199 protein-coding genes and 11 pseudogenes (2 of these 210 only partly in view) are annotated in these 230,686 nt (G+C 63.9%); 128 read left to right on the top strand and 82 right to left on the bottom strand.

Features of this window, described 5'->3' with window-relative positions:
• From NLY44_RS32305 to NLY44_RS32295, 3 genes are all read right to left on the bottom strand, one after another.
• Positions 1-548, bottom strand: partial view of a DUF6101 family protein gene (locus tag NLY44_RS32305; protein ID WP_023668457.1) — the 5' portion only. The gene continues 19 nt to the left of window position 1, outside the view; only the first 548 of its 567 coding nucleotides appear in the window; its start codon is at positions 546-548; its stop codon lies beyond the left edge, outside the window.
• A gap of 184 nt (positions 549-732) precedes the next feature.
• Positions 733-2,163 carry an FAD-binding oxidoreductase gene (locus tag NLY44_RS32300; protein WP_023806749.1) on the bottom strand — a complete coding sequence of 477 codons (1,431 nt, stop codon included), beginning with the start codon at positions 2,161-2,163 and terminating at the stop codon, positions 733-735.
• Positions 2,164-2,181: 18 nt separating this feature from the next.
• Positions 2,182-3,147: an L-threonylcarbamoyladenylate synthase gene (locus tag NLY44_RS32295; protein ID WP_023727502.1), complete on the bottom strand. Its 966-nt coding sequence runs from the start codon at positions 3,145-3,147 to the stop codon at positions 2,182-2,184.
• A gap of 371 nt (positions 3,148-3,518) precedes the next feature.
• On the opposite strand from NLY44_RS32295, the gene NLY44_RS32290 reads away from it, so the two are divergent.
• Positions 3,519-3,971 (top strand): hypothetical protein, encoded by a 453-nt coding sequence (locus NLY44_RS32290; protein ID WP_023684360.1) that lies wholly within the window; start codon positions 3,519-3,521, stop codon positions 3,969-3,971.
• A gap of 165 nt (positions 3,972-4,136) precedes the next feature.
• Positions 4,137-4,520, top strand: coding sequence for a hypothetical protein (locus NLY44_RS32285; protein ID WP_081731237.1), 384 nt, complete (start codon positions 4,137-4,139; stop codon positions 4,518-4,520).
• Between the two features lie 80 nt (positions 4,521-4,600).
• Here the strand turns inward: NLY44_RS32285 and glyS are convergent.
• Together glyS and NLY44_RS32270 are read right to left on the bottom strand one after the other, a co-directional pair.
• A pseudogene (glyS, locus tag NLY44_RS32275) lies at positions 4,601-7,067 on the bottom strand (glycine--tRNA ligase subunit beta).
• A 306-nt stretch (positions 7,068-7,373) separates the two neighbouring features.
• Positions 7,374-7,775 (bottom strand): endonuclease domain-containing protein, encoded by a 402-nt coding sequence (locus tag NLY44_RS32270; protein ID WP_023668463.1) that lies wholly within the window; start codon positions 7,773-7,775, stop codon positions 7,374-7,376.
• Between the two features lie 223 nt (positions 7,776-7,998).
• On the opposite strand from NLY44_RS32270, the gene NLY44_RS32265 reads away from it, so the two are divergent.
• Positions 7,999-8,169, top strand: coding sequence for a hypothetical protein (locus tag NLY44_RS32265; RefSeq protein WP_023806754.1), 171 nt, complete (start codon positions 7,999-8,001; stop codon positions 8,167-8,169).
• A 3-nt stretch (positions 8,170-8,172) separates the two neighbouring features.
• Here the strand turns inward: NLY44_RS32265 and NLY44_RS32260 are convergent, their stop codons facing one another.
• Positions 8,173-9,117: a glycine--tRNA ligase subunit alpha gene (locus tag NLY44_RS32260; protein ID WP_050588949.1), complete on the bottom strand. Its 945-nt coding sequence runs from the start codon at positions 9,115-9,117 to the stop codon at positions 8,173-8,175.
• Positions 9,118-9,293: 176 nt separating this feature from the next.
• Between NLY44_RS32260 and NLY44_RS32255 the strand changes: the two genes are divergently transcribed.
• The gene (locus NLY44_RS32255; protein ID WP_031356245.1) at positions 9,294-9,755 is read left to right on the top strand and encodes a GNAT family N-acetyltransferase; all 462 of its coding nucleotides are present in this window, start codon (positions 9,294-9,296) and stop codon (positions 9,753-9,755) included.
• 478 nt (positions 9,756-10,233) lie between these two features.
• Here NLY44_RS32255 and NLY44_RS32250 read toward each other — a convergent pair whose 3' ends face one another.
• The 5 genes from NLY44_RS32250 to NLY44_RS32230 all read right to left on the bottom strand — a co-directional run bounded on the left by NLY44_RS32250 (position 10,234) and on the right by NLY44_RS32230 (position 15,447).
• The gene (locus NLY44_RS32250) at positions 10,234-12,009 is read right to left on the bottom strand and encodes a tetratricopeptide repeat protein (protein ID WP_023828033.1); all 1,776 of its coding nucleotides are present in this window, start codon (positions 12,007-12,009) and stop codon (positions 10,234-10,236) included.
• Between the two features lie 191 nt (positions 12,010-12,200).
• On the bottom strand, positions 12,201-12,617 hold the full coding sequence (locus NLY44_RS32245; protein WP_023684368.1) for a DUF1284 domain-containing protein: 417 nt from the start codon (positions 12,615-12,617) through the stop codon (positions 12,201-12,203).
• Positions 12,618-12,727: 110 nt separating this feature from the next.
• A complete protein-coding gene (locus tag NLY44_RS32240) occupies positions 12,728-13,321 on the bottom strand; it encodes a biotin transporter BioY (protein WP_023684369.1) in 594 nt (197 codons plus the stop codon).
• 353 nt (positions 13,322-13,674) lie between these two features.
• Complete coding sequence (locus tag NLY44_RS32235; protein ID WP_023687112.1) at positions 13,675-14,343, bottom strand: GntR family transcriptional regulator; 669 nt, start codon at positions 14,341-14,343, stop codon at positions 13,675-13,677.
• Positions 14,344-14,430: 87 nt separating this feature from the next.
• The gene (locus NLY44_RS32230; protein ID WP_023806759.1) at positions 14,431-15,447 is read right to left on the bottom strand and encodes a polyprenyl synthetase family protein; all 1,017 of its coding nucleotides are present in this window, start codon (positions 15,445-15,447) and stop codon (positions 14,431-14,433) included.
• Positions 15,448-15,668: 221 nt separating this feature from the next.
• Here NLY44_RS32230 and NLY44_RS32225 point away from each other — a divergent pair, with 221 nt between their 5' ends.
• From NLY44_RS32225 to NLY44_RS32195, 7 genes are all read left to right on the top strand, one after another.
• Positions 15,669-15,893, top strand: coding sequence for a putative signal transducing protein (locus NLY44_RS32225; RefSeq protein ID WP_023692106.1), 225 nt, complete (start codon positions 15,669-15,671; stop codon positions 15,891-15,893).
• Positions 15,893-16,687: a tRNA1(Val) (adenine(37)-N6)-methyltransferase gene (locus NLY44_RS32220; RefSeq protein ID WP_023806760.1), complete on the top strand. Its 795-nt coding sequence runs from the start codon at positions 15,893-15,895 to the stop codon at positions 16,685-16,687. The genes NLY44_RS32225 and NLY44_RS32220 overlap by 1 nt, the downstream gene beginning before the upstream one ends.
• A 120-nt stretch (positions 16,688-16,807) precedes the next feature.
• On the top strand, positions 16,808-17,665 hold the full coding sequence (locus tag NLY44_RS32215) for a S49 family peptidase (protein ID WP_023668474.1): 858 nt from the start codon (positions 16,808-16,810) through the stop codon (positions 17,663-17,665).
• Positions 17,666-17,737: 72 nt separating this feature from the next.
• Complete coding sequence (locus tag NLY44_RS32210) at positions 17,738-17,923, top strand: membrane protein (RefSeq protein ID WP_023668475.1); 186 nt, start codon at positions 17,738-17,740, stop codon at positions 17,921-17,923.
• A 26-nt stretch (positions 17,924-17,949) separates the two neighbouring features.
• A complete protein-coding gene (locus tag NLY44_RS32205; RefSeq protein ID WP_023806761.1) occupies positions 17,950-18,843 on the top strand; it encodes a 4-(cytidine 5'-diphospho)-2-C-methyl-D-erythritol kinase in 894 nt (297 codons plus the stop codon).
• Positions 18,830-19,384, top strand: coding sequence for a molybdenum cofactor biosynthesis protein B (moaB, locus tag NLY44_RS32200; protein ID WP_023692108.1), 555 nt, complete (start codon positions 18,830-18,832; stop codon positions 19,382-19,384). Before NLY44_RS32205 ends, moaB begins: the two co-directional genes overlap by 14 nt.
• A gap of 126 nt (positions 19,385-19,510) precedes the next feature.
• On the top strand, positions 19,511-19,942 hold the full coding sequence (locus tag NLY44_RS32195) for a GFA family protein (RefSeq protein WP_023806762.1): 432 nt from the start codon (positions 19,511-19,513) through the stop codon (positions 19,940-19,942).
• Here NLY44_RS32195 and NLY44_RS32190 read toward each other — a convergent pair.
• Positions 19,932-20,906, bottom strand: coding sequence for a hypothetical protein (locus NLY44_RS32190; RefSeq protein ID WP_023806763.1), 975 nt, complete (start codon positions 20,904-20,906; stop codon positions 19,932-19,934). The two genes, NLY44_RS32195 and NLY44_RS32190, sit on opposite strands and share 11 nt — an antisense overlap.
• A 252-nt stretch (positions 20,907-21,158) precedes the next feature.
• Positions 21,159-21,662 carry a glycosyltransferase gene (locus NLY44_RS32185; RefSeq protein ID WP_023687105.1) on the bottom strand — a complete coding sequence of 168 codons (504 nt, stop codon included), beginning with the start codon at positions 21,660-21,662 and terminating at the stop codon, positions 21,159-21,161.
• A 150-nt stretch (positions 21,663-21,812) separates the two neighbouring features.
• Here NLY44_RS32185 and NLY44_RS32180 point away from each other — a divergent pair, with 150 nt between their 5' ends.
• Complete coding sequence (locus NLY44_RS32180) at positions 21,813-22,967, top strand: PA0069 family radical SAM protein (RefSeq protein WP_023684378.1); 1,155 nt, start codon at positions 21,813-21,815, stop codon at positions 22,965-22,967.
• 154 nt (positions 22,968-23,121) lie between these two features.
• Positions 23,122-23,820: a ribonuclease HII gene (gene rnhB / locus NLY44_RS32175; protein WP_023726390.1), complete on the top strand. Its 699-nt coding sequence runs from the start codon at positions 23,122-23,124 to the stop codon at positions 23,818-23,820.
• A gap of 253 nt (positions 23,821-24,073) precedes the next feature.
• Here rnhB and NLY44_RS32170 read toward each other — a convergent pair whose 3' ends face one another.
• The 7 genes from NLY44_RS32170 to NLY44_RS32140 all read right to left on the bottom strand — a co-directional run bounded on the left by NLY44_RS32170 (position 24,074) and on the right by NLY44_RS32140 (position 29,660).
• The gene (locus NLY44_RS32170; protein ID WP_023668483.1) at positions 24,074-24,565 is read right to left on the bottom strand and encodes a F0F1 ATP synthase subunit B; all 492 of its coding nucleotides are present in this window, start codon (positions 24,563-24,565) and stop codon (positions 24,074-24,076) included.
• Between the two features lie 10 nt (positions 24,566-24,575).
• Positions 24,576-25,175, bottom strand: a complete 600-nt coding sequence (locus tag NLY44_RS32165; protein WP_023684380.1) for a F0F1 ATP synthase subunit B — start codon at positions 25,173-25,175, stop codon at positions 24,576-24,578.
• Between the two features lie 92 nt (positions 25,176-25,267).
• A complete protein-coding gene (locus NLY44_RS32160) occupies positions 25,268-25,492 on the bottom strand; it encodes a F0F1 ATP synthase subunit C (protein ID WP_006206606.1) in 225 nt (74 codons plus the stop codon).
• A 68-nt stretch (positions 25,493-25,560) separates the two neighbouring features.
• Positions 25,561-26,319, bottom strand: coding sequence for a F0F1 ATP synthase subunit A (locus NLY44_RS32155; RefSeq protein ID WP_023745505.1), 759 nt, complete (start codon positions 26,317-26,319; stop codon positions 25,561-25,563).
• A gap of 65 nt (positions 26,320-26,384) precedes the next feature.
• Positions 26,385-26,777: an AtpZ/AtpI family protein gene (locus NLY44_RS32150; RefSeq protein ID WP_023668486.1), complete on the bottom strand. Its 393-nt coding sequence runs from the start codon at positions 26,775-26,777 to the stop codon at positions 26,385-26,387.
• A 265-nt stretch (positions 26,778-27,042) separates the two neighbouring features.
• Entirely contained in the window at positions 27,043-28,227 is a 1,185-nt protein-coding gene (locus tag NLY44_RS32145; protein WP_023668487.1) for a cell wall hydrolase, read from the bottom strand.
• Between the two features lie 137 nt (positions 28,228-28,364).
• A complete protein-coding gene (locus NLY44_RS32140; protein WP_032905269.1) occupies positions 28,365-29,660 on the bottom strand; it encodes an MFS transporter in 1,296 nt (431 codons plus the stop codon).
• A 117-nt stretch (positions 29,661-29,777) separates the two neighbouring features.
• Between NLY44_RS32140 and NLY44_RS32135 the strand changes: the two genes are divergently transcribed.
• The gene (locus NLY44_RS32135; protein ID WP_023687102.1) at positions 29,778-30,686 is read left to right on the top strand and encodes a LysR substrate-binding domain-containing protein; all 909 of its coding nucleotides are present in this window, start codon (positions 29,778-29,780) and stop codon (positions 30,684-30,686) included.
• A 232-nt stretch (positions 30,687-30,918) separates the two neighbouring features.
• Here NLY44_RS32135 and der read toward each other — a convergent pair whose 3' ends face one another.
• Positions 30,919-32,349, bottom strand: a complete 1,431-nt coding sequence (der, locus tag NLY44_RS32130; RefSeq protein ID WP_031356247.1) for a ribosome biogenesis GTPase Der — start codon at positions 32,347-32,349, stop codon at positions 30,919-30,921.
• A 76-nt stretch (positions 32,350-32,425) separates the two neighbouring features.
• Complete coding sequence (locus tag NLY44_RS32125; RefSeq protein WP_023687101.1) at positions 32,426-33,088, bottom strand: tetratricopeptide repeat protein; 663 nt, start codon at positions 33,086-33,088, stop codon at positions 32,426-32,428.
• A gap of 193 nt (positions 33,089-33,281) precedes the next feature.
• On the opposite strand from NLY44_RS32125, the gene NLY44_RS32120 reads away from it, so the two are divergent.
• Entirely contained in the window at positions 33,282-34,286 is a 1,005-nt protein-coding gene (locus NLY44_RS32120; protein ID WP_023687100.1) for a polysaccharide deacetylase family protein, read from the top strand.
• Between the two features lie 26 nt (positions 34,287-34,312).
• Here the strand turns inward: NLY44_RS32120 and sbmA are convergent, their stop codons facing one another.
• Both sbmA and NLY44_RS32110 read right to left on the bottom strand, forming a co-directional pair.
• Positions 34,313-35,581, bottom strand: coding sequence for a peptide antibiotic transporter SbmA (gene sbmA, locus NLY44_RS32115; RefSeq protein ID WP_023687099.1), 1,269 nt, complete (start codon positions 35,579-35,581; stop codon positions 34,313-34,315).
• A 115-nt stretch (positions 35,582-35,696) separates the two neighbouring features.
• On the bottom strand, positions 35,697-36,854 hold the full coding sequence (locus NLY44_RS32110) for a YbfB/YjiJ family MFS transporter (protein WP_023687098.1): 1,158 nt from the start codon (positions 36,852-36,854) through the stop codon (positions 35,697-35,699).
• Between the two features lie 255 nt (positions 36,855-37,109).
• Between NLY44_RS32110 and NLY44_RS32105 the strand changes: the two are divergent.
• Positions 37,110-38,299: pseudogene (locus NLY44_RS32105) on the top strand (integrase core domain-containing protein).
• 221 nt (positions 38,300-38,520) lie between these two features.
• Here NLY44_RS32105 and NLY44_RS32100 read toward each other — a convergent pair.
• Positions 38,521-38,724: a hypothetical protein gene (locus NLY44_RS32100; RefSeq protein WP_023687097.1), complete on the bottom strand. Its 204-nt coding sequence runs from the start codon at positions 38,722-38,724 to the stop codon at positions 38,521-38,523.
• Positions 38,725-38,819: 95 nt separating this feature from the next.
• Here NLY44_RS32100 and NLY44_RS32095 point away from each other — a divergent pair, with 95 nt between their 5' ends.
• The 3 genes and pseudogenes from NLY44_RS32095 to NLY44_RS32085 all read left to right on the top strand — a co-directional run bounded on the left by NLY44_RS32095 (position 38,820) and on the right by NLY44_RS32085 (position 41,440).
• Positions 38,820-39,734 (top strand): LysR substrate-binding domain-containing protein, encoded by a 915-nt coding sequence (locus NLY44_RS32095; RefSeq protein ID WP_023804336.1) that lies wholly within the window; start codon positions 38,820-38,822, stop codon positions 39,732-39,734.
• Between the two features lie 85 nt (positions 39,735-39,819).
• Entirely contained in the window at positions 39,820-41,076 is a 1,257-nt protein-coding gene (locus NLY44_RS32090; protein WP_023804337.1) for an aminopeptidase, read from the top strand.
• A gap of 9 nt (positions 41,077-41,085) precedes the next feature.
• Positions 41,086-41,440: pseudogene (locus NLY44_RS32085) on the top strand (DUF488 domain-containing protein).
• Positions 41,441-41,578: 138 nt separating this feature from the next.
• Here the strand turns inward: NLY44_RS32085 and NLY44_RS32080 are convergent.
• Positions 41,579-41,926 (bottom strand): ArsC family reductase, encoded by a 348-nt coding sequence (locus NLY44_RS32080; protein ID WP_023709906.1) that lies wholly within the window; start codon positions 41,924-41,926, stop codon positions 41,579-41,581.
• Between the two features lie 165 nt (positions 41,927-42,091).
• Here NLY44_RS32080 and NLY44_RS32075 point away from each other — a divergent pair, with 165 nt between their 5' ends.
• Positions 42,092-42,448: an ArsR/SmtB family transcription factor gene (locus NLY44_RS32075; RefSeq protein ID WP_023668500.1), complete on the top strand. Its 357-nt coding sequence runs from the start codon at positions 42,092-42,094 to the stop codon at positions 42,446-42,448.
• Positions 42,445-42,924 (top strand): SRPBCC family protein, encoded by a 480-nt coding sequence (locus NLY44_RS32070; protein ID WP_023668501.1) that lies wholly within the window; start codon positions 42,445-42,447, stop codon positions 42,922-42,924. The genes NLY44_RS32075 and NLY44_RS32070 overlap by 4 nt, the downstream gene beginning before the upstream one ends.
• 91 nt (positions 42,925-43,015) lie before the next feature.
• Here the strand turns inward: NLY44_RS32070 and NLY44_RS32065 are convergent, their stop codons facing one another.
• Positions 43,016-43,369 (bottom strand): nuclear transport factor 2 family protein, encoded by a 354-nt coding sequence (locus NLY44_RS32065; RefSeq protein WP_023668502.1) that lies wholly within the window; start codon positions 43,367-43,369, stop codon positions 43,016-43,018.
• 187 nt (positions 43,370-43,556) lie between these two features.
• On the opposite strand from NLY44_RS32065, the pseudogene NLY44_RS32060 reads away from it, so the two are divergent.
• Positions 43,557-44,260, top strand: a pseudogene (locus NLY44_RS32060) (SOS response-associated peptidase).
• A 440-nt stretch (positions 44,261-44,700) separates the two neighbouring features.
• On the opposite strand, the gene NLY44_RS32055 reads toward NLY44_RS32060, so the two are convergent.
• The 6 genes and pseudogenes from NLY44_RS32055 to NLY44_RS32030 all read right to left on the bottom strand — a co-directional run bounded on the left by NLY44_RS32055 (position 44,701) and on the right by NLY44_RS32030 (position 50,795).
• Complete coding sequence (locus NLY44_RS32055) at positions 44,701-45,786, bottom strand: ABC transporter ATP-binding protein (protein ID WP_023687090.1); 1,086 nt, start codon at positions 45,784-45,786, stop codon at positions 44,701-44,703.
• Complete coding sequence (locus NLY44_RS32050; protein ID WP_023684396.1) at positions 45,776-46,375, bottom strand: helix-turn-helix domain-containing protein; 600 nt, start codon at positions 46,373-46,375, stop codon at positions 45,776-45,778. The genes NLY44_RS32055 and NLY44_RS32050 overlap by 11 nt, the downstream gene beginning before the upstream one ends.
• A gap of 211 nt (positions 46,376-46,586) precedes the next feature.
• Positions 46,587-47,690: pseudogene (locus tag NLY44_RS32045) on the bottom strand (ABC transporter substrate-binding protein); the annotation flags it as partial.
• Between the two features lie 25 nt (positions 47,691-47,715).
• Positions 47,716-48,543 carry an ABC transporter permease gene (locus tag NLY44_RS32040; protein WP_023709184.1) on the bottom strand — a complete coding sequence of 276 codons (828 nt, stop codon included), beginning with the start codon at positions 48,541-48,543 and terminating at the stop codon, positions 47,716-47,718.
• Positions 48,540-49,421 carry an ABC transporter permease gene (locus NLY44_RS32035; RefSeq protein ID WP_023668508.1) on the bottom strand — a complete coding sequence of 294 codons (882 nt, stop codon included), beginning with the start codon at positions 49,419-49,421 and terminating at the stop codon, positions 48,540-48,542. Before NLY44_RS32035 ends, NLY44_RS32040 begins: the two co-directional genes overlap by 4 nt.
• A gap of 96 nt (positions 49,422-49,517) precedes the next feature.
• Positions 49,518-50,795, bottom strand: a complete 1,278-nt coding sequence (locus NLY44_RS32030; protein ID WP_023804340.1) for an NAD(P)/FAD-dependent oxidoreductase — start codon at positions 50,793-50,795, stop codon at positions 49,518-49,520.
• A gap of 176 nt (positions 50,796-50,971) precedes the next feature.
• On the opposite strand from NLY44_RS32030, the gene NLY44_RS32025 reads away from it, so the two are divergent.
• The 7 genes from NLY44_RS32025 (at position 50,972) to NLY44_RS31995 (ending at position 59,119) form a co-directional block, all read left to right on the top strand.
• The gene (locus NLY44_RS32025) at positions 50,972-52,129 is read left to right on the top strand and encodes a fumarylacetoacetate hydrolase family protein (RefSeq protein WP_023668510.1); all 1,158 of its coding nucleotides are present in this window, start codon (positions 50,972-50,974) and stop codon (positions 52,127-52,129) included.
• A gap of 137 nt (positions 52,130-52,266) precedes the next feature.
• The gene (locus NLY44_RS32020) at positions 52,267-53,811 is read left to right on the top strand and encodes a sugar ABC transporter ATP-binding protein (protein ID WP_050588860.1); all 1,545 of its coding nucleotides are present in this window, start codon (positions 52,267-52,269) and stop codon (positions 53,809-53,811) included.
• Positions 53,808-54,836: an ABC transporter permease gene (locus NLY44_RS32015; RefSeq protein WP_198028927.1), complete on the top strand. Its 1,029-nt coding sequence runs from the start codon at positions 53,808-53,810 to the stop codon at positions 54,834-54,836. The genes NLY44_RS32020 and NLY44_RS32015 overlap by 4 nt, the downstream gene beginning before the upstream one ends.
• A 296-nt stretch (positions 54,837-55,132) precedes the next feature.
• Entirely contained in the window at positions 55,133-56,065 is a 933-nt protein-coding gene (locus NLY44_RS32010) for a substrate-binding domain-containing protein (protein WP_023687083.1), read from the top strand.
• Positions 56,066-56,173: 108 nt separating this feature from the next.
• Positions 56,174-57,160 carry an ABC transporter permease gene (locus tag NLY44_RS32005; protein ID WP_023668514.1) on the top strand — a complete coding sequence of 329 codons (987 nt, stop codon included), beginning with the start codon at positions 56,174-56,176 and terminating at the stop codon, positions 57,158-57,160.
• Between the two features lie 4 nt (positions 57,161-57,164).
• Positions 57,165-57,959 carry an ATP-binding cassette domain-containing protein gene (locus NLY44_RS32000; protein ID WP_023668515.1) on the top strand — a complete coding sequence of 265 codons (795 nt, stop codon included), beginning with the start codon at positions 57,165-57,167 and terminating at the stop codon, positions 57,957-57,959.
• A gap of 137 nt (positions 57,960-58,096) precedes the next feature.
• Positions 58,097-59,119, top strand: coding sequence for a LacI family DNA-binding transcriptional regulator (locus tag NLY44_RS31995; RefSeq protein WP_023668516.1), 1,023 nt, complete (start codon positions 58,097-58,099; stop codon positions 59,117-59,119).
• Positions 59,120-59,455: 336 nt separating this feature from the next.
• On the opposite strand, the gene NLY44_RS31990 is transcribed toward NLY44_RS31995, so the two are convergent.
• Entirely contained in the window at positions 59,456-60,037 is a 582-nt protein-coding gene (locus tag NLY44_RS31990; RefSeq protein WP_023687082.1) for a TetR/AcrR family transcriptional regulator, read from the bottom strand.
• A 242-nt stretch (positions 60,038-60,279) separates the two neighbouring features.
• Here NLY44_RS31990 and NLY44_RS31985 point away from each other — a divergent pair, with 242 nt between their 5' ends.
• From NLY44_RS31985 to NLY44_RS31950, 8 genes are all read left to right on the top strand, one after another.
• A complete protein-coding gene (locus NLY44_RS31985; RefSeq protein WP_023687081.1) occupies positions 60,280-60,540 on the top strand; it encodes a hypothetical protein in 261 nt (86 codons plus the stop codon).
• Positions 60,534-63,722 carry an efflux RND transporter permease subunit gene (locus tag NLY44_RS31980; protein ID WP_023687080.1) on the top strand — a complete coding sequence of 1,063 codons (3,189 nt, stop codon included), beginning with the start codon at positions 60,534-60,536 and terminating at the stop codon, positions 63,720-63,722. The genes NLY44_RS31985 and NLY44_RS31980 overlap by 7 nt, the downstream gene beginning before the upstream one ends.
• A gap of 14 nt (positions 63,723-63,736) precedes the next feature.
• Positions 63,737-64,891 (top strand): efflux RND transporter periplasmic adaptor subunit, encoded by a 1,155-nt coding sequence (locus tag NLY44_RS31975; protein WP_023804343.1) that lies wholly within the window; start codon positions 63,737-63,739, stop codon positions 64,889-64,891.
• Positions 64,892-65,071: 180 nt separating this feature from the next.
• Positions 65,072-65,779, top strand: a complete 708-nt coding sequence (locus NLY44_RS31970; RefSeq protein WP_023704855.1) for a GntR family transcriptional regulator — start codon at positions 65,072-65,074, stop codon at positions 65,777-65,779.
• Positions 65,780-65,796: 17 nt separating this feature from the next.
• The gene (locus NLY44_RS31965) at positions 65,797-66,900 is read left to right on the top strand and encodes a mandelate racemase/muconate lactonizing enzyme family protein (RefSeq protein ID WP_023696609.1); all 1,104 of its coding nucleotides are present in this window, start codon (positions 65,797-65,799) and stop codon (positions 66,898-66,900) included.
• A gap of 161 nt (positions 66,901-67,061) precedes the next feature.
• Complete coding sequence (locus NLY44_RS31960) at positions 67,062-68,384, top strand: NAD(P)H-dependent oxidoreductase (RefSeq protein WP_023804344.1); 1,323 nt, start codon at positions 67,062-67,064, stop codon at positions 68,382-68,384.
• Between the two features lie 20 nt (positions 68,385-68,404).
• Entirely contained in the window at positions 68,405-69,892 is a 1,488-nt protein-coding gene (locus tag NLY44_RS31955) for a xylulokinase (protein ID WP_023804345.1), read from the top strand.
• Positions 69,893-69,989: 97 nt separating this feature from the next.
• Positions 69,990-70,583: a hypothetical protein gene (locus NLY44_RS31950; RefSeq protein WP_023745533.1), complete on the top strand. Its 594-nt coding sequence runs from the start codon at positions 69,990-69,992 to the stop codon at positions 70,581-70,583.
• Between the two features lie 17 nt (positions 70,584-70,600).
• On the opposite strand, the gene NLY44_RS31945 is transcribed toward NLY44_RS31950, so the two are convergent.
• On the bottom strand, positions 70,601-71,563 hold the full coding sequence (locus NLY44_RS31945) for a sugar-binding transcriptional regulator (RefSeq protein ID WP_023745534.1): 963 nt from the start codon (positions 71,561-71,563) through the stop codon (positions 70,601-70,603).
• Positions 71,564-71,849: 286 nt separating this feature from the next.
• On the opposite strand from NLY44_RS31945, the gene NLY44_RS31940 reads away from it, so the two are divergent.
• The 11 genes from NLY44_RS31940 to NLY44_RS31890 all read left to right on the top strand — a co-directional run bounded on the left by NLY44_RS31940 (position 71,850) and on the right by NLY44_RS31890 (position 83,530).
• The gene (locus NLY44_RS31940; protein ID WP_050588864.1) at positions 71,850-72,833 is read left to right on the top strand and encodes an ABC transporter permease; all 984 of its coding nucleotides are present in this window, start codon (positions 71,850-71,852) and stop codon (positions 72,831-72,833) included.
• 129 nt (positions 72,834-72,962) lie between these two features.
• A complete protein-coding gene (locus NLY44_RS31935; protein ID WP_023804347.1) occupies positions 72,963-73,901 on the top strand; it encodes a sugar ABC transporter substrate-binding protein in 939 nt (312 codons plus the stop codon).
• A gap of 30 nt (positions 73,902-73,931) precedes the next feature.
• Positions 73,932-75,440, top strand: coding sequence for a sugar ABC transporter ATP-binding protein (locus NLY44_RS31930; protein ID WP_023804348.1), 1,509 nt, complete (start codon positions 73,932-73,934; stop codon positions 75,438-75,440).
• 106 nt (positions 75,441-75,546) lie between these two features.
• On the top strand, positions 75,547-76,311 hold the full coding sequence (locus tag NLY44_RS31925) for an SDR family oxidoreductase (RefSeq protein ID WP_023752581.1): 765 nt from the start codon (positions 75,547-75,549) through the stop codon (positions 76,309-76,311).
• Complete coding sequence (locus tag NLY44_RS31920; RefSeq protein WP_050586867.1) at positions 76,289-77,107, top strand: glucose 1-dehydrogenase; 819 nt, start codon at positions 76,289-76,291, stop codon at positions 77,105-77,107. The genes NLY44_RS31925 and NLY44_RS31920 overlap by 23 nt, the downstream gene beginning before the upstream one ends.
• Positions 77,108-77,531: 424 nt before the next feature.
• Positions 77,532-78,506, top strand: a complete 975-nt coding sequence (locus NLY44_RS31915) for an ABC transporter substrate-binding protein (RefSeq protein WP_023804349.1) — start codon at positions 77,532-77,534, stop codon at positions 78,504-78,506.
• A gap of 69 nt (positions 78,507-78,575) precedes the next feature.
• Positions 78,576-79,655, top strand: coding sequence for a quaternary amine ABC transporter ATP-binding protein (locus tag NLY44_RS31910; protein ID WP_023804350.1), 1,080 nt, complete (start codon positions 78,576-78,578; stop codon positions 79,653-79,655).
• Positions 79,652-81,631: an ABC transporter permease gene (locus tag NLY44_RS31905; protein WP_023684420.1), complete on the top strand. Its 1,980-nt coding sequence runs from the start codon at positions 79,652-79,654 to the stop codon at positions 81,629-81,631. The genes NLY44_RS31910 and NLY44_RS31905 overlap by 4 nt, the downstream gene beginning before the upstream one ends.
• Positions 81,632-81,638: 7 nt before the next feature.
• Complete coding sequence (locus NLY44_RS31900) at positions 81,639-82,439, top strand: hypothetical protein (protein ID WP_023804351.1); 801 nt, start codon at positions 81,639-81,641, stop codon at positions 82,437-82,439.
• 4 nt (positions 82,440-82,443) lie between these two features.
• Positions 82,444-82,581, top strand: a complete 138-nt coding sequence (locus NLY44_RS31895) for a hypothetical protein (RefSeq protein ID WP_023696622.1) — start codon at positions 82,444-82,446, stop codon at positions 82,579-82,581.
• A 154-nt stretch (positions 82,582-82,735) separates the two neighbouring features.
• Positions 82,736-83,530 (top strand): hypothetical protein, encoded by a 795-nt coding sequence (locus NLY44_RS31890; protein WP_023754056.1) that lies wholly within the window; start codon positions 82,736-82,738, stop codon positions 83,528-83,530.
• Between the two features lie 41 nt (positions 83,531-83,571).
• Here NLY44_RS31890 and NLY44_RS31885 read toward each other — a convergent pair whose 3' ends face one another.
• The gene (locus NLY44_RS31885) at positions 83,572-84,930 is read right to left on the bottom strand and encodes a trimethylamine monooxygenase (protein WP_023709929.1); all 1,359 of its coding nucleotides are present in this window, start codon (positions 84,928-84,930) and stop codon (positions 83,572-83,574) included.
• Between the two features lie 266 nt (positions 84,931-85,196).
• On the opposite strand from NLY44_RS31885, the gene NLY44_RS31880 reads away from it, so the two are divergent.
• Positions 85,197-85,907, top strand: a complete 711-nt coding sequence (locus NLY44_RS31880; RefSeq protein WP_023687066.1) for a helix-turn-helix domain-containing protein — start codon at positions 85,197-85,199, stop codon at positions 85,905-85,907.
• 122 nt (positions 85,908-86,029) lie between these two features.
• Here NLY44_RS31880 and NLY44_RS31875 read toward each other — a convergent pair whose 3' ends face one another.
• From NLY44_RS31875 to NLY44_RS31860, 4 genes are read right to left on the bottom strand one after another with little or no spacing between them, the layout of a single operon-like run.
• The gene (locus tag NLY44_RS31875) at positions 86,030-87,070 is read right to left on the bottom strand and encodes a heme-dependent oxidative N-demethylase family protein (RefSeq protein ID WP_023687065.1); all 1,041 of its coding nucleotides are present in this window, start codon (positions 87,068-87,070) and stop codon (positions 86,030-86,032) included.
• A 9-nt stretch (positions 87,071-87,079) separates the two neighbouring features.
• Positions 87,080-88,045, bottom strand: coding sequence for a PDR/VanB family oxidoreductase (locus tag NLY44_RS31870; RefSeq protein WP_023687064.1), 966 nt, complete (start codon positions 88,043-88,045; stop codon positions 87,080-87,082).
• Positions 88,042-88,638, bottom strand: coding sequence for a dimethylamine monooxygenase subunit DmmA family protein (locus NLY44_RS31865; protein ID WP_023668542.1), 597 nt, complete (start codon positions 88,636-88,638; stop codon positions 88,042-88,044). The genes NLY44_RS31870 and NLY44_RS31865 overlap by 4 nt, the downstream gene beginning before the upstream one ends.
• A 42-nt stretch (positions 88,639-88,680) precedes the next feature.
• Positions 88,681-89,814 carry an aminomethyl transferase family protein gene (locus NLY44_RS31860; protein WP_023668543.1) on the bottom strand — a complete coding sequence of 378 codons (1,134 nt, stop codon included), beginning with the start codon at positions 89,812-89,814 and terminating at the stop codon, positions 88,681-88,683.
• Positions 89,815-90,096: 282 nt separating this feature from the next.
• Here NLY44_RS31860 and NLY44_RS31855 point away from each other — a divergent pair, with 282 nt between their 5' ends.
• From NLY44_RS31855 to NLY44_RS31780, 16 genes are all read left to right on the top strand, one after another.
• Complete coding sequence (locus NLY44_RS31855) at positions 90,097-90,384, top strand: hypothetical protein (protein WP_023804352.1); 288 nt, start codon at positions 90,097-90,099, stop codon at positions 90,382-90,384.
• Between the two features lie 28 nt (positions 90,385-90,412).
• Positions 90,413-90,790 (top strand): hypothetical protein, encoded by a 378-nt coding sequence (locus NLY44_RS31850; protein WP_023668545.1) that lies wholly within the window; start codon positions 90,413-90,415, stop codon positions 90,788-90,790.
• A gap of 27 nt (positions 90,791-90,817) precedes the next feature.
• Complete coding sequence (locus tag NLY44_RS31845) at positions 90,818-90,979, top strand: hypothetical protein (protein WP_023668546.1); 162 nt, start codon at positions 90,818-90,820, stop codon at positions 90,977-90,979.
• 14 nt (positions 90,980-90,993) lie between these two features.
• Positions 90,994-92,388, top strand: coding sequence for an APC family permease (locus tag NLY44_RS31840; protein ID WP_023668547.1), 1,395 nt, complete (start codon positions 90,994-90,996; stop codon positions 92,386-92,388).
• Positions 92,389-92,430: 42 nt separating this feature from the next.
• Positions 92,431-93,120: a hypothetical protein gene (locus tag NLY44_RS31835; RefSeq protein ID WP_023804353.1), complete on the top strand. Its 690-nt coding sequence runs from the start codon at positions 92,431-92,433 to the stop codon at positions 93,118-93,120.
• Complete coding sequence (locus NLY44_RS31830; protein WP_023804354.1) at positions 93,117-93,434, top strand: hypothetical protein; 318 nt, start codon at positions 93,117-93,119, stop codon at positions 93,432-93,434. The genes NLY44_RS31835 and NLY44_RS31830 overlap by 4 nt, the downstream gene beginning before the upstream one ends.
• An 83-nt stretch (positions 93,435-93,517) precedes the next feature.
• Positions 93,518-94,414 carry a class II glutamine amidotransferase gene (locus NLY44_RS31825; RefSeq protein ID WP_023668550.1) on the top strand — a complete coding sequence of 299 codons (897 nt, stop codon included), beginning with the start codon at positions 93,518-93,520 and terminating at the stop codon, positions 94,412-94,414.
• 4 nt (positions 94,415-94,418) lie between these two features.
• Complete coding sequence (locus tag NLY44_RS31820; RefSeq protein WP_023804355.1) at positions 94,419-95,147, top strand: GltB/FmdC/FwdC-like GXGXG domain-containing protein; 729 nt, start codon at positions 94,419-94,421, stop codon at positions 95,145-95,147.
• 6 nt (positions 95,148-95,153) lie between these two features.
• Positions 95,154-96,482: an FMN-binding glutamate synthase family protein gene (locus NLY44_RS31815; RefSeq protein WP_023804356.1), complete on the top strand. Its 1,329-nt coding sequence runs from the start codon at positions 95,154-95,156 to the stop codon at positions 96,480-96,482.
• Positions 96,483-96,514: 32 nt separating this feature from the next.
• Positions 96,515-97,822 (top strand): type III glutamate--ammonia ligase, encoded by a 1,308-nt coding sequence (glnT, locus tag NLY44_RS31810; protein ID WP_023668553.1) that lies wholly within the window; start codon positions 96,515-96,517, stop codon positions 97,820-97,822.
• 36 nt (positions 97,823-97,858) lie between these two features.
• Positions 97,859-99,112 (top strand): sarcosine oxidase subunit beta family protein, encoded by a 1,254-nt coding sequence (locus NLY44_RS31805; RefSeq protein ID WP_023740642.1) that lies wholly within the window; start codon positions 97,859-97,861, stop codon positions 99,110-99,112.
• A gap of 15 nt (positions 99,113-99,127) precedes the next feature.
• Positions 99,128-99,403, top strand: coding sequence for a sarcosine oxidase subunit delta (locus tag NLY44_RS31800; RefSeq protein ID WP_023716143.1), 276 nt, complete (start codon positions 99,128-99,130; stop codon positions 99,401-99,403).
• Positions 99,404-99,602: 199 nt separating this feature from the next.
• The gene (locus tag NLY44_RS31795) at positions 99,603-102,584 is read left to right on the top strand and encodes a sarcosine oxidase subunit alpha (RefSeq protein WP_023804357.1); all 2,982 of its coding nucleotides are present in this window, start codon (positions 99,603-99,605) and stop codon (positions 102,582-102,584) included.
• Positions 102,577-103,203 (top strand): sarcosine oxidase subunit gamma, encoded by a 627-nt coding sequence (locus NLY44_RS31790; protein ID WP_023687059.1) that lies wholly within the window; start codon positions 102,577-102,579, stop codon positions 103,201-103,203. The genes NLY44_RS31795 and NLY44_RS31790 overlap by 8 nt, the downstream gene beginning before the upstream one ends.
• Before the next feature lie 255 nt (positions 103,204-103,458).
• On the top strand, positions 103,459-105,828 hold the full coding sequence (locus tag NLY44_RS31785) for a trimethylamine N-oxide demethylase (protein ID WP_023701513.1): 2,370 nt from the start codon (positions 103,459-103,461) through the stop codon (positions 105,826-105,828).
• Positions 105,829-106,134: 306 nt separating this feature from the next.
• Complete coding sequence (locus NLY44_RS31780) at positions 106,135-107,844, top strand: trimethylamine N-oxide permease (RefSeq protein WP_023684441.1); 1,710 nt, start codon at positions 106,135-106,137, stop codon at positions 107,842-107,844.
• Between the two features lie 62 nt (positions 107,845-107,906).
• Here the strand turns inward: NLY44_RS31780 and NLY44_RS31775 are convergent, their stop codons facing one another.
• The 5 genes from NLY44_RS31775 to NLY44_RS31755 form a co-directional block, all read right to left on the bottom strand.
• Positions 107,907-109,262, bottom strand: coding sequence for an LLM class flavin-dependent oxidoreductase (locus NLY44_RS31775; protein ID WP_023804358.1), 1,356 nt, complete (start codon positions 109,260-109,262; stop codon positions 107,907-107,909).
• A 275-nt stretch (positions 109,263-109,537) separates the two neighbouring features.
• Positions 109,538-112,675, bottom strand: coding sequence for an efflux RND transporter permease subunit (locus tag NLY44_RS31770; RefSeq protein WP_023804359.1), 3,138 nt, complete (start codon positions 112,673-112,675; stop codon positions 109,538-109,540).
• 248 nt (positions 112,676-112,923) lie between these two features.
• The gene (locus NLY44_RS31765; RefSeq protein ID WP_023692166.1) at positions 112,924-114,063 is read right to left on the bottom strand and encodes an efflux RND transporter periplasmic adaptor subunit; all 1,140 of its coding nucleotides are present in this window, start codon (positions 114,061-114,063) and stop codon (positions 112,924-112,926) included.
• Positions 114,064-114,121: 58 nt separating this feature from the next.
• Complete coding sequence (locus tag NLY44_RS31760; protein ID WP_023668564.1) at positions 114,122-114,727, bottom strand: TetR/AcrR family transcriptional regulator; 606 nt, start codon at positions 114,725-114,727, stop codon at positions 114,122-114,124.
• Positions 114,728-114,888: 161 nt separating this feature from the next.
• Complete coding sequence (locus tag NLY44_RS31755; RefSeq protein ID WP_023709942.1) at positions 114,889-116,529, bottom strand: acyl-CoA synthetase; 1,641 nt, start codon at positions 116,527-116,529, stop codon at positions 114,889-114,891.
• Between the two features lie 190 nt (positions 116,530-116,719).
• On the opposite strand from NLY44_RS31755, the gene NLY44_RS31750 reads away from it, so the two are divergent.
• The 5 genes and pseudogenes from NLY44_RS31750 (at position 116,720) to NLY44_RS31730 (ending at position 121,024) form a co-directional block, all read left to right on the top strand.
• Positions 116,720-117,691, top strand: a complete 972-nt coding sequence (locus tag NLY44_RS31750) for a sugar-binding transcriptional regulator (protein ID WP_023804360.1) — start codon at positions 116,720-116,722, stop codon at positions 117,689-117,691.
• Between the two features lie 94 nt (positions 117,692-117,785).
• Complete coding sequence (locus NLY44_RS31745; RefSeq protein WP_023709180.1) at positions 117,786-119,840, top strand: bifunctional aldolase/short-chain dehydrogenase; 2,055 nt, start codon at positions 117,786-117,788, stop codon at positions 119,838-119,840.
• Between the two features lie 214 nt (positions 119,841-120,054).
• Positions 120,055-120,389 (top strand): annotated as a pseudogene (locus tag NLY44_RS31740) (D-alanine--D-alanine ligase A); the annotation flags it as partial.
• Between the two features lie 94 nt (positions 120,390-120,483).
• Positions 120,484-120,744, top strand: coding sequence for a ribbon-helix-helix domain-containing protein (locus NLY44_RS31735; RefSeq protein WP_023692171.1), 261 nt, complete (start codon positions 120,484-120,486; stop codon positions 120,742-120,744).
• Entirely contained in the window at positions 120,737-121,024 is a 288-nt protein-coding gene (locus NLY44_RS31730) for a type II toxin-antitoxin system RelE/ParE family toxin (RefSeq protein ID WP_023692172.1), read from the top strand. The genes NLY44_RS31735 and NLY44_RS31730 overlap by 8 nt, the downstream gene beginning before the upstream one ends.
• A gap of 70 nt (positions 121,025-121,094) precedes the next feature.
• Here the strand turns inward: NLY44_RS31730 and NLY44_RS31725 are convergent, their stop codons facing one another.
• The 3 genes from NLY44_RS31725 to NLY44_RS31715 form a co-directional block, all read right to left on the bottom strand.
• A complete protein-coding gene (locus NLY44_RS31725) occupies positions 121,095-122,147 on the bottom strand; it encodes a substrate-binding domain-containing protein (protein WP_023692173.1) in 1,053 nt (350 codons plus the stop codon).
• A 46-nt stretch (positions 122,148-122,193) separates the two neighbouring features.
• Positions 122,194-123,189, bottom strand: coding sequence for an ABC transporter permease (locus NLY44_RS31720; RefSeq protein WP_023668572.1), 996 nt, complete (start codon positions 123,187-123,189; stop codon positions 122,194-122,196).
• Positions 123,190-123,263: 74 nt separating this feature from the next.
• Positions 123,264-124,775 (bottom strand): sugar ABC transporter ATP-binding protein, encoded by a 1,512-nt coding sequence (locus NLY44_RS31715; protein ID WP_023701522.1) that lies wholly within the window; start codon positions 124,773-124,775, stop codon positions 123,264-123,266.
• 137 nt (positions 124,776-124,912) lie between these two features.
• Between NLY44_RS31715 and mtnK the strand changes: the two genes are divergently transcribed.
• The 3 genes from mtnK (at position 124,913) to fba (ending at position 128,653) form a co-directional block, all read left to right on the top strand.
• The gene (gene mtnK / locus NLY44_RS31710; protein WP_023668574.1) at positions 124,913-126,181 is read left to right on the top strand and encodes an S-methyl-5-thioribose kinase; all 1,269 of its coding nucleotides are present in this window, start codon (positions 124,913-124,915) and stop codon (positions 126,179-126,181) included.
• The gene (gene mtnA, locus NLY44_RS31705; protein ID WP_023668575.1) at positions 126,178-127,272 is read left to right on the top strand and encodes an S-methyl-5-thioribose-1-phosphate isomerase; all 1,095 of its coding nucleotides are present in this window, start codon (positions 126,178-126,180) and stop codon (positions 127,270-127,272) included. The genes mtnK and mtnA overlap by 4 nt, the downstream gene beginning before the upstream one ends.
• 316 nt (positions 127,273-127,588) lie before the next feature.
• A complete protein-coding gene (fba, locus tag NLY44_RS31700; protein ID WP_023687044.1) occupies positions 127,589-128,653 on the top strand; it encodes a class II fructose-bisphosphate aldolase in 1,065 nt (354 codons plus the stop codon).
• Between the two features lie 161 nt (positions 128,654-128,814).
• Here the strand turns inward: fba and NLY44_RS31695 are convergent, their stop codons facing one another.
• The 5 genes from NLY44_RS31695 to NLY44_RS31675 all read right to left on the bottom strand — a co-directional run bounded on the left by NLY44_RS31695 (position 128,815) and on the right by NLY44_RS31675 (position 133,578).
• Positions 128,815-129,921 carry an isopenicillin N synthase family dioxygenase gene (locus NLY44_RS31695; protein ID WP_023804365.1) on the bottom strand — a complete coding sequence of 369 codons (1,107 nt, stop codon included), beginning with the start codon at positions 129,919-129,921 and terminating at the stop codon, positions 128,815-128,817.
• Positions 129,922-130,058: 137 nt separating this feature from the next.
• On the bottom strand, positions 130,059-130,715 hold the full coding sequence (locus tag NLY44_RS31690; protein WP_023804366.1) for a methionine ABC transporter permease: 657 nt from the start codon (positions 130,713-130,715) through the stop codon (positions 130,059-130,061).
• Entirely contained in the window at positions 130,696-131,784 is a 1,089-nt protein-coding gene (locus NLY44_RS31685) for a methionine ABC transporter ATP-binding protein (protein ID WP_023704825.1), read from the bottom strand. The genes NLY44_RS31690 and NLY44_RS31685 overlap by 20 nt, the downstream gene beginning before the upstream one ends.
• 83 nt (positions 131,785-131,867) lie before the next feature.
• Positions 131,868-132,722, bottom strand: coding sequence for a MetQ/NlpA family lipoprotein (locus tag NLY44_RS31680; protein WP_023668580.1), 855 nt, complete (start codon positions 132,720-132,722; stop codon positions 131,868-131,870).
• A 172-nt stretch (positions 132,723-132,894) separates the two neighbouring features.
• Entirely contained in the window at positions 132,895-133,578 is a 684-nt protein-coding gene (locus tag NLY44_RS31675) for an SDR family NAD(P)-dependent oxidoreductase (RefSeq protein WP_023668581.1), read from the bottom strand.
• A gap of 213 nt (positions 133,579-133,791) precedes the next feature.
• Between NLY44_RS31675 and NLY44_RS31670 the strand changes: the two genes are divergently transcribed.
• Positions 133,792-134,907, top strand: a complete 1,116-nt coding sequence (locus NLY44_RS31670; RefSeq protein WP_023749143.1) for an anhydro-N-acetylmuramic acid kinase — start codon at positions 133,792-133,794, stop codon at positions 134,905-134,907.
• Here NLY44_RS31670 and NLY44_RS31665 read toward each other — a convergent pair.
• Both NLY44_RS31665 and NLY44_RS31660 read right to left on the bottom strand, forming a co-directional pair.
• On the bottom strand, positions 134,904-135,323 hold the full coding sequence (locus NLY44_RS31665; protein WP_023726346.1) for a GNAT family N-acetyltransferase: 420 nt from the start codon (positions 135,321-135,323) through the stop codon (positions 134,904-134,906). The genes NLY44_RS31670 and NLY44_RS31665 overlap by 4 nt on opposite strands.
• A 60-nt stretch (positions 135,324-135,383) precedes the next feature.
• Complete coding sequence (locus NLY44_RS31660; RefSeq protein WP_023726345.1) at positions 135,384-136,562, bottom strand: MFS transporter; 1,179 nt, start codon at positions 136,560-136,562, stop codon at positions 135,384-135,386.
• 48 nt (positions 136,563-136,610) lie between these two features.
• Here NLY44_RS31660 and NLY44_RS31655 point away from each other — a divergent pair, with 48 nt between their 5' ends.
• The 6 genes from NLY44_RS31655 (at position 136,611) to NLY44_RS31630 (ending at position 144,676) form a co-directional block, all read left to right on the top strand.
• Positions 136,611-137,150, top strand: coding sequence for an Lrp/AsnC family transcriptional regulator (locus tag NLY44_RS31655; protein WP_023687041.1), 540 nt, complete (start codon positions 136,611-136,613; stop codon positions 137,148-137,150).
• Positions 137,151-137,248: 98 nt separating this feature from the next.
• The gene (locus tag NLY44_RS31650) at positions 137,249-138,652 is read left to right on the top strand and encodes an SWIM zinc finger family protein (protein WP_023804367.1); all 1,404 of its coding nucleotides are present in this window, start codon (positions 137,249-137,251) and stop codon (positions 138,650-138,652) included.
• Positions 138,649-140,082, top strand: a complete 1,434-nt coding sequence (locus NLY44_RS31645; protein WP_023804368.1) for a DUF5691 domain-containing protein — start codon at positions 138,649-138,651, stop codon at positions 140,080-140,082. The genes NLY44_RS31650 and NLY44_RS31645 overlap by 4 nt, the downstream gene beginning before the upstream one ends.
• Positions 140,083-140,101: 19 nt before the next feature.
• The gene (locus NLY44_RS31640) at positions 140,102-141,181 is read left to right on the top strand and encodes an ATP-binding protein (RefSeq protein ID WP_023687038.1); all 1,080 of its coding nucleotides are present in this window, start codon (positions 140,102-140,104) and stop codon (positions 141,179-141,181) included.
• Between the two features lie 4 nt (positions 141,182-141,185).
• On the top strand, positions 141,186-143,438 hold the full coding sequence (locus NLY44_RS31635) for a DUF5682 family protein (protein WP_023804369.1): 2,253 nt from the start codon (positions 141,186-141,188) through the stop codon (positions 143,436-143,438).
• Positions 143,439-143,440: 2 nt separating this feature from the next.
• Positions 143,441-144,676: a VWA domain-containing protein gene (locus NLY44_RS31630; RefSeq protein ID WP_023687036.1), complete on the top strand. Its 1,236-nt coding sequence runs from the start codon at positions 143,441-143,443 to the stop codon at positions 144,674-144,676.
• Here NLY44_RS31630 and tssH read toward each other — a convergent pair whose 3' ends face one another.
• Complete coding sequence (gene tssH / locus NLY44_RS31625; RefSeq protein ID WP_023804370.1) at positions 144,677-147,451, bottom strand: type VI secretion system ATPase TssH; 2,775 nt, start codon at positions 147,449-147,451, stop codon at positions 144,677-144,679. It lies immediately after the preceding gene.
• 325 nt (positions 147,452-147,776) lie between these two features.
• Between tssH and tssA the strand changes: the two genes are divergently transcribed.
• From tssA to NLY44_RS31540, 17 genes and pseudogenes are all read left to right on the top strand, one after another.
• The gene (gene tssA / locus NLY44_RS31620; protein ID WP_023804371.1) at positions 147,777-148,955 is read left to right on the top strand and encodes a type VI secretion system protein TssA; all 1,179 of its coding nucleotides are present in this window, start codon (positions 147,777-147,779) and stop codon (positions 148,953-148,955) included.
• Between the two features lie 6 nt (positions 148,956-148,961).
• On the top strand, positions 148,962-149,498 hold the full coding sequence (gene tssB, locus NLY44_RS31615) for a type VI secretion system contractile sheath small subunit (protein ID WP_023673718.1): 537 nt from the start codon (positions 148,962-148,964) through the stop codon (positions 149,496-149,498).
• 3 nt (positions 149,499-149,501) lie between these two features.
• A complete protein-coding gene (gene tssC, locus NLY44_RS31610) occupies positions 149,502-151,007 on the top strand; it encodes a type VI secretion system contractile sheath large subunit (RefSeq protein WP_023682611.1) in 1,506 nt (501 codons plus the stop codon).
• Between the two features lie 51 nt (positions 151,008-151,058).
• Positions 151,059-151,508, top strand: a complete 450-nt coding sequence (locus tag NLY44_RS31605; protein ID WP_023673716.1) for an Hcp family type VI secretion system effector — start codon at positions 151,059-151,061, stop codon at positions 151,506-151,508.
• The gene (gene tssE / locus NLY44_RS31600; protein WP_023804372.1) at positions 151,495-152,250 is read left to right on the top strand and encodes a type VI secretion system baseplate subunit TssE; all 756 of its coding nucleotides are present in this window, start codon (positions 151,495-151,497) and stop codon (positions 152,248-152,250) included. Before NLY44_RS31605 ends, tssE begins: the two co-directional genes overlap by 14 nt.
• 3 nt (positions 152,251-152,253) lie before the next feature.
• The gene (tssF, locus tag NLY44_RS31595) at positions 152,254-154,128 is read left to right on the top strand and encodes a type VI secretion system baseplate subunit TssF (RefSeq protein ID WP_023804373.1); all 1,875 of its coding nucleotides are present in this window, start codon (positions 152,254-152,256) and stop codon (positions 154,126-154,128) included.
• Positions 154,092-155,135: a type VI secretion system baseplate subunit TssG gene (gene tssG, locus NLY44_RS31590; protein WP_031201267.1), complete on the top strand. Its 1,044-nt coding sequence runs from the start codon at positions 154,092-154,094 to the stop codon at positions 155,133-155,135. Before tssF ends, tssG begins: the two co-directional genes overlap by 37 nt.
• Positions 155,132-156,604 carry a type VI secretion system-associated FHA domain protein TagH gene (tagH, locus tag NLY44_RS31585; RefSeq protein ID WP_023804374.1) on the top strand — a complete coding sequence of 491 codons (1,473 nt, stop codon included), beginning with the start codon at positions 155,132-155,134 and terminating at the stop codon, positions 156,602-156,604. The genes tssG and tagH (NLY44_RS31585) overlap by 4 nt, the downstream gene beginning before the upstream one ends.
• Before the next feature lie 3 nt (positions 156,605-156,607).
• The gene (gene tssJ / locus NLY44_RS31580) at positions 156,608-157,060 is read left to right on the top strand and encodes a type VI secretion system lipoprotein TssJ (protein ID WP_023804375.1); all 453 of its coding nucleotides are present in this window, start codon (positions 156,608-156,610) and stop codon (positions 157,058-157,060) included.
• Between the two features lie 58 nt (positions 157,061-157,118).
• The gene (gene tssK / locus NLY44_RS31575) at positions 157,119-158,453 is read left to right on the top strand and encodes a type VI secretion system baseplate subunit TssK (RefSeq protein ID WP_023804376.1); all 1,335 of its coding nucleotides are present in this window, start codon (positions 157,119-157,121) and stop codon (positions 158,451-158,453) included.
• A gap of 4 nt (positions 158,454-158,457) precedes the next feature.
• Positions 158,458-159,782, top strand: a pseudogene (gene icmH / locus NLY44_RS31570) (type IVB secretion system protein IcmH/DotU).
• Between the two features lies 1 nt (position 159,783).
• Positions 159,784-163,323, top strand: a complete 3,540-nt coding sequence (tssM, locus tag NLY44_RS31565) for a type VI secretion system membrane subunit TssM (protein ID WP_023804378.1) — start codon at positions 159,784-159,786, stop codon at positions 163,321-163,323.
• The gene (gene tagF, locus NLY44_RS31560; RefSeq protein ID WP_023804379.1) at positions 163,305-163,847 is read left to right on the top strand and encodes a type VI secretion system-associated protein TagF; all 543 of its coding nucleotides are present in this window, start codon (positions 163,305-163,307) and stop codon (positions 163,845-163,847) included. The genes tssM (NLY44_RS31565) and tagF overlap by 19 nt, the downstream gene beginning before the upstream one ends.
• A pseudogene (locus tag NLY44_RS31555) lies at positions 163,847-164,943 on the top strand (DUF2169 family type VI secretion system accessory protein). Before tagF ends, NLY44_RS31555 begins: the two are co-directional and overlap by 1 nt.
• Positions 164,940-165,964 (top strand): annotated as a pseudogene (locus NLY44_RS31550) (3-oxoacyl-ACP synthase). The pseudogenes NLY44_RS31555 and NLY44_RS31550 overlap by 4 nt, the downstream one beginning before the upstream one ends.
• The gene (locus tag NLY44_RS31545) at positions 165,964-167,013 is read left to right on the top strand and encodes a DUF4150 domain-containing protein (RefSeq protein ID WP_286456304.1); all 1,050 of its coding nucleotides are present in this window, start codon (positions 165,964-165,966) and stop codon (positions 167,011-167,013) included. Before NLY44_RS31550 ends, NLY44_RS31545 begins: the two are co-directional and overlap by 1 nt.
• Positions 166,937-167,866, top strand: a complete 930-nt coding sequence (locus tag NLY44_RS31540; protein ID WP_023804383.1) for a hypothetical protein — start codon at positions 166,937-166,939, stop codon at positions 167,864-167,866. Before NLY44_RS31545 ends, NLY44_RS31540 begins: the two co-directional genes overlap by 77 nt.
• A gap of 36 nt (positions 167,867-167,902) precedes the next feature.
• On the opposite strand, the pseudogene NLY44_RS31535 reads toward NLY44_RS31540, so the two are convergent.
• The 3 genes and pseudogenes from NLY44_RS31535 to NLY44_RS31525 form a co-directional block, all read right to left on the bottom strand.
• Positions 167,903-168,237, bottom strand: a pseudogene (locus NLY44_RS31535) (hypothetical protein).
• Entirely contained in the window at positions 168,237-168,680 is a 444-nt protein-coding gene (locus NLY44_RS31530) for a DUF6484 domain-containing protein (RefSeq protein ID WP_023834867.1), read from the bottom strand. The pseudogene NLY44_RS31535 and the gene NLY44_RS31530 overlap by 1 nt, the downstream one beginning before the upstream one ends.
• Positions 168,681-168,692: 12 nt before the next feature.
• On the bottom strand, positions 168,693-171,026 hold the full coding sequence (locus NLY44_RS31525; protein ID WP_023804386.1) for a type VI secretion system Vgr family protein: 2,334 nt from the start codon (positions 171,024-171,026) through the stop codon (positions 168,693-168,695).
• Positions 171,027-171,297: 271 nt separating this feature from the next.
• Here NLY44_RS31525 and tagH (NLY44_RS31520) point away from each other — a divergent pair, with 271 nt between their 5' ends.
• From tagH (NLY44_RS31520) to NLY44_RS31480, 8 genes and pseudogenes are all read left to right on the top strand, one after another.
• Positions 171,298-172,320 carry a type VI secretion system-associated FHA domain protein TagH gene (gene tagH, locus NLY44_RS31520; RefSeq protein ID WP_023804387.1) on the top strand — a complete coding sequence of 341 codons (1,023 nt, stop codon included), beginning with the start codon at positions 171,298-171,300 and terminating at the stop codon, positions 172,318-172,320.
• A 250-nt stretch (positions 172,321-172,570) separates the two neighbouring features.
• Positions 172,571-174,097 carry a type VI secretion system protein TssL, long form gene (gene tssL / locus NLY44_RS31515; RefSeq protein ID WP_023804388.1) on the top strand — a complete coding sequence of 509 codons (1,527 nt, stop codon included), beginning with the start codon at positions 172,571-172,573 and terminating at the stop codon, positions 174,095-174,097.
• A pseudogene (gene tssM / locus NLY44_RS31505) lies at positions 174,094-177,539 on the top strand (type VI secretion system membrane subunit TssM). The gene tssL and the pseudogene tssM (NLY44_RS31505) overlap by 4 nt, the downstream one beginning before the upstream one ends.
• Positions 177,540-177,770: 231 nt before the next feature.
• Positions 177,771-178,529, top strand: coding sequence for a PP2C family protein-serine/threonine phosphatase (locus tag NLY44_RS31500; RefSeq protein ID WP_023714861.1), 759 nt, complete (start codon positions 177,771-177,773; stop codon positions 178,527-178,529).
• A complete protein-coding gene (locus NLY44_RS31495) occupies positions 178,526-180,937 on the top strand; it encodes a serine/threonine-protein kinase (protein ID WP_023804390.1) in 2,412 nt (803 codons plus the stop codon). Before NLY44_RS31500 ends, NLY44_RS31495 begins: the two co-directional genes overlap by 4 nt.
• Before the next feature lie 11 nt (positions 180,938-180,948).
• Complete coding sequence (locus NLY44_RS31490; protein WP_050485828.1) at positions 180,949-181,410, top strand: DUF1036 domain-containing protein; 462 nt, start codon at positions 180,949-180,951, stop codon at positions 181,408-181,410.
• Complete coding sequence (locus tag NLY44_RS31485) at positions 181,407-183,803, top strand: M23 family metallopeptidase (RefSeq protein ID WP_023804391.1); 2,397 nt, start codon at positions 181,407-181,409, stop codon at positions 183,801-183,803. Before NLY44_RS31490 ends, NLY44_RS31485 begins: the two co-directional genes overlap by 4 nt.
• Positions 183,804-184,069: 266 nt before the next feature.
• Positions 184,070-185,683, top strand: coding sequence for a caspase family protein (locus NLY44_RS31480; RefSeq protein WP_245263679.1), 1,614 nt, complete (start codon positions 184,070-184,072; stop codon positions 185,681-185,683).
• Between the two features lie 82 nt (positions 185,684-185,765).
• On the opposite strand, the gene NLY44_RS31475 is transcribed toward NLY44_RS31480, so the two are convergent.
• Positions 185,766-186,302, bottom strand: coding sequence for an OmpA family protein (locus tag NLY44_RS31475; protein ID WP_023804393.1), 537 nt, complete (start codon positions 186,300-186,302; stop codon positions 185,766-185,768).
• A gap of 229 nt (positions 186,303-186,531) precedes the next feature.
• Here NLY44_RS31475 and NLY44_RS31470 point away from each other — a divergent pair, with 229 nt between their 5' ends.
• Positions 186,532-187,092, top strand: a complete 561-nt coding sequence (locus NLY44_RS31470; protein ID WP_023804394.1) for a DUF6931 family protein — start codon at positions 186,532-186,534, stop codon at positions 187,090-187,092.
• A gap of 58 nt (positions 187,093-187,150) precedes the next feature.
• Here NLY44_RS31470 and NLY44_RS31465 read toward each other — a convergent pair whose 3' ends face one another.
• From NLY44_RS31465 to NLY44_RS31455, 3 genes are all read right to left on the bottom strand, one after another.
• Positions 187,151-188,395 carry a caspase family protein gene (locus NLY44_RS31465; protein ID WP_031194609.1) on the bottom strand — a complete coding sequence of 415 codons (1,245 nt, stop codon included), beginning with the start codon at positions 188,393-188,395 and terminating at the stop codon, positions 187,151-187,153.
• A 56-nt stretch (positions 188,396-188,451) separates the two neighbouring features.
• Entirely contained in the window at positions 188,452-189,558 is a 1,107-nt protein-coding gene (locus NLY44_RS31460) for an OmpA family protein (protein ID WP_023804396.1), read from the bottom strand.
• 139 nt (positions 189,559-189,697) lie between these two features.
• The gene (locus NLY44_RS31455) at positions 189,698-190,339 is read right to left on the bottom strand and encodes a ThuA domain-containing protein (protein WP_023699774.1); all 642 of its coding nucleotides are present in this window, start codon (positions 190,337-190,339) and stop codon (positions 189,698-189,700) included.
• 257 nt (positions 190,340-190,596) lie between these two features.
• On the opposite strand from NLY44_RS31455, the gene NLY44_RS31450 reads away from it, so the two are divergent.
• Positions 190,597-191,073 (top strand): YjbE family putative metal transport protein, encoded by a 477-nt coding sequence (locus tag NLY44_RS31450; protein WP_348524305.1) that lies wholly within the window; start codon positions 190,597-190,599, stop codon positions 191,071-191,073.
• Complete coding sequence (locus NLY44_RS33145; protein ID WP_348524306.1) at positions 191,073-191,240, top strand: TerC family protein; 168 nt, start codon at positions 191,073-191,075, stop codon at positions 191,238-191,240. The genes NLY44_RS31450 and NLY44_RS33145 overlap by 1 nt, the downstream gene beginning before the upstream one ends.
• Here the strand turns inward: NLY44_RS33145 and NLY44_RS31445 are convergent.
• Complete coding sequence (locus NLY44_RS31445) at positions 191,237-192,640, bottom strand: FAD-binding oxidoreductase (protein ID WP_023804397.1); 1,404 nt, start codon at positions 192,638-192,640, stop codon at positions 191,237-191,239. The two genes, NLY44_RS33145 and NLY44_RS31445, sit on opposite strands and share 4 nt — an antisense overlap.
• Before the next feature lie 225 nt (positions 192,641-192,865).
• Between NLY44_RS31445 and NLY44_RS31440 the strand changes: the two genes are divergently transcribed.
• Positions 192,866-193,951, top strand: coding sequence for a LacI family DNA-binding transcriptional regulator (locus NLY44_RS31440; protein WP_031201202.1), 1,086 nt, complete (start codon positions 192,866-192,868; stop codon positions 193,949-193,951).
• On the opposite strand, the gene NLY44_RS31435 is transcribed toward NLY44_RS31440, so the two are convergent.
• The 3 genes from NLY44_RS31435 to NLY44_RS31425 all read right to left on the bottom strand — a co-directional run bounded on the left by NLY44_RS31435 (position 193,939) and on the right by NLY44_RS31425 (position 197,100).
• Positions 193,939-194,871: an alpha/beta hydrolase gene (locus NLY44_RS31435; protein WP_245263680.1), complete on the bottom strand. Its 933-nt coding sequence runs from the start codon at positions 194,869-194,871 to the stop codon at positions 193,939-193,941. The two genes, NLY44_RS31440 and NLY44_RS31435, sit on opposite strands and share 13 nt — an antisense overlap.
• 64 nt (positions 194,872-194,935) lie before the next feature.
• Entirely contained in the window at positions 194,936-196,084 is a 1,149-nt protein-coding gene (locus NLY44_RS31430; protein ID WP_023804400.1) for a Gfo/Idh/MocA family protein, read from the bottom strand.
• Positions 196,085-196,338: 254 nt separating this feature from the next.
• Entirely contained in the window at positions 196,339-197,100 is a 762-nt protein-coding gene (locus tag NLY44_RS31425) for a DeoR/GlpR family DNA-binding transcription regulator (RefSeq protein ID WP_023804401.1), read from the bottom strand.
• Between the two features lie 162 nt (positions 197,101-197,262).
• Here NLY44_RS31425 and NLY44_RS31420 point away from each other — a divergent pair, with 162 nt between their 5' ends.
• The 9 genes from NLY44_RS31420 (at position 197,263) to NLY44_RS31380 (ending at position 206,115) form a co-directional block, all read left to right on the top strand.
• Positions 197,263-198,063 (top strand): beta/alpha barrel domain-containing protein, encoded by an 801-nt coding sequence (locus tag NLY44_RS31420; protein ID WP_023692211.1) that lies wholly within the window; start codon positions 197,263-197,265, stop codon positions 198,061-198,063.
• 3 nt (positions 198,064-198,066) lie between these two features.
• On the top strand, positions 198,067-199,017 hold the full coding sequence (locus NLY44_RS31415) for a PfkB family carbohydrate kinase (protein WP_023804402.1): 951 nt from the start codon (positions 198,067-198,069) through the stop codon (positions 199,015-199,017).
• 88 nt (positions 199,018-199,105) lie between these two features.
• Complete coding sequence (locus NLY44_RS31410) at positions 199,106-200,251, top strand: ABC transporter ATP-binding protein (protein WP_023804403.1); 1,146 nt, start codon at positions 199,106-199,108, stop codon at positions 200,249-200,251.
• A gap of 115 nt (positions 200,252-200,366) precedes the next feature.
• Positions 200,367-201,614, top strand: coding sequence for an ABC transporter substrate-binding protein (locus NLY44_RS31405; RefSeq protein ID WP_023804404.1), 1,248 nt, complete (start codon positions 200,367-200,369; stop codon positions 201,612-201,614).
• A gap of 139 nt (positions 201,615-201,753) precedes the next feature.
• On the top strand, positions 201,754-202,650 hold the full coding sequence (locus NLY44_RS31400; RefSeq protein ID WP_023804405.1) for a carbohydrate ABC transporter permease: 897 nt from the start codon (positions 201,754-201,756) through the stop codon (positions 202,648-202,650).
• Positions 202,651-202,654: 4 nt separating this feature from the next.
• Positions 202,655-203,497, top strand: coding sequence for a carbohydrate ABC transporter permease (locus NLY44_RS31395; RefSeq protein WP_023804406.1), 843 nt, complete (start codon positions 202,655-202,657; stop codon positions 203,495-203,497).
• A 38-nt stretch (positions 203,498-203,535) separates the two neighbouring features.
• Positions 203,536-204,357, top strand: coding sequence for a sugar phosphate isomerase/epimerase family protein (locus tag NLY44_RS31390; protein ID WP_023804407.1), 822 nt, complete (start codon positions 203,536-203,538; stop codon positions 204,355-204,357).
• Between the two features lie 4 nt (positions 204,358-204,361).
• On the top strand, positions 204,362-205,087 hold the full coding sequence (locus NLY44_RS31385; protein WP_023714874.1) for a ribulose-phosphate 3-epimerase: 726 nt from the start codon (positions 204,362-204,364) through the stop codon (positions 205,085-205,087).
• Positions 205,087-206,115 carry an ROK family protein gene (locus tag NLY44_RS31380; protein WP_023804408.1) on the top strand — a complete coding sequence of 343 codons (1,029 nt, stop codon included), beginning with the start codon at positions 205,087-205,089 and terminating at the stop codon, positions 206,113-206,115. The genes NLY44_RS31385 and NLY44_RS31380 overlap by 1 nt, the downstream gene beginning before the upstream one ends.
• Positions 206,116-206,161: 46 nt before the next feature.
• Here NLY44_RS31380 and frp read toward each other — a convergent pair whose 3' ends face one another.
• The 3 genes from frp to NLY44_RS31365 form a co-directional block, all read right to left on the bottom strand.
• A complete protein-coding gene (gene frp / locus NLY44_RS31375; RefSeq protein WP_023804409.1) occupies positions 206,162-206,485 on the bottom strand; it encodes a fluorescence recovery protein in 324 nt (107 codons plus the stop codon).
• Positions 206,486-206,568: 83 nt separating this feature from the next.
• The gene (locus NLY44_RS31370; protein ID WP_023686988.1) at positions 206,569-206,850 is read right to left on the bottom strand and encodes a hypothetical protein; all 282 of its coding nucleotides are present in this window, start codon (positions 206,848-206,850) and stop codon (positions 206,569-206,571) included.
• Between the two features lie 91 nt (positions 206,851-206,941).
• A complete protein-coding gene (locus NLY44_RS31365) occupies positions 206,942-207,859 on the bottom strand; it encodes a LysR family transcriptional regulator (protein ID WP_023686987.1) in 918 nt (305 codons plus the stop codon).
• Between the two features lie 102 nt (positions 207,860-207,961).
• Between NLY44_RS31365 and NLY44_RS31360 the strand changes: the two genes are divergently transcribed.
• The 3 genes from NLY44_RS31360 (at position 207,962) to NLY44_RS31350 (ending at position 210,158) form a co-directional block, all read left to right on the top strand.
• A complete protein-coding gene (locus NLY44_RS31360) occupies positions 207,962-208,600 on the top strand; it encodes a DsbA family protein (RefSeq protein ID WP_023686986.1) in 639 nt (212 codons plus the stop codon).
• 52 nt (positions 208,601-208,652) lie between these two features.
• Entirely contained in the window at positions 208,653-209,261 is a 609-nt protein-coding gene (locus NLY44_RS31355) for an NAD(P)-dependent oxidoreductase (RefSeq protein WP_023692222.1), read from the top strand.
• Positions 209,262-209,426: 165 nt separating this feature from the next.
• Positions 209,427-210,158 carry an SDR family oxidoreductase gene (locus NLY44_RS31350; protein ID WP_023753996.1) on the top strand — a complete coding sequence of 244 codons (732 nt, stop codon included), beginning with the start codon at positions 209,427-209,429 and terminating at the stop codon, positions 210,156-210,158.
• On the opposite strand, the gene NLY44_RS31345 is transcribed toward NLY44_RS31350, so the two are convergent.
• The gene (locus tag NLY44_RS31345; protein ID WP_023751826.1) at positions 210,109-211,041 is read right to left on the bottom strand and encodes a LysR family transcriptional regulator; all 933 of its coding nucleotides are present in this window, start codon (positions 211,039-211,041) and stop codon (positions 210,109-210,111) included. The genes NLY44_RS31350 and NLY44_RS31345 overlap by 50 nt on opposite strands.
• Before the next feature lie 264 nt (positions 211,042-211,305).
• Here NLY44_RS31345 and NLY44_RS31340 point away from each other — a divergent pair, with 264 nt between their 5' ends.
• The 5 genes from NLY44_RS31340 (at position 211,306) to NLY44_RS31320 (ending at position 217,083) form a co-directional block, all read left to right on the top strand.
• The gene (locus NLY44_RS31340) at positions 211,306-212,220 is read left to right on the top strand and encodes a dihydrodipicolinate synthase family protein (protein WP_023804410.1); all 915 of its coding nucleotides are present in this window, start codon (positions 211,306-211,308) and stop codon (positions 212,218-212,220) included.
• A 237-nt stretch (positions 212,221-212,457) separates the two neighbouring features.
• Positions 212,458-214,320, top strand: coding sequence for an ABC transporter ATP-binding protein (locus NLY44_RS31335; protein ID WP_023804411.1), 1,863 nt, complete (start codon positions 212,458-212,460; stop codon positions 214,318-214,320).
• Entirely contained in the window at positions 214,320-216,206 is a 1,887-nt protein-coding gene (locus NLY44_RS31330; protein WP_023804412.1) for an ABC transporter ATP-binding protein, read from the top strand. Before NLY44_RS31335 ends, NLY44_RS31330 begins: the two co-directional genes overlap by 1 nt.
• 363 nt (positions 216,207-216,569) lie before the next feature.
• A complete protein-coding gene (locus tag NLY44_RS31325; RefSeq protein WP_023667887.1) occupies positions 216,570-216,734 on the top strand; it encodes a DUF3309 family protein in 165 nt (54 codons plus the stop codon).
• 214 nt (positions 216,735-216,948) lie between these two features.
• Positions 216,949-217,083, top strand: coding sequence for a hypothetical protein (locus tag NLY44_RS31320; RefSeq protein WP_023804413.1), 135 nt, complete (start codon positions 216,949-216,951; stop codon positions 217,081-217,083).
• On the opposite strand, the gene NLY44_RS31315 is transcribed toward NLY44_RS31320, so the two are convergent.
• Positions 217,074-218,255 (bottom strand): MFS transporter, encoded by a 1,182-nt coding sequence (locus tag NLY44_RS31315; RefSeq protein WP_023804414.1) that lies wholly within the window; start codon positions 218,253-218,255, stop codon positions 217,074-217,076. The genes NLY44_RS31320 and NLY44_RS31315 overlap by 10 nt on opposite strands.
• 102 nt (positions 218,256-218,357) lie before the next feature.
• The gene (locus tag NLY44_RS31310) at positions 218,358-218,585 is read right to left on the bottom strand and encodes a DUF1127 domain-containing protein (RefSeq protein ID WP_023804415.1); all 228 of its coding nucleotides are present in this window, start codon (positions 218,583-218,585) and stop codon (positions 218,358-218,360) included.
• Between the two features lie 255 nt (positions 218,586-218,840).
• Between NLY44_RS31310 and NLY44_RS31305 the strand changes: the two genes are divergently transcribed.
• Positions 218,841-220,358 (top strand): winged helix-turn-helix domain-containing tetratricopeptide repeat protein, encoded by a 1,518-nt coding sequence (locus NLY44_RS31305; RefSeq protein WP_031194617.1) that lies wholly within the window; start codon positions 218,841-218,843, stop codon positions 220,356-220,358.
• Between the two features lie 532 nt (positions 220,359-220,890).
• On the top strand, positions 220,891-222,387 hold the full coding sequence (locus NLY44_RS31300; RefSeq protein ID WP_023695242.1) for an aldehyde dehydrogenase family protein: 1,497 nt from the start codon (positions 220,891-220,893) through the stop codon (positions 222,385-222,387).
• A gap of 25 nt (positions 222,388-222,412) precedes the next feature.
• On the opposite strand, the gene doeB is transcribed toward NLY44_RS31300, so the two are convergent.
• From doeB to ehuA, 9 genes are all read right to left on the bottom strand, one after another.
• The gene (doeB, locus tag NLY44_RS31295; protein WP_023667881.1) at positions 222,413-223,417 is read right to left on the bottom strand and encodes a N(2)-acetyl-L-2,4-diaminobutanoate deacetylase DoeB; all 1,005 of its coding nucleotides are present in this window, start codon (positions 223,415-223,417) and stop codon (positions 222,413-222,415) included.
• Positions 223,418-223,422: 5 nt separating this feature from the next.
• Positions 223,423-224,601 carry an ectoine hydrolase DoeA gene (gene doeA, locus NLY44_RS31290; RefSeq protein ID WP_023667880.1) on the bottom strand — a complete coding sequence of 393 codons (1,179 nt, stop codon included), beginning with the start codon at positions 224,599-224,601 and terminating at the stop codon, positions 223,423-223,425.
• 129 nt (positions 224,602-224,730) lie between these two features.
• Complete coding sequence (locus NLY44_RS31285; RefSeq protein WP_286456279.1) at positions 224,731-225,723, bottom strand: cyclodeaminase; 993 nt, start codon at positions 225,721-225,723, stop codon at positions 224,731-224,733.
• A 232-nt stretch (positions 225,724-225,955) separates the two neighbouring features.
• The gene (gene eutB, locus NLY44_RS31280; protein WP_023804417.1) at positions 225,956-226,942 is read right to left on the bottom strand and encodes a hydroxyectoine utilization dehydratase EutB; all 987 of its coding nucleotides are present in this window, start codon (positions 226,940-226,942) and stop codon (positions 225,956-225,958) included.
• A gap of 5 nt (positions 226,943-226,947) precedes the next feature.
• Positions 226,948-227,727: an ectoine utilization protein EutA gene (eutA, locus tag NLY44_RS31275; protein ID WP_023804418.1), complete on the bottom strand. Its 780-nt coding sequence runs from the start codon at positions 227,725-227,727 to the stop codon at positions 226,948-226,950.
• An 8-nt stretch (positions 227,728-227,735) separates the two neighbouring features.
• Complete coding sequence (gene ehuD / locus NLY44_RS31270) at positions 227,736-228,395, bottom strand: ectoine/hydroxyectoine ABC transporter permease subunit EhuD (RefSeq protein ID WP_023709687.1); 660 nt, start codon at positions 228,393-228,395, stop codon at positions 227,736-227,738.
• Positions 228,395-229,054, bottom strand: a complete 660-nt coding sequence (ehuC, locus tag NLY44_RS31265) for an ectoine/hydroxyectoine ABC transporter permease subunit EhuC (RefSeq protein WP_023682673.1) — start codon at positions 229,052-229,054, stop codon at positions 228,395-228,397. The genes ehuD and ehuC overlap by 1 nt, the downstream gene beginning before the upstream one ends.
• Before the next feature lie 205 nt (positions 229,055-229,259).
• A complete protein-coding gene (gene ehuB / locus NLY44_RS31260; protein WP_023682674.1) occupies positions 229,260-230,111 on the bottom strand; it encodes an ectoine/hydroxyectoine ABC transporter substrate-binding protein EhuB in 852 nt (283 codons plus the stop codon).
• 63 nt (positions 230,112-230,174) lie between these two features.
• A protein-coding gene (gene ehuA, locus NLY44_RS31255) for an ectoine/hydroxyectoine ABC transporter ATP-binding protein EhuA (RefSeq protein ID WP_023682675.1) crosses the window boundary here: on the bottom strand, positions 230,175-230,686 show its 3' portion. Its footprint extends 274 nt past the window's final position; only the last 512 of its 786 coding nucleotides appear in the window; its start codon lies off the right edge, out of view — the gene reads right to left on this strand; its stop codon occupies positions 230,175-230,177.

The raw sequence follows: 230,686 nt of genomic DNA, 5'->3' as shown, positions 1-230,686 counted from the left end.
TCCTGGCCATCGATCACCAGCCTCAGCCCGAGATTGCCGGCCCTGCGGCGGGCGAGGAAGCGCGGGCGGCGCGTGGTCGAGACCCGGCCCTTGCGGCGATCCTTGGCCGGCAGCGCCTTGATGGCGGCGCCGAGCGATTCCTCCAGCGTGCGGGCAATGCCGTCGGATTCGATCAGCAGCATCTGCAGCCGGTAAGCATCGGCCCAGGCGCGCCAGTCGGCGGCGACGTCGTCGAGATCGTCGGCCACCAGCAGCGGCACCGACAGCATCGGGTCGTTGTGCAGGAGTTCGAGGGTTACCGTGACATTGCCTTGCGCATCCTCCATCGCGCGGGCGGCGACGCCGCGAAACGCGTTGGCGGGCAGCGCGATGATCGCCGGCACGCCGCTCATCTCGAGCGTGCGGCGGATGACGGCGCCGCGCTGGTCGATGGTGAAGGTAACGTCGCCATAGTCGTCGCGCGTGGCATAGCTCACCACTTGCGGCAGGCGGAATGGGTCGAGGCGCATGTTGCGCCCGGCCCAGACGGGCTTCAATACACTGTTCATCTGCTGCCTTCCTGTGTTTCTCCTGAGAGCCGCTTTCACGGATCCCACCGGGCCAGTTTTCCCGGCCTCGTTGTGTGAAACATTAGCGCGAGCTTCTGCCGCCCGGCTTAAGAAAGTCAGTTAAATTTTGCTGATCTCAGGCGATGGTTATCGGAATGAGACCAGCCACAAAATGTTGAAAGGATCAGATAACCTTACCGGGATTCATGATGCCGGCCGGGTCGAAGGCCGCCTTCACCCGGCGCATCAGCTCGATCGCCATTGGCGGCGCGGTGGCGATCAGCTCGTCGCGCTTCAACTGGCCGATGCCGTGCTCGGCCGAGATCGAGCCGTGGAAGGAGCGCACGACATCGTGCACGGCATGGTTCATGGCGTGGTAGAGGCCGAGAAACGCTTCGTCGTCACCGCCCTCCGGCCGGGAGATGTTGTAGTGGAGATTGCCGTCGCCCATATGGCCGAAGCAGACCACGCGCGCCTGCGGACTGACCGAAGCCACTGCACCGGCCGCCTTTTCGATAAACGCCGGGATGGATGCCACCGGTACCGAAATATCATGCTTGATCGAAGCACCTTCGGGCTTTTGCGAATCCGGCAGCACCTCGCGGAAGTTCCAGAACGCGTCGCCCTGCGCCAGGCTGGCCGCGATCACCGCGTCGCCGACGATGCCTTGCTGGAGGCCTGCCGACAGCACTTCTTCGATCAGCCCCCTGGCGTCCTCGGCCGAACGGCCCGACGACACCTGCATCAACACATACCATGGCCAATCCTGCGCCAGCGGCCGCGTGACGCCCTGCGCATGGCGCAGCGTGAAATCATACGGACGCCGGCCGATCAGCTCGAAGGCGGTGAGTGCCGCCCCTGCCCGGTCCATCGCCAGGCTGAACAGCGAAAGCGCTGCTTCCGGCGACGACAGGCCGGCAAAGGCCACTTCGCGCCCCTTGGGCTTGGGAAACAGTTTCAGCACCGCTGCGGTGATGATGCCGAGCGTGCCTTCGGCGCCGACGAACAGGTTCTTCAGATCGTAGCCGGTGTTGTCCTTCTTCAATTTGCGCAGATCGTCGAAGACCTCGCCGGTCGGCAGCACCACTTCGACGCCGAGGCAGAGTTCGCGCGCATTGCCATAGGCAAGCACGCCGGTGCCGCCGGCATTGGACGAGAGATTGCCGCCGATCTGGCAGGACCCTTGCGCGGCGAGCGACAGCGGAAACAGCCGGTCGGCGGCATCGGCCGCTTCCTGCAGCGTCTGCAGGATAACGCCGGCCTCGACGGTTACCGTATTGGAGAAGACGTCGATCTCGCGAATGCGGTTCAGCCGCGACAAAGAAAGCACGATCTCGCGGCCGGATGCGTCAGGCACCTGGGCGCCGACCAGCCCGGTGTTGCCGCTTTGCGGCACGACCGGCGTTCCCGTCTCGCTCGCCAGCCGCATGATACGGCTCACCTCGTCGACGCTGCCGGGACGCAGCACCAAGGCGGTCCTGCCATGCCACAGACCGCGCCGCTCGGTAAGATACGGTGCAATATCGGCTTGGTCGCTCAGTGCATATTTTTCGCCGACAATGGCAGTGAAGCGGTCGATGAGGGCGGGATCGAGATCGAAGGGGGAGTCGTTCATGGGCGCAAACTATGGCGCTCAGTCGAGCTTGTCACGGGGGGCAGCGGCACGAAACAGCCGATCGTTGATCGCCTCGCCGAGCCCATCGAACGGGATCGGCTCGACGGCGATCGTCGCCGCACCGCTGCGGTCGAGTTCCTGCAAATACGCGAACAGATTGCTTGCGGCTTCGCGCAAATCGCCTGATGCCGACAGGTTGCGCAAGGCGGCCGCCGCTTGCCAGCCTTCGGCGCGGCGGACGCCAAAGGCCAGCAAGGCCTCGCCTTCAACCACGTTTTGCGCGTCGAGCCGCACCGCGGCGCCCGGCGCATAATGCGACGCCAGCATGCCGGGCGCCTCGATGCCGGCCGTCGCGCCGCGCTGCAGCTTGAGGCCGGTGACGGCCTCGATATCGGCGGCAGCGATGCCGCCTGGCCTCAGCAGCCGCACGCTGTTGCCTTCGACCTTGACGATGGTCGATTCGAGCCCGACCGGGGTGGCGCCGCCATCGACCACCAGCCGGATTTTGGCGCCGAGATCGGCCGCCACGGCTTGCGCCGTCGTGGCGCTTATCTTGCCCGAAGAGTTCGCGCTGGGCGCGGCCAGCGGCCGGCCGAGCCTGGCGATCAGCTCGCCGCCGAAGCCCCTCGGCATGCGGAGCGCGATCGTATCGAGCCCGGCGGTGACCAGCGGATGGATGCCGTTGCCGGGTCGGAGCGGCAGCACCAGCGTCAGCGGCCCCGGCCAGAACGCCTCGGCCAGCCGCTTCGACAGCGGGTCGAAGATCGCAATGCGCTCGGCCATCGCGAGATCGGCGACATGGGCGATCAGCGGGTTGAAGCGCGGCCGGCCCTTGGCTTCGAAGATGCGGGCGACGCCGACGCCATTGGTCGCGTCGCTGGCCAGTCCATAGACGGTCTCCGTCGGGATGGCGACCACGTCGCCGCCCTCAAGCAGCGCCAACGCCTGCTCCATCGCTTCGCCGACGGATAGTATCTCAGCCACTCGCTTCACCTCACAGGCACCGGACCTAAAGCGCGTCGCGCTGAACCGGATTCATGCGACGCGCTTTAGGTCTTTGTTTTGATGCATGTCGTTCTCTCAAAACCGGGGCCACTTTTGAGCGACATGCATTAGAGCGGTTCAGCTGTTCGCTGAAACGCTCTAAGTATTTGTTTTTGCGGAATTCCGGACGGAAAACCGCTACTCACTTTTCCTGGAATTGCTCTAATACGGCAGTGGTTTTCGGGCAAGCCGGCGTTGGCGAATTATCAATGCCTAAAATGCTATGTTTCCCTGCAAGCCGGCATCAATCCACTCGGGTTAAGGCTATTTGGGTTAGGGCTGGCGGCTTGTTGGGCAAGGGGACGGTTTCGATGTCGATGCGTGTGCTTGGAGCGCTTGGTTTCACCCTGGCGGCGATGACCGGTGGGGCGCACGCCTCGTCGATCGTCTTTCTCGGCGTCTCGACCTCGACGCCATCGGTCATCAAGGTTGGCGGATCCGAACCGGTCAGGACCGCCTCGACGCCATCGATCGTCGCGCTCGGCGATGCCCAGCCCGATGTGACTTATGAAAAGGTCGCGGCGATCCCCGAAAAGCCTAGGCAGGATCCGATGATCATTCGCGGCGGCATCGTCGGCGGCGCCTTCGCCGCGCCGGCTCCGGCCAGGGCGAGCGCCGCGGCGCCGGCAACTGAGCCGACGGCAGAGACCGCACCAGCCGGAACTGCAACGGCATCGAACGGCAAGCCCGAGTCGCAACCGGCAGCGCCGCAGCCGGCAACAACACCGCAGCAGCCGATCGAGGGCGTCGGCAAAGCCGAGTAGGCCATTCAGCCAAAACAGTCGGCCAAGACAGTCGGCCAATCCATGCCGCTTGACGCCAATCGACAGCCCGGCGCACGATCGGCTTGGCGGCGGCGGCCCCAATTTCGCCAATCGGTTTTGGCATGAGCGCGCCGGGTTGTAGGAGAGCGAGGGGTTATCATGAACATGACGAAATCTTTGATTATTGCCGGCCTGTTGCTGGCGTCACCTATAGGTGTCGGCGGCGCGCAGGCCGGTGACGAGCTAGGGTCCTACGTCGCGCGCATTTCCGATCGCGACCACCATGCCAGCGACGGCTATGAGCTGAGCAGCGCAGCACAGATGGTGCGGCAGGACCGTGCCAACTGGCACAAGTTCCACCGGCGCGATGCCGACGACCAGGGCGATGACTGGTTCCGCAGCAACGATGATCGCGCGTATCTGGAACGCATGCTGAAGCGCGGTGGCGCGATGAGCTCCTCGACACGGAACGCCATCGTCAATGGCGAGCCGCTGATCCAGGTCGACGTCTATTCAGACAGCGTGCATGTCAGCATTTTGGAGGACTGACGGAGTCAGCCTCGGGAGGACTGAAAACAAGACGGGCGGCGTGTGAACGCCGCCCGTGTTCGGGCTTGTCCGTCCCTTAGCTAGCCAGCTATTCTGGAGAAATCAGCCACCTGGTCGGTGGCCGTGCGGATGCGGGCGAGCAATGCCAGACGGTTGGCGCGCACGGCCTGGTCCTCATCATTCACGAGAACACGTTCAAAGAATGAATCAACCGGTTCGCGCAGCACGCTAAGCGCCAGCATGGCGGCGGAAAAGTCTTCGTTTTGAATCGCTTCGCCGGCTTCTCTCTCCGCCTGATTCACCGCTGCAAACAGCGATTTCTCGGCCTCCTCGCGAAACAGCGCCGGCTCAACAGTCTCGGCGACGAGCGTTTTCTTCTTCTCCTCGGCAGCCAGAATGTTGGCCGCCCGCTTGGCGCCGGCGAGCAGGTTTTTGCCGTCCTCGGTGTCGAGGAAGGACCCCAGAGCTTCGACGCGACGCACGATCTGCAGGAGGTCGTCCGACTGCGAATGGCCGATCTCCCCCCTTGTGGGGAGATGCCCGGCAGGGCAGAGGGGGGCGCGCCAGAATGAGAGGTCGGCGGGACAGCGCCCCCCTTTGTCGGCTTCGCCGCCCCCACAATGGGGGAGATTGGCGCGCTTCCACCACCTGCCAGCACGGCGTCAATGAGATCATGCCGAGCGCCCTGGTCGCGGAGATAGACTTTCAGGCGGTCGTGGAAGAAGGCGAGGAGGTCGGGGCCAAAGGCCCGTCCAGCCTTGGACGCGAGATAACTCGCCGTTTGATAGGCACTGTCGAAGAGCGATGTCAGCGGCAGTGAGATCCCATTCTCGATCAGGATCCTCACCACGCCCAACGCCGCCCGGCGCAGCGCGTAAGGGTCCTTCGACCCCGTCGGCTTTTCATCAATGGCCCAGAAGCCGACCAGCGTATCGATTTTGTCGGCCAGCGCGACGGCAATCGACACCGGATCGGTCGGCACGCGATCAGACGGACCTTGCGGTTTGTAGTGCTCCTCGATCGCTGCAGCCACGGACGGATGCTCGCCCTGCAGCAGCGCGTATTTGCGGCCCATGGCGCCCTGCAGTTCCGGAAACTCGCCGACCACTTCGGTGGTGAGATCAGCCTTGGCCAGCACCGCGGCGCGGGCCGCGAGCGCGGTAATCTCCCTCCTTGAGGGGGAGATGTCGCCGAAGGCGACAGAGGGGGTCGTCTCGCGTGGAGCGCCAACTCCCTCTTTCTTCGAGAGACCGGACGGCGTCGCGGCAGCCGAAGCGACCCCCTCTGGCCTGCCGGCCATCTCCCCTCAAGGGGGGAGATCGACTGCGCCACTGTTGGCGCCAGTTCCTCCGCCAGCCGCTTGATGCGCTCTACCCGCTCGCCTTGCGTGCCGAGCTTGGCGTGGAAAGTCACCCCGAGATGGTCGAGGCGGGCCATGCGTTGGTCGAGCGGCTTTTTCAGATCGAGCCCGAACTTTTCCGCCGATGCTTCAAGCTGCTCGAGATCGGGCAGATCGCCCTGGTCGGTCCGCCAGAAGTACAGCGCATCCGACAGGCGCGCGCGCACCACCTTGCCGTTGCCGTGCGCGATCTCCTTGCCGCCATCCTTCGCCTCGATGTTGGCGGTGAGGATGAAGCGGTTGGAAAGGTTTTCGCCGTCGCCTTGCGGACGGGTGACAAAGCATTTCTGATTGGCGCGAATGGTCAGCCGCACCACCTCGGGCGGAATGGCAAGAAAGGCCTGCTCGAATTCGCCCATCAGCACCACCGGCCATTCGACCAGGCCCGACACTTCTTCCAACAACCCTTCGTCCTCAACCAGGTCGAGCCCGTTGGCGAAGGCGAGGTTGCGGGCGTCGGCAAGGATGATCTCCTTGCGGCGGTCGCCATCGAGCACGACCTTGGCTGCTTCGAGCTTGGTCACGTAATCGTCGAAGCGGCGCACGGTGATTTCACCCGGCGCCATGAAACGATGGCCGTAGGTGATATTGCCCGAGCGGATGCCATCGATCTCGAAATCGACCACCACCGGCTCCTCGGTCTCCGGGCCGAAGGTGCACAGGATCGTCTGCAGCGGCCGCACCCAGCGCAGCGAACCGGGCTTGGCTGAAGCCGGCCCCCAGCGCATCGATGTCGGCCACGGGAAGCTGCGGATGATGGCCGGCACCAGTTCGGCGACGATTTCTTCCGCCGCCCTGCCCGGCTTCGAAATATGGGCGACGTAGAAATCTCCCTTCTTCGGATCGGAATGGACATGCGCCTCGGCAACCGAGGCAAGGCCTGCCTTGCGCAGAAAACCCTGCACCGCCTGTTCCGGCGCCGTCGTCGACGGCCCCTTGATCTCCTCGTGGATATCCTTCGAGCGTGCGGTCAGGCCCCTGACATCGAGCGCCAGGCGCCGCGGCGTCCAGTATTCGCGCGCGGCGTCATAGGTCAGACCCGCCTCGACCAGACCGTCGGTCAGCATCTTCCTGAGATCGCCCGCCGCCTTGCGCTGCATGCGGGCGGGAATTTCCTCGGAGCGGAGTTCCAGCAACAAATCCGGCATCAGAGTTTCTCCACCCGCATGCCTTCTCCCTGATTGCGCGTCCTCGCGCCTCCGGCGCTGCGGTTGCGCGGCCGGGCGGGGATTTCCTCGGAGCGAAGTTCTAGCAAAAGATCAGGCATCAGAGTTTCTCCACCCGCATGCCTTCTTCCTGATTGCGCGTCCTCGCGCCTCCGGCGCTGCGGACGCGCGGCTGGGCGGGGATCTCTTCCGAGCGGAGTTCTAGAAGCAGATCAGGCATGGTCAGGCTCCCACCCTCCCCTCGATGGGGAGGGTCGGCGCGCAGCGCCGGGGTGGGGTGGCGACCTCTCAGCCGCCGATACCTTCGGCACCATCGCGCAAACGCAGGTGTGATTTTCGTTCTTCCACCGCCGCATAGATCGTATCGAGCACGGAATCCAGTTCGTTTTTGATTTCATGGTTCCAGAAGCGAATGACGCGGTAGCCTTGGCTCTCGAACCATTTCGTTCGACGCTCGTCATGGTGCTGCTGGTCATCGAAGCTGTGATGGGCACCGTCCACCTCAATGATCAGCTTCAGCCGGTGGGAGATGAAATCAGGGAAGTAAACGCCTACCGACGCCTGCCTGCGAAAATGAGTGCCTTCTACTGGAATACGCCACAGATGCCGCCACAGGATGCGTTCCTCGTCGGTCATCGCCGCGCGAAGCCTTTGCGCAGACTGCAGCTTGAATCGATCGAGTTTTGGCATGGAACGTCGCGCTGTCACCCCCACCCGCCGCTTCGCGGCGACCTCCCCCATCTAGGGGGAGGTAAGAGGGCATAGCAACTCGGCTGACCGCTGTTTCCAGAAATTTTGACCGCCCCTGTCGGGCCGCAACCAGCCCGCCCGTCCTTGGATCAAAGATTTCCATGAACCAAACGCAGCGCTGAAGCGACCAACGCTCAGGCAGGGACCTATTGGCTGAACGACCATGAAAACGGCATCGAGACTTCTCCAGATCATCGCGCTCAGCGCCTGTTTGACCGCGCAGGCCCATGGCGCCTTCTCGATGCCGGGCGTACGGCAGGCTATGCGGACCATGGCGGGATCGACTGGCCCGATGTTGGCCCTAATCAACGTTTCCCTCGAAATGATGAAGTGAGCCTCAGGCGGCGAGACCGCCGGCCTGGGTATGGAGGAACGCCTCGCCGCAGGCTTTCGCCAGATTGCGCACCCGCAGGATGTAGCTCTGCCGCTCGGTCACCGAAATCACGCCGCGCGCGTCGAGCAGGTTGAAGACGTGGCTGGCCTTGATGCACTGGTCATAGGCCGGGAAGACCATGCGGTGCATCGGCAGATTGTCGTTCGAAGCCGGGGCGCCGGCCGCGAGCAGCGCCTTGCATTCGGCTTCGGCGTCCTCGAAATGCCTGAGCAGCATGGCGGTGTTGGCATATTCGAAATTGTGCCTGGAATATTCCTGCTCGGCCTGCAGGAAGACATCGCCATAGGTGACTTTTTCGGCGCCTTCTCGGCCGTTGAAGTTGAGGTCGTAGACATTGTCGACGCCCTGCACATACATGGCCAGCCGCTCCAGGCCGTAGGTCAGTTCTCCCGCCACCGGCGCGCATTCGATGCCGCAGACCTGCTGGAAATAGGTGAACTGCGACACTTCCATGCCGTCGCACCAGCACTCCCAGCCGAGCCCCCAGGCGCCAAGCGTCGGGCTTGCCCAGTCGTCCTCGACGAAGCGAATGTCGTGCAGCAACGGATCGACGCCGATCGCCTTGAGCGAGCCGAGATAGAGTTCCTGCAGGTTCGGCGGGTTGGGCTTCAGGATCACCTGGTACTGGTAATAATGCTGCAGCCGGTTGGGGTTTTCGCCGTAGCGGCCGTCCTTGGGCCGGCGCGAGGGCTGGACGTAGGCGGCGTTCCAGCCCTTGGGCCCGAGCGCGCGCAGCGTGGTGGCCGGATGGAAGGTGCCGGCGCCGACTTCCATGTCGTAAGGCTGCAGGATGACGCAGCCATAGGCGGCCCAGTAATTGTGCAGGGTCAGGATCAGCCCCTGGAACGAGCGGCTGGGATGCATATGGGCTGGACTGTCTGACGTCACGGCGGCCTCGGAAAGCGCTGAAATGATGCCATTCCCTAGTTGCCGGGCCGGTAGGCGTCAAGGCAGCGCCTATCGCCGCCTTGATGAGAGGTTGAACGCTTTGCTTCGGACTGGCCCATTGCCGGACGGTGCCGGTGGCCGTTTGCTCGCCCAGCTTCAACGACAAAGGTTCAGCCATGCAAGGCCAGTTCACCGTACGCCCCGTCACCCGAGAGGATTACGAGCAATGGCTGCCGCTGTGGGACGGCTACAATGCGTTTTACGGCCGCTCGGGCGAGACCGCCTTGCCCGGTGACATCACTGCAATGACATGGTCGCGCTTCTTCGATGCCTATGAGCCGATGCATGCGCTGGTCGCCGAGAGCGAAGGCAAGCTTCTCGGCCTTGTCCACTATCTCTACCACCGCACCACGACGGCGATTTCGCCGAACTGCTATCTGCAGGATCTCTTCACCAATGAGGCGTCGCGCGGCAAGGGCGTCGGCCGGGCACTGATCGAAGACGTCTATACCAGGGCGCAAACCGCAGGCTCCAGCCGCGTCTACTGGCTGACACACGAAACCAACCACACGGCGATGAAGCTCTACGACAAGATCGGCGATCTCTCGGGGTTCGTCCTCTACCGAAAGCTGTTCTAATGCATGTCGCCCAGAAGTGTGCCGCGGCTCTGGGACAACGACATGCATCAAAACAAAGACTTAAAGCGCGTCGTATGAATCCGTTTCAGCGCGACGCGCTCTAGAATGAGCGCCAACGCTGGAGATTGGCTGAAAGCCTTCCCGACTTCGTCATTCCAGGGCGAAGCAGCCGCGAAGCGGCGTCGCGCAGACCTGGAATCCATTCCGTGACCTTGATCGAAGAACGAAGCGGAGCAGAATTCTGCACCCTCGCAACGCCTTAAGGTCACGGCATGGCTTCTATGGTCTGCGCCGCGTCGCTTCGCTCCTTGCTCCTTGCTCCGCCACAGAATGACGATCGCGATAGGGCGTCTCTATCTCTTTGTTTCTGTCGCAATTCCGAACGGAAAACCGCGCACACTTTCCTGGAATTGCTCTAAGACGCCAAGCCGAAAAAACGGGGCTCAGCGAGCCCCGTTTCATCAGAAGTATGGCCCGATCACCCCTTCGGCGCTGGCGGGGTGGCCGGCTTGACCTTCGGGGTTTCCTGCGCCGTGTTGGATTCGATCGGCGGCAGGCCCTTCATCAGCTTCTGCTGCAAAATGGCAAGCACATCGGGATCCGGCTTCAGGTCGCGCGCCTGGTTCCACTGGAAAGTGGCTTCGAGCTTGCGGCCGACGCGCCAATAGGCATCGCCGAGATGGTCGTTGAGCACCGGATCTTCCGGCTTGAGCGACACGGCGCGCTCCATTTCGCGCACGGCGTCGTCGAACCGGCCCATGCGGAAATAGGCCCAGCCCAGCGAATCGACGATGTAGCCGTCGCTCGGCCTGAGGTCGACGGCCTTCTGGATCATCGCCAGGCCTTCCTTGAGGTTCATGTTCATGTCGACCCAGGAATAGCCGAGATAGTTCAGCACCTGCGGTTGGTCGGGGAACAGCTCAAGCGCCTTGAGGAAGTTCGGTTCGGCCTTCGGCCATTCCTTCAGCCGCTCATAGGCGATGCCGCGCTGATAGTAGATGTTCCAGTTGGCATTGGTCGGCGTCTTCAGCACCGCGACCGCCTTGTCGTAGAGAGTGGCGGCGGAGCGGAAATCCTCCTTCGAGGCATAGACCCCGCCCAGCGCCAGATAGGCGCGCATGTCATCGGGGTGAGCTTCGACGAATGCCTTGAGATGGGCGATAGCCTCGTCGTGACGGTTGAGATCGGCAAGGTTGAGGCCGAGCTGCAGGTCGGAAAGCTCCTTCAGCGGCGAGGAGGCTGGAATGCGGCTATAGAGCGCAATGGCGCCTTCGCCGTCCTTCAGCTGCTCCGCAACGGCGGCAAGCTGCACCAAAGCGGCGTCGCTGTCGGGCTTGAGCGCGAGCGCATATTGCAGATAGAGGCGCACGAACGGCTCGCCGCCGCCGCGATTGAGCGCGATGGCGAGGTCGAGCAGGATTTCAGCGGCGCCTTCGGAGGGACTGGCGACGAAGGGCTCGATCTTGTCGCCCTTGCTGATCCTGTCGCGAAGCGCCTGGATGTCGAGCTTGCCGGGCGCGAACGCCTCGGCCTTGTCGAGCACGTAGAGCGCCTTGTTCTTGTTTCCCTTGCGCGCCAGGAAAGACGCGTAGGCCTGGGCGTTGCGCATCCATGTCTCGGGCGCGGCACCGCCGGCCGTGACGTCGGTCAGGGTCGCGTCATAAAGCGCGTCGGCCTTGTCCGATAGGCCTGCGGCATCGGCGATCAGCGCGCGGTGGAAGGACTTGAACAGGCCGAACCAGTCAGGCCCCTGCAGTTTGTCGATCGAGGCCATCGCCCCGGTGGGGTCGCCGGCGCCCTCTTGTGCCCAGCCGGACATGACGCCGGAAATCAGTCGGTCGAGATCGGATTCGAGCGACAGCTTGAGCCAGTACTGCGCCTTGGTGAAATCCTTCTTGTGGAAGGAATCGACCGCCAGAGCCAGACGCGAGAAGCGCTCGACGTCGGGAACTCCCTTGAGCTTGTCGGCATAGACCAGCGATTCCTCGAAGCGGCCTTGCGCGATCAGCGACAGCATCAGGCTTTGCTGCAGTGAGGTGTCGCCGGGATTGAAGGCGAGCGCCTGCTTGTAATAAGCGATGGCATTGTCGAGGTCGTTGTCGCCTTCGGCGATGCGGGCGGCGAGATAGGCGCCCGAGAAGGAGGTGATCTTGACCGGGTCGGTCGATTCCTTGGCGTAGGCAGGCAGCGGAGAAATCGCCATCCCTGCCACAATTGCCAGCCCCGCGAGCCAGCGCGCACGTCCTTGCCGCATCGTATCCCTTTCAGCCAAGCGCCATCCCGCGTCGGCGCGGAGAAGCCATAGACTCGATGTTTCCTGACAAAGCATGGCCTTTTTGGGGTCAGGCTTCAATCCGGGCCGAATTCACAATCGGGTCACCCGATTAACAAACCATGGCGACGCAGACACTATCGGTTCCGACAATAGCAGATCGGGGTTGGGAGCTACAGCCTGACATCGCGATATCCGCCTGCCGCGACAGTGCTGCACAGGCCGGCCCACTCGCAACCCTGGCAGGCCTCACGCGTCACGCCGGCTGCAAAGGCGGCGCGCAAGCCGGCAAGCGTTGCCGCGTCGAGGCTGAAGCGGACGCCGGCCCGGATCGGCCGGGTCAGCAGCTTGCCGACATCGCGTGCTGCCAGCTCGTCCCGGCCGGCGGCGCTTTCGCGCAAGCAGTGGGGCTGCGCCCCGCCGAGCAGCGGCTGGCAGATGTCGTCGGGGCCGGAGACGATCAGAATATCCTCGCCCCGGCCCAGACGTTTCGCGATCACGTCATAGTTGGCGACGAAGGCTGCGCTGTACCCTTCGCCGATATAGGTCAGCAGGCAAAGAAGATGGTGGGAGCGCAGCCGGACGGTCATCGGTCAGGACGCACCAGCGGAGCCTGTTCCATCCCGATGGTATCGGGATGGGGCTCCATCTCTTTGTTTGAGCATGATCTCTTCCGAAAACCGGACTCCACTTTTCGGGATCATGCTCCTGCCGGGTCCGCCTTGTTGCTCCAAAACAGCTTGAGCGTCGCGGCGCCGAGCGCCGATTTCAGCAGGCCGCCGACGAGGAACGGCAGGAAGCCGAAGGCGATGGCCTGTTCGAGGCCGATCATGAGGGCGAGCCAGGCCGTGCCGAGAACCAGGCAGGCGAGGTTGCCGAGGACCATGCCGGCGAAGGCGAGCAGCACGCGGTTGCCGTTCCAGCCGCGCTCGGCCAGCCAGCCGACGAGCGCGCCGACAAGCGGGAAGGCGAAGAGATAACCGGCGGTCGGCCCGGCAAAATGCTGGATGCCGGCAGCTCCGCCCGACAGCACCGGCAAACCCACAGCGCCCTCGACGAGCCATGCGGCGATGGTGATCGCGCCGAGCCGCCAGCCGTAGAGCGCGCCCACCAGCGTCACCGCAAAGGTCTGCATGTTCATTGGAACCGGCAGCATCGGCACTTCCATGTAGGAGGCGAGCGCAATGGACAGCGTGCCGATGACGATGGCCGCGGCTTGCCAGGCATACGAGCGGGTTTGCAGGCGCAACGGGCTGAAGGAGGGCTTGGAGGGCGAAAAGGCGATGTCGGTCATGGCGGCTTCCCTGGCTGGTTTGAATTATAGATAATTTTGTTGTTCGATCTATTATCGAATCCATATTTGCGCGGGAATGGCAACCCTCGCCCCTAAAAAGGCTTGGGCTTGCGTGTCGAATAAAGGACATTTGGAAAGGCTGGCGGGACAGCACCCCCCTCTGGCCTGCCGGCCATCTCCCCCGCAAGTGGGGAGATCGGATGTCGCCTTTGCTTTCGCCAATGGCCGACGTTGCAGGACTAACGCAACGGCAAAGCTGTTGATCTCCCCCCTTGCGGGGGAGATGTCCGGCAGGACAGAGGGGGGTGTGAAGGATCGCTACGCGCGGAATCCGACGACTTGTCCCTTCGTCCCTACCCGACGATGGCAAACGCTTCGCGCATCTTGCCCGACGCGGTCTTGACCGGTTTCTGGCCGATCCACTGAACGTGCCGGCCAAGCGTGGCCGCGGCCGATTCGGTGTTGCCTTGCCGCAGCGCGCTCAGGATCGCGCGATGATCCTGGTCGGTGCGGATTTCCCATTCCGAGCGCCAGGCGGCGAACAGGAAGCGGGCGCTTGCGGCGTGCAAATCGTCGATGGTGGCGATGAGCCGCGGCATGCCGCAGGGCGCCAGGATCAGCCGGTGGAAGGTGCGGTTGGCCTCCTCCCAAGAGCGGACATCGCGGGATTTGTCGCCGGCCTTTGTGGCTTCTTCGGCAAGGTTGAGAATGGAAGCCGTCAGATGCGGCGCGGCATGGCGCAGCGCCAGCACTTCGAGGGCTGCCCGCATTTCGGCGACTTCCCTTACCTCGCCGAGATCGAAAGCGGCGACGCGCACGCCCCGCCTGGGCTCACTGACCGCCAGCCCTTGCGCCTCCAGGCGCCGGAAGGCTTCGCGCACCGGGACATGGCTGGTCTGGAATTCCTCGGCGATGTGATCCTGCCGCAGCCGGGCGCCGGGTTCGATCGCGCCCGATATGATGCGATCCGCCAGCACCTTGCTGATGCGCACGGCGATGGTGTCGTCTGCGGTCTTTGCCATGTTTTATAGATAATTTGCACTGCTGCCGATTGTCGAGCGGTGATTGCCCGATTTTGCGTGCAAACTTGCTTTGGCGCCAGGCGCGGGTCAGTTCACCCGGCTGATGCAGAAGTCGATGACGTCGATCAGCGCCGATTTCTGCGGCGTCGCCTCCAGCGGCGCCAGCGCGTCGCGGGCGATCTCGCCGAAATGGCGGGCCCGTCCGATGGTGTCGGCAATGGCGCCATGGCGGGTCATCAGGCCGATCGCCTTTTCCAGGCCGGCATCGTCGGTGACATTGTCCTCGATGGCGCGCTTCCAGAAGGTGCGCTCGGCCTTGGTGCCGCGCCGGTAGGCGAGGATGACCGGCAGCGTAACCTTGCCTTCGCGGAAATCGTCGCCGACATTCTTGCCCAGCTCCTGGCTGGAGCCGCCATAATCCAGCGCATCGTCGATGAGCTGGAAGGCAAGGCCGAGATTCATGCCGTAGGAGCGCAATGCGGCGCGATCGTTGCGCGTCGCCGATGCGATGACCGGGCCGACCTCGGCGGCAGCCGAGAACAGCGCCGCGGTCTTGGCCTTGATGACGGCGAAATGCTCGTCCTCGGTGGTATCGAGGTTCTTGGCGGCCGCCAGCTGCATCACCTCGCCCTCGGCGATGATCGAGGCGGCGCTGGACAGGATGTCGAGCGCTTCCAGCGAACCGACATCGACCATCATGCGAAAAGCCTGGCCGAGCAGGAAATCGCCGACCAGCACGCTCGCCTGGTTGCCCCAGATCATGCGGGCAGTCTTTTTGCCGCGCCGCATGCCGCTCTCGTCGACGACGTCGTCATGGAGCAGCGTGGCGGTGTGCATGAACTCGACCGCGGTGGCGAGCTTGACGTGGCCCTCGCCGGAATAGCCGAACATCTGGGCCGCCGCGAGCGTCAGCATGGGACGCAGCCTTTTGCCGCCCGACGAGATCAGATGATCGGCGACCTCCGGGATCATCTCGACGTCGGAGCCGGCCTTGGACAGGATCAGTTTGTTGACGCGCCCCATATCGGCTGCTGTCAGGTCGATGAGATCCTTGATGGAGGCGGGTTCCCGCTTCCCGTTTTCGATGTTGAGAACGACACCCACCAACAAACACTCCCGTCTTTGATCACGCGTGCGACGGCACCCTGGTCCCGCCTGGGACTCTAGGGCGGCACATACGGGCACGGCAAGAGGCGAATTGGCGCGGCTGCGGTGACGGCGTGTCAACCTTAGCGACCGCATGCCGTTGCCCGAAAACCGCTCCACACTTTTCGGCGCCATGCTCCAGCGTTTACATCAACGCTGCAACCTGCGAACTTCGTCCGATGATAGAACTCGTGCGCACCAACGATGCCGTGATCATCTCCTTTGTCGAATCGCTGATGCGCGATGCCGGGATTGCCTGCTTCGTCGCCGACCAGAACATGAGCATTCTCGAAGGGTCGATCGGTCTTTTGCAGAAGCGCGTCATGGTCGATGCCGACCAGGCCGATCAGGCGCGGCGCATCTTGAAAGACGCCGGCATCGAGAACGAAATCCGCCAGACATAATGGCTGAAGCGAGCGCGCTTACCAGCGATACGCCGGCCCATACGGTCGATGCCTTCCATCGCGGCCGCTTCTGGCTGGTCCAGCCCAGGACAGGGCATCGCGCCGGGATGGATGCCATGATGCTGGCGGCAGCAGTTCCATCCGGCTTTGCTGGACGCCTCGCCGATTTCGGCGCCGGCGCCGGTGCGGCGGGTCTTGCCGTGCTGTCGCGCTGCCCAGAGGCGCAGGTCGTGCTCGTCGAACGGTCGACCGAGATGGCAGGCTTCGCCACAACCACGCTCGCCCATCCCGGCAATGCGCATCTCGGCAATCGCGCCTCGGTGCTGACCGCCGACGTCACGCTGTCGGGCCGGGCGCGGACGCAAGCCGGCCTTGCCGACAATTCCTTCGATTTCGTCATCATGAACCCGCCCTTCAACGCGGCGCAGGACCGCGCCACGCCAGATCCGCTGCGGCGGCAAGCGCATGTCATGGACGACGGGCTGTTCGAGAGCTGGATCCGAAGTGCGGCTGCCGTCGCCAAGCCGCGCGGCGGCCTGGCCGTCATCGCACGGCCGGAACAGCTTGGCGACCTCCTCGATGCCCTGTCGGGCCGCTTCGGCGACGCCGAGATGCTGGCGGTGCATCCGCGCCCGGAAGCAGCCGCAATCCGCATTGTCGTCAGGGCAGCGCTCGGCGCGCGCGGCAAGCTGTCGATCCGCCCGCCTTTGATGCTGCATGGGCAAACGGGCGACGGCCCGTCGGAACGAACCGAGATGATCAACAACGGACTGGCGTCGCTGTTCGGCGATTGATTTGGGCCCGTCAGTGTCGTTGCCGCAAAACCGGCACACAGTTGGCTGAGATGGATTGCAGCATTGCCGTTGACCGGCAAATCCCTACATGCGTTGAAGCCATTTGGAGACAGCCACCTCGTGAAACGCCTTTTCAACCGCCTGCTGCCGAAATCCTGGCGATCCAGCGTCGTCACCATTCCCGTCATCAGGCTGCATGGCACCATCATGGCCGGCGGCGGCCCGTTCCGGCCGAGCCTGTCCTTGGCGTCCACTGCCGCCCTCATCGAAAAGGCGTTCCTGTTCGATGCGCCCGCCGTCGCCATTTCAATCAATTCGCCTGGCGGCTCGCCGGTGCAGTCGCGGCTGATCTTCAAGCGCATCCGCGACCTCGCGGTCGAGAAGAACAAGAAGGTGCTGGTCTTCGTCGAGGATGTGGCGGCCTCGGGCGGCTACATGATCGCGGTCGCCGGCGACGAGATCTTTGCCGATCCGTCCTCCATCGTCGGTTCGATTGGTGTCGTCTCGGCCTCGTTTGGTTTTCCCGAGTTGATGAAGAAGATCGGTGTCGAGCGCCGTGTCCACACCGCCGGCCAGAACAAGGCGGTGCTCGACCCGTTCAAGCCGGAGAAGAGGGAAGACGTCGAGCGCCTGAAGGCGCTGCAGCTGGAAGTGCACGAGACCTTCATCGACCTGGTCAGGGAACGCCGTGGCACCAAGCTGAAGGACGATCCGGACCTGTTCACCGGCCTGTTCTGGACCGGCAAGAAAGGGCTGGAGCTTGGCCTCGTCGATGCGTTGAGCGACATGCGCACGGTACTGAAAACCCGCTTCGGCGCGAAAACCCAGCTCAGGCTGGTCACCGCGCCGCGTGGCCTGTTTGGCCGCATCGGCCTGTTCGGCTCGAACTTTTCAGCGCCCGATATTGCCGCCGCCGCCGCAAGCGGCGTGATCGATGCGGCGGAAGAGCGCGCATTGTGGGCTCGCTTCGGGCTTTGAAAAAGCAGGGAAAGCGTCTAGCATGAGGGCTTGACAGTCTGCCTTGCCGCCTTGCGAGGGAGGAGCTTTGAAATGCCACAGATCATTTTCTTCGCAGTTGTCGGCGCAGCCGCTTATTTCGGCTACCGCACCTTCGTCCGCGAGGCCGAACGTGTGACCGCCAAGGTGCGGCGCACCGAAAAGCAGGCAGCCAACGGCACCAACGGCACGCTGGTCCAGGATCCCAAGACCGGCGAATACCGCCTGGCCAAGGACTGAGCATCATCCCGTCAGCAGCCGACAGTTTGGATGCCGCAGCCCGGACGTGGCTTGCGCCCGCCAAGATAAATCTGGCGCTGCACGTCAGCGGCAGGCGCGCCGACGGGTATCATCTGCTCGAGAGCCTGGTCGTTTTCACCCGCTTCGGCGACAGGGTCGAGATCGAGCCTGCCGACGCCGACCGGTTCTCCGTATCGGGCCGTTACGCGACTTCCGTGCCGATCGACGACAGCAATCTGGTGGTGAAGGCGCGCGAGGCGCTGCGCAGGCAGGCCGGCCAGCAGAGCACGCCGCCGGTTGCCATCCGGCTGGAAAAGAACCTGCCGGTCGCATCCGGGGTCGGCGGCGGCTCGAGCGACGCGGCGGCGGTATTGCAGGGTCTTGTCCGGACCTGGGGGCTCGACATCGGCGAGGCCGAACTGAGCCGGATCGGTCTCACGCTCGGCGCCGACGTGCCGATGTGTCTTGCGGCAAAACCGCTGGTTGCGCGTGGCGTCGGCGACGAGCTGTCGCTGGTGCCGGATTTTCCGGCGCTCGCTTTGGTGCTGGTCAATCCCGGCGTCGCCGTCTCGACGCCCGATGTGTTCAATGCACTTGAAAAACGCGACAATGAAGGACTGCCGCCGCTGCCGCGTGCATTTGACTTCCACAGTGTCCGCAATTGGCTGGAGATCACCCGCAACGATCTTGAGGAACCGGCGCAAGCAATACAGCCGCCCATCGGCAGAGCGCTTTCCCTGCTGAACAGGGCCGGATCTGGATTCTCGCGCATGTCGGGATCCGGCGCGACATGCTTCGGGCTGTTCGAGACCGGCAATGTCGCCAAGCGCGCCGCCGCCGAGATTCGCAGCCGCGAACCGGAGTGGTTTGTCGCCGCGACACGAAGCATCGCTTCGGAGGGGGCCGATGGCCAAAATTGACGAGAGCCGGCCGTTCATTCCGGTGCGCATCGCGGTGCTGACGGTGTCCGATACGCGCAGCCTTGCCGACGACAAATCCGGCCAGACGCTGGCTGATCGCATCGCCGAGGCCGGCCATGTCCTGGCCGCGCGCGACATCGTCACCGACGACCGGGAGAAAATCCGCGACAAGGTGCTGGGCTGGTCGCGCGACGAAGACATCGATGTCGTCATCACCACCGGCGGCACCGGTTTTACCGGCCGCGACGTGACGCCGGAGGCGCTGGAGCCGATCTTCGAGAAGCGCATGGATGGCTTTTCCGAAGTGTTCCACCGCATTTCCTACGACAAGATCGGCACCTCGACAGTGCAGAGTCGGGCGACGGGCGGCGTCGTCAACGCGACCTTCGTCTTCGTGCTGCCGGGCTCGCCCGGCGCCTGCAGGGACGCCTGGGACGGCATCCTGAAACCGCAGCTCGACTACCGCCACATGCCCTGCAACTTCGTCGAGATCATGCCGCGCCTGGACGAGCATTTGCGGCGCGGCAAGGCCGCCTCGTAAACCAAGGCAAAGTGCCGGCCAAGTGCTGCCTTTGTCAGGCAGAATGGCGGCTGCGCCTTCGAGAGGTCATTTCCTCCGGGTCGTCGGGCGGATAGTCTGTCGCCAAGTCAAGACGGAAGAGATCCAATGAGCGCGCACCGCGGCGGCTGCCATTGCGGCAACATCCACCTGACGTTCGAAACGGGAATGGAGCCGGCCGAGATGGAGATCCGCGCCTGCCAGTGCGCCTTCTGCGTCCGGCATGGCTCACGCGCCGCCGCCGATCCGCAGGGCCGATTGATCGTCTCGGTCGAGGACGAGGCGCGGCTGCACCGATACCGGTTCGGATTGCGCACCGCCGATTATCTCATCTGCCGGGACTGCGGCGTCTATGTCGCTGCTGTGACCACCGACGGCGAACCGAGAGCGATCGTCATCGTCAATGCGCTGGATGACCGGCCGCGGTTCAACCGCGAGCCGGTCCCAATGGACTATGATGCCGAGAACAAAGAGGGTCGCATTGCCCGGCGGCAAGCGCGCTGGATGCCGGTCGAGATCCGCTCCGGCGTCAGCGGATGACCGGCTCGCCGTGGAAGCGGCGGCGCGAGGGCGGCGAGACGCCGAAGCCGACCTCCATCATCAGCCGTGGCGTGGTGGACGGCACGGTGCCCATGTGGAAGCCGAACGGGTCCTCGACGAAGCCGAGGCCGGCCTCGCCGGTCAGCGTGACCGGGCTGTCGTCGCCATAGACCTTGAGCACGTCTTGCGCCGGATGGCCGACCAGCAGCGTCAGCTGGTGCTTGAGGCTGCGCCTGTTGTGGCTGGCTTTGACATAGACATGCGGGCCGGTGCCGGCATCGCAGGGCTTGAGATAGAAGAAGAATTTCAGCATCCGCCAGTCGTCGAGATCGAAATGATATTTGCCGAGCGAGGCAAGGTTCTTGTCGGCGTCGGAAGCCTCGCCGGTCGGAAAGCTCCACCAGACACGCGTGGTGATCAGCTTTGCCTGCCCGCCCAGATAGTGCTGGGCGATGTCGAGCAGCAGCGGGTCGTTCTGGATGGCGAGTGCCGCCTTGCAGCCGAGGATGCGCTCGAAATAGTGTCCGCTGAGCAAAGAGCGGCCGAACCGCTTCTCGGCTTCTGCGTGTTCTCCGGGCATGAATTCGAGCCGGCGGTCGAAATTGCCGAAGCACGGCGTGCTCTGAGCAAAGCTGGCGATCTCTTCGTGGATTGCCTGCGGAAGGACCAGTCCGGAGAACAGGCCATCGGTGCGCAGCGCCGCGACGATCGACTTGAGGTCGACGCCCCTGAACATCGTCGCTCCGGCACTCTGCGCGGGGCGCGCGGCTTTGGCGCCAAGCCAGTGCAGCTTGCGCGCCGGCATGGTGCGGGCAAGCACGAACATCGGCAGCCATGCGGGATTTTCGCGCAGGTCGGACAGATAGGTCGGGATACGCACCGCAATGCGGCGGAGCAGGCTGCCGTTGCGGGCAATGGCTTCCAGACTGGGGGCGCCGGATTTGTCAGGGGACGAAAGGTTCATCGGGGTCCTCAGATATGAACGGCAGCAACGACGACGCGGCGCTTGCTTACCGCTCCGGCACTACCCAAACCCCGATATCCCGCATCAACGGAATGCTAATCCCGCGTCAGCTTTTGTGCAATGCACAATAGCTTTTTGCGGCGAAAAAGAGGGATGGTGCTGCGACCGTGCCAATGCGGATGAGACGCCGACGCTGCTCCTCATCCGCCCTTCGGGCACCCTTCTCCCTGGGAACGGGAAAAGGGAGAAACATCACTTCTTCGGCGCCAGCCAGATTTCGGCGTCGAGCCGCCTGGTGGCGAGACCGCGCGCAAGGGCTTCGGCGCTGTGCGCGTTCTTCGACAGGGCAGCGGCCTGGCGCTTGCTGATGACCAGCCCTTCGGCCAGCGCCCGGTTGCCCGAAAACACCCGTGACAGGAACGGCGTGCGGCTGCCGCGCGCACGGCAAAAGCGCGCCGGCATGGTTTGCCGCGCCGTGTGAGCGACAACGTCGTCGATCCAGCCCTCCGCCAGCCTTGCGCCGGGTTCCAGAAACAGCAGCCAGTCACCCTTCGCCTGCCTGATTCCCGCGGCAATGCCGCCGGCCACGAAGTGGCAGCCGGCATGATCGGCAACCCGATGCGTCTGGTCGGTCGAGCCGGTGTCGCAGACGATGACATCGCGCACCACGCCCTCGACCGCGCCGCCGATCAACGAGGCGAGCGTGCGGGCAAGGCCTTCTTCGTCATCCCGGGTTTCGATGAGAACGCTGAGCATTTTTAGCCGAATAGCGGAAAGCCCGGCGCAGCGCCAGTTTTGCATGGCCCAACGAAAAAGTTCTTGCTTTGTTCTCATCAGCGAAATAGGATTATTTTCATGAACAGAGCGATTCGACAGCCAGCCGACAGTCCTTGGGAAAGGGCCAAAATGGAACATATCGTGCGTGCGGACATTGCTGCTTTCGGAGCAGGGCGAGCCGAGATGGCCAATGCGATGATCGAACAGAGCGGCATGCGCGTCCGTCCGGATCGCAACCGCGGCCGTTCCGCGGGCATCAACCCGTCCGGCCGGTTCGAGCCGGTCAGCCGGCATGTGTTCGACGACGGCTGGAATTCGCTGGAGGAATTGCCGCCGTTCAAGACCGAAGTGCAGGTCGAGAAGCCGCGCACCATCATCACCCGCAACGAATCGCCCGACATTTCCTTCGACCGCTCGATCAACCCCTATCGCGGCTGCGAGCATGGCTGCGTCTATTGTTTCGCCCGGCCGACGCATTCCTTCATGGGCCTGTCGCCGGGGCTGGATTTCGAAGCGAAGCTGTTTGCCAAGCCGGATGCGGCGCGGCTGCTCGACAAGGAACTGTCGAAGGATGGCTATCAGCCGCGCACCATCGCGATCGGCACCAACACCGATCCCTACCAGCCGATCGAGAAACAATACCGGATCATGCGCGAGATCCTCGAAGTGCTGGAGGCGCGCGGCCATCCGGTCGGCATCGTCACCAAATCCCATCTGGTGACGCGCGACATCGACATCTTGTCGCGCATGGCCGAACGGGGCTTGGCCAAGGTGGCGCTGTCGGTGACAACGATGGACCGCATGCTGGCGCGCACCATGGAGCCACGCGCGTCGACGCCGACCAAGCGGCTTGAGGCGATCCGGCAGCTTTCCGATGCCGGCATCCCGGCCTCTGTCATGGTGGCGCCGATCATTCCCGGCCTGACCGACCAGGAGATGGAGCGCATCCTCGATTCGGCACGCGCCGCAGGCGCCCGCGAGGCCGGCTATGTCATCCTGCGCCTGCCGCTCGAGGTGGCGCCGATCTTCAAGGACTGGCTGCTGCGCCATTATCCCGACCGCTACCGGCACGTGATGTCGCTGATCCGTTCGATGCGCGACGGCAAGGACTATGATTCGGAATGGGGCAAGCGGATGAAAGGCGCCGGCCCCTATGCCTGGCAGATCGGCCGGCGCTTCGAGATCACGGCCAAGCGGCTCGGCCTCAACGCCGAGCGGCGCACGCTCCGAACCGACCAGTTTGTCGCCGCCGCCAAGGCGACCGAGCAGCTGATGCTGCTCTGAGAGTAGCGCTTGCCCTGCCCTCGTGGCTGTCAGGCGACCCAAGAATCCCGTCCGGCCTGTCCCCCGGCCTGCAGACGGTGCCCTCCCGGTCTTGCCCCACTCGACCCTGGAGGGACTTGCGGAGAATCGGAGCCGATGCGAACCTCGCCGCAACATGGCTCGCGCACGTTCCGATTCTCCGCTTCTTTTCGAAATCGTCGAAAAGCCCGATTTCTCCTTCGAGACGAAGGCGATGGCCGAAGGCCTGTGGCCGGTGGCAGGCATGGACGAGGCCGGCCGCGGTCCGCTGGCGGGGCCGGTGGTGGCGGCGGCCGTGATCCTCGATCCCGCCAACATTCCCGACGGGCTCGACGATTCCAAACGGCTCAACCATTTGCAGCGCGAGGCGCTGTTCCTGAAAATCCTGGGGTCAGCGCTCGGCGTGTCGATGGCCTCGGTCAGCGCCGAAGGCATTGACGGCAGCAACATCCTCAAGGCCAGCCTGGAAGCCATGCGCCGCGCCCTTGCCGGCCTGCCGATCCAGGCGAAGCTGGCGCTGGCCGATGGCCGCGATGTGCCGCCGGGCCTCCTCTGCGAAGGCCGCGCGCTGATCAAGGGCGACCAGCGCTCGCAATCGATCGCCGCCGCCTCGATCGTCGCCAAGGTGATGCGCGACCGCATGATGTGCGGCTGCGGCAGCCATCACGAGCGCTACGGGTTCGAGGTCCATATGGGCTACGCCACCGTGCGGCACCGCACCGCGATCGAAGCGCATGGGCCGGTGGCAAGGCTGCACCGGGCATCATTCGCGCCGTTCAGGCTGGGTGGGGTTGAGGTGGTGGAAGAAGAAGGGTTTGTCGGGTTGGACAGCTAATCTCCCCCCTTGAGGGGGAGATGGCCGGCAGGCCAGAGGGGGTCGCGCGCGTGAAGTGCTAGCCCTTCTTGGTCGCAGAAAGAGCGTCGCGCCTGGTCGAACGGACCCCCTCTGTCGCCTTTGGCGACATCCCCCCTCGAGGGCCCTCGAGGGGGAGATCAGGCGCACCACCGCCTTCGCCAATCTCCGTCGCCGCTCAACAAAAAAGCCGCCAGGTTGCCCGGGCGGCTTGATGTCAGCGAGTTAACCCCGCTCAGTTCAGCCTGGCCTTCACGTCCTGCAGCGCGGACTTGAACAGGTCGGCGCCGGCCTTGGCGTCGATCTTGCCGGCAAGCAGCGTGCGGGCCGCCTCGACGGCGATGTCGACGGCGCTGGCGCGTACTTCGGCGACGGCTTCGCGCTCGGCCTGGCCGATCTTCTGCTCGGCAAGCGCAGTGCGACGGGTGACATAGTCTTCGGTCTTCTTGTGCGCCTCGGCGGCAAGCATGTCGGCCTCGCGCTTGGCGGCAGCGACGATGGCTGCGGCCTCCTGCTCGGCTTCCTTGCGCTTCTTCTGGTATTGGCCGAGCAGTTGCTGGGCCTCTTCGCGCAACCGGCGGGCTTCCGCAAGCTCGTCGCTGATCTTGGTCGCACGGGCGTCGAGCGACTTGGCGATCAGGCCTGGCACCTTGATGTAAACGGCAACGCCGAGGAAAATGACGAGGGCAACCGTTGCCCAAAGCGTTGCGAGAGATGTGGCGTCCATGATGTGCTCCTCACCGGGCCACGGATTTGACCGCAGCCGAGATCTCGGCCTTGCTCGTCTTGCCGCCGACAAGCGCATCGACGATGGCTGAAGCGGTGTCCTCGGCAATCGTGCCGACTTCCTTCATGGCGTTGGCCTTGATGGAAGCAATGCTGGCCTCGGCCTCGCCGAGCTTCTTGTCGAGGGCGGCCTCGACCTTCTTGCGGGCAGCCTCGGCTTCAGCCTTGGCAGCGTCGTTGGCCTGCTGGCCGATCGCGTTGGCCTTGGCCTTGGCTTCCGCCAGTTCCTGCTCGTAAGCGGCAACGGCGGCGTCGGCCTCGCCCTTCAGCTTGGCGGCCTGGTCGAGGTCCTGCGTGATGCGATCGCTGCGGACGTCGATGATGCCGCCAAGGCGCGGCATCACCACCTTCTTCAGGAACAAATAGAACAGCCCGAACGTGATCGCCAGCCACAGAAGCTGGGACGGAAACGTCGCCGGATCGAATGGCGGGAACGTGCCGTGCGCCTCGGCAGGCACGCCGGTGCCGGAATGCGTGTCGCCTTCCGTACCGGTGTGGGCGCCTTCAGCGGCGGGTGCGGACTCTTGCGCAAACGCAGATGTCACGAACATGGACTATCCCCTCATATCAGGCATGGCCGCAGGAATGCGGCCAGCCAATTCTTCCCAATGCTCGTCCGACCGATAATTGGCCGAACAGGGGCTCAGCCGAACAGGGCGAGAAGCGCGATGAGAAGCGAGAAAATGCCCAGAGCTTCGGTCACGGCGAAGCCGAAAATCAGGCGGCCGAACTGGCCATCGGCGGCCGACGGATTGCGCAGGGCGCCCGCCAGGTAGCTGCCGAAGATGTTGCCGAGGCCAATGCCCGCGCCGCCCATGCCCAGGCAAGCGATACCGGCGCCGATGTACTTTGCTGCTTCTGCGTCCATTTTAAACTCCTTTGGATCTGTAATTCCGTTGCAATTCCATCCGGCGAAAGATGCCGGAAATTCTAAGGTCAGTGCCCGGGATGCAGGGCGTCGTTCAGATACATGCAGGTCAGCACCGCAAAGACGTAGGCCTGCAGGAAAGCGACCAGCAATTCCAGCGCGGTCAGCGCGACTGCCATGGCCAGCGGCAACACCGAACCGGCAACGCCGACGGCGCCGAGCGCGCTCAGGCTGACGACGAAGCCCGAAAACACCTTCAGGGTGATGTGGCCGGCCAGCATGTTGGCGAACAGACGAACCGAGAGGCTGACCGGGCGCGACACGAAGGAGATCACCTCGATCAGCACCACCAGCGGTAACAGGAACACCGGAACGCCGTGCGGCACGAAGAGCTTGAGGAAGCCCAGACCGTGCTTCGTGAAGCCGTAGACAACGACGGTTCCGATCACCAGGGCTGCGAGGCCGAAGGTGACGATGATGTGGCTGGTGACGGTGAAGAAGTAAGGGAAAAGGCCAAGCAGGTTGGCGACCAGCACGAACATGAACAGCGAGAACACGAAGGGGAAGAACTTCATGCCCTGCGTTCCGGCGGCGTCGCGCAGCATGTTGGAGACGAACTCATAGCCCATTTCCGAAACCGACTGCAGGCGCCCGGGAACAAGGCTGCGGCTGGAGGTCGAGAGGTACAGAAACGCCGATGCGACGAGCACGGTCGCGACCATGAACAGAGCCGAATTGGTGAAGGACAGGTCATAGCCGCCGATATTGATCGGAATCAGCTTGACGATATGGAACTGGTGGATCGGATCGACCTTGTCAGCAGCCATTTACATCCCCGTCAAAACCGCGAGCGGCCTTAAGTGTCCTTGTGCGCCATTGGCGGCGCGCCATTTCATTCTTTCGGATCGTGCGACTTCTCGCTTTTTCCGAATTCCGCCACAACACCTGACGAACGCAGGACATTGAGCACGCCGGCGCCAAAGCCCAGCAACAAGCCGACGACCAGACCCCATGGCGAGGTTCCCGCCACGCGATCCAGAAACCAGCCAAGGCCCACACCCACCACTATCCCGGCGATGAACTCGCTGGACAGCTTGAGCGCCTGGCCATATCCGGCCGTCGCCTTCGCGCCGTCATTCCCCTCGAGCTGATCCGGCCGTCTTGTCGCAAGCGATGCTCCAAGCTCACGCCGGCGGCGTTCGAGATCTTCGTCGCGGATGTCGGCCTCGTGCTTGCTGCCGCGGCCGGTTTCTCCGGTTCCGTCTGGCCCGTTCTTGTCGGCCATCGTAACCCCCCTGCCCGGTCAGACCGTCACCGTCCGTCCGCTTCTAAAGTCGCCGGCAACATAGTTAGAGGGTTTGCGCCCGTCAAGCCACGGGCGGGACTTCAAAGCCATGTATTTTTTCTATCGGAATCAACCACTTGGAGAGGTGCGACATCGTGCCCGGCACTATCGGGTCGGCACATGCCCCGAATCCGTCCGGCGACCGTTGTCCGATTTCGGCTTCCAGGGCCTTTGCGGTTCGTTTGCGACAGGCAAGCCGAAGGGCTCAGCTCCAGCCGCCGCCATAGGTGCGGTAGAAGATATGCAGGCCGATCTTGGTCATCTTCTGCATCGTGCGCGCCCAGCCCGGATGGACGTAGTTGGCGTAGTAGTGGGTCGATGAGCCGACTTCGGGAATGAATATCTTGCCGGCGGTGACCGCCATCGCGACGTCCTGCGCGGTCTTGTAATGGGCGGGGCTCTCGATGCGCTTCTTGCGGCCGTCGCAGGCGAAGGAGAACTGGCAGCGGTTCAGCCAGTTGTCGTTCTGGTAGACGACGCCGCAAATCGAGTTCGGATAGGCCGGATTGCGGACGCGGTTGAGAATGACCTGCGCGACGGCGGCCTGGCCGCGCACGGATTCGCCGCGCGCCTCGAAATAGATGCCGTTGGCGAGGCAGGCCTGCTCCTTCGTGGAGAAGACGCTGGCCGGCAGCGGGTTCTGGATCCACGAGTGGTCACCCTTGGCCATCGGCGGAATGAAGCGCCCGCTGCTCGGCTCCTCGTCCTGCAGCAGCGCTTCGAAGGGTGAGGCCTTGGCGTAATCGGGTTCGGCCTGGGCATAGGCGGTGGCCAGCACGTCCGGTCTGTCATTGTTGACCAACGCGGCAAGCATGGCCGGCACGCCGGGATCGGGCTTCTTGTCCACGTTGGTGTGGAAGGCCTGGGCGATCTGGATTTCCTTGCCCTTGATGCCGGGCTTGGCGAAGGCGAGCTTCAGGCCGCTGTCCATGCTCGGCCGCAGCAGCGAGGACGTGCGCTGAAAGATCGAGCCGGCATTGAAGTTCTTCGGCGGCGCCACCGGCGAGACCTGGATGATGCGGCCCTTCTTGTCGGCGCGCATGATGCGGTCCTCGTCGGGCGTGATGCCGGCGACATTGCCCTTGCCGCGAAACGAGACCTTGCCGACGCCGGGCAGGCGCACGCCCGAGCCCGAGAGCGAACCGGTGGTGACGGAATCGATGAAAGGCATTTCGGCGGCATGAACCGAGCCGGCGACGGAGCGCTCGACATAAGAGTTCCAGCGGGTGCCCGAGGCTTCGAGGCCGGAAATCAAGCTGCCCATGTCCTGGTAGGCGACGACAGTTGGAAAGCCGATCCAGATGCCGAGCCCGATGACCAATGGCGATACGAAGGAACGTTTTTTCTCACCGGCGGCGGCGGCCAGCCGCTTCAGGACACGTCGATGCACGGGGAACTCTCCAGAAACGCCACTGAGCCACTGGAGAGCCAAAGTGAAGCATTAACCTTGATGCGGGGTTAACGCGGTTGATCGTGTTTTTCCGAAGCGGCCCGAAATGGGACGCCGCTTGCAGGCCGGCCAACCCGTCAGTTCGGCCGCAGGAAAATTGGCCATGCAATCATGGCGCAGAGCGCGCCCACCAGCCAGACGCCAGGCCACGACCAGATGAGCAGCAAAGCCGGAATGGCGGTCGGCACCACGAAGAAGGCGATGAAGACGAAGCTGTTGGCAAGACCGAGCGCGGTTCCGGCGCGGCTGGCGCCGGCAAGCGTGGCGAGTTCGGTGTAGGCGACGCCATGCCAGGCGGAGACCGAAATGCCGGCAACGACCAGCAGCACGTCGATCGCCGGGATCAACGCGGCATGGGCGTCTGGCGTGGCTCCTGCCGCCACGACCAGCAGGCCGACGGCCGCGAAGCCAAGCGCGCTTGTCATGCTGCAGAGGCGCAGGAACCAGCGGCGGTTGCCATGGCGGTCGGTGAAGCGGCCGCTCCAGACCCGCATCACCATCGCGCCGGTCTGCACCGCGGCAAGGCTGGCGCTGATCGTGAGCGTGGCCATGCCGGCGAAATCGTGCAGGAAAACGGAGGCGAAGGTGAGCACCGCCACTTGCGGAAAGCAGAGCAGGCCGATGGCGGTGGCGATGCGCCAGACCTCGACATTGCGCAGCGGCGCCGGACCGCCCGACTTTGCCATGGCCATGCTGCCGGCATTGTCCAGTTCCGGCGGCTGGTGCAGCCATCGCCAGGCAAACAGCGCAGAGACGGCGTTCATGGCGGCCAGCAGCCAGAAGACCGCCGCGAAACCGTGCACCGATGCCAGCGACGGCAGGACCAGCGCGCCGAGCCCGCCGCCGAGCGGCACCGCAGTCTGCCTGATGCTCATGGCAAAGCCACGTTCGCCTTCGTGGAACCAGGCCATGATGGCGCGGCCGCTGGAACCGTTGACGCTGCCGCCGAGCAGGCCGGCGACCAGAAGGCACGCGGCCAGCATTGCGACGCCAGGCACATAGGTCACTGAGGGCACGATGAACAACGCCATCAGGGCGAGCCACGCCGCGGTCGCACCAAGGCCGGTCAACAGCACGCCGCGATCTCCCCAGCGGTCGGTGAGCAGGCCCCAGGGCAGTTCGCTCAAGCCGACGCCCAGTCCGAGAAGGCCGAGGACCAGACCGAGATTGCCATTGCTCAAGTGATAGCCCGACCGCAGAAACACCGCCGCCGCCGGTATGCCGGCGAAGGTGGCGGAGAAACTGGCATTGGCGGCAACGCCGATGCCAAGCACCTTCAAGCGATGATTGGCGCGAAATCGTTCAGCCTTCGACCTGACGGCGGCGGCTCGGCCAACCCGGCCTGGCTCACAATTTGCGTCGGCAATCGACATGGCGGGACTCCTGTTGATGCCCTCTCGGGACCTTGACGCCTCGTCTTTACCGCCATAACTTCATCCCGAATATCGGGAATTTTTTGACAATCGTTCCCGAAAAACAGGATCGTTGAGATGCGCCGCGTAACCTTCGACCTCGATGTCCTCCGAAGCTTCGTCACCGGCATGGAACTCGGCAGCTTCGCCAAGGCCGCCGACCGGCTTGGACGCTCGACCTCGGCGGTGAGCGCGCAACTGAAGAAGCTGGAGGACCAGGCGGCGACGCCGATCTTCCGCAAGTCGGGCCGCGGACTGGCGTTGACCGAAGCCGGCGAAACCATGCTCGGCTATGCCAGGCGGCTGCTCGAGTTGAACGACGAGGCGGCCTCGGCCATCCACGACGTGGAACTGGAAGGCTGGGTCAGGCTCGGCCTGCAGGAGGATTTCGGCGAGGCGGTGCTGCCGGAGGTGCTCGGACGCTTCGCCCGCGCGCACCCCAAGGTCAAGATCGAGGCGCGGATCGGGCGCAGCTATGAACTCGCCGAGCGGATCACATCAGGCAATCTCGACATTGCGCTGGCCTGGGACAGCGGCCAGGCGCTGCCTTACAGCCGGCATGTCGGCGACGCGCAATTGCGCTGGATCGGGCCGGCAAAGCTGATCGAGACCAGGCTGCGCGAGGGCGAGGCACTGCCGCTGGTGGCGCTGGAAGCGCCATGCCTGCTGCGCACGGTGACGACCGAAACGCTCGACCGCGCCGGCCTGCCGTGGCGAATGGCCTTCTCCAGCCCCAGCCTTGGCGGCATCTGGGCGGCGGTCGCCGCCGGCCTCGGCCTGACGATCCGCACCGATATCGGCCTGCCGGCCAATGTCAGGGCGATGGCGCCGCAAACGCTGGGTTTACCCGCGCTGCCGACCATGGCGCTGGTGCTGCACCAGAAAGACGCCGAACTGGACCCGGTGGCGGCGCGGCTGGCGGATATATTGTGGCAGGCGGCGGTGGCGGCGCTGCCGCAGGACGAGCGGTTGAGAGAGGTCGCTTAGACGGAAGCGGCTGTCCAGCGTAGCGTTCCGTCACACCCCCCTCTGTCCTGCCGGACATCTCCCCCGCAAGGGGGGAGATTGGATCTCGCGAATGCTTTCGCCAATTTTCAACGTTGCAAGAGAGGCTCCAAAGACGAAACGACTGATCTCCCCCCTTGCGGGGGAGATGCCCGGCAGGGCAGAGGGGGTGCTGTCCCGCCAATCTTGCGGAGAATTCCGCAACCGTCACCGCTCACTTGCGCTTGTTCGCTCTCCCCGCGAACGGGTTGTCCGAAGTCCGCAGCGCTATCCTGATCGGCACGCCGGGCATGTCGAAGGCTTCGCGCAGGCTGTTGGAGAGGTAGCGGACATAGGATTGCGGCATCGCGTCGGGCCGCGAGCACTGGACGACGAAACCCGGCGGCCGGGTCTTGGCCTGGGTGACGTATTTTACCTTGAGCCGGCGTCCGGCGACGGCGGGCGGCGGATGATGCGCAAGAATGCTTTCCAGCCAGCGGTTGAGCTTGCCGGTGGAAACGCGGCTGTTCCACACCTTGTGCGTCTTGATGACGGCATCCATCAGCTTGTCGAGGCTGCGCCCGGTCTCGGCCGAAACCGTCACCGCCTGGATGCCGCGCACTTGCGGCAAAAGCCGTGTGGTCTTTTCGCGCAATTCGGCCAGCAGTTCCTGCGGATTGTCGATCAGGTCCCATTTGTTGAAGGCGATGACCGGCGCCCTGCCCTCGCGGATGATCAGGTCGGCGATCTGCAGGTCCTGCTTTTCGAACGGGATGGTGGCGTCGAGCACGATGATGACGATCTCGGCAAAGCGGATGGCGCGCAGACCGTCCTGCACCGACATCACTTCCAGTTTTTCGTGGATCCTGGCCTTGCGGCGCATGCCGGCAGTGTCGAACAGTTTTAGGCGACGGCCATGCCAGTCCCAGTCGACCGAGATGGAATCTCGGGTGATGCCGGCTTCCGGGCCGGTCAAAAGCCGCTCCTCGCCGATCAGCGCGTTGATCAGCGTCGACTTGCCGGCATTGGGACGGCCGACGACGGCAATGCGCATCGGCTTGGTGTCGTCATAGGCGGGTTCGGCGTCGGGATCGGTGATGTCCTCGCCGATCAGCACCTCGCTGGCGGCGACGTCCTCGGACTCGTCTTCTTCCTCGCCGAAGGCGCGGTCTTTGCCCAGCGCCTCGATCACCGCGTCGCGCAGATCGGGCATGCCCTGGCCATGCTCGGCCGAGACTGGGATCGGCTCGCCCAAGCCCAGTTCCCAGGCTTCCAGCATGCCGCCCTGGGCGCCCTTGGCCTCGGCCTTGTTGGCGACCAGCACGACCGGCTTGCCGGACTTGCGCACGATCTCGGCGAAGGTGCGATCATCGGGCAGCAGGCCGGACTTGGCGTCGATGGTGAAGAAGATCAGGTCGGCTTCGCGGATGGCGATCTCGGTCTGCGCGCGCATGCGGCCAGGCAGCGTCGAGGCGGCGGCATCCTCGAAGCCGGCGGTATCGATGACATCGAAATGCAAATCGTAGAGTTTTGCCGCGTGGACGCGACGGTCGCGGGTGACGCCAGGCGTGTCGTCGACAAGCGCCAGTTTCCTTCCGACCAGCCGGTTGAAAAGCGTCGATTTTCCGACGTTGGGACGGCCGATAATGGCGACTTTGAATGTCATCCGGCCACCCATATCATCGCCCGAACCGCAGCGCACCCTTGGGTCAGTCCCGAGGGCAGGCTTTGGGCGATGCGTATCATGACGCGCCCGAGCCGCGGATCAATTCCGACATCAGCGTCGCCCGCTGGCGCGCGTTGCGCGGGGCGCCGTCATCGGCGGCGATCTGGTCGAACAGTTTCAGCGCATCCTGGGTCTTGCCTTCCTTCCAGGCGGCAAGGCCGAGCGCTTCGCGCGCCGTGTGGCGCAGCGTGTTGTTGTCGGCGGTCAGCGCCTCGACGCGGCTGGAGACGTCGGCGAAGGAGCCGTGATCGACGAGCAGCAGGGCGGCCCGCAGGCGCGCCATGTCGCGAATACCCTGGGGAATGGCGTTGTCGGCGGCGACGCCATCGAAATCGGCGACGGCGGCGGCAAAGTCGCCCTTGTCGGCCTTGACGGTTGCCGCGCGCATGCGGGCGAGCAGCGGATAGGCGCCGTAGCCGTCCTTTTCCAGCTGTTCGAGGGCGGTCAGCGCCTCGTCGCTCTTGCCGTCATTGGCAAGCTTCAGCGCCTGCGAGAAGGCATCGCCGGAGCGGTTGGCGCGGGTCTCGTCCCAATAGCGGTAGCCGACGAAGGCGGCGGTGCCGAGAATCACCAGGATGGCGAGGCCAAGGATCGCCGGACCAAAGCGGTCCCATAGCGCCTGCGCCTGCTCGCGACGGATCTCGTCGTTGACTTCGCGGATAAAACTGTCGTCGGACATCAATCAAAACCATTGCTGCCCCAACAGGGGCGCTTCTTGAGCCCGCGTTTTAGCGAAATTTCGCGGGCATGGAAGGGGCTCGGCAGGAAAATCGGCTAATCGCCGGGCGCATAGCTGCCGACGTTGATCGCACCCACGCCACATTTTGCCGATAGCCGGCTTGGACTGCCTTCAGATCAAGCCCAGATTGCCGATGCCACGTTTGTCCCGCGTTGTTGCGTTTTCCTCAGCCGTGCTTGCCATGGCTGGTGCGGCTTTCGCCGACCCGCCGGCGCCGCCTGCCCCGGCAAAGCCGAAGCAAATCGTCATCATCTCGTTCGACAGCGCCCGGGAGATCTCGCAATGGCAGCGCAGCCGGGCGCTGGCCAAGCGCACCGGCGCGCATTTCACCTACTTTTTGTCCTGCGTCTTCCTGCTGTCGCCGCAGACGCGGGCCGACTACACAGCTCCGGCCAAGTCCGCGGGCAAATCCAACATCGGCTTTGCCGCTTCGAAGCAGGACGTCGCCGATCGGCTCGATCAGATCGGGCTCGCCGCTTCGGAAGGCCATGACATCGCCAGCCATGGCTGCGGCCATTTCGACGGCAAGGACTGGAGCAAGGCCGACTGGCTGAAGGAATTCGCCTCGTTCGGGCACATTCTGGAGAACGCCTATGCGATCAACGGCATAGCGCCCGAGCCGGCAGGCTGGCGCGCTATCGCCCATGCCGTTGTCGGTTTTCGCGCACCCTACCTCTCGACCGGCAAAGGGCTCTACGAGGCCCTGGCTGAAGCCGACTACCACTATGACGCCAGCGGCGTTTCGAACGGCCCGGTCGAGCCGCCGACCGGCGGCGGCCTGACCCGCTTTTCACTGCCACAGATCCCGGAAGGCCCGAGTTCAAGGCCGGTGATCGCCATGGACTACAATCTCTATGTCAGGCATTCCGGCGGTTTCGAGCGGCCGAGCCAGGCAGCCGAGTTCAGCGATCGGACCTACCAGGCGTTCCGCGCCGCCTTCGACAAGCAATATCAGGGCAAGCGCATCCCGCTGGTGCTGAGCTTCCATTTCACGCTGATGAATGACGGCGCCTACTGGAACGCGCTGGAGCGCTTTGCCGACGAGACGTGCGTGAAAGCCGACGTCGAATGCATCAGTTTTCGCGATTATGTGCAGCGGCAACGTGGTAGCGAGAGGCAGGCGGCGGTGGGCGGCTGAGCCGCCAACCGTCTGTGCAAATAGGATCAAGCCGGGTCGGGTTCCTTTGCCTGTTCCTGACGCTCCATGAAGTGGCGATCAATGTCGGGCAGCGGCTCGCCGCGAATCGTTGCCTCGAAGGCGCGAAGGCGCTTGTGAACTGACAGAAGCTCGACAATCGTCGACCAAGAATTGACGAGATACTGGAATGAGTTGGTTACCTGACTGAAGGCTGAACTGACCTGGTTGATGAGACCCAGCGTCAGCGTTCCAGCGATCATGGAAGGCACCATCAGGAAGTAGGAGAAGACGTTGTTGGTCTGAAGATAAAGATAGCGGACCACGTTGAAATACACATAGTGGAAATACAGGCGAAAGTAGTTTTGCCGCACACTCGCAAACAGCTCCGCGACGGTCTGCGGCTGCGCCCGGGCCGGATCGTCCTCACCGTAGACGAGTTCCTTGCGATATGCTGCCTCGACGCGCTGGTTACGAAACTGCAAGCCAGGAAGCTTGATGCCTGCGGTCGCAATGATGACTGTACCGAAGACTGCCCAGAAGATCGCAGCCAAAACCAGCGGCTGAGGAACATGACCGATCAATGGCAACTCTGTGACATGCTTAGAATAACTGAGCAGGATCGGCATGAAAGCGATAAGCGTCATGATGGAATCGACGAAGCTAGTGCCAAGGTCTTCCATTATCTTGGAAAACCGCATCGTGTCTTCCTGCACACGCTGTGCAGCGCCCTCAATATGGCGCAGCTTCGGCCAATAGGACATGTAGTAATTGTTCATCGCAGTGCGCCAGCGAAACACCCAGTGGCTGACGAAGAAGTTTGTCAAAACGAACACGGTAACCGCGACAAGAGCGATACCGAGGAAAGTGATTATTTGAGCGTAAAGATCAGCCTCGGTTGCCTTGACCGTTTTGCTAACGATGCCCTGAATGAGGTCCCAGAATGGTCCATACCATGCGTTGATCGCCACGCTTACCTGCACCTGAAAGTAGGTCGTGAACAGGAGCAGCGAACTGCCGAGGATAGACCATTGGTCCCACGGGTGCGGAGAATACCAGTGCCAGAAGCCATAGAATATCAAAACGCCAAGCGCATAGTAGATGTAGAACCAGAGGAACGGAGGCGACCAGAACACCGAGACGCCTATGATGGGCGGCGCGTCGGCAAGAGCCGGAGGCAAGCCGAGAAACGCGCCAAGCTGGTCAGCACCGAGGAACCAGGCTGCCACGAGAACCGCAGTCCAGACGACGGCCGAGATGAAAAACAGCTTCGGCTGCGGGAAGAAGGATACGAACACTGTGGCGAATTCCTCGGTCGATGCGCAAATCAGCGGGGTTCAGCGGGCATAAAGTCACACATTAGGTGGAAAGCAAATGCCCGTGCCCGATGCCCGGCATCGAGCAAGACCACAATCATGGCGATTTTGGCGCGGCCGACCAGGTGATCCCAGCAGATACCAGCAATACGCCAGCGGCGACGATCGAGGCGAGGAAGAAGTTGCCCGTGGCTTGCGCCAGCAGGCCGGCGACGATCGGACCGACGATCTGGCCGATGCCGAAGGAAGCGGTCATCAGCGCAAAAATCCGGCGCGGCGCCTGCGGGACAAGCAGCCTTGCCGTCTGCAGGCCCAGTGCTGTGACGGCGATGAAGGTGCCGCCGAGCAGGACGCCCGCCAGCAGCGGCCCGGCGGTGCCGCCCATGGCGACGCTGGCGGTGACGCCGACCACCTCGACCAGGCAGCCCACGGCATAGGCGGTATAAAGCCCGATCCGTGCCGCTACCTTCTGCCACAGCCAGACCGAGGGAAAGCCGGCAAGGCCGGTGACCATCCAGACGCTTGCCTCGAAGACGCGGCCGCCGCCGCCCTGGCGCACGATGGCGACCAGGAAGGTCGCCGTCACCACATAGCCAAAGCCGAACAGGCCGTAGGCAACGATGACTTTCATCAGCGACCGGTGCTTCGGCAGCGCCGGTTCGCGGCCGGCCACGCCACCGGCGGGTGCCGTGCCGCCGGCGAGCATGGCGACCAGCGCAAGGCCGCCGGCGGAAATCGCTGCCGACCACAGCCAGCCCGATGCCCAGCCGGCATGTTCGGTGACCAGAACCGCCATCAGCGCCGAGGATGCCGCGATGCCGAGGCCGACGCCGCCGAAATGCAGCGCCTGCAGGTCGCTTCTGTTGGCGGCAGCCAAATGCCCAAAGACGATCGAGGCCATGAACACCATGACGAACGCGCTGGCGAGACCGGCAAGGAAGCGGAGGACGACAAAGGCGGTCATCGTCTCGCTCAGCCCCATCAGGGCGGCGAGCGCAGCACTGGCGGCAAGGCCGCCAAACATCAGCAGGCGCTCGCGCCCATGCGCCCAGCCGCCTGCCGCCGCAAGCGCGCCGACGAGGTAGCCGAGATAATTGGCCGACGCGATCCAGCCGGCATCGGCCGGCGACAGATGCAGTTCTTCCATCATTCCGGGCAGGATCGGCGTGTAGACGAAACGGCCAATGCCCATGGCGACGGCCATGGCGATCATGCCGGCGAGAGCAAGGCGCAAGGGTGATGGAGCGGCGTTCATTGCAGCGCACAATAAGGGTGCGGCCCGGTCAGACCAATCCACTTGCGTTGGGCCAGACTTGGCGGCGGCGACAGTGGCCGTTGGCGTGACTGTGCCGAGGCGCGAGGGCCACTTGGCGTCGCGCCGCCCCGCCTGCCGGCACCTTCTCCCCGTATAGTGACGGGGAGAAGGGGGTTATGTCCGAACCGGATAGATAGGTAACAGAATGGACCGATAGCATGGGTGACAGTTTTCTTGTCCGCCGGAGGACCGGCGATGGTTTGGCGAGAGACTGGCATCATGGACGAGCGGCTACGGTTTGTTGTGGAGTGTCTTTCTGGGGATGAGACGATGGTTGCGCTTTGTGCGGCCTACGGGATCTCACGCAAGAACGGCTACAATGGCTAGGACGCTATCGGACGTTTGGGCCTGAGGGTTTGCACGACCTGCCGCGAGCCCCGCTCAATCATGGCCGGGCGACAGCTCAGGATCTGGTTGAGCGGATTGTGGCGGCCAAGGAGCTGCATCCGCTCTGGGGTCCAAAGAAGATCGTGGCACGGCTCAGGCGCACGGCTCCCGAGTTCATGTGGCCTTCAGCCTCGACGGTCGGCGCGATCCTTGCGCGGCATGGGCTTGTCCGCGCCCGCAAGCGACCCCGCCTGCGGGCCTGCGGCAATGGACCCTGGCCACAGCCGCAAGAACCGAACGCGGTGTGGACTGGCGATCACAAGGGCTGGTTCCGGACCCGCGACGGCTGGCGTTGCGAACCCTTGACGGTGATGGATGCGTCGAGCCGCTATCTTCTGGCGCTCGAAGCGACGGGGTCGACGGCCGATAGCGAAGCCTGGCCGGTGTTCGAACGGCTGTTTGAAGAGCATGGCCTGCCGGATCGCTTCAGAAGCGACAATGGCCCGCCCTTCGCATCGGCCGGCGTCACCGGGCTGACGCCGCTTGTCGTGCGCTTCATCAAGCTCGGCATCACCTTGGAGCGGATCGCACCCGGCAGGCCACAGCAGAACGGACGTCACGAGCGCTTTCACCTGACCATGCTGCCGATGGCCGAGGCACCGGAAGCCGACCGAACGGCACAGGGCCAGGCCTTCGAGACCTTCCGCCACAGCTACAATGAGGAACGTCCCCATGAGGCGCTGGGCATGGATACGCCCGCCCAGCACTACCGGTCCTCACAGCGCGCCATGCCCAGGACACCACCCGAGCCCGTCTATCCGGCCGAGGCCTCGGTCCGCCGCGTGCGCCACAATGGCGAGATCCGATGGAATGGCGGCTTCATATATGTCTCGCAAGCGCTGGCGGGCGAACCGGTCGCTGCGTTGGAGACCGAAGACGGACAATGGACACTCTCATTCCATGCCCACCCGCTCGGCATCATCGACACACGGCACATGAAGCTTGTCCGCCGCAGCGCCGCGCCAACCAATCCGCTTGGCGCTGCGGCGGACGCATAGGGGGAGAGAAGTGTCACCTATATATCCGGTTCAAAGTGTTACCCATCTATCGGCTGGACAGTTAACCGTGTGCCTCGGCGCCCTTGCCTGCAGGGCTGGTGATTGGCGAAACCTTCGGCGCCGGCAACCTTTCTCCCTTACGGGGAGAAATGCCCGGCAGGGCAATGAGGGGCAGCGCTGGCGCCGACAGTATCGCCTTCCCAGTTACCGCGTCCGCGATTTCAGCGGCAGCCTGCTTGCGCCGTCTCGTATGCAGTGCGGCGCGCCGTCAGGCGAAACGGCATGTCGCCGAGTTCGCGCTCCGACATGGTGTCGAGCACGGGATGCGACAGCGGATCGGTCACCCAATTGAGGACATCCCCGTCAGGGCGCCGCCGCGTGCAGCCGGCGGCAAAGACTTTGAGCAATGATACGATCGTCACCATCCTCGCCTCCTCGGTCTGGTTGTCTTCGCTAGAATCTGCCCTGTCTCGCCGTCTTTCAATTGAGATTTCGGCCGCGCCGGTTTAGAAAAACTGAAATGGCTATGCTGAACCGCGTCCATCTCAACGGCCTGCGCGCCGTCGAAACCGTCGCCCGCCTCGGCTCGCTCGCGGCGGCGGCCGGCGAACTCAACGTCTCGGTCAGCGCCGTCAGCCAGCAGATCAACCGCACTGAAAAGCAGCTCGGACAGGCGCTGTTCGAACGCACCGCAAGCGGGCTGGTGCTGACCGAATTCGGAACGGTTTTTTCCGCCCGGCTGGGCGCCGGTTTTCGCGAGCTGGCGCAGGCGGTGGCGCTGGCCGATGAGGCAAGCCAATGCACGCTGGTGGTTTCGGTGGCGCCGGCCTTCGCCTCGAAATGGCTGCTGCCGCGATTGTCGCGGCATTTCGACCGCCATCCCAACGTGCTGCTGCGCATCGACGCCTCGGTGCGCCTCGCCGATCTCGAACGTTCCGACATCGACATCGCCATCCGGCTTGGCGACGGCAAATGGCCGGGCGGCCGGGCGGAACTTTTGTTGGCGCAGGAAGTCTTTCCGGTCTGCGCGCCGGTGATCGCCAAGAAACTGAAGTCGATCGAAGACCTGGCGCAGACCTGCGCCATCACCGACGAGCGGGCGATGATCAACTGGGAGAGCTGGTTCAAGGCTGCCGGGGCCGAGCCGGTCAGCTTCCGCAAGGGCGCGCGCTTCACCGACCCGATGCTGTGCCTGGAATCGGCAATCGTCGGCCACGGCGTCATGCTCGGCTGGCAATTGCTGGCCGCCGATGCGCTGGCCGACGGCCGCCTCGTCGCGCCTTTCGGCGTGCGGGCGCAGAGCGGCCTCGGCTACTGGCTGGTGACCTCGGCCACCAAGACCGAAAGCCGCAAGGTGCGCGATTTCAAGATCTGGATCCGCGAAGAGATCGCGGCGACCGTGGCGCAGTTCAGCGCGCTGGAAAGCGCTGCCTAGGGCTGTCCGTCGCGACGGTGCTGGAAAGGACAGCCGCGCCGGCCTATGTTGGAACTCTCACTCCCGGACCAAGGCAGGCAGGATCATGACCACACATTCGCGCGGCGTTTCCGCAACCATCGACCCGGTGAAGCTCGACAGGCTGGCGGAAGTCGCCATCAAGGTGGGGCTGCAATTGCAGCCGGGGCAGGATCTGGTGCTGACCTCGTCGATCGCCGCACTGCCGCTGACCAGGCGCATCGTTGAGCACGCTTATAAAGCGGGCGCCGGCCTGGTGACCCCTATCTTCAACGATGACGAGATCACGCTGGCGCGCTTCCGCTACGGCGCGGATGCCGGCTTCGACCGCGCCGCCGGCTGGATGTATGAAGGCATGGCGAAGGCCTTTTCCAACAATGCGGCGCGGCTTGCCGTGCGCGGCGAGGACCCGTCGCTGTTGTCGGCGCAGGACCCGGCGAAAGTGGCGCGCGCCAACAAGGCGAACTCGATGGCCTACCAGCCGGCGCTGGAAAAGATCACCGGCTTCGACATCAACTGGAACATCGTCGCCTACCCGGATCTCGCCTGGGCAAAACAGGTCTTCCCCGGCGATGCCGACGATGTCGCGGTGGTGAAGCTCGCCGATGCGATCTTTTCGGCATCACGGGTCGATGTGGAAGACCCGATCGCAAACTGGACGGCGCACAATGCAGCGCTGCGCGGCCGCACAAAGTGGCTGAACGAGCACAATTTCCATGATCTGCATTTCAGCGGCCCGGGCACCGACCTGACCGTCGGGCTGGCCGATGGCCATGAATGGATGGGCGGCGCCTCGACTGCCAAGAACGGCGTCACCTGCAATCCGAACATCCCGACCGAGGAGGTCTTCACCACGCCGCATGCACGGCGCGTCTCCGGCCATGTATCCTCGACCAAGCCGCTGTCCTACCAAGGCACGCTGATCGACGATATCTCGGTGCGTTTCGAAGAGGGCAGGATCGTCGAAGCCAAGGCTTCGAAGGGCGAGGACGTGCTGAAGAGAGTGCTCGACACCGACGAGGGTTCGCGCCGGCTCGGCGAGGTGGCGCTGGTGCCGCATTCCTCGCCGATCTCGGCCAGCGGCCTGCTGTTCTTCAACACGCTGTTCGACGAGAACGCCGCCTGCCACATCGCGCTCGGGCAGTGCTATTCAAAATGCTTCGTCGACGGCGCCTCGCTCAGCCAGGACGAAATCGCCCAGCGCGGCGGCAACAAGAGTTTTATCCACATCGACTGGATGATCGGCTCCGACAAGATCGACATAGACGGCGTGCATAAGGATGGCCGCCGCGTGCCGGTGATGCGCAAGGGCGAGTGGGCGTAAAGGGGGCGGATGGCCTTCGACCTGACGGTCAAGCGAATTTACGAAGCACCCGCCCGATGACGGGCAGCGGGTGCTGGTCGATCGCATCTGGCCGCGCGGCGTCAGCAAAGAGGATGCCGCGCTGACGCTGTGGCTGAAGGAGATCGCGCCGAGCGATGAATTGCGGAGGTGGTTCGGACATGAGCCGGCGCGATGGGCGGAGTTTCAGGTGCGGTATTCGGTCGAACTGGATGGGAATAGAGAAGCGGTGGCGAAACTGCGTGGCTTGCTCGGCAAGGCCAAGGTGACGCTGCTTTATGGCGCACATGACGAGGCGCATAACAATGCGGTGGCGTTGGCGGGATATTTGCGCGGGACGGGTTGAGAGACAGCGAACCGCTGCATACGCCGCAAGCGAAAGCCTTCACAATTAGCGATCGCCCTCCACGCGTTCGTCATCCTCGGGTCTGCGCTGCGTCGCTTCGCTCCTTGCTACGCCATAGGCTGACGAGGCAAGGCTACGCTACTTCACCACCCCTTCATAAGCCTCCGGCTTGAACCCCACCAAAATCTCATCCCCGACCTCGAGCACCGGGCGCTTGATCATCGTCGGGTTGGCCAGCATCAGCTTCCTGGCCTTCTTCTCGTCGAGCCCTTGCTTGTCCTTGTCCGGCAGTTCGCGAAATGTGGTGCTGCCCTTGTTGAGCAGCTTTTCCCAGCCAACCTTGCCGACCCACCCGTCCAGTCTGCCCGCCTCTATCCCCTCGGCCCGGTAGTCGTGAAAGCGGTAGGGCACAGCATGGCCCTCCAGCCAGGTGCGCGCCTTGCGGATCGTGTCGCAGGTGGTGATGCCGTACATGGTGATCGTCAAAACGCGCTTCCCTTGACTGACAGTCGAATCCTCAGACAGCCTAAAACCGCCCTCCCCGCTTTGCCAGCTTCCCAATCGCTAGCGGCGCTTTTTTAGAGGTTGCCAATACTAAGGAAATTTCCTAAGTATCTGCCTGCACCGCGTCGACAGACCTCAGGATCGCCCATGCCAAGCCTCCTCGCCCCAACTACAAGTCTCCCGCCGATCGACGGCATCTTCCGCGCGCTGGCTGACCCGACGCGGCGGCGCGTGGTCGAGCGGTTGAACCGCAGTCCGGCCTCGGTCAGCGAGTTGGCGCAGCCTTTCGAGATGGCGCTGCCTTCCTTCATCGAGCATCTGAAAGTGCTGGAAGGCTGCGGTCTGGTGCGATCGGAAAAAATCGGCCGCACCAGGACCTATCAGCTGGCGCCCGAACCGCTGCAGCTCGCCGAAAACTGGCTGGCCGAACAGCGCACGCTGTGGGAGCGCCGACTCGATCAATTCGACGCCTATGTGATGAGCCTCAAGGAGCAAGAAAAGTGAGCTATCCCTTCAAGCCCGACCCCAGACTGGACCTTGTGCTGGAGCGCAAGCTCGACGCGCCGCGCGAACTCTTGTGGAGCGCGATGACGGTGCCGGAGCATGTCAAGCAATGGTTCACGCCCAAGCCCTGGCTGATCACCGATTGCGAGATCGACCTTCGTCCGGGCGGACTGTTCCGGACGCGCATGCAATCGCCCGACGGCAAGGAGGTCAACGACCGCCATTGCTGCTATCTCGAGATCGTGCCGAACGAGCGGCTGGTGTGGACCGATGCGCTGCTGCCGGGCTATCGGCCCTCGGGCGAGCCCTTCATCACCGCAGTCATTTCGCTTCAGTCGGATGACAAGGGCACGCGCTACACGGCAACGGCCATCCATCGCGACGAGGCTACCCGCAACAATCATGAAGAGATGGGGTTCTTCGACGGCTGGGGCACGGTGGCCGATCAGCTGGCGCAGTATGTGAAGACCATTTGAGCTTTTCCCACTGCGGCCAGGACTTTGTCCCGGCCGCCTGGTTTTTGGGTCGTGCAGCGAAGCGCGCGCCGGAACCCGACGGCACCCGGGCTCAGTAGTAGAAGCGCTCTTCGGTGATCTTGCCGTTCTTGACCGTGTACAGGCCAACCTCGTCCATGGTGACCCGTTCGCCGGTGGCCTTGGGCGTTATGTCGAACTTGAAGCGCACCGCGAACTGGTCGCCGTTGACATAGGGGCCTTCGACAGAGCCGCCATGGACTTCGTGGTTCGCTTGCCACCATTCGCCCTTTTGCCTGAGAGCCTCCTTGCCACGGGCGATGGCCATCGGCCCCTCCATGGCTTCGAGGCTGACGATATCATCGGCATTGTACTTTTCACCAGCACCCAGGTGATCCCCCTGCTGGAGCATTTCGGTGAAATCCTTGGCAACATCCGCGATGGTCATGTGTGTTCCTCCTGTTCAGACTGGTTTGAAGTAGGGAAGCGCTTGCCGGCCCGCCACCTTTACCCGCACGACAGCTGACACGGTGTGTCAGGACGATGGATATAGCGCGGCTGTGTGACGACGATTGCGGCGGCGTCGGACAGCGACTTCGGTTGCAGACAAAAGCCAATTCCGCAATGCTGGGTGCATGTGCACCCTCTACAACATCACGACGACGCAAGAGGCGGTCCGCCAATGGACCCGCACATTGCACGATATCAGCGGCAACCTCGAACCTTCGCTTGATGTCTATCCCAATCAACCTGGGCTTGTCGTTCGCAACAGGGCGGATGGGGAGCGTGAACTGGCGAAACTGCTTTGGGGTTTGCCAACGCCGCCGAGCGCATGAAAGGTAAGGCCGACTACGGCACCACCAACGTTCGCAATCCGCAATATTCGCACTGGCAGCAATATGTGGGGGTCGAGCACAGATGTGTCGTGCCGGTGACCAGCTTTGCCGAGCCCAGCCCTGCGGCGAACGATAAAGACCCGGAAACAGGAATCCAGCGAAATTACTGGTTTGCCCGTGGCGAGAGCCGGCCGTTGTTCTTCTTCGCTGGTTTCTGGACGTCTTGGCAGGGCGTGCGAAAGGTCAAGGACGGTCCCGGCGACTTCGAGCTATACGCCTTCATGACCACCAAGCCTAATGCTCTCATTGCGCCGATCCATGAGAAGGCTATGCCCGTGATCCTCACCACGCCGGAGGAAACCGAGGCTTGGCTGACGGCGCCATGGTCGAAAGCACGGCATTTGCAGCGGACGGCGCCCAACGACGCGTTGGTGATCGTTGAGAAGCCAGCCACACAGATCAAGTTCCCACCACAGGCCCCGGCCCAAGGGTCTCTGTTTTAGCCCGAAATCGGCTCTCCTCAATCGTCGTCTCGCCAGATTACCCGGCGAACCATGCGGATTTCGACAAGACGTCTGACGCGAATTTTAAGGCGTTCAGCAGCGCTTGGCAGAATGATGCCTGCATCGAGCTCACGACCTTTGCAGCGCTCGCACCGCATGTGCCGCTCCACATCCCAAAAGGGGATATCACCAACCAGCTTTGCGAGATCGCCAGGCAGATAGTGTCGAGTGATGTTGCAGTTCCGACATCGAACACGAATTAGCTGCCCGACTTCATGCGCCAAGCAGAGGGTTTGCACATTTCGGCGCGGTCGGGTGCTTAGTTCGGGCATCCCGCAAAGTAGGAATATGTTCCTTTGCGAGTCAATTCACACTTAATTCCACCTTGGCGATCTTCACAGCAGGTTAAATCCAACCGTCGATGAAGGGATTGGGTTGGATCAGCTTGGCAGCATAGGGCAGTTGGCACCACGGCGCAGGCTGATATGCGCCACGTCGCCGACGCTGAATTGAAAGCCCTCGGCCTGGCGCGGCGCATCGATCACCACCGGCAATCCCTGCCCCAGCTCAGCATGCAGCCGCAGCGTGCGGCCGTGGAAGACGATGGAGTTGACGCGCGCCGGCGCGGTGCCGGCGGCGGCATCGGTGGTGGCCAGCAAGTCCTCGGGGCGAACGCCGATGGTGCGCTCAGTGCCTTCGCCGGGTGTGTCGCCGGTTTCGGATGTTGCTTCCAGCGAAAGCCCGCCAGCGGCGAAGCGCAGGCGGTCGCCGTCGCGGCCGATGAAGCGCGATTGCAAGAGGTTCATGGTGCCGATGAAGCTTGCGACGAATTTCGTCGCCGGCCGGTCGTAAAGCGTAGCCGGCGGCGCGATCTGCTCGATGCGGCCCTTGTTCATGACGACGATGCGGTCGGAGATCGACAGCGCTTCGGTCTGGTCGTGGGTGACCATGACGAAGGTGGTGCCGAGCCGCGACTGCAGCCGCTTCAGTTCGACCTGCATCTGTTCGCGCAGGTGCGCATCGAGCGCCGACAGCGGTTCATCGAGCAACAGAACGCGCGGCTCGCAGACTATGGCTCGGGCGAGCGCGACGCGCTGGCGCTGGCCACCCGACAGTTCGGAAACGCGGGCGCCGAGCTTGTCGGCGAGGCCGACCATGTCGAGGGCTTCGCGGACGCGCTTTGCCTGCTCGGCGCCGGACAGTTTGCGCAGCGACAGGCCGAAGCCGACATTCTCGGCGACGTTCATATGCGGGAACAGCGCATAATCCTGGAACACGGTGTTGACGGGACGGTCGAACGGCCTGAGCGCGGTGATGTCGCGACCATCGAGCAGCACCTTGCCGCTCGACGGGCTCTCGAAACCGGCAATGACGCGCAGGCTGGTGGTCTTGCCGCAGCCCGAGGGCCCGAGCAGGGTGATGAACTCGCCGCTGATAATGTCGAGATCGACGGCGTCGAGCCCGACAATGCCGCCGGGGAAAACCTTCGAGACCGTGTCCAGGCGTACCAGCGCATCAGGCGCCATCGCGAACCTCGGACGGCTTGGTGGTGTTGACCCAGAGGATCTGGCAAGGCTCGGTGCCGGGATTGCGGAAGGCGTGCAGAAGCGTGCTCTTGAAGGCAAAGGAGTCGCCGCTCTTCAGCACGTATTTTGTCGAGTCCACCACCAGTTCGACCTCGCCCGACAGGACATAGCCGAACTCGTGACCGATATGCGCATAGGCTTCCGCCGTGCCGCCATCGGCTTCCACGGTCACCAAGAGGCCGGTCAGCGCCGCGCCCGGCGGCGACAGCAGCGCCTTGGCGATGCCTTCCGACTTGACCGGGAGCTGCCGCCTTTTGTCGGCGCGCACGCAATAGAGATCGTTGGCGGCTTCGTTGCCGTCGGTGATCAGCGCCGAAGGCTCGATGTCGAGCGCGGCCGCAAGCGGCCAGATCACCTTGACGCGCAGCGAAGACAGGCCGCGCTCGATCTGGCTCAGCGCACCAATGGAGACGCCGGCTTTTGCTGCCAGCTCGGCCAACGACAAATTGCGCTCCAGCCGCAGCGCCCGCACGCGCCGGCCGACGCGAATGTCGGCGTCGGCCTTTGGTTTCGCTTCAAGCATGTCCATGCGTGGGTCCTTGTCTCTTTGTTGGCGCGGCGCGGCGTCGAAGAGCTCCCCTTCTCCCCTTGTGGGAGAAGGTGTCGCCGAGGGCGACGGATGAGGGGTGTTCCAGGGAACGCCAACGTCTCACTCCGCTGGAACACCCCTCATCCGTCTCGGCGCTATCGCGCCGATCCACCTTCTCCCACAAGGGGAGAAGGTGAGGTCTGCGCTGCTCACCCCCCGCCTTCACTTTCTCGAACATCTTCGCCACATCGTCGTTCTGCTTCATCGGGCCGGTGAAGATGGTGGTCTTCAGCATCACCTCCGGGTCCGCCGGCAATTGCAGCTTGTCCAGTTCGTCCTTCGCCACGCCGGCGAAGGCGGTGCTCAGCGAGCTGCCATAGCCGTAGGCCTGGATCAGGTACTTACCCGAGTCGGCGTCGAGCCGGCTGTTGATGAAGTCATAGGCGAGGTCGACGTTTTTGGCGTCCTTGAGCATGACGAAGCCGCAGGCCCAGGTCAGCATGCCCTCCTTCGGCTTCATGAACTCGACCGGCACGCCCTGCTTCTTCAGCGAGGTTGCCGACGCGTTCCAGGTCATGGCGGCGACCAGCTGGCCGCTGGCCAGCGCCTGTTCGACCGAGGTCATGTCGGTGGTGTAGTTGGAGAGCAGCGGACGCTGCTCGCGCAATTTTTCCGCCACCTTGTCCATCTGCTCCGGCGTCATATCGAAGGGGTTTACGCCGGCCAGAAGTGCTGCAACGATCGGCGTGTCATGCACGGCATCGATGGTCGCCATGCGGCCGGCATATTGCTTGTCCCACAGAAGGTTCCAGCTCGCTTCCGGGTTCTTCACCAGATCGGTGCGGTAGAGGATCGAGGTGTTGCCCCAATCCCACGGCACCATCCAGACCTTGCCGTCGCCGGCCTGGATGTCGGGCAGGTTCTTGAACACCGGGAAGATCGAATCCCAGTTCTTGATGCGCTTGGTATCGATCGGCTGCAGCAGGCCTTCCTTGTTCCAGCGCGCCACCTTGTCGTAGCAGGGATGGGCGATATCGGGGCGGAAGCCGGCCTTGACCTTGGTGAAGGCATCGTCGTCGTCGCCGAAGATCGAGGCCTCGACGCCATCGGGATGGGCCGTCAGGAAGCTCTTGTTGAAGTCTGGCAGTTCATAGCCGGACCAGGTGAAATATTGCAGCTTGTCGGCGGCGAAGGCGACAGTCGACGACAGGACGATTGCAAGCGCGGCAAGCCCGGTGCGGGCTGTCTTTGCAGTGATCGATTTCGGGCCAGTGATCGATTTCAGCCCAGTAATTGATTTCGGGTCGAATGCCATTTCGGTTCTCCTCTTTTGTTATGGGTCAGGCTGGACTGGTGGGCGCCGTCCGACGGGCTGTGCTCAGCCCGCGATGGCGCAGGATTTCGGCGATGCCGGCGATGATGACGGACACAGCAAGGATAGCTGTCCCCAGCGCCATCACGGTCGGCAGCGAGCGAGGAAAACGCAGTTGGCTCCAGATGTAGAGCGGCAGCGTCGGCTCGGTGCCGGCGAGGAAGAAGACGACGATGAACTCGTCGAAGGAAATCAGAAAGGCCAGCATGAAGGCCGAGACGATGGCCGGCAGCGAGAGCGGCAACATCACCCGCCGGAAGGTCGTCCAGTCGGAAGCGCCGAGATCGAGTGCGGCCTCGCGAATGGTTTTCGGAATGGCGGCAAACCGGCTGCGCATGATCACCACGGTGGTCGGCAGCGCCACCAGTATGTGGCCGAGAACGATGGCGATGCGCGACGGGCCGAGGCCGATGAGATTGACGAGGATCAGCAACGATATGCCGACGATGACGCCGGGGATCAGGATCGGCAGCCTGGAGATGGCGCTGATGGTGGCGGCGAGCGGCGAGCGGCCATAGAGATCCATGTAGGACACCGTGATGCCGCAGAGCGTGGCGCCGGCGGCGGCCACGACCCCAATGACGAGACTGTTCAAAAGCGCGCCGGACAGCGCCGGATTGCCATAGAGCGTGGCATACCATTCGAGCGTGAAGCCCTGCAGCGGAAACGCGGCCTGGATGGAGTTGTTGAAGGAAAACAGCGGGATCAACAGCACCGGCAGATAGAGGAAGACGAGATAGGCAAGCACATAGACACCGAGCCAGCCGCGGCCATCATCTCTCCGCGCCGCGCTCATGTGCGGCTGCCGAATCTGCGGTCGGCGCCGCGTGCGACCAGCACCACGCAGAGGATGACCAGCATCACACAGACCGAGAGTGCGGCGCCGAACGGCCAGTCATTCGCCTTGCCGAACTGCGACTGGATCAATGTGCCGATCATGGTACTGGCGGGACCGCCGACCATGGCCGGGGTGACATAGTCGCCGACCGTCGGCACAAAGACGACGAGGGCGGCCGCCAGAACGCCCGGCATCGAATTGGGCAAGACGACGCGGCGAAACGCCGTGAACGGTCTGGCGCCGAGATCGGAGGCGGCTTCGAGCAGCGATTTCGGGATGGTGTCCAGCGCCACATAGATCGGCAGGATGGCGAAGGGCGCATAGGCATGCGCCAGCGTGACGACCACCGCCGCCGGCGTGTTGAGGAAGGCCAGCGTCGGCTCCGACCAGATGCCGCTTTCGATCAGCGCCGAGTTCAAGACGCCGTTGTAGGCGAGCACGATCTTCCAGGCGAAGACGCGCAGGAGATAGCTGGTCCAGAACGGCAGGGTCACCAGAAACAAAAGCAGGCTGCGGCGGCGGCCGGCATGGAAGGCGAGATAGTAGGCGACGGGATAGGCGGTGACGACGGTCGCCAGCGTCACCAGGCCGGCGATCACCAGCGAGCGCAGCGTCACCGTCCAGTAGAGCGGATCGGAGACCACGGTGATGAAGTTGCCTGCCGTGAAGCCGGCGCCGAGCAGCGAACCGTCATTGCCGCGAAGTGAGAGGAAGAGCACAAGGCCAAGGGCAAACAGGATCAGGAACAAGGTGACCAGCCCGCCCGGCAGCAACATGGCGAAGCGGAAGCCTCGGGACGACCCTGCCGGCGCTTCTGTTGCAACGATGCTCGACATCGGACTGCTCAACGGAAATATGAAATCAGCTTAGCTTTTTTCATATTTGTGAAACTGTCAAGCTGAATCCACGAGGCCTAGGCGACCGGCGCCCAATCAGCGCTCGAAGGCGTCGAGCATCCGGTACCAGGCGATGGTCGCGGCGACGCCGACCTGGCGGAAGGCGTGGAACGGGATCGGCCGGACCGGCGACAGCGGGAACGGCAATTGATTGACATCGCCGCCCGCGAGGTAGCCCGCCATGCGTTTTCCCAGCGCGGTCATCAGGCCGACGCCCCTGCCCTGGCAACCAACTACGGCGAGCAGGCCCTTTTCCGGCTCATGGATGTGCGGCAGGTGATCCGACGTCATCGCCACACGACCGAACCAGCGTTTCTCGATCGAGATATGGGCCAAGGCCGGATAGAGCCGCACCAGCGCGCGCTGCAGATGCGCCCAGTCGGCCTCACTCCTCGGCCGCGCCATGCGGCCACGGCCGCCGAGCACCAGCCGGCCATCGGCCGTCTTGCGATAATAGACGAGAATGCGCCTGGAGTCGGACACCGCCTGCCCTTCCGGCAGGATCGTCGCCGCAAGGTTGGATGACAGCGGCGCGGTGGCGACCTGGAAGGAATGCAGCGGCACGATCGTTTCGGCGAGGCCCGGAAGCAGTCCATCGGTATAGGCGTTCGTCGCCAGGACAACCGCTTTCGCCCGCACCTCGGCGCCGTTTTCGGTTGAAACACGCCAAAGGCCGGCTTCCTTGCGGAGTTTCACCACCTTTTGCCGCTCGGCAATGCTGGCGCCGGCGGCGGCAGCGATGCGCGCCAGTTCCACTGTATAGGCGAGCGGATCGATGATGCCGGCGCGGCGGTCGAGCCAGCCGCCGAGATAGCCTTGCGCGCCGGTCATAGCGGCGATCTCGCTTTCATTCAGAAGCCGGACATCGGCGCCACGCGCCCGCCATTGACGATCCCTGTTCGCCGCCGCTTTCAATGCGGTTTCGGTATGCGCGGCCTGGATCCAGCCATTGCGCGTGAACGGCACCGCCAGCTTTTCGTCTTGGATGAGATCGAACACCGTATCCGCCGTCGAGGCGGCGAAATCGACCAGCGCTTGGCCACGCTCGGGGCCGAAATGCTCGAGCAGCCATTCGGGATCATATTTCAGGCCGGGAATGACCTGGCCGCCATTGAGGCCCGAGGCGCCCTGGCCGATCTCGCCGGCCTCCAGCACCTGTACACCGAGACCGAGCCGGGCCGCGTGCAAGGCGGTCGACAGGCCCATGAAGCCGCCGCCGACGATGGCAACGTCGACCGGCGCAGTGACGAGCAACTGGAAGGCGGATGCGGTCTGCGGCTTCTGCCAGATCGGAACGGAAAACGGTGCGGGCAAGGCTTCACCTGGAGTATGCGGAAAATGAAAATTCTAGTGTCAGTTTCATTTTTTTGAAAGAGCGGGCCTCATGTCAGAACCGACAATTGCCTGCGCCACGGGATAGACCTTTGGCGTGAATCCGGTGAAAGTGCAGCGGCCCAGCTGCCATCTCGATCATCAAAGGACCGTAAGCCATGACGAACCCAACGCAGCTTCCCGCCGACGGGCTCTTCATCGGCCGAGCCAGGGCAAGCGATGCCTCGCATCCGCTGGTGGTCACCGTGCGCGACGGCATCGTTTTCGACGTCACCTCGACCACCGCACCCACAGTGCGCGACATCTGCGAGATGGCCGATCCGGCCGGACACGTGCGCTCTGCCAAGGGCGAACCGATCGGCTCGCTCGACGCGATCGCCGCCAACAGTTTTCAGGCCACCCGCGATCCGGCAAAACCCTATCTGCTCTCGCCTGTCGACCTGCAGGCGGTGAAGGCGTCGGGCGTGACCTTCGTGGTCAGCCTGCTCGAACGCGTCATCGAGGAGCAGGCGCGCGGCTCGGCGGAAAAGGCCGACGCCATCCGCGCCGACATTGCCGGGCTGATCGGCCACGATCTGTCCAAGCTGAAGCCCGGCTCGCCCGAAGCGATGGAGATCAAGGCCAAGCTCATCCAGCGCGGCGCCTGGTCGCAATATCTGGAAGTCGGCATCGGCCCCGACGCCGAGATCTTCACCAAATGCCAGCCGATGGCGTCCGTCGGCTTCGGCGCCGATGTCGGGCTGCATCCTGTCTCCACCTGGAACAACCCCGAGCCGGAGATCGCCATGATCGCCGCCAGCACCGGCAAGATCGTCGGCGCGACCATCGGCAACGACGTCAATCTGCGCGACGTCGAGGGACGCTCGGCGCTGCTGCTCGGCAAGGCCAAGGACAACAATGCCTCGGCCTCGCTTGGGCCCTTCATCCGGTTGTTCGACGCAAGCTTTTCCATCGACGATGTCAAGCGCGCCACGGTGCGGCTGAAGGTCGAGGGCGAGGACGGGTTTTCGCTGGAGGGCGCGAGCTCGATGGCCGAGATCAGCCGTTCGCCCGAAGAGCTGGTCGCGGCCGCCATGGGGCCGCACCACCAGTATCCCGACGGCTTGGCGCTTTATCTCGGCACCATGTTCGTGCCGTCGAAGGATCGCGGCGAGAAGGGCAAGGGATTCACCCACAAGATCGGCGACATCGTCACCATCTCGTCGGAGAAATTCGGCGCGCTGGTGAACCGCGTGCTTCTGTCGCCCGATTGCCCGCACTGGACCTACGGCGCCAGCCATCTCATGCGGGACCTCGCCAAGGCCGACCTGATCTGATTTCGGAGCAGCGGGACGAACGGATAGCCGATAAACGTTCGTATCCGGTCCCTGTAAGCCGTTTGTTAGCGGAATCCGGGTGACTGTATCGGAAATTCGCTCCAGGATCGGGGCGCGGTCTGTGGGGGCCGAATCGCATGCTCGGTTTGCCGATGATATCGGTGCGCAATCTCGCCATGCGTTATGGCGGCGTTGTCGCGCTCAGGGATATGAACCTGTCTGTCGGACAGGGGACCATCCATGCTGTCGTCGGTGAAAGCGGCGCCGGAAAGTCGACGCTGGTGAAGGTGCTTGCCGGCGTGCTCCGGCCCGACAGCGGCACCATCCGCGTCGGCGACCAGATGGTCACCGTCGACAGCCCGATCGCTGCACGCAAGCACAGCTTCGGCGTCGTCCACCAGGGGCTCGGCCTGTTTGCCGACCGCTCGGTGCTGGCCAATCTGTTCGTCAATCGCGAGCCGTTGCGCAATGGCTTCGTCTCCAGGCGCGAGATGGAGGCACGCAGCCGCACCTTGCTTCGGCAACTCAAGCTCGACGTCGATGTCCACGCTCCTGTGGGCCAACTCGGCATGGGCGAACGGCAATATGTCGAACTCGGCCGCGCAATTCTGGAAGGCCCGAGGCTGCTGATCCTCGATGAACCGAATTCTGCGCTCGACCGGCGCCAGACCGAGCACCTGTTCACCGTACTAAGTGACCTCAAGGCCAAGGGCACGAGCGTGCTCTATGTCTCGCACCGGCTGGAGGATGTGTTTGCGATCGCAGACCAGGTCACCGTGATGCGCAACGGCCGTGACGTGCTGACAAGTGGGCGCTCGGCGTTGAGCGAAGCCGATGTGATCGACGCCATGATCGGCCAGCAGCGCGGCAGCCTGTTCCCGCCTGCACTGCCGGCCAATGCCAGCACGATAAGGCCGCGGATCACGGTGGAGGGTCTGAGCGGCGGCCGGATTTCCGGCGTCAGCTTCACCGCCCGCTCCGGCGAGATCCTCGGCTTGGCCGGGCTTGAGGGGTCAGGCGTTGAACACCTGTTCGAGATGCTGTTTGGCCTGCGCAAGGCGCAAAGCGGCAGGGTGCGGCTCCCCGACGGCTACGGCTTGCCTGGAAATCCGACCGAAGCGGCGCGGCGCGGCATCGGCCTGGTGCCGGCCAACCGCCTGTGCAACGGCCTGATGCCCGACCGGTCGCTGGCCTTCAACATAGGCAACATCGCTACCGGCGCCCGCAACTGGGGGTCGCGCCGCTACTCGCCCAAGGCCGCGATCGCCGCCGCCGCAAGGCAGATCGATGCGCTGCTCATCAAGGGCCTGCCGGACGCGCCGGTGAATTCGCTGCTGGCCGGCGATCAGCAGAAGATCGTAGTCGCCAAATGGCTGGAGACGGCGCCGCAAGTGCTGCTCCTAGACAATCCGGCTGGCGGTATCGAGGCGGCTGCCAAGCGCAAGATCTATGCGCTGATCCGGCAGATGGCAGCCAATGGCTGTATCGTTTTGCTGCGTTCGGTCGAGCCGTCCGAACTGACCAACCTCAGCAACCGCGTCCTTGTCTTCCACCGCGGCCGGGTCGCCGGCGAGCTGTCCGGCGCCGAGATGAAGCGAAGGACAGTGCTGCAACTGACCACCACCGGCGAGATGCCGGAAGCGGAGCGGCCGAAAAAGAAACTCGTGGGAGCCATGGCATGACACGATTGGATCCCATGCTACAGCTTGCCGGTTCGGCTGCCCACCCGCAGCGCAGCCTTCGCCTGCCCGTCGAACTCAGGCCGCTCATCGGGCTCGTTGTCCTGGTGGCGATTACAGGCTTTGCCCGGCCGGATTTCCTCGACGAGGCCAATGTGCTGTCGTTGCTGGAAACCGCTGCGTATCCCGGCATGCTGGCGATCGGCATGGTGTTCGTGCTCGCACTCCGCGAGATCGACCTTTCCGTCGGCTGGATATTCCATCTCGCGGCCCTTCTCACCGCATTCCTTCTGGCCGCCGGCATCGACCCGTGGCTTGCCGCCCTTTCCGGCGTGCTGCTCGGCGCCGGGCTCGGCCTCGTCAACGGCCTGCTGGTGGTGGCGCTGCGACTGCCGGCCATCGTCGTTACGCTGGGCACCTTTGCAATGTTCCGGGGCCTGGCGGCGGTGGCCGTCAAGATGCAAGCGACAGCTCCGGCCAGCCCAGGCGGCGACTTCTTTGAGATCGTTCACGGCAAGCTGTTCGGCCTTGTGCCGACGGCTGTCTTTGTCTTCGTCACAATGGCGGTGGTGATGCACCTCGTGCTTCACCGCAGCCGCTTCGGCTACCGGATCCAGGCCGTCGGCAGCAATCCGCAGGCGGCGCTCTATGCCGGCATCCCGACAGGTGCTGTGCGGCTGCAGACGCTGGTGCTGATGGGCATCGTCTCGGGGCTGGCGGGCGCGCTGTGGCTTGGCTCTCCCGTTACCGACGTCGACCAAGGCGGCGGTTTCGTGCTGATGGCGATTGCCGCGGCGATCATCGGCGGCACCTCGCTTTCCGGCGGGCGCGGCACCGTCTTCGGTGCGGTGATCGGCATGCTGATCGTCCAGGTCATCTTGAGCGGCGTGACCCTGTTGGGCATCGACGCCGCATGGAGCCCCTTCGTGATCGGCGCGGTGATGGTGCTGGCGCTCGCGCTCGACCGGCTGGACAAGGTGCTGCGCATCCGCCAGGCCGAGCGCTTTCAGGAAAATCCGCGCGCCTGAGTTTAAGCCCCGCCTGCTTGCCGGGAAATATCTCTATCTCTTGGTTGACGCAATTCCGGACGGAAAACCGTTTCACACTTTTCCTGGAATTGCCCTCTAACTGATGCGATCTGATGGGATCGCTGATGGCGCGTTGCATCGCGCCACCATCCATTGGGCGGATGGAGGCTTGCCATCGGCCGCAAAAGAAGATGCTCTGCGCATCCGGGTCGGCGCTGGCAGGAGGAGAGGATCAAGGGCATGGCCCGGATCATCGTCGGACGTGGAGGTCGTTTTTCAACATGGGAGGAAAGCAAATGCTGACGAGGCTACGATTACTCGTGCTTGGCTTGATTGTGGCGCTGGCCGTTCCGGCGGCGGCACAGGCCAAGACGTTCTACTGGATTTCGCATGGCGGCCCGGCCGACCCCGTATGGACCTACTTCCTGGCCGGCGCCAAGCAATGGGCGAAGGACACCGGCAACACCGTCAACACCTCGTTCCACAATGGCGACGTTGCCTCGCAGCAGGAGGCCGTGCGCGCCGCGATCTCGGCCAAGGCCGACGGCATCGTCACCACCAGCCCCGATCCGGGCAGCCTGATCGAAATCGCCAAGGAAGCCAACACCGCCAAGATCCCGATCATCAACTTCAACACGCCCGATCCCAAGGCAAGCTTCGACGCCTATGTCGGCGGCGACAACGTCACCTTCGGCAAGCACTGGGCGCAATATCTGGTCGACAAGGGTCTGGTGAAGAAGGGCGACTTCGTCTGGATGCCGGTCGAAATCCCCGGCGCCACCTACGGCGTCCAGGAAGAGGAAGGCATCAAGAGCGTCTTCGAACCGCTGGGGATCACCTATGAGATCACCGAAGCGACGCTCGACCAGGCCGAAGCCATCAACCGCATGGTCGACTATCTCACCGCGAACAAGGCCAAGGTCAAGGCAATCATCGGCCTCGGCGATCTGGTCACCGGCTCGATCAAGCGGGTGTTCGACCAGGCCGGCATCAAGCCGGGCGAAATCCCGGTCGTCGGCTGGGGCAACTCGCTCGACACCACCCAGGAAGTGCTGACCGGCTACGTCAATGCCGGCCAGTGGCAGGACCCGCAGGCGACCAGCTATGTCGCTCTGTCGCTGGCCAACATGGCGGCGTCAGGCATTCCCCCGGGCTTCAACGTCATCACCGGCGCGCTCTATGAAAAGGACACCGCGCAGGTCTACGACGACATCCTGTCCGGCAAATAACCCAGACGTTCAACAGTCGCGGCCGCAGCCGCGGTCGCGACTGTCTTTCGCCGAGCCCTTCGCGTTGCGCGCTGGGCTCAGCCTTTCCCTTCCTGTCGCGGGTTATCAGTGGAAAACCGTTCGCTCATCCAACGCCTGATCGCGAGGCCGGAATTCGGGCCCTTCGTTCTGCTCATCGTCGAAATCGCGGTGTTCTGGAGCATCAACCACGATTTCCTGTCGCCGCAGAACATCTCCAACACGCTGGCCTTCACCGTCGAGCTCGGGCTGATCGCGCTGGCGATGACGCTGTTGATGACGTCGGGTGAATTCGATCTGTCGGTCGGCTCGCTGTTCGGCTTTTCGCCGGTGCTGATGTGGACGCTGTTCAACAGCGGCCTGACCTCGCTGGAGGTCGGCTTCCTCGCCGCGCTGCTGATCGCGGCCTTCATCGGCCTGGTCAATGGCTGGTTCGTCACGCAGCTGAAAATCCCATCCTTCCTGGTGACGCTCGGCATGCTGCTGGTGGTGCGCGGCACCGCGCTGTTCGTCACCGACGGCTTTCCGCAGCGGACGTGGAGCGCCGAGGGCAGCTGGCTGGCCGAAGCGCTGGTCGGTGATTTCTTCATCGGCCCGTTCCGCATCTACATGTCGCTCTTCTGGTTCATCGCGGCGGCCATCGCGCTGGGCTACGTGCTGACGCAAAGCCGGACCGGCAACTGGATCCAGGCAGCCGGCGGCAATCCAGGCGCCGCAAGGGCGCGCGGCGTCAACGTCAGCGGCGTCAAGATCGGCCTGTTCGTGCTGTCGTCGGTGATGGCTTCGCTTGCCGGCGTCATCTCGTCGCTGCGCACGTCGGCCGCCAACCCCAACAGCGGCACCGGCTACGAGCTCGAAGTCATCGCCATGGTGGTGATCGGCGGCACGGCGCTGACCGGTGGGCGCGGCACCATCATCGGCACCGTGCTCGGCATCCTCATCCTGCGCGTCATGCGCAACGGCATCGTGCTGATCGGCGTGCCCGGGCTGGCCTACAACATCTTCATCGGCGCCATCATCCTCGGCATGATGGCGCTGCACTCATGGCTGGAACGCCGGCATCAGGCAGGGACCTAGAACCATGGCTGAACCGCTCATCCGCATGTCCAACATCAAAAAGTCCTACGGGCGCGTGCAGGCGCTCGAAGACGCCAATTTTCATGTCAACGAAAGGGAGATCGTCGGCCTGCTCGGCGACAATGGCGCCGGCAAATCGACGCTGATCAAGGTGTTGTCGGGGGCGGTGCCGCTGACCAGCGGCGACATTTTCATCCGCGGCAAGAAGGTCAATCTGCGCAGCACCAGCGACGCCATCGCGCACGGCATCGAGACGATCTACCAGGATTCGGCACTGGTGACGCAGCTGTCGATCGCGCGCAACCTGTTCCTCGGCCGCGAGCCGATCAAACCGCCGCGCTTTTTGAACCGCATGGACCAGGAGGCGATGAACAATGTCGCCCGCGACCTGTTGAAACAGGTCGGCATCTCCAAGAACATCCCGCCGACGACGCCGATCGGCTCCCTGTCCGGCGGCGAGCGGCAGGCCGTCGCCATCGCGCGCGCCATGCACTTCGACAGCGACCTGATCATCCTCGACGAGCCGACCAACAATCTCGGCGTCGCCGAGACGCAAGGCGTGCTGAGCTTCGTGCGCAACGCGCGCGATTCCGGGCATTCCTGCATCTTCATCGCCCACAACATCCACCATGTCTTCCAGGTGGTTGACCGCATCGTCGTCATGCGCCGGGGCAAGGTGGTGGCCGACGACATCGACCCGAAGAAGACCAGCGTGGCCGAGGTCGAACGCATCATCACCGGGATGTCGGACAAGGAGATCCGCGACGCCATCATCGAAGGCGGGCCATCGCACGGCTGAACCGTCTTCGCGCCGTCTGGCACGGAAACGCATCCGCTCTAACTCGTTGTAGAGCATGACCTTTTGACAAAACGGTTCCCGTTTGTCCGAGAAAACCGGCTTCCCACTTTTCGGGATCATGCTCTATGACTGCAGCCATGAAAGCCACCGTTGCCGACATAGCCAGGAGCTGCGGCCTGTCGACCGCGACCGTCGACCGGGTTCTGAACAACCGGGCCGGCGCGAGCGCCGCCAACCGCCAACGGGTGATGGAGGCGGCCAAGCAGCTCGGCTATTTGCCGGTGGTCGATCAGGTGACGCTGCCGTCGCGGCCGGCGCATCTTGAATTCTTCCTGCCGATCGGCGCCAACGGTTTCATGATCGACCTCGCCGGGCACATCGAGGACTATGCGGGACGCCTGCCGCTGGTCGCCTCGTGCCGGATCCACAATCTCGGCGGCATCTCGCCGGCAGCGCTGCAGGCGGCGGTTGAAAATCTGTCGCTGAAGGCCAATGGCGTCGGCGTCATTGCCGTCGATCATCCGCGAACGCGCAACATATTGCGCGATGTGGTCGAGGCAGGCATCCGCCTTGTCACGCTGGTCTCCGACGTTCCAGCCGCCCCGCGTTCGGCCTATGTCGGCATCGACAACCGGGTTGCCGGACGCACGGCGGCGCTGTTGATGGGGCGCTTCCTCAACGGCCGCCAGGGTCATCTGGCGATGGTCGTCGGCTCGCGTTCCTATCGCGGGCACGAGGAGCGCGAAATGGGTTTTCGGTCGGTACTGACAGAGGAATTCCCCAATCTCACCGTCTCGAGTGCGGTCGAGATCAATGACGAACCCGAAGGCAGCTACACAGCAACGATGCAGGCGCTGCACAACGAGCCGGAACTGCTCGGCATCTATTGCGTCGGGGCCGGGCGCTCAGGTGTGGCGAGAGCGCTGCTCGAGGCCAAGCCAAAGAAGAAGCCGGTCTTCATCTGCCACGACCTGACCAAGGAAACGCGCGGCTATCTCGTCGACGACCTCGCCGATGTCGTCATCGACCAGAATGCGCGGCTGATCGCGGAGCAATCTGTGATCCGCCTGCTCGGCTCGATCGCGTCCGCCGCGCCCTACCTGACGAAGAAGTTCATCGAGCCACGGCTGATCTTCAAGGAAAACGTGCCGGTGCAGTGAAGTCGCGCCGTGGCGGTTTCTCCGATTTGTACGACAAGTCGGGGTAGATGCCGCAAATCTGCACAGCAGCCATGCAACTTTCATTGTTGCCGAATCATTGGGCAACCCGTACTCATCTGGGTGTCGGCCATCTACTCCTCCCAGATGCGATGCCGACGCTGAGCGCGGTGCACCTCCTCCCGCATCTCGTTCGAAATCGAGCCCGCTGCCACCTCCTCCCGGCAGCGGGCTTTTTTCATTCTCAAATGAATCTAAATTAGAGTTGACGGGCAAGTTCGGAGAATAGCCAAAAGCCCCGCCGGATGATGGGGACTCCTCAACTCCGAAAGCTGGAATTCAGCGCGCCCTGAAAGAGCTGATCAGGCCTTCAGCCATGCGCACGAACTGCGTGCTGGGGCCCTGGCAGCCCATGGTCTGCACGCTGACGCGCGCCCCTTCGAACAGCAGCGACAGCGTATCGGCCAGAAGCTCGGCCTGACCGATGCCCGCATCCCGGCACAGCGCAACGAGGCGATCGCGCTGAGCGCTCTTGAGCTCCTTGATCACGCTCCTGGCGGGATGGTCCGGCTCGGTCAATTCGGCGGCGGCATTGGCCATGTCGCAGCCGCGACCGTCAGCCGCCAGGCAAGCAGCGGCCATGCGAATCCAGGCATGCAACTGGGCGAGCTTGTCGCCGGGATGCTCAGCCTCGAATTGGTCCCACATCGCGGCGCCTTTAGCCGCCGACGCGCGCAGGCACTGGACGATCAGTTCGTCCTTCGACTCAAAATGACGGTAGAGCGTCATCTTGTTGGTGCCGGCGGCTTCCGTGATGGCGTCTACGCCGACGCCCTTGATGCCATGCTTGTGAAACATGTCCTGCGCCGTCTCCAGGATTCGATCCCGGGGACGCACGCGATCCATAATGCCGTCTGCCATCGCAGTCTCCTTGTCTCCCTAAAAATTCGGTTCACCTCTTGACTATGGTGTTACCGGTCTGTAACTATCCGAATGTTACTTACTGGTAACACCTATGTAGCCTTCCGTCAATAACAAGGCCGTGAACTGGTCCTGCCAGATCACAAAGGGTGAAAATTGCAGGTCATGCGGCTCCGGCCGGTGAAGAGATGAAAACCGGTTCGCGATCATCCGATGCGGGCCGCTGGAATGGAGACGCTCCAATGTCGCAGCGCAAGGATTTGACCATCGATGAAGCCATCCGGGATCCGATGATCCGGCTGGTGATGAAAGCGGACCGCGTCAACCCGCGCGCCTTCGAAGCGATGCTGAGGACCGTGGCCGATGAGCAGGGCCTCAGCGGCGCGGCGCCGTCTTCGTATTTTTTGCAGGACCCGGGTTCGGTGCGCGGCAGGCGGCTGTCCCGGTCTGTCCGTTCTTTTAAAGAGGCCGGTTCTTCTAAAGAGGTTTGCGTGTCGTGGTAAATTTTTTCATTCATCGTCCGATCTTCGCCTCGGCGATCGCCATCATCATGGTGCTCGCCGGGACGATTTGTTATTTCCTTTTGCCGGTTTCGCAGTTTCCCGACATCACGCCGCCGCAGGTCGTGGTCAGCGCGCATTATCCGGGCGCCAGCGCGCAAGTGGTCGCCGATACGGTGACGACGCCGCTGGAGCAGCAGATCAACGGCGTCGAAGGCATGACCTACATGTCGTCGTCGAGCTCCAATGACGGCTCCTCGACCATCACCATCACCTTCGATGTCGGCTATTCCTTGAGCACCGCGGCCGTCGACGTCCAGAACCGCGTCTCGCAAGCGGCCTCCTCGCTGCCGGCGATCGTCAACCAGGGCGGCGTGACGATCAAGAAGCAGAACCCGAATTTCGTCCTCATCGTCAACCTGACCTCGCCCGACAGTTCGGTCGATCCGGTGGCGCTGAGCAACCTCGCCTATCTGCAGGTCGTCGATCCGCTGAAGCGACTGCCCGGCGTCGGCGATGTGCAGATTTTCGGCGAGCGTCGCTATTCGATGCGCGTCTGGCTTGATCCCGACAAGCTCGCCAATCTTGGCATCACCGCGGTCGACGTCCAGAATGCCATCTCGGAACAGAACGTCCAGGTGGCGGCCGGCAAGATCGGCCAGTCGCCGGCGCCCGCCGGCACCGCCTTCGAGATGCAGGTCAACGCCGTCGGCCGCCTGAGCGATCCCAAGGAGTTCGGCGACATCGTCGTGCGCGCCAACACCGGCACCGGCTCGCTGGTGCGACTGCGCGACGTCGCCCGCATTGAGCTCGGCGCGCTGCAATATTCGTCGTCGGCCTTCTTCGGCAAGGACCCGACGGTGGTGCTGGCCGTCTACCAGATGCCCGGTTCCAACGCGCTCGATCTGCAGCAGCACGTCAAGGACAAGATGCAGGAACTGTCGGCCCGTTTCCCCAAGGGCGTCAGCTACGCCATGCACTACGACACCACGCGCTTCGTGTCGGCATCGATGCATGACGTCCTGATCACGCTTGGCGAAGCGCTGGTGCTGGTCGTGGCCGTGGTGTTCATCTTCCTGCAGAGCTGGCGCACGACGATCATCCCGACCATCGCCATTCCGGTGTCGCTGGTCGCGACGATGGTGGTCATGGAAATGATGGGCTTCTCGCTCAACATGCTCTCCCTACTCGGCATGGTGCTGGCCATCGGCCTCGTCGTCGACGACGCCATCGTGGTGGTCGAGAATGTCGAGCGACAATTGGAGGCGGGCCTCAAACCGCTGGCGGCGACCAAGGCCGCGATGGCCGAGGTCACCGGACCGATCATCGCCACCACCGCGGTGCTGATGGCCGTCTTCGTGCCCGTTGCCTTCATTCCTGGCGTCTCCGGCAAGCTCTACAATCAGTTCGCGCTGACGGTGGCGATTTCGGTCGGCATATCCGCCTTCAACTCGCTGACGCTCAGCCCGGCGCTGAGTGCCGCCTTCCTGCGCCATCGCGGCGAGACGCAGTTCGCCCCATTCCGCTGGTTCAACACGGGCTTCGACAGACTGTCGCATGCCTATGCGCACGGCGTGCGTATCCTCATCCGGCTGCGCTGGATCATGCTCGGTCTGTTCGCGGCCGGCCTGGTGGCCACCTACTTCGTCTGGCAGAAGCTGCCCTCGACCTTCCTTCCGGTCGAGGACCAGGGTTACTTCTTCGTCGTCATCCAGCTGCCTGACGGCGCCTCGCTGGAACGCACCGATGCGGTGGCGCAGAAGGCGCGCGACATCCTCCAAGCTACGCCCGGAGTCGAGATTGTCGGTTCGATCAGCGGCCTGAACTTCCTGACCAGTGCGGCGCAGTCGAACTCGGCTGTCGAGTTCGCCATCCTGAAGCCGTGGGAAGAGCGCGGCCCCGACCAGAGCGCGTCGAAGCTCGTCGCCGACGTGCGCGGCAAGCTGATGCAGATTCCGGAAGCCTTCGCGCTGTCCTTCGATCCGCCTTCGATCCCGGGTATCGGCACCACGGGCGGCTTCGAATTCGTCGTCGAGGATCTCACCGGGCGCGGCAGTTCAGCCCTCAACGACGCGACGCAAGCCGTGATCGCCGAGGCGCGCAAGCAGCCGGAAATCAATCCGCAGCAGCTGTTCTCGCCGTTCTCGACCTCGACGCCGCAGTTCAACTACGACCTCGACCGCAGCAAGGCCAAACTGCTCGGCCTCAACCTGCCCGACGTCTTCAACACGCTGCAGATCTATCTCGGCTCGCTCTACGTCAACGACTTCAACCTGTTCGGCCGCACCTTCCGGGTGACCATCCAGGCCGACAAGGATGCACGTGCCGACGCAGGCGACCTTTCGCGGCTCTATGTGCGCAACGCCTCCGGCGGCATGGTGCCGCTGAGCACACTGGGCAAACTGGTGCCGTTCGTCGGCCCGGAAACCGTGCCGCACTACAACAACAACGCCTCGGCCACGATCAATGGCGGCGCAGCCCCCGGCTTCTCGTCGGGCCAGGCGGTTGCCGCGATGGAACGGGCCGCCGCCACCGCTTTGCCCAGGGATTTCGGTTTCGAATGGACCGGCATCACCTTCCAGGAGCTCAAGGCAGGATCGATAGCGTCGGTCGTCTTCGGCCTCGCCATCGTCTTCGTCTTCCTGATCCTGGCGATGCAGTATGAGAGCTGGGCGATGCCGTTCATGGTGCTGCTGGCGGTGCCACTGGCCCTGTTCGGCGCCTTCGCAGCCCTGTTCTTGCGCGGCATGCAGATCGACGTCTACTCGCAGATCGGCTTCGTCATGCTGATCGGCCTCGCCGCCAAGAACGCGATCCTGATCGTCGAGTTTGCAAGGCGGCGGCGCGAGGAGGGACTGAGCATTGTCGACGCGGCAATGGAAGCCGCGCGGCTGAGGCTGCGGCCGATCCTGATGACGGCCTTCGCCTTCATCCTCGGCGTGCTGCCGCTGATGTTTGCGACGGGTGCGGGTGCGGCAAGCCGGCAGTCGATCGGCACCACCGTGTTTGGCGGCATGGTCGCGGCGACCATCCTGTCGCTGGTGTTCGTGCCAGTCTTCTACGCGGTCATCGAACAGCTGCGCGAAGGCCGCGTGCGCAGCGAACCGAACGCTGCTCATGACCAGGACAATAATGAACCGACTGCCGAACCAGCGCCGATGCGCCTGGCCGAAGCAGCCGAATAGAATTGGAGACCAAAATGCGTAAATGGAAAATAGCTTTGGGAACGGCCGTCGCCCTGGGAGCGATCTCGGTGGCAAGCGTCCACTTCCTCGACATGGGCAATCTCAGCCTCAATGCCGGCACGGCGGCAGCGACGGCAGCACCTGCGGCATTCGTTATGCCGGTGCCGGTGACGAGCGTGGTCAAGAAGACGATCCCGATCTATCTCGACTACGCCGCCCGCATCGAGGCGATCCGCAGCGTCACCTTGCAGGCCCGCGTGCCCGGTTATCTGCAGGAGCAGACGGCTGAGGACGGCGCGGATGTGCGCCAGGGTGATCTGCTCTACAAGATCTCGCCCGACGACTTCAAGGCGGCTCTCGACCAGGCCAAGGCCGAAGTGCAGCGCGACCAGGCGAGCCTCGACTATGCACGCTCCAATCTCGGCCGCGGCTCCGAACTCGCCAAGAGCGGTTATCTGGCCAAGGATGGGTTCGACCAGCGCACGAGCACCTTGCGTCAGGCCGAAGCGTCGCTTGCCGTCAACCAGGCGGCGGTGCGGACGGCCGAGCTCAATTTGAGCTACGCCGAAATCCACGCTCCGTTTGCCGGCCGCGTCGGCCGCAACCAGGCTTCGGTCGGCACGCTGGTCAGCGTCGCCGGGACGGTGCTGAACACGCTGGTGCAGCTCGACCCGATCTACGTCACCTTCAATCCGAGCGAGACGGACCTGGCCGAAATCGAACGGGCCCGGGCCGCCGGCCCGATCGAGGTCGAGGTGCTGCTGCCCGGCGAGACCGAAGCCAGCCAGAAGGGCGAACTCACCTTCATCGACAACACGGTCGACCACTCGACCGGCACGATTACGGCGCGCGCCACCATCGGCAATGCGAAGTTCTCGCTGCTGCCGGGCCAGTATGTCCGCGTGCGGCTGCACATCAAGCAGCTGCCCGACGCGCTGATGGTGCCGCAGGTGGCGCTGGGTTCGAGCCAGCTCGGCAAATATGTCTATGTCGTCGGCAAGGGCAACACGGTCGACCAGCGCATCGTCTCGCTTGGCGCGACCAGCGGCGACCTTGTGGCGGTCCTCAGCGGCGTTGCCGAAGGCGACCAGGTGATAACGGGCAATCTGCAGAAGATCGGACCAGGAATGCCGATCTCGCCGTTGCCCCAGGAGAAACCGGCCAGCTGATAACCCCCATCAGCCCCGGTCCTGCGGCGCCTTCGGCTTCCACGCCGAGGGCGCCGTTTTTTTATGGAGCGCCGCACGCCGTTTTTGGAGTAACCGCAAGGCACAAGAATCCGGAACAGACATATTGTAGGATTGTCGACAATCTGCTTGTCTGTTTCCGGCTCTCACTGGAGTGACGGAATGGCCAAGCTGGACTTCAATCCGATCGCGGATACGACACGCCGAGCCGAGATCGTTGCGCTGTTGCGGCGGGCGATCCTGATCGGCCAGCTGGAACCCGGCCAAAAGCTGAGCGAGCTGAGGATCGCCGAGCAGATGCGGGTCAGCCGCGCGCCTTTGCGCGAAGCTATGCGCGAGCTGGTGCAGGAAGGCATCCTGACCAGCATTCCCTATGCCGGCACCTTCGTCATCGATGTCACCGCCAAGGACATTGACGACGCCTACTCGCTGAACAAGGTGCTCGATGAATTCGCCATCGAGCGGACATGGAAGCTGCGCGACCAGCGCTTCTTCGACGAACTCGACCGCCGGCACGAGGCAGTGAAGCAGGCGACGCGCGCGCGCGACACCACCCGCCAGATCGAGACCGCGCTGCAATTGCACGGGCTGATCTATGAATGGGCCGACAATTCGGTGCTGCTGGAAACCTGGCAGCGGCTGACCAGCCGGCTGCAGATGTACTTTGCCCTGCACCAGCGGGCCCGCAACGAGCCGGTGCCGGCCGAAGATCTCCACGAAACCTATGTGCGGCTCTTGAAGGGCGCCGACATGCGCGCTGCCCAGCGCCATGCGCGCGAGCATATCGACCTCGATTTCGAAGAGCTGCTTGCCTATGCGCGTGGCCTCGATCAGCGGAACATCGAAGGGCTGACCCTCCTCAACGCCTAGAGACAACGGACAGACAAGTGCAGATCAAAACCATCAAGGCCTATCGCGTCGTGCAGCCCTTCGTGGACGGGCCCTACCGCATGTCCAAGGGGCGGGTTGCAGACTGCTTCGATGCGGTGATCGTCGCCATCACCTCCGACAGCGGCGTAACCGGCTGGGGCGAGATGGCGCCGCTCGGCAATTTCTATTCGGCCGCCTTTCCGGCGGGAACGCGCGCGGGCGTGGTCGAGATCGCGCCGCACCTGATCGGCCAGGACCCGCGTGGCCTCGCCGGCATCGGCCGATTGATGGATACGGTGTTCAAGGGGCATCCCTACATCAAGTCGGCACTCGACATGGCCTGCTGGGATCTGGCGGCCCGGGCCGCCGACGTGCCGCTGGTGACCATGCTTGGCGGCCGCGAGAGCGACATGGCGGAGACCTACCGCGTCGTCACCCACGGCACGCTCGACCAGATGGCGGCACTGGCCAAAAGGATCATCGCCCAGGGCTGCCGCCGGCTGCAGGTCAAGGTCGGCGGCAATGTGCATGAAGACATCGAGCGGGTGAGCGCAGTCGCTTCGGCCGTGCCGAAAGGCACGGTGATTTTCTGCGACGCCAATGCCGGCTGGACACCCTACCAGGCGCGGCAGTTCGCCGATGCAACGCGCGGCATCGACTACACGTTCGAGCAGCCCTGCACGACGATCGAGGAGAACATGTCGGTGCGCCGCATGCTCGACAAGCCGATGGTGCTGGACGAGAGCGTCATCTCGCTCGAGGCGATGCTGGAAATCCATCGCCTGGGCGCCGCCGACGGGCTGACGCTGAAGATCTCGCGGCTTGGCGGCGTAACCAGGACAAGGCAAATCCGCGACGTCGCCGTCGATCTCGGTTTCATGATCACCGTCGAGGATACGGGCGGCGCCGAGATCGACACGGCGGCGATGGCGCATCTGTCGCTGTCGACGCCGGAAGAACGCCGGCTGCACGCCATCGCCTTCCATGAGTGGGTGACGGTGCGCACGGCCTCCAACGCCCCACCGGTCACCGGCAGCCACATGGGCATTCCCGACGGGCCCGGCCTCGGCATCGATGTCGTGCCCGACCTGCTCGGCAAGCCTTTCCTAGAGATCGGCTGAGATCAAGCCCAGCATGAAGCTGTCACCCCACGAATCCTCCGTGGGAGATTTGGCCCTGCAGCCATTCTCCGATTTGCGGGTTGAAATATTTTTCAAATGGAAATAGGAATGTTCAAAATGATGATTTGACGCTGCGGCGCGTCATGACTGGAGGAAGCGATATGGCCCATCCGCAATTTGCAGCGGAACTTCTGCAGCGCGCTGAAGCCCAAGGGCCTATCACCATCGGACTCGCCGGCGCCGGGCAGATGGGCACCGACATCGTCGTCCAGGTGGCGCTGATGCCGGGCATGCGGATCGGTGCCATTTCCGAGGTGCGGCCGCAAGCGGCGATCGATGCCGCACTGCTCGCCGGCTATGACCGCTCCGGCATCGTCCAGGCTGCGAACGCCTCTGCCATCGACCGCGCCATCGAGGCCGGCAAGATCGCTGTCACCGAAGATCTGCATGCGCTGGCCGCGGCCGGCCGCATTGATGTCATCATCGACGCGACAGGCAATCCCAACATCGGCACGCTGTTTGCGCTCGAAGTGATGAAGAACGGCAAGCACATCGTTATGCTCAATGTCGAGGCGGACATTACGATCGGCCGCTTCCTCAAGGAGGAAGCGCGCAAGGCCGGCGTGGTCTACACCGGTGCGGCCGGCGACGAACCCGCCTGCACGCTGGAGATCATCGGCTTCGCCAAGAGCCTCGGCTTCAACATCATCGCCGCCGGCAAGGGCAAAAACAACCCGCTCAAGATCGACGCCATGCCCGCCGACTACGAGAAGGAAGCGGCCGAGCGCAACATGAATGCGCGCATGCTGGTCGAGTTCGTCGACGGTTCCAAGACGGCGATCGAGATGGTGGCTATCGCCAACGCCACCGGGCTGGTGCCCGACGTGCCGGGCATGCACGGCCCGACGGCGACGCTGGAGGAACTGGCCAGCGTGCTTTGCCCGCGCGAGGATGGCGGCGTGCTGCACCGCAAGGGCGTGGTCGACTATTCCATCGGCAAGGGCGTGGCGCCCGGCGTGTTCTGCATCATCGAAACGAGGCATCCGCGCGTGCTGGAGCGCATGGTCGACCTCAAGGTCGGCAAGGGCCCCTATTTCACGATCTACCGTCCCTATCACCTGACAAGCCTTGAAGTGCCACTGTCGGCGGCTCGCGCCGTGGTCTACAAACGCGCCGACATGGAGCCGCTCGACCATCCGGTCGCCGAAGCGGTGGCGGTGGCCAAAAGCGATCTCGGCGCGGGCCAATCGCTCGGCATGATCGGCGAGAACGACTATCGCGGCTTCGCCATGACCTGGGAGGACGCCCGCGCCAAGGGCGCGCTGCCGCTCGGGATTGCCGAACGCGCCAAGGTGGTCAAGCCGGTCAAGACCGGCGACTTCCTCACCTATGAAAATTGTGTACCCGACGATTCGATGGTGATAACGCAGATCCGCCGCCGTCTCGACCAGTCGGACGGACAGTTTGTGACCAACGCCGCCTGAACCTTCGGGATCTCCCTGTGATGGACGATGTCGTTATCGGGATCGATGCCTCGACGACGGCGGTGAAGGCAATCGCCTTCACCCGCGACGGCGCGGAGCTGTTCCAGGCGCGCGAGGCCTATCCGCTGGCCAATCCGAAGCCCGGCCATTTCGAGCAGGATGCCGAACATTGGTGGGCAGCCCTCATCAGTGCGCTGAAGCAGGTTGCCGACAAGGTCGGCGCCGCGCGCGTGGCGGCAATTGCCATAGCCCATCAGCGCGAGACCTTCACCCTGATCGATCAGGCCGGCACGCCGCTCATCCCGGCGATCCTGTGGCTTGACGAGCGCGCCCGGCCTCAAGTCGCCAGGCTGTCGGCCGAGCTTGGCCGCGAGACGATCCGCGACTGGAGCGGCAAGCCGCCGGATCCGACGCCGGCGCTCTATGCCATCGCCTGGCTGGCCGAACACCAGCCGCAGGTGCTGGCCAACGCCGCCGCCCTGGTCGATGTTCATGGCTTCTTCGTTCACCGGCTGACCGCACGGCTGGTTACCAGCACGGCAAGTGCCGACCCGCTCGGCTTGCTCGATGTCGCGACAGGCGAATGGCACCCTGAGCTTGTCGCGGCTGCAGGGCTGCAGCCACGGCAGTTGCCGGCGCTGATCGGCCCAGGCGAAATCTGCGGCGGCCTTGCCGAAAGCATTGCCCAGCTGACTGGCCTCAAAGCGGGCACGCCAATTGTCGCCGGCGCCGGCGATGGCCAGGCCATGGGTCTCGGCATGGGCGTCTATGGTGCCGGCAAGAGCTATCTCTCGCTCGGCTCCGGCGTCGTCAGCGGCTGCTATTCCGGCACGGTCACCACATCGGACGCGTTTCGCACGCTTGTCTCGCCCACCGGCTCGGGCTTCATGCTGGAAACCGTGCTGCGCTCGGGCATGCAACTGGTCGACTGGATCGTGCGCACCACCGGCGCGTCTTCCGCGGCAGAACTGGAGAAGGGTGCGGTCGATGTTGCGGCCGGCGGCGACGGTCTTTTGGTCATGCCCTATTGGGCCGGCGTCATGAGCCCCTATTGGGATGGCGCGGCGCGCGGCGCCGTTGTTGGCCTTTCGCTCGACCATGAGCCCAGGCATCTCTTCCGCGCCACGCTGGAAGGCATCGCTTTGGAGCAGGCCATCGCCAGCGAGGCGATGGAGGCCGAAAGCGGCGGCAAGCCGGGAGAGATGATTGCCGCCGGCGGCGGCACCAATTCGGCGCTGCTGATGAAGATCATGGCCAGCGTGCTGGAGCGGCCGCTGTTCGTGTCGCCGGTCAACGAGGCGGCGGCCCTTGGCGCGGCCATGCTGGCGGCTTCGGCGATCGGCTGGTTCGCCTCGGCGGAAGACGCCGCCAAGGCAATGGCGGCGGCGCCGGCCAGGCGTGTCGATCCGGATATGACGCTGGTGCCGGCTTACCGGGCGCGCAAGGCGATCTACCGCGACCTCTATCACGCGACACGCGACATCCACGCGCGGCTCGGTGCGATCTGAGTTCAAGCGCAGCTTGCCTGCGTGAGGCTCCCATGCCCAACCTGCCCAGCTTGCCGATTTTGCGTCCTGCCCGGCCAATGCTAGACTCATCGGGCTCATGAAAGCAGTATTTCACCTTGCCGCCCTGCCCTGGATTGTCGCGCTTGCGGCAGCTCCGATGACGGCGCGTGCGCAGGACGAGCCGCCCTTCGAGGTCACGCTCGACATGGACAATGACGGCAGGATGGATCGGGCCGCGATCGCGGCGGATTCCGACAGCGGGCTGGCGGATCTCTCGATCTATCTGGCTGCCGGCGAAGGAAAGCTCGATCCTTCGCGCAAGCCTGACTTTGTCAAAAAGGCGCTGACGCAGGACCGTATTCTCGGGCTCGAAAGCAAGGGCAAGGGATCGCTTGTCGTCACCTCGTGCTTCGGCTGCGGCGCCAACAAATCATGGGATACAACACTGACCATCGTCTGGCGCGGCGGTAAATTCCTTGTCGCCGGCTACAGTCGCGACTGGGACTGGAATGTGCAGAAAGCCGACGGCTCGGTCGAGACGACGCTGGGCGGTTGCGACATCAATTTTCTCACCGGCAGAGGCGTTGCCTCAAAGGACCTGGACGACGGCAAACCGGTCGCGGGAAAATTCGTGCCGATCGCACTGGCCGACTGGTCGGACGACAGTCGTCCGGAGCCCTGCGAATTCTGACCGACGCCGGACAGCGCTCAACGGTTGAGCAGGCCTTTGGCCGCATCTTCATCGGTAATGAGCACCGTAATCCTGGTGTTGGCGAGCGCCGCGCGCATGACGGCGACCTTCTCCTGACCGCCTGACACCAGGATGATGCTCGGAATATCGGACAGATCCTGCAGCGGATAGGCGCAGACGCGGCGGTTGACCTCATGGTCGACAGGGTGGCCCTCGGCGTCGATGAAATGGCACAAGAGGTCGCCGACCGCGCCGGCCGCCTGCAATTCCTCGAGTTCGCTCGGTTTGATGAAGCCGTAATTGGCGATCGGGCTGTCCTTGGAAAACGAGCCGACGCTGAGCACGGCGATGTTGGCGCGGCGCGCGCGGAAGACCACATCCTGAACGCTGCGCTGGCTCATGAAGGCATCGCGCTGTTCCGGCTTGTCGGCATAGACCGGCACCGGCAGCAGGAAACATTCAGCGCCGATCTTTTCGGCGAACTCCCAGGCGCTTTCGGTCGGGTTGAGCGGCTGCGCGTGGGTGAGGCCGCCGAGCATCGAGACGACCGTCGTCCTGGCAATCGGCCGCCTCGGCAATTCGTTGATGGCGAATTTCAGCGTCCGGCCCCAGCCCAGCGCAATGACGTCGCCGGCATTGACGTTGTCGGCGAGATAGGCGGCAGCCGCGTGGCCGATCATCAGCGGCGCGTTGCTGCGGTCGGCGGCCGACGGCACCACGACCGCCTGGCTTAGCCCAAAGCGCTGCTTCAGGCTCTCCTCGAGTTGCACACATTCGACGACACTGTCGCGAATGCGGAACTGCACGATGCCTTCCTCGCGGGCAGCCGACAGGATCCGGTGCACCTTGATGCGGCCGACGCCAAGAATCTCGGAGATGCGCTCCTGCGTCAGGCCCTCGACATAGTAATGCCAGGCAGCGCGGGCCTTCAGCTCGGCATCGGGGAAGCGCGAGGCCTTCTCATTTTCGACGGTCGCCATCTTTTGCCCTCCCGCGGCAGATTTCGGAAATCTTTTCCGCAAAGCGCCGCCCCCTGGCCTTCCCTAGGACAAACCGCCCGGTGGCGCAAACCTTCGCCGAATGGCGCAACGGCTCTTGACAATTTTCTAATGAACAGTTTAGCTGAACAAAATTGCATATCAAAGATAAATTGTTCACAGGGAGGTGCCTGGTGAACAAGAGCGGACGGCAGGCCATTGTCGTTTCGCTGACGGAGGAGACGAAGTGGCCGTGAGTAATGATGCAAGCGAGTCGAAGGCGGGCGAGTTGAAAGCCGCGCCCGGCACTCAAGGTGCGACGGCCGCGAAGCTTTCGGCGCTGTTTGCCGGAACCATGGGGCCGCTGATCGGGCTGCTGCTGCTTTGCCTGGCGCTGACGTTGACCACCGACACGTTCCTCACCGTGCGCAACATCCTCAACGTGCTCGACCAGATCACCGTGCTCGGCATCATGGCAATCGGCATGACGCTGGTGATCCTGATCGGCGGCATCGATCTCTCGGTCGGCTCGGTGCTGGCGCTGGCCGCCATGGTGATGGGCTTTGTCTCCCATCCCGACTATCTCAATCTCGGCCTTGCGGCCGGCGTCGTTGCAGCACTGGTCGTCGCCGGCCTTTGCGGACTGGTGTCCGGCCTGCTGGTGACCGTCACCCGGCTGCCGCCGTTCATCGCGACGCTGGCGATGATGTCGGTGGCGCGCGGCCTTGCCAACATGATCACCGACGGCTCGCAGATCGTCGGCTTTCCCGACTGGTTCACCACCCTGTCGATCATCCGCCATTTCGGCTTCCTGTCGGTCACAGTCGGGGTGATGATGGTGCTGGCGATCGTCTTCGCCATCTTCCTCAACTACCGCGCCACCGGCCGCAGCCTTTACGCCATCGGCGGCAGCGCCGAGGTGGCGCGGCTCTCCGGCATTCCGGTGAAGTCGCTGACCAACTGGGTCTATGCCATCTGCGCCGTGCTTGCGGGTCTTGCCGGCATCGTGCTCGCCGCGCGGCTGGATTCGGTGCAGCCGAGTTCCGGCCTCGGCTATGAGCTCGACACCATCGCGGCGGTGGTGATCGGCGGCGCCAGCCTGTCGGGCGGCATCGGCTCAATCGGCGGCACAGCTGTCGGCGTACTCATCATCGGCGTGCTGCGCAACGGGCTCAATCTGCTCGGCGTCTCGCCCTTCATCCAGCAGGTGGTGATCGGCGTGGTGATCGCGCTGGCCGTCGCCAGCGATACGTGGCGGCGCAGGGCGCGATAGGGAGCGGGGCACAATTGAGAATTCGCCCGGAGCGTCCGGGCGATAGACGGATCGGTCGATCCGAAACTGGGATGTTCCAAGGGGCGCGATGCGCTGGCGGGACAGTTTGACTATCAACGGAGGAAAAACATGCTGACCAAACGTTCACTGCTGCTCGCCGCTGCCGCCATCATTCCGCTGCTTGGGCTGACCGACATGGCCTCGGCCAAGGACGCCAAGAAACTCGGCCTCGCCGTCGCCAATCTGCAGGCCGACTTCTTCAACCAGATCAAGCAGTCGGTCGAAGCCTACGGCAAGGAGAAGGGCATCGAGATCGTCACCGTCGACGCCAAGGGCGATTCAGCGACCCAGGTCAGCCAGGTGCAGGATCTGATCACGCAGAACATCGACGCGCTGATCTACATTCCGGCCGGCGCCACAGCCGCCACCGTGCCGACCAAGACCGCCAAGGCTGCCGGCATCCCGGTCGTCAATGTCGACCGCAACGCCGACGGCGCGCCCGGCGACACCTTCATCGCCACCAACAGTGTCGCCTCGGCGCAGGCCGTGTGCGACTACATCGCCAAGCAGGCCGGCGGCAAAGGCGAACTGATCATCATCCACGGCCAGAAGGGCACGACGCCGGAAGTCGACCGTTCCAAGGGTTGCGGCGAAGCGCTCAAGGCCTATCCCGATATCAAGGTGGTCGGCGAATTGTGGAGCGAAGGCTGGCACCAGGACGAAGGTTTCAAGCTGACGCAGGACCTTTTGCAGTCGCATCCCGATGTCTCCATCGTCATCGGCCAGGCCGATGCGCTGGCGCTGGGTGCGGCACAGGCGGTCAAGGTCGCCAATCCCGGCCACAAGGTCTGGGTTGCCGGCTTCGATGGCGACGTGGCCGCACTCAAGGCGCTGAAGGACGGCGTGTTCGACGTCACCGCGACGCAGCAGACGCAAGGCATGGGCCGTCTCGCCGTCGATGCGGCGATCAAGCTGGTTGCCGGCGAAAGCGTTCCGGCCGAGCAGCTGCAGGATGCGACGCTGACCACCAAGGACAATGTCGAACAGTTCATCGCCAAGCACCCGTAATAACCCGCACCGCTTAGAGAGAGCGCCACGATGTCTCCTGATCCTCGCCACAGCGAACGCCCGCACAACGGGCTTTTCGTCAACGGCCTCTGCAAGAGCTACGGACCGGTCCAGGTCCTGGCCGATGCGAGCTTCGAGGTGCGGCCGGGCGAGGTCGTGGCGCTGCTCGGCGAAAACGGCGCCGGCAAGTCGACGGTGTCCAACATCATCGCCGGCTCGACCCGGCCAGACGCGGGCACCATCATCTGGCGGGGGAAGCCCTATTCCCCCGCCTCGCCTGCCGCGGCAATCGATGCCGGTGTGGGCATGATCCACCAGGAACTGAAGTTGCTGCCGGACCTGTCGGTGGCGGAGAATGTCTATGTCGGGCGCCTGCCGATGCGCGGCGGCCGCATCGACCGCGCAGCAATGAACGCCAAGGCCTCGGCGCAGTTGAAGCGGCTTGGCCTCGACGTCTCGCCCGAGCGCAAGGTGGGCGCGCTGCGCATCGCCGCCCAGCAACAGGTCGAGATCGCCAAGGCGCTGACGCTGAATGCCGAATTGCTGATCTTCGATGAGCCGACGGCTGCACTCGGCGGCGAGGAAACGGAACTGCTGTTCCAGCAGATCCGCAAGCTCAAGGCGGAAGGCATGTCCTTCATCTACATCAGCCATCGTCTCGACGAGATCGCGCAGATTGCCGACCGCGTGGTGGTGATGCGCGACGGCCGCATCGTCGCCCGCCACGAGCGCGCCGATATTCCCGTGCGCACCGTGGTGGAGCAGATGGTCGGCCGCTCGGTCGAGCGGATGTTCCCACACTTGACGCCGCCGCGCGAGGAGACGCTGCTCGAGGTCGACAACCTGTCCTCGCCGGAGAAGAGCTTCAACAACGTTTGCTTCTCGGTCAAAGCAGGCGAGATCCTCGGCATTGCCGGGTTGATCGGCGCCGGCCGCACCGAACTGGTGCGGGCGATCGCCGGCGCCGATCCGATCTCGTCGGGCTCGGTGCGCGTTGCCGGCAAATCGGTGCATCTCAGCGGGCCGGCGGCAGCGATCAAGGCCGGCGTCGTGCTGGTGCCGGAAGACCGTAAGGCGCAAGGCGTGGTGCTCGACCAGACCATCGGCGAGAATCTGGCGTTCGGCAATTTCGACCATGTCGCGCCGAAGGGCTGGGTGTTTCCGAAAGCGGTGCAGAAATTCGCCGAAGCCGGCATCGCAAGGCTCGGGGTCAAGGGCAAACCTGGCCAGGCGGTCAGCAAGCTTTCCGGCGGCAACCAGCAGAAGGTGATCATTGCCAAATGGGTGTCGCGACCGCCAAAAGTGTTCATCCTCGATGAACCGACGCGCGGCATCGATGTCGGCGCGCGTGCGGCTATCTACGACGTGATCGCCGACCTCGCCCGCTCCGGCATGGCGGTGGTGGTGGTCAGCTCCGACCTCGAGGAGGTGCTGGGGCTGTCGCACCGGGTGCTGGTGCTGAGCCGCGGCCGCCAGCGCGGCATTCTCGACCGCAGCGAGGCGAGCAATGTCGCGGTGATGGAACTCGCCACGAGCTGAGGACAGGAGTCGGAACAAAGCGCAGCAGGTGGTATCCTCCCAAGGACCGGACCGCGCGGGGCGCCAGCAAAGACTGGCGCCCCTTCATTTCAGGAGGGGGAACAACATGAAACTATTCGATCTCAGCGGCGACGTAGCGCTGGTAACAGGCGCCGGCAGCGGCATTGGCCAGGCCATTGCCATCGGGCTCGCCGAAGCCGGCGCCGACATAGCCTGTTTCGGCCACACCTCCAAGGGCGGGCTGGACGAGACGGCGCACAAGATTTCGGCACTTGGCCGCAAGGCGCTGGTGCTGACCGGAACGGTGACGTCGGAGGCCGATCTCGCGTCAGCGATCGAGCGCACCGAGAACGAACTCGGCGCGTTGACCATCGCCGTCAACAATGCCGGCATCGCCGGGGCCGAGCCGGCCGAGACGCTGCCGCTGGAAAAATGGCAGAATATCTACGACGTGAATGTCAGCGGCGTGTTCCTGTCCTGCCAGGCCGAGGCGCGCGCCATGCTGACGCGGCGCAAGGGCTCGATCATCAACATCGCCTCCATGTCGGGCTCGATCGTCAATCGCGGCCTGACCCAGGCGCATTACAATTCGTCGAAGGCGGCCGTCATCCACATGTCGAAGAGCCTCGCCATGGAATGGGCCGATCGCGGCCTGCGCGTCAATGTGGTGAGCCCCGGCTACACGCTGACGCCGATGAACAAACGGCCTGAGGTCGCGGAACAGATCAAGATATTCGAGCGCGACACACCAATGGGCCGCATGGCGACGCCGGAAGAGATGGTCGGCCCGACCGTGTTCCTGGCCAGCCGCGCCGCGAGTTACGTCACCGGCATCGACCTGATCGTCGATGGCGGCTTTGTCTGCTGGTAGGAGAAGAAAAGTGCAGAAGCGTTTTGAAGGCAAGACTGCGGTCATCACCGGCGCGAGCGGCGGCATCGGCGCGGCGATGGCGAAGCGCTTTGCCGAAGAAGGTGCCGCGGTCGTGGTCAGCGCCATCGATACCCGCGTCGAGGACGTCGCCGCCAGCCTGAAAGCCGCGGGCGCCAAGGTCGCGTCGATGCGCATGGACGTTACCAGGAAGGATGAGGTCACCGCGCTTTACGACCTCGCCGAGAAGGAATTCGGCCGTGTCGACATTTCGGTGCAGAATGCCGGCGTCATCACCATCGCCCGGATCGAGGCGATGACCGAGGCCGAGTGGGACAAGGTGATGGCCGTCAACACCAAGGGCGTGTTTCTGTGCTGCCAGGAAGCGATCGCGCGCATTCGCAAGCATGGCGACGGCGGCCGGCTGATCAACACGGCATCGGGCCAGGCGCGGCAGGGTTTCATCTACACGCCGCACTATGCGGCGTCGAAGTTCGGCGTCGTCGGCATTACCCAGAGCCTGGCCAAGGAAGTGGCCAAGGAAAAGATCACCGTCAACGCCATCTGCCCCGGCATCATCGACACCGACATGTGGGCCTATAATGACGCAGCGTGGGGCAAGCTGATGGGTGACTACAAGCCCGGCGAGCTGATGGCCGAATGGGTGAAGAACATCCCGATGGGCCGCGCCGGCAGCGGCGAGGACGTGTCCGGCCTGGTCAGCTTTCTCGCCAGCGACGACGCCACCTACATCACCGGCCAAACCATCAATGTCGATGGCGGCCTGATCATGTCGTGAACGTCAGCTCTGGCGGTTGGCAATCGACCAGTCTGAAATTCCGCAGTGCACAGGGCATCAGCCGTTGCGCCGCATGAACGTTGGTATATATAATTTCATCTCATGAAACGGCCTGGCGGGGATGGGGCTTGCCGGCCGAGACCATGGGACCTTGATGGCTCGCACGTCTGAGAGCGCCGCTGGAGCGGCGATCGATCTGTTGACGATTGCTCACGCAGCAATCCATCCGATGCCATGACGCGGGCCCGCCCGGCATCACATAAACACCAAGTCGAGCAACCATTTCGCCTGCGCAAGTTGCGGCTGCGGCACTGGCTTGGTGCGAACGAGCTTGCGTAACGACCCGCCTTTCCAACACAATCAAGAAAAGACGCAAGAAGGGAACGATCAAGAAATTTCCACATGGTTTGACAGGAGAACAAGCATGTCATTTCGCAGTGTGATTTCGAACCTATCAATGGGAGCCTTGGCGCTTGCCGCCGCAAGTGCGCTTACATCACCGGTCCACGCAGCAGCACCTGAATCCAACGACCCGATCAAGATCGCGCTGTTCGACTGGACCAGCGTCAACCTCAACGCCAAGATCCTTGGCGGTATCCTCGAAAAGCTCGGCTATACCGTCGAATATCCGACAGCCGACTACCTCTCCAGCCTGACCACCGGCCTCACCAATGGCGACCTTGATGTCGGCCTGGAGTTCTGGGACACGACGGCCGGCGAAGCGATGAAGGCTTCAGACGCCACCGGCCAGACCGAGCGGCTGGGCAAGCTCGGGCCGAAGGCCAAGGAGGAATGGTGGTTTCCCGAATATATGAAGGAGAAATGCCCCGGCCTGCCCAATTGGGAAACGCTGAAGGACCCGAAATGCGCCGAGGCGTTCTCGACAGCGGAGACGGCGCCGAAGGGCCGCTATCTCGGCGGCCCGGTAACCTGGGAGGGTTTTGACGACGAGCGCGTCGAGGCGCTGAAGCTGCCCTTCACCGTCATCCATGCCGGCACCGACGCGGCGATGTTCGCCGAACTGGACTCGGCCTATCAGCGCAAGGCGCCGATCATGCTGTGGATCTATTCGCCGCACTGGGCGCCGGCCAAGTACAAGGGCGAGTGGGTTGAATTCCCGGAGTATACGCCCGAGTGCTACACCGATCCGAAATGGGGCACCAACCCGGATGCCAAATATGATTGCGGCAAGCCGCATGGCGAAATCTGGAAATACTCCTGGTCCGGCATGAAGGACAAATGGCCGATCGCCTACAAGGTGACCAAGGCCTACACGATCGACACCGATGAGCTCAACAAGATGAGCGGCGAGATCGATCTTGGCGGCAAGACGCCGGAAGACGTCGCCGCCGCCTGGATCGCTGCGCACGAAGCCGACTGGAAAGCCTGGGCGCAGTGATCGCCTGACTGGAAGCCGGACCCGGCCTAGCGGCCGGGTCTTATCTCCATTTTCCAGAAGGACCATTGGATGACGGAAGCGACTGAACCGCAGGCAGTTGGCACGCCAAAGGATGCGCGGCCGATAAAGCTTGCTTGCCGCAATGTCTGGAAACTGTTCGGATCGAACGCGGCCAGCTTCATCCGCGAGCGTGACGGCAAGGCCAGCATGGCCGATGTCGCTGCCGCAGGACTGGTGGGTGCGGTGCGCGCCGTCGATCTCGAAATACGCCAGGGCGAGATCTTCATCATCATGGGGCTATCCGGCTCCGGCAAGTCGACGCTGGTGCGCTGCATGTCGCGGCTGGTCGAGCCGACCTACGGCAAGGTCGAATTCGAAGGCAACGACCTGCTCAAGATTTCCGATGCGGCGCTGATCGAACTGCGGCGTCATCGCATGGGTATGGTGTTCCAGAATTTTGCGCTGCTGCCGCATCTTAACGTGCTCGACAACATTGCCTTTCCCCTGAGCATCCAGGGCCAGGACCGACCGACGCGCGAAGCGAGAGCGCGGGAGGTGATCGATCTCGTGGGCTTACGCGGCCGCGAGCATTTCTATCCGCGCGAACTCTCCGGCGGCCAGCAGCAGCGCGTCGGCATTGCCCGCAGCCTCGCGACCAAGCCGGAGATCTGGTTCCTCGACGAGCCGTTCTCGGCGCTTGACCCATTGATCCGCCGCGAGATGCAGGACGAGCTGATGCGGCTGCAAACCATGCTGCACAAGACCATCGTTTTCATCACCCATGATTTCGACGAGGCGATCAGGCTGGCCGACCGCATCGCCATCATGAAGGACGGCGAGGTCATCCAAATCGGCACACCGGAGCAACTGGTGGTCAATCCGGCGACCGACTATGTCACCGAATTCACCCGGGATGTCGACCGCGCCAAGGTGATTTCGGCGCGCAGCCTGATGCGTGCCCTGGATGGCTCCGAGCATGGCGGCACGGTTTCGCCCGACGCCAGGATCGCCAGCTTCTCGGCCAGCATCGTCGCTTCGGGAAAACCGTTCGCGGTGGTCAACGGCAGCGGCAAGTCGATCGGCGAGGTGACGCCGCAAGCCGTGATCGGACTGCTGGCCGGCATCGACAAGCAAAGAGCCGGCGCATGACGGTGACTGCAAGCGCCAGCCAAACGAGGCCACCGGTTCAGCGCTGGCTGCTGATCTGGGCGCTGGCGCTGGCCGCCGTGCTGGTGGTATTCCTGCTGCAGGAGAGGCTGCCATGGGCGGTCGACTATCCGGCCGATGCGGTCGTTCCCGTCGCCGACTGGGTCAGTGCGCTGATGCGCTGGATCAAGTCGAACTTGTCCTGGCTGACCCGCTCGATCACCGCGGTGCTCGGCGTTCCCCTCGATTTCGCGCTCGACCTGCTGGCCAAGAATTTCAAGATCGGTCACGGTGCCGATGCCTATGTCCTGCCGCGCCTGTCCTGGATCGGCGTCTGCGCCGCCGCCTTCATCGCCGGGCACGCCGCGGGCGGTAGAAAGCTTGGCATGCTGGTCGGCGGCTGCTTCCTCTACACCGCGCTGTTCGGCCAATGGACCAGCGCCATGCTGACGCTGGCGCTGATTTCCATCGCGGTGCCGTTCTGCATCGTCACCGGCCTGTTCGCCGGCATCTGGGCGTGGCGCAAGCCATGGGCCGAGCGGCTGATCATCTCCCCTGCCCTCGATTTGATGCAGACCATCCCGACCTTCGCCTATCTCATCCCGATGCTGCTTTTGTTCGGCAACAGCCCGGTCTCGGCGATGATCGCCACCGCCATCTTCGCCACGCCGCCGATGGTGCGGGCAACGATGCTGGGTCTGTCGCGGGTGCCGTCAGAGATCGATGATTTCTCAGAGATGGCCGGCTGCACGGCGCGGCAGAAATTGTGGCGCGTGCTGCTGCCATCGGCGCGGCCGACGCTGATGGTCGGCGTCAACCAGGTGATCATGCTGGCGCTCAACATGGTCATCATCGCCTCGATGATCGGCGCCGGCGGCCTCGGCTACGACGTGCTGCTGGCGCTGCGTGCGCTGAAGGTCGGCGAAGCGATGGAAGCCGGGCTCGCCATTGTGGCACTCGCCATCGGGCTCGACCGGTTGAGCCAAGCCATCGCCCACGAACAGGCGAAGGGCCACGTTCAACGGCAGGCGAACCAGAGCTTTTGGCGGCGCTATCCCAATCTGTCGCTGGCCATCGCCATCCTGGTCGTGACGACGCTGCTCGGCCTGTTCGTACCGGCATTCGCAGCGGTGCCGAAGGCGATCACCTTCACCACCGCGCCACTGTGGAAGGCGGCGGTCAACTGGGTGACGATCAACTTCTTCGACGTGATCGAAGCGTTTCGCGTGGCGCTCATCCTCAATGTACTGAACCCGCTGCGCGCCTTCTGCGAAGGCTTTCCGTGGCTCGGCGCAGTGGCCCTGCTCGGCCTCGCCGGCTACCAGCTCTCAGGCCTGCGTCTCGCCGCCCTCGTCGCCGCGCTGACCGCCTTCTGCGCCGTCACCGGCCTTTGGGAAAAGACCATGGCGACGGTTTATCTCTGCGGCATCTCGGCCTTCATCGCCTGCCTGATCGGCATTCCGATCGGTCTGATGGCCGCCCGCAGCGACCGCTTCGAAAAGATCGTCACGCCCATCATCGACACGCTGCAGGTGCTGCCGTCCTTCTGCTTCATCATTCCGGTGGTGATGCTGTTCCGCGTCGGCGACGTGACCGCCATGATCGCCACCGTCGCCTTCGCTGTGGTGCCGGCGATCCGCTACACCAATCACGGCATCCGGCAAGTGCCGCCGGCGCTGATCGAGGCGGCGAAGGTTTCCGGCTGCACGCCGCGCCAGACCTTCTTTCGGGTACAATTGCCAATGGCGCTTCCCGAAATCATGCTCGGCGTCAACCAGACGATCTTGATGGCGCTGGCGATGATCATCATCTGCGCCATGGTCGGCACACGCGACCTCGGCCAGGAAGTCTTCATCGCGCTGTCCAAGGCCGATTCCGGACGCGGCATTGTCGCGGGTCTCGCCATCGCTTTCATCGGCATCGTCGCAGACCGGCTGTTCAATGCCTGGACGGCGAAGGCGCGGGCAAGACTAGGATAATTGTTGAATGTCCAATCCCGGCGAACCGCCTTTTGCCGTACTCGTCTTCGACATGGCCAAGACCGGCGAGCCGGACGGGGAGCACGTAGTTTCGGGGTTTGACACGCTGGAGGCGGCGACGTCCTACGCCATTGCGCGGGTTCGCGCCTCGGTGGAGGAGTTGCGCGAGCCCGGCATCGCCACTGCAGAGCTTCGCCAGCTCTGGCACCTCTATGGCGAAGACTGTTCGGTGCTGAACGCCGGAGTGCGCGGCAGCGATCTACTCGACGATTTCACTGCGACGCCGTCGATGCCGGCCGAATGCAACTGGCAAGTTCTCGCGCCAAGGCTGCGCCGCTTCCGCGCCTCGCTGCTGATCTCCAACGGCAACAACGAATCCGTCTGGGCGGGCGGCTTCTTTCGCTCGACCTACAGGCTGACGCGAGACGGCCTCCTCGAGCGCTTTGGCGACGACGCCATTGCCGCCTTCAAAGCCAAGGGGATCGAGCCGGCGGAGCCGACGAAGCTCATGGTCGCCAATTACTTCGAGCTTCCCGACCCGCCCTACCCGCCGCCAGGCGTGACGCTGCGATCCTGGAAGGTCGAGGTCGGTTTCGTCTGCCATGACGTGAAGTTCGGCGGCGACGCCGCCGGAATCTTCGCCTGGCCGCAAGAGCCCACCGACTGGGCGCTCAGAACCATGCAGTTCCTGCTGATGGCCGACATGATGGCCATGCGCGGCGATGGCCCCGACTGGGCCAACGACTGCGAGATACTAACCGCCAAGGTGACCGAGACGGAGGCGCCTCCCGACTATCCGCTGGATTGAAGTGATGATCATCACCTGCCCCGTGGCCGGCACACGCGATCTCGGCCAGAAAGTGTTCATCGCACTGTCCAAAGTCGCGGCATTGTCGCGGGCTGGCAACAACCTGCCATCGACATCATCGCGGTCGGTCTTCGACCCCTGAGCCGCGAAAGCTCAAGCACGGCTCGGATAGACGGTTTCGCCTCTTCTGGAGTTCGCCTCTTCTGGAAATGGCAGGCCGCGCTCCAGCTCTTGACTTTGACGCATTTTCGCGCGGAAAGCTGCTTCATCCTCGACCAGCCTGAGCTTGCTGCCGAATGCCCGATCAGCGCAAACCGCCTTTTACTGTCGTCGTCTTCGACATGGCCAAAACCGGCGAGCATGTGGTTTCGGGGTTTGAGACGTTGGATGCGGCTACGTCCTACGCGATTGCTCGGGTTCGCGCCTCGGTGGAAGAGCTGCGCAAGCCTGGCATCGCAGCAGCCGAGCTCCGGCGGCACTGGCATATCCATGGTGAGGATTGCACGGTGCTGAACGCCAATGTGCGCGGCAGCGATCTGCTTGACGATTTCATCGCGACGCCGGGGACACCGGCCGAATGCGACTGGCGGGCGCTGGCGCCACGACTGCGCCGTTTCTACGCCGCTGTGAACGTCTTCAACAACGATGGCAAATCTATCCGGGTCAGCGGCTTTTTCCGCGCGACCTACCGGTTATGGCACGCTGGCCTGCTCGCACGATTTGGCGACGACGCCATCGCCTCCTTCAAAGCCAAAGGCATCACGCCGGCAGTGCCGACGAGAGTCTCGGTCGACCATCACTTCGAGCAGCCCGATCCGCCGCGCCCGCCGCTCAGCGATATCAGGCCGTTGCTGTCGTGGAAGGTCGAGATCGATTTCGGATGCACCGATGTGAGGTTCGGCGCCAAAACCGACGGCGTCTTCGCCTGGCCCGAGGAGCCGACCGGCCGGGCACTCAACGACATGACACATCTGCTGATGGCTGACAGGCTGTCTATGTACGGCACCGGCCCGGAGGGTGCCTATTATAGCGAATTGGTGTGGGTCAAGGTGACGGAGACCGATGCGGCTCCCGACTACCCTCTGAATTGAAACTGGGCCGGTGCCGGCGCATTGTTTTGCATCACGCCGACCTATTCCGCCGCCACGCCCTTCACCTGGAGATAGCTTTCCATCGAGTCGTCCAGCGCCTGCAGCCAGGGCGTATGGTGCAATGGCGCCATGGTGCCGGTCATCAGCGAGCGGTAGGCGTGGTCGCGAAAGCTCATAATGTCTTCCGCCTTGTGGTGCTCCCATTCCATGAAGGTCTGGTTGACCGCCTCGACGTCGAAGCCGGGATAGTCGGTCTGGTCCATCAGTTCCTTGGTGTAGTCGCCCTGGAACCAGATCATCTGCTCGGCGTCTTCCAGCGTCTCTTCGCGTGCCCGCCACTTGGCGCCGTGCTCGGCCATCGCCTGTCCCGACGGCAGCTTGATGCGGCCCATGATGACGTCACGGGCGAACCAGGCCTGGGCGTCGAACATGTTGAAAGTGTAGAACTGGTCCTGCATGCCGATATAGGACAGTTTCGGGTTCTTCTCCCAAACGACGCCCTCATAGAGCCCGTCCGGCCACATGCGGTTGGCGGTCTTCAGCTTCAGCTCTTCCGTGAGGAACGGGAAGGAATGCAGATAGCCGGTGCACAGGATGATGGCGTCGACATCTTTTGTGGTGCCGTCCTTGAAGTGCGCCGTCTTGCCGACGACCTTCTGCAGCAGCGGCACTTCCTTCCAGTTCTCCGGCCATTTGAACCCCATCGGCTTGGAGCGGTAGCTGGAGGTGATCGATCTGGCGCCGTATTTGTAGCATTGCGAGCCGATGTCCTCGGCAGAATAGGAGCGGCCGATGATCAGTATGTCCTTGCCCTTGAACTCCATGGCGTCGCGAAAATCATGGCTGTGCAGGATACGGCCGTTGAAGGTCGAAAAGCCTTCGAAATAGGGAACGTTGGGAACCGAGAAATGCCCGGAAGCGACGACGACATTGTCGAACTCTTCGGAGTAGGTGACGTCGTTGGTGCGGTCATGCGCGGTGACAGTGAATTTCCTGCTCTCGTCCGAGAAGGTGACCATGCGCACCGGGCTGTTGAAGCGCACCCATTTGCGCAGGCCTGATTTCTCGACGCGACCCTTGATGTAATCCCACAAAACGGCGCGCGGCGGGTAGGATCCGATCGGGCGGCCGAAATGCTCCTCGAACGTATAGTCGGCGAATTCCAGGCATTCCTTCGGTCCGTTCGACCAGAGGTAGCGGTACATCGAGCCGTGGACGGGGTCGCCATGCTCGTCGAGGCCGGTGCGCCAGGTGTAGTTCCACAGGCCGCCCCAGTCCGACTGCTTTTCGAAGCAGACGATTTCGGGGATCTCGGCGCCCTTGTCGGCAGCCGACTTGAAGGCCCTGAGCTGGGCCAGACCGGATGGCCCCGCTCCAATGACGGCAACGCGCGTTTTCATGGCAGGCCTCCCGGTGTCATTCGATTTTTGGAATTGCTCTTACGAAACAAATTTCACTCACAGGACAGTAATTGCCTCTTGGATGCTGTCAACAGGCCTTGTGGAGAAACCGCGTTTCGCCCCAGCGGATTTCCGGAAAAACGGATGACGCGTAAATCCTGTTCGGACACCATTCGACTTAAGGGGCTTGCTGCGCGGTTGCGTTTCTGTATCGGCACCGAATATGTTCACCTGGAGTGAAATAATCATGGGGATTCGGAGGCGAGATGGCGAAGACAAGTTCCGATTCCAAGACTGCTTCGACAAGGGCAAAGCCACCGGCAAAGGCCTCCGTGGACGGAAAAACCATCCGCGCGCCGCTGACGCAGAATCCGCACGCCATTCGCGACACGCGCGAAAAAGTGCTGGAGGTGGCGATCGGGCGCGAGGTGCGCGCCTTCCGCAAGAAGCTCGGCATCACCGTCGCCGATCTCGCCGTCGCCACCGATATTTCGCTGGGCATGCTGTCGAAGATCGAGAACGGCATCACCTCGCCGTCGCTGACCACACTGCAGGCGCTGTCGAGGGCGCTCGGCGTTCCCGTCACCGCCTTCTTCCGCCGATTCGAGGAAGAGCGCAGCGCCGTCTTCGTCAAGGCCGGCGAAGGGCTAGATGTCGAACGCCGCGGCACCCGCGCCGGCCATCAATACAATCTGCTCGGCCATATCGGCTCCAACACCAGCGGCGTCGTCGTCGAGCCCTATCTGATTACGCTGACCGAGGATTCGGATGTGTTCCCGACCTTCCAGCATGAGGGCATGGAATTCCTCTATATGCTGGAGGGCGAGGTGGTGTACCGGCACGGCAGCAACCTCTATCCGATGAAGCCGGGCGACAGCCTGTTCTTCGACGCCGACGCGCCGCACGGGCCGGAGCAACTGACGAAACTTCCGATGCGGTATCTGTCGATTATTTGCTATCCGCAGAGCGCGGGGTAGTCGGACCGCCGCAGCCCGCTCACCCGGATTGCCCCGAGGGGAGAGGAGTCTGGCGTCAGCGCTGGCGATCTCTTCTCCGCTCGGGGAGAAGGTGGCCGCGCAGCGGCCGGATGAGGGGGCCTTTAGTCCGGCCCGAACCCCGGTGACGTCGCACTGCCATCATCCAGCTTCGACAGCCATTCCACCAATGTCGGCCGATACCGCGTCAGGCCCTTGTAGGTGGCCAGCTCTTCCGGCAAATCCCGGATCACCCGGTGCAGTCGCCTTGCCCATTTCGGCTGTGTCACCAGTTCGTCCATCTTGATCAGATAGCAGCGGATCGGGAAGACGATGCCGTTCGAGCGCGGCAGGCGCCAGAAGCTTTGCAGTTCGACGCGCAGATGCACCTTGTCGCCGACATTTTCGGGCGTCACCGTCGCGCGGTCCGGGCCCCATTTGTGGTAATTCTCCGGACTGGTGTCGAGGCGCGGGTTGATGGTCATCGTCCAGTTGAGACGCCGCGCCGGCTTGCCCTGCTGGATGTTGGTGAGGAACTTCAGCGCCCTGACGAAAATCCCCTTCTCATGCGCCAGCGGCACCGGCGCGTGCCATTCGAAGAAATTCATGCCGATGTCGAAATCGAGCGACCAGTCGGCCTGAGTGGTGACCATGCCGGCGTCCATCCAAAGATTGCCGTCGCGCTGATCGAGAATGCAGAAATCACCCTGGCTCTGGCGGGTGATGTACTCCATCGGCCCGTAAGGCAGTGTCGAGGTGTCGCCGAAGGTGAAGGTGTCGTCGATGCCGAGCGGCCGGTTGATCCAGCGCCAGCGGTCGCCGTCGCGGGTCAGGGTGAAATGCTCGGGATAGCCAAGTGCCTGTTGCTCCATCAAAAGTTCGAGCAGGTCCCAGCCGGCCAGCGTCATATGCGGCAGCGACTGGCAGCGCAGCGGATCGTCGGCCAGCACCAGTGCACGGTCCTGCATCTCGGCGACATAGTGCTCGTCGACGTCGATCAGGTTTTCCAGAACGCTGCCCTTGGGGCCAACCACATGCGGCTCGATGTTGACCGCATACATGTAGGCGTCTTCGTGGAACGGGAACGGAAACCGCCTGATGTGTTCCGGGCTGTTCCTGAAGGTGAAATCGTCGCGAAACGTTTCCTTGCGAAAGGTGATGCCCAAGCTGGCCTCCTATCTTTCCAGGACCAGCGACTTGCCTTCGAAGCGCGACACGCACGGCATGATCTTGCAGCCGGAACGATGGTCTTCCTCGCTGAGCCAGTGGTCGTTGTGGATGAACTTGCCGTCATACGAGACGACGTTGGTCTCGCACTGGCCGCAGACACCGCCGCGGCAGAGATAGGGCGGATCGACGCCGGCGGCCTCGATCGCTTCGAGCAGGCTCTGCTGCTCGCCGACGCGGATGGTCTTGCCGCTAACGGCAAGTGTGACGTCGAACGGCAGGCCGGGCTGGGGTGCCGCGAAATGCTCGTAGTGCACGGTCTCCGCCGGCCAGCCGAGAGCCGCAGCGCGCTCGCGCACCCAGTTGATCATGCCGGCCGGGCCGCAGACATAGAGATGGGTGCCGAGCGGCTGCGAGGACAAGAGACGGTCGAGTTCGATGCGCTCGTCGCGGTCGTCGTGATAGAGCCGGACGCGACGGCCATAGCGCTCCTGCAGCACATCGGCATAGGTGCCGAGCGAGGCGGTGCGGCAGGTGTAGTGCAGCTCGAAATTGCCGCCGGACCCGGCGAGCTGCGCGGTCTGCGCCATGAACGGCGTGATCCCGATGCCGCCGGCAAGCATCAGATGCTTCTTTGCCCTGAGGTCGAGCGAGAACAGATTGACGGGGTAGCTGACCACCATCTCCAGGCCAGGCTTGACGCTCCGGTGCATGAACAACGAGCCGCCGCGGCCGACATCGTCGCGGCGCACCGAGATGGTGTATTCGCGGGTGTCGAGCGGCGATCCCATCAGCGAATAGGGATTGAGCCTTGTGCGGTCGCCATCGCGCATCTCGACCACGACATGGGCGCCGCCGGAAAAGGTCGGCAAAAGCTCACCGTCACGGCGGCGGAAATGGAAGCGCGTCACCAGTTCGTTGACCGGGACGACGTCGCTGACGACGACATCGAGCTTGGTGGTGCCGGTGCTCATGGGAAGACCTCCTCTATGGGAGGGATCTCCGAGCGATCCTCGGCATTTATGCAGACGCCCTGGAATGCTGCCAGCCGTCGCGAATAATGATCGCGCACCAGAAGCAGCAGGCCGCAATGCGCGCAGGTGGCCGGCTGCGTCGTCACATTTTCGGTGATGCCTTTGCAATGCACGCACTGCATGCGCCGCGCCAATGAGCCGCGATGCTCGGTCTGCATGGAGGTATGATCGATGCCGGCTTCGAGCGCCACCTGCATGGCCTGGCCGATCAGCCCTTCGGTGCCGGCGAGATAGAGGCGCAGGCCCATATGCGCGTTGGCAAGCGTCTGCTTCAGCCGGGGCAGCAGGCTGGCGAAGGTTGGCGCGACATGAAATTGCGCGGACTTCAGTGCCTCAAGAGCGGCAACATGCTTGCCGTCGGCCCCGGGAATGAAGACGATTTCGGCGCCGTCGAAGAAGCCGGGGGGCGCCGTCCTTGCCATATCGACGATCGCCAGCGCGCCTTCCGCATCCGCCACGAAAAGATGATGCTTGCCGGGCTGCGGGGACAGGGTTCCGTAAATGGGCCGGCTGATGATCGTTTTGGCTGCCATTCTCTACTTCGTACCTCGAAACCCCTCGCTGTCGATTGTGCCTCAGCCTTTCGCCGTGCGCTTGGTCTTTTTGGGATCGTCGAAGGGCAGAGGCTGCGCCGTCGCCCTGATCGAACCGCTCTTGTTGCGGATCTCGAGCTTGGTGTCCTTGACCGCGCAGTCGACGTCGAGGCGGGCGATGCCCATCGATTTCTCGACCAGCGGCGAATACATGGCGCAGGTGACCACGCCCACCTTTTTGCCGTCGCGATAGACCGGCGCGCCCTCATCCGCGGGTTGCTTGCCGTCGAGCAGCACGCCGTAGATCTTGAAGCGCTCCTTGCCCTTGAGGCGGTAATGCTCTTCGGCGCCGCGAAAGCCGGTCTTGCCGGGGCTGACGGTGAAGTCGAGGCCGAGCTCCCACAGCGTGTCGCCGGGGCCTTCGTTCTCGAACGGATATTTCTGCGAGTTGTCATAGGGATAAAACAGCAAATAACTTTCGACGCGCAGCATATCGAGCGTGGTGAAGCGGCACGGAATGATGCCGGCGCTCTTGCCCTCGTCGAGGATCCTGTCCCAGATCGTGCCGGCGTCCTGGCCGCGGCAGAATATCTCGTAGCCGCGCTCGCCGGTATAGCCGGTGCGCGAGATCATGACGGGAAAGCCGAACAGCTGCGTCTGCATATGATGGAAATAGTTGAGGTCGCGAATGCCCGGCACATGCTTTGAGAGATAGTCGACCGCGGTCGGTCCCTGCAGCGACAGGTCGTGCAGATTGTCGTCGAAGCGCAGCGATACGTCGCGGCCGACGGAAGCGCGCTGCAATTCCTCATGGCCGGTGCCGGAGCCGTGCACCACCATCCAGGCGTTCGGCCCGGTGCGGTAGAGGATGCAGTCGTCGGTGAATTTTCCGGCCTCGTTCAGCATGCAGGCATAGGCCGACTTGCCGGGATAGATCTTCTCCACGTCGCGCGTCGTTGCCAGGTCGATGAGGTGTGAGGCGTGCGGCCCGGTGATGTGAACCTTCTTCAGGCCCGACACATCCATCAGCCCGGCCCTGGTGCGGATGGCGGTGTATTCCTCGTCGGCGTCCTTGTCGTAGGTCCAGGCGGTGCCCATGCCGCTCCAGTCTTCGAGCTTCGAGCCTAACGCGCGATGGCGATCCGCCAGGGTCGAAAATCTCCAGGATGCCGTCATCCGCAAATCCTCCGTTCGAAAATTCTATTGTGTTCCCGGCTCCCTGCGCGAGGCGGGAGCATTTGGTCGAATATTGATCGCAAACGTCCTGATGCCGCAATACCCGGAAGCAAATAATTTCATTGTCAGGCAAAATTCGCGGCTGGGGACAAACGGTTAACCCAACGTAAAATCGGCTTGACAATTGCTGGATTCGGCCCGAATTTATGAAAAAAATTTCACTCTGTTGAAAGAGGCAGCGGGCGGCCAATTCGGGGTCGGGCGCTGGAAAAGGGGAAACCGATGTCAGACCTGCAGCAGCGCATCGAAACGCTGTACCGTTCCGACCTGCGCGGGTCCGCGCTCCTGATCATCTGCCTTTGGGCGACGATCCTCTTCGTGCTCGTCATGACATGGCCCTACATCCCGGACACCGGGATCAAGATCGTCGTCGCCATCGCTGCCGCCGCCGTGCTGATCTTCAATACGGCCGCCATCCTGGCGATGGTCAATCACTACAAGGAAGACAAGGACTTCATCTACGGTCTCGACATCAAGAACGCCGACGCGGCCCGCAGCCGCAAGTCCTGAAAACAGAACGTCCTGAGGGGTAGAAGACATGTCGCGCTACACGCCGCCGGAACAAGGCAAGGCCGGGCAGATTTTCGATATCGTGGTCGTCGTGGTCGCCATTTTCGTGGCGCTGTGGCTGCCATTGAAACTCGGCCTGGCGGGTGCGGCGAAATCCATCGACGCGCTCGATGCCAAAACCTGGGAAGCGTTGGGACAGAACCCGACCATGGCCTCGATCTGGGAAAAGCTCGGCTATACGCCGGAGACCGCGCACGACATCATCCAGAACCGCTTCCACTACATCATCGACTGGCCGACGCTGATCATCATGGCGGCGGTGCTGATCGGCTATTTCGTCTTCCTGTTCCGCGCCTCCGACCGCGAATATCGCGACGTCATCAACGAAAAGTTCGACGACAAGTAACGCCAGAGATTTTGGGGAAGCACGCTCATGTGGGTCGCACTCTCTTACGCATCGTGGGGCATCTCGGTCGTGCTTGCGCTGTGGATGCTCTACGACTGGTTCAAGATCGACACGACCTATTCCGAGGAGGTGCTGACTTCCTCGCGCGAAGGCGAGCTTGAAGCCGCTTCCGAAAAACACAGGATCTGAGTGGGGATTGAACAATGACGATCACGCTTGAACCGGCAATACACGGCGACAGAGTTTCACTGCTACGCGTGCTCGGCCCCGCCCATGTCTGGGCGCTTGGCGTCGGCATCGTGCTGGTCGGCGAATTCACCGGCTGGAATTTCTCGGCCGACAAGGGCGGCGCACTGGCGGCGCTGATCGTCTGCTGGGTGGTCGGGCTCTTGTACACTTCGGTCGCCATGATCGACTCCGAGGTGACATCGACGGTTGCCGCCGCCGGCGGCCAATACGCGCAGGCTAAGCACATTGTCGGGCCGCTGATGGCCTTCAACGTCGCGCTGTTCCTGGTCTTTGCCTACACCATGCTGGAGGTTTCGGACGCCATCCTGCTCGGCGACACCATCGTCGCCAAGGCCGGCGTCGAAGGGCTCACCCACAACTCCTTCATTGCCGCCACCATCGTCGTGCTGGCATGGCTGAACTATCGCGGCGTGCTGATGACGCTCAACGTCAACTTCGTCATCACGGCGATAGCCTATGTCTCGATCGTTATCCTGTTCTTCTCGGTCAGCCCCTGGACGCAGGGTGCTGTGCTGAAGCTCAACGAACTGGTCACCCCCGGCAATGCGCTGCCCTATGGCTGGATCGGCGTCATCGCGGCCTTCCAGTTCGGCATCTGGTACTATCTCGGCATCGAAGGCACCACGCAGGCCGCCGAGGAAGTGCGCTCGCCGGCGCGTTCGCTGCCTTACGGCACCATGGCCGGCATGATCACGCTTTTGATCGCCGCCGCCATGACCTGGTATGTCTGCGCCTCGCTGATGCCCTGGGAGTACCTCGGTATCACCTATTATCCCTTGTGGGACGCCGGCAAGCTGACCGGCAGCCCGCTGCTGGAAAACCTGTTGTTCGTCGCCACGCTGCTCGCGGCACTGGCGTCGGCCAATGGCTGTATCAACGATGCGGCCCGCGCGTGGTTCTCGCTTGGACGCGACCGCTATCTGCCGACATGGTTCTCGGCCGTGCACCCGAAATACCGCACGCCCTATCGCTCGATCCTGTTCCTGTTGCCGATCGCGCTCGCCTTCGCCTTCATCGCCGACCTCAACCAGGCGATCACCTTCTCAATCCTGTCGGGCGTGCTGCAATACACCTTCATGAGCATAAACATCATGATGTTCCGCAAAAAGTGGCCGCTGGGCACGATCCGCCGCGGCTATACGCACCCGTTCCACCCGATCCCGGCGATCGTGCTGTTTTGCCTCTGCGTGGTGACCTTCTTTGCGATCTTCCTCGGCTACGGCACGCAGCTGATCGCCATGGTCGCCTTCTACTTCCTGATCTCGCTGTGGTTCCACTTCTACCGTTACCGCTATGTGCGCCGCGGCGACCAGTTCACCATGCCGTGGCCGAAGCCGCAGGGCTATTGACAGGAGAGGGCCTGCCGGTCTGGGCGGGCATGGCGTGACGAGGTGTCTGACGTGACGACAGCATTGCTGGCCGGGGCGGTCGCCGTGGCTCTCGTCCTGCACCTCGCCTGGCATACGCGCGCCAGCCGCAAAAAGGCCAAGGCTGATCTTGCAGCCGAGGCAGCCAGCATCCGGACCGTCATCACAGATGCCGTTGATGTCTCCGATGGCACAGCCGGCGTTGTCACCTGGGTCGGCACATGGAACGGACAGCGCGTGCAGCTGCGCACCATCGTCGACACGCTGGCTACGCGAAAGCTGCCGGCGCGATGGTTGAGTGTCACGATCACAGAGCCGGTTGCGGTGCCGGCGACCTTCGACATGATGATGCGGCCGGGCTCGCCGACGACCTTCTCCAATTTCGATCATCTTCAGCATACGCTGCCGAAGGCTCCGGGATTTCCGGCTGAAGCCGCGCTGCGAACCGACCTCAGGGCGGCGCGCTTTCCGCAGAACCTGATCGCCAGCCATCTCGACATCTTTGCCGAAGGCCGCGCCAAGGAACTCTTGATCACCCCGAACGGCGTGCGCATCGTCTGGCTGCTGGCCGAGGCCGAGCGGGCGCGCTACGGCGTGTTCCGGCAGGCCGCATTCGGCGGCGCAAGGCTGGATCCAACGCTGGTCGAGAGACTGCTGACCTCGGCCTCAGTGCTGCGCGATGCCATCAACCGACAGGAAAGGCAGGTCGCATGAGCGCACCCGCACCGACAAACCCGTATCTGGTGCTCGGCGCTGCCATCGTCTTACCGGCCAGCGGCCACGTCATTCTGGGCGTGCCCGTGCGCGGCCTGCAGTTCCTGTTCTTCATGGTGATCCTCGCCTGGGTGACGGCCAAGATCGCGCCGGCCGACGCCAGCTTCGTCGGCCGCCACGCCGGCGGCTTCCTGATCTATGCGCTGTCGATCCTCGACGCCTACAAAATCGCCCGCATCCGCACCGCTACATGGGTTCACAGCGCCCGCGACGGCAGCGATAGTGCACCAAGCGGCATCGAACCGCATACGTAACTACAGGAATATTTTTTCATATGATTGAATTCGCACGACGCATTCGATACATCATCGTCTAGTGGTAACGCCGGGAGGCTGACATGTGTGGAATCGTCGGACTTTTTCTGAAAGACAAGTCGCTTGAGCCGCAGCTCGGCTCGATGCTGTCGCAGATGCTGATATCGCTCAGCGATCGCGGCCCCGACAGCGCCGGCATTGCCATCTATGGCGCGCCTTCCAGAAATGAAGCCAAGATCACCATCCAGTCCGCGAAGCCCGAGCGCGATTTCCGCGGCCTCGACGCCGAACTCGCGAAGGCCATCGGCGCGCCGGTGAGCATAGCGGTGAAGTCGACGCATGCGGTGCTCCGGACCGCGCCCGACAAGGTCGATGCCGCGCGCGAAGCGCTGCAGTCAATCCGCCCCGACGTGCGCATCATGGGCGCCGGCGAAGCGGTGGAAATCTACAAGGAAGTCGGTCTGCCGGAAGCGGTCGTCGACCGTTTCGACGTCCGCTCGATGACCGGCACGCATGGCATCGGCCATACCCGCATGGCGACGGAATCGGCCGTCACCACTATGGGCGCGCATCCGTTCTCGACCGGCGCCGACCAGTGCCTGGTGCACAATGGCTCACTGTCCAATCACAACAATGTGCGGCGTGAGCTGGTGCGGGAGGGCATGAAATTCGAGACCGAGAACGACACCGAGGTCGCCGCCGCCTATCTCTCGTCGCAGATGGCGCATGGCAAGAACCTCGGCGAGGCGCTGGAAGGCACGCTGTCCGACCTCGACGGCTTCTTCACCTTCGTCGTCGGCACCAAGAACGGTTTCGGCGTGGTGCGCGATCCGATCGCCTGCAAGCCCGCCGTCATGGCCGAGACCGATCAGTATGTCGCCTTCGGCTCGGAATATCGCGCGCTGACCAAACTGCCCGGCATAGACAATGCGAGGGTCTGGGAACCGGAACCCGCAACCGTCTATTTCTGGGAGCATTGAGCCTATGCCGGCAACCAAACTTTCAAAGGCGGCGCAAGACCAGGCGTCCCGGGTCTTCGATCTCGACGTGTCGTCGCTGCGCGAGCTCAACCACGCGCTTCACAATCTGACGCCCGGCTCCAACGAAACGGCGTGGGAGGTGCTGCACCCGAAGGGCAGCCATTCGGTTGCCGTCGGCGTCGACCAGCCTGTCAGCATCGATGTGCGCGGCAGCGTCGGCTACTACTGCGCCGGGATGAATGACGGCGCTGCGATTACCGTGCACGGCTCGGCCGGCCCCGGTGTCGGCGAAAACATGATGTCGGGTTCGATCCTCATCAAGGGCGACGCCAGCCAGTATGCCGGCGCCACCGGCAAGGGCGGGCTGCTCGTCATCGAAGGCAATGCCTCGTCGCGCTGCGGAATCTCGATGAAAGGCATCGACATCGTCGTGCACGGCAATATCGGCCACATGTCGGCCTTCATGGCACAGTCCGGCAATCTGGTGGTGCTGGGCGATGCCGGCGACGCACTTGGCGATTCCATCTACGAAGCGCGGCTGTTCGTGCGCGGCAAGGTCGAAAGCCTGGGCGCCGACTGCATCGCCAAGGAGATGCGGCCCGAGCATATCGAACTGCTGCAGGGACTGCTCGACCGCGCCGGCGTCACCGGCGTCAAGCCGTCGGAATTCAAGCGCTACGGCTCGGCGCGCACGCTCTACAATTTCAATATCGACAACGCCGACGCGTATTGAGGCAGCATGACCTACAAGAACCCGCCGACGACGCCGCGCAAATCCGCGACCTTCGACGACTACACGCTTTCCGAAATCCGCCGCGCCGCGGCGACCGGCATCTATGACATCAGGGGCGCCGGGGCCAAGCGCAAGCTGCCGCATTTCGATGACCTGCTGTTCCTCGGCGCGTCGATTTCGCGCTACCCGCTGGAAGGCTATCGCGAACGTTGCGACACCAGCGTCGTGCTCGGCTCGCGTTACGCCAGGAAGCCGATCGAGCTGAAGATCCCGATCACCGTTGCCGGCATGAGCTTCGGTTCGCTGTCCGGCCCGGCCAAGGAAGCGCTCGGCCGTGGCGCGACCCTGTCCGGGACGTCGACCACCACGGGCGACGGCGGCATGACCGAGGAAGAGCGCGGCCATTCCAAGCAACTGGTCTATCAATATCTGCCGTCGCGCTACGGCATGAACCCCAGGGATTTGCGCCGCGCCGACGCCATCGAAGTGGTCGTCGGCCAAGGCGCCAAGCCCGGCGGTGGCGGCATGCTGCTGGGACAAAAGATTTCCGACCGCGTCGCTGAGATGCGTACGCTGCCGAAGGGCATCGACCAGCGCTCGGCCTCGCGCCATCCCGACTGGACCGGGCCGGACGATCTCGAGATCAAGATCCTCGAACTGCGCGAGATCACCGACTGGGAAAAGCCGATCTACGTCAAGGTCGGCGGCGCCCGCCCCTATTATGACACAGCACTTGCGGTGAAGGCCGGCGCCGATGTCGTCGTGGTCGACGGCATGCAGGGCGGCACGGCGGCCACCCAGGAAGTATTCATCGAAAATGTCGGCCAGCCGACGCTTGCCTGCATCAGGCCGGCGGTGCAGGCGCTGCAGGATCTCGGCATGCACCGTAAGGTGCAGCTGATCGTCTCCGGAGGCATTCGCAACGGCGCCGACGTCGCCAAGGCGCTGGCGCTCGGCGTGGACGCGGTGTCGATCGGCACGGCAGCGCTGGTCGCACTCGGCGACAATGATCCGCGCTGGGAAGCGGAGTACAATGCACTCGGCACCACCGCCGGCGCCTATGACGACTGGCACGAGGGCCGCGACCCCGCGGGCATCACCACGCAGGACCCCGAACTGATGAAGCGGGTTGATCCGGTCGCCGCGGGACGGCGGCTGGCGAACTACCTCAAGGTGATGACGCTGGAGGCGCAGACCATTGCGCGTGCCTGCGGCAAGAACAGCCTGCACAATCTCGAGCCCGAGGATCTCGTAGCCCTCACCATCGAAGCCGCCGCCATGGCAGGCGTGCCGCTGGCCGGCACCAACTGGATACCGGGGAAAAACGGCTTCTAACAAAATCACATCAAAATAAGCGAGGAGCTATAATGGGGAACGATCTCGCCGCATTCGCCAAAGAGAACGGCGTCAAATATTTCATGATTTCCTACACCGACCTGTTCGGCGGCCAGCGCGCCAAGCTGGTGCCGGCGCAGGCGATCGCCGACATGCAGAAGGACGGCGCCGGCTTCGCCGGTTTCGCCACTTGGCTCGACCTGACGCCGGCGCATCCTGATATGCTGGCGGTGCCGGATCCGGATTCGGTGATCCAGCTGCCGTGGAAGCCCGATGTCGCCTGGGTCGCCGCCAACTGCATCATGGACGACAAGGAAGTCGAGCAGGCGCCGCGCAACACGCTGCGCCGGCTGATCGCGGAAGCCGCCACTGACGGCATGCATGTCAAGACTGGCGTCGAGGCAGAGTTCTTCCTGATCTCGCCGGACGGCAGCGTCATCTCCGACAAATACGACACGGCTTCAAAACCCTGCTACGACCAGCAAGCGGTGATGCGCCGCTACGATGTCATCGCCGAGATTTGCGACCACATGTTGGCGCTGGGCTGGAGCCCCTACCAGAACGACCATGAGGACGCCAACGGCCAGTTCGAGATGAACTGGGCCTTCGACGATGTGCTCGCCACCGCCGACAAGCACTCCTTCTTCAAGTTCATGGTCAAGTCGGTGGCCGAGAAACACGGCCTGCGCGCGACCTTCATGCCAAAGCCTTTCCAGGGCCTGACCGGCAATGGCTGCCACGCCCATATTTCGGTCTGGGACAAGGCCGGCAAGGTCAACGTCTTTGCCGATAACGCGATGGAACTCGGCCTGTCGGCCAAGGGCAAGAATTTCCTCGGCGGCATCATGAAACATGCCTCGGCGCTGGCCGCCATCACCAACCCGACGGTGAACTCCTACAAACGCATCAACGCGCCGCGCACCATTTCGGGCGCCACCTGGGCGCCGAACACGGTGACCTGGACCGGAAACAACCGCACCCACATGGTGCGCGTGCCCGGCCCCGGCCGCTTCGAGCTGCGGCTGCCGGACGGCGCCGCAAACCCTTATCTGCTGCAGGCCGTCATCATTGCCGCCGGTCTCGACGGTATCCGCTCCAAGGCCGATCCCGGCAAGCGCTACGACATCGACATGTACCAGAACGGCCACACGGTGAAAGGCGCGCCGAAGCTGCCGCTCAATCTGCTCGACGCGCTTCGCGAATACGACAAGGACAAATCGCTCAAGGCGGCGCTGGGTGAGGAATTCTCGTCGGCTTATCTAAAGCTGAAGCACCAGGAATGGAATTCCTATGCTTCGCACTTCACGCAATGGGAGCGCGACCACACGCTGGACATATAATCGTCCTAGCGGTGCGAGCGACCTCGGAATGACCTGATGAAATATTCGCTCTTCTCGCTCGCCCGTGCTGCCCTGTCCGGCCACAAGAACTGGCAGCGCACCTGGCGCGATGCGGCGCCCAAGGACCACTACGATGTGGTGATCATCGGCGGCGGCGGCCATGGGCTCGCCACCGCCTGGTTCCTCGCCAGCGAGTTCGGCATCAGAAACGTCGCCGTGCTGGAAAAGGGCTGGATCGGCTCCGGCAATGCCGGCCGCAACACCACCATCATCCGTTCCAATTACGGCCTGCCCGGCAATACCGGCTTCTACGAGCTTTCGATGAAGCTTTGGGAGCGGATGGAGCAGGACCTCAACTATAACGCGATGGTCAGCCAGCGCGGCGTCCTCAACCTCTATCATTCCGATGCGCAGCGCGACGCTTATGCGCGGCGCGGCAACACCATGCGCATCAATGGCATCGATGCCGAACTGCTCGACCAGGCGGCGCTGAAGAAGATGCTGCCGTTCCTGAATTTCGACCATGCGCGCTTTCCCGTGCAGGGCGGCCTCCTGCAGCGCCGCGGCGGCACCGCGCGGCATGACGCGGTGGTCTGGGGCTATGCCCATGCGGCGAGCGAACTCGGCGTCGACATCATCCAGAACTGCGAGGTCACCGGCTTTGTCCGGGACGGCAACGGCAAGGTGACTGGCGTCGAGACGTCGCGCGGCAAGATCGGCGCCGGCAAGGTCGGCATGGCAGTCGCCGGGTCATCGTCGCGTGTCGCAGCGATGGCGGGCATGCGCCTGCCGATCGAAAGCCATGTGCTGCAAGCTTTCGTCTCGGAGGCGATCAAGCCGCTCATCCCCGGCGTCATGACCTTCGGCGCCGGGCATTTCTATGTCAGCCAGTCGGACAAGGGCGGGCTGGTCTTCGGCGGCGACATCGACGGCTACAATTCCTACGCCCAGCGCGGCAATCTGCCTGTCATGGAGGATGTCTGCGAAGGCGGCATGGCGCTGATCCCGATGATCGGCCGGGTGCGGCTTCTGCGCCAATGGGGCGGCATCATGGACATGTCGATGGATGGCTCGCCGATCATCGACAAGACGCCGGTCGATGGGCTCTACCTCAACGCCGGCTGGTGTTATGGCGGCTTCAAGGCGACGCCGGGGTCGGGCTTGGTCTTTGCCCATCTTCTGGCGCGTGACGAAACGCACAAGGAGGCGGCGCTGTTTCGGCTCGACCGCTTCCAGCGCGGCGCCATGATCGACGAAAAGGGCCAAGGCGCCCAACCGAACCTGCATTGAGGCGGCCGGAACAAGATGCGTATCACCTGTCCTTTCTGCGGCGAACGCGAACTCGGCGAGTTCAGCTATCTCGGCGATGCCAAGCCTGTACGGCCGGCGGCGGATGCCGGCGAAGATGCCGTCTACGACTATGTCTATCTGCGCGACAACATCGCCGGCGTGATGGCAGAGAACTGGTATCACGCCGGTGGCTGCCGGGCCTGGCTGAAGGTCACCCGCAACACGCTGACGCACGAGATCTCGGCGGTGGAACCGGCGGCGGGGGCTGGTGCGAGCCAGGTGGAGACATGAGCTATTCTGTCGAGACCACAGCCGTCGCGAAAAGCGCCAGCCCCCTACCTCCCCCTTGTGGGGAGGTCGGACCGCAGGTCCGGGTGGGGGTCGGTGCCGCACCCCCACCCCGCTGCTGCGCAGCGACCCTCCCCACAAGGGGGAGGGTGAAGAGCGCGACGGTCCCGCCTGGCATTGGATCGATGAGAGGCCGGCCATCGTGAGTTCCAGCCAATCCCATCGTCTCACATCCGGCGGTCTCATCGACCGCTCGGCGCCGCTCAACTTCCGCTTCGATGGCAAGAGCCTCTCCGGCTTCCAGGGCGACACGCTGGCGTCGGCGCTGGTCGCCAATGGCGTCAAGCTGGTCGGCCGCTCGTTCAAATACCATCGTCCGCGCGGCATTCTGACTGCGGGCTCGGAAGAACCCAACGCGCTGGTCGAACTGCGCACCGGCGCACGGCGCGAGGCCAACACCAAGGCCACGACGGCCGAACTCTATGAAGGCCTCGAAGCGGCCAGCCAGAACCGCTGGCCGTCGCTGCGCCACGATGTGATGTCGGTGAACCAGCTGTTCGCACCGATCTTCGTCGCCGGCTTCTACTACAAAACCTTCATGTGGCCGGCAAAATTCTGGGAAATGGTCTACGAGCCGGCGATCCGACGCGCCGCGGGTCTGGGTCGCGCGGCGGTCACCCCCGATCCGGATCACTACGACAAGGCCTGGGCGCATTGCGATGTGGTGATCGCCGGCTCTGGTCCGGCCGGTCTCGCCGCCGCACTCGCTGCAGGCCGCAGCGGTGCGCGCGTCATCCTGTGCGAAGAAGATTTTGCGCCCGGCGGCCGTCTGTTGTCGGATGGCGGCACGATCGACGGTCTGCCGGCCGCGGAGTGGCTGTCGCGCACACTGGCCGAGCTCAGCTCGATGCCGGATGTCCGCATCATGACCCGCACGACCCTGTTCGGCGTCTATGACGGCGGTACCTATGGCGCGATCGAGCGGGTCAACGATCATCTGCCGGTGCCGCCCGAGCATCAGGTGCGCCAGCGCCTGTGGCGCGTCGTGGCCAAGCGCTGCGTCGTCGCCGCCGGCGCGATTGAGCGTCCCATCGTCTTTGCCGGCAATGACACGCCCGGCGTGATGATGGCGTCCGCCATCCGCACCTACGTCACACGTTATGCGGCGACGCCGGCAAAGCGGATCGCGCTGTTCACCAACAATGAGGATGGCTGGCGCACGGTCGAGACGGCACTCGGCGCCGGGCTGCAGATCGCGGCGGTGATCGACGCGCGGCCTGACGTCTCGCCTGCCCATCGTTCTCTCGCTTCCATGAACGGCTTCACCGTGCTGCATGGTTCGGTCAGCGGCGTCGACGGCGGCAAGGACGGCGTAAGAAAAATAGCGGTGTCGCTGACCGGCGGCGCGCGCGCCGAGGTCGAGGCCGACGGGCTTGCCGTTTCCGGCGGCTGGAATCCGGCGGTCGGGCTCACCTCTTACCATCGCGGCCGGCCGAAATGGCGAGACGACATCGCCGCCTTCGTGCCGGACGGCGCGCCGCCCGGTATGGTCGCCGCAGGTGCGGCTAACGGCGACTTCGGGCTAGGCGCCTGCCTGCGCGCAGGTTTCGAGGCCGGCGCCGCAGCGGCGCGGGACGCGGGACGCAATGGCAATCCGGGCTCTGCAGCTGTTGCCGGCGACGAGTCCTTCTCACTGACCCCGCTCTGGCACGTCGCCGGCAAAGGCAAGGCCTTTGTAGACCAGCAGCATGACGTCACCGCGTCCGACATCGAGCTGGCGCAGCGCGAGGGTTTTGAATCGGTCGAGCATCTGAAGCGCTACACCACGCTCGGCATGGCGACCGACCAGGGCAAGACGTCCAATGTCGCCGGCCTCGCCATCATGGCGGCGGTGTCGGGCAAATCCATTCCCGAGACCGGCACGACCATCTATCGCCCGCCGTACGTGCCGGTCGCCATCGGCGCCTTTGCCGGCCACCATCGCGACGAAAATTTCCATGCGACGCGGCTGACGCCGTCGCATCACTGGGCGGCCGAACAAGGCGCGATCTTTGTCGACACCGGCCTGTGGAAGCGCGCGCAATGGTATCCGCGCGCGGGCGAGAAGGACTGGCTGGAATCGGTCACCCGCGAGGTCAAGGCGGTGCGCTCGGGCGTCGGCTTCTGCGATGTCTCGACGCTGGGCAAGATCGATGTGCACGGCCCCGATGCCGGCGCCTTCCTCGACCGCGTCTACATCAACACCTTCTCAAACCTTGCCGTGGGAAAAGCCCGCTACGGGCTGATGCTGCGCGAGGACGGCCTCGTCTATGATGACGGCACGACCTCGCGGCTGGCCGAGGACCATTATTTCCTCACCACGACCACGGCGAAGGCCGGGCTGGTGATGCAGCATCTCGAATTCTGCCGGCAGGTGCTATTCCCCGAACTCGACGTGCAACTGACCTCGGTCTCCGACCAGTGGGCGCAGTTCTCGATTGCCGGGCCAAGGACGCGAGACCTGTTGAAGGAAATCGTCGACCCTGCCGAGGACCTTTCGAACGAAGGTTTTCCCTTCATGGGCGTGCGCGAAGTCGCTTTGCGCGGCGGCATCAAGGCGCGGCTGTTCCGCATCTCCTTCTCCGGCGAGATGGCGTTCGAGATTTCGGTGCCGGCGCGTTACGGTGAAGCGATGGCACGCAATTTGATGCTGGCGGGAAAACCGTTCGGCGTGACGCCGTATGGCACAGAAGCCCTCGGCGTCATGCGCGTTGAAAAGGGCCATGTCGCCGGACCGGAACTGAGCGGCATGACGACCGCCGCCGATCTCGGCCTCGGCAAGATGATGTCGACCAAGAAGGATTTCATCGGTCGCGTCATGGCCGGCCGCGAGGCGCTGGTGGCGCCGGACCGGCAGGTCGTGGTCGGCATCAAGCCGATCGACAAGGCGCGCCGCCTGCGCTCCGGCGCGCACATCATCCCGAAGGGCCAGACGCCCGGGCCTGATAACGACCAAGGCTACGTCACCTCGGTCTGCTTCTCGCCGACGCTCGACCAGTGGATCGGTCTCGGCCTTGTCGAGCGCGGCCGCGAACGCATCGGCGAGATCGTCCACGCGCATGATCCGCTGCGCGGTGAAGACTATGATGTCGAGCTCTGCAATCCCGTCTTCTACGATCCCGATGGAGGGCGCCAGCGTGGCTGATTTTTCCTGGGATGTTCGTAGCCCGCTCGAGCGGGCACTTGTTGTCGGGCCTTACGGCGCGAACGGCAATGTCGGCGTGTTGCTGACCGAAATCCGCAATTTCGACCTGATCCAGGTGATGGCGCGGCGCGGCAAGGCGGGAGATTTGGCCAACGCTGCGAAGGCAAGCTTCGGTGTTGCGGCTCCTGAGACACCCAAGGCGGTGCAGACTTCGGATGCGACGCTGATCTGGTCGGGACCGGACCAGTTCTTCGTGCTGTTGAAGGGCGGCAAGCATGGGACTGAAGCACTCGCCCAGACGTTCGCGTCTTCCGCTTCGCTATCGGACCAGTCGCATGCGCGAGTGCTGATCAGTATCTCCGGTACCAAGGCGCGGGCGATGCTGGGCAAGCTGTCGTCGATCGATCTGCATCCCGATGCATTTCTGGTTGGGGCGGCTGCCGCGACCTCGATGGATCACACCAGCGTCACGCTCTGGCGCGGGAATGACCGGCCGGATGGGCAGGCGGTGTTCAACGTGCTGATGTTTGCGACATTTGCTGAAAGTCTGTGGCACACGATGCTGGATTCGGCGGCGGAGTATGGTGTCGAGATCGGGCATTCCGAGGATTTGGCGTAGCGCTTGTGCGCTTCTTCCTTCTCCCCTTGTGGGAGAAGGAAGATCGGCGCGTTAGTGCCGAGACGGATGAGGGGTGTTCCAGGGTACGCCAACGTCTCACCGCTGGAACACCCCTCATCCGTCGCCTGCGGCGACACCTTCTCCCACAGAGGGAGAAGGGGGAGCCAGCCTTGCCAAACGCAACTGCGCTGCTATTCTTGCAGCTAAAGTAATTTTACACACAGGCAAACTTGTTTCTCGAACCGCAAGGCTGAGATGAGCCAGTCGCCCTACCCTTCAGTGACAGCCGGGCCGCCCCGGCCAAGCCTCATCCTGCGGCCCGGCCAGATCGCGCTGCCGCCGGGCATGGAGCGGTATGCGGCCCCCGGTAACGGCGCGGTGCTGATCGATATCGAGGCCGGCGATACATTTGCCATCCGCAATGTCGAGGGCGGCCAGGCCTGCGAGCTTTTGGCCTGGGACAAGTCAGGCGCCACCGACCCCGCCATCTTCGGCGAAAAGTCCAATAGCAATGCCGCCGGGATCAAGGCGCTATTGGCCGAGGGCGACGATAGCCTCGCTTCCGTGCGCCGCGGACTCGAGCGCCGCCAGGTGCAGCTTGACCAGGCCAAGGCGGTGCGCGTCTTCGGCGGCGCCACGCCGGCAGGCACCGAGCAGGCCTTCACCGTCGCGCGCGATGGCGGCTTGCTGATTGCAGCGCCTAGCGGGCCGATGCTGGTCGACGGCCACGACACGGCAACGCCGCTCACCGTCATGGTGCGCCGCGCCACCGTGCGCCTGAAGACAAAGTCGCAGCTGGCCGATCCGCTTGCCGATCCGGTGCTCGATCTGCGCGTCCATTCGGCGACAGCCGAACCCTATTTCGTCAAGGCGGGCGACTACCTGCAGATCATCGATGTCGACGGCCGCCAGTGCACCGATTTCCAGTGCTTCTCGGCGCGCAAGCTGGACAAGGGGCTGGACCATCCGCTCGACGTAACGACCACGCGCACGCTGATGGGGTCGAGCTACCCGATGCCCGGCCTTCACTCGAAATATTACGACCAGGACATGGAGCCGTTGGTCGAGGTTATCCAGGACACATGCGGCCGGCATGACGCGTTCGCGCTGGCGTGTGCCGCCAAATATTACGACGACATCGGCTATCCCGGCCACACCAACTGCTCGGAGAATTTCAACCGCGCGCTGGCCGACAAGGGTGTCACCCCACGTGCCGGCTGGATGGCGATCAACTTCTTCTTCAACACGGCGATCGACGCCCATGGCGTCATGGTGTCGGATGAGCCGTGGTCGCGCGCCGGCGACTATGTCCTGCTCAGGGCGCTCACCGACATCGTCTGCGTCTCCTCCGCCTGTCCCGACGACACGACACCGGCCAATGGCTGGAACCCGACCGACATCCATGTGCGAACCTATTCCGGCCAACACAAATTCTCGCGAGCGATCGCCAGACGCATGACGCCCGATTCGGAACCGAAAATGACCCGCGAGACCGCCTTCCATTCAAGCTTCGCCAAGCACACCCGCAACTTCGTGGAATACCGGGGTTATTGGCTGGCCAATTCCTTCGCCAAGGAAGGCGCCATCGCCGAATACTGGGCCTGCCGGCAGGATGCCGTGATCATGGACCTGTCGCCGTTGCGCAAGTTCGAGGTCACCGGCCCGGATTCCGAGGCGCTGCTGCAATACACGCTGACCCGCGACGTCAAGAAGCTCGGCGTCGGCCAGGTCGTCTATTCCGCCATGTGCTACGAGCATGGCGGCATGATCGACGACGGCACGCTGCTGCGGCTCGGCAAGGACAATTTCCGTTGGGTCGGCGGCGACGACCTGTCCGGCGAATGGCTGCGCGACACCGCGAAAAAGCTTGGCCTCAACGTGCTGGTGCGTTCCTCCACCGATCAGATGCACAATGTCGCTGTCCAAGGGCCGAAGAGCCGTGACATTTTGCGAGAGGTGGTCTGGACCTCGCCGCTGCAACCGTCGATCGACGAACTCGAATGGTTCCGCTTCGCTGTCGCGCGCATCGGCGGCGGCAATGGCATTCCGGTCGTGGTGTCGCGCACCGGTTATACCGGCGAGCTCGGCTACGAAATCTGGTGCCACCCACGCGACGCCGAAAAAGTGTTCGATGCCATCTGGGAGGCCGGCCAGCCGCACGGGCTGAAGCCGATGGGCCTGCAGGCACTCGACATGGTGCGCATCGAAGCCGGGCTGATCTTCGCCGGTTACGAATTCTCCGACCAGACCGACCCGTTCGAGGCGGGCATTGGCTTCACCGTACCGTTGAAGGCCAAGACCGACGATTTCATCGGCCGCGAGGCTCTGATAAGGCGCAAGGAACATCCGCAGCACAAGCTCGTTGGCCTTGACATCGACAGCAATGTCGCCGTCGGCCATGGGGATTGCGTCCATATCGGCCGCGCCCAGATCGGTGTCGTCACCTCGGGCATGCGCTCGCCGGTGCTGAACAAAAACATCGCTCTGGCGAGGCTTGACGTCACCCACGCGGCAATCGGCACAGAGGTGGAGATCGGCAAGCTCGACGGTCATGCCAAGCGGCTGCCGGCGCGCGTCGTGGCCTTCGCCCACTACGATCCGCAAAAGACCAGGCCGCGATCCTGAGGGTTGCACCCCCGGCCCTTCGCAGGCTCAGGGCGTTCGAAGCTCGAAAGCAATTGGCTTTCCGTCCGCTACCGCGGACCGCTTCTCACCCCACAAGGGGAGAAGGACAAAGCGAGCGTTTCGCAACCGTGATGTGCACGACGCCACAAATCACTTGACGTGAAAGCGCGCCGGATCAATCTTCACTGTTAAGAAAAAAATACGACTGAGTGGAAACACTGGAGTCGTGCGGTCATGTACCGGGGAACAAGCTTCGCGAAGCCGAGGCATCACCGGCCGGGAACACAAAATGGGGAATTCAGACAGATGAGCACGATTACCACTGCCCTGGAGCAGCCCGCTGAAGGCAAGCTGCTCCGCAACATCGACTGGCGCGGCGCCTTCTGGGTGGCGAGCGGCGTTCCTGCCCTTGTCCTGTTTTCGATCGGCGGCATTGCCGGAACGACGGGAACGCTGGCCTTCGGGATCTGGATCGCTTCCATGATCATGGGCTTCCTGCAATCCTTCACCTATGCCGAGATCGCCGGCCTGTTCCCGAACAAGTCGGGCGGCGCCTCGATCTACGGCGCCACCGCCTGGCTGCGTTATTCCAAGTTCATCGCGCCGCTGTCGGTGTGGTGCAACTGGTTCGCCTGGTCGCCGGTGCTGTCGCTGGGCTGCTCGATCGCCGCCGCCTATATTCTCAACGCGCTGGCGCCGGTGCCGCTGTTCACCGAGGCGTCGCCGGACGTCGTCGCCTATATCGCGGCGCATGCCGGAACGGTGCCTGCCGACGCCATCGCCGCGGTGACCGCGGCGGCCACGCCGGCGATCCGCAACTGGACGCTGTTCAGCCACACGCTAGGTCCTGTCTCCTTCACCCTCAATGCCACTTTCTTCATCGGCGCGGTGCTGATGCTGATCATCTTCTCGATCCAGCATCGCGGCATTCTCGGCACCGCCAATGTGCAGAAGTATATCGGCCTCCTGGTCATCATCCCGATGCTGATCGTCGGTGTCGTGCCGATCGTCACCGGCCAGATCAACTGGGCGAACTTTTCGCCGCTGGTGCCGCTGGCGGCGGCTTACGCGCCGGAGCCCGGCTCGTGGAACATTGCCGGCTGGACGCTGGTGCTGGGCGGCATGTTCATCGCCGCATGGTCGACCTATGGTTTTGAGACCGCCGTCTGCTACACATCGGAGTTCAAGAACCCGGGCACCGACACGTTCAAGGCGATTTTCTATTCCGGCCTGCTCTGCATGCTTCTGTTCATCCTGGTGCCCTTCACCTTCCAGGGCGTGCTGGGCCTCAACGGCATGCTGGCGACGCCGATCGTCGACGGCTCGGGTGTCGCCGATGCACTGGCCGGCATGGTCGGGGGTGGCGCATTGATCCACAGCCTCTTGGTGATGCTGATGATCCTGGCGCTGGTGCTGTGCATCATGACGGCAATGGCCGGCTCGTCGCGGACGCTCTACCAGGGCTCGGTCGATGGCTGGCTGCCGCGCTATCTCAGCCACGTCAACGAGCATGGCGCGCCGACGCGCGCCATGTGGACCGATCTCGTCTTCAACCTGATCGTGCTGGCCATCGCCTCGGCCGACGCGACGAGCTTCTTCTTCATCCTCGCCGTGTCGAACTGCGGCTACATCATCTTCAACTTCCTCAACCTCAATGCCGGCTGGATCCACCGCATCGACAACGGCCACATCAACCGGCCTTGGAAGGCGCCGAGCTGGCTGCTCGGCCTCGGCGCCATCTTCGCCTATGTAAACGCCATCTTCATGGGCGCCGGCGCCAAGGTGTGGAACCCGATGGCGCTCTGGGCCGGCCTGATCACAGCCGCCTTGATCATCCCGGTGTTCTGCTACCGGCACTACGTCCAAGACAAGGGCAAGTTCCCCGACCACATGCTGGCCGACCTCGGCATGGCGGGCGCAGACCTCTCGGTCAAAAAGGCAGGCATGCTGCCCTACCTGACGCTGGTCGCCGGCGTGGTGGTGATGCTGCTCGCCAACTGGTACTTCGTCATCTGAAAGTGATGGCTTGAAAAGAATGGGCGCGCTTCGGCGCGCCTGTTTCTTTTTATGGCAGGACGTCAGCCGGCCTTGCGAATGGCCCCTTCGGAGCCTTCGAAGAACCGGTTCGGCGGCCGCTTCAGGCCGAGATTCTCGCGCAAGGTGGTGCCCTCATACTCGCGCCGGAAGAGCTTTCGCCGCTGCAGCTCGGGCACCACCTTCTCGGCGAAGTCGTCGAGCCCGGCTGGCAGATAGGGGAACATGACGTTGAAGCCGTCTGACCCTTCGGCAAACAGCCATTCCTCCATCGAATCGGCGATGGTTTTCGGCGTGCCGACGAAAGCAAGGCCGGAATAGCCGCCGAGCCGCTGCGCCAGCTGGCGGACGGTCAAAGTCTCTCGGCGCGCCAGCTCGATGACGCGCTCACGGCCGCTCTTGGAGGCATTGGTCTCGGGGATTTCGGGCAAGGGCGCGTCGGGATCGAAGCCGGATGCGTCGTGCCCCAGCGCGATCGACAGCGAGGCAATGCCGCTCTCGTAATAGACCAGGCTGTCGAGCTTGGCGCGTTTGGCCTGTGCTTCCTCGACGCTGTCGCCGACGATGACGAAGGCGCCGGGCAGGATCTTGATGTCGTCGCGCGAACGGCCGAGCTTCTCGGCCCGGCTTTTGACATCGGCAAAGAAGCGCTGCCCGGACGCCAGATCGGAATGGGCGGCGAAGATCACCTCCGCCGTTTCGGCTGCCAGCTGCCGCCCGGCCTCAGATGCGCCGGCCTGGACGATGACCGGCCAGCCCTGCACCGGCCGCGCAATGTTGAGCGGGCCGCGCACCGAGAGATGCTCGCCCTTATGGTCGAGCACATGCAGCTTCGCGGGATCGAAATAGAGCCCGCTCTCGGCGTCGCGGATGAAGGCGTCGTCGGCAAAGCTGTCCCAGAGGCCGGTCACCACATCGTAGAATTCCCGCGCATTGTGATAGCGCTCGTCGTGCTCGACATGCTCGTCGAGGCCGAAGTTCAGCGCGGCGTCGGGATTGGATGTGGTGACGATGTTCCAGCCGGCGCGGCCGCCGCTGATATGGTCGAGCGAGGCGAAGCGACGGGCAATGTGATAGGGCGCGTCGAAGGTCGTCGATGCGGTGGCGACAAGGCCGATATGATCAGTGACGGCGGCGAGCGCCGACAGCAGCGTGAACGGCTCGAACGAGGTCACCGTGTGGCTGCGCCGTAGCGCCTCGATCGGCATGTTGAGAACGGCCAGATGGTCGGCCATGAAGAAGGCGTCGAACTTCGCCCCCTCAAGCGTCTGCGCGAAGCGCTTCAGATGGGCGAAGTTGAAGTTGGCATCGGGATATGAGCCGGGATAGCGCCAGGCCCCGGTGTGAAGACTGACCGGACGCATGAAGGCGCCGAGCCGCAATTGCTTATTGTCTACCATGGGATGATCACCTGATGCGAATGAGCGTTGCCGCTCCGATATGTAAGCAGGATCGGACGGCTTTGTTGTCCTGGAAAGGAATTCTGTTTTGCAAAACCGGCGCCGCGAAGCATTTTCATACAGGTGGCCGTTCAACCTATTTTGATGAACCCGCCTGGTGTTGAGATACTTGCCTGGGTGCTCGGTGCCACCGGCAAGGAGAAAGCCAGAACGCCGCACGTCAAGCGTACGGCGTTCCAGCATTTTCCAAGGAAGATCCTGTGCGCCGGCAGCGCCTACTCGGCGGCCAGCGCCAGTGGCGGCCTGTCATTGTCCTGCACCGCCTCATCAGCCGGCTTCCTGCCTTTCTTCGGCTCGCGGCCGAAGAACAGCGCGTAGCCTGCCGGCAGCACCAGGATGGTGAGTACGGTGGCGACGAGGATGCCGCCCATCATGGCGTAGGCGAGCGGTCCCCAGAACACCGCACGCGAGATTGGGATCAGCGCCAGCACCGCCGTCATCGCCGTCAGCACGATTGGCCGGAAACGGCGCACGGCCGAGCCGATGATGGCCTCCGATCGGTCCATCCCCCTGGCGATGTCCTGATCGATCTGGTCGACCAGGATGATCGAGTTGCGCATGATGATGCCGAGCAGCGCGATGACACCGAGGATGGCGACGAAGCCGAACGGCGCCCCGCTGATCAACAGAGCCGCCGCCGCACCGATGATGCCGAGCGGACCGGTGGCCAGCACGAGCATCGCCTTACCGAAATGCTGCAGCTGGATCATCAGGAGCACGACGATGACGGCCAGCATGATCGGCGCCTTGGCGGCAATCGAGGCCTGGCTTTCGGCGGAATCTTCCGCACCGCCCTGGATCTCGATCTTGTAGCCGGGCGCCAGGCCGGCGCGCATGCCCTGCATGTCATTGTAGAGCTTGGTGACGACGTCGTTCGACTGCACGCCATCCGGCAGCGTGGCGCGCACCGAGATGGTCGGCAGGCGATCGCGCCGCCATTCGACGCCCTGCTCGAGCACCGGCACCACCTTGGCCACCTGCGACAGCGGCACGAAGCCGCCGAAATCGGTCGGGATATAGACCGAGTCGACCGAGGACAGCAGGCTGCGGCTGGCGTCCGGTTCGCGGGCGACGATGGAAACCGTCTCCTCGCCATCACGGAAGTCATCGAGCGGCGCGCCGGACATCGCTGCCTGCAGCATCTGGCGGATGCGCTGCGAGGTGACGCCAAGCGCACGGGCGCGGTCCTGGTCGATGACCAGCTTCATCGCCGGTACCGGCTCCAGCCAGTCGTCATGGAGGGCGCCGAGCAGCGGATTTTCGGCGAATTTCGCCTTCACCTGGTCGGCGATGCGGCGCACCTCCTGGCGGTCCGGACCCATGATGCGCATCTGCACCGGCCAGCCGGTCGGCGGGCCGAGGAACAGACGGTCGACCTTGGAGCGGATCGAAGGGAAATCCTGCGCCAGGACTGAGCGCAGCTTGAGGATCAGCCGCTCACGCGCCGGCTCGTCATTGGCCATCACCAGAAGCTGCGCATAGTTCGGATTGCGCAATTGCTGGTCGAGCGGCAGGAAGAAGCGCGGCGCGCCTTCGCCGATATAGGTGGCGATGAAGCGCTTGTCCTTGTTGTCCATCATCCGGGCTTCCAGCGCCTTGGCCTGCGTCTCGACTTCCTTGATCGAGGTTCCCTCAGGCAACCAGAGATCGACGAGGATTTCCGGCCGCGAGGATTGCGGGAAGAAGTTTTGTGGGATGAACTGGAACGCCCACAGGCTGGTGGCGAAGGTGACCAGCGTCATCACCAGAACGATGATGCGGTGGCGCACCGCCCAGCCGACCGTGGCGCGCAGCCGCCGGTAGAAGCCGGTGTCGAAGGCGTCATGATGGTTGCCGGCATGCTTGCGCTGCTTGAGGATCATGTAGCCCAGCCACGGCGTGAAATAGACGGCGACGAACCACGACACGACGAGCGCGATGCCGACGACATAGAACAGCGTGCGCACATATTCGCCTGCGGTCGAGGCGGCGAAGCCAACCGGGATGAAGCCGGCGATAGTGATCAGCGTGCCGCTCAGCATCGGGAAGGCGGTCGAGGAATAGGCGAAGCTCGCCGCCTCGATCTTGACCAGCCCCTCCTCCAGCTTGCGCTCCATCATCTCGACGACGATCATGGCGTCGTCGACCAACAGCCCGAGCGCGATGATCAGGGCGCCGAGCGAAATGCGCTGCAGATCGATGCCGAGCTCGTACATGATGGCGAAGGTGGCGGCCAGCACCAGCGGAATGGCAATGGCGATGACCAGGCCGGAACGCCAGCCGATCGACAGCAGCGAGACAGCAAGCACGATCAGCAGCGCCTCGCCGAGCGCCTCCATGAACTCGTTGACGGCGTCCTTGACAACCTCGGGCTGGTTGGAGATCTGGTCAACCGCAACGCCGTAGGGCAGCGCTTCCTCAAAGCGCTTGTAGGTCGCCTCGACATCCGTGCCGACGTCCCTGACGTTAAAACCCTTGGCCATGACGACGCCGACCTGGACGCTTTCGTGGCCGTTGAAGCGGTACTTGCGCTGATAGGGATCTTCGAGACCGGAACTCACGGTGGCGATGTCGCCAAGACGTGTCACCTGACCACCGGCGCGCAGGCGCAATTCCCTGATGTCGGCAGCCCTGGTGACATCGCCCTCGACCGAGATGCGCACCGAGCGCAGGCCGGTGTCGACGGAGCCCGCCGGATCGACATTGTTCTGGCCCTTGATGGCGTTCTGCAGGTCGGTCAGCGTCAGGCCGCGTTCGGCCAGGGCCTTGGACGAGACGTCGATATAAAGCTTCTCCGGCTGGTCGCCGATGATGACGGCCTTCTCGACGCCCGGCGTCGTCAGCAGCATGTCGCGAGCCTGGGTGGCGAAGTTCTTCAGCTCCGGATAGCTGTAGCCGTCGCCGCCGATCGAGTGCAGGGTGATGAAGGTGTCGCCGAACTCGTCGTTGAAATAGGGCCCGAGCAGGCCTTGCGGCAGGTCGCCGGAGATGTCGCCAACCTTCTTGCGCACCTGGTAGAAGGCGTCCTTCACCTCCTCTGCATTGGTGTCGCCCTTGATCTGGACGGTGATGATGGCGCTGCCGGCGCGGGTGTAGGAACGGACGAAGTCGAGGTGCGGCGTTTCCTGCAGCTTGCGCTCGATCTTGTTGACGACCTGGTCTTCCATCTCCTGGATCGAGGAGCCCGGCCAGATCGCCTGGACGACCATGACGCGGAAAGTGAAATCGGGGTCTTCCTTCTGGCCCATGCGCATTAGGCCGAGCGCGCCGGCAATGATGATCAGACCGAACAGGAAGCGCGCGATCGAGGGATGGCCGATGGCCCAGCGCGAAAGATTGAAAGGCTGCTTTTCAGTGCTGTCGGTGGTGGTCATCGGCGTCAGTCCAATTCGTTGATCGTGCGCGCATACGCTTTGCATGCAGCTAGGATATTCCGATGCTGGCTTCCGGGCGGCGAGGCTTTCCGAGCGGAGAGACACTCATCGCGGTGGGACGCGCGGATCGATGCGGGGGAACTCGATCTTGGCGTCTCGACCATCGGGCGCTCGCCGCCCGGAAACCCTGAATTCGCTTGCCCAGCCCTTTCGCCGAAGCGACGATCAAGCCGGCTTCATGCCTGCGGTCAGCGCAGGGCCTTTGCGGCATCGCCTTCCGCAGAGGCGGCCTGGACCGCATCGCCGGTCAGCTTGACCTTGAGATTCTCGGTCATGAACTGGGTGCCGGCGGCAACGACGACATCCCCCGGCTTGAGCCCGTCGGCGACGCTGACGCCGTCGGCGGTGAACTCCGCAACCTTGACCAGGCGCTCGTGCACCGTCTCGCCGGCGCGGTCGACGGTCCAGACAATCTTGCGACCATCCTTTTCCGCAAGCGCGCTGAGCGGGATCGACACCATCTCCTGCTTCTTGGCCACCGAGGCCTCGATGTTGGCGGTCATGCCGAGCAGCACGCGCGGGTCGTCGGGCAGCGAGACGCGGACGGCAAAGGTGCGCGACTGCTGGTCGGCGCTGCCGGCGACTTCACGCACTTTGCCGGAGAGCGCCAGCGCGTCATCGGACCAGAAGCTGGCCTTGACGTCCTTTCCCGGCTTGAAGGCGGCGATGTCCATTTCGGGAACCGCGATCAGCACTTCCTTTTCGCCGTCGACGGCAACGGTCATCACAGGCGTTCCGGCGCCGACCACCTGGCCGACATCGGCCGAGACCGCCGTGACGATGCCGTTCTCGCTCGCCTTGAGATCGGTGTAGACGACCTGGTTCTGCGCCTGGGCAAGGGTAGAGCGGGCGGCATCGCGCGTCGCTACCGCCTGGTTGTAGCTCAGCGTCGCCTGTTCGAGCTGCGATTTGGAGGTGAAGTTCTTGGCAAAAAGCTGTTCGGCGCGCTTGCGGGACAGATCGACCGTCTCGACCTGCCGCTCGGCGGCGTCGAGGCTGGCCTTGGCGCTCTTGACCGACAACTCATAGTCCGTGGGATCGATACGGGCTAGCACATCGCCTGTCGTCACATGCTGGCCGATGTCGACCAGACGCTCAGTGACCTTGCCCGAGATGCGAAAGCCGAGGTTCATTTCGGTACGGGCTCGCACCGAGCCGGAATAGGTGAGTTCGCGACTCTTTTCGGCCTGGCCGATCTCGACCACCTTGACCGGACGGATGATGTCCTGGACCTCGGTCTTCTCCTGGCTGCAGGCGGCGAGCCCGAGCGTGGCGACGATCAGGCCGGCGACCGGCAGCTTGCGGATGATGGAACTGGACAAAGACACTTTCGTACTCCCGACTGGAGATGAACGGTCGACGCCGGCGCCCGGCGGGCGGCGGCTATTACTTCAGAGCCTTGATCGCGTAATCGATGAGATCGTCGGGCATCGCCCGATTGGTCTTGGCAAGGCACTGCGCCACCATTTGCGGGTGGCACAGAATGACGGTGGCGGCGCCGAAGCAGCGCGATGCGATGACCGGATCCTGGTCGGCAAACTCGCCGGCCTCGATGCCCTCGCGGATGACCTCGGCAAACAGGTCGTGAATGCTGTCGATATGCTTGTCGATGACGCCCCAGTCGCGCTCGAGCGCGACGATGACCATTTCGTGGACCTTCTGGTCGTCGAGCATGACTTCCAGCGTCATCTTGTACTGCGCATGCACGTAGCGGCGCAGCCGCTCCTCGGCGCTGATCGGCAACCGGGAAATCTCGTAGGCCATGTTGTAGCTGGCGAGGAGCATGCGGCCGCAGACGGCCTGGTGGATTTCGACCTTGGAGGCGAAGAAACGGTAGATGTTGGCCGGCGACATGCCGAGTTCGCGGGCGATGTCGGCGACATTGGTCTTGCCGTAACCATAGTGCCGGAACAGGCGTTCGGCACAGTCGAGAATGCGGGTGACATTCTCCTGGCGGGTGGAGTCGGCCATTATGCTGGCGGCTTCGGACATGGCTCTCTGTCGATTTATGAGTGACGAATTTAAACTTTCGTCAGTCGTAAATCGAAAAGAGGGAAGTGTCAATGCGAATTCGACGTACGCGTATAATTTGGTGACAGATGGTGACAGAGGGTGTGCGCGAACTCGACCTTGCGTGCCGTTGCGCTCTGGAACTAAGATCCCTTCGCCATTTCCCGCAGCTGAAACTTCTGGATCTTCCCCGTCGATGTCTTCGGGATCTCGGCAAAAATCACCGCCTTCGGCACCTTGAAGCGGGCGAGCAGCGCGCGGCAGTGTTCGATGATCTCGGCCTCGCTTGCCACCTTGCCGGGCTTCAGCTCGACATAGGCGACCGGCACCTCGCCCCATTTGTCGTCTGCCTTGGCGACGACGCCGCAGGACGCCACGGACGGGTGTTTGTAGAGGGCCTCCTCGACCTCGATCGATGAAATGTTCTCGCCGCCGGAGATGATGATGTCCTTGGAGCGGTCCTTGAGCTGGATGTAGCCGTCGGGATGCATGACGCCGAGGTCGCCGGAGTGGAACCAGCCGCCGGCAAAGGCCTCTTCGGTCGCCTTCCTGTTCTTCAGATAGCCCTTCATGACGATGTTGCCGCGAAACATGACCTCACCGATCGTCTCGCCGTCGGCCGGCGTCTTCTGCATCGTCTCCGGGTCCATCACGGTCAGGCCTTCGAGTGCGGCATAGCGCACGCCCTGCCTTGCCTTCTTCTGCGCCTTCGATCCCTTGTCTAGATCGTCCCAGGCGCCGTGCCATTCGTTGACGACCGCCGGGCCATAGGTCTCGGTCAGCCCGTAGAGATGGGTGACGGCAAAGCCGGCATCGGCCATGCCCGACAGCACCGCTTCCGGCGGAGGTGCTGCCGCCGTATTGAAGGTCACCGTCTGGGGGAACGTCCGCTTGTCCTCGTCCCTGGCGTTGATCAGCACCGACATGACGACCGGCGCACCGCACAGATGCGTCACGCCGTGGTCGGCGATGGCATCATAGATCGGCTTCGGCCGCACCCAGCGCAGGCAGACATGGGTGCCGGCCTGGACGGCCATTGTCCATGGGAAGCACCAACCATTGCAGTGGAACATCGGCAGCGTCCACAGATAGACGGCGTGCTTGGCCATGCCGGCATGGATGGTGTTGGTGTAAGCCATCAGGGCAGCGCCGCGATGGTGGTAGACGACGCCCTTCGGATTGCCTGTCGTGCCGGAGGTGTAGTTGAGCGAGATGGCGTCCCATTCGTCGTCGGGCATCGACCAGGCGTAGCCCTGGTCACCGCCGGCGACGAACGCCTCATAGTCGATCGCGCCGATGCGCTCGCCCTTGGGATAGGGTGCATCGGCGGCATAGTCGGGATCGTCATAGTCGATGACCAGCGGCTTCACCTTGGCCAGTGCCAGTGCCTGTTTGACGACAGCGGAAAATTCGCGGTCGACGATGAGCACCTTGGTCTCGGCATGGTCGAGCTGGAACGCGATGACGGCGGCATCGAGCCTTGTGTTGAGCGAATGCAGCACCGCTTTGGCCATCGGCACGCCGAAATGCGCCTCCAGCATGGGGGGCGTGTTGGACAGCATGACGGTCACCGTATCACCCTTGCCGATGCCGCGCTTCGACAGCGCCGAGGCCAGCTTCAGCGAGCGCCGCCAGAAGGTGCGATAGGTGATGCGCTGGCTGCCATGGATGATGGCGACATGATCGGGATAGGTGCTTGCCGCCCGCTCCAGATAAGTGAGCGGCGTCAGCGGCTGATGGTTGGCGGCGTTCTTGCCGAGATCCTGCTCGTAGGGACTGCCCATCCCGTGCTCCCCGAATTTTCATTGTTGAGAACTTCTAACCACAGGTTCCCGCCACGTCACCATCGGCGATTCCCGACCGGGCACATTTGGCGCAATGATCGTCCAGATTCGATGGGCAAAGAGGTATCGTGTACCCACGCCAGTTTGACTTTTGTCGAGAGCCGTGAATAATGTCAGCCGAGGAGACGGCATGGCGATCCGACCGGCAGAACAGCTTATCCACAAGGCCGCATGGCTCTATTATGCCCATGGTCTGCGCCAGGACCAGGTCGCCAGCCAGCTTAACATTTCCCGCGCCTCGGTCGCCATGTATTTGCGCAAGGCGCGCGAGACCGGCATCGTCAACATCTCGACCTCGACGCAGCTGTTCACCGACGACGTGCTTGCGCGCCAGCTCGAGGACGCGCTCAAGCTTGATGCGGTGTGGATCGCGCCGGAGAATGCCTATGTCGTCGACCCTTCGACGGACGTTGCGGTGCTGGCGGCGGGCGTCTTTCTCGAACTGGTCAAGAAGGGCGACCGGATCGGCGTCGCCTGGGGCCGCACCGTCTACACCATCGCCGACGTCATGTCCTATGCCGACCTGCAGGACGTCACCGTTGTGCAGCTCTGCGGCAATCTCGGCGCGCCCTACTCCTACCGTCCCGACCAGTGCACGATGGAGATCGCCCGGCGGCTCAACGCCAAGGGCCTCAATTTCTACGCGCCGCTGGTGCTGACGACGGAATTGCTGGCGCATGGGCTGCGCGCCGAACCGGTGATCCGCGAACAACTGGCCGATATTGCCAACTGCGATCTGGCGCTCTATTCGGTCGGCACCGTCGATGGCGACAGCCATGTCGTCAAATGCGGCGCGCTCAGCCCCGGCGAGATGGGGCTGTTGCGCGAAGCGGGCGCCGCCGGCGTCGTTGCCGGCCAGATCATCGATGCCACCGGCAAGGCGCTCGACTGCAGCTACAACCGCCGCGTCATCTCGGCCTCGCTGTCGTCACTGCGCCAGATCGAAAAGCGGCTGATGGTGGTGCAGGAAGACAGCAAGTTCGAACCGCTGCTCGCCGCGCTCGCCGGCGGACTCTGCACGCATCTCGTCGTCGGCGCCGGCATGGCGCGGCGGCTGCTCGACCATGCCGGAGCCAGTGCGGGGGCAAAAAAGGCTTCCTGACCAACGAAATCCCAGCAGCAGGCGCATTGTCATCAAGGCGTCGCGGCACTCCTGTTCACAGCAACATCAAAGACAGCAAAGCGGACATAGCGACATGAAGAACCTTTGGAATGACGGCGACGCGGAAAGACTGGTTGCCGACTATGCGAAAAAGGGCGTTGCCCGCGACCTCGCGCTGCGCGTCTACACGACCCGGCTGCTCGGCGGCGAGCCGCGGCTGGTGCTGCATGGCGGCGGCAACACCTCCTGCAAGACCAAGGCCACCGATCTCGTCGGCGACGAATGGGATGTGCTGTGCGTCAAGGGCAGCGGCTGGGACATGGGTGTGATCGAGCCGCAAGGCCTGCCGGCGGTCAAGCTCGGCGCGCTGCTGAAGGCGCGTGCGCTGGCCAGCCTCGCCGACGAGGACATGGTGGCGCTGCAGCGGGCGAACCTCATCGACCCCGCCTCCCCCAATCCATCGGTCGAGACGCTGCTGCACGCCTTCCTGCCGCATAAATTCGTCGACCACACGCATTCGACCGCGATCCTCGCCATCGTCGACCAGGCGGACAGCAAGCCGCTGATCAAGACCGTGTTCGGCGACAAGATGGGGTACGTGCCCTACATCAAGCCGGGCTTCGACCTCGCCAAGGTGGCCGCCGATGTCTACGACGCCGACCCCAGCGTCGAAGGCCTGATCCTCGACAAGCATGGCATCTTCACCTTCGGCGACGCTGCGAAGCAGGCCTATGACCGCATGATCCATTATGTGAACGTGGCCGAAGACTATGTGGCGAAGAACGGCAAGCCGAAGGCAGCGAAAGCCGCACTGCCGGCCAAGCTCGCAACGCCGGCAGCGATCGCGCCGATGCTGCGTGGCGCGGTGGCGGTGGCGCGTGGCGAAGGCCGCTTCGACCGCATGATCAGCGATTTCCGCACTTCGGACGCCATCGTCGATTTCATCAACTCAGCCGGCATTGCAGACTATGCCGGACGCGGCGTGTCGACGCCCGACCTGTCGATCCGCATCAAGACCGGACCGATGGCGGTTCCGGCGCCAGACGCCGACAAGATTGGCGACTACAAGGCCGTCATCAAGAGCCATGTCGACGCCTTCGCCAACGACTATCGCGCCTATTTCGAAACCAACGATGCGCTGGACGACGTCCAGCGCACCATGCTCGACCCGATGCCGCGGCTGACGCTGGTGCCGGGCCTCGGCATGTTCGGCCATGGCCGCACGCTGAAGGATGCGAAGATCGCATCTGATGTCGGCGAGATGTGGATCGAGGCGGTGCGCGGCGCCGAGGCCGTCGGCAGCTTCCATCCTCTATCGAAGGCCGACCTCTTCCCGCTGGAGTACTGGTCGCTTGAGCAGGCCAAGCTCGCCTCCAACAAGCCGAAGCCGCTGACCGGCCAGGTGGTGCTGATCACTGGCGGCGCCGGCGCGATCGGTGCTGCGACGGCAAAACTGTTCGCCGCCAATGGCGCGCATGCCGTCGTCGTCGATCTCGATGCGGCCAGGGCGGCCGAGGCGGCAAAGGCAGCCGGCAACAATTCGATCGGCGTCGGCGCCGACATCACCAACCCGGCCGAGCTGCGCGCCGCCTTCGACAAAGCTGTCGCTGTCTATGGCGGCGTCGACATTCTGGTCTCCAACGCCGGTGCCGCCTGGGAAGGCCGCATCGGCGAGCTCGACGATGCCCTGCTGCGCAAGAGTTTCGAGCTCAACTTCTTCGCCCACCAGTCGGCGGCGCAGAACGCGGTGCGCATCATGCTGGAACAGGGCACCGGCGGTGTGTTGTTGTTCAACACCTCCAAGCAGGCGGTCAACCCGGGTCCGAAATTCGGCGCCTATGGTGTGCCGAAGGCGGCGACGCTATTCCTGTCCCGGCAATATGCGCTCGACTACGGCGCGCACGGCATCCGCTCCAATGCGGTCAACGCCGACCGCATCCGCTCCGGCCTGTTGACCGACGCCATGATCGCCAGCCGTTCCGGCGCGCGCGGCGTGTCGGAGAAGGAATACATGTCGGGCAATCTGCTCGGACAGGAGGTGACGGCAGAAGACGTGGCGCAGGCCTTCCTGCACCAAGCATTGGCCGAACGCACCACCGCCGATGTGACGACGGTCGACGGTGGCAACATCGCCGCAGCGCTGCGCTAGACATAGACCTGGAGCGGTTCATCGTTCACCAAAACGACGAACCGCTCTCCCACCTGAAGGACTCCAGGCGGAGAACTGCTTTTGCAGGTCGTGCTGAAAAACTGCTCGAACTGGTCAAAATCCACTCCAATCCTTGGCCTATTGCTCGACCACTTTAGGGCGCGCCTTGTGTTTCGCATGCGAGCTCCGACCCTGATCCTTGGTGGAGTTGTCGATGGCTGCGAAGAGACTTCGTGTCGGCGTGCTGTTCGGCGGGCGCTCCGCCGAGCATGAGGTTTCGCTGCTTTCGGCAACCATGTCATGCGTACTCTGGATCGGCGAAATACGACTCCGTTCCCACCTTCGTCACCCGCGAAGGCCAATGGCTGCTGAGCGATTTCAAGGACGGCGCGCTGGCGACACCGTCTGATGGGACGCAGCTTTGCCTGCCGCCGGGCGGGCATGGCGGATGCTGGCGATCCCGCCAAGGGCGCCGCATGACCTGCCTGCCATCGAATATGGTGTTCCGGTGCTGCACGCCTGCATGGCGAGGACGGCGCGGTGGCTGGTGCGCGTAGGGCGGTCATGATGCAGGGGCAGATTCCTAACAGATATTGTTAGATCTTGTTGGCTGCATTATAATGTGGGTATGAAAAACGAACCTATGCGCACCCTCACCATATCCCTTACCGCGCAGCAGATAGCTCGCCTGCAAAGCGCTATCGAAGGTGGCGGTTATGCTTCCAACAGCGAGATTGTCCGCGACGCCCTGCGCTTATGGGAGCAGCGCGAGGAATTGCGCACGCTCGAACTCCAGCACTTGAAGCGGGCCTATGCCGACGGGATGGGCAGCGGCAAGCCAGTGGCTGTCGACCCCACCGAGTTCATCGGCAGCCTGAAGGCAGAACGCCGCGCCCGTGGCTAGCTATAGGCTCACACCGCGCGCTTCGCAGGATTTGCGAGACATCTGGCACACCATCGCCGCCGACAATGAAAAGGCAGCAGACAGACTGTTGATGCGAATTTTCGAAAGACTGGAGCTGGCGGCGCAGCACCCCAAGATGGGCAGCGCACGGCCCGAGTTAAGCGCAACGGCCCGCGTGCTCGTCGAAGGCCGCTATATCATCATCTACGAGCCGCAGCCCGATGGTGTTATCGCTGTGGCGATTGTCCACGGGATGCGCGATCCAGACCCTTGGTTGTAGGCCGGCAGGCTTACGATCAATATGAAAAGAGCGGCCCATGCCGCCCTTCGCATCTATCAGATGTCCGATCCTACTTCGCGTTCGGGTTCGGCATCCAGGCCGGCATCGCGACATCGGCATGGGCGAATTGCGGCAGCTTGGCCGACAGGTCCTCCATGTTCTTGATGTCCTTGTCGATCAGGTCCTTCTGGGTGATCAGCGTCGGCGGCACGATGACGTTGTGGCCGGGATCTTCACCGGCGAGCAGCTGCGCCAGCGCGCGCACCGAGACCTGGCCGACGACGGCAGGGTTGGTGGCGGCGGTGGCGGCCCAGGCGCTGTCGGTCTCGCGCATGGCCGCGATGTCCGAGGTAGAGATGTCGGCGGAGTAGATCTTGATCTTCTTGTTCAGCCCCGCCTCGTCGACGGCGATCTTCACACCCTTGGCGAACTCGTCATAGGGCGCGAACATCACATTGATGTCGGGATGCGCCTGCAGCACCGAGCGCGCCTGGTTGGCGACCGAGTTGGCGATCGGGTTGTCGAGCGTGCCGAACATCGCGACTTCCTTGATGCCGGCATGTTTCTTCTTCACGTCGACCCAGGTCTCGTTGCGGCGGTCGAGCGGCGCGATGCCAGCGACATAGACATAGCCGGCGTTCCAGCTCTCGCCATTGTCCTTGACCGCCTGCTCGAGCGCCAGGCGCGCAAGGTCCTTGTCGGACTGTTCGATCTGCGGGATCTTGGGGTTTTCGACATTGACGTCGAAGGCGACGACCTTGATGCCGGCATCGACCGCGCGCTGGGCGGCGTCCTTCATCGATTCCGTCAGGCCGTGCTGGATGATGATGCCCTGCACGCCGAGTGCGATGGCCTGGTCGACCATGTCGGATTGAAGGGCGGCGTCCTGGCGGCTGTCGAGCACGCGCAGATCGATGCCGAGCGCCTTGGACTGGGACTCGACGCCCGAGAGATAGGCCTGGAAGAAATCGCCGGTCGAGAGATAGCGCACCAGCGCGATCTTGACGCCGGGCTTGTCGAACGGCGCCGGCTTGTCGGCGGCGAAGGCCGGGACCTGCATCAGCATTGTTGCGCCGGCCAATCCGAGCGCGACCTTCCCCAAAAGTCGTCTTGTGATGTTCACGTTCTTTCCTCCGTTTGTTGAACCCAAAACTGTCCCGGCAGCCATTCTATCTCCTGCCCCGGCCGGAAAGGGCGAAGGTAAAGACAAGGGCGACGACGAGAACCACGCCCTTGACGAAATCCTGCGTGTAGTAAGGCGCGTTCATCATCGTCAGGCCTTGCAGCAGGATGCCGACGAACAGCGCGCCGATGGCGGTGCCGAAGGCGTTCGGCTTGGCGGCGCCGAGCACCGCGTAGCCGATCAGCGCCGCGGCAACCGCATCGAGCAGCAGATTATTACCCGACGCGATGTCACCGCGTCCAAGCCGTGCGGCCAGCAAAATCCCGCCGATCGAAGCAAAAACTCCTGAAATGACGTAGGCCCAGATCTTGTATGCCTTGACAGGCGCGCCGGCGAGTTCGGCGGCCCGTTCATTGCTGCCCACGGCATACATCATGCGGCCGAAGCGTGTGTATTCGAGGAAGAACCAGATCAGCACGGCGAGCACGATCAGCACGACCACCGAGACCGGAATGAGGTTCGGGATGAAGAAGTCGAAGCGGTGGCGGCCGAGCGCCAGGAAGGCGTCGGAGAATTTGCCGTTGGCGACCGAGCCGTCCGGCATTGTCATACCGGTGGCGATGGAGCGTCCTTCAGTCGGGATGCGCTGCAAGCCGACGAGCAGGAACATCATGCCGAGCGTCGCCAGCAGATCGGGCACGCGCATATAGACGATCAGCCAGCCATTGATGAGGCCGACAAGGGCGCCGATGAGCAGGCAGATGAGGACAGCGACGACAACGTTCTGCTCCAGCACCACCATGACATAGGCAGCCGCCATCATGGCCGATGTGGCGACCGAGCCGATCGAGAGATCGAAGCCGCCGACAACCAGTGTGGCGGTGACGCCCAGCGCCAGCACGCCGGTGATGGCGACCGACTGGAAAATGAAGACGGCACTTTGCGGCGAGACGAACCCGTCGGCGGCGATGGCGAAATACGCGATCAGCCCGAACAGAAGCACGATGAACCCGTAGCGGATAGCGTAATCGCGCAGCGTCATTCAGCGCCCGCCGTCAATACCCAACTCAAACCCGTGCACTCCATTCCAACCCTCAGTTCTTCAATCATCGTGGCTCAGGCCGCACTGTGCAACGGCCCGCCCGCGACTTCGGCCAGCAGACGGTCGAGATCGACATCGGCGTTGCGGTGTTCGCCGACGATGGTCTGCTCGGACATCACCAATATGCGATCGGCCGTCTCCAGTGCCTCGTCGAGTTCGGTGACGAACAGCAGCGTGGCGCGGCCATTGGCGCTGGCCCTCAGCTTGGCGGCGATGTCGCGCCTGGCGGAGATATCGACGCCTTGGAACGGTTCGTCGAGAATGAACAATCGGGCGTCCTGCGCCATCCAGCGGGCCACCATCACCTTCTGCTGGTTGCCGCCCGACAGAGTGGTCATCTCGTCCTTCTCCGAGCGGCAGACGATGCCGAGATCCTCGATCTGCCGGCGGGCAATAGTGCGTTCAAGGCCGCGTTTGAGAACTGAAAAGCGCGACATGCGCTTGTGGAAGGGCAGGCTGATGTTTTCCTGGATGTTGAAGCCGCCGACGATGCCGTTTTCGCCACGGTCCTTGGCGACCAGAAACACGCCGGCGGCGATGGCTTCGCCGGTCGACGCGGGCGCATAGGGCTTGCCATATAAAGTCATCGTGCCGGACAGCGGTTTGCGCAAGCCGAACAGCGTCTCGGCGAGCGCGGTCTTGCCGACGCCGACGAGGCCGGTAATGGCAACGACCTCGCCGTCGCCGAGAGTCAGCGAGAATGGCCGGGCACCAGGGGCGATGCGGAAGGCATCGACGGTCAGGATCGGCTCGGCAGAACTCCTGGCTTCGATGCGGTCAAGATGGATCTTGCGGCCGAGCATGGCGTTAACGGCGCCCTCATAGTCGAGAGGCTTGCTGTCGAAGACGCCTGAGATGACGCCATCGCGCATCGAGACGATGCGGTCGGCCAGCCGCCTGATATCCGACATGCGATGCGAGATGTAGAGGATGGCGACGCCCTGCTCGCGCAAGCGGTCGAGCAGCGCAAACAGCCGGTCGGCCTCGGCGCTGGACAGCGACGAGGTCGGCTCGTCGAGGATCAGCACTTTCGGCTGGTGCGCCATGGCGCGCGCGATGGCCACCATCTGGCGATCGGCCAGCGACAGGTCGCTGATGCGGGCCTTGAGGTCAATGGCGAGCCCCATGCGGTCGGCCACCGCTTTGGCTTCGCGGCGCACCCGGCCGGGGTTGAACAGCAGCGGCGCGCCCTTGCCGCTCAGCCGGTCGAGCGTCAGATTGGTGGCGACATCGAGATCGGCGACGACGCCGTCATTGATGTTTTGGTGCACGGTAACGACACCGGCGCGGATCGCCTCTGCCGGCGTGTTCGGCACAAAGTTGCCGCCAGCGAGGTGCATGATGCCGCCGTCATGGTCGTAGACGCCGCTGATGATCTTGACGAGGGTGGACTTGCCGGCGCCGTTGGCGCCCATCAGCACGGTGATCTCACCGGCATGCAGTTCGAGCGAGACGCCGCCAAGCACCTCGATATGGCCGAAGGATTTCCTCAGCCCGTCCACGCGGAACACGGCATCATTGCCCATTCGTTCCTCCCTGAAGATGACGCTATGGGCTACGTCATCAATTGTCAACTCGATTGACAATTGCCAGTCAGCTTCCTAGCTTGGCCTCACCGCCATCGCTCCACTATGATTGGAGCGAGCAAGCGGGAGGGTGAGGAATGACTGCGAAATTGCCGTTTGAAGCACTGTCGGTGGAGACGCTTGCAACGCGCCTCGGTACGAACGAAGCGCTGTGCGCCAAAATCGGCAAGGGCCCTTGGAAGGTGCGCGAGGTCGGCGACGGCAATCTGAACCTCGTCTTCATCGTCGAAGGCGGCTCGGGTGCGGCGGTCGTCAAGCAAGCCCTGCCCTATGTTCGCCTCGTCGGCGACAGCTGGCCGCTGCCCTTGAAACGTTCCTTCTTCGAATATCACGCGCTGACGCGGCAAGAGGCGCGCGCGCCGGGTTCGGTGCCGGCGATCCTCCATTTCGACGAAGCCCAGGCGCTGATCATCATGGAATATCTGGCGCCGCCGCACATCATCCTGCGCCGTGCCCTGATCGACGGCCGCGAGTTGCCAAATATCGCCCGCGACATCGGCCTGTTCATGGCCCGCACTTTGTTCCGCGGCTCTGATCTCTCCATGCCCACCAAGGACCGCAAGGCCGACCTGGCGCTGTTTGCCGACAATGTCGAGCTCTGCGGCATCACCGAAGACCTGGTGTTTTCCGACCCATATTTCGATGCCAAGCTGAACCGGCATACGTCGCCGCAACTGGACGGCCTGGTTGCCGAACTGCGTGCCGACCGCGACCTCAAGGTCGAAGCGCAGCGGCTGAAGCATATCTTCGCCGCCAATGCCGAGACGCTGCTGCATGGCGACCTGCATTCGGGCTCGATCATGGTCACCGACACCGAGACGCGGATGATCGATCCGGAATTCGCCTTCTACGGTCCGATGGCCTTCGACGTCGGCATGCTGCTCGCCAATTTCTGGATGTCCTACTTCTCGCAGCGCGGCCATGAACAGAAGGGCAAGCGTGACGCCATGCGTGCCTATCTGCTCGGGGTGACCAACGACACCTGGACGGTGTTCCGCGCCGAGTTCTCGCATCTATGGCGCACCGAGCGCACCGGCATGCTTTACCAGAAGAGCCTGTTCGAGGATCAGGGCGACATTCTCGCCTCGGAGCAGGCGCTCGACCATGTGCTGCACCAGATCTGGACCGACCTCTTGGGCTTTGCCGGCATCGAGGTGCACCGGCGCATCCTCGGCCTCGCCCACAATGCCGATTTCGAGACCATCGAGGACGAGGATCTGCGAGCCTCCTGCGAGGCCAAGGCGCTGAAATTCGGCCGTCACATCGCCGTCAACCGGCGCCAGATTCACGGCATGGACGAGGTTAATAATCTGGCCGCTTTGATCGAACGGGAGAGCAGGATTTGAACGTCGGCGAGCGCCACTACCGCACCATCTGGCTGAGCGACGACCAGCGTTCGGTCGAGATCATCGACCAGCGCTGGCTGCCGCACGAGTTCCGGGTCGAGACGATCGGGAGCGTTGCCGGCATCGCCACCGCGATCCGCGACATGTGGGTTCGTGGCGCGCCGCTGATCGGCGTCACCGCGGCCTACGGCGTCGCCATCCAGATGGCGGACGATCCGTCTGACGAAGCGCTCGACGCGGTCTGGGAGACGCTGCACAAGACGCGGCCGACTGCGATCAATCTACGCTGGGCGCTGGACGAGATGCGGCGGTTCCTCAGGCCGATCGTATTGGGACAGCGCGCGGAGGCGGCCTATAAGCGCGCTGCCGAAATCGCCGACGAGGATGTCGATCTCAATCGCGCCATCGGCGAGAACGGGCTTGCCATCATCAAGGAGATCGCGGCACGCAAGAAGCCGGGCGAGCCGGTCAACATCCTCACCCACTGCAACGCCGGTTGGCTGGCGACGGTCGATTACGGCACCGCCACGTCGCCGATCTATCTCGCCGTCGAGGCCGGCATTCCGGTCCATGTCTATGTCGACGAGACGCGCCCGCGCAACCAGGGCGCCCAGCTGACCGCCTGGGAGATGGCCGGCCACGGCGTGCCGCACACGCTGATCGTCGACAATGCCGGCGGCCATCTGATGCAGCGTGGCGCGGTCGACATGGTGATCGTGGGCACCGACCGCACCACGGCCAATGGCGACGTCTGCAACAAGATCGGCACCTATCTCAAGGCGCTCGCCGCCTCCGATAATGAGGTGCCCTTCTACGTCGCTCTGCCCTCGCCGACCATCGACTGGACGGTGGGTGATGGCCTGACCGAAATCCCGATCGAGGAACGCTCCGGTGACGAGGTGTCGCTGGTCTGGGGCAAGACGGCGGACGGCAAGATTGCGCAGGTGCGGGTTTCGCCCGAAGCGACGCCGGCGGCCAATCCGGCGTTCGATGTGACGCCGGCACGGCTCGTGACGGGGCTGATCACCGAGCGCGGTGTGGCCAAGGCTTCGCGCGAAGGGTTGAAGGCGATGTTCCCCGAACGCGGATAATCTCCCCCCTTGAGGGGGAGATGTCGCCAAAGGCGACAGAGGGGGTCGGCGCGTCCTGACGCGACCTCCCAGCACCGACAGATGATGCTAGCGCTCCAGTCGAACCGCCCCCCTCTGGCCTGCCGGCCATCTCCCCCTCATGGGGGGAGATTAGCGCCTCACCGGCTGGCTACCGAATTTCGGCCATGCAACAAGAATTGCGGCCTCGATGGCCGCTGACGGTTGCGGTTCTGGCGAAATCCGGCCAGAAGCATCTAGGCCGGCAACCGGCCGGCCCGCGACGTTGCGCTTGAAACCAGATACGGGAGACTATTGGGTGGCTCGCATAACACTGAGACAATTGCTCGACCACGCCGCCGAATACGGCTACGGCGTACCCGCCTTCAATATGAACAATATGGAACAGGGCCTCGCCATCATGGAGGCGGCCGAGGAGACCAAGTCGCCGGTCATCCTGCAGGCCAGCCGCGGCGCCCGCGCCTACGCCAATGATGTGGTGCTGGCCAAGCTGATCGACGCGCTGGTCGAAATCCACCCCGACATTCCGGTCTGCATGCATCTCGACCACGGCAACAACGAAGCCACCTGCGTCACCGCCATCCAGTACGGCTTCACCTCTGTCATGATGGACGGCTCGCTGAAAGAGGACGGCAAGACGCCGGCCGACTATGCCTACAATTCCGGCATCACCCGGCGCGTCGTCGACATGGCGCATTGGGGCGGCGTGTCGGTGGAAGGCGAGATCGGTGTGCTCGGTTCGCTTGAGAGCGGCGGCGGCGAGCAGGAGGACGGCCACGGCGTCGAAGGCGCCATCAGCCACGACCAGCTCTTGACCGATCCGGAACAGGCGGTCGAGTTCGTCAAGGACACCCATGTCGATGCGCTGGCTGTCGCCATGGGCACCAGCCACGGCGCCTACAAATTCTCGCGCAAGCCAGACGGCGCGGTGCTGGCGATGAACGTCATCGAGGAAATCCACCGCCGCCTGCCCAACATGCATCTGGTCATGCACGGCTCGTCCTCAGTGCCCGAGGACCTGCAGGAAATCATCAATAGATATGGCGGCCAGATGAAGCCGACCTGGGGCGTGCCGGTGGAAGAGATCCAGCGCGGCATCAAGCACGGCGTGCGCAAGATCAACATCGACACCGACAACCGCATGGCGCTGACCGGCGCCATCCGCAAGGTGCTTACCGAAAACCCGTCGGAGTTCGATCCGCGCAAATATTTGACGCCGGCCATGGCCGCGATGCGCAAACTGTGCAAGGAGCGCTTCGAGCAGTTCGGCACCGCCGGCAATGCCCAGAAGATCAAGCCGCTGCCGGTAGCTGAGATGGCCAAGCGCTACAAGTCGGGCAGCCTTGATCCGAAGTTTGGGTGAAGTCCCCTGGCGCCTCTTCCTTCTCCCCTTGTGGGGAAGAAAGAAGAGCTATTGACATAAAAAAGGCCGGGCGCGAAAGCGGCCCGGCCAAAAGAAGGTCAAGAACCTTCAGAGGGGAACACCGCTCGGTGGAATGGGAGGAAACCGCCGAACGATAATTCCTATATGCGCGTATTCGCGGCAGATGGCGACGAACGGCTTTCTAAAACAACGCGAGATTCGGAAATTTCGATCTCGTTTTGAAAGATTTCAGCCGGTGAGGCGCCGGTTTCCAGAAGATCGGCATAGTGCCGGCGCGCCACGTCGGGATGCGAGCGCAGGCGGCTCTTCAGCACATTGGTGCCGACATTGCGAAACAGTGGATTGTCGGGATCGCTGGCCGGCCCGCGCGCCTCGGCCGACAGATCCTCGGGCAGGTCGAGCAGCGGAATCGTGGCGTCGAGCCGGGCGCTGAAGAAGAACGGGACCGAGACGCGCTCGACGCCGGCCGGCGGTGTCACCACACGGTGGACTGTCGCCCGGAGATAGCCGTTCGACGCCAGTTCGAGCAGTTCGCCGATGTTGACCACCAGCGTGTCGGGCAGCGGATCGACGTCGACCCAGGCGCCGTCATATTCGACCTGCAGCCCCTTGTTCTCGTCCTGCAGCAGAAGCGTCAGGAAACCGCCATCCTTGTGCGCGCCGACGCCCTGGTTGTCGCCGGTGGCGTCGCGGCCGGGGTAGCGCACGATCTTCATGCGATGGTTGGGCTCGGCCCGGTAGATCGGATCGAAGGCGTCCTCGGCCTGGTCGAGCGACAAAGCGAAGGCCCTAAGCAGCCGGATCGCCACCGCGGTCGCCTTGGCCTGCCATGCGAGCAGCGCCGGCTTCAGCTCGGGCAGCGTGGCCGGCCACTGGTTGGGCCCTTGCAGCCGCGTCCAGGCGGGCACGCCGGGGCCTTGTTCGATGGCCGCGCGTTCGACGCCGATGTCGAGCTGTTCGCGCCAGTCGGCCTTGCCTTTGGTCAGCTCGCCGCCGGCGCGCGTGTAGCCGCGGAACTGCGAGGACTTCACCATTTCGATCGCCAGTTTGTCGGCTTCCGGCAAGGCAAAGAACCGGCGCGAGGCGTCGAGCACTTCTGCGGTATCCGCAGCCGATATGCCGTGGCCGGTCAAATAGAAGAAGCCGACATCGCGCGCGGCCGTGCGCAGGTCGAAGAGAAACGTTCGCCGTTCCGAAGCGCCCTGTTCGAGGCGGCCGAGATCAAGCACGGGTACGATCCTGGGCATGGTCAAGCTCCTTGTTCCGCTGTCACGGTGGCACGCAGGCCGGTCCGATCAAAGCAACGCGCAATCCAATCTCGGCGCCGATGGAGAAAGCCGGCGCTGCGTTTGGCAGCCTGCCGGCAAATAACGTTCGTGGCCGCTTATCCGCGCCGGTCCAGCCTGGCGACCAGCCGGTCGCCGACCCACTGGATGCCGCAAACGAGGATGATCAGCACAATGACCACGGCGACCATGACGCTGGTCTCAAAACGCTGGTAGCCGTAGCGGATGGCGAGGTCGCCAAGCCCGCCGGCACCGATGGCGCCGGCCATGGCCGAGGCGCCGATCAGCGTTACCAGCGTCACCGTGAAACCGGCGACGATGCCGGGCAATGCTTCGGGCACCAGCACCTCGCGGATGATCGTCCAGCGGTTGCCGCCCATGGCGCGCGCCGCCTCGATCAGGCCGCGATCGACCTCGCGCAGCGACACTTCGGCGATGCGGGCATAGTAGGGCGTCGCCGCAATCGACAACGGCACGATCGCCGCCCAGGTGCCGATCGAGGTGCCGACGATCAGCCGCGTCACCGGGATCAGCGCCACCAGAAGGATGATGAAAGGCACCGAGCGGAAGCCGTTGATGACGGCGCCGAGCGCGCGGTTCACCCACAGGCTTTCGGCAATGCCGCCGCGCTCGCTGGCAATCAATGCCAGGCCGAGCGGCAGCCCGAAGACGAGCGAGATGAGGCCCGATGCCGCCGTCATCAGGACCGTCTCCCAGATCGAACGCAGCAGAAGTTCAAACAGAACCGGCGACATGGCCAAGCACCTCCACCCGCGCGTCGCGGGCCTTCAGGAATGCGATTACTTTCGACAGATGTTTCGGATCGTTGCCCGCGACCGCAAGGAACAGCGTGCCGACCGGCTGCTGCTGGACATGGTCGATGCCACCATGGACGAGGCGGAAAGGCCCCGGCACCGCCACGGCAAGATCGGACAGCAGCGGACCGCGCGCGGCCTCACCTGCGACGTCGACCCTGAGGATGAGCTCGGCGCCGCCTCCGGGAGCAAGCCGGCCGGCAATCTCGGCCGGCAGTTGCGGGCGGATGCCGCCGAGCAGGCTCCTGGTGATTTCGGAACGCGGCTCGGCAAAGACCGACCACACCGGGCCTTGCTCGACGATGCGCCCGGCATCGATCACCGCGACGCGGTCGGCGATCGAGCGGATCACCTCCATCTCGTGGGTGATGAGCAGGATGGTCAGGCCGAGCTGCCGGTTGATGTCTTTCAGCAAGGCCAGGATGGAGCGCGTCGTCTCCGGATCGAGCGCTGAGGTCGCCTCGTCGGACAGCAGCAGCGCCGGCCGCGCGGCCAGCGCCCTGGCGATGCCGACGCGCTGCTTCTGGCCGCCCGACAGCGAGGACGGATAGGCCTTCGCCTTCTCCGACAGGCCGACGAGATGGAGCAATTCGGCGGCGCGCGCCAGCCGTTCGGCCTTTGGGCGGCCCTCGATCTTCAGCGGCAGCGCGACATTGTCCTCCACGGTCTTGGCCGACAGCAGATTGAAGTGCTGGAAGATCATGCCGATGCGACGCCGCAGCGGCTGCAATTCACGCTCGCCGAGCCGGCCGATCTCGCGGCCCTCGATGAAGACGTCGCCGGAGTCCGGCCGCTCCAGCCCGTTGAGGCAGCGGATCAGCGTCGACTTGCCGGCGCCGCTGCGGCCGATGATGCCGAGGATCTCGCCCTTCTTCACCGTCAGCGAGACGCCGTCGAGCGCAGGCGTCGCGCCGAAGCGGCGCTTGAGGTCGACCAGGCGTACGACATCTTCCTGCCCGGCCGATATATTGACCGGACCGGATGCTTCGGCCGTGACGTGCTGGTTCATCTCACTGTCCGTTTCAACGCTCGACAAATGCGACAGCGGCCCGCTCAACAGCGGGCCGCCTGCTCCTGACAACCAGGCGCCAATCAATAGGCGCTGATCCCGGTGCCCTTGTAGACCTTGTCGAACTCGGCCTTGACCGCCTCGTTCTGGTAGGACGCGACCAGCGTCTTCACCCACGCCTCGTTCTCGTTGCCGGATTTCACGGCGATGAAGTTGCGGTAGGGGTTGTCGGCCACTGGCTCCTGGGCGATGCGGTTGTCCGGGCCGAGACCGCTCTTCAGCGCCCAGTCGGTGTTGACGACAGCCGCGTCGAGATCCTCGACCGAGCGGCCGACAATGCCGGCGTCCAGTTCCTTGATGACGACCTTCTTCGGGTTCTCGGCAATGTCGGCGGTGGTCGCCAGGATGCCGGTGCCGTCCTTCAGCTTGATCACGCCTTCGTTCTGCAGAACGCGCAACGCGCGGCCCTCATTCGAGGGGTCGTTGGGCAAGCCGATGACGGCGCCTTCGGGCAGGTCGGCAACCTTGGTGTATTTCTTGGAGTAGAGGCCGATCGGCCAGACGCCGGTGTAGCCGACGCGCACGATGTGGTACCCTTGGGTCTTGATCTGGTTGTCGAGATAGGGCTGGTGCTGGAAGGCGTTGGCGTCGATCTCGCCGCGCTCGAGCGCCTCGTTGGGCTGGGTGTAGTCGTTGAACACCACGGTCTCGACGGTCAGGCCTTTTTCGGCGGCCTGGGCGACGACGACGCGCCAGACATCCTCATCCTCGCCGCTGATGATGCCGACCTTGATAGACTTCTTGTCCTCCGCGAAGGACGGCGTCGGCTGAGCCAGACCGGCAAGCGTGACGGCCGAGGCAAAAAGTGCCGCAAGGGCAGCTCGCCGGCTGATGGCTGAAAAAAGAAGAGAGCTGGAAGCGTTTCCGCGTTCGGACATTGTCGATCCCTCGTAATCCTGAAGTCATTGCGGCGAGGTGGAATACCAAGCCTTGACGACATCATCGGCAATGCTGCTTGCCGGATCAAAGAACCGCATTTCTTCTCAAACACGAAGCCGGGAATATTCTCTCAAAGATTTCGCAATTGCGAGAACGGTCACGCCGGACCGGTCAGAATGTCTCGACAAAGGGCCGCAGCTCGACCTCGAAGCTCCAGGCGCTGCGATGCTGGCGATGGGTCGCGAGATAGGTCTGCGCGATCGCATCGGGCGACAGCTGGCTGTCCGGTCGCTCGGGTTTCGTCCCGACCGGCTCGATCTGGCCGTCGATAATGAAATGGGCGACATGGATGTTCTTCGGGAAGAGTTCGCGCGCCATCGACTGAGCCAGACCGCGCAGGCCGAATTTCGGCATGGCAAAGCCGGCGGAGTTGGGAAAGCCCTTGATGCTGGCGGAGGCGCCGGTGAAAAGAATCGAACCGGAGCCGCGCGCAAGCAGCCGCCGCGCCGCTTGCTGGCCGACCAGGAAGCCGCCATAGGCGCCGACAAGCAAGGCTTGTTTGACCGCATCGGGATCGACCTCGGCGATCGGGCCGCGCGTGCGGCCGCTGGCATTGAAGACGGCAAGGGCCAGCGGGCCTTGCTTGTCGGCGGCGTCAAACAGGCCGGCGACGGAGGCCGGATCGGCGACGTCGGTTTCGACGGCCAGCGCGCCGGTTTCCCCGACCAGCGCCGCGAGTTTGGCCGTGTTGCGGGCGGCCAGCACCACACGATAGCCTTCCGTGGTGAGAAGGCGTGCCAAAGAGGCGCTCAGGCCCGCACCCGCGCCGGCGATCACTGCGACTTCGGATGCCATGTCGTTTCTCCTTGGCGATGACGTGTTCGTCTCATAGCTGGCGTCTTGAGCGGCGAGACGCAAGAACGGCGTTGCTCGATTTTCGCTGTTCGGTAAAAAAACCTGCCGGCAGGTTCGGAGCAATCGACCGCGGCCAGGGTCTTGCCTGGCGAGACAATCCGTCCGACAGGTGATTGCGTTGGAATCGCAAACGGTGTCGCAAGGGAGTCGACCGTGGAACCAATCTGGGCCGTCGGCCTGATGACCGGCACCGTGCTTGACGGCAATATCGACGTGGCGCTGATCAAGACCGATGGCGAGCGGATCGCCGATTTCGGCACCTATACGCTGGCCCCCTACCCCGCAGCGATCCGTGCCTTGCTGGAGGAGACGCTGCGTCAGGCCCGGGTGTGGAATTTCGACGGGCCGGAGCCGGCGATCTTTGCCGAAGCCGAGGAGGCGCTGACGCGGGCGCAGTCGGCGGCGGTGAAGGACCTTGTCGAAAGCTACGGCCTGACCATGGGCGATATCGGCGTGGTCGGCTTTCACGGCCAAACCGTGCTGCATCGTGCCCCGCAACCCGGGCGGCGCGGCGATACGCGCCAGTTGGGCGACGGCGAGCTGATGCATTCGATCCTGGGCGCCAAGGTCGCCTATGATTTCCGCTCGGACGATGTGCGCGCTGGCGGCCAGGGCGCACCACTGGCGGCTGCCTACCACGCGGCGCTTTTGAGGGAAGCCGACGCCAGCGGGGACACCGCTGTGCTCAATCTCGGCGGTGTCGGCAACGTCACCTGGTGGGACGGCAAGGACAACATCGTCGCCTTCGACACTGGCCCGGCCAACGCACCGCTCAACGATTTCATCAAGGCAAACGGCCTCGGCGAGATGGACCGCGACGGCGCACTGGGCGCGGCCGGCACCGTCGATGAAGTGCGGCTGGCCAAATTGCTCCAGCATCCGTATCTGACCAAGCCCTATCCGAAATCGCTCGACCGTTTCGACTTCGGCGCCGCCATGGCCGACGGCCTCAGCGCAGAGGATGGGGCGGCGACGCTGACGGCCTTCACCGTCTCGGCCGTCGGCAAGGCGCTCGATTTGTTGCCGCGCCGGCCGAAGCGCCTGGCGGTCAGTGGCGGCGGCCGCCGCAACCCGACGATGATGGCGATGCTGGCGAGGCGCGCCAACGTCGAGGTGGTGCAGGCCGAGACACTGGGCTGGAAAGGCGATGCGGTGGAGGCCGAATGCTTTGCCTTCCTTGCCGTGCGCGTGCTGCGCGGCCTGCCGATCAGCTTTCCCAGCACCACCGGCGTGCCGCAGCCGATGCAAGGCGGGCGGCTGGCAGGTTAGAGCTTCTTCTGCAGGAAGATGCGGCTGCGGCCGGTGGGAAAGTCAGGCAGTTCGCCGAAGCGCCGGTAGCCTTGTCGCTCATAGACTTTGGCCGCTGTCGGATTGAACGTGTCGATCCAGGCGTTCTGGCAGCCCCGGGCGACTGCTTCGCGCTCGGCAGCGTCCAGCATGTCGCCGGCCATATGCTGGCCGCGCAGGCGTTCGTCGACCCACAGCCATTGCACATAGAGCCAGCCCCAGGCGGTGTATCCCGAAATGCCGGCGACGACAGCGCCGTGCTCGTCACGAACGAAGACCGCGATCGGCTTGCGGCCGGAGGGGCCGACATCGCCGTCATTGAACGCCGTCAGCCGCTCGGCCAGGAAGGCGAGGTCGTCTGACGAGGGGTCGGCAGTGGTTTCAAGCGTCGTCTTCATCCGGGCGGGGCTCGCATGGCAAGCCAAGCTCTAGCGAAGGACGGGATGAGGACGCAAGCTTTACGGCTTGATGGGCGGAGGCGACCGCCATGACCCCGCTGCTGCCGCAACCAGCATCAGCACGGCGGCGACGATCGCGCAGATGGCAAAGCCGAACGATGAATAAAGCGGCCCGAAGCTGGTGGTGCCGATGAAGACGGCGAGGTAGGTGACCGAACTGTTCAGGCCCATGATGGTGCCACGGCGCGACGGATCGAGCGCGGTAAGGCGCATCACCAGCACGTTCAGGCCGAAATGATTGGCAAGGCCCCATATGGCGATCATAGCCAGGATCAGCACAAAATTGCTGCTTGCGAGCGCGATGGCGACATAGACGACGGCGACCAGCAGATAGGCGAAGGGCATGACGCGCCGCGCGCCGATGCGGTCGATGACGCCGTCGAGGAAGGCCGCGGCGCCGAAGCCGGCGCCATAGGCGAGCGCGGCCAGCGCATTGGCGCTGACGGGCTCGCCCAGATCCTGGTGCAGATGATCGCCGAGATAGCCGTAGACGCCGTAAAAAGCGGTCATGAAGGCGGTGCAGGCGATGAGCAGCGGCACGATCCCCGGAATGGCCAGCGCAACGAACGGCGACGGTGCCGGGCCGCTCTTCCTGACGTCGCTGAGCGAGGTCATCGACAAGGCAGCAAGCGCAATGGCGGAAAGCACCGCGACGGCGGCGAAGACGGCGCGCCAGTGCACGAGATCGGCAAGCACGGCCGACAGCGACACGCCGGCCACCATGGAGACCGTCCAGCCGGTCAGCACGACGCCGATCGTGCCGCTTTCGCGGCCGGGCGGCGCAATTGCCGCTGCACTGGCATAGATGGCCGGCATGGCGACGCCGGCGGCGATGCCGGCGACGGCCTGGGCCGCGACCAGCATGATCACCGTCGGCGCCAGCGCGCTGGCGAGAAGCCCGACGGCCAGAAGAAGCAGCGCGCCCTGCAGCATGCGGCGGGCGCCGACGCCGTCGATATAGCGGGCGAGGAACAACGCGCTGGCCGAAGTGCCGAGGCCGAAGGCGGCCGACGCGGCCATCACCGCCGGCACGCTGGTGCCGAAGGATGCGGCGACTGCCGGAGCAATTGGACCCAGGACCAGCGAGTTCGAGCCGATGACGGCGATGCAGCCGGTCAGGAGATAGGCCAGCGCCGGGATCGGCTGATGGAGCGTTGCAGCTTGATGCGCGTTCGTCATCGGGTCATAATGGCCGAACTGAATTCCGCGACAACAAGGAATTTCGATATGGACGAAGAAACAGATGGGGTTCTGCAGAACAAGGTAGCTCCCCGAGAGCTCGACGCAATCGACCGAAAAATATTAGGCGTGCTGGTCGAGGATGCGACGATCAGCTACGCCGAACTTGGCGAACGCGTCTGCCTGTCGCCGCCGGCGGCGCATGAGCGGGTCAAGCGCCTGCGGCGCAGCGGCGCCATCCGCGGCACGGCTGTGATCATCGACCCGAAGGCGGTGAAGAAGCCGCTGCTCACCTTCGTGCATATCGATACCAAGGGCTGGGGCAAGACACCGGAGCTGATGGCCGTCTCCCAATATCCTGAGGTCGAGGAAATCCATTCGGTGGCCGGCGACACCTGCATGCTTCTCAAGGTCCGCACCGAGGACACCAGGGCGCTCGAAGGCCTGCTGGCGCGTCTCTACGAAACGCCCGGCGTCACCTCGACGCGAAGCTATGTCGTGCTGTCGACCTATCTCGAGCGCCCGGTGCAGCCCGAGATCACGGCGCAATGGCCGACGCCCCGGCATATGGCCACGCCGCTGTACTGATCTGCGCTATCTTCGTCTTGCCGGGGCCACAACAATCCTTCACAAAAGGCACCCTATATTGATGCCAGGCATTGATTTGGGGTGACGAGAGGCGCGGCTTGGAATTCGAACTGAAAACCATCGAGGCGCTGGCCCCCGATCAGGCGTCGCTAAGCGCCGCCTCGAAGCTCACCAAGCGCTCGAACTGGCCGCGGCTGGAGAAGAACGAGCAGCAGGCGCTGATCTGGGGCGAATGCCAGGGCTCGGGATCCAACCCCTATCGCACCGTCGTCGACACCGGCGACCACGGCTACAAATGCACCTGCCCGTCGCGAAAATTTCCCTGCAAGCACACGCTGGCGCTGATGTGGATCGCCGCCACGGCGCCGGCCAGCTTCACATCAGCCGAAACAACGCCGGAATGGGTCAATGACTGGCTTGGCCGGCGCAGGAAGACTGCGCCCCCGCCGGTCGACGCAAAGCCTGGCAGGGGCGCGTCTGGCAAGAGCATTGGCGAGGCCTCGCAGGCGGAGGAAAGCACCGTCGATGACGCCGCCGCGACGGAGCGCCGCGAGACGGCGCAGCGCAAGCGGGCGGAAGATACGCGCACCGCGGTGGCAGGCGCGCTGGACGAACTCGACCAGTGGATTGCCGACCAGCTGCGGCTCGGCCTTTCCGCCTTTGCCGACGCCAGCAGCGAGCGCTGCCGCCGCATTGCCGCGCGGCTTGTCGACATGAAGGCGACGGCGCTTGCCGGACGCATCGACGAAATCCCGGCCCGGCTAATGGCGCTGCGCAGCGAGGAACGGCCGGACGCGGCGATCCGCGAACTCGGCAAGCTGGTGCTGCTGGCCAAAGCCTGGCGCTCGGCGCCCGACGATCCCGAGCTGAAGCGACTGGTGTCGGCGTCCGAAACCCGCGACCAGGTTCTGTCCAGTCCCGACGCGAAGCAGGTCGACAGCCATTGGGAGGTCGTCGGCGAGAAGATCGAGACCCGCCGCGACGGTCTCGTCAGCCATTCGACCTGGCTGCTCGATCTGAAAAGCCCGACGCCGCAGTTTGGGCTGCTGCTCGATTTCTTTCCGGCTTCGGCCGGCCGCCGCTCGGCGGCGTTCACGCCCGGTGACCGGTTCCACGCCCGCCTGGTATTCTACCCGTCGCGCCAGCCACTGCGGGCCTTGGTGGCGGAGCGCAAGGGCGATGTCGTGTCGGGCGCCTGGCCGGATTTCGGCCTCGGCATTGTCAAGGATCCGCTGGCGGCGCATGCGGCGCACCAGGACGCAGCACCCTGGTCGACCGATAGCCCGCTGATGCTGCCTGCCGGCGCGATCCTGCTCGATGAGCGCGGCACCGCCTGGTGGCAAGCGGCGCACGACCCGCAAGGGATCGCCCTGCCTGTCGCCGGAACCGTCGATCAAACCGTGCTCGGTCTCGACCTTTCGGCAACGGCAGCCCTGTGGAACGGCGCGCGGCTCGATCTGCTCGCCGCGCAAAGCGGCTTCGGGAGGCTCGATCTGTCATGAACGAGCTCGAGCAAACCGGCCTGGCGACGATGCGCGACTGCTGGATCACCGGCGGAACTGCGTTCGATCTGGCGCCAGCCGCGTGGAAGGAAATCGCCGGCGGCGCAAGCCCGGACGAACGGGAGCGGCTGTTGCTGGCCATCGCCGCGCAGGCGCTCGATGTGGGCTTAAGGCCAGCCGCGCCGAAGTCGCTGAAGCGGCGCCCGCCGCTGCCGAGGCTTGGCCTGCCGCTGCTGCCGGAGCGGTTGCGGCCGCTGTTGCGGGCGGCCTTGAAGAACACCGCCGATGCGCGGCGCAAGGCGCGCGTGGCGACGCTCGTCGCCGGCCGTGGCTACGTGCTGCATCCGATGGACTGGATGCCGTCGGCATCAGACCAGAACAGCCCTGACATCTATGCGCCGTGGATCGACTGGCAGGCCAGCGTCGAGGGGCTGAAGATTGCGCCGCAGGAGCAACTGACGGTGCAGAACTGGGATGACTTTTACCCCGCCGCGCGCCGTATCGCGTTGACCGAGATGCGCCGTCGCGATCCGGCCACGGCCCGCAGCCTGATGGAAGCGAAGGCGCCCGGCGAGCCGGCGGAAGTCCGGCTGGCACTGATCGAACTCATGCATTTCGGCCTGACGCCTGAGGACGCGCCGTTCCTGAAAAGCCTGGCCACTGACCGCTCCGGCAAGGTGCAGGAACTGGCGAGCCGGCTGCTGGCGAGGTTGGGCGAGCACGGTCGTGTTGGTGGCGGTGCCGACGATCCCGTTGCCGAACTTGCCGCCTTCATCGCAGAAGGCAAATCCGGCTTTATCCGCCGCCGCACCACCTACACCCCGGCAAAACTCAAATCCCCGGCGCAGGAAAAGCGCCGCGCCGAACTGTTCGAGACCTGCAATCTGGTCGACCTTGCTTCCCGATTTGGGGTCAGCGAACCCGATTTCATTGCAGCCTGGCAGTTCGGTGCCGACAACAATGCCGACATCCAGATCTCACGAATGGTCGCCGCGTCGGGCAGCGACGCTGCAGTAACGCAGATGGCCGACACGCTGATCGCCGAGGGTGGCAAGCCGGCACTGTTCGTGCTGCACCTGACACCGCGCCTGGATAGCCGCAGGAAGCGTGTCCTGGTCAGATTGATCCTGAAAGATACGCCGCAGTATGTTAGCACGCTCACCCTTGCCGAGGGCTTCGAAGCCAACTGGCTGGATTGGCCCGACCTGACGAACGGCCAGAGCTTGGCGGTGTTGCGTTCGGCTGTCGCCGGCAATGATGAAGCGATGAAGCGAACCGTCGACGACCTGTTGGAAACTTTGGGCTTTCTGGCCACTGCGGCGACAGCGGAAAAATTGATCGAGCATGTCGTTGCGGCTGGCATGCCGCCGGCGGCAGCCTCGCTCGCTTTCCTGCGCCTCAACGCGGCCCTGACGGGAACCAACACATGACAATCCGGAGAACAGCACCATGAACGCAGCCATCCGCCTCCCTGTCGAGCAGGCCTATGCCGCTGAACTGCAGGCGCTGGCGCGCAATGACGAACGCCAGAAGCCGGCCGGATGGAGCCTGTCGCCGAAGGCCGTGCTGACCTATCTGCTCGGCGGCAAGGCAAGCGACGGCACCGTGATATCGCCGAAATATGTTGGCCGCCGCCGGCTGATGGAAACCGCGGTGGCGACACTCGCTACCGACCGCGCGCTGCTGTTGCTCGGCGTTCCCGGCACCGCCAAGTCCTGGGTGTCGGAACATCTCGCCGCCGCCATCATGGGCAACTCGACGCTAATCGTGCAGTGCACGGCCGGCACCGACGAGAACCAGGTCCGCTACGGCTGGAACTATGCGCAGCTTTTGGCCAAAGGGCCGAGCCAGGAGGCGCTGGTGCCGACGCCGCTCTACCGCGCCATGGAGAGCGGCAAGCTATGCCGCCTGGAAGAGTTGACGCGCATGGGCTCCGATGTACAGGATACGCTGATCACCGTGCTGTCGGAAAAGATGATGCCGATCCCGGAACTCAACACGTCGCTCTATGCCCAGCGCGGCTTCAACATCATCGCCACCGCAAACAACCGCGACAAGGGCGTCAACGAGCTGTCCTCGGCGCTGAAACGCCGCTTCAATGTGGTGGTGCTGCCGCTGCCCGAGGACATGGCGGAAGAGGTGGCGATCGTCTCCAAGCGGGTCGACGAGATGGCCGGCGGGCTCGACCTGCCGGTGCCGAAAAATGTCGGCGAGGAGATCGCTCGCGTGTTGACCATTTTCCGCGAGCTGCGCTCGGGCGCAACCGCCGACGGCAAGGTGACGCTAAAGACGCCTTCGGGTTCGCTCTCGACCGCCGAGGCGATCGCCACCATGGTCGGCGGCCTCAGCCAGGCGGCGTGGTTCGACAGCGGCAAGCTCGGCGCCGAAGGCCTCGCCGCCAGCCTTGTCGGTGCCATCGTCAAGGACCCGGTGCAGGACAAGGTGGTGCTGGAGGAATATCTCGAAACGGTGCTCAAGAAGCGGCCGGACTATGCCGGCTATTACGCGGCGCTGAACGCAGCGATCTGAGGTCATGAGCGACGTCGCCTATTTCGGCATCCGCCATCACGGGCCGGGCTCCGCCGACAGCCTGGTGCAGGCGCTGCGGGACTTGCAGCCGGTCGCGGTGCTGATCGAAGGGCCGAGCGACGCGTCCGCCCTGCTGCCATTGCTGGCGCGCCCGCAGATGCAGCCGCCGGTGGCGCTGCTCTGCTACCCCGAGGACGATCCGGCCGCGACAAGTTTCTGGCCGTTCGCCGAGTTCTCGCCGGAATACCAGGCGGCGGTGTGGGCGGTGGAGAACAAGGCGGCATTGCGGTTCATCGACCTGCCGTCATCGGCACGGTTCGCTGCACCGGCAACCGACGACACCGACAAAACGGCTGACGCCGACAAGCCCGAACCCAAGGACGAAACCGGTGAGGATGGCGAGCCCGCATCGCATCGCGACCCGATCGGCACGCTGGCTGCGGCCGCCGGCTATGAAGATGGCGAAAGCTGGTGGGCCGACATTATCGAGCAGAATCCGCAGCCGGGTCCAATCTTCGCTGCCATCACCGATGCGATGACGACGCTGCGCGACGGCGAAGGTGCGATCGCGCCGTTCGAGGCCAAGCGTGAAGCGCATATGCGATTGGAAATCGCCGCCGCGCGCAAGGAATTCGCCGGACCGATCGCCGTCGTCTGCGGCGCATGGCATGTGCCGGCCCTGCAGGCCGCGCACACGCAGAAGAACGACCAGGCGCTGATCAAGGGAATTGCCCGGCGCAAAAGCATCATGACATGGGCGCCATGGACCGGGCCGCGTCTTGCGCTGGGCTATGGTTATGGCGCTGGCGTCGTCGCGCCCGGCTGGTGCAAACATCTGTGGCTCACACGAGGGCGGCGCGACGCCGCGACGCTGTGGCTGGCGACGATCGCGGCGGTGCTGCGGGCGAAGGGCCATCTGGTGTCGACCGCGTCGCTGATCGAGGCCGAGCGGCTTGCGCGCACACTGGCTGCCATTCGCGAGCGGCCGAAGCCCGGCTTCGAGGAATTGCGCGATGCCGCGATCGCGGCGCTGTTCAACGGCGAAGCGGTGCTGTGGGCGCTGGTCGAGGCCGAGCTGCTTTTGGGCGCGGATGTCGGCGAGATTCCGCCCGACACGCCGCTGGCGCCGCTGATCGAGGACCTGCAGCGCAACCAGAAGGCGGCGCGGCTGAAGCCGGAGGCGCTGGAACGCGAGCTGTCGGTCGATCTGCGCAGCGAAAGCGGACTGTTTCGTTCGACATTGCTGCACCGGCTGAACGTGCTTGGCGTGCAATGGGGCAGGCTGGCCGACGCCGGCCGCAGCCGCGGCACCTTTCGCGAAAAATGGACGCTGGCCTGGGAGCCGGAATATGCCGTGCGCCTGGTCGAGAACCTGATCTACGGCCCGACTATCGAAAAGGCCGCCAATGGCCGCCTGATCCAGATGCTCGGTGCGGCCGCGAGCCTCGACACGCTTGCCGCCCTTGTCCAGAGCGCCATTACCGCGGATCTGTCGGAGGCCGCGAGCGCCGGCCTTGTAGCGTTGGAGGCGCGCGCAGCGCACAGCAGCGAATGCCTGGAGATGCTGGCCTCGGTGCCGCCGCTTGCCGACATCATCCGTTACGGCGAGGCGCGCAAGACCGAAACTAACCGGCTGTCCGGTTTGTTGGAACGGTTGATCGTCGAAGGCGCGATCGCGCTGCCCTATGCGGTGCGCGACCTGGACGAGCAGGCCGCCACCACGCTGGTCGGTGCTGTGCGCAAGGCCGACACGGCGATCCGGCTGGTCGAGCCCGGCGAAGGCGTGCTCGATGCATGGCGCAACGGCCTGACCGGCGTGCTGGAAGGTCCGGGCTCGACGGCGCTGCTCGCCGGCTGCGCCGCGCATCTGCTCTATGAAGCCGGCCAACTGTCGGCAGAGGACGCCGCCGGGCTGCTCGGACGCAGGCTGTCGCCGGGGACGCCGGTCGCCCAGGCAGCGGGGTTCTTCGAAGGTTTCTTCAGCACTGCCGGCCAGCGGCTGATCTACGACGAGGGCCTGCGCGGCGCCGTCGATGGGTGGCTGAAATCGCTCGACGAGGAAGCTTTCATCGCGCATCTGCCATTGCTGCGCCGCGTCTTCTCCAATCTGGACTCGATGGAGCGGCAGCGGTTGATCGAGGCCGTGCTCGGCCGCACCGCAAGGTTGCCGGCCGGCCTGACGCCGGCGCCGGATGGCGGCGAGGGCTGGCGCCGTCACCTGGAGCGGCTTGGGCCATTGCTGGCGGGCGGAGTGTGACAATGGATGACGAAGCCGAAGTGCCCGAACCCGGCCCAGCATCCTCCGATAGCGGGCGCGAGCGCCGCTGGCGGCTGGCGATCGGCGCCGATGACGAGGCTTCCTCCGCCCTTTCCAGTGATGACAAAAAACTGTCTTCGGCGCTCGATGCGCTTTACGGCGACGGCGCCAATGCCGATGCCGACCCGCGCAAGCGGCGCGGCGGGCTCGGCCGCTCGGCGCCACGCGTGGCGCAATGGATGGGCGATATCCGCTCCTTCTTTCCCGCCCAGGTGGTCCAGATCGTCCAGAAGGATGCCTTTGAGCGGCTGAACCTGAAGCAGATGCTGATGGAGCCGGAATTCCTCAAGGCGATCGAGGCCGACGTCAACCTCGTTGCCGACCTGATCTCGCTGCGTTCGGTGATGCCGGCCAAGACCAAGGACATCGCCCGCACCATTATCGCCGACATCGTTGCCAAGCTGATGCAGCGGCTGGAGCAGAAGACCGCCGAGGCGATCCGTGGCGCGCTCGACAAGTCGCGACGCACCAACCGGCCGCGCCAACGCGACATCGACTGGCCGCGCACCATCTCGGCCAATCTTCGCCACTACCAGCCTGAGCACAAAACCGTCGTGCCGGAAAAACTGGTCGGCTTCATGCGCAAGCAACGCCGGCTGGTCGATCTCGACGAAGTGGTGCTGTGCGTCGACCAGTCCGGCTCGATGGCGAGTTCGGTGATCTACGCCTCGATTTTCGCCGCGGTGATGGCGTCGCTGCCGGTCGTGCGCACCAAGCTGGTCTGTTTCGACACGGCCATCGTCGACCTGACCGAAGAGCTCAGCGACCCGGTCGAGGTGCTGTTTGGCGTGCAGCTCGGCGGCGGCACCGACATCAACCAGGCGGTCGCCTATTGCGCCGACCGCATCGAGCGGCCGACCAAATCCCACTTCGTGCTGATCACCGACCTCTATGAGGGCGGCAACGGCCAGGACTTGCTGCGGCGGCTTGCGGCGCTGGTCCGGTCCGGCGTCAATGTCATCGTGCTGTTGGCGCTGACCGATCAGGGCCGGCCGGGCTATGATCCGGCGATGTCGGCTTCGGTCGCGGCACTTGGCATACCGGTCTTCGCCTGCACGCCGGACCTGTTTCCCGACATGATGGCGGCGGCGTTGCGGCGCGAGGATATCGGCGCCTGGGCAGCCGGCGCCGACATCAAGCTGATCCGCGCCGAGACGGAGCCGAGCAGTCAGGCCTGACTATTCGAACGAATAGGCAAACCCGTCAGTGGAAGCGCTGACGGTCACCTTGGTCATCGTCTCGCCGTCGAGCGACCGGTTCAGCACGCCGCGGCTGAGTTCCGGCAACAGCGTGTTGGTGAGGATGGCGTCGATCATGCGGCCACCGGACTCGATTTCGGTGCAGCGCGCCTTGACCAGCGCCATGACGCCGTCGCCGATCACCAGTTCGGCGTCGTGGCTGGCGCGCAGCCGCCGCGCGATCTTGCCGAACTGATGGCGCGTGATGGCCTCGATCATCGAATCCGAGAGCGGATAGTAAGGGATGGTCACGACGCGGCCGAGGAACGCTGCCGGAAAGACTTTCAGCAGTGGAGCGCGCAAGGCTGCATCGAGGCCGTCGAGCCCCGCCCTCACCGTGCCGTTTTGCGTCCGCTCCATGATGACTTCGGAGCCGACATTCGATGTCAGCAGGATCAGCGTGTTCTTGAAGTCGATGCGCCTTCCCTCGCTGTCATCCATCATGCCCTTGTCGAAGACCTGGAAAAAGATCTCGTGGACGTCGGGATGGGCCTTCTCGACCTCGTCGAGCAGGATCACCGAATAGGGTTTTCGGCGCACGGCCTCGGTGAGAATGCCACCCTTGCCGTAGCCGACATAGCCGGGCGGTGCGCCCTTGAGCGTCGAGACGGTGTGCGCCTCCTGGAATTCGGACATGTTGATCGAGATCAGGTTCTGCTCGCCGCCATAGAGCGTCTCGGCCAGCGCCAGGGCCGTCTCGGTCTTGCCGACTCCCGAGGGGCCGCAGAGCAGGAACACGCCGACCGGCTTTTCCGGCGCTCCGAGCCCGGCGCGGCTGGTCTGCACGCGCTTGGCAATCATCTCCATGGCGTGATCCTGGCCGACGACACGTTCGGACAGCGTGGTGGCCAGCTTGATCGCCTTTTCGGTCTGGCTGGACAGCATCCGTCCCGTCGGGATGCCGGTCCAGTCCTGGACCACGGCAGCGACCGCATTGCGGTCGACCGACGGCAGGATCAGCGGCGTCTCGCCTTGCGCGGTGGCAAGCTCGGCCATGAGTTCACGCAGCCGCGCCAGATCGGCGACAGGATCTGACGGCGCAGCTTCGGCCGCCGGCGCTTCGGTCTCGGACGTTTCGGCCTTGGGCGTCTCGGCCTTGGGCACCTTGGTCTTTTCTTCGTCCGGCGCTGCCGGTTCGGCATCGGCCTCAGCTGTCGCCACCGCATCGAGCGGGACGCCGTCGCCGCGCAGCCGCGCGCGCAGTTCGAGGATCTCGGCAACCAGCGCCTTTTCGCGCTCCCAGCGCTCCTCGGCGGCGGCGAGCATGGTCCCCGTCTCAGTGAGCCCGGCCTCGACCCGCGCCTGCCGGTCAGTTACTTCGATGCCGATCGCTGCCTCGCGGCCGATGATGCCGCTTTCGACCTCGAGCGCCTGGCGGCGCCGCAAAATGTCCTCTACTTCGGCCGGCGTCGCATGCTGCGAGATCGCGACCCTGGCGCAAGCCGTGTCGAGCAGGCTGACCGCCTTGTCGGGCAATTGCCGCGCTGGGATGTAGCGATGCGACAGGCCGACCGCCGCCTCGATCGCCTCGTCCAGGATCTGCACTTCGTGATGCTGTTCGAGCACGCCGGCTACACCGCGCAGCATGAGCACAGCGACCGCTTCCGACGGCTCATCGATCTTGACCACCTGGAAACGGCGGGTCAGCGCCGGGTCCTTTTCGATGTGCTGCTTGTACTCGGCCCAGGTGGTTGCGGCGATGGTGCGCAATTCGCCGCGCGCCAGCGCCGGCTTCAAGAGATTGGCGGCATCGCCGGTTCCGGCGGCACCACCGGCGCCGATCAGCGTGTGCGCCTCGTCGATGAACAGGATGACCGGCGTCTCGGATGACTGAACTTCGTCGATCACCGCCTTCAGGCGCTTCTCGAACTCGCCCTTGACGCTGGCGCCGGCCTGCATCAGGCCGACGTCGAGCATACGCACGCTGATGCCCTGCAGGGGCGGCGGCACGTCGCCCTGGGCGATGCGCAGGGCAAACCCCTCGACCACCGCGGTCTTGCCGACACCGGCCTCGCCGGTCAGGATCGGGTTGTTCTGCCGGCGCCGCATCAGGATATCGATGATCTGCCGGATCTCCGGGTCTCGGCCGACGACCGGGTCGATCTTGCCGTCATGGGCGCGCTGGGTGAGGTCGGTGGCGTATTTGGCCAGCGCCGAATCCCCGCCCGGAGCGCGCCGCGGCGCCTCCGCGGTGGGAGCCACTGCTGCCATGGCGCCGGCTTCGAGCGAGCCCTCCACCACCTCGGCAAAGCGGGCGATGACCCCGTCGGCGTCGATCTTGTCGAATTCGCCGCTGATCTTCGCCACCAGGCCTTCCAGCACCGGCGTCTTCAGGCAGGCGAGCACGATATGGGCGCTGCGGACCTCCTCCATGCCGAATTCCAGCGTCGCCCGGTTCCAGGCCTCCTGGATGGCGTGGAAGATGTGGTCGGAAAATTCCTCGATCGAGGTGGCGCCGTAGGGCAGCTTGTCGACGGCGCGGGTCATGTCGCTGGTAAGCCGGCTGGCATCGACGCCGGCATCGGCAATGATCATCTGCACATCCGAACGCTCGGACAGCACCAGTTGTTCTATGAAATGGACGAGTTCGACGTAAGGATTGCCGCGCAGCTTGGCGCTGTCGGCGGCGGCCTTGAAGGCGCGCAGGCAGACCGGATTGAGCTTGCCAACCAGTTCCTTGCGTTTGAACCCCTGCGACGACCGGCGCTGTTCCATCGAACGTGCTCCTGCAATCTGCCCCGTCGACAGCCTGCCACATAAGCAGCCGCTTGACAAAGCGCTTGATGCAGCCGGCCTTTTCCCTTTGTGGAGAGTCCCGCGCCGCCAAATGCAGACAACCACGATTTTTTCTAATCCTATGCGACGCGCTTCACATACGAGGTTGGCCAAGCACGCCATGAATTGCGCCATCCGAGACGCAGTTGCACCGACATTCATTAGCGCTCGTTAACTTTTGAGCGGATGGCGAATTGTGGGAATATGCAACCGTGTGCTAACGTTAGGTCACGTACGGTTTTAGAGCCGGTCGCCGGGGGTATCTGTGATCGATCTCGCACTCTGGCTTGCTCCGCTGGACGGTGAAAATCCGTCAGGCGAAGACTTGCGCAACGATCCGGCTTTTCATGAGCTGGAGCGGCTCACGGAGCCGCAGGTCAAGGTCGTCCATGACGGGCGCAACAAGCCAGCCGCGCAATCGACCATTCCGGTCGACTGGCCTGCCGTGCTCGGCAAGGCCGAGGAGTTGCGTTCTCATGGCCGCGACCTGCGCCTGCTTGTCATTGTCGCCCGGGCGCTGGCCAATGAAGAGGGATTGGCCGGACTGGCACAGGGCCTGACCCTGATTGCAAGGACCTTCGAGACGCATTGGGAGACGATGCACCCGGCGCTGCGTCCCGGCGGCCAGCCGCGCGACGCCGCCTTGCGCCGCCTCAACGCGCTGGCCGACCTGCAGAACGGCCAGGAAGGCCTGCTGGCGAACCTCAGGCAGATGGTCTTCTTAGCGCCGCGTCCCATCGGGCCGATCAGCGGACGCGATCTCGAACAGGGTGCGCTCGACGATCGCGTCATGCTTCAGGAAGCGGCGTCGGGATTGAATGCCACGGAGAAGGCAGCGCTGGTCAGCGCGCACGGACAGCTCCTGAACCGGGTGGGCAGCGGTTGTGCCGCCCATCAGGACCAGGCCGGTGAACAGATGACAGCGCTCATCGCCGGGGCGCACGCAGCGATCGAGGCGCTCGACGCAGTCGATGCGGCGCTGAATGCCCGCCTCGACAGCAACGGGGCTGCCGTCCCGGACCTGAAGCGGTTTTTGCAGCGCGTGCTGACGACGCTGGAACGCAACACGGCGGTCGAGACCACGGAAGAGGCAGCGACGAAGCGGGCGGCCAGCCCGGCTGCTCCCCCGGCAAGCCCGGCCGCGCCGGTCAGAAACGGTCATGGAGCCGAGACGATGGCAAGCTACGCGGAGACCGGTGCGGGGCTCCCGGACAGGATTTCCTCGCGCGACGATGTGGTGAAGTGCCTCGACCTTGTGGTCGCGTTCTACGACCGCACCGAGCCGTCGAGTCCGATCCCGCATCTCGCCCGCCGGGTGCGCAGGATGGTGCACATGGATTTCGTTGAACTGATGGAAGACCTCGCCCCGTCGGGGCTCAAGGAATTCCGGCTGCTCGCCGGCGTTCCCGACGCCAAGAAGACTGCCCAGAAGGATGAAAGGTAGCAACACATGCCAGCCGAAAGCAAAGCGAAGGTCATCGAGCGAAATCGCGCCCCGCGCGTGCAGATCGCCTACGATGTCGAAACCTACGGCAGCCCGACGACGATCGAACTGCCGTTCGTCATGGGCGTGATGGCCGACCTGTCGGGCGCATCGCAGACCAGGGAAGCGTCCAAGACGGTGCTCGACCGTTCCTTTGTCGAGACCGATGCCAACCGCTTCCCCAAATTCATGGAAGCGCTGGGGCCCAGGGTCAAGGCGCGGGTGAAGAACACGCTGCCGCAGGCCGAGGGACAGGAGCGCGACGAAGAACTGGCGCTCGACCTGACCTTCACCAAGATGGGCGATTTCGCCCCCGACAAGATCGCCGAACAGGTCCCGCAACTGGCCGAAATCCTGAAGATGCGGCGCCAGCTCGAGGAGCTGCTCGGCTTCATGGACGGCCGCGTCGATGCCGAAAAGCGCATCGCCCAATTGCTGAACAACCAGCCGCTGCTTGGCCAGATCGCCGCCCAGGCGCTGTCCGACGACAAGGGTGAGGAATAGATCATGGCCGAACAGCAAAAGACCGCAGCATCCGTCGCCGAGGCCGAGGCCGTCGATCTCGGCGAATTCAGCCAGCTCTTGGAGAAGGACTTCAAGGTCAAGAAGGACGACAGCGAGAAGCTGCAGCAGCTGGTTCGCAACCTGGCTCTGGCGGCGCAGTCGCGCTCCGAGACGACGACGATTTCGTCCAACTCGATCAAGTCGATCAAGTCGTTGATCGCCGGCATCGACAAGATGCTGACGACCCAGGTCAACGAAATCCTGCACGCGCCGGAAGTGCGGCAGATGGAAGGCACCTGGCGCGGCCTCTGGTACCTCATTAACAACACCGAGACGGATCAGAAGCTGAAGATCCGGGTGATGAACATTTCCAAGGAGCAGCTGGCCGACACGCTCGAAGACTATGAAGGCCAGATGTGGGACCAGAGCCCGATCTTCAAGAAGGTCTACACCGACGAGTATTCGATGCTCGGCGGCGAACCGATCGGCTGCGTCATCGGCGCCTACGAGTTCTCCAACCACCCGCGCGACGTCGGCCTGTTGCGCAACATCTCCGGCATCTGCGCCTCGGCGCACACGCCGTTCATCGCCGCCGCCTCGCCACGGCTGTTCCGCATGGACAGCTGGCAGGAACTGCCCAACCCGCAGGACCTGCAGCAGATCGTCTCCAACCCGGCCTACGCCTCGTGGCAATCGCTGCGCGAGAGCGAGGATGCGCGCTATATCGGGCTGACCATGCCGCGCGTGCTGGCGCGGCTGCCCTACGGCTCGGAGACAGTCCCGGTCAAGGGCTTCTCCTTCGAGGAGGAAGTGCAGGGCGATCACAACAAATATGTCTGGATGAACGCTGCCTTCCCGATGGGCGTCAACATCAACCGCAGCCACAAGCTCTATGGCTGGGGCACCCAGATCCGCGGCGTCGAAAATGGCGGCACTGTGCTTAACCTGCCGGTGCACTCCTTCCCGACCGATGACGGCTCGATCGCGATGAAATGCCCGACGGAAGTCGCCATCGACGACCGGCGCGAGGCGGAACTGGCCAAGCTCGGGCTGATGCCGATCCTGCATCGCAAGAACACCGATCTCGCGGCCTTCATCGGCGCACACTCGCTGCAGGATGACGAGACGCGGGCCGGACGCCTGGTCGACCCCGACGCCCAGTCCAACGAGCGGCTCTCCGCCAACCTGCCCTACCTGTTCCCGGTCTCGCGCTTTGCCCACTACCTCAAGGCGATTGCGCGCGACAAGGTCGGCTCGTTCAAGGAACGCACCGACATGCAGATCTGGTTGACCGAATGGATCAACCGGTACGTGCTGGCCAACCCGGCCTTCGCCGACGACAAGGCGCGCGCCAAGCGTCCGCTTGCCGCCGCCGAGGTGCAGGTCGACAGCGTGGAGGGCCGGCCGGGCTACTACAACGCCCGCTTCTATCTGCGCCCGCACTACCAGCTGGAGGGCATCAACGCCTCACTCAGGCTGGTGTCGGAATTGCCGTCCGTGAAGACCTGATTGCAGCAACCAACCTTTGTTTGAAAGCGGTGGAGAACGAAAATGCCCACAATGAAGATCGACGGTTTTCTGAAAGTTCCGGATATCAAGGGGCCCAGCACGCGCGACGGCCATGACGACGAGATCGAAATCCATGGCGTCGATTACAAGATGGTCGCGCCCTACGACCCCAATTCCCTCTCGCGCCGAGGCCGCGTGTCGATGGGCATGATCAAGTTCACCAAGCACTATGACAAGGCCTCACCCTACCTGGCCAAGGCCCTGTTCGAAAACAAGGCGCTGGACGAGGTCAAATTCTCCGCGCGGCGGACCATCGACGGCGAGAGCAAGGACTATCTGGTCGTTACCCTGACCGACGCCTCGATCATGGAATACGACATGTCGCAGGCCGATGATGAAGCCGACCTGATCCAGGAGGAAGTCTCCTTCGCCTACAAGAAGATCAAGTTCGTCTATGACGACAATGACGAAGCCGAAATGGATGTCTATGTCGGCAAGTGACGGGCGAGCAAAGCGCCCTGCCGCCGACAAGGTACAGGCGGGCGGTTCACGGGCCAAGCGCGAGGCGGTACAGCCTTCGCTGTGGGACCGCCTCGTCAACGATCTGCCGGGCCTGAGCTCGGAGATAGACGGGCTCAGGCAGGCTCTGCAGGAGGAGCTTGGCGCAGAGCGCCTGGACGAGCTGCTGGCAGACGGACCGAGGCGCATCGACGCCGATGACGCATTGAACCCCGATCAGAAGCGCCGGCTGCACCGGCTGGCGTTTCAGAACCGGCACCGTGGCGAGCTTGAAAGCCGAGGCATCGTGGTGTCGCCCGATGTGCTGCGCGAGGCCGTGCGGCGCGACATCGAGGCGCTGTTCAACACCGAGCGTTTCGAATCCGCGCCGCTGCTATCCGATCTCGAGGCCGAGCAGATGACCGACCGTCCGACATCGCTGGCCGACTTTCCGGAGGTGCGCCGCAGCGTTGTCAATTATGGCGTGCCGTCCTTCTCCGGCCGGTCGTCGCGCGACTTCGATCGCGATGTTCTGGCACGCGAGATCCGCGCCGTGCTCGCCGCATTCGAGCCGCGGCTGAAGGAGAGCGCGACGAAAGTCACGGTCAACCTCGGCGACAAGACCGGCCTGAAGATCGAGATCGACGCCGTGCTGATCATGACGCCGACGCCCGAGCGCATGCGCCTGCGCACGACGATCAATCTCGACAACGGACTGGCGCGCACCGAGTTCAGGGAAGCCTGAGAGATGGACCGGGTCTTCGTAGAATATTACGAGGAGGAACTGTCCCACATACGCGGGCTGGCGGCGGAGTTCGCCGACATGCATCCGGCGGTTGCCCGCAATTTGTCGCTGGATACGGTGCCGTGTCCCGACCCCTATGTGGAGCGGCTGCTCGACGGCGTCGCCTTCCTCGCCGCGCGCACGCGCCTGAAGGTGGATGCCGAGCGCTCGCGGTTTTCGCGCAGCATCCTCGACGTGCTTTATCCCGATCTCGTCACGCCGGCGCCGGCAACCGCCATGGTGGTGCTGAAGCCCGGCCAGCAGGTGCAGACAATGCTTGCCGGCCACGTCGTCAAGCGCGGCACGCGGCTGGTCTCCAGCCTGCAGGCCGGCCTGTCGACACGCTGCACCTTCACCACCGCGCAGGACATGACGCTGTTTCCGATCGCGATCAGTTCGGTCGGCTATTTCCAGGACCGCAGCGCGCTTGCCGCCGCCGGCATCGGCCCGATCGCCGGCAAGGCCGGCGAAGCGGCACTTCGCATCACGCTGGCGCGGACCGGCAAAGGCAAGCTCGACGAACTGGCGCTCGACCGGCTCGACTTCTATTTCGCCAACCGCACCAAGGCGCCGCTGATCTTCGACGCCATCTTCGGAGTCTGCTCTGGTGTCGGCGCTCGACCGGAAGGCAAGACCAATCCATTGTCGCCGCTACCGCCGCCGGAGATGGTCGGCATTGCCGATGCCGAGGCGCTGATGCCGCGCACGCGGCCGACCTTCGAAGGCTACCGCCTGCTGCGCGAATATTTCATGATGCCCGAGCGCTTCCATTATGGGCGCGTCACCGGCTTGCTGCCGGTCGTGCGCAAATGCCAGGCCGGGCTCGAAATCATCTTCCTGTTCCGGCGTCCGGTGCCCGAACTCGCCGATCTGACGCCGGCGGATTTCGATCTCTTCGCCACCCCGATCATCAATCTCTTCGAGCGCGAGTGCAACATCGTCGAGCTCGACCAGCGCAAGACGCGCCAGGTGCTGCATGCCGACCGCACGCGGGCGCGCGACTTTGAAATCTACCGCGTCATCCGCGTCGAAGACGCCGATGCCGAGGGACCCGACGCGGAGATACCGGAACTCTTCAGCCTTGGGCAAAATCGCGGCAGCGGCTGGGTCTTTTCGACGGAGCGGCGGCCGCGCCGGCCGACCGAGGACGAGCGGCGCCAGGGCGTGACGCGGACCTCCTATGCCGGCGACGACGTCTTCCTGGCGGTTTCGCGCCCAGTCAACAGTCAGGCCAACCGGCCGCTCAAGTGCGTCGACGTCGTGGCACTGTGCACAAACCGCGATCTTGCCATCCTCGACGACACGCCAACGCTGACGCTGGAAGCGGGCGACCCGGTGGAATCGGTCAGGCTGCTCGGCGCGCTGCGTTCGCCGCAGCCGGCCATCCCGGCAGCGCTGCCGACCGGCGCCGACAGCGAGTCGCGCGCCGACGACCTGGCCTGGCGGCTGGTCTCGCAGCTGGCGCTGAACTTCCTCAGCCTGGCCAAGGAAGGCCGCGGCGTCGATCCGCTGCATGCGCTGCTCGATCTCTATGCCGAACGCGGCGATCCCGGGCTTGCCCGCAATGTACGCTCGATCGTGCGCATCGATTCGCGCGCGGTGATCGAAAGGCTGGCGATCGAAGGACCAATGTGTTTTGGGCGCGGCACGGAGGTGACGCTGCATGTCGACCAGTCGGTGCTGGCGGGACAGAGCACTCTGCTGCTGTCGGGCCTGCTGTCGCGGCTGTTTGCCCGCCATGCCGGCATTAACGGGTTCGTGCGCACGCGCACGCGGTTGCTCCAGAAACAGGAGGATGTGCCATGGCCGATGACGCCCGGCAATCGCTACCTGATCTAGAGCGAGCCGCAACCCTGTCCGAGAGTTTCGACTTTTTCGAACTGCTGCGCCGGCTGGAGCGGCAAGGCGGCCTGTTCGGCCATTCCGGCCGGCCGGACCGCGAGCCGGCAAGGCTCGGCCAGAATGTGCGGCTGTCCTTCGCAGTGCAGGACGTGGTGGATTTCCACGAACCGACCGACAAGTCGCCGGCGCGGGTGACGGTCAACAATCTCGGCCTGCTCGGGCCTGAAGGGCCGATGCCGCTGCATCTGACGCGCTGGGTGCTCGATCGGCTGTCGCAGCGCTGGTATGCGGGCGCCGAGGCGCGGCAGACGAGCGACACGACCTTCGTCGATTTCGTCAACATCCTGCAGCACCGGATGATCGCGCTTTATTATCGCGCCTGGGCGGATGCGCATCCGGCCGTGCAGGTCGAACGCGGTGTCGGCGGCCGCGTCCGCTCCATGCTGGAAGCCATGGCCGGCATCGGGCTGCCGGGCACCCAGGACGCCGAACTCGATGCGGTAAAGCTTCGCCAGGCCGCCTCGCTCGCCAGCCAGGTCGACGGTCCCGAACGGCTGACCCTGTTCCTGGCCGAAGCCTTCAAGGTTCCGGTGGTGCTGAAGGAATTCGTCGGCGCCTGGATGACCATTCCCAAGGCGCTGCAGAGCCGGCTGGCCGGCAGCTATGCCACGCTCGGCCGCAGCGCCACTATCGGCCCGCGCAGCTTCAGCCGGCAGAGCCGCATCGAGCTGCGCATCGGCGCGCTCAGCTATATCGATTACAAGGCCTTCCTGCCCGGCGGTGAGCGGCTGAAGCTGTTGAAGCAGGCGGTGCGCGACCTGATCGGCGAGACCATCGATGTCGATCTCAGGATCGTGCTTGCGGCAAAGGCAGTGCCGCCGGCGAAGCTCGGCACCGTCCAGCTTGCCCGCACCACCTGGCTGGCGCGCAACCCTGCGCGAGGCGATGCCGAAGACATGCGGCTGCGCACCATCGTCGGCTGGCGGGAAGAGGTGGCGGCATGAGCCTGCTTCTGACTCTCGAACAGGGACCCCGCGCGCAAGTCACGCGGCAGGCACAGCTGGACGAGGGTGAGCTGGTGATCGGCCGCAGCGCCGACGCCGACTGGCAGATCAACGATCCCGACATGTTCGTCTCGCGCGCCCACTGCAAGATCACCAGCAAGCGGGGCCGCTATTTCGTCACCGATACTTCCAGCAGCGGGCTGTTCATCGACGATGCCAGCAGCCCACTCGGCGCGGGAAATTCCGAGCGCCTGCAAAGCGGCATGCGGCTGCGGCTGGGCGACTATGTGGTGCGCGTCGATTTGCAGACAGCGAAGACCGAGGCGCCGGCCTTGAGGCCTTCGATGCCCAGCAAGCCGACCGCGTCGCGGGCGCCGGTCAGCCTCGGCGGCGACGATTTCTTTTCGTCCACCACGGAAGAAGAGCCGGGACGGCCACGCCCTGCCAACCTGCCCGATCCATTCGAAAAGCCGGTGCCCGGCGCATTCGCGCGTGCGCGGTCCGATGAACGCAGCTCGCAGGCGTTCGACGATCCGTTCAGCCTCGACCCTGTGGCAACGCCGGTGGCCGAGACCGCCCCCGACAAGGGTGTTGGCAAGCCGCTGTTCGACGATCCCTTCGGCCTCGATTCCGCACCGCTGTCGCGAGAGCCGAGCAGATCCAGTTCCGAGAAGCCGCCGGCCTACGATGACGGGTTTGGTTTTGGCCCGGCCGAGTCCACCAGTCTCGACGCAGGCGCGACGGATGGCGGCGCGATCGATGCGGCCTCGCCTGCTCCCTCCGCCGCGCCTTGGGAGCTGCCGGCTCGCGCGGCCGAGCCATCGCCAAAGCCAACCCCGCAACCACCGCCCCGCCCTCCTGTACGGCAAGCTGCTGCGCGGCCGTCGACCGGACAGGCGGACGCGGAATTGCGCGCCGCTTTCCTGCGCGGCATGGGCATGGACGAGTCCGACTTTCCCGGCAGCGATCCGGTGGCCGGCATGGAGAAGTTCGGCCGCGAATACCGGCTGATGATGGAAGGGTTGATGCAACTTTTGCGCAAGCGCGCCGAAGAGAAGGGCAACGCCCGCGTCGCCCAGACCGTGGTTGGCGCGTCCGAGGTCAACCCGCTCAAATTCCTGCCTTCGGTCGACGATGCTCTGGTGACCATGCTGGCCGAGCGCAGCCCCGGTTTCCTCGGCGCCGAAGCGGCGATCAAGGACGCGGTGCGCGATCTGGCGCAGCACCACGTTCGTGCCTGGCGCGGCGTGCAAGGCGCGCTCAAGCGCATGATCGACCGCTTCGATCCGGCGGCGATCGAGCAGGAACTGAAGTCGAGTTCGGCGATCGGCAATCTGCTGACCGGCGGGCGCGGCGCCAAGCTCTGGGAATTGTACCAGAAACGCCACCGTGAAATCGCTCACAGCGCCGAGACGCGTTTTCTGGGCGAGATCGGCGCTGATTTTCGTGATGCATATGAGGAGGACTGAGACATGATCGACAGACGCGAATTTATTTTTGCCATCGGAGCGACGGGACTGCTGACGGCTTGCCAGAGCGGCCCGCCGAAACCATCCGTCATCACCGTAAACCTCGCCGGCGGCGCCGGCATGAACCCGGGACCGGGCGGCGGCGACAGGCCGGTGACTGTAATGATCCTGCGCCTGAAGAGCACCGGCGCTTTCAATTCGGCCGATTACTTCGCCCTGCAGGGCGGCGCCGGCGCGGCACTTGGCGGCGATCTCATCGGCTCCGATACGATTTCGGTCGGACCCGGCAAGACCGCATCGAAGACCATTACGGTCGAACCGGAAGTGGCCGCGCTCGGCTTCGTCGCGCTGATCAGGGAACCCACCGGCCGCAACTGGCGTACCACCAAATCGGTTTCGTCGGGATCGAAATTCACCGTCAATGTGAAGCTCGGCAGCGGCGGCATTTCCGCTTAGCGGCGGCAATCCGCAAAGCCGCGCCAATGGTGACGAGCAGGAAGCAGAGAGTGGCGGCATGAGCGATGCAAACAGGGTGCTGTGGTCGGAGGGGCTGTTCCTCCGCACCCAGCATTTCCAGCAACAGGACCGCTTCTTCGAAGCGACGGTGCGCGGCGTCTTGCAGGCCGGGCACCTGCATACGTTCGGCTTCCGAACGCTGACGCTCGATCAGGCACAGCTCGATGCCGGCCAGATCTCGGTGCTCTCGGCGCGTGGCATCTTTCCCGACGGGACGCCGTTCGCGATCCCCGAGACGATGGATGCGCCGCGGCCGCTGGCGGTAACGCCGGAAATGGGCGCGGGACCGGTGCTGATCGCGCTGCCGCTCGAACCGCCCGGCGGCGTCGGCTTCGACCCTGCTCACGCCGAGCCGTCCGGCGCGCGCTATCGCGGCCGGATCGTGTCGGTGCGCGACGCCGTGCATGGCGGCTCCGATCCCGAGGAAATCGAGATCGCACGGCCGCAGGCGCTGTTGCTGGCGCCGGGCACGGCCGTCGGCGGCTACACCGCGCTGCCGGTGGCCGAACTCAAGGGCGTGCGCGCCGATGGCGGCGTGGCCTTGGACGACACCTTCCTGCCGCCGACCTTGGTCATCGGCGCGGCGTCCTGGTACAGCCGCCTGCTGCAGGAAGTGGTCACCGGCCTCGACCAGATCGCCGAGGCGCATGGCAAGATGGTGCTGGGCGGCCCCGGCCGCAGCGTCGAGGATCTTCTGATCCTCAATTTGGTCAACGCCGCGCGGCCGCGGCTGGCGCACATGCTGGTGCAGGATGTCTTCCATCCAGCCGAGGTCTACATGGAACTTGCCGGCCTTGCCGGCTCGATGGCGACCTACGGTTCGAGCGCAAGGCGGCTCGGCGAACTGCCTGTCTACGACCACATGGCGCCCGGACCCGCCTATTCGGCGCTGGCCGATGCGCTGCGTTCGCTGATCCTCAGCCTGCGCTACATCGAGCCGAAATCGCGCGCCCTGCCGGTCATGCGCCATGCCACCAATGTGTGGAAGATCCGCATCGACAACCCGAAACTTCTGGTGGCGAGCCGCATCGTGGTGCGGATCGGCTCCGAACTGTCGGAGGATGCCTTGCGCAAGATTTTCGTCAACCAGGCGACCGTCGGCTCGGCCAGCGAATTCGAAGGGCTGTGGAAATCACGCCTGCCCGGCATTCCGCTGAAGCCCCTGCATTCGCAACCGCGCGAAATTCCCTATGACGGCGACCGGCTGTGCCTCGAACTCGACCAGAAAAGCGAGCACTGGGCCTCGCTGCTCGAAGCGCCCGGTTTCGTGATCGGCGTTTCGGGCGTGCTGCCCAGCGAACCGCAGGTCGACTGCTACTCGGTCAACAGGTGAGATGATGAGCAGGGACGATCCATTCGGACTGTCCGAGGATCGGGAGCGGACGCGCATTCGGCTGAGCGGAGCGCCAACGCCGCGCGCCATGCCGCTGCCGGCGTCAGGGGTGACCGCGAAACGCTCCGCGCGCGCGCATCCGAACGTGCTCGTCAACGCGTTCTCGCCGCTGCTGGAATTTGCACCCGAACTCGAAAACGCGCAGCCGCCTGAGAACCCGGAAGCCCTGCGCACCAGGCTGCTCGACGAACTCGTGCGCTGCCGCGACGCCACCATGGCACAGGGATCGTCACTTGAGCGCGCCGACCAGGCCGCGTGGCTGGTGGCCGCGTTGCTCGATGATCTGGCGCTGAACACGCCGTGGGCGGCGCCAGCGCATGGCCACGCCAGCCGCTGGTGGTGATGCTGCGCGGCGACGTCGATGCCGGCGCGCAGTTCTTCGCCCGTCTTGAAGAGCTGGAGCGCCATCCCAATCGCGACCGCGAAATGCTGGAGTTGCAATATCATTGCATGGCGCTCGGCTTCCGCGGCAAATATCGCGTGCCGGGCCGCTCCGGCGACCGTTCGCTCAATGCCGTGCGTGTGGCCGCGGCGCGCTTCCTGCGCGACAGCGACGCCGAAGGCGCACAGCTTTCGCCCAACTGGAAGGGCGTGATCGCCTCCGACGAGCCGCAGCGCTTCATCGTGCCGATCTGGGTGATGGTTGCGGCAGCGGCGGTGATCGCCACCGCCATTCATATCGGGCTGTCGATGAGCCTGAGCAGCCAGGCGGTCGAGCTTTCGGCGCTGGTTCGCGCCTTGCCGCCGCCGACGCGTACGGATGTCACCCGCGCTTCGCCGAAGGTCGACGCGCCGCCGCCGGTGGCGGTGGATTTCGCGCTGCTGCCGGAATTCCAGGCGGCAGCACCCGACGAGCTCAAGAGAGCGCTGAGCGGCACGGAGAGCGTGTCGCTGGCGCGGCTGGTCATCCAGGCCTCCAATCCCGAACTCTTCCAGTCGTCGCGCGCGCAGCTGACAGACGGCTTCGATCCGCTCATCGCCTCGGTCGCCAAGGTGATCCTCGAGAACCAGGAGCTGATCGGCGATATCACCGTGGTCGGCCACACCGACGGCGTTCCGTTGCAGAAGACCAACCCACTGTCCACCAACCAGCGGCTGTCGGAAGCCCGCGCCGCGGAAATTGCCGATATCCTGATTCAGAACGGCGTGCCGAAGGAGCGCGTGCGCTCCGAAGGCCGGGCCGCCACCGATCCGGTGGCCGACGACGGCACACGCGAAGGCCGGGCCTTGAACCGCCGCGTCGAAGTGCTGGTCGAAAAGAGGCTGTGACATGTTCATCCTGCGCTTCCTCTGGGCGGTCCTGACTTCGCGTTTCCTGTGGACGCTGATCGGCCTGGCGCTGCTGTCGCTGATCATCTGGGTATTCGGCCCGATCGTACGGGTCGGCGACTATGTGCCGATGGCGTCGGAGACGGTGCGCATCGTCATCATCGCTCTTCTGGTGATCTTCTGGCTGATCTGGCTGATCGTCGCGCAGCGCCGCGCGATCCGCGCCAACCGCATGTTCGTCGCCGAGATTTCCGCCCCGGTCGAGGAAAAGCGGCTCAGCCCGGGCGAGGAAAACGTCGCCGCGGTCGGCGCCAAGTTCCAGGACGTCATGGTCGAGTTGAAGCGCCGCAAGCTCGGCGGCCGCAAGTTCCTGCGCGAGATGCCGTGGTATGTGATCGTCGGCCCCCCGGCGACCGGCAAGACGACGGCATTGCGCCAATCCGGCCTCAACTTTCCGATCGACCTCACCGACGATCTGCAGGGCATCGGCGGTACCCGCAACTGCGACTGGTTCTTCTCCGAAAACGCAGTGATGATCGACACCGCCGGGCGCTATGTCCAGCAGGAAAGCCAGCCCGATGTCGACGCCGTGGAATGGCTGGGTTTCCTCGATCTGTTGAAGAAGCATCGTGGCCGTCGTGCGCTGAACGGCGTCATCGTTGCGCTTGGGATCGACGCGCTGTCCGAGGGCGACGAAGCCGTCAAGGCGCATGGCCGCAAGATCCGCAGGCGCCTGGCCGAGCTCGAAGAGCGGCTGGAAATCCGCTTGCCGGTCTATCTCATGCTGACCAAGGCCGATCTGATCAGAGGCTTCGAGGCCTTCTTCGGCGGCCTGTCGACGGCGGCGCGCGAACAGGTATGGGGGACGACCTTCCCGCTCGATGCACGCGTCGACGCCAAGACGATCGCGGGTGAAGTCACGACGCTGTCGAGGGAGCTGGAAAAGCGACTGGTGCCGCGGCTGGAAGACGAGGATAAGCTGGCCGAACGGGCCGAGATCTTCCGCTTTCCCGCACAGCTGCAAAGCCTGTCCGAGCCGATCCAGGTGCTGGTCGAGGCGATGTTCGGCGAGAGCCGCTACGAGGAGGCAGCCTGGCTGCGCGGCCTCTATCTGACCTCGGCGACCCAGGAAGGCGCGCCGATCGACCGGCTGACCGCGGCGCTCGCCTCCTCCTTCGGCCTGCCGGCACGACGCACGATGCCGGCGCAGCGCTTCGAGAAGCGCAGCTTCTTCCTCAAGAACCTTTTGACCGAGGTGATCTTCAAGGAGGCCGGGCTCGGCACCTTCGATCCGCTGGCGCAGCGCCGCCGCAGCTGGGTCTGGCGCGGTGCCGCCGCTGCCAGCGCGGCTGCGGCCATACTCGCCGGCGGCCTGTTCACCTGGTCCTACTACGACAATCGCAACGCCATCGCCGCGCAAGCCGGCCAGTTCGAAGCGCTGCAGGCGCCGCTGACGTCGACCGCCGCGACGCCCGCCTCGGTGCTGCAGCCGGCTATGGACGTTGCCCTGACCGCCATGGACGAAGTCGCCAATGCCAGGACTGCGCCTCCGAACAAGGCACAGGACCTGCTCGGACCATCGGCTTCGGCCGAGATGATGCGGGCGCAGACCGACACCTATGACCACGCTCTGCGCAACGTGCTGGAGCCGCGGATGGTGGCGTTGCTCGAAGCGACCATGTGGCGGCAGATCCGCGATCCGGACTTCATGCTGGGGGCGCTCAAGACCTACCGCATGATGACCGGCCTGTCTCAGATGGACTCCGACTTCGTCGAGAATTGGTGGGTGAACGACCTGCCCGAATTCGCGCCGGCCGCGCCCTTCCCGACAGCCGATGCGGAAGAACACCAGCTGGCAGCGATCCGCCGCATGGCGGTCGACGACAGCTACATCGCGCCCGACCAGGCGCTGGTCGCCGAAGCGCTGAAAACGGTCTGCACGATCTCGCTGCCGGCGCGGGCCTACAAGCAATTGCTGGCCGATCCGGCGGTGGCCGGATTGAAGGAATGGATCCCCGCCAATTTCGCCGGGCCGAACGGCGCCAAGGTGTTTTCGCGACGCTCCGACAAGACGCTGCGCGTCGGCATATCAGGCGCCTTCACCTATGACGGCTTCCACGATGCGATCCTCGACCGGGTCGAGGATGTCGCCGCCCAGGCGGCACTCGACCGCGCCGTGTTTGCCGGCGGCTGCTCGGAAAATTCCGAGACCTCGGTGTCGGCGCTGTCGGAAGATATCCTGAAGCTCTACTATGACGATTACATCGCGCAGTGGGATAGTTTCCTGCGCGACATGCGGCTGGCGCCGCTGAGCGACCTCAACATTGCCAGCGAGAATCTGAAGGACCTTTCCAGCGCCGATTCCGCGCTGAAGCGGCTGTTGACGGCGGTGGTCCAGGAGGTCGACCTCACCCGCTCGGACGACGCGCCGGCGACTGACGACAAGGCGGCGGCGAAGGGCGGCTCGAAACTGCTGGGCAAACTCGGCAAGCTGGGCAAGATCGTCAAGACCGGCGCCAAGCTGTTGCCGCGCGCAGGATCGGCCAGCGAAGTCGACCTGACCGGCACGCTGGTGGCCGAACACTTCAAGCCGCTCAAGAGCACGATTGCCGAGGTCGACGGCCAGCCGCCGGCGCTCGATGCCGCGGTCGTCGCGCTGACGGCGCTGTCCAACGTGCTGCAGACGGTGACCGCCAATCCCGACCCGCAGGACGCGATCAAGAAACAGGGCGGGCTTGCCGAACTGACCGGCGCCGTCGCCCGCCAGGCGCAAATCCTGCCCGACCCGGTCAACACCTGGCTGAGCGGCATTGCCGGCGACACCAGCGGGTTGACGCAGAAGGCCGTGGCCTCCGAGCTCAACGCCATCTGGCGCGCCGACATCCTGCCCTTCTGCCAGGCCGCGCTCAACGACCGCTATCCGTTCAGCCCGGACAGTGCCGTCGACGTCAACGTGCGCGACTTCGCCCGCCTGTTCGGACCGGCAGGGATGATCGACGGCTTCATCAACGACCATCTGATCGGCTATGTCGACACCTCGGCGCAGCCTTGGAAATGGCGTGCCGATTTCGGCCTCGACCCGTCCGCACTTGCCGCCTTCGAGCAGGCGCGGCGCATCCGCGACGATCTCTTTCCCGGCGGTCAGGGCCCGGTGATGGCCTTCACGCTCGAGCCGACCGACCTGTCGCCCAACGTGACCCGCGTCACGCTCAACCTCGATGGCCAGAACCTGGTCTATTTCAACAATGCGACGCGACCGCAACCGATGACCTGGCCCGGCAAGGACGGCACCGGCGTCATCTCGCTCGCCTTCCAGCCGATCGACGGCTCACCCGAAATCATGCTCAACGAGACCGGCAGCTGGGCATGGCTGAGGATGCTGCGCGGCGGCCGCTTTACCGGCACGTCGCTGTCCGACGTCTACAGCCTGCGGCTGGGCACGAAAGGCATGTACGCCGATTTCAAGCTCAAGGCGGCGAGCGTCGAAAATCCCTACAACCTCCAGATGTTCAAGAAATTCTCATGTCCGCCGCAGATCTGATCCTGCCTGGCTTCTACGGCAAAATGCCCGCCACCGGCGACTTCGTCAGCCGGCGGCTGACGGGCGAGTTCGTGCGCCTGTGGGACCGCTGGCTGGCGCAGCACCTGGTGCCATTGTTTGGCCAGCACATCTGGCCCCCCGCCACCGCGCTGCGCTTTCTGGCCGGCGCGAATTCCTTCGGCGCGTCGGCGGGCATCATCCTGCAAAGCGCCGACAAGGTTGGCCGGAAATTTCCGCTGAGCGTCGTTGCCCTGCTGCCCGAAGCGCCTGTCGCGCTGACGCATGCCGAGGCATGGTTTGCCGGGATCGAGGAGGCCGCCACCGCCGCCCAGCAGGGCGAGCTGACGCCCGAAGAACTGGATGCAGCTTTGACGGCACTGCCGATGCCACAGGCCGAGCCGGGCGAAGAGCTGATCGCCGACATGGTGATGTGGACGGCGCACTCCGACATTTTCGACATCGACCCGCACTCGCCGCAAGCGACGCTGGAGACAATCCTCGCCGGCAGTTGGGAGACGAGTTGATGCAGATCTGGAACCAGATGGGCTATCCGCATCAATTCACCGTGGGCACGGACAAGGCCGCCATGAGTGGATTGTCGTGGTGGTGAAAGGCACGTTCGACTTTCCCGCAACGCCAGGCGGACCGGTGCAGAAATCGGCGGAGCAGGTACCGCTGGTCATGGCCGACACGCAGACCGGTGAACCCGGCTATTCCGCAACATTATGGGAAACCGATTTCGCTTTCCGCAAGCCACGCTGCGACATCATCGCCAATGGCTGTGCTTACGCCCCAAACGGGAGACCAGCCGAGCGCGTGCCGGTCGGCATCAAAGTTGGAAATTGGTCGAAACTCTTCGAGGTGGTGGGCACGCGTGAGTGGCGTGCCATCGGGCCAATGTTTGCCGCTACAGCGCCGCAGCCGTTCCTACGCCTGCCGATTTCCTACGACGTTGCGTGGGGCGGAACTGACCGGCTCGACCCCGAGGACAAGGCGCCGGCAAGTTACAGATACAACCCGGTCGGAACCGGCTGGTCGCGTGCCAGGAACCAGCGGCTGATCCCGGGCCTGCGCCTTCCCAACACCCAAGCCGTCGGCGAGGACATCCGCTCGCCGTTCAGCGACTACAGGCCCATGAGTTTTGGTCCAATGGGCCGTGGCTGGCCTGGCCGGATCGAGTATGGCGGCACCTATGACGACAACTGGGTAGCCAACATCTTTCCATTCCTGCCTCCGGATTTCGATGAGCGCTATTTCCAGATGGCGCCGTCCGACCAGCAGATCGACCAGCCGAAAGGTGGCGAAGAAGTACATCTGGTCAACCTGACCCCTGAGGGCCGGGTAAGCTTTCGCCTGCCACAGACGGCATTGCCGATGACGCTGTTCAGAGAGCGAGAACTCTCATTTCAAGGAGAAATCCTTCCCGACACCATTTTGTTTGATCCCGAGAACCGCTGCTTCTCGCTGGTCTGGCGCGTGTCTCAGCGCATTCATCGCACGATCCTGGACTTCACCGAATGCTGGATCGGCCCGCCGACGGAGTCGATGTTGCGAGCGCGAGCCACTGGCCGGGACTATATACGCGCCGTTGGGGCCGCGCCCGAGGATGAAGCCGCATGAGCGCAGCGATTAATGTCGTTTCGATCGGCATGGTGACCGCCGTCGGCCTCGACGCGCCCTCGTCATGCGCAGCAATGCGAGCCGGGGTAGACGGATTTCAGGAGACAGGTTTCCTCGCCGCGGGCGGAGAGCGCCTTATAGGCGCGCCCGTTCCCTTGCCCGGTGACTGGGTCGGCGAGAAGCGTATGGCCTACCTTGCCGCGATGGCGATCACCGAAGCTTTTGCCGGCGCGCCGGAGGCGCGAGGTGACGCCGCCCTCATTCTATGCCTTGCCGAAAACGACCGCCCCGGGCGGCCGGCCTCGGACGGACAGCGCATGCTCGCGCGCATAGCCGCGATCACCAAGCTGACCAGTCCCAACAAGGCACGGATCGTGGCGCACGGTCGGCCCTCCGGGCTGGTCGCATTGGAACAGGCCCGCAGAATCTTCTCGGCCGGCGAAGCCCCTTTCGTGATGATCGTCGGCGTCGACAGCTACCTGACGGCGGGCACCGTCACGCACTACTTTACCGAAAACCGGCTGCTGGTTCCAGACAACCCGGACGGATTCATCCCCGGCGAGGCGGCCGCCGCGATCCTTTGCTCCCCCGGGCGACCGCCGGCAGCCTTCACCTGCATGGCCTCGGCTTCAGCCGAGAGCCCGCCTTCATCTACAATCCGGATGATCTGGCGTCGCGCGGTGACGGCATGACCGCCGCCTACCGGACCGCACTTGAGGAGACCGGTATCGCCATGCATCGTGTCGGCTATCGCATCTCCGACCTGATCGGCGAAAAATACTGGTTCAGGCAGAGCGCTCTGGCCACCCTGCGGCTCACCCGTGGCCGCCGCGAGTTCATGGATATCTGGTCGCCCGGTGAAACCCTAGGTAATGTCGGGGCCGCCGTGGTCCCACTCATGCTGGGTTGGGCATTCACCGCTGCCGTCAAGGGCTACGCCATGGGTGAATCCGTGCTCGTTGAAGCCTCCAACGACGCTGGCGCCTGCGGGGCCGCCGTCTTTGCAGGACGGGCCGTCTGATGGGAAACGTCTTCGCCAACGGGCTGGAAATTTCCGGCCAAGGGAGCGACGGTAAGACAATTGCGGCGTTTCCGGACGTCTGCTTCACCCCTCCGGAAAATCCCGCGACTCCTCCCGGCGTACCTATCCCGTACCCCCTGTTCGGGGTGTCCAGCGATACCGAGCAGGGTACTGGAACGGTCAAGATCTCCGGCAAGACCGTCAACATCAAGAACAAGTCCGACCTTTCAAAGACCTCTGGCGACGAGGCCGGGTGTGCGGCCAAGAAGGGCATCATCACCTCGACCAATACCGGCAAGGAATACTTCAATTCCTGGTCCAACGACGTGAAATTCGACGGAGAGCCGGTGATCCGGTTCACCGATCTGTCGACCAACAACCACGCCTCTACAGCCGCAACCGCAGCCGTTCCTTGGGCCCATATCCTGACAGTCAATATGGGCAATGTGACTTGCGGAACCCTTCTGCAAAAGCACAACATGAGACTTCACGCTCACGAGGATAAGAAATGTCCAGCCGGATATGAATCCGAGCACTTTGTTAGCAACGAATACTTTCAAGGTGACCGCGAGCACAATATCTCATATCCAAAATGGAGAAACTATGATCAAAATACTGCCCCTTGCGTCTGTATTCGATCGTACAAACACAAAAAAGGCGGAGGATATCAGTCAGGAAAGGGGAGCAAGAAGGGATCCCCACACAATCTAAAGACCAACATGATGAGCGACTACAACACTAGGCGGCTCAATCAGGGGCAGCCGCCGAGGTTGAGAGGTGGTGTCGACAAGGCTGTCGAATCCGTTACGGTCAACCACAAAGAGTCTAAGAACGCCAGCCCAAAGACTAGAGAAAACATCCAGAAATGCCTCAAGATGATCTTTATGGCTTATATCCAGAGTGTTGTCGTTCCCGCAAAACACAAGAAGAACTTGGTAAAATGTACACGATGCGCTAGGAGCGCTTTTTGCAATGGCCTTGAAAACTCCCTTCGCCAATCTCGAACCAGATCAGATCGACGTAGAGGTAATGAGCGCGTTTCATCTTGAGGGGAGATATTTCAGTGTATCGGTTCAGCTAAGTGATGAAAACGACGAAATCGGGCATTCATACCTGCTGAAAGTTCTGTTCGACGGAAAGACACTTCGCTACGAGACACTGCTTGAAGTTCCAAACCTTATCCTCGCGCATGTCAGCCCTACTCCAATCGACCATGTAGCATTGGAAATCGGCGGCACGACCCATTTCCTCCACGGCACTGCGCATGCGACCAGTGGGACCCCCGACCAGTTCTTCAACAAGCTCTACCATCAGGAGGGCGGCGCAGTTTATTTGTATGGCGAACATGGAACCGTGTGCGTGGCCGAAGGCCATGCGTGGCGAACAATCAAGCCGATCGCCAAATCGTTCCTGCGGGCCATGCATGGCCCGCGAAACGGTCCGGTTCATGTGGCGGGCGACGACGGCACATTGCTTCGCCTTGCCGGCAATGGTTGGAAGAGAATTCCTCTGAATTTCAACCGCTCTATTAATGCGCTTCAAGTCGCCGAGGATGGGGTTGTAAACATAGGTTGCGAGGACGGTTATTGTTTCCAGTACTTCGAAGACGACCTCGCGGCCATCGAAGCGCCTGAACGGGACTTCTTCTCGATTTGCGAGTTCAAGGGCAAGCGCTACTGGGGCGACGATGAGTACGGCCTCTATGTCCAGAAGCGGTTGAAGCTCGCTCCGCTCAAAGAGTTGGGCTACGGCTATGCGATGCAGGCATCAAGCGAATTCCTGGTTGTGGTTGGTTGGAAGGAAGTCTTCTTGTTCGACGGGTCGACGTGGGTCGGGTTCGAGTTCGGATACAACAAGGGCCTTCATGCCGGCATAATCGATATGTCTCGCAGGTTTTTGTGAAACCTGCCGGGAGAGAAAAGCCTCAAAGGCCTGCAACTACCGCCGTCCAGCCGCCAAGTAGCCGCGCACCTTTTCAAGGTCGAGTGCTGCAATCCGCGGCGGATCGGGAACAGAGAGCATACGCAGGACAAAGAGTTCGCCAGCTTCCGGAAAGGCCTCGTAAGCTTTTGTGGCGATCGCCAGCCCTCGGGCCCGGCCACCCTCAAGCCGTCCAAATGTGCCTCGATCCTTGCAACGAGGCGCGCGAGACGCACCTCGTCCATGTCAGGGTTCTCATCTGGATGAAGCAGGTGATAGTCATACACCGTCCACAGGAATGCCGCCATCTCGGCGTGCTGACGGACGATTTCCGGGAGGACAGGCACCGGCATCAATTGAGATTCACGGATCCGCCGCGGATACGGTTTACGGCGCTGGCATGACTGGTCAGATAGGTGCCACGTATCGTGATATGGCCGTCCTTTTCCATGATGATCGTCGCCTTGCCACAGCGCAGTTCAATCCGCTCGTCGCCGACGATTTTCACACTCTCGCCATCGCGAATGACCTGTGCCGGCGCAACCTTGCGCGCTGGCTCGACGATCCGGCCGACGATAAGCGGCCGTCCCGGATCGCCCTCCTGAAACAGCAATGCCACCTCAACTCCGATCATCGATGAGTTGAGTTCCGTCAAACTACGGGCCGGAATCGCAGTTTGCTTCGGGTTGCCGGGGAAAACCACCAACGGTGCTTCCTCGCCGAAGCCCAGGAAAACACCGATCACCACCCCTTCGATCTTCTCAATGGTTTTGGTCTTCCCAATGGTCCTAGTCATAGCGAGCGAGTCCTAGTTCTGGTTGATCTTGCTGCCCTTCATGGTGATGTCTTTCGAAGCTTTGACGCCAATCTCACCCGAAGCTACGACGGTTATGTCTTTTCCTTCGATCGTGATCGTCCCGTCCTTCTTCAAAGCAATTCCCGCGGAACCGCACTTGATCATTATGGAGTCGCCCGCCTCGATCAGCAGGCTCTTGCCGATCTTCATTGCGCCGTCTTCACCGATTTCGACAGCGCTGCCCTTAGCGATCTTGAGAGCCCGGTCGCCGCCGACTTCGGTGGAATCGCCTTCAGCAATCTTGGTGCTGCGGTCCTTGCCTACGTCCGTAGCCTGTGCACCGCCGATCTTGAAACTCTGATCGGCACCGATCTGAACGCTCTGGCCGGCCGAAACCTGCCAACTGTCGTCCGCACCGATGGTGTGGCTCTGCGCCGCGCCCACAGTGACCGACCGCGTCGCACCGATCGTGTTCGCCTGCGGACCGCCCACGGTCCGGGTCTCGGATGCTCCAACCGAATCGACCCGCGCCGCGCCGACGGTCACCGTCTGAACGATCGCCACGGTCTGCGTGTGATTGGCGCCGATCGTCTCGGTGGAGTTCGAGCCGATGTCGATCGTCTCGTTCGACCCGACCGTCAGCGACCGGTTCGTACCCACCGTCTCTGTATCATTGCTGCCAATATTGGTGGTCTGGTCGACGCCGACCTTGACCGTCTTGTTGTTGCCGACGTCCTCGTCGAGGTTGTGGCCGACGGAGTGCTTGGCGTCGTGGTCGATGCGGTCGGACTGGTCGTGCTGCACCGTCTTGTTGCGGTCGTGCTTGATCAGAAGGTGGTGGTCCTTCTGCGCCTGGAAGTTGACCAGTTCGGAGCCGGCCTTGTCCTCGAACATCAGCTCGTTGTAGCCGCCACCGCCCTTGGACGAGTTCGACTTCCAGCCCGACTGCGTGGCGTTGCCGGGCAGTCCGTAGGGCGGCATCTGCGAGGCGTTGTAGACCCTGCCGGTGATGATCGGCAGGTCGGGATTGCCTTCGATGAAATCGACGATGACTTCCTGCCCGATGCGCGGGATCTGGATGAAGCCCCAGCCGCTGCCGGCCCAGGTCTGCGACACCCGCACGAAGCAGGAGCTCTTCTGGTCCTTCTTGCCGAGGCGGTCCCAGTGGAACTGCACCTTCACCCTGGCATATTTGTCGGTGAAGATCTCCTCGCCGGACGGACCGACCACGGTCGCCGTCTGCGGCCCGCGCATGATCGGCCTTGGCGTGATGCGCGGCGGCCGATAAGCAACTGAGGTCGGCGCCACACCGAGCACCACCTTGAAATTCTCGCCATCGGTGTCGACGCCGGCGCGATAGCCCGGATCGAACAGCCGGTACTCGGCGCTGATCACCAGATACTCCTTGTTCTGGTCGTCGCGCGGAAAGCCGTCGAGCTTGAAGGTGCAGCCGGAGAACAGGCCGCGCACGGTGCCGACAGCGGCAATGCGCATATGCGGCGCCTGGATTTCTTCGCGCCTGATCGCCGCCAGGCTGTCGCCGCGCCCGACTTCCAGATGCGCGCCGGGGTGGCGATAGTTCTCGCCCGCGGCCTGCTTGTGGCCGAAGGGCTGCGCCGACTTCGCCATCAAATCGGCGGCGGGTTTTTCGAAGTCATAATCGGTGTGGGCATAGGCGCCGGGGCGCACCGCGCTGCCTGGAATCCAGTCGGTGATGTATTCGACGTCGCGGCGCGAGCCCTGCCCTTCGAACTGATATAGCACCGTCTCATAGCCCGGCGCCGGCTTGAGCTTGCTCATGGCGTCGGCCAGGATCAGTGTGTGCTCACCCTCGGCATGCTCGAAGAAGTACATTATGCCTTCATGCTCGAGCAGCCGCTGCACGAAATCGAGGTCGCTCTCGTCGTACTGCACGCAATATTCGCGCGGCGGATAGGAGCCTTGCAAGCGCTTCTCGAACTTGGCGATGCCGCCATATTTGGAGAAGATCTCCTCCACGATCTCGACGGCAGTCTTGTCCTGGAAAATGCGGCAGTCGGTGGTATTGCCGAGGAACCACAGCCACGGCCTGACGACCGCCTCGTAGTGAGCCAGCCGATCTTCGATGCGGGTAAGGCGAAACTCGGCGATGAGGCCGCTGAACCAGCGCTTGGGGTCGGCCTCGCCTTCGATCGAAACGGCGCCGCCCAGCATCTTCAGCGGGTCGATATCGGCATTGGTCGAAACAAATCCAACGGTGTAGGCAAGGCAGCGGCTGATCTCGTCGCGGCCGACGAGATGCGTAAAGGTCAACAGCTCGGCGCCGACCGGCGTCTGCACAAGCGCGGCGCGTTGTTCACTCGGCATGGGTCGTGCCCCTCCTGAGCGCTAGTGTGGCAGGTTCGAAGCCCTTCTTGTGTTAACGACCTCACGTTCAGGGATATTTCGCAACTTGCCACCCAAGCCATGTTGAGCCTACCACATGTTCTATGGCAGACCAAAGAGGACAAGCGGCAGGCCGTTGCTGTTTGCGCCGCTTTCGCCAGTGTGAAACGCCGCTCTCCCGCTGTGCCCGCAAGCTGCTAGACTGTGGCACATCGGATCAATGGAAACGGCAGCGGTCGACGGTCCATAGCGCATGTTCATCAGTCTGCAGATCAGCAATGTCGATGTCCTGCCTGCCGGGCTGCCGCCCGGCTACGCATCGCGCGACCGCGGCTTCGAGATCGGGCGGGAGAACTGCGCCTGGACCTTGCCCGATCCGGACAAGTTCATCTCCGGCCGACATTGCGAAATCCGCTACGAAGGCGGCGCCTTTTTTCTCCACGACGTCTCGCGCAACGGCACATTCGTCAACGGGTCGAGCCAGCGCCTGACCGGCCCGCATCGGTTGGCGCAAGGGGACCGGCTCCGGATCGGCCGCTATATCGTCTCGGTGTCGATCGATGACGGGAACCCAGCCTTCGGTGGCCATGGTTCGACGCAACGGCAGATGCCCGTTGCCGGATCCTTTCCAGACTATGTCGCATCGCCACGGTCACCGACCGCGCCACCCGCTTCGGTCTCCAGCCGGCCGCAGCAAGCCGACGAGATCCTGCGCGCGATTGCCGCCGGCGCCGGCATTCCGCCAGAGGTGCTTTTGCTGCGCCAACCGCAGGAGGTAGCCGGCGAGATCGGCGCGGTGCTGCGCATCGTCGTCGACGAGCTGGTGTTGCTGTTGAAGGCGCGCGCCGCTGCAAAAGTCCTGGCCAAGACCAGCGACCGGACCATGATCAATTCCGCCGACAACAATCCGCTAAAGTTCGTGCCCGGGACAGACGAAATCCTCGACATCATGTTCGCGCGGCGCAGGGCCGGCTATCTCGATGCCAGGCACAGCATCGAAGACGCTTTCCACGACCTCAAAACACATGAATTCGCCACCTTCGCCGCCATGCAGGCAGCGCTGTCGCGGTTGCTTGACGATCTGTCGCCCGAGGCGATTGCGAAAAAACTGCCGCCATCCTCCTTTGCCTCGAAGAAAACGCGCGCCTGGGACGCGCTGGTCGCGACCTGGCGGGCCAAGGAGGAACCGCACGAGAACGGCATGCTGGACATATTCCTCACCTATTTCAGTGAAGCCTATGCCAAGGCCGCCAAACAGAAGACCGGCAAGGGCTAAGCCCGCGCACCGCTGAAGACACCGTGAAGGCGACCCGAGCACGGGCCGGCCACCAAAATTGCGCCGGGTTTCCATCGCAACCTTCTGAGACTACGATCACATACGACGATTGAGCACGCGGGTACGGTTGGTCGACCTCGGGGGTCTGCGGCACATGTCATGTCACGGCGAGATAGCGTCCTGCGGTCCGCGTTTGCGCGGACATGGCGCTGTGCGTCGCGGCGCTCGGGCGTAGAGGCAGGGATCGGCGATGAGCTCGAAGGATGATCCTTTCGATCCGACCGGCAAAACCGTCATCCGCCCCAGCCGCCCCAATCCCGGCCGCAAGCAAAAGACGGTTCTCGCCCGCGATGCGCCGGCCCCCGGCAGTACGGTGATCGCCCCTGCCAGCGTCCCGGAACCCACGGTTTTCGATCCCAACGCCGGCCGCCAGCCGCCGTCCGACGTCACGGGGACGGTGATCTATCAGGGAACGCCATTCGCCAACGCGCCGGCCGATCCGCCCGTTCACGGCTCAGCCGGGACGGCGGGGAAAACGCCATGGGATGCGCTGCTCGGCGCCAGCGATGCCGTCGATTATGGCGCGGCCAACCCGATCGTCGCTGCCGCGGCGCCCTTGCTGATACTGCTTGGGCATCTGCGGCTGATGGCTGTCGAAAGACCGGCCGAGCCGCTGGCGCAGCATGTCGCCGGCCTGATCGAGGATTTCGACCGCAAGATCGCCAGGACCGATACCTCGGAAGAGGATGCGCGCATCGCCAGCTATGTGCTTTGCGAAACCGCCGACGATATCGTCGCCAATCTGCCCGGTTCCAGCCGGGATGCGTGGGCGCAGCACGCCATGCTGCAGCGCTTCTTCCAGGTCAAACCCACCGGCGCCGGTTTTTTCCAGGCGCTGAACACGGTGCTGGCGACGCCGGAACCTCATCGTAATCTCATCGAGCTGATGCATGTCTGCCTGTCGCTTGGCTTCGAAGGCCAGTATCGCGGCCAGCCGCGCGAGAGCCTCGAACGGGTCCGCCGCGACGCCTACGAGACATCAGCCTATTTCCGCGTCCTCGGTGACGACGACATCTCGCCGCGCTGGCAAGGCTTGTCGGTCACATCGGCGCAAGGCTCCAGGCGGGTTCCGCTCTGGGCCATAGCCGCTGCAACCGCGGCAGTTTTGACCGCAGCCTTTTTCACGCTGCGCGTGCTCATCACCAATGATGGCGAGGCTGTTGCCGGCGAGTTGCTGGCGCTCAATCCGGCGACGCCGGTCACCATCGAGCGCACCGGTTTCGTGCCGCTGACCGAGGAGGTGAAAGTCGTCGCAGCGCCAACGACGATTGCGCAGGTCGATCGCATCCGCACTGCCTTGGCCAAGGAGATCGAAGGCGGCGGCGTCAGCGTCGGCACCAAGGGTGATTTCATCATCGTGGAAATCAGCAACGCCCTGCTGTTCCAGTCGGGACGAGCCGAGGTCAAGCCGGAGTTCGAGCCGGTGGCCGCCAGCATCGCGGCGGCTCTCGACGCGGAGCGCGGGCCGATCCGGATCGTCGGCCACACCGACAACGTCAAACCGAAGAAGACCAGCGCCTTCAAATCGAATTTCGACCTCTCCGTCGCACGTGCCCAGTCGGTGGAAAAGATGATCGCAGCGCATTTCAGCGATCCGTCGCGGACAAAGGTCGAGGGCAAGGGCGAGGACGAGCCCATCGCCGACAATGCAACGCCGGAGGGCCGCGCCAAAAACCGCCGTGTCGATGTAATGATCCCGCGGGAGGAGATGCTGTGACCGGCTGGCTGCTGCGCATCTTCAGCGCGCTCGCGCTCGCCGGCTTTGCCGCCGCGGTCTGGTACGCCGGCCCGTTAATCCGCTTTGCCGGCGCCCGGCCGTTGGATCCCATCTGGCTGCGGGCAGCGATCATCGGCATCGTCGTCGGAACGGTGGCGATCATCTATGCAATCCGGTTCTGGCGCAGGCGCAAGGCGCAGAAGGCGCTGGAGGCTGCCATGGCCAGCGCCGAGGATGACGGCAGCGATGCAAAGGTGCTGGAAGCTCGCATGAATGAAGCGGTCGCGACGCTCAGGCAATCGAGCGGCAAGCGCAACTTCCTCTACGACGTGCCCTGGTACATCGTCATCGGCCCGCCGGGCGCCGGCAAGACCACCGCGCTGGTCAATTCCGGCCTGAACTTTCCGCTTGCCGGGTCGGGCCAGGCGCAGCCGGTGGCGGGTGTTGGCGGTACGCGCAATTGCGACTGGTGGTTCACCGACGAGGCGGTGCTGATCGACACGGCCGGGCGCTACACGACGCAGGATTCCCATGCACGGACCGACAGCAAAAGCTGGCTGGCGTTCCTGTCGCTGCTCAAGCGGCACCGGACGCGTCAGCCGATCAATGGCGTCATCCTGGCGATCAGCCTTGCCGATCTGATGGCGGACGGCGAGCAGGCGGCCCGTGTCGCCGAGATCCGCAGCCGCCTGCAGGAAATCCACGAGGTCCTGAAGGTCCGCTTTCCCGTCTATGTGCTGTTCACCAAGGCCGACCTGGTCTCCGGATTCATGGAATATTTCGGCGGTTTCGACGAAGCACGCCGGCGCAAGGTGTGGGGCGCGACCTTCCAGACCGCCGAGCGCGGCCTGAACATGGTCGCGGAAGCGCCAGCCGAATTCGACGCGCTGGTGAAGCGCCTGACCGAAGAGATGAGCGAGCGGCTGCAGGCGGAGACCGATCCGGTCGCGCGCATCGCCATTTTCGGCTTCGCCGCGCAGCTCGGCGCGCTGAAAGGCCGGATCGTGCATTTCCTCGAGGGCGTTTTCGAGCCGACGCGCAAGCAGCTGAACGCCCCCTGCGCGGCCTGTATTTTTCTTCCGGCACGCAGGAAGGCACGCCGATCGACCAGTTGCTGGGCAGCATAGGCCGCAGTTTCGGCAGGAGTGCCCAGGCGCATCTTTCCGGCACCGGCAAAAGCTTCTTCCTGCACGATCTGTTGAGCCGCGTCATTTTCGCCGAGTCCGGCTGGGTGTCCTATGACAGGGCGGCCGACAGGCGCGTTGCGATCGCCCGCTACGCCGGCCTGACAGCGATCGCGGCCATAGCGATCGCCGCGCTTGGCGTTCTCGGCCTTAGCTTTACGACCAACAAATCGCTGGTCGCCGCGACCGGCCAGGCGGCAGGCCAATACCGCGCGACAGCCGCGCCGCTGCTGGCCAGCACGACGGTGTCGGATGCCGACCTCGAAACCGTCATCGGTGCGCTAGATGCGCTGCGCGGCCTACCAGCCGGCTATGACACCAAGGATCAGCCGACGCCGGCCACGGCGACGTTCGGCCTCAGCCAGCGCGAGCGTATCCTTTCGGCTTCCGAGACTGCCTACCGGCAAGGGCTGGAGCGCATGTTCCGCTCGCGCCTGCTGTTCCAGCTCGAACGCACGATCGAGGCCAGGATGGCCGATCCGATGGCGCTGTACGAGCCGCTGAAGATTTACCTGATGCTGGGCGGCAAGGCGCCGAAAGTGGATGACGAGCTGGTCGTCACCTGGCTGAAACGGGACTGGGAACAGAACCGCTATCCCGGCGCCCACAATCGCGACGGCCGGGCGCAATTGGAGAAGCATTTGCGCGCCATGCTGGCGCTCGACAACGACCAGGATCCCTCGTTCGAACTCAACCGCGCGCTGGTCGAATCCGCCCAGCGCTCGCTCGGCCGCATGAGCCTTGCCGATCGCGCCACCGCTCTCATCCAGTCGGCCACCTATGCGGCGGCGCTGGACGATTTTTCGGTGGCCTCGCAAGCCGGCCCGGAAGCGCCGATGCTGTTCGAGCGCAATGACGGAAACGATCTCGCCGGCCTTCGCGTCCCCGGTCTCTACACCCATGCCGGCTTCGACTTCTATCTGGCGCAACTTGCCAGGAGCGCGCAGGCGCTGGTCGACGATCAATGGGTGATCGGCTCGAGCGGCGAGCAAGGCGGTTTCGACCAGGAATTGCTCAAGCTCGGCCCGGAGCTGCTCGATCGCTATGGCAAGGGCTTTGCGGCGGCGTGGAACGAGGTGCTCGACAGGTTGAAGTTCAAGGCAATGGCCGCCGACAAACCGCAATATCTGGCGCTGTCCGCAGCGGGATCACCGAGTTCGCCGCTGATGCAGCTGTTCGAGGCGATCGCGCGCGAAACAGCTTTGACGCAAGAGCGCAATCCGGCTGCGCCGTCTCAAGACAGCGACCAGGAAGCCGCCGCGCGCGCCAAGGGCCTCGCCCGCATCGGCATCGAGATTGCGGCGCGCAAATCGCAGAGCAGGGCCGGGACCGCCTTTGTCAGCACCCAGAACAAGGATCCCGGCGCCAACATCGAAGCCCAGTTCCGGTCTTTCCAGGCTTTGGTGGCCGGGGCGCCGGGGCAGCGGCCGCTCGACGCCCTGACCCAGAATTTCCGAGAAATCTATCAGAGCGTGCGGCTGGCCGCCGATGTCCCCGCCCAGACGGACCAGGCCAACGCCAATCTGCAGCTGCAGATATCGACTCTACGCGCCAACGCCTCGCGGCTGCCGAAGGCGCTGGCCAGGATGGTGAGCGCGGCGGCGGACGATTTCGAGGGCACCGTCGCCGAAACATCGACCACGCGTCTCAACGAGATGCTGGAGGAGACCGTCGGCCGTCCGTGCGAAGAGATGATTGCCGGGCGCTTTCCATTCGCCCCCGCCGGTACCGACGATGTCGCCATGGCGGATTTTGCCAGATTGTTTTCTCCAGGCGGGGTTCTCGACCGGTTCTTCGCGCAGAACCTGGCGTCGCTGGTCGACATGAGCGGCCAGGACTGGGACTGGAAGCAGGACACCAGGTTCGGCCGCAATCTGGCGAAATCGACGCTGAAGAACTTTCAGCTCGCGGCACAAATCCGCGCGGCTTTCTTTCCGCTCGGCGGGCCGGTGCCGTCGATCAACATCACCTTCACGCCGCTGTCGCTGCATGGCGATGCCGACATGGCGCTGCTCAATATCGACGGCCAGGTGCTGCAGGCCACCCAGGCCGGCAACACGCCGGGCCTGATTCCGTGGCCGGGCAAGACCGGTTCGGCCAGTCTCAGCCTGACGCCGGAGCTGCCCGGCCGCGAGTCCGCAATCAAGTTCGACGGTCCCTGGGCGTTGAAACGATTGCTGGACAAGGGCAGGTCACCGCCAATGGCGACAGTCTCGAAGCGCATTTCCTCATCGGCGGGCGCGATGTCGCCTACATGATCAAGACCGGGGAGGACGGTAATCCGTTCACGCTGCCGGCGCTCTCCGCGTTCAGCTGTCCGAAGGCTTTCTGATGGGGAATTGCATGGCAGGACCAGCGATTGCAGGACGCAGAGACAGCGGCGGCACCACACGGTCCGTCATCAGCGGCTTAGATTTCGATACTCTAATGAATGGGGCTGTGGCAGACTGGCCAGGCACGTCAGCCAAGGCGTTGCGGAGCGTAGGCAAGTGAACGATGCCGCCTTTGAGAGCTACGGCGTGAGCCACAAGGGCTGCGTGCGCGACCACAATGAGGACAGCTTTCTGGTCGAGCCGCAGATCGGCCTCTGGGTGGTGGCCGACGGCATGGGCGGGCACGAGGCCGGAGAAGTCGCTTCGGCAAGCATTGTCGAGCATCTGGCGACGATCGGCATCGCCAGTTCGGCGCCGGATCTGCGCGCCCGCTTTGAGGATCGGCTGAACCGGGCGCATGCCGAGATCCGCCGGATTTCGCGCTCACGCGGCGTGACCATCGGCTCCACCGTTGCCGCACTGCTGGCCATGGACGGCAGGTTCGCCTGCCTGTGGTCGGGCGACAGCCGCGTCTATCTCGTGCGCAACGCCGCGATCTCGCAGATTTCGCGCGACCACACCGAGGTCCAGGAACTGCTCGACAGCGGCGCGATCAGCGCGGCCGAAGCGGAGAACTGGCCGCGCCGCAACGTCATCACCCGCGCCATCGGCGTCAACGACGAAATCGCCATCGACTTCCAGCAGGGAGAGACCCTTGCCGGCGACATTTTCATCCTCAGCACGGACGGCCTGACGGCGCATGTCAGTGACGCGGAGATTGCGGCTGCAGTGCTCTCGGCAGCGCCGCAGGCTGCCTGCGAAAAGCTGCTTTCCATGGTGCTTGAGCGCGGCGGCACGGACAACGTCACCATCGTTCTGGTCAAGATCAGAGACAAAGGCAATGGCCTGTCCCGAGCAGAAGGCCGCGACCGATGAGCTCCGACGACAAGACCCGGCTATTGCCCAACATGGCGGATACCAGCGTCGGCACGCAGCTCAGCGGCATCTACGAGCTCGACGAACGCATCGCGTCGGGCGGCATGGGCGAAGTCTATCGCGGCCACAACATCCAGACCGGCGATCATGTCGCGATCAAGATCGTGCTGCCGGAATTCGCCCGCGATCAGACGATCCTGTCGCTGTTTCGCAAGGAAGCCTCGATCCTCAACCATCTGTCGCATGACGCGGTCGTGCGCTACCACGTCTTCACCATAGATCCCGGCATCGGGCGGCCCTATCTGGCGATGGAATTCGTCGACGGCCAGTCGCTGTACGACGTCATGCGCGGCGGGGCGATGGCGACTCCGGATGTGCGCAAACTGTGCCACCGGCTGGCCTCGGGCCTGAGCGCCGTGCACCAGGCCGGCGCCATCCACCGCGATCTGTCGCCCGACAACATCATCCTGCCGGGCGGCCGGGTCGAGCGGGCAAAGATCATCGATTTCGGCATTGCGCGATCGGCCGCGGTCGGTGGCGAGACGCTGATCGGCGGCAAGTTTGCCGGAAAATACAATTACGTCTCCCCCGAGCAACTCGGGCTCTATGGCGGCGAGGTCAGCGAACAGTCCGACATCTACAGCCTGGGGCTGGTGCTGGCGGCGGCGCTGCGCGGCAAGCCGATCGATATGGGCGGCTCGCAATACGAGATCGTCGAAAAACGGCGGACCGTCCCTGATCTCTCCGGCATCGATGCCGATTTCAGGGACATTGTCGAAGCGATGCTGCAGCCTGACCCGGATGATCGACCGGCCAGCATGGCCGAAATCGCCCGGTTGACGCGCGACGACAGCGACGCGACCTTGCCGCCGGCATCGCTCGCGCCCCGGCCCGGTCTGCCGCGAACCGGGCAGACCGCAGGGCCTGTCTCGAAGGTCGGGGACTCGCCGGCCCAAGGCTTCGGTTCGGCCCCGCCAAGCGGCACGGCGGAGCCGTCTTTCGTGCCGCACGTGCGCCCGGCGCACCTGTCGCACCCGAAACCGGCTGCTGAAACTCCCAAGCGAGCAAGCACACCACCGAAGCGTGCTACTACAGGCAGAAATCTGACGATCGCGGTGCTGTCGGCGGTGGCCGTGGTATCGCTTGGAGGGCTCTATGCATCGGGTATCGTGGGATTCGGAGACCGGCCTCGCGTCACCGACACCGGCAAGCCGCTCCAACCCGAACTGACAAAGCCGATCGTCGCTGACAAGCCCGTTTCGGACACTGCGCCGGTCGAGAAGACGGTGCCAAAGCCGCAACCAGCGGAGACTCCGGCTGAAGATCAGGCCAAAGCGCCGGTCGAGCCGCAGCCGACGCCGCCAGTCGCGTCGAGCGCCACGGCCCCGCTGCCGGCCGCACCAACCGACAAGACCGTCGCGCTGCAACCGCCATCCGGCCCGTCACAGTCCGATGCCGCGAAGAACCCCGAGCCTGTCAGTCCGCCGGTAGAGCCCAAGGCGACAGCGCCAGCCACGCAAACACCTGAACCGACGGCCGAGGCCCCCAAACCCACAGCACCGACGCCGGAACCCACCGCTCAAGCGCCCGAGCCCAAGGCGCAGGCGCCTGAACCGACCGCGCAGGCGCCCAAGCCGGACACGCAGGCGCCTGAACCGACCGCGGAGCCTAAGCCGAGCCAGCCCGATATCGCCAGCGGTGAGCAGGCCGACAAGCCGGCAGAGCCCGACATTGCCATGAACGTGCCCAAGCCGGAGGTGCCGCCACCGGCCGATGCGGCCGCGGAGCGGGTCACCTGGGTACGCGCCTTCAATGGTGGTGATTGTTTTTTTGCGACGGTGACGTCGGTCGCCGACAAGGGTGTCGCGATCGAGGGCTTCGGCACGTCGGTGCCACCCTTCGAACAGTTGCTTGGGGAATTCCAGGCGAAGTTCCATGTCGAGCCGGATATCAGCGTCCGCCTTATCCAGCCCCCGCAATGCGGGATCGCCGGCTTCCTGCGTTTCATGGGCGCGAGCACGGCCGACAGGCCGCAGCTTGTCCTCGACCAGACATCGGTGCCGGACGGCTCGCCGATCGACGGCACGCTGATGACGCATGGCGGGCTGGTGTCGAGCGTGTTCCTGATCGACCACAGGGGCATCGCGTTCAACCTCGACGATCATGTTGTCGTACAAGCCGACAAGGCGACCTTCTCGATCCCGATCGGGCTCGGCGCCGCCGACAAGGCGGCAGGCAAGGCGTTGCCGCAGATCATCATGGTGATCACCGGGCCGCAGGACATAAAGGCGGCGGACTTCACAACGCCGACGCCGGCCTCGGTGCTGTTGCCCAGGATCCTCGACGAGATCGGCGCCAGGAGTTCGGCATTTTCGGCGACCGCCAAATACTTCCGCCTCGGCGGCTAGCACCGACGCCGATGCAACGCCGTCGCCGAGATCCCGTCCTGCTTGCCCGGAACGTGCGCGTGAAGCTCGCCGCGAGCGCGGTCGCGACGCTGTTGCTGGCGCTTCTTTCCACCGGGCATGCGCGCGCCGAATTCACCGTCTGCAACCAGACGCTCGACGTCGTCAATCTTGCCGTCGGTCAGAAGGTCGACGATGCCGACCAGACCGATGGCTGGTGGACCATCGGCGCCAATCAATGCGTCAACGTCATTCGCGAGGAGCTGACCAACCGCTACATCTACATCTACGCGACGGATGTCTTCGGCCACGCCATTCTGGCAGGCTCCACCGACATGTGCATCGAGCGGCGGCGGTTCTCGATCCGCGGCATCGATGAATGCTGGCAGCGCGGCCATATCGCGGCGAAGTTTCTCGAAGTCGACACGCAGGAACAGGTGCGCTGGACCTTCTTCCTGACCGGAAGCGCACCGTGACGCACAGCATCGACACCAGCTTCAAGGCAAAGAAGCAGGCGCGCGCCGCGCTACGCAGGCGCAGGATCTGGCTCGGGCTGGCGGCTGGCCTGGCGACAATCGTCCTCGCCGCGATTGCCACCGGCTTCTATCTTACCGCCGACTACTGGTCGTTCCGCGACGAGGACGAGGAACTGCATGCCGTCGAAGACTCGGACGACGTGCCGGCCGACGCATCGGTCTACGTGCCGGCCATCATCGACCTTGCCGGCGACCCGATGTGGATCACACTGGCGCCGGAGGCGGGCGCCGCCAAGAGCCGCGGGATGCCGCGCCCGACGGAGCTCGACCAGGCCGGCATCTCCCCTCAGATCATGGTTCTCTCCGACGTGATGCTGAGCGCCAGCGAAAAATTCATGACGACGATCCCCTCGACGCAGGAGGATTTCGCCTTCTTCCAGGCGCAGCGGAAGACCGCGGTCGCGCCACCCGCCGAACCCAACGATCCGCAGAATGACCTGCAGAACGATCTTCAACCATCGCCCGGCGCGGACGGGGCTCCGGCGGCCTCCGGCCCAGCTCCTGACCCGCAGGCTGCTCCGGGTGCATCGGCGGCGGCCGATGACCCCGAGGCCGGCTGGGGCGAGACCATCGATGAGGGCGAAGCAGCACTCCCCGCCTTTCAGAAGACAGCGGTCGAAAACAACACCAGCGTTGCCAACGTCAGCTCGGAACATCAGCGCTTCGAGGCGACCGAGGACATTTTCGTGAAAATCCTCAACGACCGCAGCCTGGACAGCGTGGCGCTCGATGCGCATTTTTCCGCCGACGACGCAAAGCTTGCCGGCGAGGCGCTGAAGGCGCTGTTCGACAAGGACGGCCTGCAGCCTGGTTATGTCGTGGCGATGCGCGGCTTTAGGCCGACGCGCGAGACCACGACGATGTCGCTGATGCAGGTCTCGATCTACGCCAGGAACGTCTTTGTCGGCACGCTGACACGCAACGCGGCCGGTGCCTTCGTGTCGGGCGTCGACCCGTGGGTGCGCGAGGACCTGTTCAATTATTCGGGCGCCGAGACCGAAGGCACGCAGAAACGGCAATACCGCCTGCTCGACGCGATCTATTCGACGGCGGCCCGCAACAATGTGCCGAGCGGCATCATCGGCGAAGCCATTATGTATCTGTCGCGCGGACAGGATCTGGATGCTTTCGCCAGCGAGGACCAGCGCCTTGTGCTGATCTATTCGCAGACGCCGCGCGGCAAGAACGAGACCGACGGACGGGTGCTCTATGTCGGTATACAAGGCACGCAAAAGAGCTTGGATTGTTTCGTTTTCCAGCAGGGCGACGGCCAGTTTTCCTGCGTCTCGGGCGATGACCAGGTGCGCTCGCTGACGGTGGCCAACGGCATGGTGACGCCGGTCAACGGTGTCATGACGTCGACCTTCGGGCCGCGCAAGCATCCGATCCTGGGCGTTGTTCGCATCCACAAGGGCGTCGACTGGGCAGCACCCGTGGGGACCCCGATCGCAGCAGCCTTCGACGGCGAGATCATCTTCCAGGGCGACGGCGGCGGCTACGGCAATGTGGTCAAGATCGCCCATGGCGGCGGCCGCGAGACGCGCTACGCGCATATGTCGAAATTCGCCATTGCCAGCGGTGTCGGCACCAAGGTGAAGGCCGGCGACATTATCGGCTATATCGGCACCACCGGCCTGTCGACCGGGCCACATTTGCATTTCGAACTCTATCAGAGCGGTCAGGCGATCGATCCGCTCGGAACAGTGACCGCTGCAATCGCCGTCACTTCCAGCGATCCCGCCGTCGAAACGCTGACCGACCGTATCGTCCACGTCGAATCGGGCGGTAGCGCGCGGGCCAAGAACCCGCTGTCTTCGGCGACAGGCGCCGGCCAGTTCATATCCAAGACCTGGATCCGGATGATGAACACCTATCGTCCCGAACTGGCGCGCTCGCTGTCGACCGCAGACCTGCTCGCTTTGCGCTACGACGCCACCATCTCGCGTGAGATGGTGCGCAATCTGGCGCGCGAGGGCGAAGCCTATCTCAAGGCGCGTGGCCACCAGATCACCGCCGGCCGGCTCTATCTCTGCCATTTCCTCGGTATGGAAGGCGCCCATCAGGTGCTGGCGTCGCCGGGATCGGCGCAGTTGAGCGCCGTGCTCGGCTCGTCCGTTATCCAGGCCAACCCGTTTCTTGCCGGCAAGACCGCCAGCTACGTCGTCGACTGGGCGGAACGGAAGATGGGCCGCAAATTGCCGACGCCCGCCACCACCGATGCGGGCCAGCAGACGACGACGGAAGTCCGCCAGACATCGCCGGAGTTCGAAAAATACAAGCAGGCGATAACGGCACTGGTCGGCTCGATCCAAAATACTCTTGAGCCGAGCTAGAGCTGGCAGTTCGCCCCGGCTTTCGCCAAGCCGATTGGTTCTGAGGCCGGCGAATGGTATGTTTGCGGATATTTGGGAAGGTTTTTGGGTCCTTGTGAACCAAAACTGTGGCTGGGATCACATACGCCCAACAGCCATTTTGGCAGAAGCGATACAGTCGCTGGTGAAATTTAGCATGCGCAGCCATCAATAAACGCGCCCCATTGGGGCGGAGGGCCGATCCCATGAAAGCGTTTGCCGTCCTTTTGAGCGGATTTTTTCTGTTAATGCTGACCGCGCTTGGCACCGTCCAGGCGGCGGCGCCGGATGCCGGTGGCGTCAAACGCGTCGCGCTGGTCATCGGCAACAGCAAATACGTCCATGCCGTCGAATTGCCCAATCCGGCCAATGACGCGCATCTCATCGCATCGACGCTGCGCAATGCCGGCTTCGAGGTGATCGAGGGCGTCGACCAGGACAATGCCGGCATGCACAGCCTGATCAGCAAATTCACCGAGCAGTCCTACGATGCCGACCTCGCCGTCATTTTCTATGCCGGCCACGGCATGCAGGTCGACGGCAAGAACTTTTTGATCCCGGTCGACGCCGAACTGACGTCACCTGCCTATCTCAAGACCCGCACCGTCCAGATCGACGACTTCATGGCCGCATTGCCACCCGACCCGGCGGTCGGCGTCATCATCCTCGATGCCTGCCGCGACAATCCGCTGGCACGCACACTGGCGGCCGCGATGCCGAAGACCCGCTCCACCGCGCTGGGCACCGGCCTGGCGCCGATCGACCCTAAATCAGAGGGCGTCGGCACCGGCGGCATCCTGATTGCCTATGCCACCGACCCGGGCGCCATCGCCTTTGACGGCAACGGCGTCGACAGCCCCTACTCGACCGCGCTCGCCAGGCACCTGACCGAACCCGGCGTCGAGATCCAGAGCGCGCTGACGCGGGTGCGCGGCGAAGTGGCCGAGACCACGCAAGGCCGCCAGCGGCCATGGCACAACGCATCGCTGGGCCGCGAGGTTTTCCTTGGCAAACCGGCCGCCCAAGCCGCGCCGATGGTAAGACCGGCCGCCGATGACGCGAACGCCGCGGCAGCGCCCGCCCCTGCTCTCGTCACCAGCGAACCGCCTTCGTGGGAAGTCGAGCAGCGGCTTTGGGACGAGGCCTCGAAGCGCAACACCGCGCCATTCTACGAAGCCTATCTCGAACAGTTCCCGAATGGCCGCTTCGCCACGGTGGCGCGGCTCAACATCGACGCGCTGAACGATCCGAAAGCCCAGGAACGGGAAGTCGCCGCGCTTGCTGCCGAAGAAGCGAACTCGGGTTCTGCCGTACGCACCTCGGTCGGCATTTCGGACGACATGAAGAAGGTGCTGGGCACCGAGGCGACGGAGAACGCGATCGGTCTCGATCGCCAGGGCCGCATCGACCTGCAATTGCGCGTCGAGGCCCTGGGCAACGAGCTTGGCCGCGTCGACGGCAATATCGGCGCCAAGACCCGGCAAGCGATCGGCGACTGGCAAGAGGGGAACGGGCTGCCTCCGACCACCTTCCTGACGCGCGAGCAACTGGCGTTCCTGGTTATCCAGACGGATCCGATGATGGAGGCCGTGCATGCCAAGCATGAGGCCGACCAGGCCGGCGTGGACAAGCCGAGAAAACAGGTGGTGCAGAAGGCCCGCACGTTGAAGCCGGTGGCGGAAAAGCCACGCAAGAAGCAGTACGCCCAGAAGCCGCGCCGGCAACAGCAGTTCGTGCAGAAAAGGCGCAACCGGGAGGTCGTGCGCGAGGATGAACCGCCACCCCGGGACAACAATGATTTCCTGACCAAGGCGCTGATCTTCGGCACCGGCGTAGCAGTCGGCGGCGTGCTCAAGAACTGATCGATCACCTCGAACAACGACAACGCCGCGTGTCCGTTGGACGCGCGGCGTTGATGACGGCCGGAAGACGCAGCCGGCGACGCTACTGCGCCTTGATCCGCATCTCGACCCGGCGATTGACAGGATCGTAGGGGTCGGGGTTGCGTGGATTGGCCTCGCCGAGACCGACCGCCTTGATGCGGTTGGCTTCGATGCCGTTGGATTCGAGGAAGGCCGTCACCGACTGCGCCCTGCGCTGCGACAGCCCCTCATTGTAGGTCGCCGAGCCGGACGCGTCGGTATAGCCTTCGACGACGAAGGACAGCTTGCTCAGCCGGTCGTCCTTCAGCGCCTTGGCGAATTCGTCGAGTTCGCTGCGCGCCTTGGCGTCGAGCTCGGACGAATCCAGGCTGAAATTGATCAGCATATCGAGGCCGGTCTTCTCCGGCGGCTTTTCTTTCTGGCTGGTCTTGCTCTTGCACTCGTCCTCGGTGCCGACACAAATCCCGCGTGCCGCGCCGTGATCGATCGAGCCGGCAAAGAACTTCACAATGTCTTCCGATTTCTGAAGTGGGTCGGCATAGACGTGAGTCGAGAAAAGCACGGTCGCCAATGCCAAGACTGAAATGTGCCGCTGCATAACGGTTACTCCCGTTTCGAGCATCCGATTTTCACTCAGGCCCGATCCATGGATCCGGGCCAACTCTTCCTGTTCGACAATGATCTGTCGAGATCACGGTCGGCTGTGGAATATACCAAACCGTGAGGCGTTTGTCTGTGAACAACGTCATGGACATGTGGTGGTCGACAGACTTGACCCGCGCCTCGCAGGCGGGTTGAGTGAGGCCTGGGGGAGGACAACAGCAGCGATGGCCAAGGGGCTTCGATTCCAGACCGCACGCGATCTCTTCGCCGCGAACACGGCTGTCGCCCGGGACATGACGGCCGTTCCGACCGACCAACCCTCGCTCGAGTTCTGCCGCCGGCTGATGGCCGGGCGCATCCCCGAGGAAGCGATTACCTTTTGCGCCTATCTCCTGCCTGACCGGGCCGCAATCTGGTGGGGCCACGAGTGCCTTGGGCATCTGACCGAACTGCTCGAAGAGCAGGATCTCGCAACGCTGGCACTGATCCAGGACTGGGTCGGCGACCCCAACAATGCAACCCGCCGGGAGGCTGTCGCCGGGGCGGCGATGACGCAGCAGCACACGCCTGCCGGCTGGATCGCGCTCGCGGCGCAACGGCATATCAGCGGCCTGGCTGCGCAGAACGGGTCGGGGCTGCGGCCGCTGCCGGCTGCGCATGCCGTCAATGCCGGCATACTGGCCGGACTGGCGCGGGTTGCGGTGGCGGACCGCTTCTCCGTGCTCACCGCCTTTGTCGAAATGGGCATCCATCTAGCCGAAACCGAGGCGCTGCGCCGAGCCTGATTGCTCTGGATCGTGATGAGATTTCATTGAAATCTGATCCAACCCATTGTTGGCGGTCTCATTTGCAGCCGTTTTGCGCCCATTTGCCGAGCGCCACCTTGAAGCGCGTGCCCAGCGGATGTTGCAGGCGCAACACCGAGACGTCATTGGTGACGTAGGTCTTGGCCTGGTCGCACAGCCGCTCCTCGGTCCATTGATGACAGTTGCTGCACTGGTTGTCCCAGACGGATTTTTCCAGGCCCTCGACGGGACTGAAGTGCGGCTTTCCCTGAATGAGCTGGGCGATGCTCTTGCCGTCGATCGCCGGGTCGCCAAAATTGACCGGAACGTCGAAAAGGACTGGCGCGTCCGAGCCCAGCTTCGGAATTTCCTCACGCAGCTGTTCCAGCGCCTGCTCGCCGGCGTCCGTACCCGGCGGATTGGCGGCCGCGCCGGTGCGCGCCTGCGTATCGCCTTCGGGCGCAGCCGCGCCGGAATCGCCGACGATCAGCGGCGCCTTGAGATCGACCTTGTGAAGCACGACATCGGTGGTCAGCGAAACGTTGACCCAGGGCTGCTGGCGTCCGGCTGTGGCCTTGAACACATCCGACGTAACCCGGTTCATCGCTTCGGTGATCGAGACGTTGACCTCGCCGATATGGGCAAGCAGCGCCGCCGAAAATGGCGAGTGCTCGCCCGGTCCGTCATAGGCGAGCTGGTTGGGACTGGCAGCGAAGGCGACCAGCGTGCCGGCGCCGCCATTCTCGATCGGTACTTCGGCAAGGCCGCTGCTTGCCGTGCTGTCGCCGCCAGTCTCCTTGGCAAGCACATCGGCGAGCGGGTTGTCGCGGCAGGCGTCGAGGAACACCAGCCTGATGCTGGTCTCGCGCGACATCTGCCGCAGGATGAAGTCCACCTGCACGGCTTCGAAGTCGAGCGAGGTCTCGTCCTCCAGCGCCGCATCGACAGGCAGCAGGTAATTCCTGCCCGAGACCTGCAGGCCATGACCGGCATAGAAGAACAGCGCGATATCGGCGCCACGCACCTGCCGCGCGAATTGCGCGATCTTTTCCTGCGTCTGCGCCTTGGTGAGATCGAGGCCGGAGACGATTTCGAAGCCCAGCCCCTTCAGGCGATCGGACATTGCCTGCGCATCGTTCACCGGATTGGGCAGCACCGGCGCGTTCCGGTAATGGGAATTGCCGAGCACCAGGGCGATGCGGCGTTCGGCACTGGCCGCGGTCATGGTAATGGTCATGGTCAACGCAAGCGCCAGCACGGCGAGGCCGATGCCGCGCATGAAGTTGCCGCAACTTGCAATCATGTCCAAACGCACCGGATTCCTTTTCGGTTGACGGGCCTTCTCAGTTAAGGACCGGCTCAGTTGGAGAGCGGCGTGGCGGAGAACTCGATCCGCCGGTTCAGCGCCTTGTTCTTCGGCGTATCGTTCGGCGCCACCGGCTTTTCCTCGCCATAGCCGGAAGCCGTGATCTGCGCCGATGGAATGCCCGCAGCGATGATCGCGTCGGCGACCGCCTTGGCGCGCCGTTCCGACAGGTTCTTGTTGGCCGTCGGCGAGCCGTCGGAATCGGTATGGCCCGAAACCTCGACCTTCAGTTTCGGACATTTGCCGACGACGCCGACCACCTCGGCCAGCAGTGGGCGGCTCTTTTCATCGAGCCGAGCGCTGGCTGGGCGAAAATAGACGGCGCCGGTGCGCGACAGCACCTCGAACCTGTTCAGGCATTCATCGTCGCTGAAGGACGTCTTGCCTGCATCTGTGGCGACCGGCCCGGCATCGGCTGGGGCTGCGGCGGCGACGGCAGGCGCCGCCGCCGGCTTGGCCCCATCAGCGGTGAAGACGAAGTCGAACGACACCGAAGCCGTCGGGACGATGCTGCTGACATTGGCCGCCTGCTGGAGTTTTTCGATGTTGGGCAACAGGCCGAAATCCTCGACATGCACGGCGACCGGCGCCTCCGAGGCGATCGACACCATGCTGTCGGTGATCATGGTGACCACGACATTGGCCTCAAGGTCCTTGTCGACGCCGTGCAGGCTCAGGCGAAACGGGATATGCGCGCTCATGCGCCGTTTGGTGGCGAGATCGGCAAAAGCGGCGGGATCGACTTTCGCCGTCACTTCCGCCGTCGGGAATTTGAAGGTTTCGAAGAACAGGAAGCGCATGCGGACATTGCGAAGGTCGATACCGGTGTCGACCGAGTTGAGGTCGAACGTGACCTTGGCGGCGCCATCCGATGTCAGCGTGCCCGAGAGGTTCCTGATCTTGTTGGTTTCGACAATGGTGTTCTTCTTCACCGATTGATAGGTAAGTGTCGAATTCGCCGGATCGAGCGTCCAGTTCAGCTGCGCGTTGGCCGCGTGCGGCGCAAGCAGCAACAGACCGAACACCACTACCACCAGAGCGGGCGGACGCCAGCGCTGCGACGGCTTTCCATGCCTTACTAATCCGACGACCCCGAACATGCATGTCCCCCGTGACAACACATTTCAGTTGCGATGACGGCGGTCGAACGCCGTGACCTCAGCCAGCATAGAGCGTTAGCCGCGGCTTAGCGAGTAGCGGAGGCGTGATATCGCCGTTGCTTGCTCGGACAGGCCCCGGTTACCGGCTGGCCCACAGCACCCCACGCTCGAAGATGGTGCGCATTTGCGGGACGGAAAACTCATCCGCGGTGTGGCCGAGCGCGCTGAAGAAGACGCGGCCCTTGCCGTAGCGGCGCTTCCAGACCACGGGCATGACGACGCCGTCGATGAAGTCGAGATGCTCACCGCTGAACGTCGTCGTCGCCAGCACCTCGTTGCTCGGGTCGACATGCATGTAATACTGCTCGGAATGGTAGGCGAAACCCTCGATACCCCTGACGATCGGATCGTCGCTGATGATGTCGACACGGTAGTCGATGATGTCGCCGGGGTGCGCGACCCATTGGCCGCCGGTCATGAACTGATAGTTCGGCTCGTTGCGAAAACTGTCGCCCATTGTGCCGTGGAAGCCGGCAAGGCCGGTTCCGCCGCTGACGGCGGCGGTGAGGTTTTGCAGCTCCGGTTTCTCGATCGTCGACATGGTGATCACCGGCACGATCAGATCGATGACCGGGAGCTGCGGATCGGCGAGCGCGGATGTGCCCTCTTCTATCCGCACCTCGAAGCCATGCCCGGTCAATATCTCGCTGACGACAGCGGCGCTGCGGGCCGGCGTGTGACCCTCCCATCCGCCCCAGAAAATCAGTGCCGTCTTGCTCATGCTCGTCTCTCCTTTGGTCGGCAATATTGATAGGCAAGCGGAACGCTTTTGTCTTCCCTTCCATGATGGGCATTCTGGGGCGGGCATTTCTGGTCGGAAATCACGACCCGGCGATGAATTCCGTGGATGAGGACCGATTGGCCGCGCTGGCGTCTTGTTTCAATGCCGGGCTGCACTCAAATCAGCTGTCTTCGCGTTTGCGCAGACATCGGTCCGATCCGCCGCAACCAGCCGGAGCCTTCCGGGGAGACCGCTCTATGAGTTTCGACCAGACGACTGTCGCCGCTTATCTGGAAGTCATCACCATCAACCTTGTGCTGTCTGGCGACAATGTCGTGGTGATCGGCATGGCGGCCGCAGGCCTCGCCAAGGCGTTGCGGCAGAAGGCGATCGTCGCCGGCATTGCCGCGGCGGCGGTGATCCGCATCGTCTTTGCGGTGATCGCGGTGCAGCTGCTTGAAATTCCGGGCATCATGCTGGTCGGCGGCATGCTTTTGTTCTGGGTGTGCTGGAACATGTTCCAGGAGTTGCGCTCGGCCGGCGACGGCGAGGACGTCGACACTGAAGCCGCAGCACTTGCGACGGCGCGGCCGGCCAAGGCGCTGCGCACCGCGATCCTGCAGATCGTCGTCGCCGATGTCTCGATGTCGCTGCACAATGTGCTGGCCGTGGCGGGCGCCGCCGCCCACGACATGAATGCGCTGGTGTTCGGTCTCATCCTGTCGGTGGTCTGATGGCGGTCGCCTCGACGCTGGTGGCGGCGCTGCTTGCCAGGTATCGCTGGATCGGCTGGCTCGGTCTGGCGATCATCGTCTATGTCGCGGGAAATATGACTCTGGACGGCATCGAGCAGATGAGAACGGTCGACTTCCACGCGCTGCTCTCGCCAGCTGCAAGTTAGATCCCTCCTGGCGATCGAACGATATCGAAAATCCGCCCGGGATTGAGGATGTTGTGCGGATCGAACGCCGCCTTCAGCCGGCGCATGGCCGATATCTCGGCGTCGCTGCGCACGAGGTTCAGCCATTTCTTCTTGTCGAGGCCGATGCCGTGCTCGGCCGAGACGGCGCCACCGCATGCCGCCACGCCGCGATAGATAATCTCATAGGCGGCCGCCGGTTCCGTGGTGTCGACCTGATAGTGCAGATTGCCGTCGCCGAGATGGCCGAAGACGTAGATCTCGGCGCTGCTGTCGACGGCGTGGATCGCGGCTTCGGCGTTGCGCAGGAAATCCGCCATGGCCGCCAACGGGATGCTAATGTCGACGCCGAGCATTCCCTCGATCGCAAACAGGAATCGGTTAGCCTCTTCGCGCACATCCCATAGCGCACGGAATTCGCGTGGCGACTGCGAGACGACCACGTCGTCGACGATGCCGTCCTCGACCGCCTGCATCAGCACCGAAGCGAAACGCTCGCCGTCCAGCTCGGCCTGGCTGCCCTGGATCTCGGCCAGCACATAGACGGGCGCGCCGACAGGCAGCGGCGCCGGCGCGGCCATGCCGGCAATCATGGCGCCGTAGAGCGGCGAGAAGTTTACCTCATAGGCCGAAAGCAAGGGCCCGAGCCGCTGCTTGAGCAACCCCAGCAACGCAATCGCCGCCTCCAGCGAGCCAAGGGCGCAAAAGGCGGCAACCTCGGTGGCGGGCTTGGGATGCAGCCGCAGGCAGGCGCGAGTAACCACGCCCAGCGTGCCTTCGCTGCCAATGAAAAGCTGGTTGAGATCGTATCCCGAATTGTCCTTGGCCAGGCCACGCAACGAAGTCAGGATCGAGCCGTCGGCAAGCACGGCCTCCAGCCCCAGCACCTGGGCGCGGTACATGCCGTAGCGCAGCACGCGAATGCCGCCAGCATTGGTGGCGATGTTGCCGCCGACCGTCGCCGTGCCGCGCGCGCCGATATCGACGCCGAACATCAGGCCGGACGCATCGGCCGCTTCCTGCACCATTTGCAGCGGCGCGCCGGCTTCCGCGATGATGGTTGCCGCGGCGCGGTCGGGCGCTTCGACCGCGGTCATGCGCTCCAGCGACAGCACCGCTTCGCCCGGCTGCACGCGCGCGCCGCCGGCCAGCCCGGTGCGGCCGCCATGGACGACCAGCTTCTGGCCGATACCACTGCATAGGCGCAGGATTTCGGCGACGTCGGCGGCGTTGCGCGGACGCAAGACCAGTTCGGGCTGGCCGCCGCCCTTGCCGGAGAGGTCGTCGCCATAGCGCGGATCGATAGCATCGCCGATCACAATCGCGGCGGCATCGAGCCGACGATATAGCTGGGAAAGAAGCCGATCGATCTGTTGTGTCATGGTGCCTGGACTTTTCAGCGCTCTTTGTGACCGAGACTTTGATGCGCGACAATTTTCGCGTCAATTGAACAAATTTACGCACGGTATAATCTGTCATTGCGCGTTGAACCCACTGACGTTTCCTGTAAATTTCGTCTGCCGTTGCGTGGCGGACGCGCCGGCTGCAGGACCGTGGGCAGCGTCAAGGGATGACCGAGGTTCTGGCGCGTGCCAGACGAGGATTGAATGCCAATGACGCACAAGACGATGGAGGATTTCGCCCGCTCCTGCGGCGTCTCCAGGCCGACGCTGTCGAAATATTTCGACGATCCGACCAGCGTCAAGCCGGCAACGCGCAAGCGCATCGAAGAGGCGTTGCGGTCGTCCGACTACCAGCCCAATCTGTTTGCCCGCAACCTCAACCGCAAGCGCACCCGCGCCATCGGCATTGTCGTACCGACGGTCACCGATCCCTTCTATTCCGAAATGGTCAGCCGCATCGAGCTCAGGCTGCGCGACGAGGGCTACTGGCCGATCGTCATCTCCTCGCATGGCTCAACCGAGCTCGAAATGGAGGCGACACGTACCATCCTGTCGCTGAAAGTTTCGGGCGCGCTGATCGCGCCGCTCGGCTTGCGTTCGGACCGGCGCACGCTGGAGAAGCTGACCCAGACAATGCCGGTCGTCTATTTCGACACCTATCTTGAAGGCGGCACGCCCTTTGTCGGCAACAACAATGCCCAGAGCGTCTCGACCATCGTCGACTATCTCTGCCGCTCCGGCGACGCCCCGATCTATTTCGACATCCCGCATGTCAATCACAATTCGCCGGAGCGCCTGAACAGTTACGTCGCCGCGATGCGTCAGCTTGGCCAGGAGCCGGTGGTTATCGGCAACACCCGAGACTACACATGGGATTTCGAGCGCATCGGCTACGAGCAGATGGAACAGATGCTCGGGGCCAGCGGCCTGCCGGGCAAGACCAGAGGTCTGCCCGGCAAGACCGGGGGTCTGCCCGGCAAGACCGGAGGTCTGCCCGGCAAGACCATACTGTGTGCGAATGACCGCCTGGCCTTCGGCGTGATGGCGGCAGCCTTCGCGAAAGGGCTGAAGATCGGCCGCAAGGCCGATTGCGACCTGCGTATCGCCGCCCATGACGACCATCCGCTGAGCCGCTACACCTGCCCCGCACTGACCACCATCGCGCAGGATTTTGCCGCCATGGCGGGGCGCAGCGTCGAGACACTGCTCGCTTTGCTCAACGAGGATACGGCAAACGTCGCGCCGAAGGTCAGCCTTGACGCCGCCCTGGTCATGCGTCAGTCCGCTTGAGCCTTTCCAAAGGCAGGATCGAAGCTTCGCCACGCGGCAATGGCGGCGGCAACCGCCTGTCTCGCTGCCGGGCCGTGACGGCCCATCGAGACGAAGCCGTGGATCTGACCGGGCCAGTGTTCCAGCACGACCGGCACGCCGGCCTGCTGCAGACGCCTGGCATAGGCCTCGCCTTCGTCGGCGAGGATGTCGTGACCGGCGATGGCGATGAAGGTGGGCGGCGCACCGGCGAGGCTTTCCGCCTTCAGCGGTGAGGTACGCCAGTCGCCGATGTCGGCGGCATTGCGGATATAATGGTCGCGGAACCAGGCCATGGTCGAGGCGGTCAGGCCAAAGCCTGCGGCGAAGCGGCGATAGCTGTCGGCCGTCTGCCCGGCATCGGTGTTGGGATAAAACAGAAGCTGCGCTGCCGGCGGATTTTTGTCCCCCCGCGTGAGCAGGCCGAGCACCGTGGCGAGATTGCCGCCGGCGCTGTCGCCGGCAACCGCGATGCGGGCAGCCTCGATGCCGAGTTCGTCCGCGGCGCTTTGCATGAAGGCAAGTGCCGCTCGGCAATCCTCTATTGCCGCCGGGAATTTGTGTTCCGGCGCCAGCCGGTAGTCGACGGAAACGACGACAGCGCCTGCCTCGTTGGCGAACCAGCGGCAGATCTCGTCATGCGAGTCGAGATTGCCGATTACCCAGCCGCCGCCATGGAGATAAAGCAGCGCCGGAGCGCCTGCCGAAGGCGCGCCCTGCCCGCGATAGATCCTGAGCCTCAGCGGACCGCCGGGTCCTGCAATGATGCGCTCGCTGATCGACGCGACCAGCTCGCGCTCGCCTTGCAGGGTCGGGAAGCCTTCATTGTAGGCGCGGCGCGCCTGCTCAGGCGTTCCCGTTTCGAACGGCGGCGCGCCGGCCTGGCTGCCGAGCTCGAGCACATGCCGGGCCTCCGGATCTAGGGGCGACGGGGACGGTGGCGATGGCGTCACGGGCGAACCTCCGTCAGGCAAGCAGGGTTGCGGCTTCGTCTTCGCCAAGCAGCGGCGGCTGGTCGACCGTGCCGCTGACGGCAACCGAGCCACGGCTTTCGCCCGAAGCCAGGATCGCCTCCATGATCTCAAGCACATGCAGCGCCAGCTCACCGGAGGCGCGCGGCTTTCTGCCCGTGGCCAGCGCGCCCGCCAGATCGGCGACGCCGAGCATGCGGTAATTGGCACGGTCGGGCGCGGAATAGGGCCAGTTGCGGGCGCCGTAGAGTTCGCTGTCGCTGGCGAAATCGACCCAGTCGGCGCCACGCTCCGACAGCGAAACGGTGCCGCCGAACGTGTCGGGGTCGGGCAGCCTGAGCGAGCCTTCGGTGCCGTGCAGTTCAATGGGATGGTTGGAGTGTTTGAAAACATCCCATGAGGCGCCGAAGGTGACGGTGGCGCCCGAGCGGAATTCGAGCAGCGATATTATGTTGGTCGGCGTGCCGACCTTGAATGTCGTGTTCTTGAACGGCCCGTCGGCCGTGATCAGCCTCTCCTCCTGGCCGCGCGTCGCCATCGCCATGACGCGCTCGACCGGCCCGAGCAGGTTGACCAGCACGGTCAGGTAATAGGGACCCATGTCGAACACCGGACCGCCGCCGGGCTGATAATAGAATTGCGGATTGGGATGCCAGTGCTCCATGCCCCGTCCCATCATGAAAGCGGTGCCGGTCACCGGCTTGCCGATCGCGCCGTCATCCATCAGCCGGCGCGCGCGGCGGCCGGCTGCACCCAGGAATGTGTCCGGCGCCGAGCCGATCAGCAGGCCGCGCTTCGCGGCCTCGGCGACAAGGCGGCGGCCGTCGGCGGCAGAGGTTGCCAGCGGCTTTTCGGTGAAGACATGCTTGCCCGCCGAGAGCGCTGACAACGAAATATCGAAATGCGCCGCGGGGATTGTCAGGTTCAGCACGAGGTCGATATCGGGGTCGGCCAGCAGCGCGTCAACGCCCAGGGCGCGGATGCCGTATTCCCTGGCGCGCAGCTCAGCCATGTCAGCGGAAATGTCGGCGCAGGCGCGTAGCTCGACACCACCGAAGAGCGCTGCATTGCGCAGATAGGTCATCGAGATGTTGCCGCAGCCGATGACACCGATGCCGAGCTTTGTCTCTGATTTTCCGTGCATTTCCAGCTTTCCTCCCAAGCCAAGGGCATGCTGCGCAACCGTTGCAGTTCCCACGACCCCCCGCAATCCGCTATACAGGACTTTAAATGTTGACGCGCGTAAAATTTTTATAGAGCATGTGAGAGTTCTTGCGCAGGATTGGGAGGCCGCCAGCGTGAGGAGGAGAACATGACCGGCATGAAAAACGGCCGACGGCCGCTGCGAAGCCCGTGGGTCATGCGCGTCTTCCGTCGCGCATCAGAGACCGGACGGCTTCAGGCATAGATCACCTTGGCCCCGACCCTATCAAGCTCGCTGCGTATTGGACCGGGCAGGCTATCGTCGGTGATCACCACGTCGACGGCCGACAGCGAAAATGCCTTGGACGTCCCGCTGACGCCCCATTTGCTCGAATCGGCGAGCAGGACAACGCGCCGGGCCATGCGAACGAGGTTTCGCTTCGTCCGCGCCATGTCTTCGTTCACGTCGACCACATCCAGTGACGAGTCTATCGCATGCGCCCCAACAAAGACCTGATGCGCTACCAGGCCGCCGAGAGCCGTATCGGCATCGGTGATCAGCGTGCTCACCGTGTCGGGATAGACCCGGCCGCCGATCATATGAACGTCGAGCCCGGGACGATGCATAAGATGCTGCACGATATTCATGGCCGTGGCCGCGACCACGACATTGCTGAGCGGCGGTAACTGCATGGCAAGCTGCATCAAGGTCGAGCCGCCGTCGAAGATAACCGATTGGTTGTCCTCGAACAGGTCCAGCGCCGCCCGGGCGATGCGCTTCTTTGCGTCGAGGTTCGTTTGCATCCGCCGGGCGAACGCGGCCGTCGTCGAATCGGTGGTCCGGGTCACCGCCCCTCCACGGGTCTTGGTCAGCAGTCCCTTGCGGTCCAGTATTTCGAGGTCGGAGCGCACCGTGACCTCCGACACGCCAAACCCGTCCGACAGGTCCTTGATGCGAACCTGTCCGCTGCGTTGCACCTCGCCCAGGATCGATTGGCGTCTCTGCTCCGACAACATTGCCCGGCCCTTGCCTGCCTGCGCCGAGCAATCGCGCCGGCCTCGGCTCACCTTACCGGAAATATGCAGATTCGAAAGCTTTCGAAAGATTGTTTTTCCTTTTTCTTTCGGAAACACTGGGTCGAGCTTTTTTAAATCAACCGATCAGGGAATTTTGGACTCATGAGCCTAGGAACCAAGGTGCGTCTCGCGCGCCTCTTCTCGCATCCATCGGGGAACCTTTTTGGCGGCGCGGTCGACCACTTCGTCGGCTATGGCGACGTGCGCAAAGGCGGCCTTGCCGACCTGCCGGGTGCGCTCGCACGCGTCATGGCGGGCAAACCCGACTATGTCAGCATCCAGCCTGGCACCGCGCGCCATCTGTGGCCGCAATATGCGGGCAAAGCTTCCCTGGTGATTCAGGCGGGCTGCTTCACCGCGGACGATCGCATCAGCGAGTTGATCGCAACGCCCGAGGACGCGGTGCGCGCGGGGGCCGATGCGTTGGCCGTGGCCATTCCGGTGCGCGGCGCGACGGAGGGCAAATACATACGCTGGCTGACCGATTCGGTAAATGCAGCAGCCCGCTACGGCATGCCTGTGGTGGCGCATATCTACCCTCGCGATTTCACCGACGGAGCAAAGATCGTCTTCACCCCCGACGAGATCGCCTATGCGGCGCGCATCGGTTACGAGTCCGGCGTCGACGTGATCAAAATCGGCTACACCGGCGATTTCGAGTCGTTCCGGGAGACCGTCCGGACCTGCCCGGTGCCGGTTGTCATCGCGGGCGGTCCAAAGACCGATACGCTGCTCGGCGCGCTTCAGCAGACGGCGGATGCCATCCGTGCCGGCGCGCGCGGCGCCGTGGTCGGCCGCAATCTCTGGGGGCACGGCGATCCGGAGAAGGCAGCGCTTGCCTTTCGCGGCGTCATCCATGACGGCCTTTCGGCGCAAGACGCCCTGGCGAAGGCGGGTGCCTGAACGATGCCCACCATCCCCTCGATCCTCGGCTTCGGCGCTATTGCGATCGACGACATCGTCTACGTCGATCAGCCATTGTCGGCGGGCAAGGGTAAGGTTCTGCAAAGTACCCGCGCCTTCGGGGGAAATGTCGCGACGGCGCTGGCCGCCGTCGCGCGGCTCGGCGGAACCGCCGGGTTCGTCGGATGGCTGGCCAGTGCCTCGGACAACGCGGTGCAGCTCGATCTCGTGGCGAGCGGTATTGAAACCGCATTCGCGCCGCGCCATCCCGACGCGCGCCCGGTGCACTCGCGGATCACCGTCGGCTCGGACGGGGAAAGGTTCATCGCGTATGACGACGATGCGATGCTGGGCACCGCTCCGGACTTTCCGGACGATATCCTCAGCCGCGCAACCGTCCTGATCGTAGATAGCTATGCGACCGGGTCGCTGGATGTCGTGGCTCGGGCTCGCGATCTCGGCCTTGCGATCCTCGGCGATATCGAATGGAGCAGCGGCCCCGCCACGGAGCGGCTGATCGCGCTCTGCGACCATCTCATTCTTCCACTTAGCTTTGCACGGACTGCCACGGGGCGCCGATCGCCTGCCGAGATGCTCGATGCCTTGTGGTTGCCATCGCGATCCGCCGTGGTTCTGACCGATGGAGGCAGGGGTGTGTACTATCGCGGCCGTGAAGAGACAGGTCTCTGGCACCTGCCCCCGCACCGGGTTGCGGTCGTCGACTCCACAGGCGCGGGTGACTGCTTTCATGGCGCCTATGCCCATGCGTTGACGCGCGGAGCCGACACCGCGGGCCGGATCGCATTCGCGGCCGCGGCGGCGGCCGTTTCGATAACGGGGCGTGGCGGGCGCGAGGCGCTTCCGACCGAGGACCAGGTCACGCAACTCCTGGCATCGGCGAACGCGCCGTCAGCAGTCGACCTGAAAAATGCGCATGTGGATGCTGGAGCATGACCTGAAACTATCCGACGAAACATTTCGCAGGCGAACACAAGCCCAGGAGATCATAAAAATCAGGGCTTATACTTGTGGAGGGAGGAATATGGCAGAAGTCATTCTTGAGAAGATCTGCAAAACCTACGGGAACAGTTTTCGCGCAATCGACCAGTTGAACCTGTCGGTCAAGGACGGCGAGTTCTTGATCCTCGTGGGGCCTTCCGGCTGCGGCAAATCCACGGCGTTGCGAATGATCGCGGGGTTGGAAGACATCACCAGCGGCAGCCTTCGGATCGGCGGGGTCGACGTCGTCGACATGCCGCCCAAGGACCGCGACATCGCGATGGTGTTCCAGAGCTACGCGCTCTACCTGCATATGACGGTATCCGAAAACATCGCCTTTTCGATGCGGCTGGCAGGCAAGCCGAAGGCCGAGCGCAAGAAGCGCGTGGACGAGATCGCCAAAACTCTTCAGCTGACGTCTTTGCTGGACAGCAAACCCGCGAACCTGTCAGGCGGGCAGCGTCAACGGGTTGCCATGGGCCGCGCCATGGTGCGCGAGCCGGCCGCCTTTCTCATGGACGAGCCGCTTTCCAATCTGGATGCGAAACTGCGTGTGCAAATGCGCGCCGAAATCACCAGCCTGCAAAAGCAGCTCGGCGTCACGACCATTTACGTGACCCACGATCAGATCGAAGCGATGACGATGGGCGACAGAGTCGCGGTGTTGAAAGGCGGTGTGCTGCAGCAGGTCGACACACCCAAGAGGCTCTATGAATCGCCGGTTAACGCCTTCGTTGCCGGCTTCATCGGCTCTCCTTCGATGAACCTTTTCGAGGCGACCCTGAAGGGCGGCGAGCTCGCTTTTCGCGACTTCGCCGTCCGGCTGCAGGATGCAGCCTTCGTGCGCAGGCCGGCCTTGAGGTCGTATGCGGGGCGCAAGGTCGTGTTCGGGATCAGACCGGAGGATCTTTATGACAGCAGCCTTGAATCCGGTCGCAAGTATCAGACGATACCGGCCAGGGTGACCTCGATCGAGGAACTCGGCTCCGAACAGATCGTCCACATGAACATCGACGCTGTCCGGGTGGACTCCGGCGATCCGGATGCGGTGGACGATTTCGGTCTGGCGTCGAACGCGGTGGCGAGGTTCGAGCCGATCAGCGCCGTCCGCTCCGGCTCGGAAATCCGGTTGGCCGTGGATGATGCCAAGTTCCATTTCTTCGATCCCGAAACGCATCTGGCGATCTGAAGATCTGCGGAAGACCGCGCGCGGGAGCGAGGTGCCTGCGGAAGATACAAGAAGGCTTCTGAATGAACAGACGACCGTCCGCATTGTGCGGCCGATCTTGAAGAAGGAGGAGAAAATGATGTTTCGGATACGACCCGCGATGCTGAAAATAGCCGCGGCCGCATGGTTGCTTGGTGCAACCGGCGCCATGGCGGACACGACGCTGGAATTCACCCAATGGTGGGAGCCCGAATTGCCGGGCGGCTCGCTCAGGGCAATCATGAACGACTTCGAGGCTGCAAACCCCGGCATCAAGGTGACGCTGGTCAGCGGTCCCTATGCGACCACGCGAGACCAGATCTCGGTCGGCGCCGCAACCGGAACGCTCAGCGACGTCGTCGGTCTCGACGGCGCCTGGGTGAACAATCTGAACGCGCAGGGTGCGCTGGCCGACATGAACCCGATGATGGATGCGAGCGGGTTCGACAAGACCCAGGTCGCGGATATCATCAAGGTGGACGGCAAGGCGGTGATGTTTCCCGTGGCTTCGTTCGTCTATCCGGTCTTCGTCAATCTGGACCTCGCCGCCCAGGCAGGCGTGACCAAGCTGCCGTCGACCCGCGCGGAGTTTCTCGAAGCCGCCAAGAAGATGACCCACGCCGACAAGAACCAGTATGGCTGGGTGCTGCCCTTGTCGCTGCAAACGCCGTCCGGTGTCCAGAACGACCTGATGTCGTGGGTCTGGGCCTCGGGCCAATCGATGATGGTTGAAGGCAAGCCGGCTCTCGAGGGCAAGCCGGTGGTCGATATGCTCACCTTCGTCAAATCGCTGAACGACGCCGGCGTCATCTCGCCCGGCATTGCCACCAAGACCGAGCAGGAGAAGGTCGAGGAATTCGTCAACGATCGGGTCGGAATGATGATCGACTCGCTTGCGCATGTGAACCTCATCCGCAAACGCAATCCCAAGCTGAACTTCGACCTGATCCCGGTCCCGGTCGTGGCGGACTACAGCGGCAAGCGCGGCCTTCCCTACGCCTCCTGGGGCATCGGCATCTCCGCCGCCTCGAAACATCAGGATGAAGCCTGGAAGCTCGTCCAATATCTGATGAGCGAGAAGGTGAATGCCAAGCTCGTGTCGCTTGCAAATGCCTTCCCGGGCAACGTCAACGCCAAGCCCGATTTCGTGACCTCGGACAAGGCTTTCGCCAAGGCTTTCGAAATCTTCAAGACCGGCTATCTCGCCAACGAGTTCACGGGCCTGCCGGTGGCTGAAGACCTGATGACCCAGTTCGACGTGGAGGCTCAGAAGATGCTTGCCGGCGAGCAGTCTCCGGAACAAGCCGCAACCAACGCTCAAAAGGGCTGGACGGCGAAATTCTGAGCGGCCATTGCCCGTTTGCTATCTTCCACCGGGTGGCCCGGCCTCGGCCAGGCCACCCGTCAACAACGGATCGGCAATTTGAGATGGACCTGTTTTTGAAGCGCACCTTCCTCTTGAAGGCACATCCCAGGGGTCGCACATGACCGGGCAGAAGCGCTCCCACCATCGACTGAAACGAGCGGTCGCACCCTATCTCTATCTGTCACCCTCGCTCCTCATAATCGGCCTGTTGATGCTGCTGCCGATGGTGACGGTGATTGGCTATTCGTTCCAGAACAGCGCGGTGCTGCGTCGCGACCCGTCCTTTGCCGGATTGAAACACTACCAGGCGATCTTTGCCGATCCGGTGTTCTGGGCCTCGCTGTGGCACACGCTCTACTTCACCTGCATGAGTGTCGTCTTCCATATGACCATCGGCATGCTCTTCGCACTCATGCTGAACAGCGACCGCATCAATCCGACGCTGCGCAACATCCTGCGCGTGCTGTACATACTGCCCTGGCTGTTCACCGCGGTGATTATCGCGGTGATCTGGCGCCTGCTGCTCGAGCCGAATGGTGTCGTCAACAGCGTTCTCATGCAGATGGGCATCATCGGTGCCAAGGTCGAGTGGTTTTCCTCGCCCGCGACCGCGCTGCACGCCGTCACCTTCGCTAATATCTGGGCGGGCTACCCGCTTTTCATGGTCAGCCTGCTCGCAGGCTTGCAGGGCATTCCCAGGGATTTCTACGAGGCCGCCGATATCGACGGCGCGAAGGCCTACCAGAAGCTGATCTTCATCACCATTCCGCAGCTGATGCCGATCATCATCAGCATCTCGCTGCTCGACTTCATCTGGACCATGCAGGTCTTTCCATTGATCTGGATAACGACGGGTGGCGGTCCGATCTACTCGACCGAGGTCCTCAGCACCTACACGTACAAGCTGGCGTTTTCGAGCTACAACCTGTCGCAGGCCTCGGCGAGCGCCGTGGTCATCCTGCTGATCTCTCTCGGCCTGACGCTGTTCTACATCCGCTATCAAAAGGCTCGGTAGTCACATGAGGAAAAGGCACACGCCGAAAGACAGGCTGATCACCGCCGCGCTCCATGTCGTGCTTGCCGCAGGGCTCTTGTTCGCGGCCTTCCCGATCTACTGGATGCTGAGCAGCTCGTTCAAGTCGAATACCGAAATCTTCGCCCTGCCGCCAACCGTCCTGCCGAAGGCCTTCACGCTGGAAGCGTATGCGGCCATCCTGAGCGACCCGGTAAAGCTGCGCTTCTTCTTCAACAGCTACTTCGTGGCCGGAGCAGTGACCGTGCTGACGGTGCTGATCGCCTTGCTGGCGGCCTATGGGTTCAGCCGTTTCAATTTCCGCGGCAAGGGCAGCCTCAACACTCTCATCATCAGCACGCAGACGATCCCGCCGATCACGCTTTTGATCCCCTTCTTCGGGCTTGTCGTCTCGTATGGCATCTTCGACACCTATGTCGCGCTGATCCTGACCTATCTGGTGTTTACGCTGCCCTATGCGATCCTGCTGATGACGGGATATCTGAACACCTTGCCCCGCGACCTCGATGAAGCGGTGGCTGTCGACGGCGGCACCAGTTGGACCGCACTGTGGCGGGTGATCGTCCCGATTTCACTGCCTGGTATCGTGGCGACGTCGGTCTACACCTTCCTGTTGTGCTGGAACGAATTTCTCTTTGCGCTGACACTGACGAAGTCGACGTCCATGCGCACCGTCCCGATCGGCATCCAGTTGTTGATGGGGCAACACGCCTTCGAATGGAACCAGATGATGGCGATGAGCGTGCTCGGCTCGCTGCCGCTCCTGGTCATCTACCTGGTTGCCCAGAGGTTCTTCCTCGCCGGCATGACCGCGGGCTCGGTCAAGTAGGGTATCCCTCCAACGGAGGTGGATCAAGGAATGAAAGGATGACCGTGAAAGACCTGAAAGTCGGCTGCCAGACCTTTACCTGGGAAATGCTCGGGGACCGCTTCGCCGGCGGCCCGGACGATCTGCTCAAGGCGATCGCCGATGGCGGCTATGCCGGCATCGAGATTACCGACACGATGATCGGCCGCTATGCCGGCAAGCCAAAGGAGTTCGCGGCCGCGCTGAAATCATCCGGGCTGACGCTCGTCTCCTTCGCCTTCGGCTCCAAGAGCGGTTTCACGCTCAGGGATGAGATCGGCGCCGACCTCGAGACCGCCAAACGCTGGATCGACTTCGCCGCCGCCTTTCCCGGCGCGCTGGTGTCGATGGGCTCGGCCACGATCGTTTCCGACGGGCCGCGCGACGACAAGTTTGCCATCGCCGCCGAGGTCTACAACAAAGCCGGCGAGCTCGGGCGCGAGGCCGGCGTCCAGGTCGCGGTGCATCCAAGCTCGCATCACAACACGCTGCTGTTCGACCGCGCCGACTACGACCGCATCTTCGGGCTGCTCGACGCCTCGCTGGTGGGCTGGGTGCCCGACACCGGCCACATCTTGCGCGGTGGCCAGGACATGGCGGATACGCTCACCACTTATCGCGACCGCATCCGCTATGTGCATCTGAAGGATGTCGACGCGAATGGAACCTGGGCGATGCTCGGCAAGGGCGTCTGTGACACGGCCAAAGTGATCGAGATCGCTGGTGCTGCACCCAATTTCAACGGCTGGCTGGTGCTGGAGGAAGAATCCGAAACGGCCGCCGCCGACCCTGCTGGCGCCGTCAAAACCAACCGCCAGACAATGCGCGGCTACGGAGCCTGAGACGATGACGACGAACAAGCCCCTGTCCGGCCCCGCCGCGATCGCTGCCCTGCCGCGCAACCGGCTGATCGGCGAGTTCTCGCTGTGGTCGGCCGACCTCGCCAACATGGAGCGCGATTTGAAGCGCATTGAGACCCATGCCGATGTCCATCATATCGACGTCGCCGACGCCCGCTTCACCCCTGGCTTCCTGTTCTTCCCGGACCTGGTGGCGCGCATCGCCAAGCTCACCGCGAAGCCGATCCATGTCCATTTGATGGTCGAAGCCGAGATCGTCGAAGAACAGACGCGCCAGTTCATCGAGGCCGGCGCCGACCTGATCAGCGTGCACGCCGAAAACGGCGAGACCGGCCTGCGCGCCGTGAAACTGGCGCATGAACTCGGGGCCGAGGCCGGCGTGGTACTGCGGCTGGAAACACCGGTCGCGGCCGTCACGCCCTTCCTGGCGGAAGTGGCGTTCGTGACGCTGCTCGGCACCTCCATCGGCGTCAAGGGCCAGAGCCTGTCGGAGCAGGCGTGTCCGCGCCTGATCGAGGCGCGCGCGCTGATGCGCAAAGCCGGCCGCGAGGCCGACATCGTGCTTGCCGCCGATGGCGGCATCCGCCACGAGACCGTGCCGCTGCTGCGCGCCGCAGGTGCGGAGACCGTGGTGCTGGGCTCGCTGGCCTTCGGCGATCCCGACCTTGCCCGGCGCATGGCCTGGCTGCACGGGCTGGAGGTCGCCGCCTGATGACCAAGCTTGCGCTCGCCTTCGATCTCGGTGGCACGGCGCTGCGCGGTGCGCTGGTCGAGAGCGATGGCCGTATCGTCGCTCATGCTTCGGCGCCGACGCTTGCCGGTGCGGGATCGGAGGCGGTGATCAGCCAGATCGTCGCTCTGGCAGGCACGCTCCTCAGGGAACACCCGCAGGCAAACGTCGCCGGCATCGGCGTCGGTGCGCCGGGGCCACTCGACCCCAAGGCGGGGATCGTCATTGCGCCGCCAACGCTGGCCGGCTGGCATGATGTGCCGCTGATCGACATTCTGGGGCGGCATTTCGGGCTGCCGGTGCGGCTGGAAAACGACGCCAATGCGGCGGCGCTCGGCGAATGGCGTTTTGGCGCCGGACGTGGCAGCGGATCGCTGGTGTTCGTGACTGTGTCCACCGGCATTGGCGGCGGCGTCGTCGCCGATGGCCACATCTATCACGGCAGGCGCGGACTGGCGGCCGAGATCGGCCACATGACCATCACCGGTGAAGGCGACCGCTGCTTTTGCGGCGCCATCGGCTGCTTCGAGGCCGTTGCCTCCGGAACCGCGCTCGGCCGCCGCGCCACGCGACTGACCGCGCCGGGCGACGGCTCGCTCTTACGACGGCTGTCAAATGACGGCGACGTCTCGGCCAGGCATGTCGTAGAGGCTGCCAAGGCCGGCGACGCCAACGCTCTCGACCTGATCGAGGCGGAAGCACAATGGCTGGGCATCGGCTTCACCAATGTCTTGCATCTCTATTCGCCCGATCTGATTGTCATGGGTGGCGGCCTTTCCAACGGGTTCGACCTTCTGGCACCGTCGATCAGAGCGGTCATCCAGCAGCGGGCGATGCCGGCCTATCGCGACGTGCCGATCGTGCAGGCTGAACTCGGCGACCGCGCCGGGCTGATCGGCGCCGCCAGCCTGATCCTGTGGGAAGGCGAACCGGGTGCGCCGCTGGCGATGGCGCAGGACGACAAGGACAGAGGCGCGACCGCCGATGCCAGAGAGGCAAGCCACGGCTGAGCTCAAACTGCGCGGCGCGCAGCGCCAGGGTCCCCGAAGAGGACCCCTACCCTTCGCGATTCCAGCTGGCGTATTTTCGGATCGTTTGCCGCTTGTCTTCCGACAAGCCAACAAGGAGACACTCCTCGAGATAGCCTTGATTGGCGAAGATTTGTATTAGCTGTGAATAGCGATAGTCGAACATCTGGTCTATCTTCCGTCGCTGCTGCCGCAGAAAGTCTTCGACGTCCCACATTTCGGAAGGCGTTGCCGCAACGTGGGCCCTGCTCTTGAGTTCAGCCAGCGTCTTGTCGAGCGCCACCTTCAGCGCTGCGTCATAGGCTCTGCGAGCGGCCTTCCTTTCGGACGGAGACCATTTTTCGACGGTCATCGGCTATCTCTATCGAGTTCGCGGTGGCCGGCATCCGGTAGAACCCGCGACAGGCGCAGGACAGCCCCGCTTTTGGGGCCGTTCTACTTCCCGCAATGGTGATCGTTGACCTTGTTCAGCGCATTCGCGTCCGGCCCGACCCTGTCGTAGGAGCAGGGGCCGGCAGCCGTGGTGACCAGCATCTTATCATAGTAGCGCGGGCCGCCGAACAGGGCATAGAAGAGGTCGCGATGGGCGGGAACGTAGCGTTGCTCCGGTTCCGGCTGGCGATGGCGGTGCTTCTTCTCCTTGGCGAGCGCTGCGGTAGACAGGCTGCAGCCAAGCGCGAGAACAAGGGCGGAGGTCGCGAGGATCTTGATGGTCATCGGCAATACCCTTCTGACGGTTCGGAATCGCAGCATATCCAAAAGCGTGGGCCGAACAAAGGTTCCCTGATTACCATAGCCAGCGCCGAAATCAGCCTGTAACGGCACTGCGCGCCCGCCGCCTTTCCGCCGCAACCAGCAAGTCGACGAAGGCGCGCACCTTGGCCGGCCTGAAGCGCGCCGGCGGGAAGACGGCGTGGATGCCCCCGGACGGCAAGGTCCAATCCGCGAACACCCGCACCAGCCGTCCCCGCGCAATGTCGTCGGCGACACTGTAGTCCGGAAAGATGCCGAGGCCGATGCCGGCCAGCACGCAGGACAGAACGCCCGGTGTCTTGTCGCAACTGACGACAGGGTTGAGTTCGGCCAGCACCGTTTCCGTGCCCCTCGAGAACAGCCATTGGCCCACCCCGCGCAACTGGGCGTTGCCGACCCAGGGCAGCGACTTCGCCCGCCTGGGGCTGGCTTCCCCAGGCAGCCTGGCGGCCAGTTCCGGGCTGGCGACGACGAATTGCTGCAGGCTGCCCAGCCGCCGCGCCAGATTGCTGGAATCGGCAAGCCAGCCGACGCGGATGCCAAGATCGATCTGCTCGTCGACCAGGTTGCTGACCGCATCGTCGAAGATCGTCTCGACCCGCATTTTCGGGTATTTTCTGAGATAGGCGGCGATGGTCGGCGCCACGACCTTCTCGCCATAGTCGAGCGGCGCCGTCAGCCGCAGCGTCCCCGTCGGTTGCGCCGCGCGCTGCGAAATGTCGCCATAGGCTGCCTCCGCCTCGCGCAGGATGATCGCGGTCCGGTCATAGAACAGACGACCCTCTTCGGTCGCCGTCACGCGCCGCGTCGTGCGCCGCAGCAGCGTTGCACCGAGCTCTTCTTCGAGCTTGCCGACCTGATGGCTGACCACAGCCTTGGCAACATCGAGACGGTCGGCAGCGGCCGTGAACGAGCCGGTCTCCACCACGGTGGCGAAGTAGACGAGCCGGTTGAGATTGAGGAGTTCGGTCACAGGCAGCTCATTGTATGATTTGATCAGACAGATTGTATGATTGATCGCTATTTTTCGCAACCGGTCCAGCTGTCATCTATCGGGCAACAGAATGAGGCCGCCATGACCAATGCAACCCTAACCTATCTTTTCGACCCGCTCTGCGGTTGGTGCTATGGCGCCACGCCGATGCTGGATCGACTGGCCGCCGGCGGGACCGCGCTCCAACTGCTGCCGGTGGGGCTTTTCTCCGGTGCCGGCGCGCGGCCGCTGGATGCTGGTTTTGCCGCCCACGCCTGGGACAATGACCAGCGCATCGCGCGGCTGAGCGGACAGCGCTTCAGCCAGGCCTATCTCGACAATGTGCTCAATGTCAGCGGCACCTTGCTCGATTCTTCCGCTGCCACCATGGGCATCAACGCCGCCGGGCTGGACGACTGGCGCCAGGAACTTGCGGCACTGAAGGCGATCCAGCATGCCCGCTATGTCGACGGCCGCGATATTGTGACGGTTGACGGCGTCGCCGCGGTACTGACCGACGCCGGCATGAGCGACGCGGCAAAGCTTTTGAAAGCGCCGACGCAGCCGTTTCTGGCGAAGCATGACGACCTGGTCAGCCGCGGGCGGATGTTGTTCCAGCGGCTGCATGTCAATGGCGTTCCCGCGCTCGCGGTGATCGGCCAAACGGCGCCGCGCCTGATCGGCGCCAACGCGCTGTTCGGCAGCTACGACAATCTCGTCGCTCACATCGAGGCGGCGTAGGCCCAGAAATTCTCCCCAGACGAAATTCTCCCCAGACGAAAGGAAAATCCCCATGAAAATCGCACTTATCGGCGCGTCCGGCCAGGTCGGCTCGCGCCTGCTTAAGGAACTCTCCGATCGCGGTCACAGCGTCACCGCCATTGCCCGGCATCCAGACAAGATCGCGGCACTTCCGGGCGTGACTGCCAAGAAGGGCGACGTCTTCGACAAGGATGGCCTTGCCGCCCTGATCAAGGGGCATGACGCGGTGATCTCCTCGGTTCATTTCCTCGACAGCGATCCCGATACGCTTATCGCAGCCGTGCGTGCTTCCGGCGTCAAACGCTACCTCGTCGTCGGCGGCGCCGGCAGCCTTGAGGTTGCGCCCGGCAAGCGCCTGGTCGACACGCCGACCTTCCCTGATATCTACAAGGCCGAGGCGCAGAAGGGCGCCGACTTCCTCGACACGCTACGGACGGTCGACGATCTCGACTGGACCTTGCTGTCGCCTTCGGCGCTGTTCGTCGCCGGCGAGCGGACCGGCAAATACCGCATCGGCAAGGACACGCTGCTGACGTCCGACAAGGGCAGCAGCATTTCCTTCGAGGACTACGCCATCGTCATGGCCGACGAGATCGAAAAGCCGGCGCATATCAAGCAGCGCTTTACGGTCGGCTATTGAGCGCACTTCTATTGACAGGTGGGCCACTCGACGGAGTGGCCCGCGTCGGTTCCTATCGACGATAGTGCCATCGGAGTCTCCGATGGCACTATCGCTTTCTTCCGTTTCCACTCCTGCCGCCGGTCTGCGACTCTCGCCGGAGCGGTTCAGGACAGGAACGGAAACATGGCAGACATCGCAAAATCGAAAATCGCTATCATTGGCGGCAGCTCCGGAATGGGGCTGGCGTTGGCAAGGCGGTGCCTGGACTCAGGCGCCGAAGTCATCATAGTCAGCCGCAGTGAAGCCAGGCTCAAGCGTGCCGGCGAGGCGCTGCAGAACCCTTCCGCTTTGAGCGCCGTCGCGGCCGATATCGCCAGGGAGGATCAGGTCGCTGACCTGTTCAAGCGAATTGGCCGGCTCGACCATATCGTCAGCACCGCCGCCGATATCGAAGGCGCCTATGAGCTATTGCCTTCAGTCGACCTGAAGGCGGCGCAGCGGGTCGTCGAAAGCAAATTCTACGGGCCGCTGCTGCTCGCCAAGCATGGCGCGCCGCAGCTTTCGGCCAACGGCTCCATCACCTTCACCTCAGGCATCGCCGCCTACCGGCCGGCGGCGCGCGGCTCGGTCGTTGCCGCTGTCAACGCTGCGCTGGAAGGGTTGGTGCGGGCGCTGGCGGTCGAGCTGGCGCCGGTCCGTGTCAACGCCGTCTCGCCGGGCTGGGTCGACACGCCGATCTGGAGTTTTGTGGCCGGCGACAAGAAGGACGAGACGCTCGATGCAATGGCCAGGCGCCTGCCGGTCGGCCGCGTCGGACAGCCGGACGACATTGCCGATGCCATCGCCTTTCTGATGGGCAACGGTTTTACGACAGGGACGGTTCTGCATGTCGAGGGCGGTCATCGGCTGATCTGAGCGCAGCGAAATTCCTGGCCGCGGCCGCCAGCAGCAGTTTCAGCGCCGGCGGCTGAACCCGCCGGCGGCGCCAGACCATGACCAGCGACGCCGTGCGGGCCGACCCCGGCCACGGCAATTCGACGATCTCGCCGCGATCGAGCGCGTCGGCAACGGCCAGCCGCGGCACCAGGCCCATGCCGACACCAGTCGCCACCAGGCCCGCAATGGCGCCGATGCTGCCGACTTCGGCGGCAAGTTCTGGCGCTGCAATCTCGGCAAAGGCAGTGTCGAACAGATGCCGGTAGACGCATCCGGTTTCCGTCACCACGAAACGCATCGCGGCGAGCGCGGCTAGGTCGTTCTGTCGCGATGCGGCCGCATGCTCAGCTGATGCGACAAGGACCAGCGGCTCGGCCGATATCGTGCGCCTGGCCAGGCGTTCATCCAGACCGCCCTTGTCGAAACAGAAGGCGACGTCGATCTCGCCTTCTTCGAGCTGCCGCAGCAGGGCATCGCTGCCGGCGATTTTGAGCCGCAGACCGATCTCCGGGTGGTCGCCTTGAAAGGCCGCCAGCCATTGCGGAAGTTTGACAGTGGCAATCGTCTCCAGCGCGCCGACCGTAACCGTTCCGGCGGTCATTCCCGTCGTTGCCTCGACCGCAATACGCGCCTCCTCCGCCAGTTGCAGAATCTCTTCCGCATATGGTTTCAGCGCGTCGCCGGCCGTCGTCAGGTCGAGGCCGTGGCGCGAGCGGATGAAGAGGACGACGCCAAGTTCGCTTTCCAGCGACTGGATCTGGTCGCTGACGCTCGACTGCGCCAGATGAACCTCCCGCGCTGCACGGGTGATATTACGGTGCCGCGCCACGGCGAGGAAGGTCTTGAGCAATCGTGGGTGCATGCCGTTTCCGGATCTGTCTCTGTTCGACATTTCGGGCTTGGCTGGTCCACTTGCAACCCTGGTCCATTTGCAACCCCGGTCCATTTGCAACCCATTGACGCCGGCGTCATCAGGTTGCGGCAGACCGAAGGGCCAGAATTTCGCGGCAATGACCCGCAAGTTTTCCCACGGCCGGCGCGGTGGCCCAAGAGATCGCCTCTGGCAGATCGCATCGTACGTATGCTCTATGCCAAGCTGATTTCCAGCACCGATGGAAGGACCGACATGACCCGCCCGCAAGGAACCATCGCCCCGATCCTGACACCGTTCGAAAATGACGGCCGGATTGCTCGTGACTTGTGGATCTCACACGCCAAATGGGTGCTGGGCCAGGGCGCGCATTTCCTGTCGCCGTTCGGCACCACGGGCGAGGCACTGTCGCTCTCGCTCAATGAGCGCATGCAGGCGCTGGAATGGCTGATCGAGGCCGGCATTTCGCCGGCGCGCATGATGCCCGGCACCGGCGTCACCGCACTCCCCGAAACCGTCGAACTTTCGAAGCACGCGGTCGGCCTCGGCTGCGCCGGCGTGATGGTGCTGCCATCATTCTTCTACACGGCCGCCGGGGATGAAGGCCAGGCGCGCTACTACAGCGAGCTGATCGAACGGGTGGCCAACCCGGCGCTGAAGATGATTCTCTACCACATCCCGCAGAACTCCGGCGTGCCGGTAAGCCCTGCCCTGACCGCCCGGTTGAGCGCGGCGTTTCCAGAGACGGTCGTCGCCTACAAGGATAGCGCCGGCGACTGGAACAACACGGCGGCGGTGATTGCCGCCGCACCCGACGTCGCGGTGTTCCCCAGCTCGGAGGCGCAACTGACCAAGGGGCTCGCCAGTGGTGCTGCGGGCTGTATCTCCGCGACCGTCAATCTCAACGCTGCGGCCATCCGCGCCCTCTACGACGCGACGATCGCTGGCCAAGACGTCACGGAAGCGGACGCCGCGATCAGGGCGTTCCGCAAGGTGATCCAGGATGCAGGCCTGATCCCGGCAATGAAGGCCGTGCTGGCGGTGCGCTCCGGCGACAAACGCTGGCTCAACCTGCGCGCGCCGCATGAGAATGCGACGCTGGAAAGCGGCAAGGCGCTGCTCACTGCGCTCGGTCCCGCAGCCGATCACATTGGCCGAGGTCACGCATGATGGCGGTTGGCGCAACCCACATGCTCGCATCTTTTCAATCGGCCTAAAGTGACGAGCCTGCCGCCTCTAACGCCGACACGGGCTTAAGCGGTCGCGGACGATCAGCCCCTTTCAGGCACAGTGCGATACCGCCATTGGCCCTTGAACGGTCAAAATCGAGGCGTACCATCGCGGTATCTGAAACTGAGTCTGTTTTCATTCGTCTGGGCTAATGTCCGGACCGGATTGGATATTTCCTTGGCAAGGGACGCAACCAGCGGCGCGGCGAAGCGCGGCAAATCGTTTGCCCATGTGGCGGAGGCGTCCTGGGGCAAGGGCCTCAGCACGCTGCTGCGCATCGTGCGCATGACGCTGCGCCATCCTTGGCAAGTTGCGATCACCATCGCCTCGACTTTCATCGCCGCGACGCTGCAGCTGTTCATCCCGCGCCTGCTGGGCCACGCCATCGACCAGGCGCAAGGCGTGATGGCTGGAGGCGGCGGCGCGGCGGCTGAGCAGGCGCTGTGGACGACGGCGATCACCTTGCTCGTCGTCAGCATCCTGCGCGGCCTCTTCACGATGGCGCAGAATTATTACGGCGAGGCCGTCGGCCACCGCACCGGCTATGAGCTGCGCCTGGCTTTCTACGAAAAGATCCAGCGGCTGAGCTTTTCCTTCCATGACCGGGTGCATACCGGCGACCTGATCACGCTTGGCCTGCTCGACCTCGACGGCGTGCGCATGTTCTTTTCCACCGGCATATTGCGCGTGGTGCTGCTCGGCGTGCTGATCGGCGTCGGCTCCTATCTCCTGATCAGCACCGATCTCGAGCTCGGGCTGCTCAGTCTGAGTTTCGTGCCGTTCGTCGCCTGGCGCTCCTCGGTCACACAGCTCAGGCTGCGCAGCACCTGGCTGACGCTGCAGGAGCGGCTGTCGGTGCTGAGCCGGGTGATGGACGAGAACCTCGGCGGCATCCGCGTCGTGCGCGCCTTTGCGGCGCAGCGGCATGAGCTGGAAAAATTCGACCGCGCCAAGAAGTCGGCGCTGGAGCTTGCCGACCAGCGCGTCGACATCCGCGTCTCCAACACCAGCGCCATGAATTTTTCCTTCCTGGCGGCCATGGGCCTGGTGCTGTGGTTCGGTGGCCAGAAGGTGATCGCGGGCCAGATCAGCGTCGGCACGCTGGCGCAGTTCCTCACCTTCATGACCATCCTGCAGATGCCGGTGCGCCAGCTCGGGCTGATGGTCAACTCGTTCGCCCGCGCCTCGACCTGCGGCACAAGGCTGTTCGAGCTGCTCGACGCCGAACTTGACATCGAGGATGCGCCCGATGCCAAGGATCTCGTGGTCAGCGAAGGCGTGCTGCGCTTCGACAATGTCGGCTTCCGCTACGCGGGCGCCGGCGGCCGGCCGGCACTGTCGGGCATTTCCTTCGAGGCCAGGTCCGGCGAGACCGTCGGCATTGTCGGCCCGCCGGGCAGCGGCAAGTCGACCATCGCGCATCTGATCCCGCGCTTCTACGATGTGAGGTCAGGCGCGATCACCATCGACGGGCAGGATATACGCGAGGTCACGCTGCAATCGCTGCGCAAGGCGGTCGGCGTCGTGCAGCAGGACGCCTTCCTGTTCACCACCTCGATCGAAAACAACATCGCCTATGGCAATCCGTGGGCGCGCGAGACCCGCATCGGGCAGGCGGCTGAATACGCCCAGCTGCACAATTACATCATCGGGCTTCCGGCCGGCTACACCACGGTCGTGGGCGAGCGCGGGTCATCGCTTTCCGGCGGCCAGCGGCAGCGCCTGACCATCGCCCGCACCCTGATGCTGCGGCCTTCGGTGCTGGTCTTCGACGATTCCACCGCGGCTGTCGACGCCGGCACCGAGCAGCGAATCCGCACCGCGATGAAGCGTTTCGCCAAGGACCGCGTGACGCTGATCATCTCGCACCGGCTGAGCTCGCTGATGCATGCCGACCAGATCCTGTTCGTCGAGAATGGCCGCATCGCCGAGCGCGGCACGCACCAGGAATTGCTGGCGCTCGGCGGACGCTACCGCGCGCTTTACGACCTGCAGCTGCGGTCGGACGACGATTTGCCGGTGGCGGTGGGAGCCGCATGATGTCGACACAGAACGACGACCAGAAGGAAGACACCAGCCGGCGGCCCACCAGGGCCGTTGTCGGTTCGCACCGCGACGAGGAAGAGGTCTTCGGCAAGGTCTACGATCCGCGTATCGTGCGCCGCATCTGGAGCTTCGTGAAACCGTATCAGGGCCGGATCTTCATCTCGGTTGCCGCCGTGCTGGTGTTCACGCTGACGCAATTGGCGATCCCGCTGGTCATCCGTTACGCCATCGACCACGGCATGGCCGCGGGCAAGGCCGACCGCTCGGTGATGAACTGGGCGATCGGCGCCTTCGCTCTGATCATCCTGATCAACTATGGCGCCAGCTATGTCCAGGAAAGTGTCGTCGGCAAGGTGGCCGAGAATGTGCTGTCGGATTTGCGCCGCGCCATGTTCAGCCATCTGCAGCGCGTCTCGCTGGGCTTCATGGACAAGACCGAGGTGGGCCGGCTGATGTCGCGCCTGCAGGGCGACGTCAATTCCATGCAGGAATTCCTCGAGACCTCGGTGATGTCGGTGGGCGACATCGTGCTGCTGTTCGGCATCGTCAGCGTTCTGTTGTGGCTCGATTTCCGGCTCGGTCTGCTGACGCTGTCGACCATGCCGGCGTTGTTCATCGTGCGCCTGTTCTGGCTGCCGCGCGCCAAGATCGCCTTCATGGCCGCGCATGAGACCAACTCGATCGCCAATGGCGCGCTGGCCGAAGGCATCCATGGCGTTCGCACGGTGCAGAGCCTGGAGCGCCAGCACGTCAATTTCGACCTTTATGACGAGAAGGTGCTGGCCAATCTCAGGGCTCACCTGACCTCGGCCAAATATGCGCAGGTGATGGTGCCGATCGTCGACACGCTGACCGGCATTGCGATGGCAACCGTGATCGTCGTCGGCGGCTCGATGGTGCTGTCGCACAGCCTCGACATCGGCGTCATGGTGGCGTTCCTGTTCTATATCCAGCGCTTCTTCGACCCGATCCGCTCGCTCACCATGCAGTACTCGGTCATGCAGCGCGCCATGGCGTCGGGCCAACGCATCTCCGAAGTGCTCGACGTACCGGTCGACGTCAGCGACAGACAGGGCGCGGTGACGCTGACGCGCGACATGGACGGTTCGGTCGAGTTCAGGAACGTCACCTTCGGCTACCGGCAGAACCAGCCGGTGCTGAAAAACATCTCCTTCCGCGTCAATCCGGGCGAGACGGTTGCGCTTGTCGGCCCCACCGGTTCGGGCAAGTCGAGCTGCATGGCGCTGGTGCACCGCTTCTACGACGTCTGGTCGGGCGAGGTGCGGGTCGGCGGCCACGATGTGCGCGACGTGACGCAGGATTCGCTCGGCGATCAGGTGGCGATGGTGCTGCAGGAGCCGTTCCTGTTTTCCGGCACGGTGCTGGAGAACATCCGCTACCACAAGACATCGGCTACCAGCGAAGAGGTTGTGCGCGCCGCGCAAGCCGTTGGCGCGCACGACTTCATCGAGCATCTGCCCGATGGCTACGACACCGAGCTCGAACAGCGCGGCGGCAATCTCTCGCTCGGCCAGCGTCAGCTGATCAGTTTTGCACGCGCACTGGTCGCCGATGCGAAAATCCTGGTGCTCGACGAGGCCACGGCGAGCATCGATTCCTACACCGAGATGCTGATCCAGAAAGCGCTGGTCACGCTGCTGGAAGGCCGCACCGGGCTGGTCATCGCGCACCGGCTGGCGACCATACGCGGCGCCGATCGCATCATCGTTCTACAGAACGGCGAGATCGTCGAGAGCGGAAATCACGAGCAGCTGATGGCGGCCAAGGGCCTCTATGCCAGGCTCTACAACATGAACTACGCATCGTTCGACGATATTGCCGAGGAAGACATAGGCGCGCCGGCCGGCAAGGCGACGTGAGCTGCTGCCGGTTCAGCTCGACTGGGAATGGTGCGGGGCCAAAACTCGTCGTCGACCAATTCGGCTTCAGATGACGACACGTTTCAGCTCGCCTTCCAGCGTAAGCCCGGCGTCAAGCCTGCCGCGCGTTCAGGTGGAGGAGCGGCCGGCCGCCTAAAGGGCAATCCCGCGTAAATTCTGAATTCTACGCGCCGCCTGGCGCGCGATGCACGCGCAGCTTGCGCCTGAACCTCAGCAAACGCCGTCATGATGGCTTTCGTTCCTTAGCCGTCGGATGAAAATCGCCGGGGAACAGGAAGGCTTGCTGGGAGTTTAGTTCTTCGAGCCGCGCCGTGAACGGCGCGGCAGCGAAGGAGACGGCATATGGGCCTGGGTACCATTCTTATTATCATCCTGATCATCGCGTTGCTCGGCGGCTTCAGCGGCCTCGGCGGCGGCCCCTTCTACGGCACTGGTTACTATGGCGGCGGTGGCCTCGGGCTGGTGCTGATCATCGTGATCATTCTGGTTGTTCTCGGGCGAATATAGCATCGCCATTGGCGGCCGCCGAGTTCTACGGCGGCCGCGTTTTCGCCTGACATCGAGGTTTGAAGACATGGCAGCTGAAGACATGCTGGTCCGGAAACACTGGGCCGGCCTCGGCGCGAGCGAGAGCGAACGCGACGAGCTGGGATATACTAATGGTGGCACGATCCGAAGGCGGCGGGCGTAAGCTGCAGACCCCGACACCCGCCTGGCGGCCGTGGCGTTCATCGAGGCGGATCGGACGCTTCGAGGAACCCAGGACGGCGACGAGGCGGGTTCGGCCTTTCTCGCTCTTGTCGACAAGGGCAGCATCGGCCTGAAGGCCGCAATGGCAGGCACGCCTTACGCCTGAACGCGGTCAACCCGCCGTAACTCCGCCAGCAGAAACACCACCAGCACGCAGCACAGCAGGCCAAGCGACGATGGCAGTCCCTGATGTCCGGTCAGTTGCATCGCCAGCCCGGCCACGGGTGAGCCGACGATGCCGCCTACCCCCCATACGAACGCGAAGGCGGCATTGCCGGCGATCAAGGCTTGACCGGTGAAACGCTCGCCGAGCTGGATCAGCGACAGCGTGTAGATCCCGAACGAGACCCCGCCCCAGACGAAGAAGAGCGGCCAGATAAGCCACGTAGCGAAGAGCAACGGCAACAGCAGGCAACCGGCCAGGCAAGCCAGGACACAGAACAGCATCATCGGCTTCGAGCCAAACCGTTCGGCGGCGCGCCCAAGCACGACCTGCAGCACGGCATTGCCGGCGATGAAACAGGTGATGAGCGAAGCGATGCGCTGCTCAGTGCTGCCGAGCGCGGCACCATAGACCGCGAACAGCGAAAGCAGGACTTGCTCGAAGGCGGCAGCCGTGAAGACTGCGAACAAGAGCAGCGGCGCCAGCGCGAAGAAGCCGCCGACCGACACCGCTTCGCCCTCACGCGGCATGTCGGGCAGGCGCGGCGCGACGGCAAGCACGATCAGGCCGCAGACAAGGAAGGCCGCGCTGCCGATGATGAAGGGTGGCCATCCTTGCGTGCCGACCAAGCCTAGCGACAGCGGGCCGAGGCCAAAGCCGGCGGAAACGATGGAGGAGTATAGGCCCATGATGCGGCCTCGGCGTGCGGCGGGTGTGATCGAGACCAGCCAGGTTTCACTAATCACGTAAAGCGGATTGGCAAAGAAGCCGAGCAGGAAGCGCAACGGCATCCAGGCCCATACATCCTGCGTCCAGGCAATCGCGATCAGGACGGTTGCTGCCAGAATCGAACACACAACCGCAAAGCGCGCCGCGCCCACCCGCCGGACCAGCGCCGGCGTGAAGAGCGACGATATAATGAAACCCAGAGGCGTCATCGCGGCCGAGAGGCCGATAAGGCCCGGTGTCGTCCCTTGCCGTTCCAGGATGAAGCTGAGCAGCGGATACGTCAGCCCCTGTGCTATGGCGAACACCGTAACTGTCGCGATGATGCCGGCCATCGCGGCCCATGCGATGTGGTTCTCCGGCGGTGACGTCGCGTCTTCGGCGCTCATGCCGACTTCGAAGCAGGATCGGCACGTTCCGGCAAGGGCAAATGCCGGCAAAGTGCCGCGGCACGCCCAAACAGGCGGTCGGGTCTTATCCGCGACATCAGCTCACACTTGCCAGAAGCGTTTTACGATTTCGGCCTCGACCTGGCGTCTGGTCAGACCGATATCGTCGATCAGGTGCGGATTGGCCTCCGCCATCTGCTTGAGGTCCCAGCGAAAGCGTATCCGCTCGCGCCAGGCCGCGATTATGCCCCGCGGGCCCGTCGGACGCCGGCCCGATGACACCGCTTTTTCCGGCCAGGCTGCACGAGCAGAAGCAAGGGTATCGTTCATGGCAACCTCCATTCGGTTTAACGGGCGACAGCCCTCGGCTTGCAAGAGGTTGAACTCTGCCGCATGCGGACGGCGCCGTAATTAAGCGCGGCCAAATAGTTCTCAAAAGTTCCAAACTGGCTAGAGCACCTCGCCGTTTCATGGAAACGGCGAGGTGCTCAACTCTTTGTTTTGACGCCATACGTCCGTGAAGCGCTCCGCCGCGCTTTCCCGTGGGAAAACCGCCTTCACACCTTTCCTGGAATTGCTCTATAGATGCGCGTTATGCAGGGATCGCGCTTTGCCTTTGGTCCGTTCGTGCTTGATCCGGGTGCGGGAACGCTCCTTCGGGACCAAGTTCCCGTCGCCGCCGGCCACCGCGGACTGCAGCTGCTGGCGGCGCTCGTCGCCCGGCCCGGCGAGATCGTGGCCAAGGCCGAGTTGATGGATGCGGCATGGCCAGGCACCGCCGTTGAGGAAGGCAACCTCACCGTCCAGATTGCGCAATTGCGCAAGCTGCTGGGTCCGGCCACGAACGGCGGAGAATGGATATCGACCGTTCCGCGCGTCGGCTATCGCTTCGCCGGCGCCATCGAACAGCTCGGCGACGAGAAGCGACAGGCTTTGCCGCTGCCCGCCAAACCGTCGATAGCCGTGCTGCCCTTTGCCAATTTCAGCAACGACCCCGAGCAGGAAGCCTTCGCCGACGGGTTGACCGAAGACCTAATCACCGACCTGTCGAGGATCGGCGGCCTGTTCGTCATCGCGCGCAACTCGACCTTTGCCTACAAGGGCAAGGCGGTGGATGTGCGCGAGGTCGCCAGAGAACTTGGCGTGCGCTATCTCTTGGAGGGCAGCGCCAGACGCGCCGCCGGGCGCGTGCGCATCAACGCCCAGCTGGTCGACGCGCTGAGCGGCGAGCATTTATGGGCAGACCGCTTCGATCGCGGCCTGGAAGATATCTTTGCCGTTCAGGACGAGGTGACGGCCAAGATCGTCGAGGCGCTGCTTGGCCGGCTGCGCGCGCCGCTGCCGCGCAACCGGCCCCGAAATCTCGAGGCCTACGATCTGTGCGTGCGGGCCCGCAACCTGATCGACGTCTCGCCGGAGACGGCGCGCGAAGCGCATCTGTTGCTGACGCGCGCGCTTGCGCTCGATCCGGACTATGCCGAAGCCTATCGCTGGCTTGCCATGAACCACTGGATGGGATGGGTGCATTGGGGAGAGCCCATTGAGCCCGCCCGAGGCCTTGCCCTGGAGCTGGCGCGCAAGGCTGTGGCGATCGATCCCAACGATGCCGGCTGCCACTGGGTGCTTGCCAACCTGCTTGCCTATGAGCGCAGATTCGACGAGGCGGATGTGGGATTTGCCAAGGCGTTCGAACTCGACCCGAACGAGGCCGATGCCTGGGCGACATTGTCCGACATCGCGGTCCTGGCCGGGCGCGTCGAGGACGGCCTCGACTATATCAGCAAGGCGTTCCGGCTGAACCCGTTTCCGGCAAGCTGGTACTACCTGACGCTCGGCCAGGCGCAATATGCGGCGCGCGACTATGAAGCCGCGGTCGAGACGACGCGCCGGGACGAGACGTATCGGACAAGCTCGCGCCGTTTCCTTGCGGCAAGCCTTGCGCAACTCGGCCGGATCGACGAGGCGCGCGCCGAGGTCGACTTGTTCCTCGTCGCGAACCCACATTTCACCACCCGTCACTGGGTCGAGACGGAGCCGTTCCGCGACACTGCCACGCTCGACCATTTCGTCGATGGCTTCCGAAAGGCCGGCCTTCCGGAGTGACGGACCGGCGTGCTCGATCGATGCCAGGCACCGTCGGTTGCGGATCAATCCTGCCAATGTTTGCACGTCGCGAGGCCGCTCGACCGATCTTGCTTCCGCGAGCAGTCATCCAACAGCGATTGCAGCGAAGCGGCGCGCGAAACCTTTGTCACGGTGAAGCCGGCTGGAACGGCCACGATCGATCCGGCCACGGGTGAGCGCTGGGTGGCGGCTGGCGACTGCCTGTTGCGCTCTCGTCTGCAATGCCGGCATCGCGGTCGCCGTGGGCAATGATCGGCTTGCCTCATTGAGCTTTTAGCGACGCGCTCCGACAACTCGCGATGATTTTTCTAGATGCCATTTGTCGAAGCACGATCTTTTCCGAAAGCCGGTTCCCAATTTTCGGGATCATGCTCTAGCGGCTGTCTGTTTCTTGTTGCTCGCGTGATCGGAAGTCACGCGCACAACCTGATTATCTGAGCGCCCTGTTGCTTTCCTTGTTTGAGGCCGGCGGCGGGAGTAATAGTCGCCAGGGAATTGCGAGGAGGAAAAGATGACGCTGAACTTCGACCCGAAGGCGAAGGCCACGGCGTTGTACCATGGCGAATTCCGACCGATGTTCATTGGCGGCAAGTGGGTCGCGGCGCAGTCCGGCCAGGGCATGCAGGCACTCAATCCGGCAACAGGCGAGGTGCTGGCGACAGTGCCGCGCGGCGGGGCTGCCGATATCGACTCGGCGGTGGCCGCCGCGCGCGCGGCCTTCGAAGGCCCATGGTCCAAATTCTCGCCCTACGAGCGGCAGTGCGTGCTGCTCAGGATCGCCGATCTGTTCGAGACGCATTGGGAAGAGCTCAGCGTTTCCGACACGCTCGATATGGGACTGCCGATCACGCGCACGCTCGCCAACCGGCGCCGCGTCATCGGCATGCTGCGCTTCTATGCCGGCATGGCGACGGCGCTGCATGGCGAGACGATCGACAATTCGATTCCCGGCGAGATCGTCACCTTCACCCGGCGCGAGCCGGTGGGCGTCGTTGGTGCGATCATTCCCTGGAACGCGCCGACCGCCGCCTCGATCTGGAAGATCGCGCCGGCGCTGGCGACAGGCTGCACCATCGTGCTGAAACCGTCCGAGGATGCGTCGCTGACGCCGCTGCTGATCGCGCAACTGATGCAGGAAGCCGGCGTGCCCGACGGCGTCGTCAACGTCGTCACCGGCACCGGGGCCGAAGCCGGTGCGCGGCTCGCCGAACATCCAGACGTCAATAAGATCGTTTTCACCGGATCGACGCTGACCGGCCAGGCCATCGCGCGGGCAGCCGTGGCCAACCTCAAACGCGTTTCACTGGAGCTCGGCGGCAAGTCGCCGATCATCGTCTGCCGCGACGCCGACATCGACAAGGCTGTTCCGATCGCGGCGATGGCGGTGTTCGTGCATTCGGGCCAGATCTGCATTGCCGGCTCGCGGCTGTTCGTGGCGCGCGAAATCCATGACGAGTTCGTCCGCCGGCTCGCCGATTTCGCCGGCAGACTGCGGATCGGCCATGGCATCGAGGCAGAGACGGAAATCGGACCGCTCATCAATGCCAGGCAGGCAGGCAAGGTGGAGGGCTATATCAGGGCCGGCAGCGACGAAGGCGCCGAACTGGTCGCCGGTGGCTCGCGGCTGACCGGCGAGCTCTACGATGGCGGCAACTTCATTGCGCCGACGGTCTTCGGCGCCGTGTCGGACCAGATGACCATCGCGCGCGAGGAGATTTTCGGCCCGGTCATTTCGGCGATGCCCTTCGACACGCTCGACGAAGCGGTGGCGCGTGCCAATGCGACGCCCTATGGCCTGGCCGCCGGCATCTTCACCACGCATCTGGGCACCGCGCACAAGCTTGCGCGCCGGGTCAAGGCCGGCTCGGTCTGGGTCAACATGTACCATGCCATCGACCCGGCGGTGCCGTTCGGCGGCATGAAGATGTCGGGTTATGGCCGCGAGGGCGGCATCGAACATCTGCACGAGTATCTGGAGACCAAGTCGGTCTGGATCCAGACCGACTGATATTCGCGCGGCGTACTCTGCGAAATCACGATGAAACCACAACGGCCAGGACGGCGGCGCAGTCACCGGCTTTGACCAGGCCGGGGAAATGCCGCGCGGCCAGAATGCCGGACATTTTTGCCCGGATTTCCTGCGGAGCGATGCCGGTGCGGCCGGTGGAATGGATGCGCCCCAGCACCGAGCCTTCTTTCACAGGCTCGCCGAGATCGACCATGGTTTCGATCATGCCGTCGTCCTCGGCGAAGGAGAAGCAATCGCCCGACGGCATGTCGAGCCACTGCGTCGGGCTCTTCTCTACTGCACCGGCGACAATGCCGGCATGACGCAGCACATTGCTGATGCCGCGCCGCGCAATCCGCACCGTCTGTGCGCGCGAGGTGCCGCCGCCGCCAAGCTCGGTGCTGACGAAGACCTTGCCCATTTCCTCCGCCGCCGTGTCGTACATGCCGACGGAGTCGATCTCGATCATGCGCATGGAGAACGGAGCCGCGAATGCGGCGACCGCGTCGAAGGCTTTCTGCTCCAGTGCCTTGTCGGGCACCGTGTGCGCGGCACAGAAGGGCACGAAATCCAGCGTCCTGCCGCCGGAGTGGAAATCGAAGACGAGGTCGGCGCGCGGCAGCAGTTCGCGTTGAAAGTAGTCGGCGATCTTCTCGGTCACCGTGCCGTCGGGGCGGCCGGGAAAGCTGCGGTTCATATTGCCCTTGTCGATCGGCGACGTCCGCGTGCCGGCGCGGAAGGCCGGATAGTTCATCGCCGGCACAATGATCACCGTGCCGCTGACCTGTTTGGGATCGAGCGTGCGGGCAAGATCGTAGAGCGCCAGCGGCCCCTCATACTCGTCGCCATGGTTGCCGCCGGTGAGCAGCGCGGCCGGCCCCTTGCCGTTGCGGATGACGCAGATCGGGATCATCACCGAGCCCCAGGCCGAGTCGTCGCGGCTGTAGGGCAGGCGCAGGAAACCATGTTGCACGCCGTCCTTGTCGAAATCGACGGTCGGCGCGATCGGAGATGGGCGGAGGCTAGGCATCGGGCTCAATTCTTCACCACCAGTTTGCGCGGTACATTGGCGAGGCACTCTACACCGGTTTCGGTGATCAGGATGGATTCGGTGATTTCCAGTCCCATCGTCTCCAGCCACAGGCCGGTCATGAAATGGAAGGTCATGCCGGGCTTGAGTTCGGTGCGGTCGCCGGGGCGCAGGCTCATGGTGCGTTCGCCCCAATCCGGCGGATAGGATAGGCCGATGGAGTAGCCGGTGCGGTTGTCCTTGACGATGCCATATTTCTTCAACACGGCGAAAAAGGCGTTGGCGATGTCCTCGCAGGCATTGCCGGGCTTTGCCGCCGCCAGCCCCGCCTCCATGCCTTCCAGTGTCGCCTTCTCGGCATCGAGGAATTCCTGTGTCGGCTTGCCGAGAAAGACGGTGCGCGACAGCGGGCAATGGTAGCGGTTGTAGCAGCCGGCGATCTCGAAGAAGGTGCCCTCGCCCGACTTCATCGGCTGGTCGTCCCAGGTGAGATGCGGCGCCGAGGCGTCGGCGCCCGACGGCAGCAGCGGCACGATCGCCGGATAGTCGCCGCCGACGCCATCGACACCGCGCGTGCCGGCATCGTAGATCTCGGCGACCAGATCGCATTTGCGCATGCCGACCTGGATCTTGTCGACGATGCGCTGGTGCATGGCTTCGACGATGCGGGCCGCCTTGCGCATATAGTCGATTTCAGTCGGGCTCTTCACCGCGCGCTGCCAATTGACCAGCGCTGTCGCGTCGACGAAGCGGGCGTTGGGCAGGTGCTTCTGCAACGCGGCGAAGGCGGCAGCCGAGAACCAGTAATTGTCCATCTCGACGCCGATGGTCAGCTTGCCCCAGCCGCGATCACTGAGCACTCTGGCCAAAAAATCCATCGGGTGGCGCTCGGTCGACTGCACGTAGTGGTCGGCATAGCCGACGATGTTGTCATGCGCGAGATAGGCGGTGCGCTTGGCGCCATTGGCATCCTGGCCGCGACCGTACCAGACCGGCTCGCCCGATGGTGGCACGATCACCGCCTGATGCACATAGAACGACCAGCCATCATAGCCGGTCAGCCAGGCCATGTTGGATGGGTCGCTGATAACAAGCAGATCGACGCCTTTCCCCTCCATGGCTTTTCGCGTCTTGGCGAGGCGATCCGCAAATTCGCCACGCGAGAATTTTAGGTTCGGCTGCATTGTTCTTGGTCCTCGTTTGTTGGGCCTGGAGCCTGTTTCAACTTTGTTGGAAACAGGCTCGTCGTTCTTGTTTGAACGTGATCTCTGGGAAAAACCGGGTTCCACTTCCGGATCACGCTTTGGCCAGCATCAGCTTTCAAAAATGGTTCCGGCATTGGCCGCCCGCGCCCGGTTGCGAGCGAGCGTGGCGATCGCCGTATCCTGCACGCCGGTGCCGGTGAGGTCGGCGATGGTGATGTCGCTGGGTGAGCGCCTTCCGTGCCGTTCGCCGGCGATGATCTGGCCGAGTTCGGTGACCGCGGCATCGGCTCCCATCACGCCCGATGCGATGGCGTGATGCAGTTCTCCCAGACGCCGTGTCTGCTTGGCGCTGTCGGCGACATAGAGATCGGCCATGCGCAGGATCGCCGGCGCGATCTCGTTCTTGTGTTCGGCATCCGAGCCCATGGCGGTGATGTGCTGCCCGGCAACGACAAAGCCGGCCTTGATCAGCGGCTCGGTCGACGGCGTGGTGGTGACGATGATGTCGGCGCCGATGGTTGCTTTGGCTGCATCCGGCTCGGCGCGCACGAGAATGCCGAGCTTTTCGCGCAGCGCGCCTGCGGCCGTCTCCGCCTTGACCGCATCGCGCGCCCAGATACGTGCCTCGGCGATCGGCCGCACCAACATGAGTGCTTCGAGTTGCAGCCCGGCTTGCACGCCGGCGCCGAAGATTGCGGCGACGGACGAATCCGGCCGCGACAGATGCTTCGCCGCGACGGCGCCGGCAGCAGCGGTGCGGACATCTGTGAGATAGCCATTGTCGAGCAGCAGCGCCTCGACCACACCGGTTCTTGCCGAGAGCAACACCATCATGCCGCCCCCGCTGGGCAGACCGAGCTTCGGATTGTCGAAGAAGCCCGAGCTAATTTTGACGGCGAAACCTTCTATTCCTGGCACATAGGCGGACTTCACATCCACCTCGCCGCGCTGCTCGTGAATGTCCAACCGCAGAATCGGCGGCATCGCCACCGGCAATGTGGCGAGCGCGCGGAAAGCGTTTTCGACGCAGGCGACCGCGTCGAGATCGAGCGGCACGATTGTGCGCAGTTCCTTCTCGGTGAGGATGGTCATCGGACTCATGTGTCGCGCTCCGTACTAGCGCGCACCACGAAGGATAGTGTTCCGTCACACCCCCCTCTGGCCTGCCGGCCATCTCCCCCGCAAGGGGGGAGATTGGACTGCACTCCTGCCTTCGCCAATCTCCAGCGCAGCAAGAATAGCGACCGCATCGAAGCTGCCGATCTCCCCCCTTGCGGGGGAGATGTCCGGCAGGACAGAGGGGGGTGGGCGGGAATTCGGCGTGGGAGAGTTTTCATGCCGCGCGCTCCGCGATTGCGTCACCGCAGACGATCTTGCGATGCGTGTTCATGTCGATATTGCGGCCCGAGAGAAGAACGACCACCGGCCCGGTCGCCCTGACCTTGCCGACGAGTAGCGCAGCGATGCCGACCGCTCCGGCGCCTTCGACGATCTCGCGCTCCTGTTCATAGGCATGGCGGATGCCGGCGGCGATCTCGTCCTCGCTGAGCAGGATGACGTCGTCGAGCAGATCGCGGCACATGGCGAAGGTCAGCCGGTTGCCGAGACCGATGCCGCCGCCGAGCGAATCCGCCAGCGTCGGCAGTTCTTCCACCTCGACCGGGCGACCGGCATCCAGGCTCGCCTTCATCGCAGCACCACGCGCCATCGAAACGCCGATGATTTTTGTCCCGGGGCTGACGCCCTTGACGGCGGCGGCGATGCCCGAGGCGAGTCCACCACCGGAGAGTTGCACCAGGACGAGAGCGGCATCCGGGACCTGCTCGATCATCTCCAGTCCGAGCGTGCCTTGCCCGGCGATGATGGCCGGGTGGTCGAAGGGCGGCAGCATCACCAGTCCCTCCTGCGCCACCAGCCGTTCGACCTCCTGCTGCGCCTCGTCCTGACTGTTGCCGATGATGCGGACATCCGCGCCAAGCCGACGGATTTCGTCGAGCTTGTTGCCCGGCACCAGTCGCGACATGCAGATCACCGCACGCATGCCTTCGAGCTTCGCAGCATGGGCCAGCGCACGGCCATGATTGCCGGTCGACGCCGCGACCACGCCGCGCGCCTTCTCCTCGGCGCTCAGCGAAGCAACGGCATTCGAGGCGCCGCGCAGCTTGAAGCTGCCGGTGGTCTGGCGGTGTTCAAGCTTGAGGTGGACGGGGATGCCCAGTCGTTCGGAAAGGCTGTGAGATAACCCTGTCGGCGTGCGTTCGATTTTGCCGACAATTCGCTCCCGGGCGGCACGAATATCGTTAAGGGTGACTGTCGTCATGATCGTCAATCGCGCGGCAAAGGCAGCGTCATCAGACGGCCAAATTCGGGATGCGACGTCCCGTCGCCACACAACCGCAAACAATTCCAGGCGCTGGCCTGATTGCTGGTGACGACCGGGCGGTCGATCGCCTGTTCCATGCCGGGAACCGCGAGCGCTCCGCGCAATGCGGTGCAGGACACGAACAGTGCATCGGCCTGCGCATGCGTCGCCTCACGAGCTAGGTCGACGATCGCTGCCGGCGCAATGCGCGCCATCTCGCGATCGTCCTCGAAGCCGAGGCAGGTGAAGCTGACGATCTCAAAGCCGCGCTCGGCGAAATACGTCGCCATCGGTCTGGAGGTTTCTACGGTGTAAGGGGTGAGGATGCTGATCTTCTTGGCACCCAGCGCCTTCAGCCCGCGCACGCCTGCCATGGGCGGCGTGACCACAGGAACACCCGGCTTGGCAGACTGGATCGCCGCCTCGATCTCGGCGTCGCCAATCACCACCGAGGCCGAGGTGCAGGAGTAGCAGATCGCGTCGAGCGGCTCGTCTGGCAGGATCAGCGCGGCGCCCGCCGCCAGCTCCGGCTGCATCTTGCGAAGGTTTTCCGGCGTCGTCGGATTCTTGTAGGGAATGCGCGCGACATAGACGCCGATGCGCTCGCTCGCCACCATGCGGCGGAAATCCGGTTCGCTGGTGTGGTCGGTGGCAAGGATGATCAGGCCGACGCGCTTTTCCAGCGGGCGCGCATCGAGCGCCGGCCTTGTCGGCATCAGCCTGATTTCGGGCAGCGGTTTCATCTTGAAAATTACCTTTCGATCTTGCCGTAGCGATGTTCCAGCCAGCGCAGCAGCACGACCGAGAAGAGGCTGATGACGAGGAAGAAAGCGCCGACCAGCGTGATCGGCTCAATGTAGCGATAGTAGGTGTTGGCGACGCTCTTTGCCTGGTTCATCAGCTCCAGCACGGTGATTGCCGATAGCAGCGGTGTCTCCTTGAACATCGCGATGAAATAATTGGCCAGCGCCGGGATCATCGGTGGGATCGCTTGCGGAATGATGATGTTGGTCCAGGTCTGCGTGGCGCTCAGATTGCAGGCCTTGGCCGCCTCCCACTGGCCGCGCGGCACGTTGTCGATGCCGGCGCGATAGACTTCCGCCGTGTAGGTGCCGTAGTGCAGGCCGAGCCCGATAACGCCGGCGACCAGCGGCGGCAACAGGATGCCGAAATCCGGCAGCACGTAGAAGATGAAATAGAGCTGCACCAGAAGCGGCGTGCCGCGGATGAATTCGGCCGCCCAACCAACGGTGCGCGACAGCGCCTTGTTGGGCGAGCGTCGTGCTAGCGCGATGCCCAGACCCACGACAGCGGCCAGCACGGAGCCGAGCAGCGTTGCCAGGATGGTGATCTTCACGCCCTGGATCAGCGTCGGCAGGATCTCCCAGACGAAGTTCCAGTCCCAATCCATCAGACGCGCACCCCGTCGAGGCCGCGCGCCATGCGGCGTTCCAATGAACGCACGCCCCAGGAGATGATCAGCGCCAGGGCGAAATAGATGATCAGGATGGTGGTGAACGGCGCCAGCGTGTTGCCGGTCTGCGAGCGCACGACCTGCGCCTGAAAGGTGAGATCGGCGAGCGAGATCAGCGACACCACGGAGGTCGCCTTGAGCAGTTCGATGGCATTGTTGCCGAAGGTCGGCAGCATGATCAGCAGCGCCTGCGGCAGGATGACATGGCGCATGCCTTGCCAGCGGCCGAGGTTGAGCGCGATGCAGGCCTCATATTGTTCGCGGCCGACCGACTGGATGGCGCCGCGTACCACCTCGGCCGCATAGGCGCCGACATTGAGGCCCAGCGCCAGCACACCCGCCTGCAGCGGGGTCAGTTCGAGGCCGATCAACGGCAACACGAAATAGGCAAAGAACAGCTGCACGAAGATCGAGGTGCCGCGGAAGAATTCTATATAGACGGTTGCCAGCCAGCGCAGAGCAAAGAAGCGCGACACGCGGCCCATGCCGGCGAGGAAGGCCATGATCAGGGCGAGCACCGACCCCATCAGCGTCAGCTCGATGGTGACAAGCGCTCCCTGCAATATCAGGCCGAGGTAGCCGGACCACTGGGTCATTCGGGTTCCAACGTTGGCGGTTAGCTTCCTTCTCCCCGTTCACGGAGAGAAGATGCCAGTCCACCCTCCGAAGCTGCAGCGCAGCTGCTGCGGAGGACGGGCAGGCAGATGAGGGGCAGCGCTAAATTCTCAGAACCTGGCGCCGCCCCTCATCCGGCCCTTCGGGCCACCTTCTCCCCGTGAACAGGGAGAAGGCAAAACGGCGCTATTTCGCCGCGCAGAGCTTGTCCCGCGTGGTCGACATCGCGGCTGCGGCCGAGAAGCCGTAGGGCTCGATGATCTTGGCGAACTCGCCGGATTTCTTCAGCTTGGCGAGCTCGACATCGAAGGCGTCGCGCAGGGCCTCATCGCCTTTCTTGAAGGCGGCGCCGTCGCAATAGACCGGCGCGCCGACCACCGGGGCGATGACTTCGAGGTTCGGATCGTTGGCTTTCTTGACGAGGTCGTTGATCGACAGGACGGGCAGCGAATAGGCGTCGATGCGGCCGTCCTGCAGCATCTTCAGGCCGCTCTGGCCGTCCGGCACGACGATGACGCGCTCGCGCGGCACGCCGGCGTTGAGCGCCAGCTTCTCCTCGGTGCCGCCACCGGGCGCGCCGATGGTGGCTGACGTGTCCTTGGCGACGTCCTCGTAGCTCTTGAAGCCCTTCGGATTGCCCTTCTTCACCAGCATCGCCTCGGCGTCGCACAGCACCGGCTCGGAATAGACGACCGCCGCGCAACGCTCCGGCTTCATGAACAGGCCGGCGGTGACGACGTCGAAGCGGCCGGCCTGCAGGCCGGGGATCATCGCGCCATATTCGGAGATCGAAGCGACGATGTCGGCAACACCGAGACGCTTGAAGACCTCGCGCGCCACGTCGGGCGCCGCACCCGAAACTTTGCCGTCGGCGGCGACCGCCGTATAGGGCGGCTCGTTGGCGATCGCGACGCGGGCAAAGCCCTGCGCCTTCAATTGCTCGAGCTTGCTGTCATCGGCCGAACCGGTGCTCGACGCGGCGAGCACCGCCGTCAGTGCGAGACCGGCGACGCCGGCCAGAATGCCAAGTTTCTTCATTGTTCCCAACTCCTTGTTGTCTTCTTGGTTTTGTCTGGGGCGGTCTTCCGCCCCGCAAAGCGGTCAGACACGATGTCCGGCTGCGATGATCTTCTTCAGGAAGCCTTGCGTGCGCTCCTGCTTTGGATGGCGGAAAATCTCGTCTGGTTTGCCCTCTTCGACGATCTTGCCGCGGTCGAAGAACAGCACGCGGTCGGCGAAGTCGTGGGCAAAGCCCATCTCGTGGGTGACCAGCAGCATGGTCATGTCGGTCTCTGCGGCGAGCTTGCGCATGACATTCATCACCTCCTCGACCAGCTCCGGATCGAGGGCCGACGTCACCTCGTCGAACAGCATGATCTTCGGCGACAATGCCAGCGCACGGGCAATCGCCACGCGCTGCTTCTGGCCGCCGGACAGCTGCGCCGGCATCGACTTCGCCTTGTCGGCCATGCCGACCATGTCGAGCAGTTCCATGGCCCGCTTTTCAGCGGCGGCGCGAGGCGTGCCCTTGGTCAGCATCGGCGCCAGCGTGACGTTATCCATGACGCATTTGTGCGGAAACAGATTGAACAGCTGGAAGACCATGCCGATCT

The sequence above is a fragment of the Mesorhizobium sp. C089B genome (assembly GCF_030323125.1).
Classification (GTDB): Bacteria; Pseudomonadota; Alphaproteobacteria; order Rhizobiales; family Rhizobiaceae; genus Mesorhizobium.
This window is presented reverse-complemented; position numbering and strand designations above follow the sequence as displayed.

Coding starts and splice junctions, on each gene's coding strand:
- NLY44_RS32300 (WP_023806749.1), bottom strand. CDS start 2,163: ATGAACGACTCCCCCTTCGATCTCGATCCCGCCCTCATCGACCGCTTC.
- NLY44_RS32290 (WP_023684360.1), top strand. CDS start 3,519: ATGTCGATGCGTGTGCTTGGAGCGCTTGGTTTCACCCTGGCGGCGATG.
- NLY44_RS32285 (WP_081731237.1), top strand. CDS start 4,137: ATGACGAAATCTTTGATTATTGCCGGCCTGTTGCTGGCGTCACCTATA.
- NLY44_RS32270 (WP_023668463.1), bottom strand. CDS start 7,775: ATGCCAAAACTCGATCGATTCAAGCTGCAGTCTGCGCAAAGGCTTCGC.
- NLY44_RS32265 (WP_023806754.1), top strand. CDS start 7,999: ATGAAAACGGCATCGAGACTTCTCCAGATCATCGCGCTCAGCGCCTGT.
- NLY44_RS32255 (WP_031356245.1), top strand. CDS start 9,294: ATGCAAGGCCAGTTCACCGTACGCCCCGTCACCCGAGAGGATTACGAG.
- NLY44_RS32250 (WP_023828033.1), bottom strand. CDS start 12,009: ATGCGGCAAGGACGTGCGCGCTGGCTCGCGGGGCTGGCAATTGTGGCA.
- NLY44_RS32245 (WP_023684368.1), bottom strand. CDS start 12,617: ATGACCGTCCGGCTGCGCTCCCACCATCTTCTTTGCCTGCTGACCTAT.
- NLY44_RS32240 (WP_023684369.1), bottom strand. CDS start 13,321: ATGACCGACATCGCCTTTTCGCCCTCCAAGCCCTCCTTCAGCCCGTTG.
- NLY44_RS32235 (WP_023687112.1), bottom strand. CDS start 14,343: ATGGCAAAGACCGCAGACGACACCATCGCCGTGCGCATCAGCAAGGTG.
- NLY44_RS32225 (WP_023692106.1), top strand. CDS start 15,669: ATGATAGAACTCGTGCGCACCAACGATGCCGTGATCATCTCCTTTGTC.
- NLY44_RS32220 (WP_023806760.1), top strand. CDS start 15,893: ATGGCTGAAGCGAGCGCGCTTACCAGCGATACGCCGGCCCATACGGTC.
- NLY44_RS32210 (WP_023668475.1), top strand. CDS start 17,738: ATGCCACAGATCATTTTCTTCGCAGTTGTCGGCGCAGCCGCTTATTTC.
- moaB (WP_023692108.1), top strand. CDS start 18,830: ATGGCCAAAATTGACGAGAGCCGGCCGTTCATTCCGGTGCGCATCGCG.
- NLY44_RS32195 (WP_023806762.1), top strand. CDS start 19,511: ATGAGCGCGCACCGCGGCGGCTGCCATTGCGGCAACATCCACCTGACG.
- NLY44_RS32190 (WP_023806763.1), bottom strand. CDS start 20,906: ATGAACCTTTCGTCCCCTGACAAATCCGGCGCCCCCAGTCTGGAAGCC.
- NLY44_RS32185 (WP_023687105.1), bottom strand. CDS start 21,662: ATGCTCAGCGTTCTCATCGAAACCCGGGATGACGAAGAAGGCCTTGCC.
- NLY44_RS32180 (WP_023684378.1), top strand. CDS start 21,813: ATGGAACATATCGTGCGTGCGGACATTGCTGCTTTCGGAGCAGGGCGA.
- rnhB (WP_023726390.1), top strand. CDS start 23,122: ATGGCTCGCGCACGTTCCGATTCTCCGCTTCTTTTCGAAATCGTCGAA.
- NLY44_RS32170 (WP_023668483.1), bottom strand. CDS start 24,565: ATGGACGCCACATCTCTCGCAACGCTTTGGGCAACGGTTGCCCTCGTC.
- NLY44_RS32165 (WP_023684380.1), bottom strand. CDS start 25,175: ATGTTCGTGACATCTGCGTTTGCGCAAGAGTCCGCACCCGCCGCTGAA.
- NLY44_RS32160 (WP_006206606.1), bottom strand. CDS start 25,492: ATGGACGCAGAAGCAGCAAAGTACATCGGCGCCGGTATCGCTTGCCTG.
- NLY44_RS32155 (WP_023745505.1), bottom strand. CDS start 26,319: ATGGCTGCTGACAAGGTCGATCCGATCCACCAGTTCCATATCGTCAAG.
- NLY44_RS32150 (WP_023668486.1), bottom strand. CDS start 26,777: ATGGCCGACAAGAACGGGCCAGACGGAACCGGAGAAACCGGCCGCGGC.
- NLY44_RS32140 (WP_032905269.1), bottom strand. CDS start 29,660: ATGTCGATTGCCGACGCAAATTGTGAGCCAGGCCGGGTTGGCCGAGCC.
- NLY44_RS32135 (WP_023687102.1), top strand. CDS start 29,778: ATGCGCCGCGTAACCTTCGACCTCGATGTCCTCCGAAGCTTCGTCACC.
- der (WP_031356247.1), bottom strand. CDS start 32,349: ATGACATTCAAAGTCGCCATTATCGGCCGTCCCAACGTCGGAAAATCG.
- NLY44_RS32125 (WP_023687101.1), bottom strand. CDS start 33,088: ATGTCCGACGACAGTTTTATCCGCGAAGTCAACGACGAGATCCGTCGC.
- NLY44_RS32120 (WP_023687100.1), top strand. CDS start 33,282: ATGCCACGTTTGTCCCGCGTTGTTGCGTTTTCCTCAGCCGTGCTTGCC.
- NLY44_RS32110 (WP_023687098.1), bottom strand. CDS start 36,854: ATGAACGCCGCTCCATCACCCTTGCGCCTTGCTCTCGCCGGCATGATC.
- NLY44_RS32100 (WP_023687097.1), bottom strand. CDS start 38,724: ATGGTGACGATCGTATCATTGCTCAAAGTCTTTGCCGCCGGCTGCACG.
- NLY44_RS32095 (WP_023804336.1), top strand. CDS start 38,820: ATGGCTATGCTGAACCGCGTCCATCTCAACGGCCTGCGCGCCGTCGAA.
- NLY44_RS32090 (WP_023804337.1), top strand. CDS start 39,820: ATGACCACACATTCGCGCGGCGTTTCCGCAACCATCGACCCGGTGAAG.
- NLY44_RS32075 (WP_023668500.1), top strand. CDS start 42,092: ATGCCAAGCCTCCTCGCCCCAACTACAAGTCTCCCGCCGATCGACGGC.
- NLY44_RS32065 (WP_023668502.1), bottom strand. CDS start 43,369: ATGACCATCGCGGATGTTGCCAAGGATTTCACCGAAATGCTCCAGCAG.
- NLY44_RS32055 (WP_023687090.1), bottom strand. CDS start 45,786: ATGGCGCCTGATGCGCTGGTACGCCTGGACACGGTCTCGAAGGTTTTC.
- NLY44_RS32050 (WP_023684396.1), bottom strand. CDS start 46,375: ATGGACATGCTTGAAGCGAAACCAAAGGCCGACGCCGACATTCGCGTC.
- NLY44_RS32040 (WP_023709184.1), bottom strand. CDS start 48,543: ATGAGCGCGGCGCGGAGAGATGATGGCCGCGGCTGGCTCGGTGTCTAT.
- NLY44_RS32035 (WP_023668508.1), bottom strand. CDS start 49,421: ATGTCGAGCATCGTTGCAACAGAAGCGCCGGCAGGGTCGTCCCGAGGC.
- NLY44_RS32025 (WP_023668510.1), top strand. CDS start 50,972: ATGACGAACCCAACGCAGCTTCCCGCCGACGGGCTCTTCATCGGCCGA.
- NLY44_RS32020 (WP_050588860.1), top strand. CDS start 52,267: ATGCTCGGTTTGCCGATGATATCGGTGCGCAATCTCGCCATGCGTTAT.
- NLY44_RS32015 (WP_198028927.1), top strand. CDS start 53,808: ATGACACGATTGGATCCCATGCTACAGCTTGCCGGTTCGGCTGCCCAC.
- NLY44_RS32010 (WP_023687083.1), top strand. CDS start 55,133: ATGCTGACGAGGCTACGATTACTCGTGCTTGGCTTGATTGTGGCGCTG.
- NLY44_RS32000 (WP_023668515.1), top strand. CDS start 57,165: ATGGCTGAACCGCTCATCCGCATGTCCAACATCAAAAAGTCCTACGGG.
- NLY44_RS31995 (WP_023668516.1), top strand. CDS start 58,097: ATGAAAGCCACCGTTGCCGACATAGCCAGGAGCTGCGGCCTGTCGACC.
- NLY44_RS31990 (WP_023687082.1), bottom strand. CDS start 60,037: ATGGCAGACGGCATTATGGATCGCGTGCGTCCCCGGGATCGAATCCTG.
- NLY44_RS31985 (WP_023687081.1), top strand. CDS start 60,280: ATGTCGCAGCGCAAGGATTTGACCATCGATGAAGCCATCCGGGATCCG.
- NLY44_RS31975 (WP_023804343.1), top strand. CDS start 63,737: ATGCGTAAATGGAAAATAGCTTTGGGAACGGCCGTCGCCCTGGGAGCG.
- NLY44_RS31970 (WP_023704855.1), top strand. CDS start 65,072: ATGGCCAAGCTGGACTTCAATCCGATCGCGGATACGACACGCCGAGCC.
- NLY44_RS31960 (WP_023804344.1), top strand. CDS start 67,062: ATGGCCCATCCGCAATTTGCAGCGGAACTTCTGCAGCGCGCTGAAGCC.
- NLY44_RS31955 (WP_023804345.1), top strand. CDS start 68,405: ATGGACGATGTCGTTATCGGGATCGATGCCTCGACGACGGCGGTGAAG.
- NLY44_RS31950 (WP_023745533.1), top strand. CDS start 69,990: ATGAAAGCAGTATTTCACCTTGCCGCCCTGCCCTGGATTGTCGCGCTT.
- NLY44_RS31945 (WP_023745534.1), bottom strand. CDS start 71,563: ATGGCGACCGTCGAAAATGAGAAGGCCTCGCGCTTCCCCGATGCCGAG.
- NLY44_RS31935 (WP_023804347.1), top strand. CDS start 72,963: ATGCTGACCAAACGTTCACTGCTGCTCGCCGCTGCCGCCATCATTCCG.
- NLY44_RS31930 (WP_023804348.1), top strand. CDS start 73,932: ATGTCTCCTGATCCTCGCCACAGCGAACGCCCGCACAACGGGCTTTTC.
- NLY44_RS31925 (WP_023752581.1), top strand. CDS start 75,547: ATGAAACTATTCGATCTCAGCGGCGACGTAGCGCTGGTAACAGGCGCC.
- NLY44_RS31920 (WP_050586867.1), top strand. CDS start 76,289: ATGGCGGCTTTGTCTGCTGGTAGGAGAAGAAAAGTGCAGAAGCGTTTT.
- NLY44_RS31915 (WP_023804349.1), top strand. CDS start 77,532: ATGTCATTTCGCAGTGTGATTTCGAACCTATCAATGGGAGCCTTGGCG.
- NLY44_RS31910 (WP_023804350.1), top strand. CDS start 78,576: ATGACGGAAGCGACTGAACCGCAGGCAGTTGGCACGCCAAAGGATGCG.
- NLY44_RS31905 (WP_023684420.1), top strand. CDS start 79,652: ATGACGGTGACTGCAAGCGCCAGCCAAACGAGGCCACCGGTTCAGCGC.
- NLY44_RS31900 (WP_023804351.1), top strand. CDS start 81,639: ATGTCCAATCCCGGCGAACCGCCTTTTGCCGTACTCGTCTTCGACATG.
- NLY44_RS31895 (WP_023696622.1), top strand. CDS start 82,444: ATGATCATCACCTGCCCCGTGGCCGGCACACGCGATCTCGGCCAGAAA.
- NLY44_RS31890 (WP_023754056.1), top strand. CDS start 82,736: ATGCCCGATCAGCGCAAACCGCCTTTTACTGTCGTCGTCTTCGACATG.
- NLY44_RS31885 (WP_023709929.1), bottom strand. CDS start 84,930: ATGAAAACGCGCGTTGCCGTCATTGGAGCGGGGCCATCCGGTCTGGCC.
- NLY44_RS31880 (WP_023687066.1), top strand. CDS start 85,197: ATGGCGAAGACAAGTTCCGATTCCAAGACTGCTTCGACAAGGGCAAAG.
- NLY44_RS31870 (WP_023687064.1), bottom strand. CDS start 88,045: ATGAGCACCGGCACCACCAAGCTCGATGTCGTCGTCAGCGACGTCGTC.
- NLY44_RS31865 (WP_023668542.1), bottom strand. CDS start 88,638: ATGGCAGCCAAAACGATCATCAGCCGGCCCATTTACGGAACCCTGTCC.
- NLY44_RS31860 (WP_023668543.1), bottom strand. CDS start 89,814: ATGACGGCATCCTGGAGATTTTCGACCCTGGCGGATCGCCATCGCGCG.
- NLY44_RS31855 (WP_023804352.1), top strand. CDS start 90,097: ATGTCAGACCTGCAGCAGCGCATCGAAACGCTGTACCGTTCCGACCTG.
- NLY44_RS31850 (WP_023668545.1), top strand. CDS start 90,413: ATGTCGCGCTACACGCCGCCGGAACAAGGCAAGGCCGGGCAGATTTTC.
- NLY44_RS31845 (WP_023668546.1), top strand. CDS start 90,818: ATGTGGGTCGCACTCTCTTACGCATCGTGGGGCATCTCGGTCGTGCTT.
- NLY44_RS31840 (WP_023668547.1), top strand. CDS start 90,994: ATGACGATCACGCTTGAACCGGCAATACACGGCGACAGAGTTTCACTG.
- NLY44_RS31830 (WP_023804354.1), top strand. CDS start 93,117: ATGAGCGCACCCGCACCGACAAACCCGTATCTGGTGCTCGGCGCTGCC.
- NLY44_RS31825 (WP_023668550.1), top strand. CDS start 93,518: ATGTGTGGAATCGTCGGACTTTTTCTGAAAGACAAGTCGCTTGAGCCG.
- NLY44_RS31820 (WP_023804355.1), top strand. CDS start 94,419: ATGCCGGCAACCAAACTTTCAAAGGCGGCGCAAGACCAGGCGTCCCGG.
- NLY44_RS31815 (WP_023804356.1), top strand. CDS start 95,154: ATGACCTACAAGAACCCGCCGACGACGCCGCGCAAATCCGCGACCTTC.
- glnT (WP_023668553.1), top strand. CDS start 96,515: ATGGGGAACGATCTCGCCGCATTCGCCAAAGAGAACGGCGTCAAATAT.
- NLY44_RS31805 (WP_023740642.1), top strand. CDS start 97,859: ATGAAATATTCGCTCTTCTCGCTCGCCCGTGCTGCCCTGTCCGGCCAC.
- NLY44_RS31800 (WP_023716143.1), top strand. CDS start 99,128: ATGCGTATCACCTGTCCTTTCTGCGGCGAACGCGAACTCGGCGAGTTC.
- NLY44_RS31785 (WP_023701513.1), top strand. CDS start 103,459: ATGAGCCAGTCGCCCTACCCTTCAGTGACAGCCGGGCCGCCCCGGCCA.
- NLY44_RS31780 (WP_023684441.1), top strand. CDS start 106,135: ATGAGCACGATTACCACTGCCCTGGAGCAGCCCGCTGAAGGCAAGCTG.
- NLY44_RS31775 (WP_023804358.1), bottom strand. CDS start 109,262: ATGGTAGACAATAAGCAATTGCGGCTCGGCGCCTTCATGCGTCCGGTC.
- NLY44_RS31770 (WP_023804359.1), bottom strand. CDS start 112,675: ATGACCACCACCGACAGCACTGAAAAGCAGCCTTTCAATCTTTCGCGC.
- NLY44_RS31760 (WP_023668564.1), bottom strand. CDS start 114,727: ATGTCCGAAGCCGCCAGCATAATGGCCGACTCCACCCGCCAGGAGAAT.
- NLY44_RS31755 (WP_023709942.1), bottom strand. CDS start 116,529: ATGGGCAGTCCCTACGAGCAGGATCTCGGCAAGAACGCCGCCAACCAT.
- NLY44_RS31750 (WP_023804360.1), top strand. CDS start 116,720: ATGGCGATCCGACCGGCAGAACAGCTTATCCACAAGGCCGCATGGCTC.
- NLY44_RS31745 (WP_023709180.1), top strand. CDS start 117,786: ATGAAGAACCTTTGGAATGACGGCGACGCGGAAAGACTGGTTGCCGAC.
- NLY44_RS31735 (WP_023692171.1), top strand. CDS start 120,484: ATGCGCACCCTCACCATATCCCTTACCGCGCAGCAGATAGCTCGCCTG.
- NLY44_RS31720 (WP_023668572.1), bottom strand. CDS start 123,189: ATGACGCTGCGCGATTACGCTATCCGCTACGGGTTCATCGTGCTTCTG.
- NLY44_RS31715 (WP_023701522.1), bottom strand. CDS start 124,775: ATGGGCAATGATGCCGTGTTCCGCGTGGACGGGCTGAGGAAATCCTTC.
- mtnK (WP_023668574.1), top strand. CDS start 124,913: ATGACTGCGAAATTGCCGTTTGAAGCACTGTCGGTGGAGACGCTTGCA.
- NLY44_RS31695 (WP_023804365.1), bottom strand. CDS start 129,921: ATGCCCAGGATCGTACCCGTGCTTGATCTCGGCCGCCTCGAACAGGGC.
- NLY44_RS31690 (WP_023804366.1), bottom strand. CDS start 130,715: ATGTCGCCGGTTCTGTTTGAACTTCTGCTGCGTTCGATCTGGGAGACG.
- NLY44_RS31685 (WP_023704825.1), bottom strand. CDS start 131,784: ATGAACCAGCACGTCACGGCCGAAGCATCCGGTCCGGTCAATATATCG.
- NLY44_RS31680 (WP_023668580.1), bottom strand. CDS start 132,722: ATGTCCGAACGCGGAAACGCTTCCAGCTCTCTTCTTTTTTCAGCCATC.
- NLY44_RS31675 (WP_023668581.1), bottom strand. CDS start 133,578: ATGGCATCCGAAGTCGCAGTGATCGCCGGCGCGGGTGCGGGCCTGAGC.
- NLY44_RS31665 (WP_023726346.1), bottom strand. CDS start 135,323: ATGAAGACGACGCTTGAAACCACTGCCGACCCCTCGTCAGACGACCTC.
- NLY44_RS31660 (WP_023726345.1), bottom strand. CDS start 136,562: ATGACGAACGCGCATCAAGCTGCAACGCTCCATCAGCCGATCCCGGCG.
- NLY44_RS31655 (WP_023687041.1), top strand. CDS start 136,611: ATGGACGAAGAAACAGATGGGGTTCTGCAGAACAAGGTAGCTCCCCGA.
- NLY44_RS31645 (WP_023804368.1), top strand. CDS start 138,649: ATGAACGAGCTCGAGCAAACCGGCCTGGCGACGATGCGCGACTGCTGG.
- NLY44_RS31640 (WP_023687038.1), top strand. CDS start 140,102: ATGAACGCAGCCATCCGCCTCCCTGTCGAGCAGGCCTATGCCGCTGAA.
- NLY44_RS31635 (WP_023804369.1), top strand. CDS start 141,186: ATGAGCGACGTCGCCTATTTCGGCATCCGCCATCACGGGCCGGGCTCC.
- NLY44_RS31630 (WP_023687036.1), top strand. CDS start 143,441: ATGGATGACGAAGCCGAAGTGCCCGAACCCGGCCCAGCATCCTCCGAT.
- tssH (WP_023804370.1), bottom strand. CDS start 147,451: ATGGAACAGCGCCGGTCGTCGCAGGGGTTCAAACGCAAGGAACTGGTT.
- tssB (WP_023673718.1), top strand. CDS start 148,962: ATGCCAGCCGAAAGCAAAGCGAAGGTCATCGAGCGAAATCGCGCCCCG.
- tssC (WP_023682611.1), top strand. CDS start 149,502: ATGGCCGAACAGCAAAAGACCGCAGCATCCGTCGCCGAGGCCGAGGCC.
- NLY44_RS31605 (WP_023673716.1), top strand. CDS start 151,059: ATGAAGATCGACGGTTTTCTGAAAGTTCCGGATATCAAGGGGCCCAGC.
- tssE (WP_023804372.1), top strand. CDS start 151,495: ATGTCGGCAAGTGACGGGCGAGCAAAGCGCCCTGCCGCCGACAAGGTA.
- tssF (WP_023804373.1), top strand. CDS start 152,254: ATGGACCGGGTCTTCGTAGAATATTACGAGGAGGAACTGTCCCACATA.
- tssG (WP_031201267.1), top strand. CDS start 154,092: ATGGCCGATGACGCCCGGCAATCGCTACCTGATCTAGAGCGAGCCGCA.
- tagH (WP_023804374.1), top strand. CDS start 155,132: ATGAGCCTGCTTCTGACTCTCGAACAGGGACCCCGCGCGCAAGTCACG.
- tssJ (WP_023804375.1), top strand. CDS start 156,608: ATGATCGACAGACGCGAATTTATTTTTGCCATCGGAGCGACGGGACTG.
- tssK (WP_023804376.1), top strand. CDS start 157,119: ATGAGCGATGCAAACAGGGTGCTGTGGTCGGAGGGGCTGTTCCTCCGC.
- tssM (WP_023804378.1), top strand. CDS start 159,784: ATGTTCATCCTGCGCTTCCTCTGGGCGGTCCTGACTTCGCGTTTCCTG.
- tagF (WP_023804379.1), top strand. CDS start 163,305: ATGTCCGCCGCAGATCTGATCCTGCCTGGCTTCTACGGCAAAATGCCC.
- NLY44_RS31545 (WP_286456304.1), top strand. CDS start 165,964: ATGGGAAACGTCTTCGCCAACGGGCTGGAAATTTCCGGCCAAGGGAGC.
- NLY44_RS31540 (WP_023804383.1), top strand. CDS start 166,937: ATGGCCTTGAAAACTCCCTTCGCCAATCTCGAACCAGATCAGATCGAC.
- NLY44_RS31530 (WP_023834867.1), bottom strand. CDS start 168,680: ATGACTAGGACCATTGGGAAGACCAAAACCATTGAGAAGATCGAAGGG.
- NLY44_RS31525 (WP_023804386.1), bottom strand. CDS start 171,026: ATGCCGAGTGAACAACGCGCCGCGCTTGTGCAGACGCCGGTCGGCGCC.
- tagH (WP_023804387.1), top strand. CDS start 171,298: ATGTTCATCAGTCTGCAGATCAGCAATGTCGATGTCCTGCCTGCCGGG.
- tssL (WP_023804388.1), top strand. CDS start 172,571: ATGAGCTCGAAGGATGATCCTTTCGATCCGACCGGCAAAACCGTCATC.
- NLY44_RS31495 (WP_023804390.1), top strand. CDS start 178,526: ATGAGCTCCGACGACAAGACCCGGCTATTGCCCAACATGGCGGATACC.
- NLY44_RS31490 (WP_050485828.1), top strand. CDS start 180,949: ATGCAACGCCGTCGCCGAGATCCCGTCCTGCTTGCCCGGAACGTGCGC.
- NLY44_RS31480 (WP_245263679.1), top strand. CDS start 184,070: ATGCTGACCGCGCTTGGCACCGTCCAGGCGGCGGCGCCGGATGCCGGT.
- NLY44_RS31475 (WP_023804393.1), bottom strand. CDS start 186,302: ATGCAGCGGCACATTTCAGTCTTGGCATTGGCGACCGTGCTTTTCTCG.
- NLY44_RS31470 (WP_023804394.1), top strand. CDS start 186,532: ATGGCCAAGGGGCTTCGATTCCAGACCGCACGCGATCTCTTCGCCGCG.
- NLY44_RS31465 (WP_031194609.1), bottom strand. CDS start 188,395: ATGATTGCAAGTTGCGGCAACTTCATGCGCGGCATCGGCCTCGCCGTG.
- NLY44_RS31460 (WP_023804396.1), bottom strand. CDS start 189,558: ATGTTCGGGGTCGTCGGATTAGTAAGGCATGGAAAGCCGTCGCAGCGC.
- NLY44_RS31455 (WP_023699774.1), bottom strand. CDS start 190,339: ATGAGCAAGACGGCACTGATTTTCTGGGGCGGATGGGAGGGTCACACG.
- NLY44_RS31450 (WP_348524305.1), top strand. CDS start 190,597: ATGAGTTTCGACCAGACGACTGTCGCCGCTTATCTGGAAGTCATCACC.
- NLY44_RS33145 (WP_348524306.1), top strand. CDS start 191,073: ATGGCGGTCGCCTCGACGCTGGTGGCGGCGCTGCTTGCCAGGTATCGC.
- NLY44_RS31445 (WP_023804397.1), bottom strand. CDS start 192,640: ATGACACAACAGATCGATCGGCTTCTTTCCCAGCTATATCGTCGGCTC.
- NLY44_RS31440 (WP_031201202.1), top strand. CDS start 192,866: ATGCCAATGACGCACAAGACGATGGAGGATTTCGCCCGCTCCTGCGGC.
- NLY44_RS31430 (WP_023804400.1), bottom strand. CDS start 196,084: ATGCACGGAAAATCAGAGACAAAGCTCGGCATCGGTGTCATCGGCTGC.
- NLY44_RS31425 (WP_023804401.1), bottom strand. CDS start 197,100: ATGTTGTCGGAGCAGAGACGCCAATCGATCCTGGGCGAGGTGCAACGC.
- NLY44_RS31420 (WP_023692211.1), top strand. CDS start 197,263: ATGAGCCTAGGAACCAAGGTGCGTCTCGCGCGCCTCTTCTCGCATCCA.
- NLY44_RS31415 (WP_023804402.1), top strand. CDS start 198,067: ATGCCCACCATCCCCTCGATCCTCGGCTTCGGCGCTATTGCGATCGAC.
- NLY44_RS31410 (WP_023804403.1), top strand. CDS start 199,106: ATGGCAGAAGTCATTCTTGAGAAGATCTGCAAAACCTACGGGAACAGT.
- NLY44_RS31405 (WP_023804404.1), top strand. CDS start 200,367: ATGATGTTTCGGATACGACCCGCGATGCTGAAAATAGCCGCGGCCGCA.
- NLY44_RS31400 (WP_023804405.1), top strand. CDS start 201,754: ATGACCGGGCAGAAGCGCTCCCACCATCGACTGAAACGAGCGGTCGCA.
- NLY44_RS31395 (WP_023804406.1), top strand. CDS start 202,655: ATGAGGAAAAGGCACACGCCGAAAGACAGGCTGATCACCGCCGCGCTC.
- NLY44_RS31390 (WP_023804407.1), top strand. CDS start 203,536: ATGACCGTGAAAGACCTGAAAGTCGGCTGCCAGACCTTTACCTGGGAA.
- NLY44_RS31385 (WP_023714874.1), top strand. CDS start 204,362: ATGACGACGAACAAGCCCCTGTCCGGCCCCGCCGCGATCGCTGCCCTG.
- NLY44_RS31380 (WP_023804408.1), top strand. CDS start 205,087: ATGACCAAGCTTGCGCTCGCCTTCGATCTCGGTGGCACGGCGCTGCGC.
- frp (WP_023804409.1), bottom strand. CDS start 206,485: ATGACCGTCGAAAAATGGTCTCCGTCCGAAAGGAAGGCCGCTCGCAGA.
- NLY44_RS31370 (WP_023686988.1), bottom strand. CDS start 206,850: ATGACCATCAAGATCCTCGCGACCTCCGCCCTTGTTCTCGCGCTTGGC.
- NLY44_RS31360 (WP_023686986.1), top strand. CDS start 207,962: ATGACCAATGCAACCCTAACCTATCTTTTCGACCCGCTCTGCGGTTGG.
- NLY44_RS31355 (WP_023692222.1), top strand. CDS start 208,653: ATGAAAATCGCACTTATCGGCGCGTCCGGCCAGGTCGGCTCGCGCCTG.
- NLY44_RS31350 (WP_023753996.1), top strand. CDS start 209,427: ATGGCAGACATCGCAAAATCGAAAATCGCTATCATTGGCGGCAGCTCC.
- NLY44_RS31345 (WP_023751826.1), bottom strand. CDS start 211,041: ATGCACCCACGATTGCTCAAGACCTTCCTCGCCGTGGCGCGGCACCGT.
- NLY44_RS31340 (WP_023804410.1), top strand. CDS start 211,306: ATGACCCGCCCGCAAGGAACCATCGCCCCGATCCTGACACCGTTCGAA.
- NLY44_RS31330 (WP_023804412.1), top strand. CDS start 214,320: ATGTCGACACAGAACGACGACCAGAAGGAAGACACCAGCCGGCGGCCC.
- NLY44_RS31325 (WP_023667887.1), top strand. CDS start 216,570: ATGGGCCTGGGTACCATTCTTATTATCATCCTGATCATCGCGTTGCTC.
- NLY44_RS31315 (WP_023804414.1), bottom strand. CDS start 218,255: ATGAGCGCCGAAGACGCGACGTCACCGCCGGAGAACCACATCGCATGG.
- NLY44_RS31310 (WP_023804415.1), bottom strand. CDS start 218,585: ATGAACGATACCCTTGCTTCTGCTCGTGCAGCCTGGCCGGAAAAAGCG.
- NLY44_RS31305 (WP_031194617.1), top strand. CDS start 218,841: ATGCGCGTTATGCAGGGATCGCGCTTTGCCTTTGGTCCGTTCGTGCTT.
- NLY44_RS31300 (WP_023695242.1), top strand. CDS start 220,891: ATGACGCTGAACTTCGACCCGAAGGCGAAGGCCACGGCGTTGTACCAT.
- doeB (WP_023667881.1), bottom strand. CDS start 223,417: ATGCCTAGCCTCCGCCCATCTCCGATCGCGCCGACCGTCGATTTCGAC.
- doeA (WP_023667880.1), bottom strand. CDS start 224,601: ATGCAGCCGAACCTAAAATTCTCGCGTGGCGAATTTGCGGATCGCCTC.
- NLY44_RS31285 (WP_286456279.1), bottom strand. CDS start 225,723: ATGAGTCCGATGACCATCCTCACCGAGAAGGAACTGCGCACAATCGTG.
- eutB (WP_023804417.1), bottom strand. CDS start 226,942: ATGACGACAGTCACCCTTAACGATATTCGTGCCGCCCGGGAGCGAATT.
- eutA (WP_023804418.1), bottom strand. CDS start 227,727: ATGAAACCGCTGCCCGAAATCAGGCTGATGCCGACAAGGCCGGCGCTC.
- ehuD (WP_023709687.1), bottom strand. CDS start 228,395: ATGGATTGGGACTGGAACTTCGTCTGGGAGATCCTGCCGACGCTGATC.
- ehuC (WP_023682673.1), bottom strand. CDS start 229,054: ATGACCCAGTGGTCCGGCTACCTCGGCCTGATATTGCAGGGAGCGCTT.
- ehuB (WP_023682674.1), bottom strand. CDS start 230,111: ATGAAGAAACTTGGCATTCTGGCCGGCGTCGCCGGTCTCGCACTGACG.